General features: G+C 52.8%; 153 protein-coding genes and 1 pseudogene. 50 read left to right on the top strand and 104 right to left on the bottom strand.

Translation table 11 applies throughout. The features are described 5' to 3' along the window. Window positions 1-156: 156 nt before the first annotated feature. Both NIG5292_RS10630 and NIG5292_RS10635 read right to left on the bottom strand, forming a co-directional pair. The gene (locus NIG5292_RS10630) at window positions 157-444 is read right to left on the bottom strand and encodes a transposase (RefSeq protein ID WP_048599526.1); all 288 of its coding nucleotides are present in this window, start codon (window positions 442-444) and stop codon (window positions 157-159) included. 469 nt (window positions 445-913) lie between these two features. Continuing rightward, a complete protein-coding gene (locus NIG5292_RS10635) occupies window positions 914-2419 on the bottom strand; it encodes a flagellin N-terminal helical domain-containing protein (protein ID WP_048599527.1) in 1506 nt (501 codons plus the stop codon). 354 nt (window positions 2420-2773) lie between these two features. Here NIG5292_RS10635 and rpoN point away from each other — a divergent pair, with 354 nt between their 5' ends. Continuing rightward, entirely contained in the window at window positions 2774-4246 is a 1473-nt protein-coding gene (rpoN, locus tag NIG5292_RS10640; RefSeq protein WP_048599528.1) for an RNA polymerase factor sigma-54, read from the top strand. On the opposite strand, the gene NIG5292_RS10645 is transcribed toward rpoN, so the two are convergent. The 21 genes from NIG5292_RS10645 to NIG5292_RS10745 form a co-directional block, all read right to left on the bottom strand. Further along, window positions 4243-4596, bottom strand: coding sequence for a cyclic nucleotide-binding domain-containing protein (locus NIG5292_RS10645; protein ID WP_048599529.1), 354 nt, complete (start codon window positions 4594-4596; stop codon window positions 4243-4245). The two genes, rpoN and NIG5292_RS10645, sit on opposite strands and share 4 nt — an antisense overlap. Next, window positions 4597-4950, bottom strand: coding sequence for a hypothetical protein (locus NIG5292_RS10650; RefSeq protein ID WP_048599530.1), 354 nt, complete (start codon window positions 4948-4950; stop codon window positions 4597-4599). Between the two features lie 89 nt (window positions 4951-5039). Continuing rightward, window positions 5040-5855 carry a hypothetical protein gene (locus NIG5292_RS10655; protein ID WP_048599531.1) on the bottom strand — a complete coding sequence of 272 codons (816 nt, stop codon included), beginning with the start codon at window positions 5853-5855 and terminating at the stop codon, window positions 5040-5042. Between the two features lie 29 nt (window positions 5856-5884). After that, entirely contained in the window at window positions 5885-6676 is a 792-nt protein-coding gene (locus NIG5292_RS10660) for a hypothetical protein (RefSeq protein ID WP_048599532.1), read from the bottom strand. Window positions 6677-6890: 214 nt separating this feature from the next. After that, a complete protein-coding gene (locus NIG5292_RS10665; RefSeq protein ID WP_048599533.1) occupies window positions 6891-7109 on the bottom strand; it encodes a hypothetical protein in 219 nt (72 codons plus the stop codon). A gap of 2 nt (window positions 7110-7111) precedes the next feature. After that, window positions 7112-8272: an EscU/YscU/HrcU family type III secretion system export apparatus switch protein gene (locus tag NIG5292_RS10670; RefSeq protein ID WP_048599534.1), complete on the bottom strand. Its 1161-nt coding sequence runs from the start codon at window positions 8270-8272 to the stop codon at window positions 7112-7114. Then, the gene (gene fliR, locus NIG5292_RS10675) at window positions 8265-9077 is read right to left on the bottom strand and encodes a flagellar biosynthetic protein FliR (RefSeq protein ID WP_048599535.1); all 813 of its coding nucleotides are present in this window, start codon (window positions 9075-9077) and stop codon (window positions 8265-8267) included. The genes NIG5292_RS10670 and fliR overlap by 8 nt, the downstream gene beginning before the upstream one ends. A gap of 4 nt (window positions 9078-9081) precedes the next feature. Beyond that, the gene (gene fliQ, locus NIG5292_RS10680; protein ID WP_048599536.1) at window positions 9082-9351 is read right to left on the bottom strand and encodes a flagellar biosynthesis protein FliQ; all 270 of its coding nucleotides are present in this window, start codon (window positions 9349-9351) and stop codon (window positions 9082-9084) included. Between the two features lie 6 nt (window positions 9352-9357). Continuing rightward, window positions 9358-10116 carry a flagellar type III secretion system pore protein FliP gene (gene fliP / locus NIG5292_RS10685; protein WP_082136690.1) on the bottom strand — a complete coding sequence of 253 codons (759 nt, stop codon included), beginning with the start codon at window positions 10114-10116 and terminating at the stop codon, window positions 9358-9360. Next, window positions 10109-10390: a flagellar biosynthetic protein FliO gene (locus tag NIG5292_RS10690; RefSeq protein WP_048599537.1), complete on the bottom strand. Its 282-nt coding sequence runs from the start codon at window positions 10388-10390 to the stop codon at window positions 10109-10111. The genes fliP and NIG5292_RS10690 overlap by 8 nt, the downstream gene beginning before the upstream one ends. Before the next feature lie 144 nt (window positions 10391-10534). Continuing rightward, window positions 10535-10852: a flagellar motor switch protein FliN gene (gene fliN / locus NIG5292_RS10695; RefSeq protein WP_048599538.1), complete on the bottom strand. Its 318-nt coding sequence runs from the start codon at window positions 10850-10852 to the stop codon at window positions 10535-10537. Between the two features lie 12 nt (window positions 10853-10864). After that, window positions 10865-11854 carry a flagellar motor switch protein FliM gene (gene fliM, locus NIG5292_RS10700; protein WP_048599539.1) on the bottom strand — a complete coding sequence of 330 codons (990 nt, stop codon included), beginning with the start codon at window positions 11852-11854 and terminating at the stop codon, window positions 10865-10867. Between the two features lie 11 nt (window positions 11855-11865). Further along, window positions 11866-12459 carry a flagellar basal body-associated FliL family protein gene (locus NIG5292_RS10705; protein ID WP_048599540.1) on the bottom strand — a complete coding sequence of 198 codons (594 nt, stop codon included), beginning with the start codon at window positions 12457-12459 and terminating at the stop codon, window positions 11866-11868. A 15-nt stretch (window positions 12460-12474) separates the two neighbouring features. After that, window positions 12475-14199: a flagellar hook-length control protein FliK gene (locus NIG5292_RS10710; protein WP_048599541.1), complete on the bottom strand. Its 1725-nt coding sequence runs from the start codon at window positions 14197-14199 to the stop codon at window positions 12475-12477. A 61-nt stretch (window positions 14200-14260) separates the two neighbouring features. Continuing rightward, complete coding sequence (locus NIG5292_RS10715; RefSeq protein ID WP_143081969.1) at window positions 14261-14647, bottom strand: hypothetical protein; 387 nt, start codon at window positions 14645-14647, stop codon at window positions 14261-14263. A 35-nt stretch (window positions 14648-14682) separates the two neighbouring features. Then, window positions 14683-16014: a FliI/YscN family ATPase gene (locus tag NIG5292_RS10720; RefSeq protein ID WP_267884465.1), complete on the bottom strand. Its 1332-nt coding sequence runs from the start codon at window positions 16012-16014 to the stop codon at window positions 14683-14685. After that, on the bottom strand, window positions 16004-17140 hold the full coding sequence (locus NIG5292_RS10725; protein ID WP_048599544.1) for a FliH/SctL family protein: 1137 nt from the start codon (window positions 17138-17140) through the stop codon (window positions 16004-16006). The genes NIG5292_RS10720 and NIG5292_RS10725 overlap by 11 nt, the downstream gene beginning before the upstream one ends. Beyond that, window positions 17137-18177 carry a flagellar motor switch protein FliG gene (gene fliG / locus NIG5292_RS10730; RefSeq protein WP_048599545.1) on the bottom strand — a complete coding sequence of 347 codons (1041 nt, stop codon included), beginning with the start codon at window positions 18175-18177 and terminating at the stop codon, window positions 17137-17139. The genes NIG5292_RS10725 and fliG overlap by 4 nt, the downstream gene beginning before the upstream one ends. Before the next feature lie 27 nt (window positions 18178-18204). After that, on the bottom strand, window positions 18205-19947 hold the full coding sequence (gene fliF, locus NIG5292_RS10735) for a flagellar basal-body MS-ring/collar protein FliF (RefSeq protein ID WP_048599546.1): 1743 nt from the start codon (window positions 19945-19947) through the stop codon (window positions 18205-18207). Between the two features lie 46 nt (window positions 19948-19993). After that, window positions 19994-20317 carry a flagellar hook-basal body complex protein FliE gene (gene fliE / locus NIG5292_RS10740; protein ID WP_082136692.1) on the bottom strand — a complete coding sequence of 108 codons (324 nt, stop codon included), beginning with the start codon at window positions 20315-20317 and terminating at the stop codon, window positions 19994-19996. A gap of 4 nt (window positions 20318-20321) precedes the next feature. Further along, a complete protein-coding gene (locus NIG5292_RS10745) occupies window positions 20322-21485 on the bottom strand; it encodes a sigma 54-interacting transcriptional regulator (protein WP_048599547.1) in 1164 nt (387 codons plus the stop codon). 282 nt (window positions 21486-21767) lie between these two features. Between NIG5292_RS10745 and NIG5292_RS10750 the strand changes: the two genes are divergently transcribed. From NIG5292_RS10750 to NIG5292_RS10765, 4 genes are all read left to right on the top strand, one after another. After that, on the top strand, window positions 21768-22325 hold the full coding sequence (locus NIG5292_RS10750) for a flagellar basal body-associated FliL family protein (RefSeq protein WP_048599548.1): 558 nt from the start codon (window positions 21768-21770) through the stop codon (window positions 22323-22325). 67 nt (window positions 22326-22392) lie between these two features. Then, complete coding sequence (locus NIG5292_RS10755) at window positions 22393-22578, top strand: hypothetical protein (protein ID WP_048599549.1); 186 nt, start codon at window positions 22393-22395, stop codon at window positions 22576-22578. A 69-nt stretch (window positions 22579-22647) separates the two neighbouring features. Further along, a complete protein-coding gene (locus tag NIG5292_RS10760) occupies window positions 22648-23019 on the top strand; it encodes a flagellar export chaperone FliS (RefSeq protein ID WP_048599550.1) in 372 nt (123 codons plus the stop codon). A 119-nt stretch (window positions 23020-23138) separates the two neighbouring features. Next, complete coding sequence (locus tag NIG5292_RS10765) at window positions 23139-23564, top strand: hypothetical protein (protein ID WP_143081970.1); 426 nt, start codon at window positions 23139-23141, stop codon at window positions 23562-23564. A gap of 17 nt (window positions 23565-23581) precedes the next feature. On the opposite strand, the gene NIG5292_RS10770 is transcribed toward NIG5292_RS10765, so the two are convergent. Beyond that, window positions 23582-23947, bottom strand: coding sequence for a hypothetical protein (locus NIG5292_RS10770; RefSeq protein WP_158441661.1), 366 nt, complete (start codon window positions 23945-23947; stop codon window positions 23582-23584). 175 nt (window positions 23948-24122) lie between these two features. On the opposite strand from NIG5292_RS10770, the gene NIG5292_RS10775 reads away from it, so the two are divergent. Then, window positions 24123-24356 (top strand): hypothetical protein, encoded by a 234-nt coding sequence (locus NIG5292_RS10775; protein WP_048599553.1) that lies wholly within the window; start codon window positions 24123-24125, stop codon window positions 24354-24356. Between the two features lie 17 nt (window positions 24357-24373). Here the strand turns inward: NIG5292_RS10775 and NIG5292_RS10780 are convergent, their stop codons facing one another. Further along, the gene (locus NIG5292_RS10780) at window positions 24374-25186 is read right to left on the bottom strand and encodes a flagellar hook-basal body protein (RefSeq protein WP_048599554.1); all 813 of its coding nucleotides are present in this window, start codon (window positions 25184-25186) and stop codon (window positions 24374-24376) included. Between the two features lie 130 nt (window positions 25187-25316). On the opposite strand from NIG5292_RS10780, the gene NIG5292_RS10785 reads away from it, so the two are divergent. Further along, the gene (locus NIG5292_RS10785) at window positions 25317-27026 is read left to right on the top strand and encodes a chloride channel protein (RefSeq protein ID WP_048599555.1); all 1710 of its coding nucleotides are present in this window, start codon (window positions 25317-25319) and stop codon (window positions 27024-27026) included. Between the two features lie 3 nt (window positions 27027-27029). Here the strand turns inward: NIG5292_RS10785 and NIG5292_RS14495 are convergent, their stop codons facing one another. Genes NIG5292_RS14495 through flgB form a run of 12 tightly spaced genes read right to left on the bottom strand, consistent with a single transcriptional unit; the run spans window position 27030 to window position 42959 of the window. Beyond that, a complete protein-coding gene (locus NIG5292_RS14495; RefSeq protein WP_053084895.1) occupies window positions 27030-27893 on the bottom strand; it encodes a transglycosylase SLT domain-containing protein in 864 nt (287 codons plus the stop codon). After that, window positions 27890-29179, bottom strand: a complete 1290-nt coding sequence (gene flgL / locus NIG5292_RS10795) for a flagellar hook-associated protein FlgL (protein ID WP_048599556.1) — start codon at window positions 29177-29179, stop codon at window positions 27890-27892. Before flgL ends, NIG5292_RS14495 begins: the two co-directional genes overlap by 4 nt. 16 nt (window positions 29180-29195) lie before the next feature. Then, window positions 29196-33449, bottom strand: coding sequence for a flagellar hook-associated protein FlgK (flgK, locus tag NIG5292_RS10800; RefSeq protein ID WP_048599557.1), 4254 nt, complete (start codon window positions 33447-33449; stop codon window positions 29196-29198). A 2-nt stretch (window positions 33450-33451) separates the two neighbouring features. Next, window positions 33452-33799, bottom strand: a complete 348-nt coding sequence (locus tag NIG5292_RS10805) for a rod-binding protein (protein WP_048599558.1) — start codon at window positions 33797-33799, stop codon at window positions 33452-33454. A gap of 10 nt (window positions 33800-33809) precedes the next feature. Next, window positions 33810-34928, bottom strand: coding sequence for a flagellar basal body P-ring protein FlgI (locus NIG5292_RS10810; protein ID WP_048599659.1), 1119 nt, complete (start codon window positions 34926-34928; stop codon window positions 33810-33812). Window positions 34929-34961: 33 nt separating this feature from the next. Next, complete coding sequence (locus tag NIG5292_RS10815) at window positions 34962-35642, bottom strand: flagellar basal body L-ring protein FlgH (RefSeq protein ID WP_233488217.1); 681 nt, start codon at window positions 35640-35642, stop codon at window positions 34962-34964. An 11-nt stretch (window positions 35643-35653) separates the two neighbouring features. Beyond that, the gene (gene flgG / locus NIG5292_RS10820) at window positions 35654-36442 is read right to left on the bottom strand and encodes a flagellar basal-body rod protein FlgG (protein ID WP_048599559.1); all 789 of its coding nucleotides are present in this window, start codon (window positions 36440-36442) and stop codon (window positions 35654-35656) included. 60 nt (window positions 36443-36502) lie between these two features. Next, window positions 36503-37261, bottom strand: coding sequence for a flagellar basal body rod C-terminal domain-containing protein (locus NIG5292_RS10825; RefSeq protein WP_074842106.1), 759 nt, complete (start codon window positions 37259-37261; stop codon window positions 36503-36505). A 24-nt stretch (window positions 37262-37285) separates the two neighbouring features. Next, on the bottom strand, window positions 37286-41380 hold the full coding sequence (locus tag NIG5292_RS10830) for a flagellar hook-basal body complex protein (RefSeq protein ID WP_048599561.1): 4095 nt from the start codon (window positions 41378-41380) through the stop codon (window positions 37286-37288). A 60-nt stretch (window positions 41381-41440) separates the two neighbouring features. Further along, window positions 41441-42142: a flagellar hook assembly protein FlgD gene (locus NIG5292_RS10835; RefSeq protein WP_048599562.1), complete on the bottom strand. Its 702-nt coding sequence runs from the start codon at window positions 42140-42142 to the stop codon at window positions 41441-41443. Window positions 42143-42156: 14 nt separating this feature from the next. Beyond that, the gene (gene flgC / locus NIG5292_RS10840) at window positions 42157-42573 is read right to left on the bottom strand and encodes a flagellar basal body rod protein FlgC (RefSeq protein WP_048599563.1); all 417 of its coding nucleotides are present in this window, start codon (window positions 42571-42573) and stop codon (window positions 42157-42159) included. After that, the gene (gene flgB, locus NIG5292_RS10845) at window positions 42573-42959 is read right to left on the bottom strand and encodes a flagellar basal body rod protein FlgB (RefSeq protein ID WP_048599564.1); all 387 of its coding nucleotides are present in this window, start codon (window positions 42957-42959) and stop codon (window positions 42573-42575) included. Before flgB ends, flgC begins: the two co-directional genes overlap by 1 nt. A 94-nt stretch (window positions 42960-43053) precedes the next feature. Here flgB and NIG5292_RS10850 point away from each other — a divergent pair, with 94 nt between their 5' ends. Together NIG5292_RS10850 and NIG5292_RS10855 are read left to right on the top strand one after the other, a co-directional pair. Further along, on the top strand, window positions 43054-43647 hold the full coding sequence (locus tag NIG5292_RS10850) for a hypothetical protein (RefSeq protein ID WP_143081972.1): 594 nt from the start codon (window positions 43054-43056) through the stop codon (window positions 43645-43647). Between the two features lie 46 nt (window positions 43648-43693). Continuing rightward, the gene (locus NIG5292_RS10855) at window positions 43694-44044 is read left to right on the top strand and encodes a hypothetical protein (protein WP_048599566.1); all 351 of its coding nucleotides are present in this window, start codon (window positions 43694-43696) and stop codon (window positions 44042-44044) included. A gap of 14 nt (window positions 44045-44058) precedes the next feature. Here the strand turns inward: NIG5292_RS10855 and NIG5292_RS10860 are convergent, their stop codons facing one another. From NIG5292_RS10860 to flhA, 4 genes are read right to left on the bottom strand one after another with little or no spacing between them, the layout of a single operon-like run. Further along, window positions 44059-44793 (bottom strand): sigma-70 family RNA polymerase sigma factor, encoded by a 735-nt coding sequence (locus NIG5292_RS10860; protein ID WP_048599567.1) that lies wholly within the window; start codon window positions 44791-44793, stop codon window positions 44059-44061. Then, complete coding sequence (locus NIG5292_RS10865) at window positions 44793-45599, bottom strand: MinD/ParA family protein (protein ID WP_048599568.1); 807 nt, start codon at window positions 45597-45599, stop codon at window positions 44793-44795. The genes NIG5292_RS10860 and NIG5292_RS10865 overlap by 1 nt, the downstream gene beginning before the upstream one ends. After that, on the bottom strand, window positions 45596-47041 hold the full coding sequence (locus NIG5292_RS10870; protein WP_143081973.1) for a hypothetical protein: 1446 nt from the start codon (window positions 47039-47041) through the stop codon (window positions 45596-45598). Before NIG5292_RS10870 ends, NIG5292_RS10865 begins: the two co-directional genes overlap by 4 nt. 11 nt (window positions 47042-47052) lie before the next feature. Next, window positions 47053-49215 (bottom strand): flagellar biosynthesis protein FlhA, encoded by a 2163-nt coding sequence (gene flhA / locus NIG5292_RS10875; RefSeq protein WP_048599570.1) that lies wholly within the window; start codon window positions 49213-49215, stop codon window positions 47053-47055. 262 nt (window positions 49216-49477) lie between these two features. On the opposite strand from flhA, the gene NIG5292_RS14500 reads away from it, so the two are divergent. Genes NIG5292_RS14500 through NIG5292_RS10905 form a run of 6 tightly spaced genes read left to right on the top strand, consistent with a single transcriptional unit; the run spans window position 49478 to window position 53043 of the window. Then, the gene (locus NIG5292_RS14500; RefSeq protein ID WP_053084897.1) at window positions 49478-50026 is read left to right on the top strand and encodes an LPP20 family lipoprotein; all 549 of its coding nucleotides are present in this window, start codon (window positions 49478-49480) and stop codon (window positions 50024-50026) included. Between the two features lie 6 nt (window positions 50027-50032). After that, window positions 50033-51190 (top strand): flagellar assembly protein T N-terminal domain-containing protein, encoded by a 1158-nt coding sequence (locus NIG5292_RS15390; RefSeq protein WP_048599571.1) that lies wholly within the window; start codon window positions 50033-50035, stop codon window positions 51188-51190. Then, a complete protein-coding gene (gene flgA / locus NIG5292_RS10890; protein ID WP_048599572.1) occupies window positions 51187-51918 on the top strand; it encodes a flagellar basal body P-ring formation chaperone FlgA in 732 nt (243 codons plus the stop codon). The genes NIG5292_RS15390 and flgA overlap by 4 nt, the downstream gene beginning before the upstream one ends. Before the next feature lie 36 nt (window positions 51919-51954). Next, window positions 51955-52257 carry a flagellar biosynthesis anti-sigma factor FlgM gene (flgM, locus tag NIG5292_RS10895; RefSeq protein WP_048599573.1) on the top strand — a complete coding sequence of 101 codons (303 nt, stop codon included), beginning with the start codon at window positions 51955-51957 and terminating at the stop codon, window positions 52255-52257. 32 nt (window positions 52258-52289) lie between these two features. Then, window positions 52290-52580: a hypothetical protein gene (locus NIG5292_RS10900; RefSeq protein WP_048599574.1), complete on the top strand. Its 291-nt coding sequence runs from the start codon at window positions 52290-52292 to the stop codon at window positions 52578-52580. A gap of 31 nt (window positions 52581-52611) precedes the next feature. Then, entirely contained in the window at window positions 52612-53043 is a 432-nt protein-coding gene (locus NIG5292_RS10905; protein WP_048599575.1) for a hypothetical protein, read from the top strand. On the opposite strand, the gene NIG5292_RS10910 is transcribed toward NIG5292_RS10905, so the two are convergent. Further along, the gene (locus tag NIG5292_RS10910) at window positions 53033-53635 is read right to left on the bottom strand and encodes a hypothetical protein (protein WP_143081975.1); all 603 of its coding nucleotides are present in this window, start codon (window positions 53633-53635) and stop codon (window positions 53033-53035) included. The genes NIG5292_RS10905 and NIG5292_RS10910 overlap by 11 nt on opposite strands. Before the next feature lie 41 nt (window positions 53636-53676). After that, window positions 53677-54060, bottom strand: coding sequence for a hypothetical protein (locus NIG5292_RS10915; RefSeq protein WP_199555591.1), 384 nt, complete (start codon window positions 54058-54060; stop codon window positions 53677-53679). A 255-nt stretch (window positions 54061-54315) separates the two neighbouring features. Here NIG5292_RS10915 and NIG5292_RS10920 point away from each other — a divergent pair, with 255 nt between their 5' ends. After that, the gene (locus tag NIG5292_RS10920) at window positions 54316-55428 is read left to right on the top strand and encodes a sigma-54 interaction domain-containing protein (protein ID WP_048599577.1); all 1113 of its coding nucleotides are present in this window, start codon (window positions 54316-54318) and stop codon (window positions 55426-55428) included. Here NIG5292_RS10920 and fliD read toward each other — a convergent pair. The 3 genes from fliD to NIG5292_RS10935 all read right to left on the bottom strand — a co-directional run bounded on the left by fliD (window position 55425) and on the right by NIG5292_RS10935 (window position 59131). Further along, entirely contained in the window at window positions 55425-57044 is a 1620-nt protein-coding gene (gene fliD, locus NIG5292_RS10925; RefSeq protein ID WP_048599578.1) for a flagellar filament capping protein FliD, read from the bottom strand. The genes NIG5292_RS10920 and fliD overlap by 4 nt on opposite strands. A gap of 69 nt (window positions 57045-57113) precedes the next feature. Next, a complete protein-coding gene (locus NIG5292_RS10930) occupies window positions 57114-58334 on the bottom strand; it encodes a flagellar motor protein MotB (RefSeq protein ID WP_048599579.1) in 1221 nt (406 codons plus the stop codon). Window positions 58335-58369: 35 nt separating this feature from the next. Next, window positions 58370-59131, bottom strand: coding sequence for a motility protein A (locus NIG5292_RS10935; protein ID WP_048599663.1), 762 nt, complete (start codon window positions 59129-59131; stop codon window positions 58370-58372). Between the two features lie 193 nt (window positions 59132-59324). Here NIG5292_RS10935 and NIG5292_RS10940 point away from each other — a divergent pair, with 193 nt between their 5' ends. Next, a complete protein-coding gene (locus tag NIG5292_RS10940) occupies window positions 59325-59840 on the top strand; it encodes an Lcl C-terminal domain-containing protein (RefSeq protein ID WP_053084899.1) in 516 nt (171 codons plus the stop codon). Between the two features lie 273 nt (window positions 59841-60113). Here the strand turns inward: NIG5292_RS10940 and NIG5292_RS15150 are convergent. The 3 genes and pseudogenes from NIG5292_RS15150 to NIG5292_RS10950 form a co-directional block, all read right to left on the bottom strand. Next, window positions 60114-60652: pseudogene (locus tag NIG5292_RS15150) on the bottom strand (DDE-type integrase/transposase/recombinase); the annotation flags it as partial. An 827-nt stretch (window positions 60653-61479) separates the two neighbouring features. After that, the gene (locus NIG5292_RS10945) at window positions 61480-62997 is read right to left on the bottom strand and encodes a malonate--CoA ligase (protein ID WP_048599580.1); all 1518 of its coding nucleotides are present in this window, start codon (window positions 62995-62997) and stop codon (window positions 61480-61482) included. Window positions 62998-63008: 11 nt separating this feature from the next. Continuing rightward, the gene (locus NIG5292_RS10950; protein ID WP_048599581.1) at window positions 63009-64247 is read right to left on the bottom strand and encodes a malonyl-CoA decarboxylase; all 1239 of its coding nucleotides are present in this window, start codon (window positions 64245-64247) and stop codon (window positions 63009-63011) included. A 647-nt stretch (window positions 64248-64894) separates the two neighbouring features. Between NIG5292_RS10950 and NIG5292_RS10955 the strand changes: the two genes are divergently transcribed. From NIG5292_RS10955 to NIG5292_RS10975, 5 genes are all read left to right on the top strand, one after another. Continuing rightward, window positions 64895-65725, top strand: coding sequence for a tripartite tricarboxylate transporter substrate-binding protein (locus NIG5292_RS10955; RefSeq protein WP_199555593.1), 831 nt, complete (start codon window positions 64895-64897; stop codon window positions 65723-65725). Window positions 65726-65794: 69 nt separating this feature from the next. After that, window positions 65795-66340, top strand: a complete 546-nt coding sequence (locus tag NIG5292_RS10960) for a tripartite tricarboxylate transporter TctB family protein (protein ID WP_048599583.1) — start codon at window positions 65795-65797, stop codon at window positions 66338-66340. A gap of 7 nt (window positions 66341-66347) precedes the next feature. Continuing rightward, window positions 66348-67838: a tripartite tricarboxylate transporter permease gene (locus NIG5292_RS10965; RefSeq protein WP_048599584.1), complete on the top strand. Its 1491-nt coding sequence runs from the start codon at window positions 66348-66350 to the stop codon at window positions 67836-67838. A 30-nt stretch (window positions 67839-67868) separates the two neighbouring features. Further along, window positions 67869-69254: an acylating sulfoacetaldehyde dehydrogenase gene (gene sauS / locus NIG5292_RS10970; protein ID WP_048599585.1), complete on the top strand. Its 1386-nt coding sequence runs from the start codon at window positions 67869-67871 to the stop codon at window positions 69252-69254. Then, window positions 69251-70744 (top strand): class I adenylate-forming enzyme family protein, encoded by a 1494-nt coding sequence (locus NIG5292_RS10975; protein WP_048599586.1) that lies wholly within the window; start codon window positions 69251-69253, stop codon window positions 70742-70744. Before sauS ends, NIG5292_RS10975 begins: the two co-directional genes overlap by 4 nt. 18 nt (window positions 70745-70762) lie before the next feature. Here NIG5292_RS10975 and NIG5292_RS10980 read toward each other — a convergent pair whose 3' ends face one another. Then, window positions 70763-71530, bottom strand: a complete 768-nt coding sequence (locus tag NIG5292_RS10980; protein ID WP_048599587.1) for a sulfite exporter TauE/SafE family protein — start codon at window positions 71528-71530, stop codon at window positions 70763-70765. Continuing rightward, a complete protein-coding gene (locus NIG5292_RS10985) occupies window positions 71527-74328 on the bottom strand; it encodes an FAD-binding and (Fe-S)-binding domain-containing protein (protein WP_048599588.1) in 2802 nt (933 codons plus the stop codon). Before NIG5292_RS10985 ends, NIG5292_RS10980 begins: the two co-directional genes overlap by 4 nt. 68 nt (window positions 74329-74396) lie before the next feature. Here NIG5292_RS10985 and NIG5292_RS10990 point away from each other — a divergent pair, with 68 nt between their 5' ends. Further along, entirely contained in the window at window positions 74397-75557 is a 1161-nt protein-coding gene (locus NIG5292_RS10990; RefSeq protein WP_048599589.1) for a pyridoxal-phosphate-dependent aminotransferase family protein, read from the top strand. Then, window positions 75554-76303 (top strand): sulfite exporter TauE/SafE family protein, encoded by a 750-nt coding sequence (locus NIG5292_RS10995; protein ID WP_048599590.1) that lies wholly within the window; start codon window positions 75554-75556, stop codon window positions 76301-76303. Before NIG5292_RS10990 ends, NIG5292_RS10995 begins: the two co-directional genes overlap by 4 nt. A 2-nt stretch (window positions 76304-76305) precedes the next feature. Here NIG5292_RS10995 and NIG5292_RS11000 read toward each other — a convergent pair whose 3' ends face one another. After that, on the bottom strand, window positions 76306-77049 hold the full coding sequence (locus tag NIG5292_RS11000; protein ID WP_048599591.1) for an enoyl-CoA hydratase/isomerase family protein: 744 nt from the start codon (window positions 77047-77049) through the stop codon (window positions 76306-76308). Window positions 77050-77477: 428 nt separating this feature from the next. Here NIG5292_RS11000 and NIG5292_RS11005 point away from each other — a divergent pair, with 428 nt between their 5' ends. After that, a complete protein-coding gene (locus NIG5292_RS11005; RefSeq protein WP_048599592.1) occupies window positions 77478-78452 on the top strand; it encodes a quinone oxidoreductase family protein in 975 nt (324 codons plus the stop codon). 883 nt (window positions 78453-79335) lie between these two features. On the opposite strand, the gene NIG5292_RS11010 is transcribed toward NIG5292_RS11005, so the two are convergent. The 11 genes from NIG5292_RS11010 to NIG5292_RS11060 all read right to left on the bottom strand — a co-directional run bounded on the left by NIG5292_RS11010 (window position 79336) and on the right by NIG5292_RS11060 (window position 91575). Continuing rightward, window positions 79336-80718, bottom strand: coding sequence for a TRAP transporter large permease (locus NIG5292_RS11010; RefSeq protein ID WP_048599593.1), 1383 nt, complete (start codon window positions 80716-80718; stop codon window positions 79336-79338). Beyond that, window positions 80708-81253 carry a TRAP transporter small permease gene (locus NIG5292_RS11015; protein WP_233488218.1) on the bottom strand — a complete coding sequence of 182 codons (546 nt, stop codon included), beginning with the start codon at window positions 81251-81253 and terminating at the stop codon, window positions 80708-80710. Before NIG5292_RS11015 ends, NIG5292_RS11010 begins: the two co-directional genes overlap by 11 nt. 93 nt (window positions 81254-81346) lie before the next feature. Next, window positions 81347-82165 carry a metal ABC transporter permease gene (locus NIG5292_RS11020; protein ID WP_048599594.1) on the bottom strand — a complete coding sequence of 273 codons (819 nt, stop codon included), beginning with the start codon at window positions 82163-82165 and terminating at the stop codon, window positions 81347-81349. After that, entirely contained in the window at window positions 82165-83022 is an 858-nt protein-coding gene (locus NIG5292_RS11025) for a metal ABC transporter permease (protein WP_048599595.1), read from the bottom strand. The genes NIG5292_RS11020 and NIG5292_RS11025 overlap by 1 nt, the downstream gene beginning before the upstream one ends. Further along, window positions 83019-83915 (bottom strand): manganese/iron ABC transporter ATP-binding protein, encoded by an 897-nt coding sequence (locus NIG5292_RS11030; protein WP_048599596.1) that lies wholly within the window; start codon window positions 83913-83915, stop codon window positions 83019-83021. Before NIG5292_RS11030 ends, NIG5292_RS11025 begins: the two co-directional genes overlap by 4 nt. Further along, window positions 83912-84775 carry a metal ABC transporter substrate-binding protein gene (locus NIG5292_RS11035; protein ID WP_048599666.1) on the bottom strand — a complete coding sequence of 288 codons (864 nt, stop codon included), beginning with the start codon at window positions 84773-84775 and terminating at the stop codon, window positions 83912-83914. Before NIG5292_RS11035 ends, NIG5292_RS11030 begins: the two co-directional genes overlap by 4 nt. 147 nt (window positions 84776-84922) lie before the next feature. Beyond that, window positions 84923-87175 carry a xanthine dehydrogenase family protein molybdopterin-binding subunit gene (locus NIG5292_RS11040; protein ID WP_048599597.1) on the bottom strand — a complete coding sequence of 751 codons (2253 nt, stop codon included), beginning with the start codon at window positions 87173-87175 and terminating at the stop codon, window positions 84923-84925. A gap of 3 nt (window positions 87176-87178) precedes the next feature. Next, entirely contained in the window at window positions 87179-87640 is a 462-nt protein-coding gene (locus NIG5292_RS11045; protein ID WP_048599598.1) for a (2Fe-2S)-binding protein, read from the bottom strand. 68 nt (window positions 87641-87708) lie between these two features. After that, window positions 87709-89949: an ATP-binding protein gene (locus NIG5292_RS11050; protein ID WP_048599599.1), complete on the bottom strand. Its 2241-nt coding sequence runs from the start codon at window positions 89947-89949 to the stop codon at window positions 87709-87711. A gap of 21 nt (window positions 89950-89970) precedes the next feature. Beyond that, a complete protein-coding gene (locus NIG5292_RS11055; RefSeq protein WP_218151595.1) occupies window positions 89971-90663 on the bottom strand; it encodes a response regulator transcription factor in 693 nt (230 codons plus the stop codon). A 363-nt stretch (window positions 90664-91026) separates the two neighbouring features. After that, window positions 91027-91575 (bottom strand): cold-shock protein, encoded by a 549-nt coding sequence (locus tag NIG5292_RS11060; protein ID WP_048599601.1) that lies wholly within the window; start codon window positions 91573-91575, stop codon window positions 91027-91029. Window positions 91576-91810: 235 nt separating this feature from the next. Between NIG5292_RS11060 and NIG5292_RS11065 the strand changes: the two genes are divergently transcribed. Continuing rightward, complete coding sequence (locus NIG5292_RS11065; protein ID WP_048599602.1) at window positions 91811-93037, top strand: 3-deoxy-D-manno-octulosonic acid transferase; 1227 nt, start codon at window positions 91811-91813, stop codon at window positions 93035-93037. On the opposite strand, the gene NIG5292_RS11070 is transcribed toward NIG5292_RS11065, so the two are convergent. After that, window positions 93009-94148 (bottom strand): acetoin utilization protein AcuC, encoded by a 1140-nt coding sequence (locus NIG5292_RS11070; protein WP_048599603.1) that lies wholly within the window; start codon window positions 94146-94148, stop codon window positions 93009-93011. The two genes, NIG5292_RS11065 and NIG5292_RS11070, sit on opposite strands and share 29 nt — an antisense overlap. 162 nt (window positions 94149-94310) lie before the next feature. Here NIG5292_RS11070 and NIG5292_RS11075 point away from each other — a divergent pair, with 162 nt between their 5' ends. From NIG5292_RS11075 to ptsP, 4 genes are all read left to right on the top strand, one after another. Further along, window positions 94311-94817: an NUDIX hydrolase gene (locus tag NIG5292_RS11075; protein ID WP_233488219.1), complete on the top strand. Its 507-nt coding sequence runs from the start codon at window positions 94311-94313 to the stop codon at window positions 94815-94817. Window positions 94818-94903: 86 nt separating this feature from the next. Next, the gene (locus NIG5292_RS11080; RefSeq protein ID WP_048599604.1) at window positions 94904-95314 is read left to right on the top strand and encodes a DUF1178 family protein; all 411 of its coding nucleotides are present in this window, start codon (window positions 94904-94906) and stop codon (window positions 95312-95314) included. Window positions 95315-95411: 97 nt separating this feature from the next. Continuing rightward, window positions 95412-96647 (top strand): aspartate kinase, encoded by a 1236-nt coding sequence (locus tag NIG5292_RS11085; protein WP_048599605.1) that lies wholly within the window; start codon window positions 95412-95414, stop codon window positions 96645-96647. 167 nt (window positions 96648-96814) lie between these two features. Next, window positions 96815-99058: a phosphoenolpyruvate--protein phosphotransferase gene (ptsP, locus tag NIG5292_RS11090; protein ID WP_048599606.1), complete on the top strand. Its 2244-nt coding sequence runs from the start codon at window positions 96815-96817 to the stop codon at window positions 99056-99058. On the opposite strand, the gene NIG5292_RS11095 is transcribed toward ptsP, so the two are convergent. Next, window positions 99055-99549, bottom strand: a complete 495-nt coding sequence (locus NIG5292_RS11095) for a GNAT family N-acetyltransferase (RefSeq protein ID WP_048599607.1) — start codon at window positions 99547-99549, stop codon at window positions 99055-99057. The two genes, ptsP and NIG5292_RS11095, sit on opposite strands and share 4 nt — an antisense overlap. 85 nt (window positions 99550-99634) lie before the next feature. Between NIG5292_RS11095 and NIG5292_RS11100 the strand changes: the two genes are divergently transcribed. Further along, the gene (locus tag NIG5292_RS11100; protein ID WP_048599608.1) at window positions 99635-100255 is read left to right on the top strand and encodes a flavin reductase family protein; all 621 of its coding nucleotides are present in this window, start codon (window positions 99635-99637) and stop codon (window positions 100253-100255) included. Between the two features lie 74 nt (window positions 100256-100329). Then, window positions 100330-100872: an adenine phosphoribosyltransferase gene (locus NIG5292_RS11105; protein ID WP_048599609.1), complete on the top strand. Its 543-nt coding sequence runs from the start codon at window positions 100330-100332 to the stop codon at window positions 100870-100872. Window positions 100873-100902: 30 nt separating this feature from the next. Here the strand turns inward: NIG5292_RS11105 and NIG5292_RS11110 are convergent, their stop codons facing one another. The 10 genes from NIG5292_RS11110 to coxB all read right to left on the bottom strand — a co-directional run bounded on the left by NIG5292_RS11110 (window position 100903) and on the right by coxB (window position 110013). Next, the gene (locus NIG5292_RS11110; protein ID WP_048599610.1) at window positions 100903-102327 is read right to left on the bottom strand and encodes an FAD-binding oxidoreductase; all 1425 of its coding nucleotides are present in this window, start codon (window positions 102325-102327) and stop codon (window positions 100903-100905) included. A 125-nt stretch (window positions 102328-102452) separates the two neighbouring features. Next, window positions 102453-103043 carry a GNAT family N-acetyltransferase gene (locus NIG5292_RS11115; RefSeq protein ID WP_048599611.1) on the bottom strand — a complete coding sequence of 197 codons (591 nt, stop codon included), beginning with the start codon at window positions 103041-103043 and terminating at the stop codon, window positions 102453-102455. After that, window positions 103043-104302 (bottom strand): M16 family metallopeptidase, encoded by a 1260-nt coding sequence (locus NIG5292_RS11120; RefSeq protein WP_048599612.1) that lies wholly within the window; start codon window positions 104300-104302, stop codon window positions 103043-103045. The genes NIG5292_RS11115 and NIG5292_RS11120 overlap by 1 nt, the downstream gene beginning before the upstream one ends. After that, complete coding sequence (gene thrC / locus NIG5292_RS11125) at window positions 104303-105685, bottom strand: threonine synthase (protein ID WP_048599613.1); 1383 nt, start codon at window positions 105683-105685, stop codon at window positions 104303-104305. Next, entirely contained in the window at window positions 105682-106371 is a 690-nt protein-coding gene (locus NIG5292_RS11130) for an SURF1 family protein (RefSeq protein WP_048599614.1), read from the bottom strand. Before NIG5292_RS11130 ends, thrC begins: the two co-directional genes overlap by 4 nt. A gap of 77 nt (window positions 106372-106448) precedes the next feature. Next, complete coding sequence (locus NIG5292_RS11135) at window positions 106449-107249, bottom strand: cytochrome c oxidase subunit 3 (RefSeq protein WP_048599615.1); 801 nt, start codon at window positions 107247-107249, stop codon at window positions 106449-106451. Window positions 107250-107270: 21 nt separating this feature from the next. Continuing rightward, the gene (locus NIG5292_RS11140) at window positions 107271-107873 is read right to left on the bottom strand and encodes a cytochrome c oxidase assembly protein (RefSeq protein WP_048599668.1); all 603 of its coding nucleotides are present in this window, start codon (window positions 107871-107873) and stop codon (window positions 107271-107273) included. Window positions 107874-107878: 5 nt separating this feature from the next. Next, window positions 107879-108073: a cytochrome c oxidase system small membrane protein gene (locus NIG5292_RS11145; protein WP_048599616.1), complete on the bottom strand. Its 195-nt coding sequence runs from the start codon at window positions 108071-108073 to the stop codon at window positions 107879-107881. Then, on the bottom strand, window positions 108073-109017 hold the full coding sequence (cyoE, locus tag NIG5292_RS11150) for a heme o synthase (protein ID WP_048599617.1): 945 nt from the start codon (window positions 109015-109017) through the stop codon (window positions 108073-108075). The genes NIG5292_RS11145 and cyoE overlap by 1 nt, the downstream gene beginning before the upstream one ends. 75 nt (window positions 109018-109092) lie before the next feature. Continuing rightward, window positions 109093-110013 (bottom strand): cytochrome c oxidase subunit II, encoded by a 921-nt coding sequence (gene coxB, locus NIG5292_RS11155; RefSeq protein WP_048599618.1) that lies wholly within the window; start codon window positions 110011-110013, stop codon window positions 109093-109095. 194 nt (window positions 110014-110207) lie between these two features. On the opposite strand from coxB, the gene tldD reads away from it, so the two are divergent. From tldD to pdeM, 8 genes are all read left to right on the top strand, one after another. After that, window positions 110208-111629, top strand: coding sequence for a metalloprotease TldD (gene tldD / locus NIG5292_RS11160; protein WP_048599619.1), 1422 nt, complete (start codon window positions 110208-110210; stop codon window positions 111627-111629). Between the two features lie 103 nt (window positions 111630-111732). Continuing rightward, window positions 111733-112956, top strand: a complete 1224-nt coding sequence (dprA, locus tag NIG5292_RS11165) for a DNA-processing protein DprA (RefSeq protein ID WP_074842110.1) — start codon at window positions 111733-111735, stop codon at window positions 112954-112956. A 160-nt stretch (window positions 112957-113116) separates the two neighbouring features. Continuing rightward, the gene (gene topA, locus NIG5292_RS11170) at window positions 113117-115729 is read left to right on the top strand and encodes a type I DNA topoisomerase (RefSeq protein WP_048599620.1); all 2613 of its coding nucleotides are present in this window, start codon (window positions 113117-113119) and stop codon (window positions 115727-115729) included. 263 nt (window positions 115730-115992) lie between these two features. After that, entirely contained in the window at window positions 115993-116688 is a 696-nt protein-coding gene (locus NIG5292_RS11175; RefSeq protein ID WP_048599621.1) for a CoA transferase subunit A, read from the top strand. Between the two features lies 1 nt (window position 116689). Then, a complete protein-coding gene (locus NIG5292_RS11180; RefSeq protein WP_048599622.1) occupies window positions 116690-117313 on the top strand; it encodes a 3-oxoacid CoA-transferase subunit B in 624 nt (207 codons plus the stop codon). Between the two features lie 492 nt (window positions 117314-117805). After that, on the top strand, window positions 117806-119071 hold the full coding sequence (locus NIG5292_RS11185; protein ID WP_048599623.1) for a secretin GspD/PilQ domain-containing protein: 1266 nt from the start codon (window positions 117806-117808) through the stop codon (window positions 119069-119071). Window positions 119072-119230: 159 nt separating this feature from the next. Further along, window positions 119231-121666 carry a ligase-associated DNA damage response DEXH box helicase gene (locus NIG5292_RS11190; protein ID WP_048599624.1) on the top strand — a complete coding sequence of 812 codons (2436 nt, stop codon included), beginning with the start codon at window positions 119231-119233 and terminating at the stop codon, window positions 121664-121666. Window positions 121667-121704: 38 nt separating this feature from the next. After that, window positions 121705-122364 carry a ligase-associated DNA damage response endonuclease PdeM gene (gene pdeM, locus NIG5292_RS11195; protein WP_048599670.1) on the top strand — a complete coding sequence of 220 codons (660 nt, stop codon included), beginning with the start codon at window positions 121705-121707 and terminating at the stop codon, window positions 122362-122364. Window positions 122365-122368: 4 nt separating this feature from the next. Here pdeM and folD read toward each other — a convergent pair whose 3' ends face one another. The 15 genes from folD to ruvC form a co-directional block, all read right to left on the bottom strand. Beyond that, window positions 122369-123271, bottom strand: coding sequence for a bifunctional methylenetetrahydrofolate dehydrogenase/methenyltetrahydrofolate cyclohydrolase FolD (gene folD / locus NIG5292_RS11200; protein WP_048599671.1), 903 nt, complete (start codon window positions 123269-123271; stop codon window positions 122369-122371). A gap of 83 nt (window positions 123272-123354) precedes the next feature. Continuing rightward, window positions 123355-125031 carry a formate--tetrahydrofolate ligase gene (locus NIG5292_RS11205; protein ID WP_048599625.1) on the bottom strand — a complete coding sequence of 559 codons (1677 nt, stop codon included), beginning with the start codon at window positions 125029-125031 and terminating at the stop codon, window positions 123355-123357. Window positions 125032-125256: 225 nt separating this feature from the next. Then, entirely contained in the window at window positions 125257-127170 is a 1914-nt protein-coding gene (gene ftsH, locus NIG5292_RS11210; RefSeq protein WP_048599626.1) for an ATP-dependent zinc metalloprotease FtsH, read from the bottom strand. 89 nt (window positions 127171-127259) lie between these two features. After that, window positions 127260-128474 (bottom strand): tRNA lysidine(34) synthetase TilS, encoded by a 1215-nt coding sequence (gene tilS / locus NIG5292_RS11215; RefSeq protein ID WP_048599672.1) that lies wholly within the window; start codon window positions 128472-128474, stop codon window positions 127260-127262. Between the two features lie 21 nt (window positions 128475-128495). Beyond that, window positions 128496-129311, bottom strand: coding sequence for a tol-pal system protein YbgF (ybgF, locus tag NIG5292_RS11220; RefSeq protein WP_048599627.1), 816 nt, complete (start codon window positions 129309-129311; stop codon window positions 128496-128498). Continuing rightward, the gene (gene pal, locus NIG5292_RS11225) at window positions 129311-129835 is read right to left on the bottom strand and encodes a peptidoglycan-associated lipoprotein Pal (RefSeq protein WP_048599628.1); all 525 of its coding nucleotides are present in this window, start codon (window positions 129833-129835) and stop codon (window positions 129311-129313) included. The genes ybgF and pal overlap by 1 nt, the downstream gene beginning before the upstream one ends. Before the next feature lie 62 nt (window positions 129836-129897). Then, a complete protein-coding gene (gene tolB, locus NIG5292_RS11230; protein ID WP_233488223.1) occupies window positions 129898-131157 on the bottom strand; it encodes a Tol-Pal system beta propeller repeat protein TolB in 1260 nt (419 codons plus the stop codon). 90 nt (window positions 131158-131247) lie between these two features. Continuing rightward, on the bottom strand, window positions 131248-132360 hold the full coding sequence (gene tolA / locus NIG5292_RS11235) for a cell envelope integrity protein TolA (protein WP_048599629.1): 1113 nt from the start codon (window positions 132358-132360) through the stop codon (window positions 131248-131250). Window positions 132361-132369: 9 nt separating this feature from the next. Beyond that, complete coding sequence (gene tolR / locus NIG5292_RS11240; protein WP_048599630.1) at window positions 132370-132852, bottom strand: protein TolR; 483 nt, start codon at window positions 132850-132852, stop codon at window positions 132370-132372. 3 nt (window positions 132853-132855) lie between these two features. After that, entirely contained in the window at window positions 132856-133530 is a 675-nt protein-coding gene (gene tolQ / locus NIG5292_RS11245) for a protein TolQ (RefSeq protein ID WP_177193433.1), read from the bottom strand. Between the two features lie 100 nt (window positions 133531-133630). Continuing rightward, window positions 133631-134020, bottom strand: coding sequence for a tol-pal system-associated acyl-CoA thioesterase (gene ybgC, locus NIG5292_RS11250; RefSeq protein ID WP_048599631.1), 390 nt, complete (start codon window positions 134018-134020; stop codon window positions 133631-133633). Then, window positions 134017-134670, bottom strand: coding sequence for a hypothetical protein (locus NIG5292_RS11255; protein WP_048599632.1), 654 nt, complete (start codon window positions 134668-134670; stop codon window positions 134017-134019). The genes ybgC and NIG5292_RS11255 overlap by 4 nt, the downstream gene beginning before the upstream one ends. A gap of 17 nt (window positions 134671-134687) precedes the next feature. After that, window positions 134688-135704 carry a Holliday junction branch migration DNA helicase RuvB gene (gene ruvB, locus NIG5292_RS11260; RefSeq protein WP_048599633.1) on the bottom strand — a complete coding sequence of 339 codons (1017 nt, stop codon included), beginning with the start codon at window positions 135702-135704 and terminating at the stop codon, window positions 134688-134690. Window positions 135705-135713: 9 nt separating this feature from the next. Beyond that, complete coding sequence (gene ruvA, locus NIG5292_RS11265; RefSeq protein WP_048599634.1) at window positions 135714-136388, bottom strand: Holliday junction branch migration protein RuvA; 675 nt, start codon at window positions 136386-136388, stop codon at window positions 135714-135716. Beyond that, entirely contained in the window at window positions 136385-136903 is a 519-nt protein-coding gene (gene ruvC / locus NIG5292_RS11270) for a crossover junction endodeoxyribonuclease RuvC (protein WP_048599635.1), read from the bottom strand. Before ruvC ends, ruvA begins: the two co-directional genes overlap by 4 nt. A gap of 367 nt (window positions 136904-137270) precedes the next feature. On the opposite strand from ruvC, the gene NIG5292_RS11275 reads away from it, so the two are divergent. Then, window positions 137271-137462 carry a DUF1127 domain-containing protein gene (locus NIG5292_RS11275; protein WP_048599636.1) on the top strand — a complete coding sequence of 64 codons (192 nt, stop codon included), beginning with the start codon at window positions 137271-137273 and terminating at the stop codon, window positions 137460-137462. Window positions 137463-137551: 89 nt separating this feature from the next. Here the strand turns inward: NIG5292_RS11275 and NIG5292_RS11280 are convergent, their stop codons facing one another. From NIG5292_RS11280 to truA, 3 genes are all read right to left on the bottom strand, one after another. Then, on the bottom strand, window positions 137552-137887 hold the full coding sequence (locus tag NIG5292_RS11280) for a hypothetical protein (RefSeq protein WP_048599637.1): 336 nt from the start codon (window positions 137885-137887) through the stop codon (window positions 137552-137554). Between the two features lie 85 nt (window positions 137888-137972). Further along, window positions 137973-138842, bottom strand: a complete 870-nt coding sequence (locus NIG5292_RS11285) for a 50S ribosomal protein L11 methyltransferase (RefSeq protein ID WP_048599638.1) — start codon at window positions 138840-138842, stop codon at window positions 137973-137975. Window positions 138843-138893: 51 nt separating this feature from the next. Next, complete coding sequence (gene truA / locus NIG5292_RS11290) at window positions 138894-139661, bottom strand: tRNA pseudouridine(38-40) synthase TruA (RefSeq protein ID WP_048599639.1); 768 nt, start codon at window positions 139659-139661, stop codon at window positions 138894-138896. Between the two features lie 322 nt (window positions 139662-139983). Between truA and ileS the strand changes: the two genes are divergently transcribed. The 5 genes from ileS (at window position 139984) to NIG5292_RS11315 (ending at window position 146943) form a co-directional block, all read left to right on the top strand. After that, a complete protein-coding gene (gene ileS / locus NIG5292_RS11295) occupies window positions 139984-142863 on the top strand; it encodes an isoleucine--tRNA ligase (protein WP_048599640.1) in 2880 nt (959 codons plus the stop codon). A gap of 173 nt (window positions 142864-143036) precedes the next feature. After that, window positions 143037-144017 (top strand): ABC transporter permease, encoded by a 981-nt coding sequence (locus NIG5292_RS11300; protein ID WP_048599641.1) that lies wholly within the window; start codon window positions 143037-143039, stop codon window positions 144015-144017. 2 nt (window positions 144018-144019) lie between these two features. After that, window positions 144020-144964: an ABC transporter permease gene (locus tag NIG5292_RS11305; protein ID WP_048599642.1), complete on the top strand. Its 945-nt coding sequence runs from the start codon at window positions 144020-144022 to the stop codon at window positions 144962-144964. Window positions 144965-145000: 36 nt separating this feature from the next. Then, window positions 145001-145981 carry an ABC transporter ATP-binding protein gene (locus NIG5292_RS11310; protein WP_048599643.1) on the top strand — a complete coding sequence of 327 codons (981 nt, stop codon included), beginning with the start codon at window positions 145001-145003 and terminating at the stop codon, window positions 145979-145981. Then, entirely contained in the window at window positions 145981-146943 is a 963-nt protein-coding gene (locus tag NIG5292_RS11315) for an ABC transporter ATP-binding protein (RefSeq protein ID WP_048599644.1), read from the top strand. The genes NIG5292_RS11310 and NIG5292_RS11315 overlap by 1 nt, the downstream gene beginning before the upstream one ends. Window positions 146944-146951: 8 nt before the next feature. Here NIG5292_RS11315 and NIG5292_RS11320 read toward each other — a convergent pair whose 3' ends face one another. The 7 genes from NIG5292_RS11320 to NIG5292_RS11350 all read right to left on the bottom strand — a co-directional run bounded on the left by NIG5292_RS11320 (window position 146952) and on the right by NIG5292_RS11350 (window position 156769). Then, window positions 146952-147587: an ATP-binding cassette domain-containing protein gene (locus NIG5292_RS11320; protein ID WP_048599645.1), complete on the bottom strand. Its 636-nt coding sequence runs from the start codon at window positions 147585-147587 to the stop codon at window positions 146952-146954. Between the two features lie 27 nt (window positions 147588-147614). Then, window positions 147615-149258: an ABC transporter permease gene (locus NIG5292_RS11325; RefSeq protein ID WP_233488220.1), complete on the bottom strand. Its 1644-nt coding sequence runs from the start codon at window positions 149256-149258 to the stop codon at window positions 147615-147617. A 133-nt stretch (window positions 149259-149391) separates the two neighbouring features. After that, complete coding sequence (locus NIG5292_RS11330; protein ID WP_048599646.1) at window positions 149392-150594, bottom strand: ABC transporter substrate-binding protein; 1203 nt, start codon at window positions 150592-150594, stop codon at window positions 149392-149394. Window positions 150595-150597: 3 nt separating this feature from the next. Continuing rightward, window positions 150598-151218: a CDP-alcohol phosphatidyltransferase family protein gene (locus NIG5292_RS11335; protein ID WP_048599647.1), complete on the bottom strand. Its 621-nt coding sequence runs from the start codon at window positions 151216-151218 to the stop codon at window positions 150598-150600. A gap of 116 nt (window positions 151219-151334) precedes the next feature. Beyond that, window positions 151335-154622, bottom strand: a complete 3288-nt coding sequence (locus tag NIG5292_RS11340) for a translocation/assembly module TamB domain-containing protein (protein ID WP_048599648.1) — start codon at window positions 154620-154622, stop codon at window positions 151335-151337. After that, window positions 154622-156415 (bottom strand): autotransporter assembly complex protein TamA, encoded by a 1794-nt coding sequence (locus tag NIG5292_RS11345; RefSeq protein ID WP_074842114.1) that lies wholly within the window; start codon window positions 156413-156415, stop codon window positions 154622-154624. Before NIG5292_RS11345 ends, NIG5292_RS11340 begins: the two co-directional genes overlap by 1 nt. Window positions 156416-156586: 171 nt before the next feature. Continuing rightward, window positions 156587-156769 carry a hypothetical protein gene (locus NIG5292_RS11350; RefSeq protein WP_048599649.1) on the bottom strand — a complete coding sequence of 61 codons (183 nt, stop codon included), beginning with the start codon at window positions 156767-156769 and terminating at the stop codon, window positions 156587-156589. A gap of 1 nt (window position 156770) precedes the next feature. On the opposite strand from NIG5292_RS11350, the gene NIG5292_RS11355 reads away from it, so the two are divergent. Further along, on the top strand, window positions 156771-157100 hold the full coding sequence (locus NIG5292_RS11355; protein WP_048599650.1) for a substrate-binding domain-containing protein: 330 nt from the start codon (window positions 156771-156773) through the stop codon (window positions 157098-157100). A 6-nt stretch (window positions 157101-157106) separates the two neighbouring features. Beyond that, window positions 157107-158414, top strand: a complete 1308-nt coding sequence (locus tag NIG5292_RS11360) for a GH1 family beta-glucosidase (RefSeq protein ID WP_048599677.1) — start codon at window positions 157107-157109, stop codon at window positions 158412-158414. Here the strand turns inward: NIG5292_RS11360 and NIG5292_RS11365 are convergent. The 4 genes from NIG5292_RS11365 to NIG5292_RS11380 all read right to left on the bottom strand — a co-directional run bounded on the left by NIG5292_RS11365 (window position 158381) and on the right by NIG5292_RS11380 (window position 162552). After that, window positions 158381-159481, bottom strand: coding sequence for an alpha-hydroxy acid oxidase (locus NIG5292_RS11365; RefSeq protein ID WP_143081984.1), 1101 nt, complete (start codon window positions 159479-159481; stop codon window positions 158381-158383). The genes NIG5292_RS11360 and NIG5292_RS11365 overlap by 34 nt on opposite strands. Then, window positions 159481-160479, bottom strand: coding sequence for a zinc-dependent alcohol dehydrogenase (locus tag NIG5292_RS11370; protein ID WP_048599652.1), 999 nt, complete (start codon window positions 160477-160479; stop codon window positions 159481-159483). The genes NIG5292_RS11365 and NIG5292_RS11370 overlap by 1 nt, the downstream gene beginning before the upstream one ends. 70 nt (window positions 160480-160549) lie before the next feature. Beyond that, window positions 160550-161857: a histidinol dehydrogenase gene (gene hisD, locus NIG5292_RS11375; RefSeq protein ID WP_048599653.1), complete on the bottom strand. Its 1308-nt coding sequence runs from the start codon at window positions 161855-161857 to the stop codon at window positions 160550-160552. A gap of 146 nt (window positions 161858-162003) precedes the next feature. Next, on the bottom strand, window positions 162004-162552 hold the full coding sequence (locus NIG5292_RS11380; RefSeq protein ID WP_048599654.1) for a PAS and helix-turn-helix domain-containing protein: 549 nt from the start codon (window positions 162550-162552) through the stop codon (window positions 162004-162006). Between the two features lie 63 nt (window positions 162553-162615). Between NIG5292_RS11380 and NIG5292_RS11385 the strand changes: the two genes are divergently transcribed. After that, complete coding sequence (locus NIG5292_RS11385) at window positions 162616-163941, top strand: acetylornithine deacetylase/succinyl-diaminopimelate desuccinylase family protein (protein WP_082136695.1); 1326 nt, start codon at window positions 162616-162618, stop codon at window positions 163939-163941. 21 nt (window positions 163942-163962) lie between these two features. Continuing rightward, window positions 163963-164399 (top strand): IS1380 family transposase (locus NIG5292_RS11390; RefSeq protein ID WP_048599655.1); only part of this gene is annotated, 437 nt, incomplete at its 3' end.

Below are 164399 nucleotides of genomic sequence, written 5' to 3' on the forward strand. Positions count from 1 at the left end.
GGCGGATCATGGCCAAGCGCAATGCGTCATCACCTTGAACCTTCGTTTTGTAATGCAAGCCAGAACGCGAGACGCCGAGAACCGCACATGTGCGCCGTTCTGACGTATCAAGTCTTTGGCGGGTATGGATTACGGCCTGACGCAACCCATCAACCGTCAGGCCTTCGGCTTTAAATAATCGAGGCTCTCTTTCAAGATCAGCTTGTCCAGTTGGAGGTCCGCAACGATTTTCTTCAGCCGCTCGTTTTCCTTCTTCAGTGCTTTCATTTCTGAGAGCTGCGGTCGCCCTAGACCACCGAACTTCTTGCGCCAATAGTAATAGGTCTTGTCCGAAATACCCGCCTTGCGACACGCGCCCACAACATCCAACCCATCATGCAAATGAACATCAATCTCGCGCAATAACTTCAGTGCATCCTCATCTGAATACCGTTTCCGTGCCATTCTCTGTCACTCCCTTAGTCAACAAATAGTGGCACAGTTTTAGGGGGCCAAGACAATTACACGGCACCACCCCGCGGAGAACCATGGCCCGAATGTGTCGCAGCGGGAACCGCTGCACTACAATCACGCACCCGCTCAATCGCTCATAACGCTTTGCGCAACGGAGCGCCGCGTGTAATCACCAACCGCAACCAGTTTTGGCAGAATCACGGCGCAGCGCTTGCAGCACGCTTTTTACTACCCCGCCGCCCCTCTCAAAAATTGTAACAAAAACTCAACAAATTTGCGTCAAAGATGTGTGAACAGCGCATCTGGCATCTCACTAAGGCGCTCTAGTATCTCCCCATCTGCGCAAAGCATCGCCACATTCATGTTAAGTATCTATGCATCTGCACAACGCACACGCGTCAATCGTTCACGCAAAAAGGCCCCCGCAAGCGTGGGCCTTTTCTGATTATTGCGTTCACTCTTAACCTTGCAGCAAGCTTAGTACGCCTTGCTTTGACGAGTTTGCTTGCGCAAGCATCGCTGTGGCCGCTTGGCTCATGATCTGAGCTTTGGTCAGATCACCAGTTGCTTTAGCAAAGTCAGCATCTTCGATACGCGACTGTGAAGCTTCAGTGTTCACCACAATGTTTCCAAGGTTGGACATTGTGTAGTCGAGACGATTGGAAATTGCACCTAGCTCACTGCGCACTTCGTTTACTCGCCCCAGTGCGCCATCAATTACAGAAATTGCTGATTGTGCACCGGCGGTTGTAGCAATGCTTAACGAGGAAACAGCTGAAAGGGTTGCTGTGCCACCAGCATTACCGCTACCAAAATATCCAGTCACCGCTGTATTATCAGCTGCAGCTGCTTCTTGATCACTGATGGTGAATGCCTGAGACGATTCCATTCTTACAACGCCGCTTACAACGGCGTCGTTAGCACCAGTGGCTGCAGAAATGACATCCACTCCAGTCTCCCAAGAGGTTCCATCAAAATTACCAGCTTCCACCGTCAAGTTTGTAGCAGTTCCAGTATCTGAGAAATTTTCAATCAAGATATCGTCGCCGTCAGCATCTGACAGTATTAACTTAGATTTATCGGTACCATCAAATGTTGCAGTAATTTGCGTTGTACCAGACAAAGCGTTAATTGCATCAAGCACTGACGTTAGGTCCGTGTTGCTCACCACAGTCGCAGAGACGGCTGCCGCAGTGCCTCCGCCGTTTAGGTTGAAAGTAACAGTTGAGGTAGGCACAGCGTCCAGACTAATGCGTGCCTTTGTTACTGCTTCCGCAGTGACGCCCGTACCAGACGAGTCAGCATTGACTGCGGCAGCTATAGTTTTCGCGGTTGAACCTGCTGCAAAGGCTGCTTCCGCAGCACCATCTTTACCCAAGATATCAAAGTCAGTGACGATTTTATCAGAAGTTGCATCGGTAACTCCTTGGGTTTGGGCGGTTGAATCGAAGCGATAAACACCCAGATAACCCGAGCTTTGGTTTGCAATTGACAGGGACACGGATTCAGATGCCATTGCACCAATCTGAAAGGTCTTTGATAGAAAGTCCCCATTGAGCAGATTATCACCAGCCCATGACGTAGTTGACGCAATGCGATCAAGTTCAGTCCGTAATTGAGTCACTTCGTCTTGAAGCGCCAGGCGATCTGCAACGCTATTGGTGGCGTTAGAAGATTGTACTGCCAGTTCCCGCATGCGCTGCAAAATATTTGTTTGCTCGCCCATTGCGCCTTCGGCGGTATCTATGAGCGATTGGGCGTCAGCTGCATTCTTGACTGCCATATTTAAGCCACGAATATTCGACTCCATGCGGGTCGCAATGCTGAGACCCGCAGCATCGTCAGCCGCTGAATTGATCCGCTTACCAGATGAAAGCTGCTCCATGGCAGATTCCATCTCCTTGTTCACTTTGCTCAAGTTATACTGAGCGTTGATGGACGCGGTATTTGTATTGATAACAGTCATTTCGCAAGACTCCTTAGTTTGTGACCAGAATTGAGTGAACGCAGAGGTGTTTTTCGCTACCTTGGCGGCCGGTTCTGATTGGCTCCTGAATAGGGAAACGACGAAATTCAGAATTGTTTAGAAAAAAGTTTGCGTACGACTCAGGGGGATCTGTGGGCGCGCGGATGAACGAAACTCCGTGACACTCAGAAAAATCCAAAACGTCCGCTTTTTGACAGGGCTCAAAATGCCCTACGCGGCCCTTGTTTGATTAATTATTGGTTAACAGCCGTCAATTTCCCAACAGGCAAGTGTCAAATTCGAAACTTTTGGTACTATTAAAATTTGGTTAACGCTGGCCGTGGAGGTTTCAAAATGAAGTTTACAGCGTCGCAGAATATCACTCAAAAGCAGTCGATCGTCATTACAGCGCAGCTGCAACAGGCAATCAAACTGCTACAGATGAACAACTTCGAGTTGGGGCAATTCCTTGAGGAGCAATCGACTGAAAACCCGTTCCTTGAAGTTGAAACGCCAAACCAACATGAAACTCCCTCTGCGGCGCCCGATACACCGGAGCAAACCGCAAGCCCCGCAGCCACTGATATTAAATCCGGCGAGGCGTCTTCAGACACCCCCATAACTAACGAGGGGATGGAAAACACGTTTGACACGAGCATGCTGGACCTTGGGGATCGCAAGTCATCGGGCACCGCACAGCAAGACTGGGACTTAATCGCTTCGACGGTCGAAGATACGCCCCCCTCACTTTATGCATATGTCTGCCAAGAGATTGACCAGCTTCTTGATGACCCGAAAGAACGCATGATCGGTTACGCAATGGCCGAAGCCTTAGAGCCATCTGGGTGGTTGGGGCAAAGCGTCGAGCAAATTACACAGATGCTGCGTGTCTCCGAAGATATTACCCACCAAGTGTTAGCAAAGTTGCAAACGATTGAGCCCGCCGGCCTTTTTGCAAGATCACTAAGGGAGTGCCTGACACTACAAGCGATTGCGAATGGCACGCACTGTGAGGAATTCGATAAACTGCTCGCTAATTTAGACCTCCTTGCGATGGGTGACCTTGTGGCGCTCAAGCGCGCTTGTGGAGTATCCCAAGATCGATTGCGCAAGCTGGTCTCGATGTTGCGAAGCTTTAATCCCAAGCCCGGGACCCTGTTTGACGGAGGCAGCACGCCAATTCGCGCACCTGACCTCATTGTAAGCGCCACACCGGATGGCTGGAAAGTCGATCTTAACCGGACAACGATGCCAAGCGTGCAAGTCAACCGTGACTACGCCCAGACTGCACTGAAATCGGTTCGCAACGATGAGGACAAAAAATTCATGTCAGAACGTGTTGCGGATGCAAACTGGCTGCGCCGCGCCATTGACCAACGTAACACGACCACATTGGCCATCGGTGCTGAAATTGTAAGGCGCCAACAAGACTTCTTGGACAAGGGAATTGAAGCGTTGCGGCCCCTCGTCCTACGTGACATCGCGGAAGCTATTGATGTGCACGAAAGCACCGTATCACGCGTAACATCAGGCCTTATGATAGCAACACCCCAAGGCACTTTCAGGTTGAAGGCCCTATTCAGTGTTGGACTTCAAGGAAACGGCGAAGACGGCACCGAAGCAGCTTCTGCTATCAAATACAAAATCAAAAAGCTTATCGATGCTGAACCTCCGACAGCGCCTTACAGCGATGACAAGATCGTAACTATCATGGCGAAGGACGGGATCAAACTTGCCCGCAGGACGGTCGCTAAATACCGCGATATGCAGAGTATTCCTTCGTCCGTACAACGCCGCCGCGCTGCTGCCGTGGCTGGATTGGCTTAAGCGGCAAACAAATCATCAAGTAGAACACGGTGTGCCTGCGGAATTTCATCTAGAGCCTTTTGTAGGTTTTCGAAGTTAAAGGCGATAAGTTCTACGCGGCCATGCGCGACACCAATGCCTCGCCAAGAACCACATGCTAGCGCGTCATAGATGCCAACGATTTGCTGTGGTCCAACGCATCGGCGTACCTGCGATCCATCATCAGAAAAGACGAGCACAGCCCCCGAAACAACCAAGAAAATCGATTTCACCGGCATATCTTTAATGAACAGCACTTCAGAGTGGATCAGCTCAAGCGCCTCTCCATTAGACAACAAGTTTCGCACAGGCGCTGCATACAAACTATCCAATCAACCGGCTCCCTGCAGAGCTAGATGTTCAGTGGCGACGCATCGCGCAACCGTCCACGTTAGTGCATTTTCACGGCAAAGAGCTTCGCGAATGTAATCACGCGGAATGTAGATCACCCGGCAGACGCTCTGTGATGAGATCGATGTGAAATAAAGTGAGCCCGCCAAAAACTCTTTGAAGTTCAGAGCATGACCATCGCCGTACTTCATTTTGTCCGAGCCAATTGCAGCGCCATATTCCAAGAACACAAGGCGGTCTGTGTCGGACCCAGCTTCCAAGATGGTCGCAAGCGGCCCAACCGTTTGGCGAGGCAACTCCACCATCGAAAAACTGTCAAAAAAGCTCGTGCGCATGGCTACCCCCTGGTTGCTTTAACGGCAGCAACCAAAAAGTGTTTAGCGAATAACGACTATTTCACTTAATTGATCTATTTGTGGCCAAGCTAGACGCTATCGGTATTCTTCGCCTGTCGTTCAGCCAACTCTTTACGCTCAAGGCGATTTAATTTGCGAACTGGCTTTTCTTTCTCGTAGGCAAACCGAATTTTCGGGTCCAATTCACGACACTTGGCCATCACCTCAATCTCGGTTTGGGCTGCCAGAACGAACCAATAAAACTTATTTTCAAACAGTAGATAAGATCGAAGTAAATTTAACTGCGCCCGCTTCACGTAGATACAAGTCATTATGTATGCGACAACGAAGATCAGCGGATGTGTAATGAACGTTGCAGCATAAATAATCGAGATGGCTAGCATTGGATAATAAAGCCGGTGGTTGAGCATCCAAAACAGAGGCATATAGGTTGCCAGTGGATCCTCAGACGTTGCATGCAGGCCCGCATTACGGTGTAGATCCTTAAACACCTCGTAGTTCTGGTAACCCTCAATGGGTCCGAACTTTAGGTCTTTATACCCCTCAAGCACTGGCAAGGCCTCTTCGGGCGTCACAAAATCAAATTTGGCTCTGAGCGGTCCACTAAAGCAGACGTTGAAAAAGACGCCGTCCCGCCAAAAGGTGATCAACCACGCAATATCTGGCTCCGTTGGGTCGTGATCTTTGAAGACCTCTTTGAGGGTCTCGTTGTCTCCTAAGAATAAATCACCATCGATGGCGACAAGAATATCGCCTTCGCGCATTCGGTGAGAGACGGCCAAACGCCCCATCCCGTTCTTTTGCATCTTCAAAAGCTGGGGCACACTGCTGGCAGTAGCAGCGCTTTGTGTATCAGCATCAGATTGAGATTGCTCAAATTCCATGTGGCGGCCTTTCCACAATTACGCTTGTCTTAGGGAAACGAAATTGGTGGATCAGTCCTGCGTACGGGCTTCGGCTTTGGCGCCGTCCGTGCAGGTGATCTAGCTTTTTGTGGCGGATTATTGGCTGCGGTAATCTTTGCCGAAATTTCTTTCTGCAACATCAAGACTGTCTCAAGCTTCATATCAAGCGCAGGGTCCATCTCAATTGAACCACCACCTGAAGCTACTGCCATACTTGCAGCAAGATCTGCTTGGGCGGCATCCAGTTTCGCGAACGCTTCTGCCATTTCCTGAGTGTGTTGGGTGAAGTCAGTATCGAAGCGCTCGAGCATTGCGCCGCTAAATTGCGATACCACAGCTGATGTTGTCTCGCCCAATTCCGTCAACTGTTCACTTGTTTTAGTACTCGCGTCACGCTGCTGTTCCTCGATACGTACAAGCGCCTCTTGGGCATCTGCAATTGTCTGGGACATTTCAGTTTGTGCCGCCATCGACTCGTCAAGTGATGCGGTCGCAAGTGCCAATTTATCCACGTTTTCAGCAAAAATGACCAACGCCTCAAGCGATGTGTTGTTGCTTGTCTCCATCGCCTCGATTGTGCGGTAGTACATCATTGATGCAACAATAATGGCGATCAGGCTGGCAACGGCAGAACTTGCGAAAATAATCGCTGCATTTCGATAAAGTTTTTTCACTTCATCCTCCACGGAAGAATAGTCTTGTTTGATACGCGCAAATTCATCTGTGACATTGGTAGCAGCGTCTGCCGCATCCAGCGCGATTTTGATGCCCTCTTCGACGGACTTACTGTCGGTACTCATTCCTGTCTCCTGACGTTGTTCTGTGTCGCACGGTTTGAGCGTGGAAATTTCTCAACAAACAGAGCACATTTCGTGCCAGTTGCCCCAAAAACCTCTAAACTCGGCGAATGAGTGGACTTAAACCCAAACCGCTTACATCCATGGGGCCGCGCAGGATCGAAGGTGACGAAGTAATGTTTACACCGGCCACAGGCGACGAAAGCTTGTTTTCGATTCACCGGAACCTCCGCTTCAATGCCGCAACGATATCCACAATTATAAAACGCAACCCGCCAAGCAGACACATCAAAGACGCCACGAACAGGCCAAAAACTTGCAGCACTGACACAACACCAATCAGAGAAAGCGCTTCCAGCATCAGCCATACTGACATGCCGAAGAAGCTTGCCGTTGAAATCGTTTCTCCAAGGCTACGAGTGCGCTTTCCAGACATTGCTATTTCTCCTTGCCCAAGGTGTTACCATGCTCGTCAAATTGCAATTCGCCCGGGATTTCGACCAAAGGCTCTTCGGGAGTTTCTCCCCTGTCCAGTCGGAAAATATAGGCCAAGACAGCCGCAACAGCCGTGTAGACACCATCTGTAATTTCTTGGCCAATTTCCCCTGAAAAGTAGAGGGCCCGTGCCAACAGCGGACTGCGGAAAACTGTCACATCATGCTCTTGAGCTTTACTGATGATCCGCTCCGCCATAGCCCCACCACCCATCGCAAGGATAATTGGCGCGCGTGTTTCTCCAGGCACATATTTTAATGCTACAGCAAAGTGGGTCGGGTTGGTAATAACAGCTGTTGCCCCCGCAACATCTTCTATCGCAGCAAATTGTTCAGACGCCCGCCGGCTAGCCTCCATTTGGAGACGACGAATGCGTGATTTAACTTCCGGTGATCCTTCTGTCTGCTTGTGCTCGTCCTTAATATCTTGCCGGCTCATGCGTAGTTTTTGCATGTGTGTGTGCCATGAATAGGCCAAATCAAGACCAGCAATGGCTGCCAATACAATCAATGACGCGGCAAGTGCTGCCATCACTGCCCAAAAAATCTCGTCAAGTGCACCCAATAGACTGGCTTCTGTAAGATGCAGCAATGTGGGCAAATATATCCAAATCACGCCAACGAAAGCCACCCCTAGCAAGCAGACCTTTGCGATCGCCTTTGATAGCTCAACCAATGCATGCATCGAAAACATACGCTTCAAGCCACTCAATGGGTTGATCCTATTGCCCTTGAACATCAGTAGCTTGGACGCAAAACCGATACCGCCCCCAATTGCGCCCTGAGTTGCCAGCACAGCAATCAGCATAGGTGCACCGATGATCGCAGATACCACAATAAAGACCCAAAGGCCGTGACCCAAACGGGTCAATATTTGTGTGTCCATTTTGTCGAGTGAGCCGAATTGAAAAAACACGCTCCAATGTCCCATCTGCGCAGGGATAAAACTCGACAACGCGTAGATCATCGCGATCCCCATCGCCATTGTTGCGAATACAAACATCTCTTTGGAGGAAAGGACTTCACCATCTTCAGCCGCTTTTTCTAAACGCCGCTGCGACGGGTCCTCGGTCTTTTCCTGACTGTCATCATCAACCTCAGCCATTGCCCATCCCTTCGGTCAATGTGTTCAAAATAGAAACGATATCTTCAAGCAAATCCGCAAAAGCCCAAGCGATTGGCGTTACAGAAAATACAAGCAACACGAACACGCTTAAAATCGTAATCGGAAAGCCAAACGAAAACAGGTTCAACTGCGGCGCGGACTTGGTGATAATCCCGATGGCGAGATTGATGATAAACAGAACCGCTACGATTGGCAGCATGATGCTTGCAGCGAAAGCAAACATTAGACCTGCGGCATCAATACCTGTTTGGATCATAATTTGATAAACCAGCGGCTCACCGATGGGCGCCAGCGTGTAGCTATTTATCATAATCGCAAGGACCAGCATATGGCCATTCAACGCAAAGAATATCACGAGCAGGAACAGGGTTAGCATTTGGCTTAAAACTGGCGATTGGCCGCCGCCGGACGGATCAACCTGAATTGCAAATGATAAACCCGACGTGGCAGCAATCTTCTCACCGGCCAACCCAACAGATGCAAAAATAATCGTCAGCGTCAGCCCTGCACACAACCCAATTGCCAGTTCTTGCAAAAGCAGCGGAATAACCAAAAAAGACGTCAGAACAGAAATTTCGGGAAGTTCTACCTGAGCCGCTACGAACAAGCCCAAAACAACAGAGAACACAATCCTCACCTGAAGAGGAACCATACGCGATCCGAAAAAGGGGGAAGAAATCAAAAAAGCGCCCATTCTAAGGGTCACGAAAAATATCTGAAGAAACACGTCTATCAGTGATTGTAATGGGATACCTGGCAACCCTGCTATGGAAACAGAAGACATTCGGCTAGCGTCCTGTAGCTGCGATTTCTTCAAAAATGAACGCAAAATAATCGCTTAGTTCTGTCATCATGAAGCTAGACAACAAGGCGATCGTCATAAGCACCAATATGAGTTTTGGTACAAAACTCAGTGTCATTTCATTAATCGACGTGGCTGCCTGCAAAATCCCGATCAGCAAACCAATAGCCAAAGCCACGCCCAAAATCGGCCCCGAAGCAAGGATGATCTGCCAAAAGGCGAGGCGCAGATATTCGATGTTGTTGTCAAAATCCATGGCTGATCATTGACTCATAAACGTTGCAGCCAAAGAGCCAACAGTCATTGCCCACCCATCGACCAATACGAACAGCAAGAGCTTGAAAGGTAATGAGACCAACATTGGTGACAACATCATCATGCCGAGCGACATTAAGATCGATGCAATGACCATATCAATCACCAAGAATGGCAAGAACAGCAAAAACCCAATTTGAAAGGCGGTCTTTAGTTCGGACGTAATGAAGGCGGGTAAGAGCGTTGAGAACGGCACATCGTCATTACTCACGTACGGTTCCGCGCCCGCCATATCCGAGAAAATCAAAAGAGTGTCACTGCGAGTGTTCAGCAGCATGAAGTCTTTCATAATCGATGCAGCCCGATCAACCGCGGCTTGTGCCGAGATCGCCTCTGACAAAAATGGCGATAACGCTGTGTCGTAAATTTCTGCCAACGTTGGCTGCATGATGAACAAAGACAAAAACAGGGCGATCGCGATCAACACCTGGTTGGGTGGCGTTTGTTGCGTTCCCAACGCCTGCCTGAGAATAGATAAAACGATGATAATTCTTGTGAATGATGACATGCCCAAGACCAGTGACGGCAGCAAGGTAAGAGCTGTCATAAGCGCCAAAATCTGCAGCGACAACGAATACGTCATCTCACCATCAGGGCTCGTGCTTGAATTAAGTGCAGGCAGTCCCGACAAATCTAGTCCTTGCGCCGCCGTAGATGAGGCTGCGCTTAGCAACAAAAGGATCGAAAAAGAGAGCGCCTTAAGCATGTTGCGCCTCCGCTTCTGACCGGCCCGAATGCACAGGTACGACGCTCAATTGACCATGCTTGGGACATGTAATCAAAAACTCTTCATTATCCACAGACACCAAAAGGAGCCGCTCTTTTTGGCCGATAGAAATCTGTTGAACCAAACGTAGACGATCGACGCTACGCATCTGATTTTGCGGCATACGACCATATTTCAGAAAAATCTGAACCGCAAAAAGAACGGCCAGAAAAGCCAAAACAACAACGATTTGATAGGGCTGAATATCTGTCATGTCGCGCCTCATTTGGTCTACACGACATAGAGGCAATATACATGCCAAGTGGTGATTAAGCTTCAAAAGCCCTATTTAGAATAGGGTAAATTTCGCCGCTTAAGTCTGACGCCAATAAATTGACACTTACTATTGCTAGAAGGATCAAATGCTTTCGACGCGTTTCTCAGGTTCAACAATTTCACCAAACCGAATGCCGAACCGTTCACCGACCATCACAACTTCGCCCTTCGCAATCATCGTTCCGTTCACCAAAATGTCGAGCGGATCTCCAGCAAGGCGCTCAAGTTCAAGCACAGACCCCTCACTCAAGCGGAGCAAGTCTCTGATTGTGATTTCAGAGCGCCCTACCTCAACGGTCATTTGAACTTCAATGTTCTCTAGAACACGCAGGTTTTCACTGCCCGCACGCTCAGGCTTGCTTGCATCACTATTCTCGGTGTTATCGATCTCGTCGGACATGACCTGCCCCTCCTATTCACTGTCTTTCGACTTAATTCTCTCATTTAGATGAAGCGCGGCTTGGGGCCCAACCTGCCCCAACTCGGCCTTGAAGATGTCTTTCCCTTCAACAAGAACCTTCACCCCATCAGCAATCTGGATTGGAAAAGTATCACCACTTTGCAGTCGTATGAGGTTTCTCAAAGACACCTTGGGCTTGGCCAGCTCCGCAGTTACCGTAAGTGGAATGTTTAAAATGGCACGCTCCAATTTTTGGCGCCAAGAAAGATCATCATCGATAAACTCTGACTGCACGCGTGAACGCAGAAGTGAGGCAATGGGTTTAAGGGTTTGGAGTGGATAAATAATGTCAAACGTGGCCGGCTCACTCCCAGGCAATTGAACCAGAAACGTACAAACAATCACCGTCTCGCTATTGTCCACAAATGACGCAAATTGCATATTCTCTTCATGCCCTTGGACAGTGAATGAAACTGCTGTCAAATCCCGCCATGCCATCTGCATCGAATTGATCAAACCTTCTGTCACAATCTCAATGACCCGCTGCTCTGTGGCTGTGAACTCACCTACAGGACGGCGTAAAGAGCGGACCGCCGTGCCTCCGTAGTATGAGTTCGTCAAAAGCGAGATAAATGCAGGTGCAACGACAAGCAGGCTGCTCCCGCGCAACTCCTCCATCCGACTTGTGGTTAGGCTCATGAAATTCTCGGAGTCAGCAGAATACTCATCAAAAGTTTTCACCTCGGGAGGGAAAGATGAAATTCTTGGTTGAACACGCAGCATGGGCAAAAATACGCTGCGCGCAAATCGGCAAAAGCGTTCATTGATCATGCGCAAAGCGTAGTAATCACCAAGCAGCGACAAGTCATCAGAACCGAAGCTGAAAGGCCGCACTTCGACCGACCCGTCACTGCCACCAACGACAGTCGCGTCACTATCGTCGCCCAACCCATCGATCAGTGCATTGACCTCGTCTGAGGTAAGTTTTTTTGAAGAAGCCATTCTTATACGCTCTACTGTAGCATAAACGACGTAAAATGGACGTTCTCGATACCACCAAAGCCTTCAAGCAACACCAATTTAGCGTTGATAGCTTCTGTCATCCGCGCCGCAAGTAGATCACGACCGGCTTTGCCTTGAATGTCTTCTTCACTAAACTCACTCGCAACACCCAAAATTTCTGAGCGCAAAGCAAGTTGGTGCGTTTCGACGTGCTCAATGACACTTTCATCGTATTGGGTTGAAACCCCGACGCCTACTTGCAGAAACTTTCTGGAGTTGCGCAAGTTGGTTGTGAAGTTGCCATCAAACTCGAAGTACGTAGTCACGAAAGCATCGGTTTCGGGAACTTCTTTGATGTTTGGTCGCGGCTCGCCTTCCCCCTCGGCGTCTTCTTCGGCCTCTTCATCCTCGGGCAACTGACCACTTTCTTTAAGCTTACGCTCAATGATTTGCTCAATCTCGTCACTGGGTGTCAAAGACGAGCCCCCAAAGAGGAAAAAACCTGCACCAAGGCCGATCCCGATGAGTAGGATACCAGCAAAAACAAAGCCTAGTATCTTAACGAGGCCGCTTTTTTTCTTTGGTTCTTCTGTTTCGTCGGACATCTTGTCGCTCCCAAATTAGGCTAAGACATTCACAGCACCGGACTGAGTAGCATTTGTGCGATGAGCAGTAACTTCAGGCGCTGCTCCCTGTCGCATTTTGCTCTTTCCAGGCATGTCATGTTGTTTGTGTTTAGATGATGACTGACCTTGACCATTGCCAAGGTGTGAGCTCGCCCCCATCGACGCGCTCAGTGATGACAGCTTAAAGCCAGCAGCATCGAGCATCTGTGAAAGCCTGTTTTCCGCCCCGATTAAAACGCGAGAAGCTGCTGTTGTTTCAGTCACAATGCGGACTTGGGTTTCTTCACCCCGCACCTCCAAAGTCACATTCATGTCCCCCAGGTTTTTGGGGCGCAGTGAAATCTCATAGCGCGCAGATCCTTCGGTATGCATCTTTTGTATTTGTGCAACCAACCGCTGGCCCCACTGCGCATCACGCAAGCTTAACGCAAGGGCAGCTTTTGGCAGGACATCTTTGGCCGCAAGCTGTTGCGTCTCAGGTTGCGTGGTTGAGGCTTGCAGTAAATCGCGGCCCTTCATCTCTAGAATACTTGGACCAGAAACGTTTACACCAGTAGGCTGTTTCTGGTCACTTTCTGCCTTGATCGATCCATCTTGCGCGAAATCTCCATCAAGCGTTAGCTTAATCTTGGTCACATCGGTTTTCACATCGCCCTCTGCAGTTTTGCTTTCTGGCATCGTTTGCAGTTCTGCATCAGGTGTATTCTCACTCATAGCAAACGGTATCTGTGTGCCTTTTGCGCCCATGCGCTGAACAACTAAGAGAGCGTCATCAGCATCCACAACGTCATTCATGACGGCTGTTTTTGTGGCATCCGCAGCTTGAGCCTCAGGAGCTTTTGCAAGATCACTAGGTGGTGAGATCGCTTTGTCTTTGGTGGCTTCTACAACCGGCTCAGCCGTGCCGAAGTTGGGTGCGACAGGCCTAGGTCTGTTGTCATCGCCCGCCCCCTCAAAAGTTTTTGACTGGGAAAACGCAAGCGGAATGGGGTGCTCTGCCTCATCAAGTAATTGCTCACCGTCTAAGGTTGCTGGAATACCGGCTAACGCGTTTCGTCCAAAACCTCCCTCTCCGCTATCGTCATCCGTCGCTGCCCTTGCGCGCGCAATAGCCGTCTCGGCGCGCTTCAATGGATTTTGCAATGCGGCACCGCTTGGCAATGAAACAGGCTCGTCAACGACGGCCGCTGTCGCAAGTCCCGCAATCGGATCAATTTCAACGTCGGAGCTGTGCGGTTCGGTTTGTGGTGCATCCACATGCTCGCTGGACGTGTCAAAGTCTTTATTTTCAGCCTCGCTCATTTGCGAAGCTTCTTGCGGCTCGACACTTTCAGTAACGTCTGAAAAATTTAGAGGCGTAGTCTCAATCTCTGGTGTCAGACCTGCGGAGGGGCCGTTATCGCCCTCAACAGATACTTCGCCTTCCGGCAATGTTGGAGGGTATTGAGAGACCACCAAGTTTTCCAGCTCTGCACCGCTCAACGCGTTGTCCTTGTTAACGTCACCTTCCGCGTGCGCTGACTCCAAGTCCGTCACGGCCATATCAACCGACACCTGCGGAGCCTCATGAGCACCTTCAACCTCGTCTAGCGCCAACATCTCGTCAAAGAGGTTCGCTCCCTCACTAACAGGAGACGTCAAGCCCACCTCACCTAAAGACAGCTTGGACCCACTACCTTTTGAAGGTGTGTGTTCGATATTAGCGCCTACGCCGTTCATGAAAGACCCTTCAGGTTAAACTGGCTCAGATCGCATCGGAGCAATTTCAATGCCAAGTCCATCACATTTTTTGCACAGGTCGGCGCAGGTTGCGCAGTCGCTCTGCTTTTTCATCAATTTCGTTTGCAAAGGCCCGGCGCTCGGACACTGCACGTTCTGCTAGTATCTTCTCTTTTTGTTTGGCCTGAGACAGCTTTGCCTGAGCAGTTTCAATTTCAACTGCCAGGAAATCCAAACGATTTACCGCAAATTCCCGTTGCTGCGCCATCTCACGTCCGTAAAATGCTTTCGAGCGAAGCGCAGATACACTCAGCGGTCCGGACTTTTTTGTACTTTCCGCAAGAAGTTCCGAAAGTTGACTATCCAGATCAGCCAAACGCGTTCTATCTTCGACCAGCCCCATAAGAACGTCGGACTTTTGACGCATTGCGAGTTTTTCACGCTTCATCATCAATTCGTAAAGGCGGGCTTTGTGAGACATCATCAAACATCCATCAATGCGACTAGATCGTTTGTCGCCGCATCGAATGTGGCTGGCTCGTTTGCAGCTTGTTTAATGAAGGCAGTGATTTGAGGCCAAAGTGCTATCGCAAGATCAAGCTCGGGGTCTTGTCCTGCCGCGTAGCCTCCCATCAACATCAGATCACGATTTTCCATGTAAACTGAGATCAGCCGCTTAAACTTCACCGCGGCTTTTTGATGCTTATCTGACGTGATTTCATTCATCACACGGCTGACAGACGCGGTTAAATCCACCGCGGGATAAATACCGAGTTGGGTTTGTTTGCGCGACAGAACGATATGGCCATCCAAAATCGCCCGCGCTGTATCAACCACTGGATCGTTGGTGGTATCATCACCATCGGCGAGAACAGTATAAATCGATGTGATTGCCCCTTCACCAACAGCACCGGCGCCAGAGCGCTCAATCAGGTTTGGGATCATCGACACAACGGACGGCGGATAACCTTTTGCGGTGGGTTGCTCACCCAATGCAAGGCCCACTTCACGTTTCGCGTGCGCGACACGTGTGAGCGAGTCCATGATAAGCAGTACGTCCTTACCCTGAGCACGGAAATATTCGGCAATCGCCGTAGCGCGGTTTGCACCACGAATGCGCAAAAGCGCCGCTCGGTCAGCAGGAACAGCAACGACACAAATCTTGCTGCGCGCTTCCGTCGTCATCGACTTTTCAACGAACTCGGCCACCTCACGGCCACGCTCTCCGATCAGTCCGACAACAATCACATCGGCTGCAGCAAAACGCGTCATCATCGACAACAGAACGGATTTACCCACGCCGGACCCCGCAACGATACCAACACGCTGCCCGCGACCGATACTGAGCAACGCATTCACGGATCGCACGCCGACATCTAATGGCTGCGAAATTGGTTTGCGATTGAGCGGGTTCGTCAACTTTCCATGAAGCGGCCAAGTTTCCTTAAGCCGAAGCGGATTACCATTATCGAGCGGATTACCCTGCGCATCAATAACACGACCAAGAAGCGCGTCCCCGACCTCCACATCACGGCCATTCCCAAGAACAGTAACCAATGCACCAACTTCAATTTCAGCCGACTGGTCGTAAACAAACGCAAGGTTTCTTCCGTCACGAAAGCCGATAATTTCTGCTTCGACCGGTGCTTGATCGATGATATGGACATGACAAATAGAGCCAACCGTGACAGGAAAGCCGTCGCACTCGATTACTTGACCGTCAAATCTTGTGACCAATCCCGAGGCTTTTATGGCTGGCGCAGTCCCCATATCCTGAACACGTTCTCGGACCTTTGTTATTGCGTTAAGTGTCACGGGGATTGGCCTCTGTCGCATCGGGTAGTTGTGGCCCAATCAGATCAGCGTCCGCTTCTGATGTCGGTGTCGGTGGATGCTGCTCCGCCAGATCGGCCTCGGCAGTACCCGCTGCTCCGTGTAGAGCATCCTCTGCAAGGGTAAGCGGCACATACTCGATAACAGCTTGGACGGACTCTATACGGGGAAGCACATCTGTCAGCCTCACCCCTTCAAGTGATAAGTCGACATCACCACGTTGGAGTGTTTCATCGCCTACCAAACGTAGGTTTAGCAGCGCACTCGATTGCTCCAGCACCGGCCTCAGAACCATAACATCGCTCGGGTGCAGCCGGATGATCGGTGCGTCTGTCGCCGTTTTGACGCGCTCAACAAGCTTTTGAACACGGGCTGCAAATGCCGTTGGCGTGGTTTCGATTTGAGCACCGGCACGCGAAGACGCCAAGCTATTTACGCTCTGCTCAATTGTTGTTGCGAGTTCTTCCACTGCCCCATCTGCTTGTTCAGCAAACGCCTCGACCGTCTGCTCCAATAATCCCAGTGCATGGGACATCATTGCTTCAACCTGATCGCGCACTTCTTGCTTGCCAGCTTCAAGTCCTTGTTCATACGCCTGCGCTTTCGCGGCCTCATAGTCTTCTGTAGATACCGGTTGCGGCAGCGGCTCTGTCGTGGGTTCGGCGGGCCCAATCTCGGGTATTTCGCTCTCTTGCCCCTCCGATGAGGTAGTCGCATCTGAAACGTCCGAACTTGGTTGTGCATCCAACGGTGCGGTGATCTCAGGTTCAACGAGGGCATCACGCCCAGCAAGATCACTCACATCTTGCGGTTGCGGATCAGCGTCGTGTGTTTCTGGCGCAGCTTCGGGAATTACATTGTCAGCTTTTGGCTGACTGGGTTCAGGAACCACAACCGGTTCTCGCTCAGCAGCTTCTTTGGCTAAATCCAGAAGACTTTTGGGTTTAAACGCTCCCTCTGGCTTGACCAGAGTGTTGTCACTTTTTTGATAACCCTCCGCATCAATCGCTCGAATGAAACGCGAAATCTCTGATTGTTTAAGGGGCACACCCTGAACAATTTCATCCGCATGGATGGCCCCTTGGTGGGGGATAAATTCTCCGGTCATACCATCTCATCCCCACCGCGACCGGCTAGAACGATTGTTCCCTCATCCGACATTTTGCGTGCAACCGCGATGATCTGTTTTTGCGCTTCCTGCACATCAGTTAGACGCATTGGGCCAAGGGCCTCCATCTCATCCTTGATGTTTGAAGCCGCACGTGTCGACATACATCCGAACAGCTTTTCACGAAGAACTTCGTCTGCACCCTTAAGTGCAATAACAAGAATTTCAGTATCAATAGACCGCAGCAGTGTCTGCAACGAACGGTCATCGGACATGACCAAGTTGTCAAAGACAAACATGCTGTCTTGAATTGACTGCATAAGGTCTTTGTTCTCTTTTTTGATGTCCTTCATGATCCGCTGCTCCATCGCGGTTTTAGTGAAGTTCATAATTTTGGCTGCGGCCTTCACACCACCAATTTGTGAGGCCCGAAGGGTCGTGTTGGCTTGGAATTTTTGCTGCATCACACGCTCAAGCTCGCGGACAGCATCAGGCTGAACAGTCTCCAGGGTCGCAATCCTGCGCACCACTTCCGGCTGAAGGTCATGCGGCAGCAGACCCAGTACATCGGCGGCCAATCCATAATCGAGATAGGAGACGATCAAAGCAACAATTTGGGGGTGCTCGTCGATGATGAGTTCGGCAATGGATCGCGCATCCATCCAATCCAAAATCTCAATAGGTCGCTCTGAGGAGGCTGGTGTGATGCGGCTTAGTACGGATTGCGCTTTGTCTCCGCCAAGTGCTTTGGTCAGTACGTTTCTGATGTAGTTTCCTGCACCAAGCCCCAAGCTTGTTTGCTGCTTAATCACATTCAAAAACTCATCCAATACAGCATTGACGGTATCTTGATCGACACCTTGCACAGAGTACATTGCGCCACCCAAATGCTGCACTTCACGAGGCGAGAGGTTTTTGAGGATTTCAGCCGCCTCATCTTCGCCCAAAAGCATCATCAAGATCGCTGATTTTTGGGTGCCCGTAAGCGCGTCAACAAGGCTCTCTTCGTCTGGATTAGGTGCAGTTGCATCTGACATATCAGTATCCCTCACATGACCCCGGCCTTAGCCGATTAGGTCCATATCTTTCTGCATCATTTGCTTGAACACGTTAGACACACGGCCCGCCTCATCCGAGACGATCATGCGAATGAGTGCTACTTTGTCGTCATAGGTATTAGCCGTGTCCAGCATCTCAACCGAGATATTGGCTTTCTTCGGCTTCAGCTTTGCCTTGATGTCTTCCAAGGTTTCGCCCGCACCAACTTCGACAGATTCCATTGCTTCAGCCTCGTCATCTGACAGCCCACCTTGGGCGACTACACTCCCACCTGCTGGCACAAGCAAGCGGTTGAGTAGAGGGCGAATGACGCCCAGCGAAACGACAGCCAACATCAAAATCATGCCGACTTGTTTGGCAAGGTTTTCAATCCAAGCAGCCTCATACCAGTCAACTTCAACACCCTCGAGTTCATTGACGAACGGCTGCGACTTGACTGTGAGCGTATCACCACGACCCGTTTGAAGGCCGATGGCACTGGTCACAAGGTTTTGGATATCTTCAAGAACCTGCGGGTCGACGGGTCGCATGACCATTTCGCCCGTCTCAGAATCAAGAACTTTTTGATCGCGCACCAACAAGGCAGCGTTGATCTGAACGATGCGGTTCGTGGGTTGCTGAGTTGTCTGAACTTTTCGGCTCACCTCATAGTTGCGAACTTCGCTTGATGACTGAGTGCTAATGTCATCTTGATTCACCTCAGCTAGATCTGGGCGTTCGACCAAAACCTCTGCTTCAGTTGGAGCTGTGTTGGACAAAGCACCTGGTACACCCATAGCTTGTTTTTTCGAAGTGATATCTTTCGTGCTTTGTTCGCTGCGCAATGCGTTCCCATTGGGATCAACGCTTTCTTCAGTCACTTCACGACGTGTAAAGTCAAAATCAATATTCACACGTGCAGTCGCGTTTCCAGGTCCGACAATCGGAGTGACAAGTGTCTCAATCCGTGAGCGGTAAATATTTTCCAGACGCATTCTGTACTGTAACTGGTTATCAGTCAGGATGGACGACGGATCATCAGGCGCCTTTGACAACAAGCGTCCGCTTTGATCCACAACAGTAACGTTGTCTTTTGCCATGCTTGGCACGGAGGCAGCCACTAGGTTTACAATTGCAGTAACCTGATTTTCATCCATTGCGCGGCCATTATCGAGCTGCAAAAAGACGGATGCCGTGGGCGGCAATTGTTCACGTACAAAAACCGACCGCTCTGGCAATGCCAAGTGCACGCGGGCAGATCGAACAGCTGAAATTTCAGTAATGGAGCGCGCAAGCTCTACTTCCTGCGCCTGCTTGATACGCATCGTTTCGATAGAACGCGATGTGCCCATCGGGATATCGGTCAGCGTGTCGTAGCCATCTGGTACAGATTGCGGCAAGCCTTGCGCCGCGAGTTGAATCCTCGCGCTATGATAATCGTCGGCAGGCACCATGACGTCACCTGTAGTAGGATCAAGCGTCACATCCACACCCGCATTCGTGAGGGCGTCGTAAATCCGTGCCTTCTCTGTTTCAGGAAGGGAGGCGTACAAGGTTGTTCTCGCTGGTTTTTGCATGAGTGCCACGGCAATCAAACACGCTGCGATCACCACCACAGAGACGATCATCGGCAGCGCCCGTTGAAAACTTGGCTGCTGTGTCACGTTGCGAACGGTCTGCAAAACATTGCCTGGCGAGGTCACCAAACTTGTACCTCCACCACCAGATGCGGTTGCTGTGCCGTCAATTGTCTGTGTGTTAGTTGCCATAGCAATAGTAATCCTTATCCAGCGTGCTCATCAGTCAGACCGAAAATCAAACCGGCATATTCATTATATCTTTGTAAGCGCTGAGCGCCTTATTTCTCAGGTTCAACGTTAACTGGAATCCAAGCGAGGATACTTGTTGGCTGACCATCACTTTTGACAGATCATTTTCGCGACCCAATTCGAAATCTCGCGCCATTTTTGACGCCTCTCCCTGCGCTGAGGCCACGTCATTGAGGCCATCAGCCAGACGTTCGGAAAATGTCGGACCAGAAACAGGCTTGCCCACACCTTCCATGCCATCTTGCATCTTCTTGAGACTTTGAAGATGCGTTTGATCAACCTGATACTTTAGTCCTCCAACTTGCGTCATCGGCCTATCCTCCCATCGCATTCAAACGGCTCAACGCGGGGTGCGGTGTCTGGGGCGCTGGCATCGAATGTGTCATTGGAAGTGTATCAATGATGATATCTTCGGAGCGGATTACACCGCCGTGCTGAAGAACAAGTGCGCGTTGAACGACGTTCTCCAACTCACGCACATTGCCGGGCCAGTCGTGTTCGACCAAAAGCTGACGCGCATCCTCAGCAATCCAGGGCATGTCATCAAGGCTATTTGCATGCTTACGCAACAGCGCAACAGCAATTGGCAGAATATCCAGTGGGCGGGCGCTAAGCGATTGGGTCGCGATGGGGAACACGTTCAAACGGTAAAATAAGTCTTCACGGAAACGGTTAGCGGCAACCTCGGCCGGCATATCACGGTTGGTTGTTGCCAGAACCCGAACATCGACGTCAATTTCGCCTTGTGCACCAAGCGGCGTTACTTTTCGTTCTTGCAAAACCCGCAGCAACTTAGATTGCAGACCAAGAGGCATTTCGGAAATCTCATCCAACAATAACGTGCCGCCGTTAGCTGCTCTGAAAATGCCTTTGTTGGCGACGGATGCGCCTGTAAATGCGCCCTTCTCGTGCCCAAACAAAACAGCCTCAAGCATATTTTCGGGTATTGCAGCACAATTAATGGCAACAAAGGGAGCATCGGCACGCGCAGATCGGTCGTGGATGAAACGTGCGAGAACCTCTTTGCCAGTGCCAGTAGGACCATTAATGAAAACAGTGACGTCCGATTTAGCGACGCGGCTCGAAAGCGATAAAAGATCTGTAGTGGCAGCATCTGCCGCAATCATATTCGCAATGTCAGCACAAATGATATCAGCCGCTACAATCATCGCAAACTCATCAGCGTCAGGCAGACCAACCCGCAACACCTTTCCACCCAGATCACTTTCAACAGCAAAGCCCTCTGCCCCGAAATCAAGAACAACAACAAGGCGTGGTTTGAGGCCGCGTGCGACATTCAACAGAGCCTGCATGTTTCCCAACTCGGCCTCATGTTCAGAGGAGTAAACAAGGATTGCCCCCGCGTCAGGCTTCTCAACAGCGCCGAGCAACGATACCTCCAGCTTCCGACACGCAACGATCGCACTCAGCCGTTGGGCATGCTCAAAGTTGGTTTCTTCTATCAAAATGGGTGTCATTGCAGATCTCCAAGTTACGGGATCCTAAAGGCAATAAGCGGGCCAGATGCGCACCACGTGGGCGCAAAAACTTTTGCAAAAACCAGAGATAATCAATTAACCAATTGTAAATATTAACTAATTTATTTTTACTTTGCTAACGTTTGGTTAACCTATTTTACAGAGTCAAAATTCAGTCATGCTTTGATCGGCCGCGATCAAAAGGCACTCAAAAAATTGACTCTCCGAAACTTAACGTTCCTGCCGACACGTCGTTATGACTGAAGTAGGAGCAGTATCTAAATGAAAAACCACCTCATCTCATTTGCCTTGTACGGCCTTCCGGCAGTTTTGATATTGCTGGCATTCATGATCGGGCACACAACAATTGAACCCGAGCAAGACCGCCTCAAAGATCCAGCTCAAGTTGCGAAAGAAGCTGCAGCAGCTGAAATTGAAGAAGAACAGTCAGACAACGATCGGAGCGACGAAGCTACAGCCGAAGATGATCCGGCTTTGGTCCTTGGAGAACCTGACTTTCAATACTACCCATACCCTTCCACAATCATCGGAAACGTCCCGAATAGTACAAAGCTGTTCTCATTCGAAATCGCCGTTTCAATATACGACACCCCCCTCGCCGCTAATGTGATGATCACAACGCTTGAGGAACGTGAGCCCCAGTTGCGCCCGCTCATACTGGAAAACGCGGTCGATCTTGATGAAAGCGTCCTGCTGTCAAAAAGTGGCAGGGCCGATCTTGAAGAAGACATCAAGCAAACCATCAATACTTACCTTGCAAGGTGGGGGTATGATCCGTTTATTCATGCTGTCGAAATTACGTCTTTTATAATCACCTAAGACAGCTTTCCAAAAATAGTTGGCACCGAAATTGCAGTTTCTTGGTATCGCTACCCGGAGGCTAATCATGAATATCGCAACAAAGCGCAGTAAATACACAAGTGCAACTGGCACTGCTGACGCAAAGTTTGACCTGCAATTAGAGGTTCATCACTTCAACGGAAATGGGGACGAAGACCTTGTATGCCGAATTCCCTTCACTGACTACATTGATGCCAAACATCTCTCCAAAGGTTCTGACAGCAGCAAGTAATTATAAAAATTTGCTAAATTAAATTCGCGCTATGCCGTTCATCTAATTAGGAAATAAAGGAAAACACAGATGAATTATGCATTTGCACGGCAGCAGTATAAGCAATCGACGCGTGCGGGATTGACCGGCATCTCTGACCCTCACGAAATGATCGCACTGACTTTGAACGAGCTATCTCGGTGCTTGAAAAAGCTCCAAGGCATCAATCAAAAAGATGCACAACGCAACGTTACGTTCTCAAAAGCATTCACAGCGATCTACATCCTTCAAACGAGCCTCGACTTTGAAAAGGGCGGCGAAATCTCTGAGAATCTCTTCAAAATATATGAATATTGCCGATCACAGGTCCAACGTGCGCTGAAACTTGACCCTCAAGCCGAACTCGACGCCTGTGTGAAGGTAATTGATGACATGATTGACGCTTGGTCACATATCAAATAATGACAATCTACCAGTGACATCATGGCCTGGGTCAAGACACATCTACGGAGGTTTGGTTGTCACTTTACTGTCCATCATGGGTTTTTTCCGCTGTTTGCTCACTAACCGCACAACGTTTCTTGGCCGAAAGCTTAGGCCTTGAAGCCTTTGCCGCAAAATATGCTTCGGAGCTGTCGGCCAGATACAGTGACATCACCGCAGAAATGGTTCTTGACACTTCTGAGGGGTACTTGCGTCACCTTATGGAAGCTGAGGTAGAAGATGGCTTCGAGATATTACAAGCCTATTCGTTTAATCAGCTAACGGTGGATAAAGGCGGCGTACCGCGCAAAATAAAAGGGTTTTTCTCTTCTACGCTAGATGGACAGAAGACGCCTGAGATTATTCCTGAAGTGGCGATAAAACAGTTTAAGCCGTTCATCTTCATGTACCGCGCAAAACCTGACTTGGCTGTGCCTGCGGGATGGACTTGGAATATGATCGAGGATGGCGATTGGCTCAAAACACTACCCGAAGTTGACGTCAGCTTTTTGGACGGCATCTGAAGCGCTGCATCGAGGTCTTAGGAAATCAGGTTAACAACTGATCCAAAACGTGGCGCATCCAAAAACATGTTCGAAATACGCGCTATTTTGGTTGCAGCGCCTGAATGCGCGTAAGGCTGTGACATCAACGCCTTCGCCATCAACGCATTTTCGGTCGTTTGGCCCGAGGGTGCCTGTGAAGGATGATAGATCTGAACCTTGGGATGATCTGGCGTGTAATGGTGAGCCGCATTCATGACATCTGGCGCGGTTACGCCAAAGCCTGTCTGTCGCATCGTCGGAGTAGGAACTCCTGCTGTACGAGACACAGCACTGTTTTGTCCCAACAGTGAGGGCGCGCTTTCGCCGGGCGCTCCGATGTTTAGCGGCGTTAACGGCAACAATTTACAGCCTCCTAACCTCTCAAACTGACACTAGTTGGGAGATAGGAAAGAAAGCAAGCTATTTTAATATTGCTAAGTCACGCCTAAGATAAATCCACTCATAAAGCCCGTTTGACTAAGCGACCAATTTAGCTAACGTCACAAGCATTAGACCAAAGGGAAAAGGGTAGATAAAGTGAAAAAGCCCCAGAAAAAGAATTACGTTTGTCGCCAGTGCCTCGTGATCAGATATTTCCTATTTGCAGCCGCACTGATGATCTTGGCAATACCAATCGCAGGAGAGAAACTGATACCTCTCCAAAGTCTGACCGCTTGGCATTTTGTCGCAATCATCTGGGGCATCGGTGTTTTGGGTTTCACTTTCAAACTGATCGTAGACCGGCCAGCACCAAACGAGGATGATTTATGAGCACCACGTTAATCAAATTAACGAGTGAGCTTTTCCACCATGTCAGAGTTCGCTTGTAGCACACGGGCGGAGCCGCTGAACTGCTGTTGAGCGCGGATCATCACAGTCATTTCTTGAGTAATATCAACGTTAGATCCCTCAAGTGCACCAGATTGAATTGTACCAAAGCCGCTTTGGCCCGCCACTCCATAAAGTGGCTCTCCAGATTGTGCAGATTGCGCAAATCGCGCTGCACCAATATTGCGCAGACCACCTTGATTTGAGAAGTTGGCGATCGCAAGCTGACCGGAGTTAACAACGTTACTATTGCCGTACGTAGCCGAAATCGTCCCATCACTGGCAACTTCAAGCTGACTTAGGTTCTGCTCTTCGACTGTAAACGGGATCTGAATAGTTTTTAAGCCTGTACCGGCTTCCCCACCTTCACCCGCCACAACACCGCGGACGAAAGATCCGTCAGCTGACCTTAAGAAGCCTTCTTTATCCAAAGAAAATTCGCCATTTCGTGTAAACACCGTAGCAGCAGAAGCTGCTCCGGCCGCATCAGGCGGAGATGTTGTAAACATACCCGAACCGATAAGCGCAACATTCAAAGCGCCCCCTCGCGACAGTATTGTTCCCTGCCCGTCGTTACGACGCGTATCGGAAATGGCACTACCAAAACCAGAAGCTGTACGTGCAACAGTATCGGGTGTCGCAGATCCATAAATATCCGAAAATGACACATCACTTTTCTTAAACCCAGTAGACCCTGAGTTCGCGATATTGTTTGAGACCACGGAAATCTCGTGCATCGCAGTTGCCATTCCTGAACGAATAATGCCGTACATGTGCTTCTCCAGTAAGTATTCTTGCTGGCCTGTTCTGCAGGAACCATGCCAACTGCAAATATTAAATACCTATGCGCAAACCCCATGCAGAAGTATCGTTGCCGCCAATCATAGTATCACTGAGAACCTTATGGCCTACCTTACTGCGGTGCGCGAAAGCACAATAATTTCCGTTTATGCCAGCACGATATTTGGCGCAATAATCGGTATCTTGGTGTCAATTGCGGCAGCCACATTTGTTCAAGGTGTCCAATTTTTCACCAACCTACGTGAAACATCTCAACTGCTTCATCTAGACATTGGGCCTTTCTCATTCGACCCCGCCGTTGCAATAATGATTATTATAGCAGGTGCAGTAATCGTATCCATTCGCAAGGTATTTAAAGTAGGCCGCTGGCACGGGCCCGCAGATACGATCTACGTTGCCCACCAAGATATTGAGCCCATCGACATCAAAACCGGTGTCGCCTCTACGCTAGCCGCATTTGCTTCTGCTTGTGGTGGCGCGTCCGTTGGGCAATATGGGCCGCTGGTGCACTTTGGTGCCACGGTTGGTTCCCTTTTGAAACGAGCTTTATCAGTGCCAGTCAGAGGAAATGTTGTGATTGGCGCAGGTGTTGCGGCGGCTGTTTCAGCAGGTTTTGACGCACCAATCGCAGGTATCATTTTCGCCCATGAAGCGGTCGTTCGCCACTTTTCCCCAAAAGCCATGGCGCCCATAGCGACAAGCGCAATCGTCGCTGCTGCGATGGTGAACTATGTATTTGTGCTGCCTGATCCACTCGTACTGCGCGGCGAGGCGCCTGAACTTCTGACCGCGCTGCTACCAGTTATCATATCGTCTGTAATTTTCGGATTTATCGCGGTCATCTTCATGAAAAGCTTGCGCGGGTTTGCTCAACTAAATCAAAGACTAAAACTACCGCCACATCAGTCCATCTTTATCGCCGTGTTGGCTGTAATCTGCATTGGAGCGCTCGTGCCGTCCTCCTTAGGTTTGGGCACAAACGCCCTCGCCGCACTCTTAAGCGAACCACAAAGCCTACAATTTGTAATCGGACTTTTGGTTGCAAAGATTATACTGACGGGAGCTTGCCTAGGCTTTGGGTTTTTTGGTGGAGTGTTCTCGCCCGCTCTTTTAGTAGGTGCGGCTTCTGGCGCCGCCTTGTCGCGGCTTTTCGAACCAACCATGCCCGGCAGTCTAACGTCTGCCTTGACCCTTGCGGGTATGGCGTCGGTCGCAGCGTGTGTTGTTGGCGCCCCGCTCGCGACTGTGTTTATTGTCCTTGAACTCACATTATCTTATGAATTCACCCTCATTACCTTGCTCGCTGTCGTCGTCAGTCAGGTTGTCTCTACCAACGTGTTTGGCCACTCGTTCTTTGACCGACAACTCATGGACCGCGGCATCGATCTGCGCTTTGGACGTAGCCAACTTGGGCTGTCGCAAACCAACATAACTACGTGCAGCAATACTGATTTTCTTCAAGTGGACGAACATTCGGATGTTGGCTCTGTGATAACTTCAATGCGTGCCAGCGCGCAAACTGAAGCCTATTGCGTAAGCGAAACGGGCACGTTTTTAGGAAAAACTAACATCAACCTGCTACTCTCAAAACTTCCAAGCGCTTCTGTTATGTCAGCGTTGGAGCGCAGCCCCTTAATATTGGGCACAGATAATTCATTAAATGAAGCCATGGAGAAAGCCGCGACATTTGTCGGTGAAAGTATTCCCGTCGTTGATAGCGAAGCCCAGACGATGATCGGTGTTGTAACAGAGGCCGACCTTTTTGCTGCTTATCTAAAGGTCCAAGAGGATGTGAGGCTGGTAGAGAAATAACATTCAATTTTGCGATGAAAGCTCCGCCCGAAAGCTTTCAACTGCCATCCATTTTTGTCGGACAACGCCACGCGTGTGCTGGCGCTGCGCAAGAGGTACTTGGGACTGCCAAACCGAAAAATTATCTGTCGTTAATTCCGGACCGAGAGCCGCCAACAGCCGTTCATATACTTGATCAGCCCCAAGAGCCTGTCCGTTCGCTACCCCTGCCACCAGAGGGCCCTGCCCATCTCCCAAGGGGGCCTGAGCACGCGTTTGGTCCGCCAAAGTAAAGAAGTCACCGTAAACTGTCTGGGTGACAGCAACGGGAGGGGTGTCTTTGACACGCCGATGTGCAGCCTGAAATCCCTTAAAGTAGCGCGCCCCACGCGCATCGTCCGGGGAATGGTAGTGCTTAACGGCCTCAACCCATGACCCGTGGCGACCGTAGAGTTCCTTGAGATAAGATGCTGCATATTCGATATTGCGCGCAGGCTCCATCATTTGCTCTAGAGATGAGAATTGGTGCCCATGCCAATAATGATTGATCTGCATACATCCGACATCAATATTTGTGCGGCCTTTCTGGGTAGCCTTCTTGAGATAAGCAAGCGCCTCTGCTCGCGTCTCGAAGTAAAGGCCCTTGCCAGAATGGTTCAATGTCCAAGGCCACGCTTTACGCGTATTGTCGATTTGACGGCCTGACTCAATACGGGAAATAGCTGGTAGATATCCGTCTGGTAGACCTGCGCGTCGACCGACTTCAGCGGCCATCCCCTCACAATTGGGCACTGAGGAGATCGTATTGGCGTGCGCATAGCCTGTCGCAGCCAGTAACCCCGTACTGACCATCACAACAGAAATGATATACCTCAGCCCGCCCATCATCGGATCAAGTCAAACAGGCTCTGCTGCCCCACTTTGGCAAACACTTGGCGCAATGCATCCCGATTAACGATCAGGCTTTGCAGCTCAGTTACGATTGCTGTCAAATCCGCGTCTTCGATCCCCGAAATTGTCTCAGCGATCATTGTTTCTTGTTTGGCTAACATATCGGACTGCATTTCGGCAGTCGTAGCAAATGCACCGACCTGGGCCCGTGACATAGCCATGTGCTCAAGTGCGCTCTCTAGACCACCAATAGAAACGGATAAATCATTGTCCGCGTCAACGAGCGTTGTCACCTCGGGCAATAGCCGCCCTTGAAACACCTGCTGTACAGAAATCTGACTACTCGGATGCCTTTGTGCACCAGCCACATCATCAGTTTGAAAACGCGAAATGGTAAACGGCTCTCCGTCATCATTAGAAAGGATCACCGAATTACCGTCTTCTCCGTATCGCGCCTGAACCCCAGTTTGCGCCGAAACTGCGTTAATGTCTTCAACGAGCGGACGCATAACACCGGAAACCAACTCTGTGCGCACTTCGGCCTTACCGAGAGGCCCCTCAATTAATAGGCTCTGCGGCGTTGGTTCACGACCAATATCAAATGACAGATGAACACCATCCGGTGAGCTGACATTAAAACTTGTTTCACGGTCAGCCATGACCTCAAGCGAGGTTGCAAACTCAGACACAATCTCAAAGACTGACTTTGGACCTTGCTCAGTCTGGATGCGCATGAAGGTCGATGCACCGTCCACACTGGTGGCAACTGATTGACTTTCCGACACAGGCAAGCTGTGAATTCCCTCGTCGCCTGCATAGCTGACATCGCCAGCCAAATTCATCTCGAAGGGGTGGGAATTGGTGCGAAAGCCGCCGAACAGCGCTTGCCCCTGTGCGTCTTTAGAATTGGCCAGACCAAACAAGAACTCTTTGTGCTGCAACACTTCTTTTTGAACCGATAACCTGTCTTGATCGTTGAACGTGTCAGAATTGGCCATGATCGAAAGCTCTTTGAGCCGGATCATTACGTTTTGCACTTGTTCCAGTGCGACGTCAGTTTCTGAAAGGCGGGTCTCGATGCGGTTCATGTTACCGCGAAATCGACCCAAACTTGCCTCTAATTCATTGGCAGCAGACAGCTTTGACGTAGCCACGGGATCAACAGAAGGTTTGATGTCTTTTTTGCCAGAGGCAACTTGGTCTTGCAGCCCACCTAATTTTTCGGACAGGCGTCCAAGATTAGCGATGGTCTGCTCGTTGAACATTTTGGTGCTAATGGTCATCCCTAAGCCCCTTTCATCAAATCGAATTCATAAGCGTATCAAGCAATTCTTTCGCAGTACTCAGTACGCGCGCCAAAGCTTGATATGCTTGTTGTTGTTCGAGAAGACGTGCAGCCTCTGTGTCTAGGTTCACACCGGAGAACTCCGCCTCCATCTCTGCGGCGGCGTCACGTACCGCCTCAGCTGACTGCGCGGCAATCGTGCCGGCCTTCACTTTGGCCCCCATGTCCGTGATCAATGCGCTGAAGCTCGCGGTAAAGCCGCCCTTGCCGCTCTGACGATCGAGCGATTGCAAAGCCAGCAGCTTGTTGACGTTACGCCCGTCTCCCTCAGCCTGTGCATTTGCAGACAGCGTGAACCGATCACCGGTAGCTACTTCACCCGCAAGCAACAGCTCTAGACCCGCAACTTCAAGCCGACCACTTTGATCCAGATACCGGCTAGCGATCGAGTGACCACTAGAGGCGTCAATAATTTCAATTCGGCCGCTTTGTGCGTCGCTCACGATCACTTCGATTGGGCGCTGAACCTGTTCACTGTCAGGCAATGGGCCTTCAGAAAACTGCCCCGAAAGCCGCCTCGCACCGTCACCTGTCAGAATAACAATGAGTTCCTCAGGCGGTAGGTTCGTCAAAGAAACACGTTCTTTAATAAGACTTGAGGCATTCGCTTGCACATCAACAGCAGACCCGTCCTGCGATGTAATCTCTATCCCATTTGATGTGACTGCAACTTGATCAGGCGACACGGCAAAGCCAAGTGTGCGAGCACCATCACCCGCAATTATGCGCAGACCCGCATCACTTACATTGCCGCCCTGCGATATCTGCAACTGATATCCACCATCGGCGGTATCGAGCATCTCAACACTCAGCCCCGCAGGCAACGTATCTAGCCCGTCGATGGTAACAACATCATCTGCTTTGGTCAGCGAAACGGCATATTGTTGGCCAGCAAGATCAAAGTTTAGCGTAACAGGCGTTTCACTCAACGCGGCAGTATCAAACGCACGGCCGGTCAGCGTTTGCGTAACATCAGACGCGCCAAGGCCCCAGGATGCACGTGACGCATCACTTGCAGAACTCGCAACACTCAACATTTGGCCGGTTTCAATACCTGCAGCCGCACTTACCACAAGACGCCGATCTTCATCAAAACCAGCACTAAGACGACCAGCCTCTGAGCCGCTAACGCCGATCTCGCCATTCATCATCGTCAGCGTATAGTTTTGCGAGCCCAGCCTGAGGGCAATACTATCCCCATCTGTTGGCAGATCATTTACGGAGGCAAAAGCTCGGCCCTGCAGAACAGGCACAGGGGACGCAGCCCGTAAATTTGTAGCCAACGCGCCTGCGATGGAAGTGCTCGACAAATCCGCAAGATCAGATGTGGCCACCGATGCTTCTAAACGGCTCGAAGATCCGTCAGTCTCAAGGCTAATTGAAAATTGAGCTGCCGCAGCACTGGCCAGACTACCGTTTGGACGGGCTTCGTTGCCATCAATGCCTTCTGTAGCTTGAAAACTAAGCCGCTGTTGACTGCCAGCACCACTAATTTCACGCGCGATCAAACCTTGCATAAACGCATTTGCAAGGCTGTCTTTCGAGCTGTCGTTTGCCGTTACGGTGAAGGCTGTATCTGCTGATAACGTGATCTCGCCACCAAACCGCGCATATGCATCACCGCTGCCACCAAGGCTAATCGGGAGATCCGTAAGCGGATGCCCGGCTACACCAACAGGAGCAGCTTTCAAGGGATCACCCGACGCACTCACCGCACCTAGAACAATATCAGCACCCGCATCATGAATTAGAACGAGTCGCTGTAATGAAGCTGAAATATCAGCGTGCACGCCCGTCTCGACGCTCTGTGCATTAATCGCTTCTGCCAGATCAGAAAGCGAGCCTTCACGCACACCAGCAGAAATCGTGACCGGCTCGGTGTTGTCACCCGTCAATTCAAAACTGACGATGCCGTCTGGTATATCGCCTAGCTCAACGCGTGTCGCGGCAGTTGCTGTAACACCAAGGTCTCCGCGCAACTGGTTTATCTCGCCAGCTATATAATTTGCCATCACACCCTGGGGGATTTCGATGGGCATAGCCGCATCCCCACCAACCGACAGTGAGATCGTCTGTGCCGGGGTTGGGACAGTAACTGGAAAACTATCCGAAGCTGTCACGGTCGGGGCAAATCCGTCGCCAAAGAAGCGAACCGTTTGCGCCCCCTGCGGGCTCAACTGACTGACACCCATGCCTTGAAAACCACCGTCAGCCGTTCCGTTAAGATAATCGGCACGGTACTCGGCTGAAGCAGAAAAACCGTTGGCTTGAGTGAGGTACTGTATTGCGTCGGTGTCGCTCAGCGGACTGCCCGCAACGTGACGTCCTTCGCGTGTAAACACTTGTATCTGAGAGCCTGTGTTATTGGCCGCCGACACACTTCCGACGATTGCCGAGCTGGCCTGCAATCGGGCGTCTGTAAATGACCCGGCCAAACCGTTAGCAGCGATTGAAAAAGTACCACTTTCACCCGCTGCAAAAAGTCCTAGCTCTGAAAAACGTGTGCCGTCCGCCGCAGAAATCACACCGCTATTAAGCATCTCTGCCATGTCGGAAAAATCGATATCCGATGCGGTGTTCAAACGAGTAACATAACTGCTGGTATCAAAACTATATGTTTCTCCACCAACAGTAACCGTAAGCGATTGCAGTTCTGCTTGCTGGTCGTCCGTCAAATTGAAAGTAACATTATCCTGTGTCCCAAGCGAAAATAGATCGATACTTTCCATCGAGGCGGGAATAATTCCAGCAAAACCGTCCGACCGCAGGCGTGAAGCTGCCGCGACGCCGGCATCATTTGTCAGCGTAGCAGTCAACTCGGGTAAGCCACTACTTTGATAGGGCAGCGCGCTTAACGCAGATAACTCGGCAGAACTTGCGTTTTTCACGTCCGCGCTTGCAATCAACCTGCCCGCAGCAGCAAAATCTGCTGCTCGCGTAAGCTGAAAAGCCATATTTTCAGCTTTGCCCTGTGACACAGAAAGCCTTAATTCATCGCCATCAGCAGGCTGCCCACTGACGCTTACCTCAACACCCTCATAAATGAACCCTGTTTCACCAGAGGCGACCACAGTGCCGTCAGGCAATGTGCCAAGCCATAGACCAGATTGTTTTTGAAAGCTCAAATCCAAATTAAAATCGGCATCCGGCAATTCACCGACCGGCGATACAAACGATGTAAAGTTACCGAGATTGTTCGCGCCAGCTGTCAACGCATAGCTATCTAACTCAAACAGATTACCGCCCGGCTCACCATCCAATGTGATCCCTTGGGTGTGCACTGAATTAAGATCAGACGCGACTTTGCGCGCTAATGCATCAAGCTCACGTGTTGTTTGACTAATTGTCTCATAAGCTGAAATGAGGCCTGCTAATTCACCAGAGCCAAGTTGCTGGGTTTGGGTTTCTCCTGCACCGGTACCAACATACACGGAAAGCTGCCCCTCATTGAGCGCGACTGAAAGCTTGTTTGCACTTTTACTTTCCACCAAAACGGGGCCAGTACCCGTCGCCCCGAGTGTAACTCGCGCATCGCCACGTACATTGTAGTCAACGGATACACCTGCGAAATCAGCGATCGCAGAAACAGACTTGTCCCGCTGATCCATCAACGCGTTAGACGCCTTTCCACTGCCTCCCGACGAGATTAGTTGAGCTTGGACATCCGCCAAACCCTCAAGTTCTGTGTTGAGCGCTACCACATTGTTTTGCACTTCATCCACGACCGCATTTTGAAAGCGACCAAGAGACTGTGCCAAAGACTGAAATGCCGACGCCAGAGACCGCCCCTGTTCAAGAGCAACAACTCGGCCCGACAGGTCGCCTGGCGCCTGAGCAAGCGCGCTAATCCCATCAAAAAAATCATTAATCGAAGAACTCAGGTCGTAGTCTTCGGGAAGCAAAACAGTTTCCAGAGTGTCGAGTGCACCTTTGTAGGCGTCAGCACGGGAAAAATCTGACGCGGTATCGCGTGCACGCGATGCAATAAAACTGTCAAATGCTCGACTGATGTCAGCGACGCGGACGCCAAGCCCTGCCTGATCAGAAACGCTAAGGATATCGCCTTGCGTAGCCGATATCTCCTCCATCGATGCTTCGCGGCGGCGGTAACCCTCGGTGTTCAGGTTGGCGATATTCTGCCCCGTCACACTTAAGGCTTTGCGGTACGCTTGGATCCCGCTGCTGCCAATATCGAACAAGCCCGCCATCGCTATTTACCCTGCGAAGGAAGCGTCGCTGACAGCTGTTGGACCATAGCATCAGCAATACCAAGGTTAAGCCCGCGAGAACTGCTGCGTGCTACTTCTACGTCCAGCATACCTTGGAACGTCTTTCCGGCTTCAGAAGAGAACATGCCCTCGGCCAATTCGCCTGCGCGGCCTTGCTTCAGAAACTCAGCGAGAAATGCGGCCTCAAACTCTTTTGCGACATCTTGCAACTGTTGATGTTGGCTCGCACTTGTATCGACTGTTTTGCGGTTCCAAGCCGCACCACTGGCACCGCTTGTACGCTCCGCTATCATTACTGTGCGCTGCAAAGACGTCATGCTATCTGTCATCACAGCCTCCTTAAATCACAACGAGTTCTGCACGAAGCGCACCCGCTTCTCGCAAGGCTTCGAGGATTGCAACCAGATCCGATGCAGAGGCCCCAACCGAATTGATAGCGTCGACAAGTGAAGACAGAGAAACTCCGGTGTCGAAAATGAAAGCGCGTGCAGTTTCTTCCTCAACTTCGATATCTGTGTCAGGCGTTACAACTGGCTCATTATCCGCCACAATTGTTTGGTCACCGTTTGTCACAACGGTTTGGCCTTGATCGACGTTGAAGTCTTCATTCACCCTAACCGTCATTGAGCCGTGGGTCACAGCAGCAGGCGTCACGCGTACATTTCCGCCAATTACAACCGTGCCCGTACGTGAGTTGATAATGACGCGTGCAGGTGGCTCTGCTTGGGTGACTTCAACGTTTTCGAGCAGTGACACAAACGACACCCGCTGACTTGGATCTTGCGGCGCGCGAACACGAATTGAGTTCGCATCAAGCGGCACGGCCACGTCAGGGCCAAAGATGCCATTAATTGCCTCAGCAGTGTTGGTTGCTGTCGTAAAATCGCCCTTATGCAAGTTCAAAATAAGGTTTGGTGTTTCCAAAAATGAACTTGGCACCATCCGCTCGACAGTCGCGCCGCGGGGTACACGGCCGACAGTTGGCACGTTGACGACCAAAGAAGATTGATCAGCACCTTGAACACCCAGCCCCCCGACAACGAGGTTGCCCTGTGCCACCGCATACGTTTCCCCATCAGCACCAAGCAGCGGTGTCATCAAGAGCGTCCCACCCCGCAACGAACTTGCTCCGCCCATAGTAGAGGCCGTAATATCAAGTGTCTGGCCGGGCTTTAGGAAAGGCGGCAAGTCGGCTGTAACCATCACCGCCGCGGCGTTGCTGGCATTAAGCCCCGAAACATCTGTAACCAGTCCAAAACGCGACACCATTGCTTGCATCGATTGTAACGTTAGGCCCGAGTTACCATCCCCTGTCCCAGCCAAGCCGACGACAATGCCGTAGCCAACCAACTGGTTTGACCGTACACCCGCAACGCTTGCGACATCTTTGATACGCTCAGCCAGTGCTGCGCTCGACAAAGCCAACACAAGGGCAAAGGCGCAGAGCGCACGTCCGATCAAGTTATGAAAAGCCATTATACGATCTCCGCATCAAAAGGGTGCAATCGTTGTTAAGGTGCGCTGCAACCAACCAACCTTAGAAGTATCAGCGACATCCCCCGCGCCAATATACTTGATTTCGGCGTTTGCGATCCGGTCAGACAACACAACATTCTGGGACGAAATATCTTCAGGCCGTACTATGCCGCGAACACGGATGTACTCATCGCCATTATTCAGGGTCAGCTTCTTTTGACCGAGTATTTCCAGATTGCCACTGTCATGAACCCGCGCAACCGTAACAGACATCTGACCACTTAAACTGTTTGACTGCGCCGCAGATCCGGAGCCTGTAAAAGTCTGGTTGGTACCGCTGCTTAGCGCACCTTCAAGCCTATTCAACCCCAACGCACCGGGCAGGTTCACTTCAAAGTCGGTCGATTTTCCGTTAGCTGCGTTTTGCGATTTGGTCGCCTGAAATCGTTCTGTGAACGACACCGTCAGAATGTCACCAACTCGGCTGGCACGACGGTCGGTCGCGAAAAGGCCCGACTGCGCCGAATTGTAGATCGCACCAGTGGCAAAGCCTGTTCGAACAGCCGGCTCAGCCATAGGCATGATTGGGCGATACTCGAGGCTATTTTGCTCTTCCATCATGGTCGTATTGCAGCCTGCAAGCGCGGCGCAAAAAGTGCACGCACCAATAGTACGAAACATATGTGTAAGGATCATCCGTCTACCCTTTACAAGTTATTCGACAGGTAACGCATCATCTCATCGACGGATGAGATTGACTTCGAACTGACCTCATAGGCGCGCTGTGTCTCGATCATGTCGACCAGCTGTTGAACGACATTGACGTTTGATCCCTCAAGGTACCCCTGCACCAACTTACCGAACCCACCATTGAGTGGCGCGCCTTCAATCGGGGCGCCGCTCGCCGGCGTTTCCACAACAAAAGTCTCGCCTACTGGCTGAAGTCCACGCGGATTTGCAAAGTTGGCGAGTGTCAGCTGTCCGACTTCTTGCGGCTGCGTTTCTCCCGCTACTTTGACCGAAACAATACCGTCAGATGAAATATTGATTTCACTAACATTATCCGGAATTTGAATTTGCGGCTGAACAACATACCCACTGGATGTGGTCAGCGTTCCCTCACCATCACGCGAAAAAGTGCCGTTGCGCGTATAGCCCATTCGGCCATCTGGCATCATCACCTGAAAAAAGCCTGAGCCGTCCACAGCTACATCAAGCGAATTGTCTGTGCTGATTAGGCTGCCTTGCGAATAAAGCTTTTGCGTATTCACCATGTTCACGCCAGTACCTACAGTAGAGGCGGACGTAAGCATGTTTCCATCAGCGGTTTGTGCGCCCCCTGAACGGATAGTTTGATACAGCAAGCTTTCAAAGTTGGCACGGTCCCGTTTGAAACCGGTGGTGTTCACGTTTGCTAGGTTATTCGCAATAACCTGCATTTTATGTTGCTGAGCATTGAGGCCGGTTTTGGCCACGTGCATTGCGCTTGAAGACATTTTACTACTCCTACATCAGAGGTTCATACCTTCTGTTGCAAGAGCTGTGCCAATCCAGTGCTAGCCTTGTGGAAGCCGCATTAATTCTGCACCACCACGGTCAATATCTTCGGCCATCTTGATGAATTTCACACCCATTTCGAACTGCCGCTGCGCCTCGATTGACTGAACCAACTCCGACACCGCATCCACGTTGGATGCTTCAAGCGCACCCTGAACCAGCTTTACCTGCTGATCCACGCCCGGGACTGTCCCATCCAAACGTCGGATCTGACCGTCTTCGCCTTTTGTCAGTTCTTCGCCTTGTGCCGATGTTGTTCCAAGCACTGCGACGTCTTGAAAGATCCCAGAAGGCCCATCCATTGGCGTGACAGAAATCTCACCAATTTCACTAATTCTAAATTCGCTGAAGGGCGGCATCTCAATTGGCTGAAGCCCATCATCCAGCATCAGTTCCTGAGCACCGTTAATGAGCTGGCCCTCTCCGTTAACCGAGAAATCGCCTCGGCGAGACAGAGCGACCTCACCGTTCTTGGGCTCCACAAAGAAATACCCCTCCGACATTATTGCAACATCCGTTTGGGCGCCAAGCTGCCTGAGAACGCCCTGTTTCTCCGAAAAGCTGGTTGTCCCAGTTTCCAAATTATAAATTCGCGCTGTTGCACTGTCCATTGCATTAATGAATACTGACCTCCCCTCCTTAGGGAGGTCTTTTCTGAAGCCCGGAATATCAACACTGGCAAGATTTTGTGCCGTTGCCTGCCGAATATTCTGCAAATTCTTCAGTGTGTTGAGCGCTGTGTGGATCATTCTATCCATATGAAGTCTCCCTCAGGAACGCCATTACATGCGAATATTGATAATTGTTTGGGTCAGGCTGGTGGTTGTCTCAATCGCTTTGGCAGACGCCTGATAGTTCCGCTGTGCGGTGATCAGGTTGACCAACTCTTCGGTAATATCGACGTTTGATCTCTCCAAAGAACCAGACAGAATATTACCAAAGCCCTCCGCACCAGCTTCACCAACTTGTGGCGTACCAGAAACTGCCGTTTCGACATATGTAGCATTACCAATCTGCTTGAGACCGTTTTGGTTATTAAAGTTGGCAACCACAATCTTACCCAGTGGGTTGTTTTGCCCGTTGGTATAGTTGGCGCGAATGGTGCCGGAACTATCAATTTCCAAACCGTCCAGACGCCCTGAGGTAAAACCATCTTGTTCTACAGATAGGACTGAGAACGGCTGGGCAAATTGCGTTGATGCCGAATAATCAATGTCTAGCGAGATCGAGAACCCTTCGGCTTGTTGCTCGTAGCGCACGTTATTTTTAGGGCTGACGAGCTTACCTGTTTTATCAAAGGTTAACTCGCCTTCGTCGATGTAGAGTGGGAAGTACCCATCCACCATATCTTCAGGCGGCGTTGTCACCACTTCACCGTTTGGATCGACATAAAGCGCAATACCGTCCGCATTGGTCGCCTGCACCAAATTGAATATCTTGGGCACAGATCCAACACCAAGTGGGACATCATCCAACCCAAGGCGGGCAGCGCCTTTTACTTTAATGGTGGAGCCATCACCTGTGGTGCCTGTTTGAAACTCAAATGCGTTGTCAGCCGTTGAGTACCGTACTGTCACACCACCAACGGTCTTACCCGTAATCGGATCTGAAATTTGGTTAATGCGCTCCTCGAGAGCTGTAGCCAAGGTTGTTCCAACGTAGTTGCCTGGCGGAACATCGATGATGCCAGCAATACCGTTTACAGAAACATTAAAACGGTTTTCCCCGTTGTTTGATGTCAAACGGAACACTTCTGTTAGGTCACCTTGAGCGGCACGGCCAACAGCAACCGCAGGGTCCGCAGCAAGGCCGCGTCCTTCTTGGAAAGTGAAGTCCTGTTTCGAGGCACCAAATCCGAACAACGCATTCTCACCACCGCCAATAATCCGGCTATCGAGATCAATGGTTTCACTTTGATCTGCACCACCATCACCACTGGCCGGAATGATCAAACGCCCAATTTGGATATTGGAAGATTTTTGATTTTCATCCACACCCAGAGCGCCATTCGCGTCGATACTCTCACCCGTAGTTCCGCTGGCAACCGTAAATGATTTTGTATCGCCGTTGTAACTAACAGACACACCATAGCGCTTGTCATTCAGTTGAATCTCTTCGCCGTCTGCAATGAATGCCTCGGCAGACAGAACCTCACCACCGCGGATCAAAACCTGTTCAGCATTGCCACCCGATGGAATGCCCAGACCGTTGGTACTGTCTGCATCCGCAGCACCGTAAACCGTAAAGGCATTAAAGTTACTGCCCGTGCCAGTCCCCAGCACCGTCCGGTCCACAGTGAATTGAAGGCGCTGATTAGTCTCATCATATGACACTTTGATGGGGGGATTATTCTCATCAACCCAACGCACTTTGCTTGACGCACCGTTTGTGACCGACTGTACTTTTACGTCACCAAGTGGCGCATTATTACTTGTCGCAGTTGCCACCAAGTTGTCGCCCGTCGTAGAGAAAGTCACACCCGCGATGGCGGTTGCGGACAGACCGTTCAATTCAGCAACGACTGCATTCATATCGGCAAGATCAGAACCGCGGAAGTCTGCCGTGATTGTCTTGCCACCTACGCTGATGCGATTGAACGCGTCATTAAATTGACCAAGTCCAAGCGCAAAAGTTTGTACTTCTGCAGTACTAGCTGTTGCAGCAACTATACTAGGGGTTACGTCAACCGCCGCAGAGCGTGGCAAACCGAGTTTGGTCAATGACGCCCCAGTGTTATCAATCATCGTGTCACCAAAGGCGATCGCCTCGTCCAACGAAGCTTCATCAGAGGTTCGCTGGGCTGCTGCACCGGTTTCACGCACAACAATACGCTTAGAATTAAATGTCTCAAAGGCGCCATTGATTGTCGACGTTTCACCTTCAAAGAACGCCTCAAGCTCTTGGGAGGGTTCGTACAAAATTGAAATGTCATTGCCCGCCAACTCAAAACCCGACTCTGGCAAGTTCAACCCTGACGTATCGATACGCAGCATTCTATAGTCATCATTCGTTATTTGGTCGTCACCGTCTGAAACGGCTACATTTTCAAAAATACGCAACTCTCGACCGTTCAGGTGGTTTTGGAAGTCATCATCGGTCGAAGCTCCAACAAGCCGGATCGACGACGACGTCGGCGTTCCAAAATCGGACGGTACGTACACCGTCAGTGTATTTTGCGTGTTATCGTAGACAACAGATTTCCCACTGCCGGTGACTACATTCCCATCTGCATCAACCGATTTTAGCTGCGCATTTTGATCATACACAGACAAGCTCGGGCGCTTGCCGTAGTAAGAATACGCAAGATATCGGTCATCAGTCTCTGTTCCGGTGTCCGTATCTTGTGTGTGTTGGATCGTTACAACTTCCGGTTTGGTGTGCGGTTCAGCCATCGCAGATCCAATGCTGCGAACGAACAAGCGTCCTTCGACACCTAATGTCGCCGCACCACTACCCAGCGTTCCGTCGCTGTCATAGATATAGTCGTTCATCTCATCGACCATGCGGGTTTGAGTGTGTGCCAGAAACTCTTCGCGGGTAAAGTCAGGAGACGCACCTTCAACATCGAGGCCCATCAGCCCTGAGACCGAAGTTGGTTGAAGAAGATCAATCTCAATCTTGTTTTCACCCAAGCCTTGCAAGGACCCATCGGGAGCGAGCTTAAACAAATCAATCGTAAGACGGTCATCAATATTCTGAAAAATCTGGATTTTCTTGTCGTCGCCATAAGCTTCGTTGATGGCCCGCTCGACCTCAGAGGCGAGCTGCTCCGCGTTGTATTTGCCCGGGCGCAAATCAATAGAGACGGGCGCATCACTGTCATCGACATTCACAGTAAGAAAGTCTTTACCCCAAAAAAGATCACTATCGGCGTTGCCAGCCTCGCGCGTCGCTTTGAAGAGCAAAGGATCGGTCACAATCTCAACCAGCTTGTCGCCTTCTTCACCAAAGTCAAAAGCTGACTGCTCACCTTGCAAAGTAGCAGGCTGCGACTCTACTTGTTGATTAAGGTCATCCAACTTGTAGAGTGGAGCACCCTTCCCCTCGAGAAAATAGTTATCGTCCGGCACGCTAGTCGTTTGATTACCAAAGCGGTCGATAAAGATCTGCTTGCCAGTATCATCCACCGCATTCACCAGGTCAGGGTCAATGATCGTATCGTTGATCACCAGTCGGGTGTCATATTTATTGGTGGGGTCTTCTGCCGAGGCGTTCTGGGTCTTGATGAAATAGATCGTGGCGATAGTCGGATTACCAAGGTCATCGAAGATCGTGATCGAGGTTGAGTTTGTGTAGCTGTTAGCATCGTTCGGATCAAAGCGATAGCCATCGGCGAATTGCTCTAGTTCTGTCACAACCGGCGCGTCAGCAGGAACGTTCACACCGAGGTCAATTTTGCCTGTCGCCTTAGGCTCACCAGATGTGACTGGCAGCTGTAGTGGCACTGCACTGTCTAGGTCTTTAGCTGTTACCGAGCCATCCAAGTTGACTGGGTAAGTCATCAAATACTGCCCCGCACTATCAACAACATAGCGGTCGTTATCAACGTTGAACGAGCCGTTGCGCGTGTAAACTGTTTGGGTAGATGTCAAAGACGGCTTAAGCGCAAAAAAGCCCTGCCCTGAAATCGCCAAGTCCAACGCATTCAACGACGACGCGATATTACCTTGGGTGAATTGCTGCTTGATACCCTTCAAGATCGTACCAGAACCGATCGAGGATGAAGCGTTTTGCAATGGAGAGGTCGCAAAGATATCGCCAAACTCCGCACGGCTTCGTTTAAAACCCGTAGTACCAACGTTGGCGATGTTGTTGGATGTAGCCGAAATATCAGCCTGTGCACCGTTAAGTCCGGTTAATGCGGTATAGAATGACATGTAATACCCTCTCGTCCCTCGTGTTCGTTGCGCTCAAACGAGCCATATTTTGCAGGTAAGTTATCGGATCCGGCTGATCGTACTTGCATCAATCGTGCCATAATCCTCAACATCAAGCGTCGCAGCGTCTGACGGATCGCCAAATGATGAAGCGGACAAGACCCGCGCATAAATTGATGGCCCCATTGTCTCCATGCCCTTACCGGTATTAGCGGATACGTCGACTTTGATTTTACGATTACCATCGCGCAGTTCTGTGGGAATATCTGTCCAGCTAAAGCCGACCAAACCCGTTCCTTGTGGGCCCAAATCTTCGCTGTGAAGCAACTCGCCAGAGCTGGCATCAGTAAACGTGACTCTTGAAGCACTCGCAGCTTGTGGCAGCTCAAAGACACCATGTATTTCACCGTTGTCATCCGGCCGCGCCATTGAACCAGGCACCAAGACGGATTGTCCCAAAAGGGTCGCAGCCGTTGCGATACGGGTCTTCTTCATTTCCCCCGACAAAGATTGAAGGTTTTGGTTTATCTCTTCGATCCCAGAAACTGTCGAAAACTGTGCCATTTGCGCGATAAAATCGCCGTTTTCCATTGGGGCGAACGGGTCTTGGTTTTGCAACTGCGCTGTCATCAGTTGCAGAAAATCATCTTGCCCCAGCTTATCGCCACTTGCGCGTTCCTCAGCACTCTTTTGGGTGCTGATGCCAAGCTTATCAAAAATCGCTTGCTGCGCAGCGACGCCTGAAGACTCTATATTTGACATCCTATTTTCCTTTGCTATCGCCCCATATTGACTGTGCGCATCATGAGTGAGCGCAAAGTCGATACAACTTCGAGATTGTTTTGGTACTGACGAGACGCCTCGAGCATCTCGACCATTTCTTCTTCGACATCGACCGAAGCCTGCCAAACAAAACCTTCCTCATCTGCCTTCGTATGCTCAGGCATGTAGACTTTGATTGGCTCGCGGTCTGAGGTTATAATTTCACGGACGTTGACGGTTGCAATACCGTTTTCAGAAGCTTGCTTTGCATACTCCGTCTCAAAAATTGGCTTGATCGTTTTGTAAGCCTCATCTGCACTTCCCGCGATGCTGCGCGCGTTTGCCACATTACTGGCGACAGTATTGAGGCGCGTCATTTGTGCGCTCATGGCGCGGCTGGCCACGTCAAAAATATTTGTAATATCAGTCATTATTCACCCTTAATCGCTGACAATAGGCCCGAGACTTTTCTGTTCATAAAAGTCAGCGAAGTCTGATAGCGCACAACGTTCTCAGAGAATTGCATTTGCTCAACAGCAAGCTCGACGGTGTTGCCGTCCAACGATGGATTCACTGGATCACGGTACTGAAGCCGATCGGCGCGCATGTTTACAGGTTGCGCCACATGACGTTCATTGGTGGTTGCAAGTGGGCCCGATGGCATTGCCTTTGCAAGTGTCGCTTCAAAGTCAATGTCCCGAGCCTTGAAATGCGGGGTCGCAGAGTTTGCAATGTTGGAGGCCAATATGTCGTTTCGCTTGGAGCGCAGCGCCAAAGCCTCGTCATGGATCCCAAAATGTTGTCTGATACCGTCCATCTGTATCTCGCTCGCTGAAAAAATTGAGGAAAAGTCCCCAAGTTGGAGCGTTATTTGCAAGTTGGATGCCAAACCAAACGACAGGACGAAAAAAATGCAAAATTCATCAAAATTAGCAGATGCAACTCCCCCCAGCGTCCCAGAATTATCGAGTGCAATGAAGCGCTTGAGGCTGAAGATTTTAAAGTCCGTAAAGCCGTACAAACTTGATGAGGCTTTGGGGAGCCTGCGCAGCCAGTTAAGTACAGAGAAGAACGAAACAAGCAGACTTGGATCACTTGCAGCACAGACGTGGCTGATACGTCAACGCCTGCAACATCTCGCTCTTGAACAACTCCCAACTGTTGAGGAGTGCCTTGATGCATTGGAACCAAAACCCAACAAACTGGCTTTGCTGAAAAAGGTGAAGCCCGAGGAGGCCCCAACCCCCGAGGTGAGTGCTAAGGCCGAAAGTCTTAACTGGGAAAAGGTGAAAATTCTTGAAGAGACGGTCGTGAACGGTATGCGTTTCTTTAAGGATTTCGTGATTGAAGTGAACGCAGAAGACGCCAAAAAATTGGTAGACGCTAAAAAGGCTGAAATTGTGTCGCAGGATGCACCAGCTAGCGCCGAGACCAGCGAAACAGAAGACACGCCCAAAAAGGCAGCAAAAAAGAACAAAAAAGAAGAAGCCCGAAAAGAGCGCTGATAAACCCGAGAAAGAAGCGTCGAAAGGCTAAGATGGAGATGGAAGCATGTTGAAACCAATCGCGGGCATATCGCTCCTGCTGTGTGTCATCTTTTTAGTGGCCACTTATGGCAAAGATCTAATGACGCGGTTTGAGCACCGTACTTTCGCCTGCAACTCACGCTTAACGGGTCCATTTGAATTGGTCGTCAACAAAGTACGGGTTGGCAATACAGTTCAATTGGTTCTGCCCCGCGAGACAACAGCACTGACAATTACTGGTATAACGGGCGACAATGTTATTGCTGTATCTGATGATTGGTCATTCAGCATTGATCTGGAAACAAACGAAGTGGTTGCCAGAGATCGAGCGGAATTGGCCATTACGCGCTGTCAGACAACCACATTTTCGATGTAATAACTTGTAAAATATTAGGCCGCGTCAGTGGCGTTCTCGCCCATGAAAACATTCATACCAGCGCGCAGATTGCCAATTGCAGATTTTTTGATCTGCGACACTCGGCCAGTAGTAACACCCAAAACCTCGGCAATCTCGTAAACATTTAATTCTTCGACATAATAGAGTTGCATTACCAACGCTTCGCGCTCGGAAAGCTTTTCCAGTTCAGCTCGCAGACCGCGCTTTACGTCTTGATTGCTAAGAGCCTCTTCTGGGTTCGCATCATCAGAAACGAACCAGATGGAATGTTCATCGTGCACTTCATCGATAGACTGGTGCAGGTTCGCCTCAAACGCCTGCTGCCACTTTCGCAACTCTTCAATCGAGAGTTCCATCTCTGATGCAACTTCGGTGTCAGAAGGATCACGCTGAAGTTTGCGTTCAAGATTTGAGATGACCTTATTAACTTTTTGCTTCATTGCAATCGTTGAGCGGCACAAGTTGGAGTTGCTCCGCAAGTAATCAACGATAGCGCCCCTTATGCGCACTTTGGCGTAGCTCGAGAAAGACACCCCAGGCTTTTTTACATATTTCTGGCTCGCGTCGATGAGGCCAAGATATCCGATTTGGATTAGATCATCGACTTCAACAGCCCCCTTAACCCGTCCATGAAAATAAAAGGCAATGCGGCGAACGGTCTGCACCTCGCCCTCTATCAGACTTTCTGCTGTCGGGTTTTGCTCGGCATAATGGTTGCGCATTGTCATCAAACACTCTCCCGTATCTTTGTACGTTCCGAGAAAAACCGAATGCCCTCGAAGGTGTTCACTGGCGCTCTTAAAACAGCTTGTGCCAGGTTCTTGAACGCCGTCAGCTCTTTGTCCGGTGTGTTGTTTTTGCGCGCAAGCAACGGAGTTCTCTGAACGACTGAACGCCGCATTGCCGCAGAAAATGGCACATGGCCCGCAAGCGTCAGTTCAACATCCAGAAAACGCGCAGTGATATTTCGGAATTTATCAAAGCTCCGTTTCGCATCTGTTGCGTCACGCGCCATATTGATCGCAATCGAGAAATGACGAAGCCCATGCTCTTGGTGGGCTGCCTTGATGACCGCATAGGCATCCATAAAACTCGTAGGCTCCGCGACGACAACAACCAGAACATGTTGTGACGCGGCGACGAATGATAATGCGTTATCGCTTGCACCCGCTGGGGCATCAGTAATCAGAACGTCTACCTCATCTTGTAAGGTATCAACGTTTCGGATCAGTTGCATGCGCTTGGCGTTATCAATATTGAGCATATCAACAAGACCGCTGCCGCCTGCCAACAAACGGACACCTTCAGGCCCCCTTTCAGCAACATCCTCAATTGGTATTGCCGACGATAACGCGTCTGAAAGCGTGTGCTTTGCATTCTGTCCCATCAAAATATGCGAGTTTGCCAATCCAAAATCTGCATCAAACAGGCAAACACGAAGACCTAGCCGCGCATACATCATCGAAAGGTTCACAGCGATGCACGTCTTGCCAACGCCACCCTTACCGCTCGCGATCGTAATAGTATGTGTCATTGCATCCGTTCCGTCTTTGCTTCAGGCCCATTTGCATCTGGCGATGCCAAGCAGCCTTTCAAATACTGTTCCATAATCGGCGAGGTCGCCTGAGCTAAATTTCCAACCAGCGATCGCGTACCGGCCAACCACCCGATCCGAGCATCATTATCGACGATTGTAGACAATTCAGGCAGTGCGCATTCAAATTCATCAAGCTTCGTCAAAACGACTTCCGGCTCAAGTATTGCTGACGTCTCAAGCGCATCAGATATGCGACCGCTCGACAGACCACTGCCCAGTGCCAAAACTACATGGCATCGTTTTCCAGCAAAATGCGCAACGACGTCCGGCCAGATTTGTGCTAGTTTATTTTGTGAACATGCAAGATCAACGATTGTGGTTTCGCGATCACGCGGTGTCCCCCAAGCTTCAACTCGATCAATCATCCAACGGGTAGTTGGCACATTTATCAGCCGCCCAAGGCTGCTCAATAGATCAATTGAAGGTGTCTGATCATCTTCAAGACTCACAAGAGAAACAGTGCGGTTTTCACGGGTCTCACGCATCAAAGCGGCGAATTTTGCGGCTAGCGTTGTCTTACCGCTTCCAGACGACCCAACGACGAAAAGCAGATCTGCATCTAATGCGGTACCACCACTTGGCCCGACCATCTCGGAAGCTAACGCATGGGCCAGCTCAAGTGTTGTCGGTGTCACACCGTTATCAGAAAGCTGCGAAACGACCCGGTGCACGATCGCATCCGACATTCCCGCCTTAGTGAAATCTTGCCCATTATAGGCAGGTGGCTCTTTCGGTGAAATTACTGGTGGCAATTTTGGCAGCCCCAGCGATGCCTCCAGACGCTGCAACCTATCGCCAATCTCTTCCAACTTACTTGTGACGCCCTGACTTTCTTTAGCGTCGCGCGCATGTGCGCTTTGCTGAATCACCTCTTCCGGTGACGTCGGTTGATCCTTCGCATGCTCGGACGCACTGCTGCCCTCGGCTTCAGTTCGAGTACTGCTAAAAACGACCGCATCAGACTCCGGTTCAGCCAAGCTGCCTTTATTGCCTGTCAATTCGTCTTTTGGCGCGGGAATGGAATGAGCAGTAGACCGCACATCAACTTTCTCCATCAAGCCACCGTCAACAGAAACCAAAGTAGGTCGTTCTGCTTTAGGTGCGGGCCCTTCGGGAATTGCAACATCAGCGCCACCCAAAGCTGCAACCAGCGCCGTCTTCTGCGCGCCTGAAAACTGACGTTCTAATTCATCTTCAAAAACAGTCTTTACTGAGCTTAATCGTTTTGGAGCCGAAGTAGCCGGCTCGTTAGTCGCTTTAATTTGAATCATGCCGTCTTTCTGACTGGTCGACAGAATGTAAGCACCATCCCCCAACTGGCGGATAACTTCGTCCATAGCGAGCGCACTATCTGGCGCCATTACAGTAATTGTAGGCATGTCGATTTACCTCAGACAGTTTCAGGTTCATGTTGCATTGTGGAGGTTTCGTTTGATGCGCTGCCGTCTTTGCCAAGTGCATCGAAACCACCAATTGTGCTGTAGACTTCAACACGGCGATTTTCAGGAAGTTCTGTGAAGCTCAAAATGATCATGTCAGGAATATGTGAGCGGACAAAATCGGAGAAGACTCTGCGAATTTGCGGCGCCACGACCATAATGGCTGGACGGCCCTCCGCGCTTAGTTTTTCGCTGCTGTCATTGATTGCGCGCATCAACTGCTCGGCCAAACTACCTTCCAAGATCAGTTCGCCCTCGCCATTTTGACGGTGGGTCCGAAGCATCAACTGCTCCAACTCTGGCGTAAGCGTCATCAAAGGCAACACGGTTCCAAGAGGTGAAACTTGCTGGATCAGTAACGGAGCCAAAGTGGGGCGTAAGGCCTCTGCCATTTCATTTGGGCCCATATTTGGCCCGACTAGATTGGACAGCCCTTCAAGAATGCGGCGCAAATCGGAAATTGGGATACGCTCCGACAGAAGCCTACGCAGCACCAAGGTCAGAATATGTAGCGGCACCAGCTTTGGAACAATCGACTTTACTAGGTTTGGGCTGGCCTCAGCGAGCTGATCCAAAAGCGCCTGAACATCGTCTTGTCCCACCAAGTCCGCTGCGTGTTTATGCAACAACTGGCTCAAATGGGTCGAAATAACAGACTCTGGTTCAATTACGACATAGTCGTTCGCCTCAGCTTCCGCTTGTTGTTGAGGTCGGATCCAAACCGCATCCATACCAAATGACGGGTCTTTTACCTCAATGCCCTCAAGCTTAACGCGCGCATCATCACCCGGTAACGCCAGTTTGCGATCGGGGTATGCCACATCTTCACCCACAATCGTCTGACCAACCCGAATGCGATACTGATTGGGCTCAAGCGCCAAATCATCCCGAATTCGCACCCCAGGGATTACAAATCCAAGTCCGCGCGAAACCTCTCGCCGGATACCTGTAACGCGGCTGACCAAAGAACCCGACTGCTCCTGATCCACCATGTTAATCAGACCGTAGCCAAGCTGCATGGAGACGGCAGAGTAATCAGTCACATCTGCAAGCAGCACCGCATCACTATCACCTTCCACGGCATCTTCAGCCTCATCTTCCGCGGCCTCTTCTTCATCGATGGCAAGCATCTCTTTTTGCCGTGCAATATACGCCGCACCCGCTGCTCCGAGCGCAAAGAACATGAAGAGTTCGTTTGGCATACCGGGGACCAGCCCCAAAATGAAAATAACCGCCGCCGTGGGTAGCCAAGCGCGAGACAGGTTAACCTGCCCACCAATATGCTGCGCCATGTCTTGTGTGGAGGACACGCGGGTGACGATGATTGCCGTAGCGATAGAAAGCAAAAGAGACGGGATCTGGGCGACCAAACCATCACCAATGGACAGCAGAATGTAGGTCTGTGCAGCGTCACCAACAGCCATCTGGTGCTGAGCAACACCAATGATCAAACCGCCGACGATATTGATCGCCAAAATAAGCAAACCAGCGATCGCATCGCCTTTAACGAACTTAGACGCACCATCCATCGATCCGTAAAAGTCGGCCTCATCGGCCACTTCTTGGCGGCGTGCTGTGGCCTCTTCGGGAGACATGATGCCTGCGTTTAGATCCGCATCGATGGCCATTTGCTTGCCCGGCATCGCATCAAGCGTAAAGCGTGCCGTAACTTCAGACACACGCCCCGCACCTTTGGTAATAACGACGAGGTTAATGATAACCAAAATGATAAATACAAAAATACCAACAGCATAATTGCCAGCCACAACAAACTCGCCAAAAGCCTGAATGACCTTACCTGCGGCGTCTCCCCCTGAATGGCCCTCACTTAGGACGATACGTGTTGATGCAACGTTCAGCGCCAAGCGCAAAACCGTCGCGATCAAGATCAAGTTTGGAAATGACGAAAAGTCCAATGGCCTGTGTGTGTGCAATGCGACCATAAGGATCAGCAGTGACAACAAAATGTTCACAACAAAAAATGTATCCAGAAGGAAAACCGGTAGCGGCAGAACCATCATTGCAACGAGCACAAGAATACCGACAGGCAGTACCGCACCGCCCAACGCCGATTTCGCATCATCCAGTAGTGCCGTGTTACGTGTCAATTCCATGACAGCCTCCGCATGTCCGAAAACTGACGATCCGAAATAGTAACCGCGGGCTCACGCTCGTGTTTTGCCTTGATATGTTGCTGTTGCGTCAAAGATCGTTGCCTTAGTTTTCCTCCCACCGAACGTGGTGGGCAGACCTAAGATGCAAGCCCTGTGCCAAGTTAACGAACATCACCCTATGTGACCGCTTCGCAACTGAACTGACAGGTCTGGCACATTTCATGCAGTGTCCTGGCAACAGCTATTTTACAGGAGCCCTCTCATGAGCTGCAAATTTTATACCTCGAGCACGCTATCTTTGCGCAAAGCTATGTTGGCCGGCACCGCAGGGTTGGTTTTGTCTGGATGTGAAATGACAGTCGCAGACATGTTTGCGCCGGCACCCGCAAAGTCACACCAACAGCTTACGTCAGAGGCACAAGCGCAACAGCTTACTCACACGAAACAAGTGCTAGATGTAAGCACAGTCAAGACAGCACCAACGCCAACGATTGGCGCAATTGGATATTCTGTAATTTCATCGCAACCAGGCAAGACGCTAAACCAGCGACGCCTCATGGCGATCCGTGCTGCGCGAATGGATGCAATGCGCACCTTGGCTGAACAGATCCACGGGCTTACGATCGAAGGGGAAACGCAGCTTTCTGAAGCCGTGTTACAATCTGACACTTTGCGCGCTAGCGTGAGCGGTGCAATCCGCGGTGCACGTACCGTCAAAATCGAACCTCGCGGCACTGATACATATGCAGTTCAGCTTGAGATGGATCGAATGACAATCAATCAAATTTTCAAAGCATATCGTCGCCGGTAAAGCCCAATGCCTGCAACTTTTCTAAATGGTGTTCCCACGATTGCGCGCACATTCATTGCGTGCATTTGCTTTGTTATCGCACCACTTCATGTATCAGCGAATGACATCATAACCGTAGAAACATCAGGACAAGCAGTTGCAACAGGTGCAGCGTCCGACGCGCATCTTGAACGACGGGCTCTACAAGAAGCACTCTATCAAGCGGCGCTCAAAGGTGGGGCACAGGTAAGTGGGTACAGCGCTATTTCTCAATCGGTTCTTCGCAGCGACGTTCTCGTGGTTAGACCAGAGTCTAGAATTTTGGACTACACAGTGCTGTCTCGCAAAACCTCATCGAAGCGCTCCGTCGTCAAGGTTCGCGCTGTCGTAGGCCAACTTGATGACACAAAAACCTGTCAAAGACGGGCCCAACTCAGTGTAGTTGTTCACAAACCTTCTATGGCCCTTGCCCAGGCGGTGCCCGCATGGGTCCCAAACATGCAACCTTATATCGAAAATGCGGTCACCGAAGCGCTAGACAATACGAATCGCGTTTCAACTATCTCACCTAACATCACACCGAGACAGACAAGCCTTGCCGCTGAATTTAGTTATACTGCGCTGACCCAGGGGGTGGCCGTAGCGCCAGAGGTCACGCCTATAGCTGAGCGACACGCCTTAAACCTGCGCACGCGTGTTGAAATCGGCAGCCCAACCTTATCTAACAGCGAAGAATGGTTACCAGTTAAAGTAACAGTAGCGTTGGAGAATAACCCCTTTGACACGAACACTTTGCACGCCAGTCACGATTATAAGCTCATTTTGAAAAAGCGCGGCCCGTTGAGCAGCCTGCTAAAACCTCTCGGCGACATACGGCAGACTGCGCCGAAAACCGTTGCAAAAATCACAACACAACTGGTCGCGGATTTAGTCGATAAACGGGCTTGCCAGACCCTCGCTGGGCAGATGACAGTACGCGGTGGCAAGCTGACGATCCCATTTGGCCGTCTTGATGGCCTAAGTACTCATCACCTCGCCTACACCGACGGACGTGATACAGCCTACGAGATACTGGAAATCACTTCTATTGCAGATCATGAGGCTACCCTGCGACCGCTCGATAGTGCGACGAATGCCAAAGAGTTAGCTGGCAAAGCCGTACAATTCATGGAGCTAAAGAGATGAAACTCAAAATATTCATGGAATTCGGACTGGCATCTTTTTTTGCTCTTTCTGTCATGAGTACACAGGGCTTTGCGTCTGACGTCATAACCGGCCTTGATGTCAAACAAGCGGTCATAGACCGATTGGCTGACGATGGCGTCATTGCGAAGCCTCATATTTCTGAACGCCGACGTTACTATAGCTGCGATGCGGAGCTGAAAGTGACCCCGAAATTTGACGACAATTGGGATACCGCACGAGTCGTATGCCCTCAAGTTGGTCAAGAGTGGCATATCCTAGTGCGTACAGGTGCAATTACGACGCCCGATACACCAGACACCAATGATAGCGAAGTAGCAGGTCCAGAAGTTGTGGTGCTCCTTGCAAGCGTAAAGCGTGGCGCAATCATTACCGACGACATCGTTGCATTAACGCCAGCACCCGCAGGCAGCCGACTAGGAAGCTTTTACCGTATAGAAGATGTAATTGGCCGCCGAGCCAAGCAAAGCATAAGTGCGATGCAGCCCCTGAAAGCACGTCACCTCGAACATCAATGGGCTGTACAGTCTGGCCAGCCTGTGCAAATCATTCAGCGCCTGAACGGGTTTGAAGTATCGAGCGTTGGAAAAATACTTGAAGATGCGCAAATTGGCGATATCGTGACAGTTGTGAACAGTCGATCTGGCAAAGAAATCAGCGCCTTAGTCGAAAGTTCAAAAAAAGTGTCTCCAATAGCTAACATCAACTGATCTTGCGTCGTTAGTTGGGATACGAAGGAGAATGTGATGGTAGATTTCATCAAACACAATCTAAGACAAATGAGCGCCCCGGCGCCTCAAAGCGCAAGTCATGCCTCCAACCGGACGGGGGCAGCACCTGTTGCCGCTGTTACAGATGTAGCAAAATCTGTAGATGACGGACAATTGTCGCTAAAGGCATCGGTGTCGAAAATGTCAGAGACACCACCAATCGATATGGAAGCAGTAAGCCGTATCAAACAAGCGATCGCAAATGGGGAGTACCCTATTAATTTGGGCCTCGTATCTGAGCGCCTTATGGAAAGCTACTTCGAAATGAAGGGTGAATAGGCCTTTGGTTGTAGACTGAGGAAAGTTGTAAAATGCAGCTCGAAACAGCTCTAAAACGCTTAGACATACTTGTGGGGCAGCTGTCTGCGACCACAACCGCGCCAGCAGACTTATCTGAGGCGTGGACAGAAATTGACGACCTCTTAAAGAGTGTCATTGCCCCCGCCATTAAAAGTGGTGGGTCTTTGCCTTTGGAGGAAGAGGCAAAAGCAGAGATCGGAAATTTAATTTCTGAAATAGCGGCTTTGGAACAGAAGTTGCAGATAAAAGCGCGAGCACTTGACACATTCGCGCCACGTAAAAATAGCGACGATCCGGTGTAAAACTGCTCACAAAGGCAGGAGTATATCGGCAATGATCTTAACCCAATTCGACCCACAGACCGTTTATGCGATCGCGGCTATCTTATCAGGTACGGCTGCGATCTGCGTTGGCGTTGCCATGGTTCGCATCAAACGCTCACATCGCGCGAAAACAGGCATGACTGAAGCCATCTATCAGATTTCCCAAAATCTTGCTGAATTACAGCACGCAGTTAGCGCTCTCGCACAACAAATCGATGATCAGCAAATGTGGTCTGGAAAACAGCAGAAAACGAAGCAACCTGCTACAAAAGTTGATCGGGCGATAACACTTGCCGAACTTGGCGTAAGCGCGTCAAACATTCAGCAAGAAACTGGACTGCCTGAAATAGATGTGTCTGCAATTATCAGATTTCACACCACCTCACGTTCAGATCAAAGCCCTGATCGCGCAACCCACGACGAAGCGGTTTCTATTCAATAGTATCCTGAGAAGGTTGCGCTGCAAATTCTGAACTTTCAAAATCATCAAGTGCGCGTCGTTGTGCAGCGATAAGCGCTTCTGGCTCCAACAGTGCTGTCATAGCAGCTGTCCCGTCATTGGCGCCTCTCAGACCAAGCGCCTGACCGATTGAATACCAGACATATGCTGTTTCTATGTCCGGCTCGATCAAAAAGTTAGCATGCAAGCCAGCGTATTTCATAATCGCACGTTTGTTCCCAACGGCAAGCTGCTGATTCAAACGCTCGCTGATACGCTCGTAAATTTCAGTCTGAACTGGCGGCGGCAATAGATCAGATAACTCGTCCACCATTGGTTCTGCCCGTTGCTCGTTACCAAGCAAAGACAACACAAACCAGAAGTACGCGTCCTCGTAGTTCTTGGGTCGACCAAGACCTGCTTTCAAAAGGAGCGCCAGATTAAATTGTGCATCAGCCTCCCCCTGCTCTGAGAGGTCACGAAATATATCAACTGCGGAACCATACTCTTTGGCACGCACGGCTTCTACTGCCTGTGCAAATAGGGCATCGGTGGCTTGTGAATGCCCCATCGCCTTTGTTGCGGGGCTCGACACAATTAGCGCCAATCCAGCAACTATAATTACTTGAAGTACCTTCACTTACCCGCCACCATTACCAGCTGTAAGTAGAGCACGCGAGATTTGAACTTTGAGCCCTCTTGTCTTTCGTAAACAACGATCTTGGGGCGATCAGCAACAGACTTCGTCACTTCAATGAACATTGTTTGCGGCAAATGAACACCACCGTTCTCTAGCGCTCCGAGCGGATCAATACTGAAATATTGTTCAAAATCAGGGTCAAGCCATGATCGAGCCAATGCGCGCCCTAAAATGTCAGGAAGGCGGTTGCGGACCTCTTCGCGGTCGCGGAGTGTAACATCCTCACCTGCTAGCAGCATTCCACCGGGCACGCTACTTCCGCCCGCAACCATACTGGTTGAAGGTGTTGATACTGGAACAAGCGCGGTTGATCTACTCACTGTCATCTTGGGCCTTCTCTATCCAACAATATGACGAATCCTACTAATGGCAATAGCTTAATAGAGCATTACTTTTAGCGAAAAATATAATTAATTTCACTCTCAAACGATCGTAAACTTCACTTATGCGGATAAGACGCAGCTGTCAAAAGATACCCCTTCAGTTCCGTAAAGACACCTATTGTTAATTATTATTAATTGTAACGTCTACATGAGAAAAAATTCACAAGAGTATTGCTTGCCTCAGGAAACTTCATGAACCACGTATCTCAAACGGCAACGTCAAAGATAATTATCGGACATGCTGCCAGTACCCTTGAGATGAAACGGCTCATCGAAACGGTAGCACCATCGGCTGGACCGGTTTTGGTATCGGGACCGACAGGGGCGGGCAAAGAGCTCGTCGCACAAGCACTTCACGAAGACAGCGGTCGATCCGGTGAGTTGGTTGCCGTCAACTGTGCCGCCATCCCCGCCGAATTGATGGAGTCTGAGCTGTTTGGATACGAAAAAGGGGCATTTACCGGAGCAGATAAACGTCGAGCTGGCAGATTTGAACAGTCTGATAAGGGGACGCTTTTCCTCGATGAAATCGGGGATATGCCGCCGAGCCTTCAAACGAAACTGTTGCGTGTCTTGGAGTCACACACCGTGCGTCGCGTTGGCGGTTCAGCAGAAATTCCACTTGATTTAAGGCTGGTTTGCGCCACCCACAAAGATCTTCGCGAGATGGTAGAAAATGGTAGCTTTCGGGCAGACCTTTACTACCGCCTGAATGTGTTTCCAATCGACGTACCACCACTGGCCGAACGCACAGATGATATCGAAGCGATCTTAAAATCCCTTGTAGCCAAACATCACAAACGCAATCCGTCCATAAAGCCGCCTCTTTTTGCAGACTCCGCGTACAAAGCGCTGCTCGCATATGACTGGCCAGGAAACGTCAGAGAACTCAGGAACGTAATTGATCGTGCTTTCGTTTTGTTTGGCGGATGCGAAGTGACTGGACAACATGTACGAGAAAATTTGTTGTCCCTGCGCCTACCCAACGAGATAAACCCGATCGAACGCGATGCACTCTGGGAGGCAACTGCGGATCTGTTTGGTAACCCCGGGCCGGAACTGCCGAGTTACAGCTCAGAACCCCCAAAACCTGAAGACTATAAACCTTGGTTCTCACATCACGATCAAATTGACCTGCGCGGGCATCTTCGTGATATTGAAGTGGTCTTGATTGAAGCCGCCTTGGGTGTAAGCGACGGAATGGTCAGCCATGCTGCTGATAAGCTGAGCATTGGTCGGACCACCTTAATCGAGAAAATGAAGAAGTTGGTTATCGATAAAAATGGCGACGGGATGTCGACCTAGTCATCTTTGCTCCATGCGTCCATCATACTCGTAATATATTCGCCAGTAGATTTAAGACGCGTAACCGCTTGCTCCATCTTGGCAAACTTTTCCATCTGTCGTGCTTCTAACAATAGTGCGCGTTCATCGAGTTCAGCGAGTTCATTGCGGTACCCTGATGCACGTTCAGTATAAGCTGCCTCTTTGGTGGCCACGTCGCCCCGCGCACTGAGTAATTCTTTGAGGTAGGCCTCAACCCTATCAACAAATGACAAGCCAAGACTGACACTGGCGTCAGATGCCACCCCGTCCAAAACAGTCACACTAACGCCCTCAAATACGCCGGTGCTGCGATAAAATTCACGCTGGCCATCCGCATTGGTGCGCCCGTACAGCGCCTCACCGTTTAACGTCGCAGTTTGAGTGTTGTCATCATAAACAAAGTCAAATGTACCGGCAGAAGGATAGGTTCCATTGGCTAGGCTAACATCCATGTTGGGCACATCGATACTTCCCGTCGAACTGAACAAAGCTTGAAACTTTTCTGGCTCTGTATCGAGCACGTCCATCAACTTTTCCGAGTCTAGACTAAGTGTACCGTCGAGCTCGGTCTGTATTCCGATTTCACTTAAGTAGACAGGATCCGCCCCAAACCCATTAAGAGGCTCGGTGGTGAAATTCATTAGATCCCGCTTAATCGCTTCAATAACCGGCTCACCCGCAAGCGGACCAGGTTCTGCGCCATTTACCCCGCGAGCCGTCGCCGTATCGATGTAATTACGAAGCGTGTTAATCTGTGAAATAAGCGCCTCCACAGATGCCTTGGCACTTTCAGTATCTTTCGCAACACTGATGGATTGATCGAAACTTGTGACGCCGCGAAGTGTGATTTCAGCACCCGCAACAACGTCCTCCAGAACATTGCTAGGCCGCTCAACAGAAATTCCGTTAACACGGAGCTGCGCATTCAAGGCAGCACTTACCTCACTGGAGCCATCAGTCGTATCAAACGCCGCCAAGTTGCTAGAGGACGCAGTAAGCCGCAAAGAATTACTTGCGCCGGTCTCCGACACCATACTCAATGAAAAGCTACCATCGCCCTTATCGACAACTTCAGCAGTAACGCCATCCAGTGCAGTTAGCTGTGCAGCCAAATCGGATAGAGTTGTGTCTGCCGTAACAGTCACTGATTGCGGAGTTACATCTTGATTAGCGGTGAAGGTTCCACCACTCCATTTTCCGATATCAACTGTGATAGTGCCGGCAGCTAAAGTATCGTCCGCGCCGTCGAAATTCGGAAATTCCAAGACTTGAGGCGCAGCAAGTTGGGTGACAGCAACTTGGGTGCTTTTTTCTTCGAGTGCATGCTCATCAGTGACGCGTAGCGCGATATCTGCGCTAGAACTTTGCGCGCGATACAAGCCACCGTTCCCAGCGTTCTCAAAAATTCCCTGCACCGCGTCCATCCGCGAGCGCATCAACGCAATTTCAGAAACTGATAGCTCGTTGGCGCTAGATTTTTCATTCACCAGTGCCTTTGCAGGCTCGATCTCGGCGTCCACGATGCTGGTAACAAGCTGGGTTACGTTCAACCCAGAGCCTTTGGAATTGAGGGTGCTCAAATAGTCTACTGTCATCGGTCAAACCCTTCTCATCGTCGTTATCTACAACGACTCGTTAGCAGCAAAGTTTATAGCCACGGCACGCTAGTAGCTGATCTCAATCTCAATACGGCGGTTCTTCTCGCGGCCAGCGGCAGTTGCGTTGCTTTCAAGAGGTGCAGTTTCACCCAAGCTGACAGCTTTCATTTTCCCAGGCTCAACAAGACCCGTTGCTTGCATAGATTGAACGACGCTAGCAGCGCGGGCAGCAGCGAGATCCCAGTTGTCGCGAAACAGGCCACCTGAAATTGGCACATCATCTGTATGGCCAGTCACAGTAACCTCGCTGTCACCAGTCATTGACGCAAACGCGACGCGGCTTAAGATTTCATTGGCGTCGACTGTCAAATCAGCAGACCCCGACGGGAAGGCTCCACCAGCGCCAATCGTTAAGAAAATGGAATCTTCACGTTGCTCGACCTCAACGAGGCCCTGCGCGATTTCCTCACTCAACAAAACTGCCAAACGGTCTTCGGTTAAGCTGGCGCTCTCGACTGCTGCTGCGCGCTGCTGTTCTTGCTGCACCTCTTCATCGGTGGGCCCTGCGTTCTCACGGTCTGCCGAGGCGGCCTGTGCCAGTTCTTTGAGTTGTTCTTCAAGTCCACCGAACAAAACTTCGCTGTCTGCTTGGCCACTTGCGTTGCGTGCCTCAGCAAGGGCTGCGAGCGTCTCTTCCAGCAAACTCGGCAAGTCTTTTGGCTCTGTGTTCTCGGAAGGAAAGTTGATAACGACGTTATCGCCCATCATTTCAACGGATACGTCGCCGCTCGCGACAGCTTGCTGCAATGCCTCGCCAAGTTCAGCAGCATTTATCTCAGCGGCAGTTTTCTCACCTTCATTCTCACCAGCCTGTCCAGAACCCTCCTCTGTGCCAGCTTGGTCAGAATTATCACCATCTACTGCATCTTCCTGTTTGCTATCGACCTGCACCTCGGGTTTTTGAACTTCAGTGGTCTCTTGTGTCATTTCTTGAGTAACCGAAGGGCTGGGTGACGGACTGAACTCCATCGAAATGACTGTTGTTCCTTTTGGCTGCTCCACAACGGGAACAACTTTTTGCACACCAAAAGCATTCTTGAGAGAGCCGGAAATCATTTTGAACTTAGGCGTGTTGAACTCAGCAAACGACAAAATCAGAACAAAGAACGCCATCAAGAGAGTCGCCATGTCCGCAAAGGTAGCCATCCATGCAGGCGCACCCACAGGCGGACACTTGGGACATTCCTCTTCTTCCTGCTCTTCTTCTGGCTCGATTGCTTCTGCCATATCTGGGCTCCCTCAGTGCGCGCAAAATGCGTTGGTTACGCAGCTTCAAGCTTTGCTTGCAGCTTCGGCGGCAAGTTTGCGGCCATCTGGTCTTGGATATTACGGGGGCTTTCACTGCGGGCGATCCCGCGCAAACCCTCGATCACCATTTGGCGATAGGTAACTTCATAGGCTGTGTAGCCTTCCAGTTTGGTTTGCATCGGCATAAATAATACGTTCGCAATGAACGCCCCATAAAGAGTTGTCAGCAAAGCCACCGCCATCGCAGGACCAATCGCCTTAGGATCAGCCATATTACCAAGCATGAGAACCAAACCAACAAGCGTACCGATCATCCCCATCGCGGGAGCCAAATCAATCCACGCTTTAACACACCCCTGATTTTCTTCGTGACGCACTTTCATGGCCTTTAGTTCTGCATTCAGCTGCTTGACGAGCTTGCCTTCGTCGGCGCCGTCCACAAGCATCTGCAAACCCTTTTCAAAAAACTTGTCAGGTACCTCTTGTCCTTCCAGCGCCATCATCCCGTCTTTTCGAGCAACAGTCGCAAGCTCGATCATGCGCTCGATCATGGCATCCATTTTCTTGACAGGCGGCAAAAAGGTCTTGGCCATCGCCCCAAAGCTGCCCAAGAAAACCGGAAGCGGCGCCGTGTACATCGCCGCAAAGAATGTGCCACCAAATACGATAAGGATGGATGGCACGTCGATAAACGCACCAAGCCCGCCACCTGCGAGCATAGCGCCCACAATCATGCCGATTGCGCCAATTAGTCCGATGAGGGATGCGAGATCCATGATACCTGCCTCTTTCGTCAATTTCATGACAAACAATCAATTTTCATGCCAACTCTGCGTAAAATTTCCTTTTTCTTAACTTTATGGACCGACCGTCGGCGCTGCTCGATCAAACGAGGAGCGAACGCATAGCGCCCAAGAAGTTGGCGTGTTTTTTGCATACAAAAACTCACACTGCCGCATGGAGACAAATATGCTGAAACCAGCAATCTTGCTCATTAGCCTACTGGCAAGCCAGCCTGCATTCGCCCAATTTTATGAGCGGGGCAACACTGTCGATGATCTGACACAAGGCGTGACATGGCTCCGGTGTAGCGTGGGACAACGCTGGCAGACAGATACAGCGCAATGCATTGGGGACGCGAAACGGCTCAATTTTGAAGAGATCGAACAAGTTATTGTGCAGGCAAATGAGCAACTAGGTGGAAAGTGGCGTCTTCCGACCAAAGCAGAACTGCAACAGCTTCTATGCGAAGAGTGCATCTCGAAAGCAGTGAGGGATAACGCTCAAAATGAAGAGGAAAAACTCGTTCCCGCAATGATAGACCAGAGCGTTTTTCCCAACACAGCAGCTGAACCCTATTGGAGTTCAACAAAGAATTGGATCGCTCCCCGCAACCGTTGGAGTGTCAACTTTATGACGGGTGACAGCTATGGACGGTTCTTTCCTCAACAACGGCTCGCTGTCCGCCTATTGCGAGACCGATAATAGCGCATACTCTGTTATTGATTATTTTCCGCACCAGTTATAGCTGTGTCCAGGTATTATGTGCCCCGAACGATAGCTGGTGACAACGACACTACACCGTTTTCTCACAGCTGATGGCGTACCGCCATAAGGAGGTCCACTTCGAGCTTGAGTTCGTTGTCGGTATTCAGCCCATCTGAACAAGGTTTTGTGAGGTGCAGGCGGACAATATCTTGGTAGACTATAAAATTTCGCGTCTAATTAGTGAGTTCGCTGTGCCTCGATCAAGGCCTAGGCCTCTCTCAAGCTGAAGCACGTTTCACCATTGAGCAGTTCGCAAGTGACCTGACCTAAAAGCTTTCGCAATATCCTTTACCCCACGGCGGTCCCGGCTCGATTTAGGCGCTCTTTGCCCCACTTGCTTAGATCCAGTCCCTGTCGGCCGCAGCGATAGACTCCGGGCCGTGATCCGATATTATATGTGATGGAATGCCACGCAGGATGAACCGGTCCGTGAGGGTATCAATTACCTCAATCGAGTTAAGCGTTCGTTTCACCCGGATCGCGAGGCATTCTCGGCTATACTAGTCCAGGATGTGCAGTGTCTTGAAAAGACTGCCATCATAGGCTTGGTGACGTAAAAGGTCGTACGAACAGACCTGATCGTGATATTCCAGACGCCGTCGGACTCACGATCCATGTTTCATCCAGAGCCGTCCTTTCTTTGGTTGGCTAACTGGCACTTTAAGTCCCTCGCGCCACCACAGACGTTCGACACGTTTGTTACTTACTTAACATCCCGCGCCTCTTAGCAACGCACCGACTAGGCGATAGTGTCCAGCGTAAGGTCCGATACTACTCAGCGAAGGCGTACGTTCTCTTTCTGTAGCCGCTTCAGTTCCTTCAGTTGCTCTATGCCGATTCCACCGTACTTTTTGCTAGAGCCCTTCAGTGTTCATTGCAGCAGAGCATTGTGTGAACAATTAGATATGACCGTGCAATCAGTACAAACTTCGTTCTGTGAGATTAATCATGAATAAGCTGTGCACACAGCTGCTTGGAAGATCGCTATGTTCAACACAGCTTTTTCGGAGTTTTTACAGTAATTTGACAAGCACACTATCTTACACACCGCTACAATTCATTAATAATATCATTATTAATCAGGTTCTTAATTATACATAAATTGTTTGCAAATCCGTGTACACCGGTTCGATTCCGGTACTCGCCTCCATATTACATCGCAAGACATAGCTGCCATTACGGTGCTGCACCTTTAGATATCATATTCAATTGAGAACCATATTTCGTACATTGAAACGCTGGAAAACCGGATCAGGCTGTAAACTTCAGCGTTATTACTTAATCGCGATTGATGTGCAGAGACTACTGAACGCCAACCTTAAGGTCACGAGGAACGATAAAATGCCTGTCAGCGCTCGGTATTGCGCACCTTAAATTCGATAGGATTAGCCTAAATTTGGTTCAGCCAAGGCTATAGTAACCTTGGAACACGGAGAGTGGCCCCAGTGACCCCCCTGCCCTCCGCTAGCGAAACAGCTGCAAGGTGATGGGCAACGCCTCAGCCTCACCCATCATTCTGTCTGCTGACAACCGACCTATGAGATGCTCAAACGCCACCTCACGTTACACCGTGACATCATGCAGGAACGAACAAGTCTTTGTACTCCTCGCGTAGCGCCTTCTTCTGCACTTTGCCCATCGTGTTGCGTGGAAGCTCAGGAACAACAATCAGTTTTTGCGGGTGCTTGAAGCGGGCAAGCGAGTTTGAGATACTCTGTTTGATCGCATCAAGATCAAGTTCTGCCCCAGGTTTGGCAACAAGAATACCGAGGACCGTTTCGCCAAAATCTGGATGTGGGACCCCTACGACTGCACTTTCAAGAACGCCGTCTTCGGCATCGAGCAGCAATTCAATTTCCTTTGGGTAGATATTATAGCCACCCGAAATAATCAGATCCTTGTTGCGCCCAACGATGTGCAGATAGCCGTCTTCGTCGATCTGGCCCAAATCCCCTGTAATGAAAAACCCGTTCTCACGTAGCTCCTCTGCTGTTTTTTCGGGCATCTGCCAGTATCCCTTAAAGACGTTGGGTCCACGCACTTCGATTTCGCCGATCTCGCCTTGAGGCAAGGCCGCTCCAGTAGTGCTATCGGTAATTTTGACCTCAACACCTGGAAGCGGGAAGCCAACCGTACCGGCGCGACGCTTGCCCCTGTAAGGGTTAGACGTATTCATGTTGGTCTCGGTCATGCCGTAACGCTCAAGAATACGGTGGCCTGTGCGCTGTTCGAATTGTACGTGGGTTTCCGCCAACAAAGGCGCGCTTCCGGAAATGAACAGACGCATGTGCTGCGCAAGATCTTTTGTAAAACGCGGATCCTCCAATAAACGCGTGTAGAAGGTCGGGACCCCCATCATCGTGGTTGCCTTGGGCATATGGGCAATGATCACATCCAGATCAAACTTGGGCATAAAAATAACTTTACTACCCGCCAGTAACGCGATGTTTGTTGCCACAAACAGCCCATGGGTATGAAAAATCGGAAGCGCGTGAAGCAGCACATCACCGGATGTGAACGCCCACTCTTTTGTCAAAGTTGTGCAGTTTGAAAGCAAGTTGGCTTGGGTCAGCATGGCACCTTTTGAGCGACCTGTGGTCCCAGACGTATAAAGGAACGCAGCCAAGTCATTTTCCGAGCGTTCAACAGTTGAAAATACAGAAGCCATGAGGGCGGCTTTGGTGGCAAAACTACCGCTGCCGTCGCTATTCATAGTCTCAAGAATGGCACTATTTGCCGCGGCGATGGGGGCCAAAGCCTCAGACCGCCGGCCATCGCACAGCAGTATGCGCGCGCCGCTATTTTCAACAAAGTACGAGACTTCATCAGGCGTGTAAGCCGTGTTCAAAGGTAGGAACACGATCCCAGCCTGAACACATGCCGCGTAGACGGCTAAAGCTTGGGGGGATTTGCCGATCTGAACGGCAACACGGTCGCCAGGCTTTACGTCCAATTCCACCAGCACATGTGCATATTGCGCTGCCAGATCAAGGAACTCACTATGGGTGATGATTGTCCCGTCAGGCGTCTCCAAGAAAGGTGTTGCCTTACCTTGGTGCCGTCCGAAAAGAGTATCAAATAGAGGGTTTGCCATGATCAGTCTCCTTAACTTTTGGGCGCGACCGATCCGCTCAGCGCTTTGACAGCAGCGGAAGCGACGACAGTCTGTTCGCCCACGAATTTCTCGTGATTTTGTGAAATTTGGGAAAGATCGTAGAGGTAATTCACCATTGCCCCATTAGATTGCTTGCGCCCGTTTGGTGACGTGTCTGCCTCTGCGTGAACGGCGTAAACCAGCGCGCCATTGCCCAAGTGGAACCGCGCAACAGGGTCGAACGGCATCCTATCGGACCTTTTCGCCTCAAGCAAATAATACGCCGCAACAGCTTGGTTGTCGGCAGCTTCTAAGATGTTCAAATCAGTACTACCAAGCCATTTATTCAGCCCCGGAATTGGGGAAAGCGTCACGAATGTCGACAAGTTAGGTAGGTCCTTTGACAGATCAGAGACGACTTGTTTGATCAGCGAATTGCCAAACGAAATACCGGCTAAACCTGCTTGGCAGTTCGAAATTGAGTAAAAGACCGCTGTGTCGGCATCTTCGGCTTCAATCTCTGACCGTTCATTTGTGAGCAAGTCCTGAACAGAATTGGGCACACCCTTCGTCAAAGCCACCTCCACGAAGATGAGTGGCTCGTCTGCCATCGACGGGTGAAAAAAGCCAAAACAACGCCGATCAGTCGGTTTTAATCTGCGTCGCAGGTCATCCCAGCTATCAATTTCGTGCACTGCCTCATAAGCAATGATTTTTTCAAGGATTTCCGCGGGGCTTGACCAATCGATGGGGCGCAGAACCAGAAAACCACGATTAAACCACGACGCAAATAAATGCCTGAAATCTACGTCTACCGGTTCCAGATTAGGGCGGTTCTTCATCATGCCCAACAGGTCCTTGCGCATCTGAACCAATTGTCCAGTCGCACCAGGAACCTGATTAAGGCGTCGTGCTAACTCCTGACGGCGCGGCTCACATGCGGCTGCAAAGGCACGGTACGTGCCTTTGGCAGGTTTCTCTTGGTACTTCTCTAGCGAACTGATGACGTCATACGGATTGACCTCAAGATCATGAGCCATGAATTCGAAAAAAGCTGTTTTCTCCTCATGGGTCATACCCGCGTAGCGATCCAATAGGTTGCGTGCTAGAGTAACACCTGACACTTCCCCGTGACTGCTGAGCAGGTCTTCGCACAACTCCGATGTCGTTCTGTCAACAACCTCATTCGAGAGCGCCTTTTGATAGCGCCGCTCAAATACAGTTGAAATCAACTCGCTAAAGTAGCTCACACCGCCGCTCCCATCATGACTTAAAGCATCAAAATTTAGATAATTATGGAAAGTGCGGCTAATGTCGACAGGCCTGGCAATTCAAAATTGAATATAGGAACGCCAAATCGTCCCCAGCGGCTTCAATATCTTTGCCTAGTTCTATCAACAAGCCTTTCACAGAATCGGGAAATTTCATGGGTGAAGTGATCTCAGCAACGACGAATATCCGATCGATCATGGACTTCCAAAAAGAGTAAAAATAGCGTCAGCGATGTTACTTTTGTCACCTCCCCCTCAACGAAAATTAAAGTTTTTCTTTTTTTTCAAATACTTAAATAACTTGAGCCTCAACAAAAGGAAACAATTTGCATTAGTGTTTTCATTGTTTACAGTTTGAGGTTCACAATCGCACTCATGTGGTTGGTAAATGGACGGTGGTTTTGTTTGGGAGGATAGGACTGCTGTCTTTTGGGAGGAAAAATATGAGAAATCTACTCGGAGCAACAGCGTGTGTCGCGGTTATTTCTACCGCCAGCGTTGTTTCAGCATTTGAATGCAAACGATCAGAAGCAAACTTTGACAAGCCCAGCGGCTTCCCAGAACGCGCTTTGACTATGGTTGTACCATATGGCCCAGCCGGCGGCTCAGGCCAAGTTGCAGCTGCAATGGCTGAAGCCGTGACAGAGTTGACTGGCATTCCGATTAATCGCGACCACAAGCCTGGTGGGTCTGGGACGGTCGGCATGACAGCCTATATGGCAGCCCCTGCCGATGGCTACAACGTTCTGGAGCACATCGACGACGCCTCATCGGCACACGCTCTGAATTCTGCCCTACCTAACCCCGCAAAGGATTTGATCCCCCTGGCAATAAGCCAGGTGACCTTCAGCCAAATTTACATCCGCAGCAATGAGACACGCTTTACCGACTGGCCGTCCTTCGTAGCATGGGTAAAAGCGCAGGATGGCAAGGCTACTATCGCCAACGTGTCCAAGGAAGGCTCAATGGAACGGGTGACGATGAAGTTCATCACCGACGCAACAGACATGTCGATCCAGCAGATCTCTTTCGACAAGGGCGCTCCGCGCTACGGCGCTTTACTCGGCGGCCAAGTCGATGCGCTGTTTGAACAGCCGGGAGACGTGGGGAACTTCCTCGAAGCGGGACAGTTCAAGCCTATCCTGACAATCTTCGGAGAGCGCCCCGATGCCTTTGCAGAAGTGCCGACCCATCTCGAATCTGGCATGGATTTTGATGCGCTGCTGCGCTTCCGCGGTTTCTATGTGCACGCTGACGCCCCTGCTGACCGTGTTGAGTGGCTAAAGTGGGCTTTCCAGCGAGGCTATTGCGAGGACAGCTATCAAGCGTTCAATGAATCCAAGTTCATGACCGTGATCGACAGCTACCGCGAAACCGAAGGCGCGAAAGACTTGATTACGCGATCCATTGCGCAGTACCGGGACGTCTACAAGGCCATGGGCATGGAAGTGCAATAAGCACTAACACCACGCTTTGCGCGGCGCCCACGGCGCCGCGCACATTCAAAACCTTATAAGGGGTACTACGTGGGACATTTAACGCGCGCACATCTGCTTGAGGCATTAGTTTTCTTACTGATTGTAGTCGCCTTTTATGGATTTTCATTCGAATTCAACCAGCCGATAGAAATCTATCGCTATGGCGCAACAGCATGGCCTCGCGTAGTCATTGGCTGTCTACTGTTTGCGACACTTGGCAATATCTGGTTTCAATATTTCAACGGGTCGTTGTCGCAGGGCACGATCGGATCGAGCAACGATGAGGCTGATCTAAGCGATCCAAAAACAATCCGGAGGATGACGGTAGTCTTGCTAACGCCCATTGTATTTGCCTGGCTCCTCAAACCGGTTGGAATCTATTTCTCCGCGCCGTTCTTCATCGCCGCCATTATCTGGCTATTTGGCGAGCGCCGCTGGAAAGCAATCGTGATCATGACGGTCTTTATTTATCTATTGTTCATAGGGCTGTTCCTCGTAATACTGAACGCACCGTTGCCCCAGGGCAACATATCACCGTTCTATGACTTCAGCGCGTGGATACTTACTATGAACGCAAAGCTGCAAGGAATCTGAACGCGCAATGATAGAGAATTTTCTGGCTGGATCTGCAGCCCTTTTTGGCGACCCATTCACTATTGGCATATTTGTTTTCGGCGTCATCGGTGGCATGCTGTTCGGGGCCATTCCCGGCGTAAGCATGCTGACCCTTGCCGCCATCTTGCTCCCCTTCACAGCAGCGCTTGAGCCCGCGCAAGGCGTGATGCTTTTCGCGGTGATCTACTGCACGGGGACCTATGGTGGCGCGATCACGGCAATTCTTTTCAACATACCCGGATCAGCAGAGAATGCGCCGACGGCCTTCGACGGCTATCCAATGACCCAGAACGGACAATCCGGCAAAGCCGTAGGTGCCGCGGTGCTATGCTCGGCAATCGGCGGCATAGCTTCATCCTTGATCATGATGGCGGCGACAGAGCCGCTGGCCAATTGGGCCATTCGCAACATTGGACCACCGGAAATCTTCGCTTTGGTATTCTTTGGCCTGGCCGTCGCCTCCTCAATAGGCGCGCGCACTATCTGGAAGGGCTGGATGTCTGTTCTGATCGGACTCTTAATCGCGACGGTTGGACAAGACCCCGTCGGCGGCATTAACCGCTATAACTTTGGCATGGTGGATCTAGCAGCCGGGATCGCATTCGTGCCCGCAATCTTAGGCTTTTTCGCGGTATCTGAAATATTTGTACAGGCCGAGAAAAAGGCGAGCGGCAAATATAAAGCACCTAAAGTATCCATGACATTCCCTTCATGGTTGGAGCTATGGATGCACAAAGTTGCAGTTCTCAGGTCCATCATCGTCGGCTTTTTATGCGGCATCTTGCCGGGCATAGGAGCTACGTTGGCTGCCTTCATGAGCTATGGTGAGGCCGTACGCTGGTCCAAAACTCCTGAAGAATTTGGCAAGGGCAAGCTGGAAGGCGTAATTTCCGCAGAGACAGCCAACAATGCTGCTACGGGCGCTGCCATGATTCCTTTGCTGGCGCTGGGTCTACCAGGTGGTGCGCTGACCGCGATGATGGTTGCTGTGTTCCAAATGCATGATCTGCAACCTGGACCACTGGTCTTTATGCTGTCACCCGATCTGATCTGGATCGTCTTTGCGGCGATGTTCTATGCCAACCTATCGATCTTGGTAATTGGCCTTGTTGAAACAAAAACGATTTTGAACCTACTAAAGATCCCATTTCAGTTTCTTGCGCCGCTGATCTTGATGTTGGCAACAACCGGTGCCTATATCGGCCGCGGTTTAGTTCTAGACGTCATTGTAATGTTTCTCGCTGGTATCTTTGGCTATCTGCTGCGCCGCTCTGGGTTCTCAATCCCCGGTATCGTACTTGGCCTAATCCTTGGTAAAATCGGCGAGCAGAACTTCGCGCAAGGCATGCAGATGGTACATTACGATCTAGGTACCTATTTCTCGCGTCCAATCTGCGCATTTTTGATAGCCGCAGGGGTTTTGACGCTAGCCACTAGCCTCTACCGGGCCTTTAAATCAACCAAAGCCAGTGCGTAGGGCGCTGGCGAAGCCAAGGAATTTGTTGGGATGAATGATACCAGCATTGAAGCGATCGTGGCGCTGGCGAAAGCTGCCCAAGCCCAATATGAGGCAGAAGGCTCACAGGCGCGCTATAACCGCGCCGCTCAAGCAGTAGCTTGGGCCATTATGGAACCAGCCCGCAATCGCGATTTGGCGGAACTCGCTGTGCAAACAACCGGCCTTGGTAATGTGCCCGATAAGATCACCAAGAACCATCGCAAGACCTTTGGCTTGATGCATGATCTCAAGGATGCCGTAACCTTTGGTGTGATGTCGGATGATCCGACATCGGGCATCACGGAAATCGCGCGCGCTAAGGGTGTTGTAGCGGCTATTGTGCCCTCTACTAACCCCGCTGCCACACCTGCCAATAATATCATAAATGCGCTCAAATGCGGCAATTCAATTATTGTGGCACCCTCCCCTAAAGGCGTAGCCTGCGCCGAGAGACTGCTAGACTATATTTACACCGAATTTGCCAAGATCGGCGAAGATCCGAACCTGGTACAGATGATCCCCCCTCCCGGCTCAAAGGAAAAGACCCAAGCGCTCATGGATGCATGCGACATGATCGTTTGTACCGGTAGCCAGAACAACGTGCACCGCGCTCAAACCGCAGGAACGCCCGCAGTCGCCGTAGGCGCAGGCAACGTAACCGTGATCGTGGACGAAACCGCCGATCTGGCCGAAGCAGCTAAAAAAATTCGTGCCTCCAAGTGCTTTGATAATGCCACCTCTTGCAGCTCTGAGAACTCAGCTGTCGTGGTCGATGCAGTTTATGACGCCTTTGTCGCCGCGATGGCGCAGGAGGGCGGCGCGCTGGTAGACGATGAGAATGGGATCGTCGCAAAGCTCTGGCCTAATGGGCATTTGAACCGTTCGGTGATTGCACAAGATGCGGACAAAATGATTGCAGCACTAGATCTCGATGTACCGGAAGGAACCGACTATATTGCGGTCCCAACGCGCGGTATTGGCCCGGACCATCCTCTGTCTGGCGAAAAACTGAGCCGAGTTTTGGCACTATATCGCGCTTCCGGTTTTGACGAAGCAGTCACCATGACACGCCGCATCCAGGTGTATCAAGGCGCAGGCCATTCCGTTGGTCTCCATTCCAATGATGACAACCGCGCAAGAGCCCTCGCTACAGCCATCCCCACTAGCCGGGTGATCGTCAATCAAGCCCATACATTTGCTACCGGTGGAGCCTTCACCAACGGCATGCCGTTTTCCCTGTCCATGGGCTGCGGCACATGGGGCGGAAATTCAGTGGGCGAAAACGTCAACTACCGCCACTTTATGCAGTCCACTAAGATCATCCGTGAAATTCCAACGCGTGAACCAAGCTTAGACGCGATTTTCGCCGAGTATTGGGACGCAGCAGGCCGATGAAGTTTGATCCAGCAACACCGCCCCGTGGGACAATTCGCGACTGGCTCAATGAGCGCGAAAATGACTATCGTCCTGCTTTTGTCTTCCCAGAAACCGGTGAAATACTGACCTGGGCTGCACTCAGATCCCACTCAAAACAGGTGGCCGGAGATCTCACAGCGCAGGGTATCGCGAAGGGCGAAAGTGTCATCGTGATGCATCCCAATGGACTAGAAGGTATTAGAGCTCTTTTCGCCGTCCTTTACGGCGGGTTCCGAGTGACGATGCTGAACCTTGCAGCAGGGCCAGATGCACTTGCCTATGCAATGAAACATTCCAAGGCGCGTCTTGCATTCGTACATGACGACCAAATAACAACCTTTGACAAAGTGCGCCCAGACACCCTGGAACTTTACAGGCCAAGCGATGAGACCGTACCACTGCATGACATAACTACTGATGACGACGCACTTTTGATGTACACCTCCGGCACCACTGGACGACCTAAAGGTGTTGTGCATTCGCAATCTAGCTTGCTTGCCGGGGGCTGGACCGTCAGCGTCTCCCACGAGTTAACACCGCAAGATCGCGGTATGGGAGTTCTGCCGTTTTATCATATCAACGGGCTTTGTGTATCGGTAATGGGCGCCTTGGTGTCCGGAGGATCGCTCGCCATCGTCTCTCGGTTCTCAGCCAGCAAGTTCTGGGATCAGGCCGCCGAAGGGGGTATTACGTGGTTCTCCGTTGTACCCACAATCATCAGTCACTTGCTCCATGGAAAGGCCGAACCCCACCCTAGCCATAAACCTCAGCTGCGTTTCGCACGCTCGGCCTCTTCGGCGCTTGCGGTCGAAACTCAGCGTGCCTTTCAGGATCGGTTTGGGCTTGCAATCGTGGAGTCTCTTGGAATGACGGAAACGGCGGCGCAGTGCCTCGTCAATCCTCTTAATCCCGAACTCCATAAAATTGGATCAGCCGGCCAAGGAATAAGTAATGAGGCGCGGATTGCGGACGATAACGGTACGGAATGCCGCCGCGGTGTCGAGGGTGAAATCCAGGTCCGAGGTCCGAATGTGATGCAACGATATTTAGATGACCCAGAGACCACAGCCGCAGCATTCCACGGTGACTGGCTTCGGACCGGCGATTTAGGGCGTATGGACAAAGACGGCTACGTCTTTGTCACTGGGCGGCTCAAAGAGCTAATTATAAAAGGTGGAGAAAACATCGCTCCGCGCGAGATTGACGAGGCGTTATACGAGCACCCAGACGTTGTCGAAGCAGCCGCCTTTGCCCGACCATGCGACAGCTACGGCGAACGCGTAGAAGCCGCGGTGCGACTGAGCGAAGCCTCAACTGCTAATGACGCGGAACTGCTCTTACTGTGCATCGAACGCGTCGGAAAATTCAAAGCGCCCGACGTAGTCCATATTCTGCCCGAACTGCCCAAGGGACCATCTGGGAAAATTCAACGGCTCTATCTGAACGAAATGATCTACGGCGGAAATTAATTCTAGGCGAACTGGCGTTCAACTCAAGCCGCTTAAAATCAGCCGGCACCCCATTAAGAAGAACGCGATCAACACCGCCTTACGGAAGAATTGCTGGCTCACATGGGCCTGCAACTGTTCGCCAATGCGAAATCCAACTAGCACTACGCACAATGCTAAGGCTGATTTCACAAACATCGGAAGGGTCAAGACTCCTGCCACCAACTGACCAGCGCCTAATGGTAACGCACCTGCCAGAAACAGAAAACCCGTCGCGCCGATAAAAGTCTCTTTCGAGACACCTCGTGCGACCAGATACATCGCAACCGTGGGCGACCAAATCGAACTAATCCCACCAAGTGTCCCAGACAGAATTCCAAATCCCAAATGCCAGCCACGCCCCGGCCCCAGCTCGAAGCTGATCGGGAACAAAAGATTCAAAGAAAACACAACCATTGCAATACCAATCGCCACGGTCAAAAGCGCTGTAGGGTAATCGGCAATGAACATGGACGTTATGAAAATGCAGACCATGATCGCTAGCGCAAAAAGCCAGTATTCTTGGATAATTTCCCGCTTTTCTGAGGCATGGGCAAACTGCAGCGCATTAGTGGCAAGGATCGACAACCACAGCAATGGAATTGCTTCGGTCGGTGGCATGATCAGCGTCAGGAACGCCATGGAGGCTGCAGGCAAACCGATCCCAAGAAAGCCTTTGACGATCGCGGCAAAGAGGAAAATCAGGACAAGAACTGCCGTTTGAAAAGGATCAAAATCCTGAGTGAGTGTTACAAGCAATTCGGTCACAAGCAGGTCATCCGGTCAAGCAGTTTGGCAAGGCTCATCGCCTCGCGCCCAGCGACATCGGCGATCTGACAGCGGCAAGAAAACCCGTCCGCGACGACAACGGTATCAGGCAGTGCGGCACGGACAGCAGGCGCAAGGGACAGCTCCGCCATTTGGCGCGAGACCTCTTCGGTTTCAGCCTGATAGCCAAAGGGGCCGGCCATCCCGCAACATGAACTTTCGATCATCTGCGCCTTTGCCCCCTCAATCCCAGAGATGACGTCTACGGTTGTCTGTGCGACACCCATCGCCTTTTGATGGCAGTGGCCATGTACCATCACCTTCGTCTCAGATCGGGCAGTAAGGTGATCTGAATGTTGTGCAATAAATTCGGCAAAGGTCAAAATCTGCGCGCCATCGTCTGCGGTCCAATCAGAGATTAGGTTTACCGCTTCGTCGCGAAACATCAATGTGCATGAAGGCTCTAGCCCGACAATTACCTTTCCAGCATCTAAAGCGTCTCGCATCGCTATTGTCGTCCGTTCCAATTCAGCCTTCGCCTTGTCGGGCAGTCCGGCGGACAGGTAGGTGCGCCCACAGCATAGCGGACGGCCCTTGATAGATAACACGCCGACACTGAACCCAGCACGCTCAATCACGCGCTGCGCGGCAGCTAGGGTTTCAGGGTCGAAGTATCGGTTGAAGGTATCGGCAAAGAGCAAAACCTCGCCATCCGGTTTTCCTGCAAAAGCCCTTTTGAACGCGGGCAGCTTACGGGATGTACTGAAGCCAACAAAGTGGGCCAGGCCACGACTCGCATTGGCCAGTGGAGCAAGTTTAGTCGCCGCGGAAGCCATGCGAGGCAGAGATGCAATGATCCTATCACGCAATTTCAGACCCACCGAAGCTACCCGCGCGGCCTGAACCTCCGCCTTCATCTTGGCCATATCAATAGACATCGGGCATTCGCTTTTGCAGGCTTTGCAACCTACGCAAAGTTCCATCGCTTCAGCCATCTGATCCGAAGTAAAAGCATCCTTTCCGAGCTGCCCTGTCAAAGCCAAACGCAGCACATTGGCGCGCCCACGGGTGAGGTCCTTTTCATCACCGGTCACCCTAAAAGAGGGGCACATGACCCCAGTCGTACTTTTCCGGCAGGCACCGTTATTATTGCACATCTCCGCGGCGCCGGTCAGACCGCCGGGCCAATCCGACCAGTCGAACACCGTGGAGCGGTTTTGCGGATCATAGTTTTCGGGCCAGCGGGTCAGGCTACGCTCATCCATCTTGGGCGCACGAACAATTTTGCCAGGGTTCATCACACCGCCAGGGTCGAAGCGATCCTTGACCTCTGCGAACGTGCGCACCATCCGAACTCCATACATGCGTTCGTGAAATTCGGACCGGACAATGCCATCCCCATGTTCACCAGAATGCGAGCCTTTGAATGCCGCTACGAGATCAAAGGCTTCTTCGGCAATAGCGCGCATCTTGCGCAGCCCCATATCCTGTCGCAAGTTCAGCACCGGGCGCACGTGCAGCAGTCCTACAGAGGCGTGGGCATACCACGTTCCATCCGTACCATGTTTGCGAAAAACCTCCGTTAGCTTTGTGGTGAAGTCTGCCAGATGCTCTAAAGGGACCGCACAATCCTCAACAAAGGAAACCGGTTTACCTTCGCTCCGCATCGACATCATAATGTTAAGCCCTTGGGTCCGCACGCCCCAGATTTCGGCCTGAAAGCTTGGATCCTCAGCCTCTACAACTCCGCCCTCACGTTTACCCGGATCACCCCAGCGAAAACCGAGCTCTGCCATCAGATCGCCCAGGGCACTCAGGCGGCGGCGATTTTCGGCGTTTGTTTCGGCAAATTCGACTAAAAGTAGCGCTGCCGGCTCGCCTTTGACAAACCGATCAACTATCGGCTTGAACTGAGGTATGCCACGGCCCAGACGGATCATATTGTGATCCACAAGCTCCACAGCAACTGGGTTCAGTTTAACAATATGCTGTGCGGCGTCCATTGCCGCATGAAATGTGGGGAAGTGGCACACGCCCAGCGTTTTGGTTGTTAACGTCGGCGAAAGTTTTAAATCTAAGGATTTCGTAATCGCCAGCGTTCCTTCAGACCCTATCAAAAGCTGGCCCATATTCGGGGCATCTCCCAAAAGGGCGTCGATATTATACCCGCCAACGCGGCGCAGAACCTTCGGGAAACGCGCCCGAATTTCTACTTCCTCGCGCAGGGCCAAGGCACGCATATCAGTGTCCAATGCCGCGTCAGGGCGAAGCGCCGCGAAACGGTGCATCTCGCCATTTGCCAAGATGGCCTCTAAAGCCTCAACGTTGTCTTGCATCTTGCCATAGCGGATCGAACGCGATCCGCATGAATTGTTGGCCGCCATCCCGCCAAGTGTCGCGCGCGAGGCCGTTGAGACATCCACCGGATACCACCACCCATCTGTCTTAAGCCTGCGATTCAAATCATCTAAAACTAGACCCGGCTGAACGGTGATGCAGCCCTTTTTGGCATCGTAGTGCTCAACTTTGTTAAGGTGCTTGGTGAAATCGATAACTAGGGCATCGCCTACCGTCTGGCCTGACTGCGAAGTGCCGCCGCCACGGGGCAAAAGCGAAATCCCCTCAGAATTAGCGAAATCCAGCGCGGCTTCGACGTCGGTCCATGTTTTGGGAATTAGTACGGCACGCGGCCGGATCTGGTAAATCGAGGCATCCGTGGCGTAACGCCCCTGGTCAAAGCTGGAGGAAAGGACTTCGCCTTCGACAAGGCTTTTCAACTTTTCTGCGTCTATCGCCATGCAACTTGACCTTTAATTACTTAACTTTAACATTGGAATCTAGATGCGCAAACTTTTTTGGTGGTACCATGAAATCAGGACGACATTTTCTACAAATCCCAGGACCTACGAACACGCCAGATCGTATTCAGCGGGCCATGCATCGCGCAGTTATTGACCATCGTGGCCCTAAATTTGCAGAACTAGGGCGAAGCATTTTGGAAGACCTGAAGGCGGTATTCAAAACGCAAAACCAAGTGGTGATATATCCCGCCTCAGGCACAGGGGCTTGGGAGGCGGCGTTAGTAAACGTATTGTCCCCCGGCGACAAAGTTTTGATGTATGAAACCGGCCAATTCGCAACGCTGTGGAAGAATATGGCGCAGAAATTAGGGTTCGACCCGGTCTTCATGCAAGGCAACTGGCGAACAGGTGCCAATGCCGAAGCCATAGAAGCTCAACTTACCGCGGACACAGATCACAAGATCAAAGCGGTCTGCGTTGTGCACAATGACACCGCCACCGGGATTACATCTGACATTGCCGCCGTGCGTGCGGCTATCGACACGGCCGGACATCCAGCACTACTTATCGCGGATACGATTTCATCGCTTGGCTCAATAGATTTTCAGACTGACGCTTGGGGCGTTGATGTAGTGGTGGCTGGATCGCAAAAAGGGCTAATGTTGCCACCTGGGCTATCTTTCAACACAATTTCACCTAAGGCATGGGCGGCTTGTGAGGCAGGTGGCGACCGGCGCTCCTATTGGGATTGGCGCGACATGGCGGCACCGAATGAACAGGGGTTTTTTCCCTATACGCCTGCGACCACGCTGCTTTATGGTCTGCGCGAGGCGCTGGATATGCTTGCCGAAGAGGGGCTGCAGGCGGTGTTTGACCGCCATGCGCGCCACGCTGGCGCTACGCGTAAAGCGGTTGACGCTTGGGGTCTGAATATTTTAGCGAGCAACCCCGCAGAGCGCTCAAACAGCCTCACAGCCGTTTTAATGCCCGATGAAAAAGGCGCTAATGCCTTGCGGGCCGAGATTTTGGACAGTTACGATATGTCGCTGGGAACTGGACTGAACAAAGTCGAAGATCGCGTATTTCGCATCGGACATCTGGGCGATTTCAACGACTTAATGTTAATGGGCACGCTCTGCGGTGTCGAGATGGGTCTGATGCGCGCCAAGGTAGACTTCCAAAGAGGCGGTGCGCAGGCGGCAATGGAGTACTTGGCCGGAGCATGAGCTTTGACCTGAGCCTTCTACATATTGCCGTTATTTCTGGCGCTTACTTATTCGCAGGAACAGCCAAAGGGATCACGGGTATAGGGTTCACCACAACCTGTCTGCCCATACTCGCACTGATGTTCGGACTTAAAGAAGCTTTGCCTTTGGTAGTTATCCCGTCAGTGTTGTCAAATCTCATGGTGATGCGCCAAGCGGGTCATTTTGGGGTGACCGTGGCACGGTTCTGGCCGCTGCTGTTGACCCTGATTCCAGGGCTAGCGTTTGGGCTTTGGATGCTTTCAAAAATCGACGCTAATCTGGCCAGCGGGATCTTAGGCGTTATGGTATTCCTATGGATCGGGTTTTCGCTGGCAAAGCCAAGTCTTACCCTATCCGCCCATCTTGAACGGCCGCTCGTGCCGATCATTGGGTTAGTGACTGGAACGATCAACGGCGTCACAGGCTCCCAAGTCATGCCCGTTGTACCGTTTTTGATGATGCTCAAGATGCCGCGCGACCTATTCATTCAAGCCGTAAATTGCTCGTTCACCCTGTCGAGTTTCGTCATGGCTTTCGGCCTTGGCAAGCTAGGCTTGTTCTCCATGCAAGACGTTTTGATATCCGTGGTCGGATCCTGCGTAATGTTCGTGGGCGTCGCACTAGGCGGCGCAGTTCGTCATCGCCTATCGGAACAACTATTCCGAACGGCAACCCTCATAATGCTTTCTGTAATGGCGCTGAGCCTGATCCTGCCCATACTGTGAGGCTATTTATTTTCGCGCATGGCCCGACTTCGGTACGCCTCAAGGCGGGCTTTCAGGCCAGGCTCCGCAGCAGTGCGCACTAGAGCTGCCAGATCATGGTTAGCATCGCCTGGCGCACGGGTCAGCTCCATCATTCGGCTCGTCGCATGAAATGGAAGCGCGCGTGCGCGGGCGGCGAAGCGGACGGCGAATACTTTCCAATTCCCTTTACCCACCAGATCAGTTGCAAGTCCTATGTCAAAAGCCTCTTCTGCTGAAATGGATTTGGTATCTATCAACATATCTCGCGCGGCATCTTGCCCAATTAGGGCAACCAGCCGCCCGGTACCAAGGGCCAGATCAAAATTCCAGCCTGGCATTTTGAGTTTCGCGCCGGGAGCTAATACGCGGCGCGAACAGGCGGCGAAAAGATCGGCCCCTGCACCAACAATCTGCCCGTGCCCCAACGCGATGATCGGGAAAGGGCTCAAATGAATTTTTTGCAGCAGCAATTCGATCCGAACAAAACGCCACAACAAGTCACCATCCGACAAATCGGCGATATCAGATAAGTCAAAACCGGCGCAGAAATGCTTTCCCCGGCCCTGAATGATCGCGATACGTACGTCGCCTGCTTGATCGAGTGCCATGATCAAATCTTCAACCAGCGAAGGCGATAAAGAGTTGGCTTTGGAGCCGCGGTTTAACGTCAGAGTGAGCAAATCGCCGTCGCGGGTACAGATCAGCTCAGATTCCTCTGGTTCCATGATACTCCCCCTACCCTTTCCCAAGGCTCGCCAAGAGCGCCTCTGTTTATTCACCCAGATCAGGCGGCAATCTCCGCATGACAACTTCCGCCAAGCGCCCACCTAGTATGACAGGCGCTGCCATATCGACAAGCACCATCCCCTGATAAGGACCGATCATAATTTAGAAGTGTTCGGTGAGCCAGCTCGCCTTGGCGGTTTAATTTAGGTCAAAGATAATCCAATAAAGGGTTTTTTTACCAATTCCCTATCACCCAAGTCGCCACTCAGACACTAACCTTCAGGAACTAGGGTCGACTTCAACCTGCGATAAATTCAAGATAATTTCTTTGGAGTTGGGAGATTTTTTACGTCCTACAAATACAGGTAAGTATTAGACATCCCTATGGAATTGCTCTCTTGTTAGAGGAGCAACATGAGGATCAGAAATGGCATTAACAGCAATCATCGAAGCACATGGCGGACCAGATCAGTTCAAATTGGTGGATCTTGATGTAGGTGAACCTCAAAATGGTGAGGTCCGAATTGTTCATAAAGCTATTGGCTTGAATTTTATCGATGTTTACCAACGCAGAGGAATGTATCCAATGCAATTGCCCCATGCAATGGGAATGGAAGCCGCAGGAGTAATTGATGCCGTGGGCGAAGGGGTCACGCATCTTAAAGTCGGCGATCGAGCCGCATATGCCTCGAACCCACCAGGCGCTTATTCTGAGGCACGGGTCATGCCTGCAGCACAGGTCTGTCCACTACCTGATGGCATCTCCTACGAGGAAGGTGCTGCGATGATGCTCAAAGGTATGACGGTCGAGTATCTGTTCCATCGCACCTCACCCCTGAAATCTGGTGATACCGTACTGTTTCACGCAGCAGCTGGCGGTGTCGGCCTTTTGGCTTGCCAATGGGCGCGCTCGGAAGGGATCAGATTGATCGGAACCGCAGGAACAGGTGAGAAATGCCAGCTAGCGAAAGATCATGGAGCGACCCATTGCCTTAATTACCGTAGTGAAGATTGGGTTGAGCGAGTGCGTGACCTAACAGACGGCAAAGGCGTTGACGTCGTGATGGACGCTGTTGGTAAAGACACCTTCGACGGATCACTCAATTCTCTCAAACCACTAGGCATGATGATATCATTCGGAAATGCTTCGGGGCCGGTTCCCCCTTTTGAAGTCGGTATTTTGGGAAAAAAGGGATCGTTAAAAATAACTCGACCGACGATTTTCACTCATATTAGCGATCATGACACCTGTCAGGCTATGGCACAAAATCTTGCTGCAAAAGTGCTGACGGGAGATGTGAAGATTAACATTGGCCAGCGGTTCGCATTGAGTGAGGTAGTAAAAGCTCATAAAGCGCTGGAGGCCCGCGAGACAACAGGCTCTACTGTATTAAAAATCTGAGCATTTTTCTTCCATAAACATGTTTTTGGTGCTTGATAAACAGTATCAGATAAAGGAAATTTTTCGCGCATCGAAGTGTTGGGTTAAGTAGCAGAATTACAAACTGAGCTGAACGCTAGGTGTTATTGAAGCAACGTCAAAATATCCTTTTGCCCCGTATGAGCCTACGCCAAAATTTCGGTAGCAATATCATTTTGAATTTGTAGTTTAGTAATATGAGCCGTCTCACAGACGTAATTCAGAATAGAAAACGAACTTCACCTTTTCGAATTCACCGACGTATTCCCAACCATTAAGTTAAGTGAAGGCAGCAAAACATTCATGATACCGTATGATTGAAACAGAACTACAACTCGGCAAAACAGAGCTCACAGAGGTTCTCAGCGTTACGGCAAATTAAGAACCAATTACGATTGGAGTCCGGTATACAATACTACAGCATTTAAGTTAACCTCAACTCTGGACCCGTTTGCTCATAATCACATGACTAACGGTCAATAAACACAGTGATCTTACAAGGCCACAAACAATGAGAGACCAGTATGTCCAACACCTTTAAGACCAGCTTGTGTTTCGTGTCAGGCAGACTACCATTTTAGTGTTGAGTATAAGTAGGGTTGAGGCCAACGGTGCTATGCCAATCAGCTTCACCAACAAGCTTATCTAGCTACCGTACAAATTACGCAGCATAGGAGGTTGTTGCCAATACAGTTAAGGCACAAAACTAACGACCAACAAAGGCACCGAGGTTAAATTTTTCTTTTACCTTCAATGCCGAGATAATTCGAAAACATTTCTGGCACTGGCCTGCATCAGGGCAAATGATATTACTCGATCTAGTTGTTGTTCGGATGCAAGAGAAACACAGCACACATCAGCAGGCTTACAACACGCGCGGTAAATAAAGAGCTAGCGCGGGCAAGACCAACAATAGTGCAACGCGGATCAATTCAATTCCAAAAAATGGCGCTACACCACGGAAAATGACGCCTAGGCTCGTGGCAGGCGAAAAGGATTTGATCACAAAAACATTGAGGCCAACCGGCGGCGTAATCAACCCAAGTTCTACGACAATAAGCGCAAGAATTCCAAACCAGATGCGTAAATCATCGGTCGTCATGCCGAATGCAGCAGTCTCAGCGGTGATAAAATCCCCGCCATTGAGCTCGATCAAGACAGGCCAAAAGAACGGCACCACGACCAAGATCATCGACAGGCTTTCCAAAAAGCAGCCCAAAATGATCAAGACGACCAACATCAAAATCAGAATGACATAAGGCTCAAGCGTAGAGGCCCCTGCCCAATCGCTCAGCGACGCTGGCAGGCCAGTCCGCGCGAAAAAGCCCTTGAGGATATCTGCGGAGAACAAAATGAAATAGATCATCGATGCGGTTTTTGCTGTCGCCAGAAGTGCTGCTTTCAAGCGCCCAAAAGTCAGCCCGTCATCAGACGTGCGCCTCAACAAAAGGCCGTACCCCAAGATCAAAAACACTCCTACGCCCGCCGCAGGTGTCGGCGTAAAAAATCCCATACCAAGACCCAAAATAATGGCCCCAAAAATCAACGTGACAGGGATCAAACGCCTGATGGCATGAGCACGTTCTGATGGGCTGAGCGCGATGGGTTGCGGGGCAAGGTCAGGGTTTCGGGCCACTCGCATACGTATGACAATTAGGAAAAACACGACTGCCAAAAGACCGGGGACGATAGCGGCTTGGAACATCTCTATGATCGGCGCTTCCACGACGATCGCGTAGATCACCAAAGCCACGGACGGCGGGATCAAAATGCCCAACGTACCGCCTGCGGCCAGCACGCCTGTCGAAAGGCCCTCGTTATATTTCAGGCGGCGCAGCTCGGGCAGTGCAACGCGGCTCATGGTCGATGCGGTTGCGATAGACGAGCCACTTACCGCCCCAAAACCCGCACAGGCCAGCACGGTCGCCATTGCCACCCCACCGCGTATTTTCTGCGTCAGCGCACTTAAACCTTGAAACAAATCACGGCTGAGACCCGTTTCCGCCGCCAAAAAGCCCATGAGCACAAACAGAGGCACAACCGACAGATCATAATTCGCCACCGAGTTCCAAAGCGCAGTTTTGAATTGCAAAAGATAAGGGCCGAATTTGATGAACGGCGAGGCGAGGCTCAGCACCCACGTGCCAACAACACCAGTAACCAACATCGCCAACGCCACGGGGATGCGCAGCATGATCAGAACAAACAGCGCCAGCAGTCCATAAATGCCAATGATTTCACGCTCCATCGGTATTCTCCGGTGGTCCCGCTATTGCCATAAGTGCCGCCACTGACCAAAGCGCGCAGGACACAACTGCCGAAGACATAAACATCCACACGGGCCAGCCCAGAACCGTGGTTTCAACGTGATCCGCGCGCATTTGAAGCGTACCTTGGACCAGCATGAACGCCATCCACACCAAAATTGCGGCCAACACAGTGTTGGATAAAACGGTAACGATCCGGCTGGCCCGCGCGGGTGCGTATTGCATAAACACATCAACGGAAGCGTGCGCACTGTGCAGTTGCGCGTAAGGGAACATCGCCAGTGCCGCGACGCCAACCAGCATCTGAACCGCGTCTTCGTAACCCGGCAACCCAGGAACTGTCCCCCCCCACAACCGCGCGATGACATTCGCGCTGAAACCTGCGGCATTAATCGCGGTGACGGCGACAATGATCAAAAGCAAAGCGCCACCCAACAGCGCCCAGCCGTCTATCACTTTCACCAAGATCGCCCTAAGGGACATCTGCTGCGCCTCACATGTTTTGGCAGTGGCCATAATATCCTGCCGTTTTGCAGGGTCCACATGGTCAATACCACTGCGCAACACTTGTTCAACCCACCAGTTTCTTAGGGTTTCTGACAGACCCTATCAGGCTGCGCGAAGTTTAAAGCGCGCCCGCACAAAGGCCGCAATGAAGCAAATGGTCAGCACCAAAATGATTGTTGGCGCCGGTGCACTGTCGATGAAAAAACTGGCGTAGATACCCACGACACTTGAGGCAAGCGTAATGAATACGGCGGTCGGCAACATGATACTGAGGCGGTTGGACAACAGATACGCAATCGCGCCCGGTGCGATCAGCAATCCAATTGCCAAAATAATGCCGACTGCAGACAAGGTCGCGACAATTGTCAGGGAAATCAGCGCTAGAAGCCCGTAGTGCAGCAACCCAACCCGCAATCCCACAGCCTGCGCTTGGACCGGGTCAAACGCGTGCAACATCAAATCACGTCGCTTGGCGATCACGATACCCGCAACCCCTAGGGAAATCAGGCCAGCCGTCCAAAGATCCTGTTCACCCACCCCCAAGATGTTGCCAAAAAGGATGTGATCCAGATGCAGGTTGGTAGAAATCTTGGTGTACAAGACAATCCCAAACCCAAACATTCCCGAGAACACAATACCCATAACGGTGTCCTGCTTGACGCGGCTGTTATCGCTGAGAAAGCCAGTCGCAACAGCGCAAAACATACCTGCAACAAACGCCCCTATGAGTAACGGGATGCTGAATACATAGGCCAACACGATCCCCGGCAGCACCGCATGGCTGATCGCATCGCCCATCAACGACCACCCCTTGAGGACCAGATAACAAGATAACAGGCTGGTCGGAATGCTTAGCATTGCCATGATCACGAAAGCCTTGTTCATGAACGCAAATTGAAACGGCAACAGCAACTCGTCCATCAGTTTGCCCGCACCGCTTTGGCCGCACGCCGACGCGCCGCAAGGTACCCATGGGTTGGCGCAAGCATGAACGCGACCAGAAAGATCAGGGTTTGCAGGCTCACGATCAGCCCACCCGTTGCACCGTCCAAGAAGTAACTCAGATAGGCGCCGACACAGCTTGTTCCCGCACCAATCGCCACACTTAGAGCAAGCAAACGTGGGAACCTGTCAGTCAACAAATAGGCCGTCGCACCGGGCGTCACGACCATGGCGATGACCAAAAACGCACCAACAGTTTGCATCGCGGCCACACAACAAGCGGCCAAAATCGCAAAGAAAATGACTTTCAAAACATCGGGCCTTAACCCGATTGAACGGGCGTGATCTTCATCAAAGAACGTCACCATGAAGTCTTTCCACTTTGCCAAAAGCACAGCTAAACTCACAAAACCGATGACAGCCAATTGCAGCGTGTCCGAAGGAGTAATGGCTAAAATATTGCCAAAGGTGATGGTCTGCACACTGATCGAAATAGGAGAGATCGAGACCATAAACAGTCCAAGCCCGAAGAATGACGTAAAGATCAGACCAATGATAGTATCCTCTTTCAGGCCAGTGCGTTGGTTCAAAAGAAGCATGGATGCCGCCGCCAAACCGCCAGCCGCAAACGCCCCAAGCGCAAATGGCAGGCCCAGCATATACGCCCCCGCTACCCCCGGCACGATCGAATGGCTCAGCGCGTCGCCAATCAAAGACCACCCCTTAAGCATCAGATAAGCAGACAAAAACGCACAAACCGACCCCACCAGCGAGCTGACCCAAATTGCACTGAACATGTAGGCATAGCCAAAAGGCTCAAGGAGCGTGTCGATCATTCGGTCCCTTCGCCTTTGGCTTTTGGCGCATCGGACGCTGCTTGCATCTCGTCGCCGTAGACCACGAAGGGGCGCTCATCATCGGTGATGACCCGAACAGACCGGGTGTCATCATCATCGTGAAGCTGAGAACCGGTTAGAACAAAGTGGCGCAGAACGCCGCCAAAGGCGATTTCAAGATTGGCATGGGTGAACACGTCTGCGGTTGGGCCAGATGCCAGCACAGTGCCTTTAACCAACACCGTGCGGTCACAAAACTCTGGTACGGATCCAAGGTTGTGGGTCGAAACCAAAATGACGCGCCCCTCATCGCGCATGGCTTGCAACAATGCCACGATAGCATCCTCTGTTTGCACATCAACGCCTGTAAACGGCTCATCAAGCAAGATCACCTGCCCTTGCTGGGCCAATGCGCGCGCAAGAAAAACGCGCTTGCGCTGCCCACCTGAAAGCTCGCCGATTTGACGGTGACGGTAGGCTTTCATGCCGACGCGGTCCAATGCCTCCGTGACGGCCGCATGGTCCGCAGCAGACGGCCGACGCAGAAACCCCATATGACCGTAGCGACCCATCATCACCACGTCTTCCACAAGCACGGGGAAGCTCCAATCCACGTCCTCGCTCTGGGGCACATAGGCCACCATGTTCTTGGCAAGAGCCGCCTTAACGGACATGCCCATCACAGAAATCTCGCCTCGTGCGGCAGGAACAAATCCCATAATTGCTTTGAATAAAGTGGATTTACCTGCCCCGTTCACCCCAACCAACGCTGTAATTGTGCCTGCGGGAATTTCAAAACTCGCGTCCGACAAAGCGGTATGCCCGTTGCGGTAAGTAACGGTCACATGTTCGGCTTTGATGCCAGTGCTAAGGGGCGCGGCTATGTCTTTCATCCGCCCAAACCATCGGCAATTGTTTGTGATGTCACACGAAGTAGGTCCAGATATGTGGGCACAGGCCCATCCTGTGCACTAAGGCTATCGACATAGAGCACGCCACCATAACTGGCACCTGTTTCACGCGCGACCTGCTCCGCGGGGGCTTGGCTCACAGTGCTTTCGCAAAACACCGCAGGGATATCATTCGCACGCACGGCATCAATCACACGGCGCACTTGTTGTGGGGTACCTTGGGCATCTGCGTTCATCGGCCACAGATATAGCTCCTGCATTGCGAAGTCCTTGATCAGATAGCTAAACGCGCCTTCGCACGTTGCCAGCCAGCGCTGTTGTTGCGGGATTGCTGCAACACGGTCGCGTAAAGGTGCAATCGTTTGGGTGATAAGTTCTTTGTAGGCATCAGCATTGGCGCGGTATGTCTCGGCGTTGTCCGGATCATGGGTGACCAATGCGTCACGTATGTTGTCCACATAAATCAGCGCATTATCCAGCCCCATCCACGCATGTGGATTTGGCAGGCCCGTATACTCACCTGCAGAAATGCTGATCGGCGTAATGCCGTCAGTCAGAACAGCACTGGGCACCTCGGATAAATTGCTCAAGAACTGCTCAAACCAAAGCTCGAGATTCAGCCCGTTCCACAAAATCAAATCCGCATCTTGTGCGCGCAGAATATCGCGGGGCGTGGGGGCGTAGCCGTGTATTTCTGCCCCGGGTTTTGTCACGCTTTCCACAACTGCTGCATCACCCGCCACATTGCGCGCCATATCGGCCAGAACCGTAAAAGTCGTCACCACTTTAAACTGTTCGTCCGCAACAGCCTTGATTGGCAAAATAGCAAACGCACCCGCCATAACCAGCGAACAAAATGACGATGAAAGAGATGGACGGAAGAAAAACATATGCAGATCTCCATTGATTAACTGCAACCCGTTTATGCGAACTACTCGCAACTAGCAAGATAATTGCGAGCGGTTCTCAACTACTGCGCCAGTCTCCGCTTAGGCAAAATCAACGTTATTCCAGAACGGCATCCTGCGCACCCTTTGCCCCGTGGCCGCGAAGATCGCGTTCGCAAGCGCAGGCGCGGCGGGCGGGACAGGTGGCTCACCGATGCCGCGTACTTTGTCACCGTTTGTCAAACCACGGACCTCAATTTGCGGACACTGCGCCATGCGTATTCCGTCGTGCATGTCAAAATTACGCTGATCGGCGACGCCATCTGTGAACGTAATTTCACAGTTCATTGCGTGACCAAGCCCCCAGGCAACCCCACCCATCACGTTGTTTTCAAAATTGATCGGATCAAGCACCTGCCCCACTTCTGCGGCAACCCAGACTTTTTCGATCACAATGCCGCGACTAGTATCGCGTACTTGAACCACTTCCGCTGTTGGCACGCCGAAGCTTTCAACAATGGCAACGCCGCGCCCCTGCCCTTGGCCAAGCGGTGCCCCCCAATCCGACATTTCCGCAACCGCCTCCAAAACAGCCCGGTGGAGTGGCGACTGTATCAACCTTAAGCGTTCCGCCACCGGATCGGCACCCGCAGCATGGATCATTTCATCCAAAAAACTCTCTGCAAAAAACGCAGCCGATGACGCACCAACAGATCGCCATGAGCTAATCGGCGCTAACTCTGGTGTGCGATATGCGCGCACGGACAAGTGCGGCACCGCGTAAGGCATATTCCAAACACCCGCTGCAATTTGGGTATCAGGCCCCGCAGCGGGCTGACCCAAACGTGTCATTTGCGACGCCGTTACGGACGGCGATGCGATATCCATCTGCCATGCGTGCACCCCACCATCTTTAAGCGCGCCTTTTGCGCGCCCAATGCTGATCTGACGGACGTAATCCTGGGCAAAATCTTCTTCGCGTGAGTAGGTTAACTTGACCGGCTTGCCCTTCATTGCCACTGCAATTTCAGCGGCTTGGGTAACAACATCAAACTCAAGACGGTGACCAAAACTGCCCCCTGCCATCTGTTGATGGAAAATCACTTCATCGGCATCACAGCCAACCACAGCCGCGACTTTTTGCTGCAAAAACCGCGACATCTGATGTGCGATCCAGATCTCTATTCCGGTTTCAAGAGTTCGCGCCACGGCACAAAGCGGCTCAAGCGGTTGGTGGGCAACGTAAGGCGCAAAGTATTCCGCCTCGATCTGCTGCACCCCCTTCGCATCTTTGCCCAGCGCGGCGTTGACATCACCATCATTGCGCCACTCTTTATCTAGCGCATCGTCCGTAAAGCTATCAGAAACCGCCTGCCAGTGATCCGCCATTTCAGCGGGGTACGGAGCATCGGGCCATTCGCAGCCGATCGCATTAACAGCCCTGATCGCGCGCCATGTGTTATCTGCAACCACGGCGATGCCATTAATCACAGGCACAATCGCACTGATGCCGCGCATTTGTTCCGCTGCGGCTGTATCATATTGCGCCGCAGAACCGCCGCGTTTGGGATTGGTGCGCACACTTGCGTGAAGCATCCCATCGAGTTCCAGGTCGATTGTATAACGCTGTGTGCCCGTGGATTTGGCAACGATATCATTGCGCAACACAGGCTTACCAAGCCGTTTCCATTCCGAAGGATCGCGCAAAGAAACGTCCGTCACTGGCGCAATGTCCGCTGCCGCTTTCGCCAAGTCGGTATAGGCAATTCTGGTGCCATCAGGCAAAACGACCGCGCCCTGTTTCGTTTGCAGTGCACTTACCGGCTGACCCGTTTGATCGGCGGCAGCCTTTTTCAGTGTCTCGCGAGCAACGGCCCCCGCCATGCGTAGCTTTTCATAACTGTCAGGCACACTGCTTGAGCCCCCCGTTACCATCAGGCCAAGCAGCTTGAATGCAGCCCCCGCAGCCCCGCGCGCAGACCGCGCGGCAAGGCTGTCGTCAGCGCTTTGAAAAGGCACCGCCTCATCCGCGAGAGCGGTGTTGTAGTACGCTGGATCTGGCGCGCCGAACGACAGCGTGACCTTATCAAGATCAATGTCGAGTTCTTCAGCAATCAGCAGCGCCTGAGCCGTCTGCACCCCTTGCCCCACATCCGTGTGTGGGGTGATTAACGTAACCGCATCTGCGGTAATCTTAATGAAGGGCGTAAACGCAGCCTCGCCCTCACGCAGCTCTGCAAGCAACGGGTTTGCGTGCGGTGTCGCCACCTTATAGGCTCCAAACGCAACGCCACCAGCCACAAGGCCAGAACCAATCATGAAACTACGGCGGGTGATCTTTTTGAGCTTACTCATGATCTATCCTTTCGCCAGCGTGTCAGCGGCTTGCTTCACAGCTGCACGAATGCGCGGATAGGTTCCACACCGGCATAGGTTGCCGTTCATCGCATCATCAATGTCAGCATCGGTTGGACGGGGGATAGACTGCAGAAGTGCGGCTGCCTGCATCATCTGACCGGACTGACAATACCAGCACTGTGCGACCTGCAAATCAACCCATGCAGATTGAACAGCGTGCATGGTGTCCGGTGTGCCCATCCCTTCGATTGTGGTGATCTCAAATCCAACCGCATCAGCTGCCGCAATCTGGCAACTGCGCACAGCATCCCCATTCAGATGGACCGTACACGCGCCACAGGCCGCGATACCACACCCGTATTTCACACCCTTGATATCCAGTACATCGCGCAAAACCCACAACAATGGCATGTCATCTTCGACGTCAATTTGGTGATCGGTGCCGTTTACGTTCAACTTCATCATACTCACCCCTGTTTGTTAGCATTAAGGTAGGTCTGCGACAGCTTGGGATCAACACGCCCGCACGCCTAACGTGACGATAGGTTCAATTCCACACGGACTGCATCCAGAAGAGCGTCCCTTGATACCGGCTTTTGCACCATGGGTGGCAGTGGCGACATTTCCGCATTCGCTCCCACAATTTCTTTGGGATAGCCTGACATCAACAAGATCGGCAAATCGGGCAGCCGGTTTCGTACTTCACTAGCCAAGCCAACGCCTTGCAACGCACCCGGCATGACCATATCAGAGATTATCAGATCAATGTTGGACTTCTCATCCAATACCTGCAACGCTGCATCGCCTGAATTCACCGCAACCACGTTGTGACCTGCCGCGCGCAATTGACGCGTCATGGCTAGGCGCACGCCGCGTTCGTCTTCGACCAACAGTATCGTCTTTTGTGTCTGACGCGACGCTCTGCGCGGCTTTGTTTCCACCGAGCTTTCGGCGTCCAAACTGCGCGCGACCGGCAACAACAACACAACTGTGGTGCCAGAACCCTCCTGCGTTTGCAGATAAATTGTCCCGCCAGATTGCCGCATGAACCCTTGAACCATCGATAGGCCAAGCCCAGAGCCGGTGCCGACCTTCTTGGAGGTCACAAAGGGATCAAATACCTTCTCTGCCAACGCCTTACTCATACCAAAACCGGTATCGCGCAGCCGAACTCGGACATATTCTCCTGGGATAAGATCACCCGGCAAATGCGCAGTTTGGCTTGCCGTGATATGCGTCAATTGTGCGGTGAGGGTAAATTTGCCGCCGTCAGGCATCGCATCGCGGGCATTAATGGCCAAATTCAAAAAGGCCGTTTCCAGTTGATTGCGGTCAATTTGAACAGGTGGCAACGCTTCTGAAACATCAGAAGAAATCTCAATTGATGCGGGCATGATACGCTTAAACAAAACCATCGCTTCGCCCAGTAAGTCATCCACGCGGTGGGCTTTCGGTTCGAGGTAAGATCGCTTTCCAAACGCTAAAAGTTGCCGCGACAAAGATGTGCCACGGCTTGCAGATTTGCGAATTTCATTGGTGCAATCTTGGCCGTTTTCATCCAAAGGCATGTCCAGCAGAAGCTCTGCATTGGCCAGAACGATTGCCAAAATATTGTTAAAATCATGGGCTACACCGCCGACCAACTCGCCAATGGCTTCTTGATTTTGCAGATACGCAATGCGGCGTTCAGATGCGCGCAACTCACTTTCCCGCTCCAGAAGTTCCGCTTGGACAAGTCCACTGGCGTGTTTGATGTGGCGCAGATACAGCCAGCTTAGCGCGATCACAGCAAATATTGACCCCATGATGACCACGAACATAATCGCCTCGGTTGGACTGAAACGATTTGCTTTACTCACGCTTAACGTCAATGTCCGCCCACCAAGCGACAACAGCGCATCATCAGCAATCAACTCAGGCAGAACGCGGTCCATCCAATCAATATCTGCGGAATTTGGCGCAATCTCGATCGGTGGGGCGTCAGCGTCATTTACAGAAAGACGGATGCTGTAGTCACCAAGCCCATCAACAGCACCGCTCTGCGACAACATAACCTCGGGTGTGACGGGAGCCGCCACAACGCCGCGCTGCCAAACACTTGGCTGACCGTTCTCAACCACGACCGGAGACAGCACCATCAAACTAAGGTAGTTATCACCACGCTGTGCATCGAGCGACAAGATATATGGCCCGACCAATGCCGGCTGATTGAGCAGAAACATTTGCTGAACGGCGCGAAACCCTTCCGTGTTTTCAGTCAAATCAATACCAAATTTCGTTTGCCTAGCCGAAGGCGGATCCACGAACAAAAGCGGAGCAGAAAGTGGTGGTCCGGTCAGATTCAAAAGTGGTAAATCGGGATATCCCTGCGCCTCGAAATAGTCCGTATTTCGCTGATAGTAATTGCCAAAAACACTAAGTTCGCTGCGTGATAATATAGGTGCGTATGCGACGACACGGGTTAGGTCCGACGAAAACTGACGGTGATTTTGACTCCATACTTTGTCGAAATCGTTCAGATCACGCACGCCCTTAATCGACAATATTTGCGCAAGGGTCGCCACTTCTTGTTCAATAAGAGAGAACTGCAGCATTAGCGCATTCTTAAGCTGATTTGCCTTTTCGTTTAGCTCATCTTGATGCGCACGATTAGCAGCGGACACCAGCGCATACCCAACAAGAACAAAGCAAACGGCAGCCACAACTGAGCCTACGCGCGCCATATGCACCGCTTTGCCAATGTCAGTTAAGTGGCGCGCAAGGGCGGTCATTTGCCCACGGGCAGAATTGCTTTACGCCTCGGGTTCGGCGGCTTTTGACGGCCGGTCGGGTTCTGCCAGCACATACCCCTGCCCCCTAATCGTTTGAATTGGCGTACTACTTTGGGCGGCGGCAAGCTTTTTGCGCAAACGGAAGATGAACACATCTATCGTGTTATGATCAGGATCATCGTCGGCCACATACAACTCTTGGCGCAGCATATCCTTTGAAACAACCAGACCCATTTTGCGGGCCAGCATTTCAAGTACCTGAAATTCTTTCTTGGTCAGCTTAAGTTTATGTCCGTTGGCAACCGCGACCTTCCCCTCAATATCAATTGTCAGGTCCCCGACCGAAAGCGCGTTGTGACTGTGCCCTTGTGACCGCCGAACAATCGCAGAAATACGGGCGCGCAATTCATCGCCATTGAACGGTTTGGTGATGAAATCATCTGCGCCCAATTCAAAACCACGGATCTTTTCATCAATCTGGTTTATGCCTGTCAGGATCAGCACCGGTGTTTCCACCTTGTTTTCACGCAAGCGTTTGAGGACCGTGTACCCATCAAGATCTGGCAATTTCAGATCAAGCAGGACCAGATCGTAATCATAGCGCGTCGCCAAATCGATGCCTTCTTCACCACTACCTGTGAAGTAAGTGAAAATATCGGCTTTTTTCAGAGTTTTATCGACAACTTTGACCAAGGCCTCGTCATCTTCAATCATCAACACACGCACTAGCTACCAACCTCAATACTAACAACATCTGTACACAACACGGGTAGAGCATATGAAATAATTAACGCTGATTAAAGCAAATACGTGAATAATGCGTCATTGTTTGTGAAACAGTTCTGAGTGTGCACTCTGGGCTTTCCGTCTGCGCACTAAAAAGCCTGACGGAGTAACTCCATCAGGCTCATTACTAAATACATCGTGCACGTGGCACTACTCGTTACCTGTCAAAGAGAACATCTTCGACTTCAATTACGTAGCGTAACGTTTATGAACGGTTCATGAACAAATAGGTAAATGAACAGTAAATAACAAAAATATCGCACTGCTACGGGACCAACGCCGAGACAATACTTATTCAAACTCCAGCTGAGACGCGTCTGTCCAGGGAAACAGATATTTCACTGCTGCTTTTGGGCCATCATTTTCAATGACTACACAGATGCCCAACCCAGAGGCGACCTCACCCAAGGATGACAGACGCAGAGTTTCTGCATGAAAAAAGACCTCTTTCGCCTCGCCGTAAGGAATGACAAAGCCGTAGCCCTTTTTGGCATCAAACCACTTCACGATCGCGGGCTGCAACGCACTTAGTTCATCCGCAGTTAAATCCGCAATCGTCAGCAGATCTTCAGACGCGATGACTTCTGTAATTTCGGAAATCCGCGCGCCGCGCGCGCTGTCGTCGACCAGATAAGTCAGCTCAACTTCTTTGGCGATTGAGCTGAGGCCAAGCTCTCGCAAGATGTTTTGATGCAGCAAAACATCCTCGCCGGTTTGCCCGTCAACAACGAAGCCAATTCCCTTGTTTTGATCAAACCACTTCACAACCCCACGTGACGCGCGGCTTTGCACATCACCAGGCCCCGGCCCACTTTGCTCTTTATTATCACTATTCGACATACTAGCGCCTTACGCTCCGGCTACACTTGTTACGCGGCCGTTTTTGCATAGCGAGTGTTAAGATTGTTTTTAATTCCAGAGGCGGCTTACACAAAAATTAACTAAAAGACACAGTAATTCTTCGAAATCCTCATGTCAAAAGCCATATGCCGTCACGTAGCGCCGCCATTTTAATCAATTAATCAAAGCCGCACTCTTGCTCGACACAATATCTCCGCCTAAGGCGGATATGATCATGTGGATATACAGAGCCGCCATAACCTTCGCAGCACCGTTCATTTTGCTGCATGCCATCCTGAAAATGGGGGGGCTGACTGCGCGGCTTGGCTTCGTACGGCCTGCACAGAGCGGCGCGCATATTTGGGTTCACGCAGCCAGTAACGGTGAAATCACATCCGCCAAGGCAACCCTTCAAGCGCTCTTGCGCCGTGATCCAAGCCGCAAAATTCTGGTCACCACCAACCAGATTACAGCGCGCGATATGATCCGTGGTTGGGCTAACGACCGGATCGAAGCGCATCTGGCCCCGATTGATCTGCGTTGGGTCACAAAAATGGTACTGCATAATTGGTCCGTTTCCGCGCATATAATTGTTGAAAACGAAATCTGGCCAAACCGCCTAACTGTGTTGTCATACGCGCACGTACCTGTTGTGATTATTGGCGCGCGTTTATCCGCACGCAGTGCTGCACGGTGGCAAAACCTACCCAGCTCACTCCGCAATATTTACCGCACACTGAGCCTTGTCAGCCCGCAAGACCGCGACAGCGGGGCACGTTTCAAAGCCCTTGGCGCGCCAAACATCAGCGCACCCAACAATCTAAAAGAGCACTATCAACGTCCCGCACCCCATGCAGATTTCGCAGAATTTGCGCAGCTATACCAAGCCCCCTTCACAGTTGTGGGCGCTTCAACCCACGCGGGCGAAGAAAAGCTTATCCTTGATGCCTTTGACATTTTGCATGCCGAAGACCCGCGATGGCATTTGATCTTGGCGCCCCGTCATCCCAAACGCCGTGATGAGGTTTTAAGCCTGATTGGCCAGCGGTTCAGCGTGGCCCAATACTCGGACCGGACCCGCCGCAGCAACACCACCCAGATCACCTTAGCCGACACCATGGGCGACATGGCACTGTGGTATGACATTGCAGATATTTGCGTGGTGGCGGGTAGCTTCCAGCCCGTTGGCGGGCACACGCCGTTTGAACCCCTAAGCCATGGCTGCGGTGTATTTCATGGCCCGCACGTGTCAAATTTCACGGAAAGCTATGGTGCCCTGAACGCTGTAGGCGGCGCCAAGATGGTCCGCTCAGCCGAAGACCTGGCGCACGCGATCCTGACCTGCCGCCCAGAAGTGATGTGCGACGCGGCAGCGCCGGTTTTGGGACGCGCGCAAGATCAAGAGCCGTTTTACACAGAACTCGAAGCGCATCTTAAACGTGCACCAAAAGCCGCTTCTTAAGCTTACCCACACGCTCACGCACCACGTCCTTAACTGGCCCGTTCCGTGGATCATCGCGTAAGGTGCTTGACCAATACTTAGGCCTGTTTTTTGCACGGCTGTGGCCACTCCATGTGAGGGCCTGCAACACGCGGCGCGGTGCGTCATCAAGATCACGAGGCGGATCAATACCGTTAAGCACCCCCCACGCACCTGTCCAAAGCCTGCCCACGGACCACGGATTATAGCCGCCCCCACCAAGCAGCAAAAAGCGCGGGCACATGGGTAGCAATGCGCGGATCACTTCAAAATGGGCGTTGTTGGACATAGCAAGCGTTGACTGCGGATCTTCCTCGACCGCGTCTGCGCCGCATTGAAGGACAATCGCATCAGGCCTGAAAGTTTGCAGTGCAGGCAGTATGAGCTCTGACAAAACATAGGCCATATCGTCATCGTGGCTGTGTTTTGGCAGAGGTAAATTAAACAGGTTTCCCACTCCTTCATCACCAAGCGCACCGGTGCGGGGCCATCTGTTTTCCTCGTGTGTAGAAATCATCAACACATCTGGATCGGCTTCAAACGCGCGCTCCACCCCATCTGGGTGATGGGCGTCAATGTCGATGTAGGCGATGCGTTTCACACCACTGCGCTTAAGCGACAAAATACTCAGAACCGGATCGTTGAAATAACAAAACCCGTTTGCCCGATCAGGCATGGCATGATGGGTGCCACATCCCGGCGCATAAACACGCCCCCCGTTGGCAAGCAGTTCTCCGGCCAAAAGCGCACCCCCTGCCGATGTGGCAGGGCGGCGAAACACTTCTGCAAAAACTGGATTGGAATGGGTCCCGATGTGATGCCGGCGGCGGACCTCTTCGCTGACCCCTTGCGCCGCCTCTGCGGCTTGCAACGCCGCAATATAGGCAGGTGTGTGCCATGCAGAAATTGCAACGGGCTTGGCACGCGGACTTGTGATGTATTGCTGTGATGGCAACCATCCCAGTGCGCGGGACAAATCCATTACCGTACTGACCCGCGGCACACGCAGCGGGTGCCACGCGCCATAAGACGAGCCGCGATAAATCTCGGACCCGATGAAAAGAGGGCGAACAAGTGGCGATTGCGTAGTCATGATGATGGTGAGCCTAGGTCCACGCCCATGACTGTCCAGCCCTTATATGGACACATCCGCGCGCCAATACATGCGCCCAACAAAGCCCGATGTCTGCGAAAAGTTGAATTCATCGGAAATTAGCGTTATATTCACGGCTTAGGAGGCACGAAGGACACAACGATGCCACCACATAAAAAACATGCAGGCCAAAGACGCACCAACAAATCAATGAAGCAGCTACAGCTCTCTGTTACGGGTAAAACCAAGTATGACCTTCGCACGCAGTTCTCTGCGCTGCCCTTTCGGGTTGTGGCTGGCAAGCTTGAGATTTTGTTAATTACCTCGCGCGGGACTGGACGCTGGATCATCCCCAAAGGCTGGCCCATGGCCGACACAACCCCAAGTGATGCCGCAGCAACAGAAGCTTTTGAAGAAGCGGGTGTTGAGGGGAAAATCTACAAAACCTGTATCGGGCTTTATTCCTACACCAAACAAATGGACGACATGCCAAACCTGCCATGCGTCGCAATGGTGTACCCGCTCAAGGTCAAGAAAATTCTCAAAGACTACCCCGAAGTAGATCAGCGCAAACGCAAGTGGTTCAGCCAATCAAAAGCAGCGAAAAAGGTGGATGAGCCTGAGTTGCGGGCGATTATCTCCTCGTTTGACCGCAGCTTGCTGAGCTAACGCAGCTACGCGCTTGTGATCTTGCCCTCCGGTACGCTTTGCCTACATAATATATTACTTGATGATGCTTAGGGCCTTTGATCCGCATGATCCGATATAACTTGAAATGCACAAATGATCACCAGTTCGACAGCTGGTTTGCCGACGCCGCCAGCTATGACACGCTGCGCGGGCGCAATTTAGTGTCTTGCGCTGTGTGCGGTGATACGGATGTCTCTAAATCCCTGATGGCGCCGCAAGTACGCCCCGCCCGAGGCGCGCTGAGCCAAGCCGCATCGCCGGCCGAGCAAGCGATAGCAGAAATGCGCAAACACATTGAAACCAACGCTGATGATGTGGGCACCAATTTCGTAGCCGAGGCGCGCAAAATTCATGATGGTGAAACGCCGGAACGCGCAATTTACGGCCAAGCCAACGTGCAAGAAGCCAAGGAGTTGATCAAAGACGGCGTGCCTGTAGTGCCCCTGCCATTCATGGCGAAAGACAAAGCCAACTAGCGTGGTGCGTACCCGTCGCTAAATCGCCCGCCTTCTACTTGCCCAAAAACCACCCATGGCATAAACGACGCCCAACATCAGACAAAGGGCGCACAATATGCCGACATTGGTAATGAAGTTTGGCGGCACATCAGTCGCAAACCCTGATCGTATCAAACGCGCAGCCAAACGCGTGGGCGTTGAAGTTGCCAAAGGGTACAACGTGATCGTGATCGTCAGCGCGATGTCTGGCAAAACCAACGAACTTGTTGGTTGGGTAAACGAAATATCGCCCCTCTATGACGCCCGTGAATATGATGCAGTTGTGGCATCAGGCGAGTTGGTGACAGCTGGCCTAATGGCGCTGACACTACAGGAAATGGACGTGCCCGCACGCAGCTGGCAGGGCTGGCAAGTGCCCGTAAAGACCACCTCTGCGCACGCTTCGGCGCGCATTGAGGAAATCCCTACAGACAACATCGTGCGGACATTCGAAAACGGCATGAAGGTTGCGGTTGTCGCAGGTTTCCAAGGCATCAGCCCCGAAGGCCGCGTCACAACTTTAGGCCGTGGCGGCTCTGACACAACGGCCGTGGCTTTTGCTGCTGCATTCGGCGCAGAGCGGTGCGATATCTACACAGACGTCGATGGCGTCTATACCACAGACCCGCGCGTATCTGACAAAGCGCGCAAACTCGACAAAATCGCATTTGAAGAGATGCTCGAGCTGGCCTCACAGGGCGCAAAAGTTCTTCAGACACGCTCTGTTGAATTGGCGATGCGCTACAAAGTTAAGCTGCGCGTGTTATCAAGTTTTGAAGAACAATCAGATCAAGCAGGCACTCTTGTCTGCGATGAGGAGGAAATCATGGAATCCAACGTAGTCTCCGGCGTGGCGTTTAGCCGTGATGAAGCCAAAATGACCCTCATCTCGGTCGCCGATCGCCCTGGCATCGCCGCTGCCATTTTTGGCCCGCTGGCCGAAGCAGGCATCAACGTCGATATGATCGTGCAAAACATCTCGGAAGAGGGCCGCACGGACATGACGTTCTCGTGCCCCGTTGATCACGTGGCGCGCGCCGATCAAGCCCTTCAGGAAGCCAAATCATCAGGCAGCATCAACTACCAAGAGCTGATCGCTGATAAAGACGTGGCCAAGCTGAGTGTCGTTGGCATCGGGATGCGAAGCCACGCAGGTGTAGCCGCTAAAATGTTTGCGGCCCTTCAAGCCGAAGGCGTAAACATCAAGGTCATCACCACATCCGAGATCAAAATCTCTGTTCTGATTGATCGCAAATACATGGAACTGGCTGTCCAAGCGCTTCATGATGCGTTTGAGTTGGAAAAAGCCTAAACGCTAGGCCGTGTAATGCCCTGTTTGTGCTGCATTTTTAACCACTTCGCTTTGCAGCGCTTACAATTTCAGACGGGCTTAGCGCTAACTTGATGACCGGCGGGTAAAATACAGGTATGACACCATTATGGCGCCAGCTAAGGCGTCCTAAAAGTGGTTGAATACGGGTGTCACAAACTTCTGAGAGCGAAAGCCGCAAGCTGCTTGGCGCACTGCGCGACACTATGGCCAGCGACCGCGCCGGCCAAGCGCGCATGGACGACATTACTCAACTGATTGCCCAAAGCATGGGCACAGACGTGTGCTCTATCTACCTGTTTTGCGACGATGACACCCTTGAGCTTTGCGCCACACAGGGCCTGAACGCCGAAGCTGTCCACCAAACCCGTATGCGACTTGGTGAGGGGCTTGTAGGCCGCGTGGCGCGCACCAAACGTCTGGTCAATACCGACAACGCGCCACAACAACGTGGTTTTCGCTATATGCCCGAAACTGGCGAAGAGGTCTTTTCCGGCTTTCTGGGCGTGCCAATCCAACGGTTGGGCGAAGTATTGGGCGTGTTGGTCGTTCAGTCGCGCCAAACCCGTGAATACACCGCCGACGAGATCTATGGCCTTGAGGTTGTGGCCATGGTGCTTGCAGAAATGACAGAGCTTGGCGCGTTTGTCAGCGACGAGACCGGCGTGGGCGCGCTGCACCAGCGCGCCGTTATGTTCCGTGGATCAGTGGGCCAAGAAGGTGCCGCCGCGGGACAAGTTTATCTGCACGAACCCCGGGTTGTTGTCACAAACCCCGTGGCCGATGACCCAGAGGCAGAGCACAAACGCCTCAACGATGCCGTTGAGACATTGCGCATGTCCGTTGACGAAATGCTGACTGGAGCCGGAACCGGCGACAAAGAACAAAAACAGGTCCTTGAGGCCTACCGGATGTTTGCCAACTCAAAGGGCTGGCTGCGCCGGATGGATGAAGACATCGAACTTGGCCTGTCCGCCGAAGCCGCAGTTGAAAAAGAACAATCCGCCGCCCGTACCAGGATGAACGAGGTCACCGACGCCTATCTACGCGAACGGCTGCAAGACCTTGATGACCTATCCAACCGCCTTCTGCGAATTCTAACTGGCCAAGGCGCGGACACCGGCGCTGAAATGCCAGAGCACCCTGTGCTTGTGGCGCGCAATATAGGTCCGGGCGAGTTGCTTGAATATGGGCGCAAGCTGCGTGCGATTGTCCTTGAAGAAGGCAGCGTCGGCAGCCATGCAGGGATCGTTGCGCGCGCGCTGGCAATCCCACTGGTGATACAGGCCAAGGGCGTCACGACAGAGGCGCTTAACGGTGATCAAATCCTTGTGGACGGAGAACAGGGCATTGTGCACTTGCGCCCCGAGGACACAGTTACCACCGCGTTCAAAGATAAAATCGCGATGCTCGCCAAAGCGCAGGACCGCTACACTGACATTCGCCACAAGCCAGCCACCGCTTTGTGCGGCACAACCATTTCGCTGCAAATGAACGCAGGGCTTATGGCCGATTTGCCAAGCCTTGAGAATTCCGGTGCAGAGGGCGTGGGCCTTTTTCGGACAGAATTACAGTTTCTTGTACGCAACCAATTCCCCCGCCGATCAGAGTTGGCCAGCTTGTATGGCCGCGTACTTGATGCGGCTCAGGGCAAGCGCGTTGTGTTCCGCACGCTTGATATCGGCTCTGACAAAGTTCTGCCCTATATGAAGCCGCAAGACGAACCAAACCCTGCATTAGGGTGGCGCGCGATCCGTGTGGGGCTTGATAAGCCGGGCGTCTTGAGGATGCAGTTGCAAGCACTTTTGCGCGCTGCAAACGGCCGCGCACTCACCGTTATGTTCCCCTTTGTGGCCCAATACGAAGAGTTCACCCAAGCCCGCGCAGCCCTGACCAAAGCGATTAAACGCGAAGAAGCGCTTGGGCATATCCTGCCCGAAAACATCGAAGTCGGCGCCATGTTGGAAACTCCGTCTCTGGCCTTTGCCCCTGATGCATTTTTTGAAGATGTGGATTTTTTATCCATTGGCGGCAATGATCTTAAGCAATTCTTCTTTGCTGCGGACCGTGAAAACGAACGCGTCCGCAAACGGTACGACAGCCTGAACGTCAGCTTTTTGTCATTCATGGAAATGATCGTAGACCGGTGCAGCAAGACGCAAACTCCCATCTCGTTTTGTGGCGAAGACGCGGGCAAACCGATTGAGGCGGTTTGCTTTGCCGCTATGGGGCTTCGCACGTTGTCGATGCGCCCCGCCTCAATTGGCCCCGTGAAATCATTGTTGATGCGGGTCAATTTGGCAGATGTGAAAAAAGTGATCGAGACTGCACGCGCCGAAGGCAAAATGTCAGTCCGTGATGATATCGCAGCCTATATCCGCAGCCTTGGCTAGGACGCGCTGTCCACTTTTTGCACCTGTCCTATGATGCCATCCCAAGCGCGCGGGACCAAAGGGAGGCCCAAGACACGTTCGGGGTTTGTTGGTGGCGGCATGGTCACATCCGTCAGCTTGCGAAAGCCGAATTTGGAATAATACGGCGCATCCCCCACCAAAATTACACGAGTCCACCCAAGGTTTTGCGCCCGCGAAAGGCTGTCGCGAATAAGCACACTTCCCAATCCCTCGCCCTGCCGTGTTGGGTGAACAGCAACTGGGCCCAGCAAAAGCGCCGTGTCACTGCCGATTTGCACAGGCCAATACCGTATCGCCCCGCCCAAAATACCCGCCTCATCACGAGCCACCAATGACAGCCCAGGCACCTGCGCCACCCCGTCACGTAGTCGGTAGGAAGAAAGCGCCTCACGGCCCGGCGCAAAGCAAAGGTCATAAAGCGCCTCTACCTCCCACCAATCGTGCTGACTTTCTTCACGTAACCCCGCCACGCTGCTCACCTTTTGCTTATCGTGCCACTGGAACTCGCCCTATCATGCAGGTTAACGTGGGGCAAAGCGCAAAGGTACATCAACCATGTTCTACACCCCCTCAGACGAGGCAGGCGCCGGCAGCGGGCTGGCCCATAACCCGTTCAACGCCATTGTAACCCCCCGCCCCATCGGCTGGATCAGCACCCGTGACGCAGACGGCTCGGACAACCTCGCACCTTATTCGTTTTTCAACGCGGTCGCGTACACGCCCCCTCAGGTGATGTTTTCTTCCACCAGCAGTAAGGCCGACCGTGGTGACACAAAAGACAGCGTGGCCAACATCCGTGCAAGCGGCGTGTTTTGCGTCAACATAGTTGAATTCACCGCCCGTGATGCCATGAACGCCAGCAGCGAAATGCTTCCAAAAGACGTGGATGAGTTTAAGCAAGCAGGCCTCACAAAGGAACAATGCGAAACGATTTCTTGCGCGCGCGTCGCAGGTGCGCCCGCAGCGCTTGAGTGTAAATTGACCGAAATTATCACTTTGCGCGGTGAGCATAACTTCTTGGTGCTAGGTGAAGTCACAGGGGTTCATATGCGTGATGATTGCATCGTTGATGGGCGGTTTGACATCACCACCTTCACGCCGCTGGCCCGCATGGGCTACAAAGACTACACCGCCGTCCGTGACGTTTTCACACTGACCCGCCCTGATCAAAAGTAAGCCAGTACCGTTGACATAGCGGCCGCAACGCGGTCACAAGCCAACATCCCAACGCCCGCCCAAAGGAGGCCACCATGGCCCGCTCAAACAAAACCGTCCGCGATTACATCCGCACAATCCCTGACTTTCCGCATGAAGGGATCATGTTCCGTGATGTGACCACACTTTTTGCAGACCCGCGCGGATTTCGCATTGCGATTGACCAATTGCTGCATCCTTATGCGGGCACTGACATCGACCGGATTGTGGGGCTGGAAGCGCGCGGGTTTATCCTTGGCGGTGCCATCGCCCACCAGCTTAGTGTCGGGTTTGTGCCAATCCGCAAAAAAGGCAAACTACCCGGCAAAACCCTCAGCCAAGATTACACGTTGGAGTACGGCGAAGCGACGATGGAAATCCACGATGATGCCATCCAGCCGGGCGAAAAAGTTCTGGTGGTTGATGATCTTCTGGCAACAGGCGGCACTGCTGAGGCGGGTATCAAATTGCTCGAAAAACTTGGTGCCGAGATTGTTGGCTGCGCTTTTGTAATTGATCTGCCTGATCTTGGTGGACGTGCCAAGCTTGAGGCGATGGGCGTCGACATCCACGCGCTTTGTGCATTTGAAGGCGATTGACGTCGCAAGCTGGCGCGCGGCAATAACGCTCTAGCGCGCCAACACAGCACCAGGGTTCATAATGCCTTTCGGGTCAAGCGCGTCTTTAATGGCACGCATCGTGGTCAATTTCACCGGATCGCTATAGCGCTCAAGATCAGCAACTTTGAGCCGTCCAACACCGTGCTCGGCACTCACCGACCCGCCCATGTCGTGGACAAGGTCATGGACTGTGCGTTTAATATCCTCACGCTGGTGCTCATGATCGGCTCGGCTTTTACCATCCACCGGAAAGACGTTGTAGTGAAGATTACCGTCGCCCACGTGACCAAAACAATTCACCCGAAACGATCCCAGCTGTGCAATCGCCTGATTGCCACGTTCGATAAACGCAGGGATAGCCGACAGCGGCACCGAAATGTCATGGCTGCTCACCGAACCAATCCGGCGATTTGCTTCTGGGATATTCTCGCGCAAGGCCCAAAACTGCTGCCGCTGGCTTTGTGATTGTGCAATGACGCCGTCGCTTACCAAGCCGGCCTCGCTGGCTTCGGAAAACAACGCCTCAAGTGCTGACGCAGGATTAAGACCTTGGGCCAAGCCAACGTCAATCAGCACCATCCACTCGGGCTTTTCAGCAAACGGCTGGCGCACATCTGGCAGCGTCTCAGACAAAAAATCTAGGCCCTGCTTGTGGATCAACTCAAACGCAGAGACACCGCCGCCCATACGCTTTTGCGTCATTGCAAGCAGCGATAGTGCAGCGCGCGGATCACGGACCGCCATAAACGCTGTCCCTTCTGAGGCGGGCTCAGGGTGCAGGCGCAAACACGCGGCGGTAATAATCCCAAGGGTCCCTTCGGCGCCAATCATCAGGTGACGCAGATCATAGCCAGTGTTGTTTTTGCGCAAACGCGTCAGGCCGTTCCAGATTGTGCCATCGGGCATCACGACCTCAAGGCCAAGGCAAAGATCGCGCGCATTTCCGTAGCGCAGAACATTTACGCCGCCAGCATTGGTCGACAACACGCCGCCCACCCGCGCACTGCCCTCACTGGCAAGCGAAAGCGGAAACATCAGACCTTCGGCGCGGGCGTGTGACTGAACATCCGCAAGGATCATTCCTGCTTCTACCACCATCACGCCTTCCTCCGCGTGCATGGAACGCAACGCTGTCATCCGCTCTAGGGACAAGATCAGAGGGGGCACACCGTCTTCCGCAATCTGCCCGCCAACAAGTCCCGTCCCGCCACCGTATGGAATGACCGCAACACCTGCAGCATGGGCCGCCGCAACAAGGGTCGCGACTTGCTCGGTTGTGCGCGGTTTCGCAAGCAGCCCCGCTGTGCCAGCATACCGTCCACGCGGCTCTTCAAGGTAGGATGCAGTGACAGTCGCGAACACGTCATCGGGCATTAAGGCGCGTACTTTGGCCTCAAAATCAGACGTGGCGGAAACAAGCGGTGCAATCGACATAGCGCATCCTTAAATCACGGGCGGTTGAGGCTTCATGCCATGGGGCTACCTTGGTGAAAAGGCTACAACATGGCGCGGTTGGCAACACGTGGAAACGTAGTGCAATGGCGCACAAAAGCAGCCCCTTAAGCCAGACCAATATCCGTGCGACCCCGACGGTCGCCGCGTAAATTTGCATACAGCACATGATTGCGCCAGCGTCCGTCAATTTGCAGGTAGCTTTGCGCAACACCTTCGTATTTGAAGCCCGACTTCTCTAAAACGCCCCGGGATGCTTTGTTCTCAGGCAAGCAGGCCGCCTCAAGACGGCTTAGATCAAGGGTGTTGAAAGCGTAGTGGGTCGTGGCTTCGATTGCTTCGCGCATGAACCCCTGCCGTGCCGCAGCGCGCGCCACCCAATATCCCAATGTGCCCGCCTGCGCAGGACCGCGACGGATGTTATCAAGGGTGATTGCGCCGATCAGCGCCTGATCCTCACGGCGGATCAAGAAAAGCGGCAAAGCCGTGCCTTGGGTAATCGCCCGCTGTGCCCAGTAAACCCGATTGGTAAATGCCTTGCGTGATAAGTGATCCGCCGCCCAAGTTGGTTCCCAAGGCGTTAGAAAATCATGGCTATCGCTGCGCTGTGATGCCCAAAACCGAAAATCACTATGAGCCGGTTGGCGAAGGGTCATTCGCTCCGTTTCGATAATGACTTTGCGTTTTGATCTCAGCATCAGGCGGCCAGTCGCGCCTTTAGTTGCTCAAGGTGCGGCGCTTGCTCAACAGGACCATAAAGCGCCATCGCGCTGCGGGCCGTCACAAGGTTTTCAGCGAAATCTTTGACATCTCCCGTGGTGACCGCATCAATCCGCTCAACAGCCTCATCCAGCTGCGGGATACGGTCCCAGATTGACATCATCCGCGCCAAACGTTCGCAGCGCGCAGATGGGCTTTCAAGCCCCATCAGCATCCCTGCCTTCATCTGCGCACGGGCACGCGCCACTTCTTCTGGGGTCATATCGCTGGCGGCGCGTTTCATCTCGTCCATGGTCAGAGCAGCAAGATCCCCGATTTGCTCAGCGCTTGTACCGGCGTAAATCGTCATCAAGCCCGTGTCCGCATAGGCGCCCGCTTGACTGAAAATCGTATAGCACAAACCGCGCTTTTCACGGATTTCTTGGAACAGGCGGCTCGACATGCCACCCCCGAATGCCGTGGCAAATATCTGGGCCGTGTAGATCTGCGGATCGCGGTAGTCCGGCCCTTCCAAAGCCAGGGCGAAGTGCACCTGCTCAAGGGATTTCAACTCGCGCCGCTCTCCACCTTCAAAACGCGCAGCGTCTGATTGAATTGACGGTGCGGCGGGTAAATGGCCGAACATTTCTTCTGCACGGCGAACAAGATCATCATGATCCACGGCACCAGCGGCAGCCAAAATCATCTGACCGGGGCCGTAGTGCTGTGCCACGAATTGCGCCAAATCATCACGGCTAAAGCTTTGAACCCGCTCAACAGGACCCAAAATTGTTCGCCCGATCGCTTGGTCAGGATAAGCCTCTTCTTGCAACCAATCGAACACGATATCGTCCGGTGTGTCCAACGACTGGCCGATCTCTTGCAAAATCACACCTCGTTCGACCTCAATTTCAGCAGGGTCAAAAACAGGGTTGAGAACAATATCGCCAATCACATCAAGCGCCAGCGGCACATCGTTTTCCAACACGCGGGCATAGTAGGCCGTCATCTCGCGGCTGGTATATGCGTTGATATAGCCACCCACGTCTTCAATCGCCTCAGCGATTTGCAACGCGCTGCGCCGCTTGGTGCCTTTGAAGGCCATATGTTCAAGAAAATGCGCGATGCCATTTTGCGGCAGCGTTTCATTGCGACCGCCCGCTTGCACCCAAATGCCGATAGACGCGCTTTTCAGCCCCTCCATATGCTCTGTTACAATGCGAAAGCCGTTGGACAAGCGATGGGTTTGAACACTCACTTAGATACGATCCTTGATGATGGTCTTGATGTCAGAGACGCCGCCAGTCACGCGGGTGATACGCTCGTCGCGCTCAAATAGATCCGCCATACGCGCGGGCAACGCAGGAAACACACCGCTGGCCGCCTCGACTGCGTTTGGGAATTTCGCTGGATGTGCAGTGGCCAAAGTAATCATCGGCGTAGCACCCAAATGCCCTTCTGCGACATGCACACCAACAGCTGAATGTGGGCACAGCAATTCACCATGATCCGCATGATAGCGCGTAATGGCCGCCGCAGTTTCACCTTCGGACGCGCGGCCAGACGCAAATGTATCGCGCAGCGCCGAAATCGCCCCTTGGCTGACAGTAAACGCACCGCTTTGCTTTAACTCATCCATTTGTTGAGCAATCGCAGCGCCGTCGCTTCCATAGGCATAATAAAGCGCGCGTTCAAAGTTCGAGCTGACCTGAATATCCATGGACGGGCTGATCGAGGGCTTCACGCCTTCGGTGCTGTAAACGCCTGTCTCAAGAGTACGGTGCAGGATGTCGTTTTGGTTGGTTGCGATGGCCAGTTTGTCGATGGTTAGGCCCATCTGTTTGGCAATATAGCCGGCAAAAATGTCGCCAAAGTTACCAGTGGGCACTGTAAAGCTAACCTCACGGTGCGGCGCACCAAGGCTCACAGCACTGGAGAAGTAGTATACAACTTGCGCCAGCACACGCGCCCAGTTGATTGAGTTGACCCCAGCAAGGCGGACGTCATCGCGGAAATCAAAGTCGTTGAACATGTCCTTCACGGCCGCTTGGCACGTGTCGAAATCCCCATCGACCGCCAAGGCATGGACATTGGCCTCTGACGGCGTTGTCATCTGGCGGCGCTGCACATCAGACACACGGCCATGCGGGTACAAAATAAACAGATCAACCGCTTCAAGCCCGCGGAAGGCCTCCATCGCAGCTGAACCCGTGTCACCAGATGTTGCACCCACAATCGTGACCCGCTCCCCATTACGCTTGAGCGCGAATTCAAACATCTGACCGATCAGCTGCATGGCGAAATCTTTGAATGCCAAGGTTGGCCCGTGAAATAGCTCAAGCAAGAAATGGTTCGGCGCAACCTGCACCAAAGGCGCGCGCGCAGCATGACCGAAACCTGCATAAGCCTTTGCGATCAGGTCCGCGAATTTTTCGTCTGTGAACGTGTCACCGGTAAATGGACGCATGACACGGAAGGCGATTTCCTCATAACTCAGGCCCGCCATTGCCGCGATGTCAGCTTTTGAGAATGTCGGGATGGTCTCGGGAAGATACAATCCGCCATCACGCGCAAGACCAGTAAGCATCGCCTGTTCGAACGTCAAAACAGGCGCATTGCCACGGGTTGAATGGTACTTCATGTATCTCGCCTTTCGTCAGTCCTGCGCGTCATACGCCACACCACAAAGCCTGTCATCCCCAACCACACAATTGCCAGCGAAAACCACGTGATTGCGTAGCTAAGGTGATCATTGGGAATCGCATCACTTGAAACCGGCAGCGGCGAAACAGCTGGATCAGTTGGGGCTACTGCGCGCGCAATCACCAAAACAGGACGCGTGTTTAGCGCCTTGGCCATGGCATCAACGTCGCGTGCAAACCAGATGTTCTTGGCCAAATCCGGCTCGGGCGTATAGCCATCAACTTCTGATGGCCAATGCAGATTACCCTCAACCGCCACATCACCTGTCAAACGGGGCGCTTGGTCATCCAATAAAGACTGAAAACCACGGTCGATCATGATGCGACCTGCGGATGTCTCAAGCACAGCGATATGGCGATACCCGGCGCCCACCTGCTTTTGGCTGACCAACACGCGCAAATGCTCACCAGTATAATTGCCGCTCACTTGGACAGGCGCGAAACGGTCACGCGCAGGATCGGGTGTTTGAGGCAACTCGGAAACAGGGCCCGCGATGCGCGCATCAATCTCGGCCAGCACGCCTTCTTTCCACGCAAGGCGGTTCATCTGCCAATTGCCCAAACTCAAAAGGATCGCAATCCCTACAAAGCCCAAAACCAAAATCCCGATGATCTTGCCGCGCATGCTGTTCTCCCAAATCAAACGCAAAAGGCGCGAGGATAACCCCGCGCCTTTGTATCAATATCGCAAATCGCGAGGGGTTAGGCGCCCCAAACGTAGACGGCTGCAAACAGGAACAACCATACCACGTCTACAAAGTGCCAATACCAAGCAGCAGCTTCAAAACCCACGTGCTTTTCTTGTGTGAAGTGACCGCGTTGCAGGCGGATCAAACACACCAGCAAGAAGATCGTACCGACAACAACGTGGAAACCATGAAAGCCAGTCGCCATGAAGAAGTTCGCGCCATAGATGTTACCCGCAAAGCCAAAAGACGCGTGGGTGTACTCATACACTTGGAAAGCAGTGAAGATCAGGCCGAGCACTACCGCAAGGATCAGACCGTTTTTCATGTCTTTACGGTTGTTTTCGTGCACAAGAGCGTGGTGCGCCCAAGTTGCCGCCGCACCTGAACACAGCAGGATCAGCGTGTTGATAAGCGGCAAGTGCCACGGGTCGAATGTCTCAATCCCTGCGGGTGGCCAAACACCATCAACCGCAGGGGACATTGGGCCCATGGGGTACATCGCGTGTTTGAAGAAAGACCAGAACCACGCCGCGAAGAACATAACTTCGGACATGATAAAGAAGATAAAACCATAGCGCAGGCCAATAATAACGACCGGAGTGTGATCACCCGCTTGGCTTTCCGCAACAGTGTCTGCCCACCAAGCAAACATGGTGTAGAGCACGCCGACGAGGCCGATTAGAAAGAGCCAAGGACCGCTTTCGTGCATCCACAAAACAGCACCAAAAAGCATGATGAAGCCAGTGACCGAGCCGATGAAGGGCCACACACTGGGAGGCAAAACGTGATAATCGTGGTTTTTGACATGGGCCATTTTGTGTCTCTTTTCCGTGTCTTATTGTAGTTGTGATGTCAGGGGTGTTTCGGGTGTTGGTTCAATCAAAGCGGCCTGCTGATCATCAGCGTCCATGCCTGTTTGATCGTCCATCATATGGAATGTGTAGGACAACGTAATCGTGTGCACATATTTGCCTTCGCGATCATTCACGATGTCAGGATCAACGTAAAAGTTGACCGGCATCGACATACGTTCGCCGGGCTGCAAAATCTGCTCCTCAAAACAAAAGCAGTGAATTTTGCTGAAATAGGCACCAGCAGCATACGGCGCCACGTTGTAGCTTGCCGTGCCGCGGATTGGTTTATCGGTCGGATTGTAAGCCTCGTAGAAGGCCATGCCGTCTTGACCGATTTTCAGCTCCATCTGGCGCTGCTCCGGTTTAAACTCCCACGGCATATCCCGTGCTGTTGATGCGTCAAACCGCACCTTGATCGTCTGATCTAACACGCCTTCGGTGTTGCCCGTGCTGGCGTTTGTGGTGCCACCGTAGCCGGTCACACGGCAGAACAAATCATAGAGCGGCACAGAGGCCCACGCCAAAGCGCCCATAATCACGACAACGCCGACCAGCTTCTTTGCCGTGTTCAACTTTGAAGTCATTTCGGTCACTTAGCATCTCCCTCGGTTGTGACAGACAGACGAACAGCATGGTCAAACCCCTCAAGGCTGCTGCCTCCAGTGATTTTTACATAAGTCAGGCCAAAAACAATCGCGATCAGCCCCACCAAAACCAGTGCTACAGCACCATTGCGGCCCGAGCGGCGCGTGTGAAGTTCGTGTTCTTGACGGAAATACCCCATTACCAGCCTCCCAAACCGTATGGTGCCAGCATCACTTCCAGCAACAGCGCGCCAAAGTGGGCAAAAAGGTAATAAAGCGAGACTTTAAAGACTGATTTCTCAACTTTGTATTTGTCTGCTTCGGCCTGCGCCTCATCGCGGCGCCAGATGTCATAGGCACCCTTGAGGAACCATATATTAAAGAACAGCGCCACAGCCAAATAAACTGGCCCGCCAATGCTGGTGAACGCAGTTCCTACAGCAACGGGGAACAGCAGCAGGGTGTAAAAAAGAACATGGATGCGGGTGGATTTGCGCCCGTGGGTCACGGTCAGCATTGGTACACGCGCATCGTCGTAATCAGTCTTCATGAACAGTGCCAGCGCCCAGAAATGTGGCGGTGTCCACATGAAGATGATCGCGAACATCAGTACCGCTTCAAGACTTACCGAACCCGTCGCAACCACCCAGCCAATCATCGGAGGAAACGCGCCAGCTGCGCCGCCAATCACGATGTTTTGCGGCGTCGCGCGTTTGAGCCACATTGAATATATGACCGCATAGAAGAAAATAGTGAAAGCCAGCAAACCAGCCGCCACGGCGTTTGTCGCCAACCACAGCAAGACGACCGAAAAGCCCGAAAGCGCCAGACCCACGGCCAGAGCTTCGCCCGGCGTTACTTTGCCAGCCGGAATAGGGCGGCGGGCGGTGCGTTTCATGACACTATCGATATCCGCGTCCCACCACATGTTCAGCGAGCCGGATGCACCCGCACCAATTGCGATAAACAAAATGGCACAAAAGCCAATGAAGGGGTGCACGCTTACAGGCGCGACCAACAAACCAACGAGTGCCGTGAAAACAACGAGCGACATCACCCGCGGCTTCATCAGCGCGAAGTAGTCGCGGAACTCTGCCTCACCCGGAACGGGCTTTGCAGCTGTTTGCAGACTAGCGTCGGTCATTAGGTGGTCCCTTCGTTAAAGGGTCGAACCAACCGTTCGACCCTAACCGCCCCCCTACGAAAGGAGGGCAGAGAGTTACTTAGAAGCGATCTGGTAGTTACCAGTGGTGACAGGTGCGATGCCGGCATACTCTTCTTTCGCAGACACAAGCCACGCCTCGTATTCTGCTTCTGAAACCACTTTTACAGTGATCGGCATGTAAGCGTGGTCTTTACCACACAGCTCTGAACATTGGCCAAAGTAGATACCTTCTTTTTCTGCCTTGAACCACAGTTGCGCGAGACGGCCCGGAACCGCATCTTGCTTCACGCCAAATGCGGGGATCGTCCATGAGTGGATCACATCCGCACCCGTCACGGTCATCACGACGGTTTTGTTCACAGGCACAACAACTTGCGTGTCAGTGGCCAACAACCATTCGCTGCGTGTGTAGCCGTACTCAGCAAGCATTTCTTCCATCGCTGCATCAAGGATGTAGGGTTGCACGCCGTTGGCTTCGCCTGCATCGGTCACGGTGGCGGGCTGGCCGATCATGTAGCTGTCGAATGCAAAACCTTCATCCACATACTCATAGCCCCAGAACCACTGGTAGCCTGTCACTTTGATGTTAATATCTGCCTCTGGAATAACTTGTTGCTTGAACAAGACAGGCAGGGAGAACGCGCCGATGAAGACCAAAACGATGATTGGCACAACGGTCCACGCAACTTCCAAAGGTGAATTATGTGTGAATGTCGCAGGCTCGGGGTTGCGGCGGCGGTTGTAGCGCACAGCGACTGCTACCAGCAAACCAGTTACGAAAAGCACAATAACCGCGATGATCACGTTGATCATACCGTCCAACCACTGAAGGTCCCGCGCAAGTTCTGTTGCTGCGAATTGAAAGCCTGTGCCGCCCTCAACCGGTGCGCCGCGCACCACTTCTGAGTCCTGGGCCAATGCTGGCCCTGCCACGAACGCGGCAAAAGAGGCCGCCATGAAGGTCGAAAAACGCATTATATCTGCTTCCCGTTGTCTTAAGACGGTCTGTCCCGTCTGGTCCACTTCCACGCGTCAGCTACCGATCGCATGGAATCCAATTGTATTCTGAACGCTTAAAACCATATCCTGAATATAATCTCAAGATTTCGCGTTGCGGCAAACGGACGCTTTTTTGACCCAGATCAAATATTTCACACGTAGGGATGCTTATGACTGACGCGCTTTTTCGCCCTTTTGAAACAGCTTTAGACGCAAATGCAGCGCTTTCGCAGCTGCAAACCGCTACCGCAGGCGCCGATGACGGCGAACTTTTTCTGGAACGCTCCTGCACTGAAGCCATCGTTTTTGATGACGGCCGCGTGAAAAACGCCTCCTATAATGGGTCAGAGGGATTCGGGCTGCGCGCGGTTCGCGGAGAAGTGGCAGGCTACGCACATAGTTCTGAAATCTCTGAGGCTGCCATAGCGCGCTGTGTTGAAACCGCCCGCTTGGCCGTTGGTGAAGGCGGTGGCGTATTGGCCGATGCACCCGCAGGGACCAACAAAAAGCTCTACACGGATGAAAACCCACTCGACGGGATCGCGTTTGCGGCAAAAGTAGACACGTTGGCCGAGATTGACGCCTTTGCCCGCGCTCTTGATCCCCGCATCGTACAAGTCAGCGCAACCCTATCGGCCTCGTTTCAAGAAGTCGAAATCATGCGCCCTGATGGGGCCATCACCCGTGATGCCCGCCCCATGGCACGGCTCAACATCTCGGTGATCGTAGAAGACCAAGGACGTCGCGAGAGCGGCGGTGTTGGCGGTGGCGGGCGCTATCTTATGGACGGGCTTATTGATCCGAACCACTGGCAACCCATGGTTCGTGAGGCGTTGCGCGTCGCCCTAGTCAACCTTGATGCGGTGCCCGCACCCGCTGGCATTATGGATGTGGTTCTGGGCAACGGCTGGCCCGGGATTTTGCTTCATGAGGCCGTGGGCCACGGACTTGAAGGGGACTTTAACCGCAAAGGTGCCTCTGCTTTTGCGGGGCTCATGGGCCAACAAATCGCGGCGAAAGGCGTGACAGTTCTTGATGACGGCACCATCCCTGATCGTCGCGGCTCAATCACAGTTGATGATGAAGGCACGCCATCAGCCAAGAACGTCCTCATCGATGACGGTATTCTGGTCGGCTACATGCAAGACCGCCAAAACGCCCGTTTGGTGGGGGTTGAACCCACGGGCAACGGTCGCCGTCAATCGCATGCACACATCCCCATGCCGCGAATGACCAACACATATATGCTGGGCGGCGATACGGCCCCCGGGGATTTGGTGGCGGACCTTAAAGACGGCATCTATGCGGTGGGCTTTGGCGGCGGCCAAGTGGACATTACGAACGGCAAATTTGTTTTCTCATGTACCGAAGCCTACCGCGTGCGAAACGGCATTGTGGGCGAGGCTGTCAAAGGTGCGACCCTTATTGGCGACGGCGCAACGGCAATGAAACAAATTCGCGGCATCGGTAATGACATGGCCCTTGATCCGGGCATGGGCTCTTGCGGCAAACAGGGACAATGGGTGCCCGTAGGTGTGGGACAGCCCAGCTTGATGATTGGCGGCCTGACAGTGGGCGGGTCGGCCACATAAGTGGACATATTCGGCACAATGTGGTCTACACAACTTTAAGGCGAGTAATACTCCGTTAACCCGTTCGCGGTAGATGTGATTCTGTAAGCTGACGGAGCGACCGTTGAACGAAGACACCCCTTCTTCCACTCACCCCCTACTCCCACCCACCACGGAAGAACATCGCATCGCGTGGCTCCGTCTCTTACGCTCTCGTCGGGTTGGTATTGCCACGTTCTACCGGCTGATGGGCGAACATGGTGATGCTCAATCTGCGCTCGACGCGCTTCCTGATATTGCTGGTGCAGCCGGAGTGCGTGGATACGTTGCGTGCCCCAAACAAGTAGTGCTTGCCGAAATTGCTGCCGCTAAGCGCGCAGGGGCAACATTGCTTACCGTAGCAGACGCCGCCTACCCCGCGCACCTTAAAGCAATCGCCGATGCCCCACCGGTTCTTTGGGCATTGGGCAATTTAGACGCACTGCACCCCCCTTGCGTCGCCATGGTTGGATCGCGAAACGCATCTTCGCTTGGGGTACGTCTTGCCTCAAAAATTGCAGGCGAGTTGGTTGAAGCCGGCATCACAATTGTCTCAGGACTTGCGCGCGGGATTGATACTGCCGCCCACCAAAGTGCCCTTGATGCGGGCAGCCGCCACTCAGGTGGACAAACCATTGCCGTCCAAGCGGGCGGCGTTGACTATATATACCCAACCGAAAACGCGCAGCTTCATCACGATATTGCCATGCGCGGTCTGCGACTCTCTGAAATGCTAATGGGCCTTGGGCCAACCGCACGCCATTTTCCACGCCGCAACCGTATTATCAGCGGCTTGGCGCAGGCTGTGATTGTGGTTGAGGCCGCCGCAAAGTCCGGCAGCTTGATCACCGCCCGCAACGCCGCCGATCAAGGCCGCGATGTGTTGGCCGTGCCCGGTCACCCCTTTGATGCACGCGCGTCCGGCTGCAACATTTTACTGCGTGATGGGGCTACTTTAATTCGTAACGCCGCCGACGTGTTAGAAGTTCTTGGTGCGCAACAGACTGCGCCACAACCGCAAACTACAAGTACGCAAAATAGTCTCACGCTGACAAACTCAGCCACGTCACACACGCGCGTCAGCACCGCATCAACGCCCAAACCAACGACGCAAGATTTGCATGCTCAAATCCTTTCACGGCTCGGGCCAACTCCTGCCGCACAAGATCAGATAACCCGCGCTGTCGCACACAACCAAGACCATCATGATCCAGCTCAGATCGGCGCAGCCCTGCTGGAGCTTGAGATCGAAGGTCATATCATCCGTCACCATGGGGGAATGATATCTACGCCTCCTGACCGGCTATAGGTACCGCAAACCACGCGCCTGTTCATGTGATGTTAACGTTAGGTTACCCTTGTATGAATACGGTCAGACACCGCCCATGTACGAGTTGTGTTGACAAGCACCCCCTCACCACCACATCTACGTGCGAACTTAATTTCCCTTCCGAGTCGTTAGGACCATCATGCCAGTTGTTGTTGTAGAGAGCCCCGCAAAAGCGAAAACCATCAACAGCTATCTGGGGAGCGACTACACCGTTTTGGCCAGTTACGGCCACGTGCGCGACCTGCCGCCCAAGGATGGTTCCGTTGACCCAGAGAACAATTTTGAGATGCAGTGGGAAGTCGCAAGCGCATCCAAAAAGCACGTCAAAGCAATCGCTGACGCGCTCAAAGATGATCCCAACTTGATACTTGCAACCGACCCCGACCGCGAAGGTGAAGCGATCTCTTGGCACCTTGAGGAAGCCCTGCGCAAACGCAAGATCCTCAAGAAAGATACCCCAGTTAGCCGCGTCGTGTTCAACGCAATTACCAAAACCGCCGTCACCGAAGCAATGCAGAACCCGCGCCAAGTTGACACGGAATTGGTCGAGGCATACCTCGCCCGTCGTGCGCTTGATTATCTAGTGGGTTTCAAACTGTCGCCCGTATTGTGGCGCCGCCTGCCCGGTGCAAAATCTGCGGGCCGCGTCCAATCAGTCACCCTGCGGCTGATCGTCGAGCGCGAGATGGAGATCGAGGTCTTCAAGAACCGCGAATATTGGTCAGTCAAAGCCGTGCTTGAGACACCGCGTGGAAAATCGGTTGAAGCACGCCTTACGGTTTTGGCCGGTAAGAAGCTTGATAAATTCGACATTGAAAACGCAACTCAGGCCGAATTGGCCCAACAAGCGATCAACAGCCGCGATATTTCGGTCAAGTCTGTTGAGGCCAAACCTACAAGCCGTAACCCCTCTGCCCCGTTCATGACATCGACCCTGCAACAAGAAGCGAGCCGTAAGTTTGGCATGGGCGCACGGCAAACCATGAACGCCGCTCAGCGTCTCTATGAAGCTGGTCTCATCACCTACATGCGGACCGACGGCATCGACATGGCACCCGAAGCGGTTCACGAAGCCCGCGCAGCGATCAAGACCAAGTTCGGTGATGATTTCGTCCCTGCTTCCCCGCGTATGTACAAAAACAAAGCCAAAAACGCGCAAGAAGCTCACGAATGTATCCGCCCCACAGACATGATGCGCAGCGCGGACGACATCAAAGTAACCGAGGCAGATCAGCGCAAGCTGTATGACCTGATCTACAAACGAACCATCGCCAGCCAAATGTCTGCCGCCAGAATGGAGCGCACAACCGTTGATTTTGGGAGTGCCGATGGTCAGGTCGAGTTGCGCGCTACAGGGCAAGTTGTGATTTTCGAAGGCTTCTTGAAAGTCTATGAAGAAGGCCGCGATGACGACGCTGTCGTGGATGATGACGATAAGCGCCTGCCCCAAGTGAACGAGGGCGAGGCGATGGCCAAAGCCTCTGTCACCCCCGAGCAGCACTTCACACAGCCACCGCCCCGCTATACTGAGGCAACACTGGTCAAGCGGATGGAAGAGTTGGGCATTGGCCGCCCCTCAACATACGCTTCGATCGTGACAACCATTCAGGATCGCGAATACGTGCGCAAGGACAAGAACCGCCTCTTCCCTGAAGACAAAGGCCGCTTAGTCACTGCGTTTCTGACGAATTATTTCCGCAAATACGTAGGCTACGACTACACCGCGTCTCTTGAAGAACAACTCGACCACGTAAGCGCAGGTGAAGCGGATTACAAAAAGCTGCTCGATACATTCTGGCGCGACTTCAAAGCGACGATCGATGAGGCGATGGACAACTCGATCACGGATGTGCTGGAAAAAATCAACGACGTCCTTGCACCGCATATCTTCCCAAACGAAGGCGACGGCAAAGACCCACGTCTATGTCCTAATTGTGAACAAGGCCGCTTATCCATGCGCACCGCACGTGCCGGTGGTGCGTTTATTGGCTGTTCACGATACCCCGAATGCAAATACACCCGTCCCTTCGGCCCACCGGACCCCGAGGCAGAAACAAGTGCTATCCCGCCCGAAGGTAAGTTGTTGGGTGAGGATGCAGGCGATAACATCTGGATCCACAAAGGACGCTTTGGCCCCTACGCGCAGCGCGGCGAAGTGACGGACGACAACAAAAAACCACCACGCCAATCTGTGCCCAAAGAATGGAAGCCAGAGGAGTTGGACCTTGCGACAACGGTCAAATTGCTTGCCCTGCCCCGCCTGATCGGCCCGCACCCCGAAGATGGCGTAAATGTATGGGCCAATATTGGCCGCTACGGACCATACCTCAAGCACGCCGAAACAACCTCGGACCGTGGCGGGACCAATGCCAACCTTGAGGGCCTTGATGAGGTTTGGGAAGTTGGCATGAACCGTGCGGTTCAACTGTTAGCCGAAAAAGTTGCCAGCCGCGGAGGGCGTGGCGCGCCAGCCAAAGTGCTAAAGGATTTAGGCGATCACCCCGACGGCGGGAACATCTCAATCCGCGAGGGTAAATATGGTCCCTATATCAAGTGGGAGAAAGTAAACGCGACCATTCCCAAAGAGACCAACGCCGAAGATGTGAACATCGATATGGCGCTTGAATGGATTGCCGAAAAAGAGGCCAAAAAAGGCACGAAGAAACGCGCGCCAGCGAAAAAGAAAGCTCCGGCGAAGAAGGCTGCGGCGAAAAAACCTGCTGCCAAAAAGAAAGCAGCCCCTAAAAAGTAATTGAAAGCCGCCAGCCTAACCTCGGGTTTGGCGGCTTCATTTTATCTGGTGCTCACGCAGTCAGGTGTTCGTGCCGCTTCAATTCATTTCTTTGCTGCATTTATGAACTACGCAGCTCCGGCAACTCAACTCCTCAACTCCTCAACTCCTCAACTCCTCAACTCCTCAACTCAAATTGCAACCGGTTGCAGTTTATGCTGCAAGTGCATTGACTCTCTGCTGCTAGACGCTTTCTATAAGATAGAAATTTAGAGGGCGGTTTGATGAAGAAGATCTATCCAGACGCGGCGAGTGCTCTTGAGGGTGTTTTGCGCGACGGCATGTTTATTGCGGCCGGCGGGTTCGGGTTGTGCGGCATTCCCGAGTCGCTGTTGCAGGCAATCAAGGAGGCGGGCACCAAAGATTTGACCTTTGCATCCAACAACGCCGGCGTTGATGATTTTGGCATCGGGATTTTGCTGCAAACCCGTCAGGTCAAGAAAATGATCTCGTCCTACGTTGGTGAAAACGCCGAATTTATGCGCCAATACCTGTCCGGTGAGTTAGAGTTGGAGTTTAACCCCCAAGGCACTTTGGCGGAACGGATGCGCGCGGGCGGCTGTGGTATTCCCGGATTTTACACCAAAACTGGCGTAGGCACCGTGATTGCAGGAGGCAAAGACCACCGCGATTTTGGCGGAGAAACCTACATAATGGAGGAAGGCATTTTTGCCGATCTGTCCATCGTGAAGGCATGGAAAGCTGATGAAACTGGCAATGCGATATTCCGCAAAACAGCGCGTAACTTTAATCCGCCAGCAGCTATGTGCGGCAAGATATGTGTGCTGGAAGTGGAAGAGATTGTGCCCGTCGGCAGCCTTGACCCCGACCACATCCACCTTCCCGGCATTTACGTGCACCGCTTGATCCAAGGCGAGCATGAAAAGCGGATTGAGCAACGAACCGTGAGGAGCGCATAATATGTGGGATCGCAATCAAATGGCTGCACGCGCAGCACTTGAGCTTGAAGACGGCACGTATGTGAACCTCGGGATCGGCATCCCCACTTTGGTACCGAATTTTATTCCTGAGGGCGTTGAGGTGACGCTGCAATCAGAAAACGGCATGCTCGGTATGGGCCCTTTCCCGACCGAGGACGCAGTTGACGCCGACTTAATCAACGCAGGCAAGCAGACCATTACAGAACTGCCTAACACTGCCTACTTTGACAGCGCTACTTCATTTGGAATGATCCGCGGCGGCAAGATTGCCATGGCCATTCTGGGAGCCATGGAGGTCGATGAGAACGGTGATCTGGCGAACTGGATGATCCCGGGCAAGCTGGTCAAAGGCATGGGCGGCGCGATGGATCTGGTGGCTGGTGTGGGCCGTGTTGTGGTGGTCATGGATCACACCAACAAACACGGGGACAGCAAGCTGCTTAAGAAATGCACGCTGCCTTTAACGGGCCAAGCGGTGGTAGACCGCATCATCACCAACTTAGGTGTTTTGGACGTGGTAGAGGGCGGCCTGCGGATAGTTGAGACCGCCGAAGGCGTGAACGAAGAACAACTACACGCAGCAACGCAAGCCACGATCGTTTAACAGGCTTAGGGCACCTATTTCGTTCGGGACGGACGTATCTAGCAGAAAAATGGGCGCGCCAATGGTGCGCCCTTTGTCGTTGGCACAGGTTAGCGCCGCTCACTTTGCCAGACAATCCGATCAAGCCCTACAAACCGCCGCATGCGATCAAGTTCGGCATCAAGCTTTACAGCCAAACGGCTCATCGTATGGCAGTTTCACCACATTCAGCGCACTTGAAATCCTGTTATCAATTCAGCATTGAACTTAATGGTTACAACGGTTGTCACACCATGACTTTGGTGGGTTAACTAATTGACTTGGTCCATCTGTAACTAATGGAGAGAACCTCAATTGGATCCCGACTATTCATGTATGTTAAAATCGTTAACATGAACATGGTCCAAAAGATTGAAGAAATCATGGCATAAAACTCAGCAATGCTGTTACTCGATTGCAAATCGATACAAATTACATTCTCATAACGTAAATGCAAATTAATGGGCAGACGCGGTGAAAACACTTACTTTTAGCAAGATGATACTTACTATTACATTGCTTCTGACGCATCTCTTTGGCTCCAATGTCTCTGCTGAAGTCTTGCAAACTTTATCAGGCGCCCCTTCAAGTGCAATCTATGTAACCAAAAATCAAGCTGTTGTTGTTAAAGCAGCTGAGCCTTTTGCTGAACTAAGTATTGCAAACCCAAACATTGCCGACATTTCGACAATATCCAATCGTACGGTATACATACTTGGCAAGACATTAGGGCAAACGACCATTACATTTTTAGACAAAGAAGGCGCACTAATTACAAACGTGAATGTCCATGTGACACCAGACATAGTGGAACTTAAGCAACGTCTGGCAGAAATTCTTCCGAATGAAAAAATCGAAGTTAACACGGCCAACGATGGGATCGTATTATACGGGCTCGTATCTTCCACCAAAAATATTGCGCGAGCGATGAACTTAGCCCAAAGATACGCTCCGGAAGCAACCTCAAATTTGATGCGAATTGCAGAACCAGTTAGTGTGAGACTGTCTATCCGGCTTACAGAAATGCATCACAATGTTAGAAAAACGCTTAACTCATTGATGTTGGAAAGCTCTTTCGTGGACGAAAATAGCGCTAGGGAGCAAAATAAACAACCAGTCTTACCAAGGACTGAAAAGACGGATCAGAGCTCGGACCCTACAAATTTTACGGCTAACGCCCTCAAGCCTACAATATCACTACTAGATACAAACGACGATGACATCGAGATGCTGCTTCATGCATTGGAGCAAAAGGGTGTGGTGAGAGCCTTAACTGAGACCGAAGTCGAAATATCTGAAGGCGAATATTTAGATTTGTTAGCAAAACGTGATTTTTTAATGCCCATTAACAACATCAATGGTGATGTCGAGGTTAAGGCCAAGCCTCTTGGAATACATTTAAGAATACAACCTCACATTGGAGAAGGTAGTTTACTCGAGCTAGCAGCGACATTATCAGCATCGAGCATCGAAAATGTGAGCCAGATCAACAAAAAAACGTTTGAACATAATGATTTTCAGACCCGAACCATCAGCAAAACCATGAGGCTTTTTGAAGACCAAAGTATAATGATCACTGACCTCATAGAAGATGATCTGAAAAAGCTTGCCAGTCATAAGAATATCCTTCGTGATATCCCTTTTATTGGTTCAATTTTCGAAAGCCCTGATTACCTAAACGGCCAATCAGAACTCGCAATTATTATCACGCCAAGTATCACAAGCTCGAAAGACGAATAATTCCTCCCAAACCAAGCGGATTATGTGAAGTCCGATCTGTCACTGATTTCCTGACAATGAGGCGACGATATCCAAACTTGATGACTAAGGGTACAACAGATTCGTAAGTAAACTCACTAGAAACATAGATTTTCGAAAAGGAAATCTATCTACTAAAGCATGGAGTTACCAAACCAGATAGAGACGTGGTTCTCGGCGCGCGGATGGCAGTTGCATCAGCACCAACAGGACATGTTGGACTGCGCCGATGATCCCGCCACGCTGCTCATCGCGCCGACGGGGGGTGGCAAAACCATGGCTGGTTTTCTGCCCACTCTGTCCGAATTAGCGACGACCGAGCACGAGGGGCTCCATACGCTTTACGTCAGCCCCCTCAAAGCACTGGCCGCGGATATCAAACGCAACCTTCGAACACCCGTCGATGAAATCGGCCTGCCCATCCGCATTGAAGACCGTACCGGCGACACAACCCAGACCCAGAAAAAGCGCCAACGTGCTGATCCACCCCACATCCTGTTGACCACGCCAGAATCCCTCGCGCTTTTGATCAGCTATCCCGATGCGCAGCGCATGTTCAAAGGCCTACAGCGGATTGTCATTGATGAAATTCACGCATTATCGGAATCCAAACGCGGAGATCAGTTATTTCTAGCTCTCAGCCGTTTGCAAGCAATGTGCCCTGATCTTCGCCGTGTTGGGTTGTCCGCAACCGTTGAAGACCCTGCCGCGATTGCGCATCTAATGGCGCGTCACCCTGATCCGTGCAAAATTTTACACGCCGAGGCCGGTGCCCCCCCAGACATTGAAATGCTGGAAATTGATGAAGCGCCTCCTTGGGCTGGCTCTGGTGGGCGGTATGCGATACCGAGTGTTCTTCGTGAAATTGCACGGCACAAAACTACACTGATCTTTCACAACACCCGCGCTCAGGCCGAGCTGTTCTTTCACGATTTATGGCTGGCCAATGAAGCACAGCTGCCCATCGCCATCCACCACGGTAGCTTAGCGCGAGAGCAGCGTGAAAAAGTCGAAAGCGCCATGGCTATGGGCGCTTTAAAGGCCGTTGTGTGCACAGGCTCACTGGACCTTGGGATTGATTGGGGCGACGTTGATTTGGTCATTCAAATCGGTGCCCCAAAGAACGTCAAACGTCTTGTTCAAAGGATCGGGCGCGCCAACCACAGGTACAACGCACCTTCCAAAGCACGGCTAGTTCCCGCGAACCGCTTTGAGGTCATGGAATGTATCGCGGCGCTGAACGCAGTGCGGGATCATGATCTTGATGGTGACCCGCGCGGCAGTGGCCCCCGTGATGTTTTGTGCCAACACATTCTCATCCGGGCATGCGCGGGCCCATTTAACGCCGATGACCTCTATGCAGAAATCATAAGTGCAGGAGCCTATACCGCGCTATCACGGGCGCAATTTGATGACTGTCTGGAATTTTGTGCAACCGGTGGCTATGCCTTGCGCGCCTATGATCGGTGGCAGCGATTACTACAGACCGCAGACGGCAACTGGCAATTGCGGGACCCGCGCGCCAGTCAGCGGATCCGTATGAACATCGGTACCATTCAGGATACCGACACACTTAAAGTAAGGCTTAAGAACCGCATGGGCGGCAAACCTTTGGGCGAGGTTGAGGAAGGGTTTGCCGCAACGCTCACCGCAGGCGATACGTTTTTGATTGGTGGCCAAGTTGTTCGGTATGAAGGGCTGCGCGAGATGACTGTTGAAGTCACACGGCGCGGCGGTGACAAACCAAAGATTGCAACGTTTCTGGGCACCAAGTTTGCCACATCAACGCAACTCTCCGAGCGCATCTTGATGATGTTCCAACAACAAGACTGGCCCGAGCTTCCGCCTGCGACCCGCGACTGGCTGCACCTTCAACGAAAAGCTAGTCAGCTTCCCTCCCCCAACCGCTTGATGATCGAAAGTTTTCCCCACGACGGGCGCGCGCAAACGGTGGTTTACGGTTTTGCGGGCCGCAACGCCCAACAGACCCTTGGCCTGTTGCTGACCAACAAGATGGAAGAAGCAGGTCTGGGCCCTTTGGGTTTTGTGGCAACCGATTATGCCACACTTATCTGGTCGCTTGATCCCGTAAACCAGCCCCATGACATGCTTAATCCCGCCACAATGCGTGACGGTCTTGAGACATGGTTGGCCGGCAACGCCGTGATGAAGCGAACTTTCAAAGCGAGTGCCACCATCGCAGGTCTCATTGAACGCAACTTGCCGAACGCACGCAAATCGGGCCGCCAAGCGACCTTTAGCAGCGACATCCTATACGACACGTTGCACAAATATGACCCTGACCACGTGATGATGCAGATCACCCGCGAAGAGGCCATGCGCGGCTTGGTCGATTTTGGCCGCATTGAGCAAATGTTAAGCCGCGTGGAAGACCGCATCGACCTAATCACCCTCGATCGGATCAGCCCCCTGTCTGCCCCCCTCTTCTTGGAAGCAGGCCGTGTACCCGTGCGAGGCTTAGCGGAAGAACGGCTTATGGCAGATGAGGCAGAACGCCTGATGTCAGCAGCAGGTGTGCCAATGACAGCACCAAAAAGATGGGCCGTGCCTTTCTAACCCTTGCGGCTACGCACAGAACGCGGCACCACAACCACATGGCAAGCCACCAATTCATTTTCCAAGGTCACACCCTAGAGGCGCGCGGAGACGGCGCGCTGTTTTGGGCCGCTGAGAATATACTGATCGTGTCCGATCTGCATCTTGGAAAATCCGAACGTATCGCGCGGCGCGGCGGGTCGTTGCTTCCACCCTATGAAACCGATGACACGCTCAGCCGTCTCGACACGGCGATCAATCAGACCCATCCGGCCCACGTGATTTGTCTTGGTGACAGCTTCGATGACTTAACTGCCGCGGGCCAACTTGATGAGCGGCATCAGACATGGATCACACGGCTGCAAGCAGGCCGGGCGTGGACGTGGATCGAGGGAAATCATGATGCCGGCGATACAGCGTTTGGTGGCACGCACGTCGCTCAGCTGGCGCATGACAGGCTGATATTTACTCATATCGCCACACCAAAGACCGGCGAAATATCCGGGCATTATCACCCCAAGGCAACGATCAACCTACGTGGGCGGGCTGTAACGCGCCCTGCGTTTCTTTATGACGAATGCCACCTGATGTTACCGTCATTCGGCACCTATACGGGCGGGCTAAAAACAACAGACCCCGCTTTGAGCCAACTGTTCACAAAAACGGCGCGGGCCATTTTGACAGGCCACGCGCCGATTGAAATTCCGATGCCGCGTTAGATGATTACGCGGTGAGGCCCTCCGGCTCCGCAAGGCCATTCGCGCGACAGCACGCCGTAACAGTATTGGCCAACAAACACGCAATTGTCATGGGGCCGACACCGCCCGGAACCGGCGTGATGGCACCGGCGACTTCGACACAACTGGCGTAATCCACGTCGCCCACAAGGCGGGTTTTACCCTCACCTTTTTCAGGCGCGTCAATTCGGTTAATGCCAACATCGATCACAGTCGCGCCTTGTTTGATCCAGTCGCCAGGCACCATCTCAGGGCGCCCAACTGCAGCGACAACGATATCAGCCGCCCGCACAACATCAGCCAAATCTTTCGTGCGCGAATGTGCAATGGTCACCGTGGCGCTGTCATTCAGCAAAAGTTGAGCCATCGGTTTGCCCACGATGTTGGAACGTCCAATCACCACAGCATTCATCCCACTAATCGAGCCATGATGATCCCGCAGCATCATCAAACAACCAAGCGGTGTACAAGGGACCATTGATTTTTGCCCAGTCCCAAGTAGCCCAACATTAGAAATGTGGAATCCGTCAACGTCCTTAGCAGGAGAAATCGAATTGATAATCAGGTCTTCGTCTAAATGCTTTGGCAGCGGCAGCTGACACAAAATGCCGTGCACCGCAGGATCATTATTGAGCTTTTCAATCAGCGCAAGCAGGTCTTCCTCCGAGGTATTCACCTCCAGCTTATGCTCAAAACTGTTCATGCCAACTTCGACGGTCATCTTACCTTTGGAGCGCACATAGACTTGGCTCGCCGGATCTTCACCCACCAGCACAACCGCAAGGCCAGGTGTAATGCCGTTTTCGTCTTTCAGGCGTGTCACGTGACCGGCCACTTTGGCACGTACGCGCGCTGCAAATTCTTTACCGTCAATAACTGTAGCAGTCATTTTCATCTCTTCTTTTGTTGTCAAATATCCTCACCGAAGGTCAAAGCGCGCGTGGCTCAATGCCGCGAGCGCTTTGGTTTCGATCAGAACAGGCCTTCGATTTGGCCCTCATCATTCAGGTGAATGTTTTCTGCGGACGGAACGCGCGGAAGACCTGGCATGGTCATGATTTCACCGCAAACGACCACAACAAACCCTGCACCGGCGCTCAGGCGTACTTCACGCACCGGCACCGAGTGACCAACGGGCGCACCGCGCAGGTTCGGGTCCGTGCTGAACGAGTATTGCGTCTTGGCCATACAGATCGGCAAGTGCCCATAGCCCTGCTCTTCCCAAAGTTTCAACTGATCACGAATTTTCTGATCCGCGAGAACTTCATCAGCGCGGTAGATTGTCTTGGCGATTGTGTTAATTTTCTCCATCAACGACATGTCATCTGGATAAATCGGAGCAAACTGGGCTGCACCACTTTCGGCAATCTCGGCCACACGTTTCGCCAAAGCCTCAGAGCCTTCAGAGCCCAATTCCCAGTGCCGTGAAAGAATAGCTTCGGACCCTTGGGTCGCAACGTAATCCTTAACTGCCTGAACTTCAGCGTCCGTATCGGTGACAAAATGGTTGATCGCAACAACCACAGGTACGCCGAATGATTTGAGGTTGCCAATGTGGCGTCCAAGGTTTGCACAGCCTTCTTTCACCGCATCAACGTTTTCAGCGCCAAGGTCCGCTTTCGCCACGCCGCCGTTCATTTTCATTGCCCGGACAGTTGCAACCAAAACAACACAGTCCGGCGCCAGGCCTGCTTTACGGCACTTGATGTTCATGAATTTCTCAGCGCCAAGGTCCGCGCCAAAGCCCGCCTCGGTCACAACAAAATCTGCAATTTTGAGCGCAGTGTTCGTAGCAATCACAGAGTTGCAGCCGTGCGCAATATTGGCAAACGGGCCACCATGTACAAACGCAGGGTTATTCTCAAGCGTCTGAACAAGGTTGGGCTGCATCGCATCTTTCAAGAGTACGGTCATCGCACCATCGGCCTTGATATCGCGACAGAACACAGGGGTACGGTCACGGCGGTAAGCCACGATCATATCGCCAAGACGCTGCTGCAAGTCCTTGAGGTTGTTGGCCAAGCACAAGATCGCCATGACTTCGGATGCAACCGTAATGTCAAAACCTGCCTCACGTGGAAAGCCGTTTGCCACGCCACCCAAAGAAGCGGTGATCTGGCGAAGGGCGCGGTCATTCATGTCAACAACGCGCTTCCACTGAACACGGCGGATGTCGATTTCTTGCTCGTTGCCCCAATAAATGTGGTTGTCGATCATCGCAGAAAGCAGTGAGTGCGCCGAGGTAATCGCGTGGAAGTCACCGGTAAAATGCAGGTTCATGTCTTCCATCGGAACGATTTGCGCGTAACCACCACCCGCAGCGCCGCCCTTCATGCCGAAGTTTGGCCCAAGCGATGCTTCACGAATACAAACAGCCGCTTTTTTGCCAATGCGGTTCAGACCATCACCAAGGCCCACGGTTGTTGTGGTTTTGCCTTCACCCGCTGGAGTTGGGTTAATTGCAGTCACAAGGATCAGTTTACCGCTCTCGTTACCTTGAACAGAGTCGATGAATTTCTGGCTGACCTTGGCTTTGTCGTGGCCGTAGGGAAGCAGATCATCCGAACCAATGCCCAGTTTTGCGCCAATCTCTTGGATCGGCTTCTTGTTCGCTTCGCGCGCAATTTCGATGTCGGTCTTATATGCCATGGCGCAGGGTTCCCTATTGATGTCCACGTTTCGCTGAGTCGTTGGTAGAGCCATCATTTGAAATCACGCCCGTCGATTCCGACAATTTACGGCGCGTCACCGTCCACCGCCGTATACGAAGTTTCCGATTTGCATCATTCTTAGCTGGGGCAGTCGCCCGTCCGAAAAGAAAAAGCCCCGCCGAAATCATCTACGGGGCTTCCAAAATTAGCACATAAAGCTGGCTTAAGTCGGCTCGGGCAAGCCACCTTCATCACCAGACGACGGCTTGCGACGCTTGGCTTTCGGCACAGCTGTGACTGATGGCGCAGACCCGTCGTCCTTGTCATCCTCATCGTTGCTCAGATGTGGTGGTTCGCCGCGCATCACACGCTTGATCTCTTCGCCAGTAAGCGTTTCGTATTCCAACAGACCTTGGGCAAGGCGCTCAAACTCTTCGGATTTCTCCCGAATAATCTCAGCGGCTTTGTCGTAGCCACGTTGGATAAATCCGCGCACTTCTTCCTCGATCAGCTCTTTCGTGTTGGCCGAGACCGAGAAACCAGCGGTGTTGCCAGAGTATCCTTCAGCAGCTTCTGCATAGTCGATGTTCCCAACTTTGTCAGACATGCCCCAACGTAGCACCATCGCACGGGCCAGTTGGCTGGCTTGCTGAATGTCGCCAGCGGGTCCGTTTGACACAGCGTCCTCGCCATATTTAAAGATTTCCGCCGCTTTGCCCGCCATAGTCATAGCAAGGCGTTGGTGGCATTCATCTTTGAACATGTTGAGACGGTCCATTTCAGGCAGGCTCATCACCATACCCAAAGCACCGCCGCGCGGAATAATCGTTGCCTTATAAACAGGATCACATTTCGGCAGACTGATACCGACAATTGCGTGGCCTGCTTCATGGTATGCGGTCATTTCTTTTTGTTCGGCTGTCATGACCATGCTGCGGCGCTCTGCACCCATCATAACTTTGTCTTTCGCCGACTCAAAATCTTCCATCGTTACAAAACGGCGGCCAACACGCGCTGCCATCAAGGCAGACTCGTTCACAAGGTTCGCCAGATCGGCGCCTGAGAAACCAGGCGTTCCGCGTGCAATAATGCGCAGATCAACGTCAGGGCCAAGCGGTGTTTTGCGTGCGTGTACACCCAAAATTTTCTCACGACCTTTGATATCAGGGTTAGGCACAGTGACCTGACGGTCAAATCGACCAGGACGCAACAACGCCGGATCAAGCACATCACGACGGTTTGTGGCCGCAACGATGATGACGCCTTCGTTTGCTTCAAAGCCGTCCATCTCAACCAACAGTTGGTTCAGCGTTTGCTCACGTTCGTCATTACCGCCGCCGTAGCCGGAACCACGCGCGCGGCCGACTGCGTCAATTTCGTCAATAAACACAATGCAAGGCGCGTTCTTTTTGGCATCCGCAAACATGTCACGGACACGCGACGCACCAACACCGACGAACATCTCAACGAAGTCCGAACCCGAAATAGTAAAGAAAGGCACACCAGCCTCACCCGCGATTGCACGTGCAAGAAGGGTTTTACCCGTACCCGGAGGACCAACAAGAAGCGCCCCTTTGGGGATTTTACCACCCAAACGGCTGAATTTCTGTGGGTTGCGCAAGAACTCAACGATCTCTTCAAGCTCTTCTTTAGCTTCATCGATACCTGCAACGTCATCAAACGTTACACGGCCGTGTTTTTCGGTCAGCAGCTTTGCTTTAGATTTCCCAAAGCCCATCGCCCCGCCTTTGCCGCCACCTTGCATGCGCTGCATGAAGAAAATCCACACACCGATCAGCAACAGGATTGGCAACAGGTTAAAGAGCAGCGCTTGGAAGCCGCTGGTTTCCTGTGATTTTGCCTCAAACGGAATGTCGCTGGCCAACAAAAGATCGGTCACTTCCGCGTCGCGCGGCATGATCGTTGTGTAATCACGGCCATCGGTCCCGCGATATGTGACGCGTTCACCGTCAACGCGGGCATTGGCCACTTCGTTGCCTTCAATGGCGTCTACAAACTGAGAATAGCTAACTTCAGAGCTGTTTGCCGTGCTTTGGCCGCCTCCAACAAGTTGGAATAGGGCCAGCACAAGCAGGCCAAGAACGATCCAAAAGGCGAAATTTCGCGCGTTACCCAAGGGAGGTCTCCTCAATGTGGGGAATCGCATCACCCCCTAAAGGGCGTGCATAACTGTTAGGTCTTAAAATAGAGACTACATCCCCAACTTCAATGCGTTAAAAGGGAACTGATGTAAGATGTCGCGCATTTTGCGCTCCATGCAGCATTAAATGAGGCCAAAGGAGCGGCAATTAGCCGGTCTGCGCGCCAAACAGATGGTGACGCCATCAATGAACGGCGCGGCAATCCCGCTGCGCGCCAGTCAGGCAACTGGCCCAAGCCTTCTTCACCCAATGCGCGCACCTCATCGCCCAACTCGGCTGGTCCAGCAAGTTGCCAGCGGCCATCCCACAGTGCGCTCGGTTGGGCGGTTGCATCCCAAACCGCGTTAAATTCACGGCCAATGCGAATATCTGCTGCACCGGCCGTAATCAGACAGCCGTGAAGCGTTTTGGTCTGTCGCATATCGATCGCCTGCGCGACTTCCATAAGGGCATCATGGCGCGGGGTGTAATCCGCACTGGCCACCCATTGAAGGGCACCGTTCAAAAGGCGGCGCTGCAATTCAGGATGCGCAATAGAGAACCGTTTGGCGTCAATGATGACGTCGCCAGCTTCCTCGTGTGTGATCCGGTCAGCAAGTTCATAGACGGCTTGCCCCAAGGCGGACCGCTCAGCCCGCAACTTAGCAGCGACACTGCCCAGCACATCAGATGTGATCCCCATTTCACCCAAATGTTCAAGCAGTTGACGTGCCTTTACGCGGTCAAATGCATCGTTGTCATTGGAAGGATCATCAACCCACGCAACACCTGTTTCATGCAAGTAGTGCCGCAGATCGGCACGGCTCACATCCAACAGGGGGCGATCAAAACGCATCCCGTTTTTGTCCGCGCGTGCGGCCATTGCGGCCAAACCATCAACACCGGATTTGCGAGCCAGCCGCATCAAGAATGTCTCGGCGACATCATCGCGGGTATGACCAAGTGTCACAAAATCAACACCGCGCTTTTTGCCCCACCGCGCCAAAAGGCCATAGCGCGCACGGCGTGCTTCGTCTTGGACATTACCGCTGCCGTTCCATGCGGTCCAACGCAGGGTGTCGTGCGGAATATTGAGGGCGGCACAAATGCGGCCAACGTAGGCAGCCTCCTCAGCCGCCTCTTTTCGCAAACCATGGTCAACCGTGGCCGCGACAATCTTTGCGCGTCCCCAGTCGTTCAACAGATGCAATAGAGCAAGGCTGTCAGACCCACCAGATACCGCCACACCGATCAATGCAGGCGGTTCCCAGCCGTAGAGCTGATCCAGTTTGTCAATCAAAACAGCCGTTGAAACCACGCGCTATTCGCAACCCATGTTCAAACGCGCGGCCGCCGCTTGGGCAGCTTCGGGGGCAGTGGCAAAACGACTTGTGACCTCACCCAAGGTAACACAGGCCTCCGATGTCTGGCCCAAATCCGCAAGCGATGTGCCAAGCCTATAAAGCGCAGGGGCGGCCTCAGGACCGCTTGGCGCACCAGAAAATGCATCAAGATAGGCACGCGCAGCCGGTGCCATATCACCCAGCCCCGCAAGTGCATCGCCGCGCAACAAATTGGCACGGGTCGCTAGCGGCCCGCCCGGGTAGGTCTCAGTAAAGGTCGCAAACTGATCCGCGGCGCTGCGAAAGTCACCTGAGGTGAGCGCCGCCTCAGCCCGCTCAAAGTCTGTCTGCTCACCAATGGCCAGTGAAACGTCATTTTGCTCTGGAACCACCACATTCGTAGCAGGCCCCACAACCTCAACGCCGCCTAATACGGCAGTCGACCCGATGGTGGCGATGTCACAGGCGGGATCAAGATCGCAAATGCGGAAGTTCAAATCATCAAGGCGGTTTGTTCCATCACGCACCACCGAATTGATGCGAATGTCCAATTGCTCGGTCTTTGCGGTCAACTGAGACAAGGTCGCCTCGAGGGTCTCAATGCGCGCAAGAGTAGAAACATCCCCCGCAAGCGGATTGGTGCTGCCCGTGGCGGATAGTTCGGCGCGCAGGCTGTTGATTTCGGCGGCAAGTCGAGACAGGTCAGCCCGCACATCCCCCAAAGTTTCCGCACTTAGCCCTGCCCCGAAAGGCAGTAGCGCGGCACAAATTGCAACAACCCGCAGCGCCCGCATCAGCTTGTGCCTGATCCGGACAAGATGGTCACCGCGCGGCGGTTTTGCGCATAACAACTCTCGGTCGAACACGCAGCAATCGGGCGTTCCTTGCCATATGTCAGCGTACGCAGGCGCGTGCCTGCAATACCTTGGCTGACCAGATATTCACGCACCGCATTAGAGCGCCGCGCACCGAGGGCCAAGTTATACTCACGCGTGCCCTGCTCATCTGCGTGACCTTCGATCACGGCAATAAATGCAGGGTTGGCACGCAACCAAGCCACCTGACCATCCAAAATAGAGCGCCCCGATGCATTCAACGTACTTTGGTCCACGTCAAACAGAATTTTATTTCCAACGGTCTCGTTGAAATAGCCGACAGATGCGGGATCAAGTGCGCTGACACCCACCCCACCGTTGGCACCGAACGCGCCATTTCCACTGCCGCCAATACCCCCGCCAGAGCCGAATAGGGTGCCGTTACTACAGGCGGCCAATGACATGCCCGCGATAAGCAGTGCTGATTTTGTCAACGTCTTCATAAGTGATGTCCTGTCTTAGATGAGCTGCAATTATTGTTGTTGTTTGGTGTCAAATTAGCACATCAGCGCTGTAAAGGCGACCATGAAGGATCAGATGCCGCTGTTTGAGTGCGCACTTTTGCGAGATTACGCCCCGAAATATCCACTGAATAAAGCGCAGGCGCGCCATTGGCGCCTTGGGTTTCACGGGTAAACATGATGACCCGACCATTGGGCGACCACGTTGGGCCCTCATCAAGGAAGGACGCCGTCAAAAGCCGCTCCTCAGAGCCATCTGTTCGCATCACACCAATATGGAACCGGCCACGATTTTGCTTGGTAAAGGCAATCAAATCCCCCTTCGGTGACCAAACTGGCGTGCCATAGCGTCCCGCACCTGTGCTAATGCGGCGCGCCTCACCACCCGTGGCGGGCATAATATACAGCTGCGGCGAGCCTGAGCGATCACTTTCAAACACAATGCTGCGCCCGTCAGGTGAATAACTTGGGGCCGTTTCAATAGCAGGGGTCGACGTCAGGCGTGTACGCGCATTAGTGCGCACATCAAGCGTATAGAGATCCGTGTTGCCCCCAGTTGTGAGCGAGAACACCACAGTCCGCCCATCGGGCGCAAAACGCGGCGCAAAACTCATGGAGCCGTCGGGAACATCAAGCGCGCGCCGCGAAACACGGCCCACGTCCAGCACGTAGATGCGCGGGAAGCCCGTCTCGTAGCTGGTGTAGAGCACCCGCTCACCGTCAGGTGAAAAACGCGGTGCAAGCACGATGGCGCTGCTATCCGTCAGGTATTGAACGTTTGCACCGTCAAAATCCATAATCCCAAGACGTTTGGCACGGTTCTCTTTGGGGCCAGTCTCGCCGACAAAAACAACGCGACTGTCAAAATAAGGGCCCTCGCCAGTGATGCGCGCATAAACCTCGTCGGCCACTTTATGGGCGATCCGGCGCCAGCCATCAGTGGTGCCGACAAACTGAAGACCTTGGCCCAGCTCGGAGCCGGTGAAAACATCATACAGGCGGAACTTAACGGTCACGCGGCCATTGCCGCTGACTGAAACTGCGCCCGTGATCAGCGCTTGGGCATTAATCGCGCGCCAATCGGGGTATTGCACCGGCGCGCCAAAGGCGCTGATTTGGCTAATGAACGCTTCCGGCTGGATTTGGCGGAACAATCCAGTGCCGCGCAAATCATCTGCAACCAGACCACTGATTTGCTGGGCCATCTCACCCGCGTTGGATGTCTCGGAAATGAAGGTTGGCAAAGCGAAAGGCAGCGGCTCAATGACGCCGTCCGTAATCTCAAGCCGCAGGGGCTGTGCCATGCTTGTGCTGGGGGCGATGCATCCAAGGGTCGCGGACGCTGCAAACAAAATGGCACCAATAAACTGCCTCATAAACCTATCCCTCATTCATTACTTCAGGCGCAGGCCTGACGGGTTAAAGGTAATCTCAATGTCTTTCCATTGATCGTATTTGTCATCAGGCAAATCAAAGCCCTGTGCCCCTGCGCGGAAAATCGCACTTCGCGCTGCACGGTATGCAATCTGATTCAGATCAGCACTGCCCGAGCCGCTGATCAACTCCTCAGAGCCTGAAATTGGACGCCGGTCTTCCCCCACCGCAAAGCGCACAGTGATAACGACTTGGTCGCTAATCACGCGCGGCGGGACAGCCCATTTGTTCTGTATCTGACCAACAAGCGACTGGCGCTCGCCTTGGGTCATAGGTGGACCAACGGGCGCATCGCTTGCAGGCGCAGCATCTGTGGTTTCAGCAGCTTGCGCAGCCGTATCGGCCTCGGACGCCACCTCAGACTGGGCTGTTTCCACTGGTGCCACCGGCCTATTGGGACGCGCGGGTGGGCGGATTGATCGGGTTGGCGCGCCACCCGCTTCTTCTGCTTCCGTCACGACTTCGGGCGCGGCCTCTTCAGGGGTCGTTGCTTGCTGAGCATCGCTTTGGGTACTTGGCAGCGCATCAGGATCATTCGTTTCTACGACCGCCTCTTGGGTTTGATCCGCGATGGTCGCATCAAGTGGCGGTGGGGCTACCGCTTGGGGTGCAATACGTGGCGCGGGCCGTGCTTTGGGGCGCTTGGACGCATCAATAACGGCACTCACTTGCGGCTCAGGCGGGGGCGCTGGCGGTGTGGGTTCTTGGGGTGCCTCATCGGTCACATCCGTCTGTGGCAGCGGGGCAATCTGGCTCACATCGGGCGAGGCATCAGGCGGCGGTGTCGGGCGCACAGGCTCAGTCGCTTGGGGCCGCACAGGTTCAGGCACAGGCTGCGGCGCAGGCTCTGGCGTGGGCTCAAGAGGCGGTGCAACAACAGCTTCCGGTGCCGTAATCTGCGCCGGGGTTTCAAGGGGTGTCTGATTGGTGAGCGCGTCAAACTCAGCCGAGGAAATAACGCTTACCTCCACATCCTCAAAAGGCGGCGGATCAGCAGAAAAGATCGGCCCCACAAGAAGGTAGCCGATAAGGCCCGCGTGCCCCACTCCGGATATGATGTAGCCCGTGCGCATCAGGCGTGCCTACTGCTCCTGCACCGGCGTCACACCATCAAGCGTGGGGCCGCCAATGTCTGTCACAAGGCCAATGTTTGAAAAGCCACCCGCATTCAAAGCACCCATGATTTCTGCAACACTTGCATAGGTGTTAGCCCCGTCAGCACGCAGGAAAATTTTATCATCACTGCGCTCAGTGGCGATGGCCTGCAAGCGCCCAATCAGTGCTTCGCGTTCAACCTCGGTTTCTTGGATCATCACAACGCCATCAGCGGTCAGCGTCACCGTCAGTGGTTCTTCGTTGTCCGATGAAAGCGCAGTGGCTGCAGTTTTGGGCAATTCAACAGGCACCCCAACCGTCAGCAAGGGTGCCGCGACCATGAAGATGATCAACAAGACCAACATCACGTCAACAAAAGGCGTTACGTTGATCTCTGCCATCGGCTGTGCACGACCGCGGCGACGGCCGCGACCACCACCGCTGGCTTTTTTAATTGTTCCCGCACCCATGGCTTAGCTGTCCAACTGGCGCGACAGAATCGTGGCAAACTCGTCAGAGAACGCCTCGTAATTGCCGACAATTCGGTCACTGTCTGCGCTAAGCTTGTTGTAATAGATAACCGCAGGGATCGCGGCGAGAAGACCCAGACCTGTCGCCAAAAGCGCCTCAGCAATGCCCGGGGCTACAACTGCAAGGTTGGTATTTTGCTGTTCTGCGATCTCGATAAAGGCATTCATAATACCCCAAACGGTTCCAAACAACCCGATGAAGGGTGATGCGGAACCAACAGTGGCCAATACAGTCAGGCCCTTTTGCAGTTCTTCGGCTTCACGGTTGATCGCCACGTCCATGGCACGATCAATGCGGCTGGTCGCACCCGCGATCAAACCACCGTCCGTTCGGTGAGACCTGCGCCATTCAAGCATTCCTGACGCGAAAATCTTTTCTGATGCGCCTTCGGGCGCGGGTCCGATCTCATCGAACAAACCATCAAGCGGGGCACCAGACCAAAAAGCCTGATCGAACTTCGCGGCTTCTGCGCGCGCTTTGCGGTACTGGATTGTCTTTTGAACGATAATCGACCACGCCCAAAAACTGGCGATAATCAGGATGATCATGACGAGTTTTACGGTGATCGTTGCGCGCGCGAATAGCGCCCACATTGAGAAATCTGCTGCGTGTTCCATATGGCCTGCTCATGTACTGCGGGTCTCTTTGCGGACCCAATTGCTTACATAATAGGCGATGTTTCATTTAATTACTACGCTGAGCATGCGTAGGCACGATTTAATGCAACTTTCGGCGAATATTTGCTGGCAGACGCGCAGGTGCGCCCGCCTCATTGATCGCCACAATGGTCACAAGCGCCGTAAACAACAGATCCCCGTCGCGCCGTACATCCTGGCGAAAAACCAAGCGGACGCCGGTGATCGTTTCAATGGTTGTCTCAACGCTCAGCATATCGTCAAATTTTGCAGAACCAAGATAATCCGCATCTACGTGACGGACCGCAAAAACGATGCCCTCGTCCTCTTTGAGCTGGCGCTGATCTACCCCAAGCTCACGAACAAACTCGGTGCGACCGCGCTCGATAAACTTTAGGTAATTGGCGTAGTACACAATACCCGCCATGTCGGTATCTTCGTAGTAAACGCGAATGGGCAAACGGTGTGTCATTGGACCTGACCTGCCGCCGTAAGCCGCGCAAAAAGGCGTAAAGCATGGGACGGATCGCGCGATGCAGCCGGCAGCACAGGATCATAAGCGGCGCGGATCAGTTGACCCACTTGCGGCTTCAAGATTACGCCGCCATCGGGGACAATCGCCAAGGGAGAGCTGCCAACGAATGCCTGATCAGACCAAAGCACAATCATCTGCGCCATCTGGCTCAGCGCAATTGTGTCTGCCGGTGTGTCCGCAAGCACCTCATCCATCCTCAAAAAGACAAAACACGCTTTGATGCCACCATCATCGTCAAAGCGAAAAATGCGGTACTGGTTGGCATCAGCCGATTTGAGGCGTTCTACAAGTGGGACCAGATCAGGTACCAGCTGGTCAAGATGCGGCACCTCGGTAAGTTCGGACCAATCAGAACAGAAAAAGACCATCAGGTTCGCCCCAATCTCAGGGTCCACCTCCGCCATCTTGTGCCCTGCAAGGCTAACGACAGCTTCGCACGCGCCCTTGAACACCCCCAAAGTCGCCTCATCCACACCAAAGATGACAGGGGCGATCGCCCTGCCCCAACGGGCAAAAACATAAGCCCCGTCAGAACGGGTAAAGCAGGCCTCTACGTCTTTTGCGGTGTATGTTTCTTGATCATGCATCTGTGAACCCTGCGCCGTTATTCAAAAAGGCCGCCCTGTTTCTTGGGTGCGGCCAGCCCCAAATGATCCCATGCCTTTTGCGCCAACATCCGGCCGCGTGGCGTGCGCTGTATCAAGCCTTGCTGCAGCAGGTAAGGCTCAATCACTTCTTCAAGCGCATCACGGCTTTCAGACAAAGCGGCAGCCATTGTCTCAATGCCAACGGGCCCACCCTGATAATTCTCCGCAACAAGGCTGAGATACCTACGGTCCGCGCCATCAAGGCCCAACTTATCAACGCCCAAACGGGTCAACGCATTATCCGCAAGGGCACGGCTGATCTGGCCGTTGCCTTCCACAAGCGCAAAGTCCACGACACGGCGCAGCAATCTGCCCGCGATGCGCGGAGTGCCGCGCGCACGTTTTGCAATTTCGCGAATGCCTTCATCATCTGCAGTAACGCCCAAAAGCCGCGCACCGCGGGCGACGATCTCATGCAGCTCATCGGTGGTGTAAAACTGTAGCCGCGTTGGAATGCCAAAGCGGTCACGTAGCGGCGTTGTCAAAAGACCAAGACGGGTGGTCGCTCCAACAAGCGTAAAGGGCTGCAATTCAATCCGCACGGTGCGCGCGGCAGGGCCTTCGCCAATCACCAGATCAAGTTCAAAATCCTCAAGCGCAGGGTAGAGCACCTCTTCAACAACGGGGTTCAGTCGGTGAATTTCATCGATGAACAGCACATCGCGTGCTTCAAGGTTTGTCAAAATCGCTGCCAGATCGCCCGCTTTGGCCAGTACAGGCCCAGATGTCATACGAAAATTCACCCCAAGCTCACGGGCCATTATTTGTGCAAGGGTCGTTTTGCCCAAACCCGGTGGGCCGTGAAACAATGTGTGATCCATCGCCTGTTCACGTTGACGCGCAGACTGGATGAAAACCTTGAGGTTTGCGCGGGCCTCTGCTTGACCAATAAACTCATCAAGACCTTGCGGGCGCAATGCGCGATCATTGTCTTCGGCAAGCCGCTCGGGGCGCAATGTGGGATCACTTTCCATGGGCCTTCCTTAGCCCTTCGGCGCCAGAAGTTTCAACGCCGCTTTGATCAACTCACCTGTATCTTGCGCACCTTGATCGCTGGCTTGTGCCACGGCCGACGCCGCGTCTTGGGGCGCGTAGCCCAAATTACCAAGTGCAGAGAGGGCCTCGGACTGGGTCGACATACTGGCTACTTGCGGCGCGCTTTGTGTGCCTGCGTCATCACCGTCATCAATCACGTCATCTGCAACTGCTGCTGTCTGACCAAGCGCGTCATGCACGCTGCCGCCCATCGCCATAATGGCCGGGGCTTTGTCTTTCAGATCAATCACAACTTTCTGCGCCGTCTTAGGGCCAATTCCCTTGGCGGCTTTCACGCTGTTCCAATCCCCCATGGCAATAGCACGGCTAAGCCCCGCTTCGCCAAGTGTACCCATAATCGCCATGGCAGCTTTTGCGCCAACCCCTTGGACAGACATCAAAAGCCGGTGCCACTCTTTTTCGGCAAGCGTGGTAAACCCGAAAAGTTGCAGCAGATCCTCGCGCACCAAAAGGTCCGTATAAAGTGCGGCGGCCTCACCGACATTGGGCATCGAGGCAAGCGTACGCTCGTTACAATACACAACGTATCCGACCCCACCGACCATGAGCATAACGTGATCTGTACTGCGGTATTCCAGACGTCCTTGAAGTTTGCCAATCATCCCGCGACCCTCATTTCTTGTGCCTTCAGAGCTTTTTCCAACCCCGTGCCAACCCCGCGTTGATGGGCGTGACAAATGGCGATTGCCAAGGCATCAGCGGCATCCGGTCCGTCAAACACCACACCGGGCAGCTGCATTTTGACCATGTGCTGTACTTGTTCTTTGGCGGCGTGCCCCACACCAACAACAGTCTTTTTGACCGCATTGGGGGCGTATTCACCAATTGTAAGGCCCGCCTGTGCCGGCACCAGCATCGCGATTCCCCGCGCCTGCCCAAGCTTCAACGTGGCGACACCGTCTTTGTTGACAAACGTCTGCTCAACCGCTGCTGCATCGGGGGCGTGCTGTGCGATCACATCACTCAGCCCAGTGTGAAGCGCCAAAAGGCGCGCGCCCAAATCACCGGTTTTCGTTTTGATGATGCCATTTGCGACATGACGCAGACGCGGGCCCACCATTTCGATGACCCCCCATCCCATATTGGCCAAGCCTGGATCGATTCCCAGTATCCGCATAGTCGCCTGCCTGCTGTTATATTTATGCGTTTCAGCAGTAGCACGAAACGCGAACATTTGCCAAACAGAAACAAATATCGGCGTATTTCGCGAATTGTTACAAAACAGCCAAGGTTTTCGTGATCTGCGGCATCCTGAACACCTGTGGATAATTTTGCCTAAATACGACATTTCAGGTGCAAATCGGGGCAGGTTTGACCTGCAAATAGCCCAATAACGACAGGCTATTTGTCCATTTTCGACATATGCAGTCCGATCATAGCTGCATTGCAGAAATACTCACTATCCGGAAATATCGTTCCCGCCTAAATGGGCGCCATCACGCACCCATAAACGCATAATTTTTGCGCAGTAAAGGAATACGATCATGGCCGTTATCGAAACATCCCGCTTCGCACCCGCAGCAAGCACATTCACAGTTGCCGCTCCGTTCATTGCGACTTTCGCGAAAGTGAAGTCTTGGAATGATGTGCGCCAGACACGCAAAGCGCTCAAGCAGCTGTCTGCACGTGAATTGGAAGATGTCGGCCTGACATATGCAGACGTAGACGCGCTCTAAACCCTCAGGCGTGTCTCGAGCAAAAGCCGCACAGCCCTTGGGCCGTGCGGCTTTTTTTAGCGTGCTGGCTACAGAAATAGGGGCCGTTTCTAGACGAACGCCTGCAGGTATCGAGCGATCCAGATGGTCAGGCTATCCGCTTGCATCATCCACGCTGCAAAGCCCCCCAAACCACCGGATGATTGTAAGTCCTCAACGCGTTCAACATACGCCGCAGGACCGTTTGTTGTGTAAGCAAACGCCTTAAATAGCCAAAACGCAGCAGCGGCCAAAAGCACCAAGTGCCACGGAAAACCGCCACGCGCCGGAGCGCGGCCCAGTACCATACCATCGTGATTTACAGACTGTGTACGATAATACCCTGCACGTCGCTGCTGCTTGGCCAATCGCTTCATTTTGGACTTAAACTTTTGCCGATCAGACATACCGTTGCCCTCAGTTACTCATTCGTTACTGAGGATCTTGTTAACACAATTTTAAGATAATTGCTCTGTTTTTCTTACGGCAAAGTTAACTGCGGCTCAGCGTGAGGGTGGTCCAGTCACCGATACTGCTGCGTTTGCGCAGCTCAAAACCCGCGCTGCTGTAGCACGTCTGTACCTCATCGGCTTGCTCATTCAAAATACCCGACAAAATGATATGCCCGCCCTGCGCACATGCGCCAGCCATATCATCCGCAAGCATCAACAGCGGCCCCTTGAGGATATTGGCAAAAATCAAATCAAACGGCGCGGCACCTTTTAAGGTCGGGTGATCAAAACCAGCCGCCTCAACACAGGTGATCCGCCCATCCAGATCGTTGGCCTTTGCGTTGGCAAGCGCCACTTCTACCGCGACCTCATCAATATCGCTGGCCAGAACTGTTTGTGGCCATACTTTTGCAGCCGCCATCGCCAACACAGCCGTTCCGCAGCCAATGTCAGCAACGTTCTGGCCAACAAAACCCAATTCAATCAACTCATCAAGAGCAATCAAACACCCGAGCGTCGTGCCGTGGTGCCCCGTCCCAAAGGCCATTGCGGCCTCAATCAACAACGGGATTTTACCCTCAGGCAAGCTGTCCGCGTCATGGCTGCCATAGACCACAAAGCGGCCCGCCTCGACGGGCGGCAACTCGCGGCGCACATGAGCAACCCAGTCGGTTTCGGGCACCTCAGAGACAACAAAATCCTTCGCTCCGTTCATGGCCGCCAAAAGCGCAAGGCCGGCGGCATCAGGTGCTTCGATGAAATACCCACCCACTTCCCAAACGCCCGAACCGTCTTCGACCTCAAAAACACCCACGCCTGTGGGCTCTGGCGTCAGCGTTTCAAGCGCCTCGCCCAAAGCTTCGGCCTGTGCTTTGTTGTTCAACGTGGTTAACGCGGTCCATGTCATCATCGGTTTGATCTCCTTTTGGGCGCGCAAATGGCAAGCCGCAGTGTTTTGATTTTATTCGAAAGGGTCGTCTTCATAGCCTACGCCCGCAAGATACAGCCCGTGCGGTGCGCTTACCGGACCGCAAGCAGACCGCGCGCATGCCTCAAGCCTGCGTTTGACATCAGATGGTTCAAGATGCCCCGCGCCGACACGTTCAAGTGTGCCGACAAAGCTGCGGACTTGATTATGCAGGAACGACCGCGCGCGCACATCAAAGCGAAACTCGGCACCGCCCGGGTACGGATGTTCGCTTACATCTAAACGGTCGAGCGTTTTGAACGGCGTCAGACCTTGGCAAATAGACGAACGGAACGTGGTGAAATCATGATAGCCCAGCAAATGCTTGGCCCCCTCTTGCATGGCTTCCAGCGACAAAGGCGGCTTTACCTGCCAGACCAGTCCCGCTTCGTGAACAATCGGCGCGCGGCGCGATACCATTCTGAAAATATAGCGCCGCTCGACAGCGGAAAACCGTGCGTGAAACGCCTCGGTCACTTTTGCGCAGCCGATGATGGCAATGGGGTTCGGTTTCAGATGATAATTGATCGCCTCAGACAGCCGAAACGTGTCCCAATCACGCTCCATGTCCACATGGGCCACTTGCGCCCACGCATGAACGCCCGCATCGGTACGGCCAGCGGCGGCAATCTCATGGGCGCTACCGGCGACTTTACCGATGGCCTGCTCAATCATGCCCTGCACCGACGGCAAATCAACCTGTCGCTGCCAGCCGTGATAAGGCGCGCCGTTGTACTCGATTTTTAAGGCATATCTGTGCATGAACTCCAGTTAGCCCCAGATCACCCCCGTTGCAATCACTGCGCAATCACCACACCAATTTGACGCCCGATTGAGTATTAAACGTCTTTGCGCACTTATACTGGCTGCTGCGGTCACTAGTTACCACCAAAGTATCACCGCCCACATAGTTTACAGCCACAAGGCCTACCCCTATAAGCACCCCATGATGTTTCAATCACTGCACATTATTCGAATTATATCCCCGGCGCTCTGACCTTATGAGCCGCCGGGCCAAGGCGTTCGAGACCCTCACGCCGCTCTCGCTATTCTATTGAAAATATGACGAAAAAGGACGCTCGATATGTGCGCCGAAACACCCGACTATAAAACCACACTCAACCTGCCCCGCACAGATTTCCCAATGCGCGCAGGTCTGCCCAAGCGTGAGCCTGAATGGCTTGCACGATGGGAAGAACTGGACGTCTATGGCCAGCTGCGCCAAAAATCTGGACGCAAGCCCTTCACGCTTCATGACGGCCCTCCTTATGCAAACGGTCATTTGCACATCGGCCACGCGCTGAACAAAATCCTAAAAGACATGGTCGTTCGCTCCCAGCAGATGATGGGTCATGATGCCCGCTATATCCCAGGTTGGGACTGCCACGGCTTGCCGATCGAATGGAAAATCGAAGAGAAGTACCGCAAAAAAGGCCGCGATAAAGACGCAGTCGACGTGGTCGAATTCCGCCGTGAATGTCGCGACTTTGCCAAAGGCTGGGTCGACATCCAACGCGAAGAATTCAAGCGCCTTGGCATCACTGGTAATTGGGAAAATCCATACCTTACAATGGACTACCATGCCGAGCGCGTGATCGCGGAAGAATTCCAAACGTTCCTGATGAACGGCACACTTTATCAGGGTTCAAAGCCTGTGATGTGGTCGCCTGTGGAGAAGACAGCCCTTGCGGAAGCGGAAGTTGAGTACCACGACCGCCAGACAGATGCGATCTGGGTTCCTTTTGCAGTTAAGGGTCAGGCAGACACGTATGTGGTGATCTGGACGACGACCCCGTGGACCATCCCGCAAAACCGTGCGGTCTGTTTTAACGAAACAGTAAGCTATGGTGCGTATAAAGTGAATTCCACGCCAGATGAATGTTGGGCCAAGGCAGGTGCAACATATCTCTTTGCCGATGATCTTGCTGAAAGCGCATTTTCCGCAGCACGCCTTGATGCTGAAATGTACACCCGTGTCGGGGATGTAAGCGCCGCCGAGCTTACTGAGCTGACCCTAAACCACCCGCTTCACGGTGCTGACGGCGCCGATGGGGAATGGGATTTCGACGTACCGATGCTGGCCGGTGATCACGTCACTGCCGACGCGGGCACAGGCTTTGTTCACACCGCCCCCAGCCACGGTGACGACGACTATCAAATCGGCCTGAAACACGGTCTTCCAATGACGTTCAACATCTTGGACGACAGTTCTTACCGCGCTGATCTGCCGTTCTTCGGCGGTGAGGTCATCCTGCGCCCTAACGGAAAACCGGGCAAAGCGAACCAGAAAGTCATCGAAAAACTGGTCGAGGTTGGCGGATTGCTAGCCCGCGCGCGGATCACGATCAGTGACGCGCATTCATGGCGTTCCAAAGCACCTGTCATCCGTTTGAACCGCCCTCAGTGGTTTGCCGCGATCGACAAAGCCTGTGATGACGGGATGGACACACACGGCAAAACCATCCGTGAGCGCGCCCTGACCAGCATCGATGAGTTGGTGACATGGACGCCACAAACGGGCCGCAACCGTCTTTACTCCATGATCGAAGCGCGCCCCGACTGGGTGTTGTCACGTCAACGCGCGTGGGGCGTACCTCTGACCTGCTTTGTCAAAACAGGCGCGAAACACGACGATCCAGACTACCTGCTGCGTAATGCTGACGTGAACGCACGCATCCTGGAAGCTTTCGAAGCTGAGGGCGCTGATGCGTGGTACAAAGACGGTGCGAAAGAGTGGTTCCTGAGTGGCATCGTGAACCCTGATGACTACACCCAAGTGATGGATATCCTTGACGTATGGTTTGACAGCGGTTCAACCCACGCCTTTACCCTGCGCGACCGTGAAGACGGTTCTGAAGATGGCTTGGCCGATCTCTACCTTGAGGGCACTGACCAACACCGCGGCTGGTTCCACTCATCCATGCTTCAGGCATGTGGCACCAAAGGACGCGCGCCCTATCGTGGCGTGCTGACACATGGCTTCACGCTTGATGAAAAAGGCATGAAAATGTCCAAATCCATCGGCAATACAATCGCGCCGGAAGAGGTTACAAAACAATACGGTGCGGACATATTGCGTCTTTGGGTCGCCCAGTCTGATTACACCGCCGACCTGCGCATCGGGCCAGAAATCCTGAAAAACGTGGCCGATAGCTACCGCCGCTTGCGCAATACAATGCGCTTTATGCTGGGCAGCCTCGCGGACTTTGATGCGGCAAAAACCGTAGCGCCCCAAAACATGCCCGAGCTGGAACGCCTCATGCTGCACAAGATCGCCGTGTTGGATGAAACTGTGCGCAACGGCTACGCAAAATACGATTTCCAAGGTGTGTTCCGTGCCATCTTCGATTTTGCGACGCTTGATCTGTCATCGTTCTACTTCGACATCCGCAAAGACGCGCTTTATTGCGACGATGACACAAACCGCCGGCTTTCTGCATTGACCGTGCTGGATATCTTGTATGGCCGCCTCACAACGTGGCTTGCGCCGATCTTGACCTTCACAATGGAAGAAGTCTGGCTTGAGCGAAACGGGGCTGAGACGAGTGTCCACCTTGTTGACTTCGTGCAAACTCCAGCCGAATGGCGCAATGACGCGCTGGCTGCAAAGCTCGACAAAATCCGCGCAATCCGCCGCGTCGTAACAGGTGCGTTGGAAGGTGAGCGGACGGCAAAAGTCATTGGCTCCTCGCTTGAAGCTGCGCCAACGGTCTATTTGTCGCCAGAGCTATTTGCCCTGATCGATGCGGATAACTTTGCAGACCTGTGCATCACCAGCCAAATCACGGTCGTCGAAGGCGCAGGCCCTGCGGGCGCGTTCGCCCTTGATGACGTAGCAGGCGTCGCCGTGAGCTTTGCAAAAGCAGACGGCGAAAAATGCGCCCGCTGTTGGAAGGTGCTGCCAGACGTTGGAAGCCACAAGCACGACGGCGTTTGCAGCCGCTGTGCCAGCGCGCTTTCATAAATCGATACCGTCAAAATTTTGCGCGTGGGTCTTTGGGCCTGCGCGCATTTTTTATGACACACGCATTTCCCCGCAAATGACGCTTAATAAAAATGTAGTTGCCGCGACGTGAATACCGCCAAAACACACACTCGGCTCTTGACCCCGCGGGCTACAAAAGCAACTGTGATCCAATGTTAGCATACTCTCTCCGCCGCCTATTTCAGTCCTTCATTGTCTTGCTCGTTGTGGGGCTTGTCGCCTTTTCGATGTTCCGCTTTGTAGGCGACCCGATTGACAGTTTGTTGGGCCAGGAACGCACCCAAAGCGATATTGAGCGGTTGCGCGGAGAGTTGGGCCTCGATGACCCGTTTGTTGTCCAATATGGCGCGTTTTTGGGCCGTGCTGTACAGGGGGATTTCGGGCTGAGTTACCGCCAAGCCCGCCCTGTAGCCGAAATCATCGCCGAACGCGCACCTGCCACCCTTGAGCTTGCCTTGGTGTCTGCCGGATTTGCGATGTTTTTTGGTGTTGTCCTCGGCATTTTCACCGCCATTAGGCGCGACGGTTTCGCCGCCAACGCCATCATGTCGGTCTCATTGATCGGGGTCAGTTTGCCCACATTTTTGATCGGCATTCTGCTGATCTATCTGTTTTCAGTTGAATTGGGGTGGCTGCCCAGCTTTGGGCGCGGTGACGTTGTTGATCTGGGCTGGTGGACGACTGGGTTTGCGACCGGATCAGGCCTTAAGGCGTTGATATTACCGTCCATTACACTTGGGCTTTATCAGATGACGTTGATCATGCGGCTGGTCAGGTCCGAGATGCTGGAAGTCCTTCGTGCGGATTACATCCGCTTTGCCCGCGCCCGTGGTATCCGCGAAAAATCAGTCAACTTCCGTCACGCCCTTAAGAACACATTGGTCCCCGTGATTACGGTCACAGGCCTGCAACTGGGCAGCATCATCGCCTTTGCAATCATCACTGAGACAGTGTTTCAGTGGCCCGGTGTTGGGTTGCTGTTTATTAACGCTATTCAGTTCGTCGATATCCCTGTGATGGCCGCTTATTTGATGCTTATTTCAGTGATGTTTGTGGCAATTAACCTCATCGTCGACCTGCTTTATTTTGCAATTGATCCGCGCCTGCGCGCCGACCGTTCGGGAGGACATTAATCATGGCTGATACAACGCCTGCTCCAAAGCCGCGCGGACGCCTTGCCCATTGGTGGGACGGCGATTTTGCCTATCAATTCCGCCGCTCGCCCGTTGCGATAATCTCTTTCACAGTTGTGATGTTGATGGTTTTGGCAGCGATTTTCGCGCCGTTGATCGCACCATACGACCCATTTGATCCGGCCTCCCTGAACCTGATGAACGGGTTTTCAAGCCCGATGGAGCCCAACGCGTTCACTGGCGAAACCTTTTGGCTGGGGACCGATGATCAGGGCCGCGATGTGTTCTCAACCATCCTTTATGGGCTTCGCATCTCGCTATTTGTCGGTGCAGCAGCGGTTGGGTTTGCAATGGTTTTAGGCATTACTCTGGGCCTTGTTGCCGCATACGTTGGAGGGTGGGTCGAGACCATCATCATGCGGATCGCTGACGTTCAACTGACCTTTCCGGCGATCTTGGTTGCCATGCTGATCTTTGGCGTCGCCAAGGGGATCACCCCCGTCGAGTACCGTGATCAAATGGCAATCTGGGTGCTGATTGTAGCGATTGGCTTGTCCGATTGGGTCCAATTTGCGCGTGTTGTGCGTGGTGCGACCCTTGTTGAGAAGAACAAAGAATATGTCCAAGCAGCCCGCTTAATTGGCCGCGGCTCCGGCGCAATCATGCTGCGCCACATCTTGCCAAACGTGCTGAGCCCTGTACTGGTAATCGCAACCATCTCACTTGCCTTGGCAATTATTGCCGAAGCAACCCTGTCATTTTTGGGCGTAGGCGCACCCCCGACGCAACCATCTCTTGGCACGCTTATCCGTATCGGTCAGGGCTTTTTGTTCTCGGGAGAATGGTGGATTTTGCTGTTTCCTGCTTGCACCCTTCTGGCCCTTGCGCTGGCTGTGAACTTGCTGGGCGATTGGTTGCGCGACGCCCTAAACCCAAAACTGCGCTAAGCCGCGACGTAACTGGTTAACCCCGAGGACCACCCCATGTCTGAAGCTGTCTTATCGATCCGCAATCTCACTGTCGAAATTCCGACACGGGGCGGTATTTTGCGGCCTGTTGATCAGATTAACTATGATATCAACCGCGGTGAAATTTTAGGAATTGTCGGCGAGTCCGGCGCCGGTAAATCAATGGCAGGTAATGCTGTGATTGGCCTGCTGAACCGTCCCGCAAAAATTACGGGCGGCGAGATTTGGCTGAACGGCACGCGCATTGATCAGCTTGAAGGCGAAGATATGCGTCGGTTGCGCGGCAAGCATATTGGCATGGTTTTTCAAGACCCGCTGACCTCACTTAACCCACTGTTGCGCATCGGCGATCAGCTAACTGAAACAATGCTCGAGCATCTGGACATCTCACGCGACAAGGCGCGCAAACGCGCGGCTGCGGCCTTGGATGAGGTGGGTATTCCCGCAGCGGCCCAACGCCTTGATAGCTATCCCCATGAATTTTCCGGTGGCATGCGTCAACGCGTTGTTATTGCTTTGGCGCTTTGCGCTGAACCGTCACTGATTATTGCGGATGAGCCGACGACAGCGCTTGATGTTTCGGTACAAGCGCAGATCATCGCCCTACTTAAACGGCTGTGTCGTGACCGTGGCACGGCTGTCATGCTGATCACGCACGACATGGGCGTCATAGCCGAAACCGCCGATCGCGTGGCCGTCATGTATGCGGGACGATTGGCCGAATTGGGCAACGTACGCGATGTGGTCACACACCCCGAACACCCCTACACAGACGGGCTAATGGGCTCCACGCCGCTGGCCAGCAAAGGCCTAAAGCGCCTGCGCCAAATTTCCGGTTCAATGCCGCGCCTGACCGCCATGCCCGAGGGCTGTGCTTTTCATCCGCGCTGTGAATTTGCCCAAGACATTTGCCGTGCAGAGCCGCGCCCAAAACTGAATGGTGGGCGGTCTGCCTGCCATTTTCCAATACAACAACCGGCTGAGGAAACAGCGTAATGGCGATGATCCAGGTCAAAAACCTCACCCGCATTTTCGACGTCTCAAAACCGTGGCTCAACCGCGTCATTGAGCGGCTTCCCAAAGCGATGCTCACCGCCGTGTCAGACGTTAGTTTTGATGTTGAGGAACGGACGGTTTATTCACTTGTTGGCGAAAGCGGTTCCGGCAAATCGACCATCGGCAAAATGGCCGTGGGCCTGTTGAAGCCAACGGATGGCAGCGTGTTGATCAACGACATCGACCTGAGCCGTGAGACAGACGGCGGCAAGCTTGATAAAGCGCGCAGTGACATCCAGATGATTTTTCAGGACCCGTACGCCTCCCTCAACCCGCGATGGCGTGTGCGTGAGATTATCAACGAACCTGTATCGGCCCGTGGCGGAAATGTTGTTGGCCTTGCAGAAAAGCTTCTTGAGCAAGTGGGCCTGTCGTCTCTGGACGCAGATAAGTTTCCCCATGAATTTTCCGGCGGCCAGCGGCAGCGCATTTGTATCGCCCGCGCTTTGGCCAGTGAACCAAAGCTGATTGTATGTGATGAGCCGACCAGTGCGCTGGACGTGTCAGTACAGGCGCAGGTGCTGAACCTGATGTCAGACCTGCAGGAAAATCTTGGTCTGACCTATTTGTTCATCAGTCACGATTTGACAGTGGTTCAGCACATCAGCGACAAAATTGGTGTGCTGTACTTGGGTCGTCTTGTGGAAGAAGCCACGCCGGATGAGCTGTTTGAGAACCCCAAGCACCCCTACAGCCAGATGCTTTTGGCAGCAGCCCCAAAGATGGATGGGTTTGGCCGCGAGATTGATCCGCCACAAGGTGAAATCCCTGACCCAATTAACCCGCCCACTGGCTGCGCGTTTCACCCGCGTTGTCCGATCGCTACGGCGAAATGTTCGGCTGAGCGTCCCGAAATGCGTGTGGTCAGAGGTGCGCGGGTGGCCTGCCATTTGGCAGAATAGGCGTAAGATTAGTCAGTTAAATAGAACACAGGGCCACCTGCTGCGTCAGCATCTGCTTGATCGTGGGTAACCATAATGACGGGCAGCTGACGCGCCCGCGCGGTATCAAACACAAGTGTCCGGATCTGATCACGGCGTTCCGTGTCGAGCCGTGAAAATGCTTCGTCCAGCAATAAAACACGCGGTTCCGACAATAGCATCCGCATCAACGCGACACGCGCTTTTTGCCCACCGGACAAGGTTTCTGGATCACGGTCGGCAAACCCCTCTAAGCCAATCTCTGTAAGAGCCTGATCAATGCGCGCGGGCCTATCGGCCCTCCGAACATCTGCGCTTAGCCCAAAGGCTAGGTTTTGCCCAACACTCATGTGTGGAAAGAGCAGATCATCCTGAAACAGAATGCCGACTTGCCGCTGATTAGAGGGCAAGGCGCATAGATCTGCACCATTCAGCAGCACCGCCCCTGTTGCCGTAAAATCAGACGGCAAAGTACCAATAATGTAGTTAAGCAAAGTCGACTTGCCCGCACCTGATGGCCCCATAACAGATAGCACTTCACCCGCGGCAACCATCTGGTCAATTGCGATTAATTCATGCCCATCTTTGGAAATACGAATATTATCAAGGTGCAGTTCGTGGCTCATTTAATGTGTCCTTTGCGGGCATAGAAATTAGGCATCAGACAGCCCCCGACGGTTACGCCAAATGATCTGAGGCAGCAAAAGTGCCGCTGCGAAAGGCAGGATCGCGGCAACAGTTTGGGCCAAGCCATAGACCCCAATCGCGCGGCGGTCGCCCCCCGCGGCAAGGGCGACGGCTTCGGTTGTTAAGGTCGGCAGCCGGCCACCCCCGACCAAAAGTGTGGGCAGGTACTGACCGACGGAAGCCGCAAACCCAACGGCCACAGCAGTCAAGACAGGCGCCAGTAACATGGGCAAGCGCACCCGCCAAAGGACGCCGTTTGCAGAACGACCCAAGGCGGCGGCAATCGTGCCGAACCGCACATCCCAAGCCCGAAACGGATCCGACAAGGACAGAAAAACATAAGGCAGCACAAAGACCAAATGCGCCAGAACCACAGGGACAAATCCGCTTTTCAAACCAGCAGACAGCATCAGCGTCTGAAGGCCCGGCAAGAACGCGGTCTGCGGCACCATGAGAGGTAGATAGAGCAAAAACACACCTCGCTCTGACATGGTGAAGTCAAAGCGGCACTCAGCCTCTAAACATCCCAGCGTCAACAAAACCGCGATGAATGTCGCACAAAGTGCGATCAGCAATGTGGTTATACCGGTATCAAAAATGTTGCCCCAGTGCCGTGACCATGAACGCACACTTAGGCTGTCAGGCAGTACGTCTGGGTATGACCAAAGCCCTGCAACACTCCATACCCCTAATGAGACAAGCCCCAAAAGAACGCCTGTGCAAACCAGTACGCCTGCCCCAAGGCCAACGATCCGCAAAGCATTATCACCGAAACTTCGCGTTCCGCGCATCACCCACTTGGCACCCAATATGCCAACCACAATCTCGCCGCCGCGCCACAAGATCAGGCTGCCAATAACCAGGAGAAGCTGAACCAATGCTGCTGCGGCCGCCTCAAGTCGCATCGCCAAATCCGGGTCAGACATCCATTTGACGATTTGAACAGACAAAGTCGGCGGCGTGTTCGGACCCAGCACGATAGCCACGTCAACAGTCGACATCGAATAAGCCAGAACAACATAAACCGGTAACCTGATCTGCGCGTAGACCCGTGGAAAAACTGTTTTAAGCCAGCCGGTTACACGCCCATACCCCAACGCGGCGGCGATTGTGGCACTTGATTTTGCGTTGACTTGTCCCAGGGCTGCCAAGCTCATCAGCAGCAAAAATGGTACCTCTTTGGCAACGAGGCCAACCACCATCGCAAGGCCCCAGTGGTCCTGAACGATGAGCACATCTGGCGGACGCTCCCAACCTGTCAGCCATGGTGAAAAGGCACGCGCCACCCATCCCGATGGCGTGATCAGAAACGCAATACCAAACGCCGCGGCCGCGTGTGGGACCGAAAGTAACGGGGACAGCAAACACCGGATTACGTTAAACGCCCGCGTGCCGTGCCACCCCGCAATGATCAAAACTGTGATCAAAAGCGACAGAGACGTTGCCAAAAATCCCGTTGTCACACTCAGCATCACTGCATGTGGAAAGCCGCCCCAGCGAAACAAATCCACAAATGGAGCCACTGTCCATTCTGTCATATTGGCCGCTGGCAAATACCCAAACGCGGGCGCGATGGTGCCAAGTAATCCGGCCACGACGGGGCCAAGCATGGCAAGAACCGTCAGCAACGGCAGCCATCTTATGCTGATCCCGCGACGCATATTTAGAACATGCTGCAAGCGTAGCTTGGCGTAAAAAACGCCCCGCAAGGGGGCGTTTTAAGGGAGGTCATCCACCCCATACTTATTGCGCAACACCGTAACGCGCGGCCCAATCATCAGCCAAGCGTGTAGCCCAGCTTGGGTGTGGTTCCGGCAGGGCTGTGCCCAATTCTGCTGGCGACAAAGTGGCCACGCCAAGATCAAGCGCGTCAAATGCAGCGCGCTCATCCGTGCTAAGCGCATCCATATTCAATACCGTGCCATAGCCCAATATATCAGGGTTTTGTGCGCGGGTTTGTGCTTCGGCGGACATCAAGAAGTTCGCGACTACCATTGCGCCCTCAGAGCTACCTGAGTTGTAGGGAATGGCGACAAAGGACGCATTGCCCAACGTGCCTTTGTCCAACACGAACGTACGCGCAGTGTCTGGTAGTTGAAAGTTTGCAATCGCCGCAGAGGCTTCACCCGGCGAAAACGAAATCGCTAGGTCGACTTCGTTATCAGCGATCAATTGTAATTGGCGCGGTCCGGTTTGCGGGTACGCTTTGCCTTGGCGCCACAAGGTCGGCGTGAGCGCGTCCATAAAGTCCCACAGCGGTGCGGTAACCTCGTCATAATTATCGCCAACTGGCGCGCTCAGCACAGTTGTGTCGTCCAGCAAATCAATCAGCGCTTGTTTGAGAAATGTCGTGCCCAAGAAGTCCGGCGGTTGCGGAAACGTAAAGCGGCCCGGGTTCGCAGATGACCATTCCAAAATAGCCTCCATTGAACCAAGAGGCGCAGCTAAGTCTGCAGTATCATGGATGAAAACCACCTGCGCCATTGCCCATGGGCTCTCCATGCCATCAGTAGGAACCGTAAAGTCAGACTGAACAGATTTGCCTTGCGCATCGACAAGTGCCCAATTCGGCAGGCTTTCTGCAAAGGGCCCGAACAACAAATCTGCATCTTTCATCGCTGCAAAATTGGCACCGTTGATCCAAATCATATCAATCGCGCCGTCCTCATTCTGGCCCGCTGATTTCTCAGCAAGAACGCGCGAAACCGCATCCGCAGTGTCGGACAGTTTTACGTGCTCAAGTGTAACGCCGTAGTCTTCGGATACACGCTCCCCGACCCATGCAATAAAATCATTGGTCTGCGTTGATCCGCCCCATGCATTCCAATAAACTGTTTGGCCATTGGCTGCGGCCGTCACCGCATCCCAGTTTTCAGGGTCAGTTTGAGCAATGGCTGTGGTGCTTAACGCGCAAAATGCCAGCGCAGCGGTACGGAGTATATTCATTAATTAGTCCTTTGTATGTGACAGGAATATCAGTGACGCAGCTCTAAGACGCAAGCTTGCTGTCAGAAAACACAGCCCGCCGAATAGCCACGCGCCAATCGTAAAATAAGTTGGAAACAAACAAAGAAGAACGAAAAACACAATCGTCTCGGTCCCCTCAAGAATGCCATTAGAGTAATAAAGTGACTTTTGACCCTGCGCAGACGTGCTCTTGCCGTGCCGGTCTGCCAACATCGCATAGCCAAGAAAACTAGCGCCATTAAAATAAAAACTCGTCAGCAACCATGCACCCGCAGCGCCATTCGCCAACGGATCATGCCAAACAAAGGCCATTGGAATGAGGCCGTAAAAGAGAAAATCGCAAGCAATATCGAGATACCCACCGAAGTCGGTTTTGACACTCGCCCGCGCAACCGCGCCGTCCAAACCATCCGCGATGCGCGACGCTAGCAACAAGATAAGACCTGTCCAGAAAGCCCCAAAAGCGATTGCAGCAGCAGCCAAAGTGCCAATCCCAAGCCCCACCAAGGTCACCGTGTTGGCCGTAACACCGCGCGCAGCAAGCGTACGCCCCACCGCGTTCAGCGCAGGGTCAATCAGCGGACGTATGCGCGCATCAAGCATGGGCACCCTTTTCAAAAGACTGGCTTTTCAGTGCCCCTAACCCGTTAAAGATGCAACTCTTGGCACGAAGAAATGACAAAAATGTGTAACTGCGGCCCACATTTAGGGTGGTCTGCTTAATAATCTTTTTCAAAGAACAGACCAATGCTGCTTTTGCCGTCACTACTCACACTGCCCCGACCAACCAGATTACGCGTCAGATCAATGTTGAGGGAAACTGCGGATTCATCATCCACTTCCACCTCAGTATAGACGTTCTGGGAGACATATTTTCCCGCGCGGACCGCGACACTGCCGTCGTCATCAGTGGACACATCAAGGTCATCTAACTCAAGGCCACGCCGTAGTTTGGCGACCACTCCTTCGCCGCCGCGTCCCTGCAAACGGCGCACAGCCGTGGCAAGCTGCAGCGCTTGGAATGCGGACAGCTGATCCACGCCTTTTTCGAAAAATATCTGTGCAAGCACCTCGTCAGGGGCTGCTGCGGGGGTCGCCTCAAAGGTCACTTCAGGATCGCTTGCACGGCCCGATAAGATCACGCTTGCTGTGCCCGCTCCGGTTTCTGTTGAGGCGACAAATCGAATGAATGGGTCAAAATCGCCGATAAGTTGCACCGATCCCTCATCAAGCACGAACCGCTTTGTTAACAAATCAAGGCGTCCACGCAACAAATCAAACCGACCCACAGAGACCAGCGCATCAGGCGAGCCCTGAATGCGCAATTGCCCCCCAAGCTCCGCGTCCAGACCGCGCCCCCGAACAAAAATTTGTTGCGGTGCGTCGATGCTGATGTCCAGTTGCAATGGTGAGTTACTTTGGGAAGGCGCATCCGCGCGGCTAAGTCCTGCGCGACGCTGAGTGGCTTCCGCACCTGCAGAAGCGCCGTGGTGAACAATCTCAGGGACAACCCCGAAAGACGTAAGACCAGTAGACGGGATCGTGACGTCGGTTTCCCCCAACACCAATTGGCCCGAAATACGCGGGCCCGCCGCCAACAGTCCTGACACATCAAGATCACCAGAAACCTGTGTGCGGTAAAGATCTGGGTCCAAAAAACCAATATTCTCAAGGCGAATATCCAGCTGCGCCCCCAGCCCTTTTGAAAGTGCGATATTGCCGTCAACCTGCGCCGCGCCACCCGTAGAGGCCTGCGCGCGCAGCTCAATTTGTGCCGTACTTTGAGAGACCCGAATTTGCCCCACGCCTTGTGTCAGGGCGATACCAACGCTTGGTGCCGAGATACGCAGATCATTCAGATCGATAGCACCGCTCAAAGCAGCAAGCCCCAATGGTCCTTGCAGCCGTGCATCCACGTCGGCGCGCCCCTGAACAGTGCGCGGTTCAATAAATGGATTGGCCAATTGCAGCGGAATTGTCCCGTCGATTACCAGATCAGCAATACCGTCTCGACTGACCGATCCTTGGGTATTTGCGCGGGCTCCAGCAGGTCCCAAAAGCGCGGTGGTGACCTCCCAATCACCACCGGCACTATCTGCCGAGCCAGTCACGTTAAGCGGGCCAGAAACGTTCGGAATGATCAGGCCAAGGTCCGCAAGCGTGCCATCAAAATTAGCCGAGGAAACTGTGCTTGAAAGCGATGCTGTGGCCTCGGCCGAAAGTTGCGGGTTGCTCAGAGAAAACTTCTCGAGTTGGGTTCCTGCCTCATCACGGCGCAAGTTTGCACTGATCTCGCTGGTCCCGCGCAACAAAACATCTGCCATCGGCTCACCGAGCCGCAAAGACTGGCCAGTGCCTTGTGCTACAACAGAAAACCGCCCACCTGCGTCTGCATTCCCGGTCATTGAAAATGCTGCAGCACCCGAAAGGGGCATGCTAGCGACGGCGCTGAACCGCGACAAATTATCTGCGCGTGCACTTACGTCAAAAGCGGTTTCAAACGCATCATCAAGGCCGCTAACACGTGCGGTTCCGCGCAATCCGTACTCATCACCGTCCACGGTCAAATTGCTTAACTCGAACGGTAGCCCTTGGGTATATTCGGTGAAAAAGGATGCGCGGACTGTCTCGCCCAAGGCTTCGTTAAGGCCAGCATCACCAGCGTCTAAATCCAGCGCTTCGAGAGCAAAGACACCAGCGATGCTGCCGATCGATGCCCCTGCGGGGACAAGTGTACCACCGCCTTCGATACCCAACCGCCGCGCAGAAACTGTATCGCGCGCAAAACGTCCAACCCCAATACGCGCTCGCCATGTGTCCGCTTTGGCACTGTCGTAATCAACATCCAAAGACACCCTGCCAACAGTTGTGGGAACACCTCCGATTGGCAGCAAGATCGGCGCACCAGATGATGTTTCAATGACACCATTTAAGTCAATAAATTCTGGCCACAAAGCCGTATTCAGGCGCAATGATCCATTTAGATCAAGGGTCGAGGTTTTCGCGTTCAGAGTATGAAGTTCAACCGCGCCACTTGCACGCCGCGTTCCGCGGACTTTAAGAGAAACGTCATCACCAAAAAACGTCTGATATTCCGGCAGAAACAGGGGCGCGACATCACCTGCAACATCCGCCACAAAGGCCAAATCAGATGCGCTGTCCGCCACCTCAAGACCTTCAGTGATTTGCATCTGTCCAACCGCATTTAAGGTAATACTGCCCCGAAGACGCTCAGTGTCGTTTGTGGCCAAAGCCAAACTCGCGCCAAAAGCATCCAGTGGCCCTGCACCTTGAATTGCAAGATCGACCGATGGGCTTTCGGGCAGGTTCAATGCCTTAGCCGCCAAGCCGCCTTCCCCCTCAGCCAACTGCAAATCTATACCTAAAACAGCATTTTCGTTGGCATATGTAACGGCCCCCTCGAACGAACCGCGCTGCCCATCTGTCCGATTGGCGTTGAATGTCACATCGATTGCACCATCGATTAGGGAAGCACTTGCCAATAAAGAAAGACGCGCAGGTGCACCCAAAACAGTCTCACCCAGAGTGATGTCAGGGGCTGTAAGGCTGCCAATTTCAATAGAAACGGGTAGTTCGGGCAAGCGGAACGGCGTGGCCTCTGCAGCTGGTAATCCGCTTTCTTCGGCATTGGGCAAGCGGAATAATTCGATCTTTTCGGCGGCTAATGTGTCCACACCGATGCGGCCTGACAAAAGCGCAGCGCGGCTCCATATTAGCGTTGCGTTTGAAATCCGCAGCCAAGTGCCATCAAAATCCGCGATCTCGATTTCATCAATTGTGGCCTCGCTTGATAGCGCCCCTTTGAAGCCGCGGATCGTGACCTCACGGCCCTCGCCACCCAAACTGCTTTCCAACAATCCAGCCAGATATCCGCGATCCTCATCGGACGTTTGGGCATGTAAGGGCACGCTGAATGCGACCACAATTGCCAGAAAAGATGCGAATAGCCAGCCACTTAGGCCCCACTTCCTCAAACCCCAGCCCATCAAAACGACTGTCCAATACCGATGTAGATTTGGAAGTCAGATGTAGGGCGCGGCCGATCAAGTGGGACCGCAAAATCAACACGAATAGGCCCGATACCCGTGTCATAGCGCAGACCAATACCCGCGCCACTGTGGCTTTCACCCTTTGATCCGGCTGTGCTTTCTTCGCTGATGGTGCCCGTGTCGATCAACCCAACAACGCCTAATGTATCCGTGGCCCGAAAACGTGCTTCAGCCGACAGCCCTAAGAAAGATTTGCCCCCCGTTTCCGCCGTTGAGCCACCGCCGACGGGTACGCCCAATGATTGAAAATCTTGGCCGCGCACAGTTCCGCCCCCACCCGAAGTGTAGAGAAAATCAGCCGGTGCCTCGCCGATGGAAGGTCCGATTAACGCGCCAATTTGGGCACGCAACGCAAAAGTCACAGGCCGCTCGGACCCAACTGTTTTATAGGCCCGCCCATCAAATGAGAACCGCGCCCCATCGGTGGTATCGTCCAAACCAAGATAAGGCGTCAGTCCAACATCTGCAAAATATCCGTCACGGGGATCAAGTTTTTCATCGCGGTAATCGAAAGTCACAGACAAGGGCACGGTAAGAAGTGTGTAGGTCTCGGAGCCGCGCGCATCGATTGTACTGGCGCGCTCAAGTCCCAAACCAAAAGTATAAGTTCGTTTCGGCGTCGCGTAGCGGCGAATGCCGGCCTCAAGGGCAAAACGGTCAACTTTTACCGTCACCGTATCAAGCGCTTCGAGTGCGCCATTTGCAAAGAAATCCGTGTCTTCGTTGAAAGTGGCGGGGCGGTTATACTCCGCGCTTAGTGCATAATCCTCGCCGCTGCCTGTATCGCCAATGCCCGACACGCGCGCACCAAGGCGCAGACGTTCTGCACCGCCAAAAAGATTACGGTGCAGCCAAAAAGTGCTTAGTTCAGCGCCGGCTTGGCTGGACAGTTCGGCACCAAAACCAAACCGGCGCGGGGCGCGGTCGTTTACTTGCAGAGCAAAATCAAGGCTGTCGTCGTCATTTGCGTCATCCGCCTCAACAAGTGCGATGGTGTCAAAAGCACCTGCGCGGCGCAGACGTGTCGTCACCAACTCCACCTCAATCGGGTCAAAACCCGCACCAGTTGGCAGACCCGCAATCGCCCTGATCCGTTCCGCACGCACAGCGGATGCACTCGAAAGTGACAGGTCCCCGAACGTGAGGTAAGGGCCTTTGTCGATAACAATAGCCACATCAAGAACGCCCTCATTGTGCCGCGCAGTGATTGACTGGCGCGCCACATCAGCTTTTGCATGTCCCCTTGCGCGCCAACCTTCGATGGTTTGCTCTGTGGCAGTTCGGATGCTTGAAAGAGACGCAAGTGCGCCGGTCTCGAAACCAATCAACGCATCAGTTTTGGGCGCAATTGGGGATATATCAGCCTGTCCCAACACGAAACTTGGCCCAGGGTTTACCGTAATTTGCACTTTAGAAATCTGGGGCGGCGCAACGGCGGCAGGAATGCTTGCGGCCTCAGCGCCATCAAGTTTGATCGACACCTCTGCCCCGTAAAACCCGTTTTCATAAAGGGCGGACACGACACGTGCGTAATCAGCCCGCGCTGCCCCTAAAATATCTTGGGCACTGTTTTCATCACGATTGCGCAGATCGCGCAACAGCGTCGCCGCGCGCACTGATTTGATCAGATCATCATCGCCACCTTCGACGCTGACCGAAAGATCAAAAGCCCAAATCGCAGGCGCACAAAAAACAGATACAGCAGCGGCAACCAACAAAGAACGCTTCATAATCACACCCAAACAGCCATCAATTTGCGACATCCAATAAAATGCAAAAAGGGCGCGCAGCAACAACGCTGCACACCCCTCTATCCCTAACAGGTCATAAGCGTTTGGCCAGTAATCTGTGGCGAGTTATCGCCGACACACGCCGTATACCCTACGCAAAATACCCGTGCACTACACCGGATATAAAAGCGAACGGCCCTGCGCGAATAAATGTGTCTTTGCAGCAGGCGCCGCCAAACGCAAAGACTGGCCGCGCAGCCCTTGATGAATGCCTGCCAATTTGGCGATGACCGGCGCGGCGTCCTTGGAAACTGGCTCAAAGTAAAGCTGTGTCACTTCGCCCAAGGCTTCCACGATGTTAACCCGTCCTTCAAAGACATATGGGTCACTTTCGGTGGGGATACAGCGGGCCGCACATGAGCTGGGCCTCAAGATCGGACGGGACCTTTCCGTTATTTGTTTTGATGACGCCCTTTCATACTTTCCAAACGGCAGCGGCGCGCCCTTGTTCACCGCAACCCGTTCGTCGGTGCGCGATGCGGGACGGCGCTGTGGCACACTCTTAATCGACCGGATTGAAGCCGCAGATGATGCGCCAGTCGTAACAGAATTATGGGAAGCCGAACTGGTTGTCGGCGGATCAACGGGACCCAATTTGGCGGGCATGCCCCGCCGCGAGGCTTAAAAGATGATGAAATTCAAACGCTCTGACTTTCCGCAAGATTTTATCTTCGGAACTGCAACCTCGTCCTATCAAATTGAAGGTCACAGCTTCGGCGGCGCTGGCCCAACCCACTGGGACACATTTGCCGCAAAGCCCGGCAAAATCCTCGATGGCACCGACGGAGCCATTGCATGTGACCACTACAACCGCTGGCAAGAAGACCTTGATCTGATCAAAGATGCGGGCTTTGACAGCTATCGCTTTTCCACCAGTTGGGCGCGCGTCATGCCCGAGGGGCGCGGTGCGGTAAACCAAGAAGGCTTGGACTTTTATGAGCGCTTGGTCGACGGCATGCTAGCGCGCGGCATCAAACCCATGGCGACCCTCTATCATTGGGAAATGCCTGCTGCCCTTGACGCATTGGGCGGCTGGCAGAATGCTGACGTCGCCGACTGGTTCGCGGAGTTCACCGACGTCATCGCAAAGCGCTTGGGCGACAGGTTGTTTTCGACAGCCACCATCAATGAGCCGTGGTGCGTCAGTTGGCTGTCCCATTTTGAAGGGCACCACGCGCCAGGCTTGCAAGATATAAAGGCAACCGCGCGCGCCATGCACCACGTGTTGAAGGCACATGGCAAATCCGTGCAGGTGCTACGACAAAACGGCGTCAAAGACGTAGGAATTGTATGCAACTTTGAAGGTACAATGCCCGCAGACGACAGCGTTGAAAGTGCCCGTGCTGCCGCGCGGTATGAGGCAATTTACAACCGCTTCTTCCTTCAGGGCATTTTTGAGGGGACATATCCCGAAGAAGTTTTGGAAGGTCTTGGGCCGCATCTGCCGGCAGGCTGGCAAGACGATATGGCTCTCATTCAACAGCCTCTCGAGTGGGTCGGCGTCAACTATTACACCGCCAAAGCATTTCGCGAAACAGACGGGCCGTGGCCATCTTGTGAAACCGTCCGCACAGGCGCAGACACAACCCACATGAACTGGGAAATCCACCCCGACCACCTGACCAAACTGCTCAAATGGATCGCAGATACCTATACCAAAGACCTACCGCTTTATGTGACCGAAAATGGCATGGCGGGCGAACACACGCTTAACGACCAAGACCGTGTTTCTTACTTGAACGGGCATGTCTTGGCCGCAAAATCAGCAATGGACGCGGGTGTTCCTCTCGGCGGTTACACGTTTTGGTCTTTGATGGATAACTACGAATGGGCCTTTGGATATGCAGAGCGCTTCGGACTTGTTCATGTGGATTTTGACACGCTGGAGCGTACGCCAAAAGTAAGCTATCTGGCCTTGAGGGATGCAATGTCACAGTGACCCATCTGCGCCATTGCGCTGGATAAATCGCTGCTGACGCCAGCCCAAAACTGCTGCAATCCTGCTTCTCCGTTTGCGGCAATTGCAAATTGCATTGCACGGCCAAAGAAGATGAAATCAGCGCCCTGCTGCAACGCTTTGGCCACATCTTCGCCCGATCGCACGCCGCTGTCATAAAAGAGCGGGTACGCCGGCCCCACAGCGTCGCGAATGGCCTTAAGGGCCAAAATGGGCGGCACACCGCCGTCCAGCTGACGCCCTCCGTGTGACGAAACTTGGACCGCATCAACACCCGCCGCCTTTAAAGCAACGGCATCCTCAACGCTGATGACACCTTTGGCCACCAGCCTACCCGGCCACGCGTCGCGCACTTTTTTAAGTGTTTCCCAATCAGCCCCCGCACGGCTTTCGGTGCGATCAAATGTAAACCCATCCCTTTGAAAATTAGCCATTTCGGGACGGCCATGGATCAGCGTTGAGATCGACCAACGCGGGTGCAGCGCGAAATCAATGAACTGCGACGCGCCAATTTTGAAGGGCATTTTGAAACCGCGGCGCAACTCGCGCGGACGGCGGCCAACCTCGGGCACATCAAGGGTCAGCACCAAAGTTTGATATCCCGCAGCCTTCGCCCGCTCGACCAGCGCCATAGTACCAGAGCCATCGCCGCTGTAATAGAGCTGAAACCATGCGTGCCCTTCTGACAGTGCCAGCATTGTCTCCATATCCGTTGAAGCAACAGTGGAAACACCAATCGGAACGCAACTTTTGGCAGCTTGACAGGCAAGAAAAACATCAGCCTTAGGCGCGGATAAATTACACATGCCCATCGGCGCGATGCCGAAGGGAACTTCGGCCCGTTGATCAAAGACAGTGGTGCTTAAATCACGGTGACGGACATCGCGCAGCACACGTGACTGTAGATGAATATCTGCCATAGCACGGCGGTTAGACGCCTCGCCCTCACCATTTCCCGCAGCGCCATCAATATAATCAAAAACCATCCAAGGCAGACGTTTGCGCGCCATCCTGCGGGCGTCTTCATAACTGTGAACAGTTCGGTCCATCATGGGATAAGCACAATTTTAGGGGCAGCGACTTTGCCTGCACGCAAATCAGCAAACGCCGTGGCGCCACCGGCCAAGCCCCGTGTCTCAATCCATGAACAATCACCCAAACGGCCCGCAAAAAGTGCCTCGGCCGTGGCCTCAAAATCCGCAGCGGTATAGGTGTAAGTTCCGATAAAACGGATTTCTTGAAGCGTCAGACGCCGCACATCAAGACCGCCAGTGTCTTCGCCCAACCCGATGTGAATGATCACGCCACCGGGCCGCGCAATCGCGCAAGCCGTGGCGCGCGTTGCCGCGAAACCAACGGCATCAAGCACAATATCCACATCGCCCACATCATCTGCAGAAGACGCAACCGTCATGTCGGATAAATGATCCTTCAGAACGCTGCGGCGCATTTCATTAGGTTCAACCACGGTAATGTCGCGAACACCCCACGCGTGCAATGCCAGCGCAGCACCAACGCCAATCGCTCCACCGCCCAACACGGCCGCGCAAAGATCCTTGCAACCCGTCTCAGGATTACGGCCCAACGCCTCGACAGCGAGGCGTACACCGTGCCAACCGCACGCAAGCGGCTCTACCAACGAGGCCACGGGAAAACTTACATGATCCGGCACTGTAACCAGATTTTGCGCGGGCATGGTCAACCACTCGGCAAATCCACCTTGGCGAGGCGGCATCGAAATGATCTGACGTTCAGCGCATAGATTAGTCTGCCCGCTGCGGCACGCCTCACACGCACCACATGTGACCAGCGGGTTTACCGTCACACGCCGCCCATCCATGTCACCGCCAACAACGGTTCCCGCTACTTCATGCCCAAGAATCAACGGTGCGGGCCGGCGCGCATCATGACCCAGATACGCATGCATATCCGAGCCACACAGCCCACATGCCGCAACTTTAATCAAGGCATCACCGGCGGTGGCAACAGGGGTGGGGACCTGCCGCAAAGCGACAGTTTCAACACCTTCATAGACCAATGCTTTCATCGCCCCTGCCCCCAGATCACCAGATGTCGTGGACAATTAAATGCCCAGCGTTGGTGCTACGCTAGCGCGCTCAATCCTGCGCGGATAGGTCAAAGTTTTGCTCGGGGAAATACTTCTGAAGGCGTACGTCCGCAGACCGCGCATGCCCTTCCATTCCCTCAAGCCGTGAAATTCGTGCCGTCGCAATCGCAACATCCTTGGCACCCTCACGGGTTGAGCGCTGCCATGTGACGATCTTCATGTACTTATGAACGGACAGCCCACCTGTATATTTCGCGGCTCCAGAAGTGGGCAAAACGTGATTGGTTCCTGATGCTTTATCGCCGAACGAAACAGTCGTCTCCTCGCCCAAAAAGAGCGACCCGTAGCACGTCAGCCGGTCAAGCCACCAATCAATGTCAGCAGCCTGTACTGTCAGGTGTTCGGGCGCGTAATCATCGGATGTTGCCGCCATTTCTTCGCGATCATCACACACGATCACTTCGGCATAATCACGCCACGCCGCAAAGGCGTTATCGCGGTTAAGTTCTGGCAAGTCCTCAATAAGACCCGGCACCAAATCCATCACTTTATGCGCCAACTTGCGACTGTCTGTGACCAACCAAACCGGCGAGTTATACCCGTGTTCGGCCTGTGACACCAAGTCTGTCGCCACGATAAACGGATCAGCAGTTTCATCGGCCAAGATCAAACTATCCGTCGGGCCTGCAATCATATCGATGCCCACGCGACCAAACAAAATGCGCTTGGCTTCAGCCACGAACTGATTGCCAGGACCAACCAAAATGTCAGCCTTTGGCAAACCAAAAAGGCCAAACGTCATGGCCGCTACACCCTGCACGCCACCCATCGACAAAATGCGCGTCGCACCACACAGCTGGGCCGCGTAAATAATAGCAGGTGCAATGCCTTCATTTGGGCGGGGCGGGGAGCAAACAGTAATGTTTTTGCATCCAGCCACACTTGCGGTCGTCACGGTCATGATCGCACTTGCGATGTGGCTGTAACGCCCGCCCGGCACGTAGCAGCCAGCAGTATTGACCGGAATGGCCTTTTGACCCGCGATCAAGCCAGGGCGCACCTCAAGTTCGACGTCTTTCATTGTGCTTTTTTGCGTTTCAGCAAAGCGGCGCACGTTCTCATATGCAAAAGCAATGTCATCTTTCAGCTTTTGAGAAACCTTGGCGCAGGCCGCCGCAATATCTTCTTCGCTAAGCAAAACAGGGCCATCATAATTATCAAATTTAGCCGCATATTCCAAAGCAGCCGCATCACCACCGGCCTCAATATTCGCCAGAATTTCCTGAACCGTATCGCGTACGTCAGACGCCCCAGTTTCCGCGGTTTTATCGGCTTTTTTCAAATAGTCGCGCGCCATTTTTGTCGGGTCCTTCAGCATTTAGGGGTACGTAATTTGACGCTATAGGGCGTTATATTTCAGCCCAAGCGCAAGCAAAACCTTCCCTGCAGCGGCTCATTTCACGTTAGCAAAAATGTGTTTTGAGAAGGTCGAAAATTACGGCCCTATTTACCGCGCATCATCATGCGGGCGACCAATTCAGAGGCACGTTTAACCCCGTGGCGTTTGATCATTCGCGCGCGGATATCCTCGATTGTGCGCGGCGATAGCTCTAGGGTCTTTGCAATTTCCTTGCTCGTCATTCCCTGCCCCATGAAACCCAAAACCTGCCGCTCACGCGGGGTGAGTTGCACCAAATCAGAACGCTCACTTATGGCAGCATAACTCAGCACCAGCCGTGCAAGCGGATCATCCGGCGTCAGGCTGCGGGCACGAAAACGGCTCCAAACCGTGTGACCATCCTTGTGTAGCACGAGACGTTCATCGCTGTACGTACCGCTTGTTTGCAGCGCGGTAAGACCAATATCACGGATCGCCTCAAACTCGGCGTCTGAGCCGTAAAACATACGAAAAGACTGGCCCACCAAGCTATTTTTGGAATACCCTACAAGTGTCGCAAAGGCTTCATTGCACGCACGAATGACACGCCCCTCGGACAGGACCAGCCCGATGGGAGCCGCATCAAAAGCAATTTGAATGTCAGCGCTCTGCATGTTTTTTAGCTACCCGTATTTATACGGTATTGATACCGTGTTTTTTGCTGTCATACTCAAAGAATGGATCAGCAAAGCAAATCACTATCCCAACTTACCCAAGTTATCGAGGGCAAGCGTGACGATCTGATCCAGCTGACGGGCGATCTTATCCGTATCCCAACGCTAAACCCACCCGGTGAAAACTACCGCGATATTTGTGATTTTTTAGCAACCCGTCTACGCGCCTCGGGGTTTGACGTTGAGCTGATCCGCGCCCACGGCACCCCCGGCGACTGTGGGGCCTATCCGCGCTGGAACATAATTTCCCGAAGAAATGGAAAACACACAGGCGACTGCGTTCATTTCAACTCGCACACGGACGTGGTTGAGGTCGGCAAAGGATGGACCCAAGACCCCTTTGGCGGTGCGCATATCGACGGCAAAATCTATGGGCGGGGCGCCTGCGACATGAAAGGCGGACTAGCCGCTTCAATCATCGCAGCAGAAGCTTTCATCGAAGTATTTCCAGATTTTCACGGGGCGATTGAAATCTCTGGCACTGCAGATGAGGAATCTGGCGGCTATGGCGGCGTCGCGTATCTAGCCGAAAAAGGGTACTTCACCCCCGAGCGGGTGCAGCACGTCATCATCCCAGAACCGCTGAACAAAGACCGCGTATGCCTAGGGCACCGCGGCGGCTGGTGGGCCGAGATCGAAACGTTTGGCGAGATTGCCCATGGCGCGATGCCGTTCTTGGGCGATTGCGCCGTGCGCCACATGGGCGCTGTGCTCGACAAATTTGAAAGCGACCTGTTCCCCGCCATGGCTGCGCGCCGCACCGATATGCCCGTGGTGCCCGAAGGTGCCCGGTCATCAACGATGAACATCAACTCCATTCACGGTGGCCAAGCTGAAACACTGAAAGATAGCACCGCGCTGCCCAGCCACTGCGTGCCCGACAGTTGCCGCATCGTCATTGACCGCCGTTTTTTGGTTGAGGAGCCTCTGGATCAGGTGCGCGGTGAAGTGAAAGGGCTGCTGGAAGAGCTGCGCCGCGACCGGCCCGATTTTGACTACGCTATGCGCGAGCTGAACCATGTCCTACCCTCGATGACAGACCGTGATGCGCCCGTAGCCGCGACCGTGGCTGCTGAAATTGTGCATGTGATGGGCAAACCCGCCGAGTTTGTCGCCTCGCCCGGCACATACGACCAGAAGCACATCGACCGGATCGGCAAACTGAAAAACTGTGTCGCATACGGCCCCGGCATTTTGGATCTGGCGCACAAGCCGGACGAATACGTGGGCGTTGATGATATGATCGATAGTATTAACCCGCATTTCCCAAGTAACTTGACGTTTTCGCGCCTCCAACGGCCACTAATGTGTTATATTTCAGTATGTTAATTTGGCTGAAGGTGGTGGATTATGGATCACCCAGAGGGTGCACGCGAAACGGGTGATGGGCGGCTCAGTTTTGACCGCCGGGTCCGGCTGGAGTTTCATGGTTCCAAGATCAGCTCGGACGGTGGATTACTGTTGTTCAGGGAATTGGATGAAGTGCTCGGCCTGCACGACATTGCGGGCGGATTTCTGAGAGACACGCGAACTGGCCACAATCGCCTGCACTCACTGGTCGGCTTGTTGCGCCAGTCGGTCTTTGGGCGGCTGGCCGGATATGATGATGTTAATGACGCGGACCGTTTATCGCTTGATCCGGTGATGCGGCAGGTCGTTGGAGGGCGTGCCGTTGAGGCCAAGGCCGCGTCTGCGAGCCAGATGGGACGGTTCGAGACCGAGGTGTTGGCGGCAACCGACAATCGCACTGTGCTGGCGGATTTATCAGGACACTGGATCGACCGGGT

This window comes from Nereida ignava (genome assembly GCF_001049735.1).
GTDB classification, from domain to species: Bacteria; Pseudomonadota; Alphaproteobacteria; order Rhodobacterales; family Rhodobacteraceae; genus Nereida; species Nereida ignava.

Bases quoted from the DNA above. Each gene is read 5' to 3' on its own strand.
- NIG5292_RS10630 (WP_048599526.1), bottom strand. From the start codon at position 444: ATGGCACGGAAACGGTATTCAGATGAGGATGCACTGAAGTTATTGCGC.
- NIG5292_RS10635 (WP_048599527.1), bottom strand. From the start codon at position 2,419: ATGACTGTTATCAATACAAATACCGCGTCCATCAACGCTCAGTATAAC.
- rpoN (WP_048599528.1), top strand. From the start codon at position 2,774: ATGAAGTTTACAGCGTCGCAGAATATCACTCAAAAGCAGTCGATCGTC.
- NIG5292_RS10650 (WP_048599530.1), bottom strand. From the start codon at position 4,950: ATGCGCACGAGCTTTTTTGACAGTTTTTCGATGGTGGAGTTGCCTCGC.
- NIG5292_RS10655 (WP_048599531.1), bottom strand. From the start codon at position 5,855: ATGGAATTTGAGCAATCTCAATCTGATGCTGATACACAAAGCGCTGCT.
- NIG5292_RS10660 (WP_048599532.1), bottom strand. From the start codon at position 6,676: ATGAGTACCGACAGTAAGTCCGTCGAAGAGGGCATCAAAATCGCGCTG.
- NIG5292_RS10665 (WP_048599533.1), bottom strand. From the start codon at position 7,109: ATGTCTGGAAAGCGCACTCGTAGCCTTGGAGAAACGATTTCAACGGCA.
- NIG5292_RS10670 (WP_048599534.1), bottom strand. From the start codon at position 8,272: ATGGCTGAGGTTGATGATGACAGTCAGGAAAAGACCGAGGACCCGTCG.
- fliR (WP_048599535.1), bottom strand. From the start codon at position 9,077: ATGTCTTCTGTTTCCATAGCAGGGTTGCCAGGTATCCCATTACAATCA.
- fliQ (WP_048599536.1), bottom strand. From the start codon at position 9,351: ATGGATTTTGACAACAACATCGAATATCTGCGCCTCGCCTTTTGGCAG.
- fliP (WP_082136690.1), bottom strand. From the start codon at position 10,116: ATGCTTAAGGCGCTCTCTTTTTCGATCCTTTTGTTGCTAAGCGCAGCC.
- NIG5292_RS10690 (WP_048599537.1), bottom strand. From the start codon at position 10,390: ATGACAGATATTCAGCCCTATCAAATCGTTGTTGTTTTGGCTTTTCTG.
- fliN (WP_048599538.1), bottom strand. From the start codon at position 10,852: ATGTCCGACGAGATCGATAACACCGAGAATAGTGATGCAAGCAAGCCT.
- fliM (WP_048599539.1), bottom strand. From the start codon at position 11,854: ATGGCTTCTTCAAAAAAACTTACCTCAGACGAGGTCAATGCACTGATC.
- NIG5292_RS10705 (WP_048599540.1), bottom strand. From the start codon at position 12,459: ATGTCCGACGAAACAGAAGAACCAAAGAAAAAAAGCGGCCTCGTTAAG.
- NIG5292_RS10710 (WP_048599541.1), bottom strand. From the start codon at position 14,199: ATGAACGGCGTAGGCGCTAATATCGAACACACACCTTCAAAAGGTAGT.
- NIG5292_RS10715 (WP_143081969.1), bottom strand. From the start codon at position 14,647: ATGAAGCGTGAAAAACTCGCAATGCGTCAAAAGTCCGACGTTCTTATG.
- NIG5292_RS10725 (WP_048599544.1), bottom strand. From the start codon at position 17,140: ATGACCGGAGAATTTATCCCCCACCAAGGGGCCATCCATGCGGATGAA.
- fliG (WP_048599545.1), bottom strand. From the start codon at position 18,177: ATGTCAGATGCAACTGCACCTAATCCAGACGAAGAGAGCCTTGTTGAC.
- fliF (WP_048599546.1), bottom strand. From the start codon at position 19,947: ATGGCAACTAACACACAGACAATTGACGGCACAGCAACCGCATCTGGT.
- fliE (WP_082136692.1), bottom strand. From the start codon at position 20,317: ATGACGCAAGTTGGAGGACTAAAGTATCAGGTTGATCAAACGCATCTT.
- NIG5292_RS10745 (WP_048599547.1), bottom strand. From the start codon at position 21,485: ATGACACCCATTTTGATAGAAGAAACCAACTTTGAGCATGCCCAACGG.
- NIG5292_RS10750 (WP_048599548.1), top strand. From the start codon at position 21,768: ATGAAAAACCACCTCATCTCATTTGCCTTGTACGGCCTTCCGGCAGTT.
- NIG5292_RS10755 (WP_048599549.1), top strand. From the start codon at position 22,393: ATGAATATCGCAACAAAGCGCAGTAAATACACAAGTGCAACTGGCACT.
- NIG5292_RS10760 (WP_048599550.1), top strand. From the start codon at position 22,648: ATGAATTATGCATTTGCACGGCAGCAGTATAAGCAATCGACGCGTGCG.
- NIG5292_RS10780 (WP_048599554.1), bottom strand. From the start codon at position 25,186: ATGTACGGCATTATTCGTTCAGGAATGGCAACTGCGATGCACGAGATT.
- NIG5292_RS10785 (WP_048599555.1), top strand. From the start codon at position 25,317: ATGGCCTACCTTACTGCGGTGCGCGAAAGCACAATAATTTCCGTTTAT.
- NIG5292_RS14495 (WP_053084895.1), bottom strand. From the start codon at position 27,893: ATGATGGGCGGGCTGAGGTATATCATTTCTGTTGTGATGGTCAGTACG.
- flgL (WP_048599556.1), bottom strand. From the start codon at position 29,179: ATGACCATTAGCACCAAAATGTTCAACGAGCAGACCATCGCTAATCTT.
- flgK (WP_048599557.1), bottom strand. From the start codon at position 33,449: ATGGCGGGCTTGTTCGATATTGGCAGCAGCGGGATCCAAGCGTACCGC.
- NIG5292_RS10805 (WP_048599558.1), bottom strand. From the start codon at position 33,799: ATGACAGATAGCATGACGTCTTTGCAGCGCACAGTAATGATAGCGGAG.
- NIG5292_RS10815 (WP_233488217.1), bottom strand. From the start codon at position 35,642: ATGATCCTTACACATATGTTTCGTACTATTGGTGCGTGCACTTTTTGC.
- flgG (WP_048599559.1), bottom strand. From the start codon at position 36,442: ATGTCTTCAAGCGCAATGCACGTGGCCAAAACCGGCCTCAATGCTCAG.
- NIG5292_RS10825 (WP_074842106.1), bottom strand. From the start codon at position 37,261: ATGGATAGAATGATCCACACAGCGCTCAACACACTGAAGAATTTGCAG.
- NIG5292_RS10830 (WP_048599561.1), bottom strand. From the start codon at position 41,380: ATGTCATTCTATACCGCATTAACCGGACTTAACGGTGCACAGGCTGAT.
- NIG5292_RS10835 (WP_048599562.1), bottom strand. From the start codon at position 42,142: ATGTCAAATATAGAGTCTTCAGGCGTCGCTGCGCAGCAAGCGATTTTT.
- flgC (WP_048599563.1), bottom strand. From the start codon at position 42,573: ATGACTGATATTACAAATATTTTTGACGTGGCCAGCCGCGCCATGAGC.
- flgB (WP_048599564.1), bottom strand. From the start codon at position 42,959: ATGGACGGTATCAGACAACATTTTGGGATCCATGACGAGGCTTTGGCG.
- NIG5292_RS10850 (WP_143081972.1), top strand. From the start codon at position 43,054: ATGCAAAATTCATCAAAATTAGCAGATGCAACTCCCCCCAGCGTCCCA.
- NIG5292_RS10855 (WP_048599566.1), top strand. From the start codon at position 43,694: ATGTTGAAACCAATCGCGGGCATATCGCTCCTGCTGTGTGTCATCTTT.
- NIG5292_RS10860 (WP_048599567.1), bottom strand. From the start codon at position 44,793: ATGACAATGCGCAACCATTATGCCGAGCAAAACCCGACAGCAGAAAGT.
- NIG5292_RS10865 (WP_048599568.1), bottom strand. From the start codon at position 45,599: ATGACACATACTATTACGATCGCGAGCGGTAAGGGTGGCGTTGGCAAG.
- NIG5292_RS10870 (WP_143081973.1), bottom strand. From the start codon at position 47,041: ATGCCTACAATTACTGTAATGGCGCCAGATAGTGCGCTCGCTATGGAC.
- flhA (WP_048599570.1), bottom strand. From the start codon at position 49,215: ATGGAATTGACACGTAACACGGCACTACTGGATGATGCGAAATCGGCG.
- NIG5292_RS14500 (WP_053084897.1), top strand. From the start codon at position 49,478: ATGAGCTGCAAATTTTATACCTCGAGCACGCTATCTTTGCGCAAAGCT.
- NIG5292_RS15390 (WP_048599571.1), top strand. From the start codon at position 50,033: ATGCCTGCAACTTTTCTAAATGGTGTTCCCACGATTGCGCGCACATTC.
- flgA (WP_048599572.1), top strand. From the start codon at position 51,187: ATGAAACTCAAAATATTCATGGAATTCGGACTGGCATCTTTTTTTGCT.
- flgM (WP_048599573.1), top strand. From the start codon at position 51,955: ATGGTAGATTTCATCAAACACAATCTAAGACAAATGAGCGCCCCGGCG.
- NIG5292_RS10900 (WP_048599574.1), top strand. From the start codon at position 52,290: ATGCAGCTCGAAACAGCTCTAAAACGCTTAGACATACTTGTGGGGCAG.
- NIG5292_RS10905 (WP_048599575.1), top strand. From the start codon at position 52,612: ATGATCTTAACCCAATTCGACCCACAGACCGTTTATGCGATCGCGGCT.
- NIG5292_RS10920 (WP_048599577.1), top strand. From the start codon at position 54,316: ATGAACCACGTATCTCAAACGGCAACGTCAAAGATAATTATCGGACAT.
- fliD (WP_048599578.1), bottom strand. From the start codon at position 57,044: ATGACAGTAGACTATTTGAGCACCCTCAATTCCAAAGGCTCTGGGTTG.
- NIG5292_RS10930 (WP_048599579.1), bottom strand. From the start codon at position 58,334: ATGGCAGAAGCAATCGAGCCAGAAGAAGAGCAGGAAGAAGAGGAATGT.
- NIG5292_RS10935 (WP_048599663.1), bottom strand. From the start codon at position 59,131: ATGGATCTCGCATCCCTCATCGGACTAATTGGCGCAATCGGCATGATT.
- NIG5292_RS10940 (WP_053084899.1), top strand. From the start codon at position 59,325: ATGCTGAAACCAGCAATCTTGCTCATTAGCCTACTGGCAAGCCAGCCT.
- NIG5292_RS10945 (WP_048599580.1), bottom strand. From the start codon at position 62,997: ATGGCAAACCCTCTATTTGATACTCTTTTCGGACGGCACCAAGGTAAG.
- NIG5292_RS10955 (WP_199555593.1), top strand. From the start codon at position 64,895: ATGGCTGAAGCCGTGACAGAGTTGACTGGCATTCCGATTAATCGCGAC.
- NIG5292_RS10965 (WP_048599584.1), top strand. From the start codon at position 66,348: ATGATAGAGAATTTTCTGGCTGGATCTGCAGCCCTTTTTGGCGACCCA.
- sauS (WP_048599585.1), top strand. From the start codon at position 67,869: ATGAATGATACCAGCATTGAAGCGATCGTGGCGCTGGCGAAAGCTGCC.
- NIG5292_RS10975 (WP_048599586.1), top strand. From the start codon at position 69,251: ATGAAGTTTGATCCAGCAACACCGCCCCGTGGGACAATTCGCGACTGG.
- NIG5292_RS10985 (WP_048599588.1), bottom strand. From the start codon at position 74,328: ATGGCGATAGACGCAGAAAAGTTGAAAAGCCTTGTCGAAGGCGAAGTC.
- NIG5292_RS10990 (WP_048599589.1), top strand. From the start codon at position 74,397: ATGAAATCAGGACGACATTTTCTACAAATCCCAGGACCTACGAACACG.
- NIG5292_RS10995 (WP_048599590.1), top strand. From the start codon at position 75,554: ATGAGCTTTGACCTGAGCCTTCTACATATTGCCGTTATTTCTGGCGCT.
- NIG5292_RS11000 (WP_048599591.1), bottom strand. From the start codon at position 77,049: ATGGAACCAGAGGAATCTGAGCTGATCTGTACCCGCGACGGCGATTTG.
- NIG5292_RS11005 (WP_048599592.1), top strand. From the start codon at position 77,478: ATGGCATTAACAGCAATCATCGAAGCACATGGCGGACCAGATCAGTTC.
- NIG5292_RS11010 (WP_048599593.1), bottom strand. From the start codon at position 80,718: ATGGAGCGTGAAATCATTGGCATTTATGGACTGCTGGCGCTGTTTGTT.
- NIG5292_RS11015 (WP_233488218.1), bottom strand. From the start codon at position 81,253: ATGGCCACTGCCAAAACATGTGAGGCGCAGCAGATGTCCCTTAGGGCG.
- NIG5292_RS11020 (WP_048599594.1), bottom strand. From the start codon at position 82,165: ATGGACGAGTTGCTGTTGCCGTTTCAATTTGCGTTCATGAACAAGGCT.
- NIG5292_RS11025 (WP_048599595.1), bottom strand. From the start codon at position 83,022: ATGATCGACACGCTCCTTGAGCCTTTTGGCTATGCCTACATGTTCAGT.
- NIG5292_RS11030 (WP_048599596.1), bottom strand. From the start codon at position 83,915: ATGAAAGACATAGCCGCGCCCCTTAGCACTGGCATCAAAGCCGAACAT.
- NIG5292_RS11035 (WP_048599666.1), bottom strand. From the start codon at position 84,775: ATGGCGGGTGCGTTTGCTATTTTGCCAATCAAGGCTGTTGCGGACGAA.
- NIG5292_RS11040 (WP_048599597.1), bottom strand. From the start codon at position 87,175: ATGAGTAAGCTCAAAAAGATCACCCGCCGTAGTTTCATGATTGGTTCT.
- NIG5292_RS11045 (WP_048599598.1), bottom strand. From the start codon at position 87,640: ATGAAGTTGAACGTAAACGGCACCGATCACCAAATTGACGTCGAAGAT.
- NIG5292_RS11050 (WP_048599599.1), bottom strand. From the start codon at position 89,949: ATGACCGCCCTTGCGCGCCACTTAACTGACATTGGCAAAGCGGTGCAT.
- NIG5292_RS11055 (WP_218151595.1), bottom strand. From the start codon at position 90,663: ATGATTGAAGATGACGAGGCCTTGGTCAAAGTTGTCGATAAAACTCTG.
- NIG5292_RS11060 (WP_048599601.1), bottom strand. From the start codon at position 91,575: ATGTCGAATAGTGATAATAAAGAGCAAAGTGGGCCGGGGCCTGGTGAT.
- NIG5292_RS11065 (WP_048599602.1), top strand. From the start codon at position 91,811: ATGTGGATATACAGAGCCGCCATAACCTTCGCAGCACCGTTCATTTTG.
- NIG5292_RS11070 (WP_048599603.1), bottom strand. From the start codon at position 94,148: ATGACTACGCAATCGCCACTTGTTCGCCCTCTTTTCATCGGGTCCGAG.
- NIG5292_RS11075 (WP_233488219.1), top strand. From the start codon at position 94,311: ATGCCACCACATAAAAAACATGCAGGCCAAAGACGCACCAACAAATCA.
- NIG5292_RS11080 (WP_048599604.1), top strand. From the start codon at position 94,904: ATGATCCGATATAACTTGAAATGCACAAATGATCACCAGTTCGACAGC.
- NIG5292_RS11085 (WP_048599605.1), top strand. From the start codon at position 95,412: ATGCCGACATTGGTAATGAAGTTTGGCGGCACATCAGTCGCAAACCCT.
- NIG5292_RS11100 (WP_048599608.1), top strand. From the start codon at position 99,635: ATGTTCTACACCCCCTCAGACGAGGCAGGCGCCGGCAGCGGGCTGGCC.
- NIG5292_RS11105 (WP_048599609.1), top strand. From the start codon at position 100,330: ATGGCCCGCTCAAACAAAACCGTCCGCGATTACATCCGCACAATCCCT.
- NIG5292_RS11110 (WP_048599610.1), bottom strand. From the start codon at position 102,327: ATGTCGATTGCACCGCTTGTTTCCGCCACGTCTGATTTTGAGGCCAAA.
- NIG5292_RS11115 (WP_048599611.1), bottom strand. From the start codon at position 103,043: ATGCTGAGATCAAAACGCAAAGTCATTATCGAAACGGAGCGAATGACC.
- thrC (WP_048599613.1), bottom strand. From the start codon at position 105,685: ATGAAGTACCATTCAACCCGTGGCAATGCGCCTGTTTTGACGTTCGAA.
- NIG5292_RS11130 (WP_048599614.1), bottom strand. From the start codon at position 106,371: ATGCGCGGCAAGATCATCGGGATTTTGGTTTTGGGCTTTGTAGGGATT.
- NIG5292_RS11135 (WP_048599615.1), bottom strand. From the start codon at position 107,249: ATGGCCCATGTCAAAAACCACGATTATCACGTTTTGCCTCCCAGTGTG.
- NIG5292_RS11140 (WP_048599668.1), bottom strand. From the start codon at position 107,873: ATGACTTCAAAGTTGAACACGGCAAAGAAGCTGGTCGGCGTTGTCGTG.
- NIG5292_RS11145 (WP_048599616.1), bottom strand. From the start codon at position 108,073: ATGGGGTATTTCCGTCAAGAACACGAACTTCACACGCGCCGCTCGGGC.
- cyoE (WP_048599617.1), bottom strand. From the start codon at position 109,017: ATGACCGACGCTAGTCTGCAAACAGCTGCAAAGCCCGTTCCGGGTGAG.
- coxB (WP_048599618.1), bottom strand. From the start codon at position 110,013: ATGCGTTTTTCGACCTTCATGGCGGCCTCTTTTGCCGCGTTCGTGGCA.
- tldD (WP_048599619.1), top strand. From the start codon at position 110,208: ATGACTGACGCGCTTTTTCGCCCTTTTGAAACAGCTTTAGACGCAAAT.
- topA (WP_048599620.1), top strand. From the start codon at position 113,117: ATGCCAGTTGTTGTTGTAGAGAGCCCCGCAAAAGCGAAAACCATCAAC.
- NIG5292_RS11175 (WP_048599621.1), top strand. From the start codon at position 115,993: ATGAAGAAGATCTATCCAGACGCGGCGAGTGCTCTTGAGGGTGTTTTG.
- NIG5292_RS11180 (WP_048599622.1), top strand. From the start codon at position 116,690: ATGTGGGATCGCAATCAAATGGCTGCACGCGCAGCACTTGAGCTTGAA.
- NIG5292_RS11190 (WP_048599624.1), top strand. From the start codon at position 119,231: ATGGAGTTACCAAACCAGATAGAGACGTGGTTCTCGGCGCGCGGATGG.
- pdeM (WP_048599670.1), top strand. From the start codon at position 121,705: ATGGCAAGCCACCAATTCATTTTCCAAGGTCACACCCTAGAGGCGCGC.
- folD (WP_048599671.1), bottom strand. From the start codon at position 123,271: ATGACTGCTACAGTTATTGACGGTAAAGAATTTGCAGCGCGCGTACGT.
- NIG5292_RS11205 (WP_048599625.1), bottom strand. From the start codon at position 125,031: ATGGCATATAAGACCGACATCGAAATTGCGCGCGAAGCGAACAAGAAG.
- ybgF (WP_048599627.1), bottom strand. From the start codon at position 129,311: ATGCGGGCGCTGCGGGTTGTTGCAATTTGTGCCGCGCTACTGCCTTTC.
- pal (WP_048599628.1), bottom strand. From the start codon at position 129,835: ATGAAGACGTTGACAAAATCAGCACTGCTTATCGCGGGCATGTCATTG.
- tolB (WP_233488223.1), bottom strand. From the start codon at position 131,157: ATGGCACAGCCCCTGCGGCTTGAGATTACGGACGGCGTCATTGAGCCG.
- tolA (WP_048599629.1), bottom strand. From the start codon at position 132,360: ATGCGCACGGGCTACATCATATCCGGAGTGGGGCACGCGGGCCTTATC.
- tolR (WP_048599630.1), bottom strand. From the start codon at position 132,852: ATGGGTGCGGGAACAATTAAAAAAGCCAGCGGTGGTGGTCGCGGCCGT.
- tolQ (WP_177193433.1), bottom strand. From the start codon at position 133,530: ATGGAACACGCAGCAGATTTCTCAATGTGGGCGCTATTCGCGCGCGCA.
- ybgC (WP_048599631.1), bottom strand. From the start codon at position 134,020: ATGACACACCGTTTGCCCATTCGCGTTTACTACGAAGATACCGACATG.
- NIG5292_RS11255 (WP_048599632.1), bottom strand. From the start codon at position 134,670: ATGCATGATCAAGAAACATACACCGCAAAAGACGTAGAGGCCTGCTTT.
- ruvB (WP_048599633.1), bottom strand. From the start codon at position 135,704: ATGGAAAGTGATCCCACATTGCGCCCCGAGCGGCTTGCCGAAGACAAT.
- ruvA (WP_048599634.1), bottom strand. From the start codon at position 136,388: ATGATTGGCAAACTTCAAGGACGTCTGGAATACCGCAGTACAGATCAC.
- ruvC (WP_048599635.1), bottom strand. From the start codon at position 136,903: ATGCGGATACTGGGAATCGATCCAGGCTTGGCCAATATGGGATGGGGG.
- NIG5292_RS11275 (WP_048599636.1), top strand. From the start codon at position 137,271: ATGGCCGTTATCGAAACATCCCGCTTCGCACCCGCAGCAAGCACATTC.
- NIG5292_RS11280 (WP_048599637.1), bottom strand. From the start codon at position 137,887: ATGTCTGATCGGCAAAAGTTTAAGTCCAAAATGAAGCGATTGGCCAAG.
- NIG5292_RS11285 (WP_048599638.1), bottom strand. From the start codon at position 138,842: ATGATGACATGGACCGCGTTAACCACGTTGAACAACAAAGCACAGGCC.
- truA (WP_048599639.1), bottom strand. From the start codon at position 139,661: ATGCACAGATATGCCTTAAAAATCGAGTACAACGGCGCGCCTTATCAC.
- ileS (WP_048599640.1), top strand. From the start codon at position 139,984: ATGTGCGCCGAAACACCCGACTATAAAACCACACTCAACCTGCCCCGC.
- NIG5292_RS11300 (WP_048599641.1), top strand. From the start codon at position 143,037: ATGTTAGCATACTCTCTCCGCCGCCTATTTCAGTCCTTCATTGTCTTG.
- NIG5292_RS11305 (WP_048599642.1), top strand. From the start codon at position 144,020: ATGGCTGATACAACGCCTGCTCCAAAGCCGCGCGGACGCCTTGCCCAT.
- NIG5292_RS11310 (WP_048599643.1), top strand. From the start codon at position 145,001: ATGTCTGAAGCTGTCTTATCGATCCGCAATCTCACTGTCGAAATTCCG.
- NIG5292_RS11315 (WP_048599644.1), top strand. From the start codon at position 145,981: ATGGCGATGATCCAGGTCAAAAACCTCACCCGCATTTTCGACGTCTCA.
- NIG5292_RS11320 (WP_048599645.1), bottom strand. From the start codon at position 147,587: ATGAGCCACGAACTGCACCTTGATAATATTCGTATTTCCAAAGATGGG.
- NIG5292_RS11325 (WP_233488220.1), bottom strand. From the start codon at position 149,258: ATGCTTGGCCCCGTCGTGGCCGGATTACTTGGCACCATCGCGCCCGCG.
- NIG5292_RS11330 (WP_048599646.1), bottom strand. From the start codon at position 150,594: ATGAATATACTCCGTACCGCTGCGCTGGCATTTTGCGCGTTAAGCACC.
- NIG5292_RS11335 (WP_048599647.1), bottom strand. From the start codon at position 151,218: ATGCTTGATGCGCGCATACGTCCGCTGATTGACCCTGCGCTGAACGCG.
- NIG5292_RS11340 (WP_048599648.1), bottom strand. From the start codon at position 154,622: ATGGGCTGGGGTTTGAGGAAGTGGGGCCTAAGTGGCTGGCTATTCGCA.
- NIG5292_RS11345 (WP_074842114.1), bottom strand. From the start codon at position 156,415: ATGAAGCGTTCTTTGTTGGTTGCCGCTGCTGTATCTGTTTTTTGTGCG.
- NIG5292_RS11355 (WP_048599650.1), top strand. From the start codon at position 156,771: ATGTTAACCCGTCCTTCAAAGACATATGGGTCACTTTCGGTGGGGATA.
- NIG5292_RS11360 (WP_048599677.1), top strand. From the start codon at position 157,107: ATGAAATTCAAACGCTCTGACTTTCCGCAAGATTTTATCTTCGGAACT.
- NIG5292_RS11365 (WP_143081984.1), bottom strand. From the start codon at position 159,481: ATGGACCGAACTGTTCACAGTTATGAAGACGCCCGCAGGATGGCGCGC.
- NIG5292_RS11370 (WP_048599652.1), bottom strand. From the start codon at position 160,479: ATGAAAGCATTGGTCTATGAAGGTGTTGAAACTGTCGCTTTGCGGCAG.
- hisD (WP_048599653.1), bottom strand. From the start codon at position 161,857: ATGGCGCGCGACTATTTGAAAAAAGCCGATAAAACCGCGGAAACTGGG.
- NIG5292_RS11380 (WP_048599654.1), bottom strand. From the start codon at position 162,552: ATGCAGAGCGCTGACATTCAAATTGCTTTTGATGCGGCTCCCATCGGG.
- NIG5292_RS11385 (WP_082136695.1), top strand. From the start codon at position 162,616: ATGGATCAGCAAAGCAAATCACTATCCCAACTTACCCAAGTTATCGAG.